The organism is Burkholderia sp. MS455 (assembly GCF_016899445.1).
Classification (GTDB): Bacteria; Pseudomonadota; Gammaproteobacteria; order Burkholderiales; family Burkholderiaceae; genus Burkholderia; species Burkholderia pyrrocinia_C.
Window position 1 is genome coordinate 2,622,038 of sequence record NZ_CP041778.1, and the last position, 229,706, is coordinate 2,851,743.

The 229,706-nt window shown below is 65.3% G+C and carries 198 protein-coding genes and 4 pseudogenes (2 of these 202 running past the window's edge); 78 read left to right on the forward strand and 124 right to left on the reverse strand.

Annotated features, from left to right (window positions below; genetic code table 11):
• The 4 genes from FPJ27_RS16100 to FPJ27_RS16115 all read right to left on the reverse strand — a co-directional run.
• Positions 1-588: the 5' portion of an SDR family oxidoreductase gene (locus FPJ27_RS16100; protein WP_204421787.1), read on the reverse strand. It extends 189 nt beyond the left edge of the window; only the first 588 of its 777 coding nucleotides appear in the window; its start codon is at positions 586-588; its stop codon lies beyond the left edge, outside the window.
• Positions 589-655: 67 nt separating this feature from the next.
• Entirely contained in the window at positions 656-1,933 is a 1,278-nt protein-coding gene (locus tag FPJ27_RS16105; RefSeq protein ID WP_204421788.1) for an L-fuconate dehydratase, read from the reverse strand.
• A 23-nt stretch (positions 1,934-1,956) separates the two neighbouring features.
• Positions 1,957-2,799 (reverse strand): ureidoglycolate lyase, encoded by an 843-nt coding sequence (locus FPJ27_RS16110; RefSeq protein WP_065501325.1) that lies wholly within the window; start codon positions 2,797-2,799, stop codon positions 1,957-1,959.
• 54 nt (positions 2,800-2,853) lie between these two features.
• Positions 2,854-3,618: an SDR family oxidoreductase gene (locus FPJ27_RS16115; RefSeq protein ID WP_072441916.1), complete on the reverse strand. Its 765-nt coding sequence runs from the start codon at positions 3,616-3,618 to the stop codon at positions 2,854-2,856.
• 665 nt (positions 3,619-4,283) lie between these two features.
• On the opposite strand from FPJ27_RS16115, the gene FPJ27_RS16120 reads away from it, so the two are divergent.
• The 3 genes from FPJ27_RS16120 (at position 4,284) to FPJ27_RS16130 (ending at position 6,245) form a co-directional block, all read left to right on the forward strand.
• The gene (locus tag FPJ27_RS16120) at positions 4,284-4,574 is read left to right on the forward strand and encodes a DUF3331 domain-containing protein (protein WP_034180711.1); all 291 of its coding nucleotides are present in this window, start codon (positions 4,284-4,286) and stop codon (positions 4,572-4,574) included.
• A 167-nt stretch (positions 4,575-4,741) separates the two neighbouring features.
• Entirely contained in the window at positions 4,742-5,728 is a 987-nt protein-coding gene (locus FPJ27_RS16125; RefSeq protein WP_204421789.1) for an oxidoreductase, read from the forward strand.
• Between the two features lie 214 nt (positions 5,729-5,942).
• Positions 5,943-6,245: a DUF4148 domain-containing protein gene (locus FPJ27_RS16130; protein ID WP_096473632.1), complete on the forward strand. Its 303-nt coding sequence runs from the start codon at positions 5,943-5,945 to the stop codon at positions 6,243-6,245.
• Positions 6,246-6,445: 200 nt separating this feature from the next.
• Here the strand turns inward: FPJ27_RS16130 and FPJ27_RS16135 are convergent, their stop codons facing one another.
• The 6 genes from FPJ27_RS16135 to FPJ27_RS16160 form a co-directional block, all read right to left on the reverse strand.
• Complete coding sequence (locus tag FPJ27_RS16135) at positions 6,446-7,651, reverse strand: TauD/TfdA family dioxygenase (RefSeq protein ID WP_204421790.1); 1,206 nt, start codon at positions 7,649-7,651, stop codon at positions 6,446-6,448.
• Positions 7,652-7,673: 22 nt separating this feature from the next.
• A complete protein-coding gene (locus tag FPJ27_RS16140; protein ID WP_204421791.1) occupies positions 7,674-8,630 on the reverse strand; it encodes an alpha/beta hydrolase in 957 nt (318 codons plus the stop codon).
• 28 nt (positions 8,631-8,658) lie between these two features.
• On the reverse strand, positions 8,659-9,147 hold the full coding sequence (locus FPJ27_RS16145; RefSeq protein ID WP_072441924.1) for a thioesterase family protein: 489 nt from the start codon (positions 9,145-9,147) through the stop codon (positions 8,659-8,661).
• Positions 9,148-9,157: 10 nt separating this feature from the next.
• Entirely contained in the window at positions 9,158-10,123 is a 966-nt protein-coding gene (locus FPJ27_RS16150; protein ID WP_072441925.1) for an L-carnitine dehydrogenase, read from the reverse strand.
• 82 nt (positions 10,124-10,205) lie between these two features.
• Entirely contained in the window at positions 10,206-11,135 is a 930-nt protein-coding gene (locus FPJ27_RS16155) for a 3-keto-5-aminohexanoate cleavage protein (RefSeq protein WP_174417569.1), read from the reverse strand.
• 79 nt (positions 11,136-11,214) lie between these two features.
• Positions 11,215-12,168, reverse strand: a complete 954-nt coding sequence (locus FPJ27_RS16160; RefSeq protein WP_072441929.1) for a choline ABC transporter substrate-binding protein — start codon at positions 12,166-12,168, stop codon at positions 11,215-11,217.
• Between the two features lie 707 nt (positions 12,169-12,875).
• On the opposite strand from FPJ27_RS16160, the gene FPJ27_RS16165 reads away from it, so the two are divergent.
• The 5 genes from FPJ27_RS16165 (at position 12,876) to FPJ27_RS16185 (ending at position 19,750) form a co-directional block, all read left to right on the forward strand.
• Complete coding sequence (locus FPJ27_RS16165; protein WP_072441931.1) at positions 12,876-14,456, forward strand: isocitrate lyase; 1,581 nt, start codon at positions 12,876-12,878, stop codon at positions 14,454-14,456.
• A 254-nt stretch (positions 14,457-14,710) separates the two neighbouring features.
• Complete coding sequence (locus FPJ27_RS16170) at positions 14,711-15,655, forward strand: GlxA family transcriptional regulator (RefSeq protein WP_072441933.1); 945 nt, start codon at positions 14,711-14,713, stop codon at positions 15,653-15,655.
• Between the two features lie 489 nt (positions 15,656-16,144).
• Complete coding sequence (locus FPJ27_RS16175) at positions 16,145-17,857, forward strand: M36 family metallopeptidase (protein WP_204421792.1); 1,713 nt, start codon at positions 16,145-16,147, stop codon at positions 17,855-17,857.
• Positions 17,858-17,936: 79 nt separating this feature from the next.
• Positions 17,937-19,190 carry a M20/M25/M40 family metallo-hydrolase gene (locus tag FPJ27_RS16180; protein WP_204421793.1) on the forward strand — a complete coding sequence of 418 codons (1,254 nt, stop codon included), beginning with the start codon at positions 17,937-17,939 and terminating at the stop codon, positions 19,188-19,190.
• 197 nt (positions 19,191-19,387) lie between these two features.
• Positions 19,388-19,750, forward strand: coding sequence for a YbjQ family protein (locus FPJ27_RS16185; protein WP_072441940.1), 363 nt, complete (start codon positions 19,388-19,390; stop codon positions 19,748-19,750).
• Positions 19,751-19,756: 6 nt separating this feature from the next.
• Here the strand turns inward: FPJ27_RS16185 and FPJ27_RS16190 are convergent, their stop codons facing one another.
• Both FPJ27_RS16190 and FPJ27_RS16195 read right to left on the reverse strand, forming a co-directional pair.
• Positions 19,757-21,007 carry an MFS transporter gene (locus FPJ27_RS16190; protein WP_204421794.1) on the reverse strand — a complete coding sequence of 417 codons (1,251 nt, stop codon included), beginning with the start codon at positions 21,005-21,007 and terminating at the stop codon, positions 19,757-19,759.
• Between the two features lie 421 nt (positions 21,008-21,428).
• Positions 21,429-22,229 (reverse strand): SDR family NAD(P)-dependent oxidoreductase, encoded by an 801-nt coding sequence (locus FPJ27_RS16195; protein WP_072441944.1) that lies wholly within the window; start codon positions 22,227-22,229, stop codon positions 21,429-21,431.
• Between the two features lie 75 nt (positions 22,230-22,304).
• Between FPJ27_RS16195 and FPJ27_RS16200 the strand changes: the two genes are divergently transcribed.
• Entirely contained in the window at positions 22,305-22,907 is a 603-nt protein-coding gene (locus tag FPJ27_RS16200; protein WP_204421795.1) for a TetR/AcrR family transcriptional regulator, read from the forward strand.
• 253 nt (positions 22,908-23,160) lie between these two features.
• Here the strand turns inward: FPJ27_RS16200 and FPJ27_RS16205 are convergent, their stop codons facing one another.
• From FPJ27_RS16205 to betC, 3 genes are all read right to left on the reverse strand, one after another.
• On the reverse strand, positions 23,161-24,300 hold the full coding sequence (locus tag FPJ27_RS16205) for a porin (RefSeq protein WP_034180735.1): 1,140 nt from the start codon (positions 24,298-24,300) through the stop codon (positions 23,161-23,163).
• A gap of 257 nt (positions 24,301-24,557) precedes the next feature.
• Complete coding sequence (choX, locus tag FPJ27_RS16210; protein ID WP_072441948.1) at positions 24,558-25,523, reverse strand: choline ABC transporter substrate-binding protein; 966 nt, start codon at positions 25,521-25,523, stop codon at positions 24,558-24,560.
• Between the two features lie 45 nt (positions 25,524-25,568).
• Positions 25,569-27,104: a choline-sulfatase gene (betC, locus tag FPJ27_RS16215; RefSeq protein WP_204421796.1), complete on the reverse strand. Its 1,536-nt coding sequence runs from the start codon at positions 27,102-27,104 to the stop codon at positions 25,569-25,571.
• 241 nt (positions 27,105-27,345) lie between these two features.
• On the opposite strand from betC, the gene FPJ27_RS16220 reads away from it, so the two are divergent.
• On the forward strand, positions 27,346-28,251 hold the full coding sequence (locus tag FPJ27_RS16220) for a LysR family transcriptional regulator (protein WP_204421797.1): 906 nt from the start codon (positions 27,346-27,348) through the stop codon (positions 28,249-28,251).
• 171 nt (positions 28,252-28,422) lie between these two features.
• Positions 28,423-29,298, forward strand: coding sequence for a formyltetrahydrofolate deformylase (gene purU, locus FPJ27_RS16225; RefSeq protein ID WP_072441954.1), 876 nt, complete (start codon positions 28,423-28,425; stop codon positions 29,296-29,298).
• Between the two features lie 162 nt (positions 29,299-29,460).
• On the opposite strand, the gene FPJ27_RS16230 is transcribed toward purU, so the two are convergent.
• The 5 genes from FPJ27_RS16230 to FPJ27_RS16250 form a co-directional block, all read right to left on the reverse strand.
• A complete protein-coding gene (locus FPJ27_RS16230; RefSeq protein WP_204421798.1) occupies positions 29,461-30,354 on the reverse strand; it encodes a sugar phosphate isomerase/epimerase family protein in 894 nt (297 codons plus the stop codon).
• The gene (locus FPJ27_RS16235; RefSeq protein ID WP_204421799.1) at positions 30,351-31,409 is read right to left on the reverse strand and encodes an ABC transporter permease; all 1,059 of its coding nucleotides are present in this window, start codon (positions 31,407-31,409) and stop codon (positions 30,351-30,353) included. Before FPJ27_RS16235 ends, FPJ27_RS16230 begins: the two co-directional genes overlap by 4 nt.
• A 2-nt stretch (positions 31,410-31,411) precedes the next feature.
• Positions 31,412-32,419 carry an ABC transporter permease gene (locus FPJ27_RS16240; RefSeq protein ID WP_175962239.1) on the reverse strand — a complete coding sequence of 336 codons (1,008 nt, stop codon included), beginning with the start codon at positions 32,417-32,419 and terminating at the stop codon, positions 31,412-31,414.
• On the reverse strand, positions 32,412-33,971 hold the full coding sequence (locus tag FPJ27_RS16245; RefSeq protein WP_204421800.1) for a sugar ABC transporter ATP-binding protein: 1,560 nt from the start codon (positions 33,969-33,971) through the stop codon (positions 32,412-32,414). The genes FPJ27_RS16240 and FPJ27_RS16245 overlap by 8 nt, the downstream gene beginning before the upstream one ends.
• An 87-nt stretch (positions 33,972-34,058) precedes the next feature.
• Positions 34,059-35,051, reverse strand: a complete 993-nt coding sequence (locus tag FPJ27_RS16250) for a substrate-binding domain-containing protein (RefSeq protein WP_204421801.1) — start codon at positions 35,049-35,051, stop codon at positions 34,059-34,061.
• 212 nt (positions 35,052-35,263) lie between these two features.
• Between FPJ27_RS16250 and FPJ27_RS16255 the strand changes: the two genes are divergently transcribed.
• Positions 35,264-36,337, forward strand: coding sequence for a LacI family DNA-binding transcriptional regulator (locus FPJ27_RS16255; protein WP_204421802.1), 1,074 nt, complete (start codon positions 35,264-35,266; stop codon positions 36,335-36,337).
• 134 nt (positions 36,338-36,471) lie between these two features.
• On the opposite strand, the gene FPJ27_RS16260 is transcribed toward FPJ27_RS16255, so the two are convergent.
• The 11 genes from FPJ27_RS16260 to FPJ27_RS16310 form a co-directional block, all read right to left on the reverse strand.
• The gene (locus FPJ27_RS16260; RefSeq protein ID WP_204421803.1) at positions 36,472-38,127 is read right to left on the reverse strand and encodes an APC family permease; all 1,656 of its coding nucleotides are present in this window, start codon (positions 38,125-38,127) and stop codon (positions 36,472-36,474) included.
• Positions 38,128-38,306: 179 nt separating this feature from the next.
• Positions 38,307-39,170, reverse strand: coding sequence for a glycine betaine ABC transporter substrate-binding protein (locus tag FPJ27_RS16265; RefSeq protein ID WP_072441958.1), 864 nt, complete (start codon positions 39,168-39,170; stop codon positions 38,307-38,309).
• 133 nt (positions 39,171-39,303) lie between these two features.
• Positions 39,304-40,452, reverse strand: a complete 1,149-nt coding sequence (locus FPJ27_RS16270; RefSeq protein ID WP_204421804.1) for a hybrid-cluster NAD(P)-dependent oxidoreductase — start codon at positions 40,450-40,452, stop codon at positions 39,304-39,306.
• A 30-nt stretch (positions 40,453-40,482) separates the two neighbouring features.
• Positions 40,483-41,724 (reverse strand): aromatic ring-hydroxylating dioxygenase subunit alpha, encoded by a 1,242-nt coding sequence (locus tag FPJ27_RS16275; protein WP_204421805.1) that lies wholly within the window; start codon positions 41,722-41,724, stop codon positions 40,483-40,485.
• A 52-nt stretch (positions 41,725-41,776) separates the two neighbouring features.
• A complete protein-coding gene (locus FPJ27_RS16280) occupies positions 41,777-42,562 on the reverse strand; it encodes an electron transfer flavoprotein subunit beta/FixA family protein (protein WP_204421806.1) in 786 nt (261 codons plus the stop codon).
• Positions 42,559-43,725: an electron transfer flavoprotein subunit alpha/FixB family protein gene (locus FPJ27_RS16285; RefSeq protein WP_204421807.1), complete on the reverse strand. Its 1,167-nt coding sequence runs from the start codon at positions 43,723-43,725 to the stop codon at positions 42,559-42,561. The genes FPJ27_RS16280 and FPJ27_RS16285 overlap by 4 nt, the downstream gene beginning before the upstream one ends.
• Before the next feature lie 4 nt (positions 43,726-43,729).
• Positions 43,730-45,655, reverse strand: coding sequence for a (Fe-S)-binding protein (locus FPJ27_RS16290; protein ID WP_204421808.1), 1,926 nt, complete (start codon positions 45,653-45,655; stop codon positions 43,730-43,732).
• A 2-nt stretch (positions 45,656-45,657) separates the two neighbouring features.
• Positions 45,658-47,721 carry an NADH:flavin oxidoreductase gene (locus FPJ27_RS16295; RefSeq protein ID WP_204421809.1) on the reverse strand — a complete coding sequence of 688 codons (2,064 nt, stop codon included), beginning with the start codon at positions 47,719-47,721 and terminating at the stop codon, positions 45,658-45,660.
• A gap of 68 nt (positions 47,722-47,789) precedes the next feature.
• Positions 47,790-48,323: a DUF5943 domain-containing protein gene (locus tag FPJ27_RS16300; protein WP_006488993.1), complete on the reverse strand. Its 534-nt coding sequence runs from the start codon at positions 48,321-48,323 to the stop codon at positions 47,790-47,792.
• A gap of 137 nt (positions 48,324-48,460) precedes the next feature.
• Entirely contained in the window at positions 48,461-49,432 is a 972-nt protein-coding gene (locus FPJ27_RS16305; RefSeq protein ID WP_204421810.1) for a dipeptidase, read from the reverse strand.
• A gap of 40 nt (positions 49,433-49,472) precedes the next feature.
• Positions 49,473-50,747: a serine hydroxymethyltransferase gene (locus FPJ27_RS16310; protein WP_072441970.1), complete on the reverse strand. Its 1,275-nt coding sequence runs from the start codon at positions 50,745-50,747 to the stop codon at positions 49,473-49,475.
• 448 nt (positions 50,748-51,195) lie between these two features.
• On the opposite strand from FPJ27_RS16310, the gene FPJ27_RS16315 reads away from it, so the two are divergent.
• A complete protein-coding gene (locus tag FPJ27_RS16315) occupies positions 51,196-52,221 on the forward strand; it encodes a GlxA family transcriptional regulator (protein ID WP_072441971.1) in 1,026 nt (341 codons plus the stop codon).
• A 50-nt stretch (positions 52,222-52,271) separates the two neighbouring features.
• Here the strand turns inward: FPJ27_RS16315 and FPJ27_RS16320 are convergent, their stop codons facing one another.
• A complete protein-coding gene (locus FPJ27_RS16320) occupies positions 52,272-52,451 on the reverse strand; it encodes a hypothetical protein (protein ID WP_146120860.1) in 180 nt (59 codons plus the stop codon).
• 73 nt (positions 52,452-52,524) lie between these two features.
• Positions 52,525-52,677 (reverse strand): hypothetical protein, encoded by a 153-nt coding sequence (locus FPJ27_RS16325; protein WP_204421811.1) that lies wholly within the window; start codon positions 52,675-52,677, stop codon positions 52,525-52,527.
• 256 nt (positions 52,678-52,933) lie between these two features.
• Here FPJ27_RS16325 and FPJ27_RS16330 point away from each other — a divergent pair, with 256 nt between their 5' ends.
• From FPJ27_RS16330 to FPJ27_RS16350, 5 genes are all read left to right on the forward strand, one after another.
• Positions 52,934-53,596 carry a hypothetical protein gene (locus FPJ27_RS16330; protein ID WP_239483217.1) on the forward strand — a complete coding sequence of 221 codons (663 nt, stop codon included), beginning with the start codon at positions 52,934-52,936 and terminating at the stop codon, positions 53,594-53,596.
• A gap of 10 nt (positions 53,597-53,606) precedes the next feature.
• The gene (locus tag FPJ27_RS16335) at positions 53,607-54,158 is read left to right on the forward strand and encodes a PAAR domain-containing protein (protein WP_204421812.1); all 552 of its coding nucleotides are present in this window, start codon (positions 53,607-53,609) and stop codon (positions 54,156-54,158) included.
• Positions 54,145-54,819 (forward strand): M35 family metallo-endopeptidase, encoded by a 675-nt coding sequence (locus FPJ27_RS16340; protein ID WP_204421813.1) that lies wholly within the window; start codon positions 54,145-54,147, stop codon positions 54,817-54,819. The genes FPJ27_RS16335 and FPJ27_RS16340 overlap by 14 nt, the downstream gene beginning before the upstream one ends.
• Positions 54,819-55,307: a hypothetical protein gene (locus FPJ27_RS16345; protein ID WP_239483218.1), complete on the forward strand. Its 489-nt coding sequence runs from the start codon at positions 54,819-54,821 to the stop codon at positions 55,305-55,307. The genes FPJ27_RS16340 and FPJ27_RS16345 overlap by 1 nt, the downstream gene beginning before the upstream one ends.
• Before the next feature lie 75 nt (positions 55,308-55,382).
• The gene (locus FPJ27_RS16350) at positions 55,383-55,832 is read left to right on the forward strand and encodes a hypothetical protein (RefSeq protein ID WP_204421814.1); all 450 of its coding nucleotides are present in this window, start codon (positions 55,383-55,385) and stop codon (positions 55,830-55,832) included.
• A 234-nt stretch (positions 55,833-56,066) separates the two neighbouring features.
• On the opposite strand, the gene FPJ27_RS16355 is transcribed toward FPJ27_RS16350, so the two are convergent.
• The gene (locus FPJ27_RS16355) at positions 56,067-57,479 is read right to left on the reverse strand and encodes a discoidin domain-containing protein (RefSeq protein ID WP_204421815.1); all 1,413 of its coding nucleotides are present in this window, start codon (positions 57,477-57,479) and stop codon (positions 56,067-56,069) included.
• A gap of 267 nt (positions 57,480-57,746) precedes the next feature.
• On the opposite strand from FPJ27_RS16355, the gene FPJ27_RS16360 reads away from it, so the two are divergent.
• Both FPJ27_RS16360 and FPJ27_RS16365 read left to right on the forward strand, forming a co-directional pair.
• Positions 57,747-59,168, forward strand: a complete 1,422-nt coding sequence (locus FPJ27_RS16360) for a PLP-dependent aminotransferase family protein (protein WP_204421816.1) — start codon at positions 57,747-57,749, stop codon at positions 59,166-59,168.
• Positions 59,169-59,437: 269 nt separating this feature from the next.
• Positions 59,438-60,202, forward strand: a complete 765-nt coding sequence (locus FPJ27_RS16365) for a hypothetical protein (RefSeq protein WP_204421817.1) — start codon at positions 59,438-59,440, stop codon at positions 60,200-60,202.
• A 91-nt stretch (positions 60,203-60,293) separates the two neighbouring features.
• Here FPJ27_RS16365 and fdhA read toward each other — a convergent pair whose 3' ends face one another.
• The 8 genes from fdhA to FPJ27_RS16405 all read right to left on the reverse strand — a co-directional run bounded on the left by fdhA (position 60,294) and on the right by FPJ27_RS16405 (position 70,165).
• Positions 60,294-61,490 carry a formaldehyde dehydrogenase, glutathione-independent gene (gene fdhA, locus FPJ27_RS16370; protein ID WP_204421818.1) on the reverse strand — a complete coding sequence of 399 codons (1,197 nt, stop codon included), beginning with the start codon at positions 61,488-61,490 and terminating at the stop codon, positions 60,294-60,296.
• Between the two features lie 253 nt (positions 61,491-61,743).
• The gene (locus tag FPJ27_RS16375; RefSeq protein ID WP_204421819.1) at positions 61,744-62,934 is read right to left on the reverse strand and encodes an HlyD family efflux transporter periplasmic adaptor subunit; all 1,191 of its coding nucleotides are present in this window, start codon (positions 62,932-62,934) and stop codon (positions 61,744-61,746) included.
• Positions 62,934-64,775 carry an efflux transporter outer membrane subunit gene (locus FPJ27_RS16380; protein ID WP_204421820.1) on the reverse strand — a complete coding sequence of 614 codons (1,842 nt, stop codon included), beginning with the start codon at positions 64,773-64,775 and terminating at the stop codon, positions 62,934-62,936. The genes FPJ27_RS16375 and FPJ27_RS16380 overlap by 1 nt, the downstream gene beginning before the upstream one ends.
• 8 nt (positions 64,776-64,783) lie before the next feature.
• Positions 64,784-65,722, reverse strand: coding sequence for a glycosyltransferase family 2 protein (locus tag FPJ27_RS16385; protein ID WP_204421821.1), 939 nt, complete (start codon positions 65,720-65,722; stop codon positions 64,784-64,786).
• Positions 65,723-65,732: 10 nt separating this feature from the next.
• Positions 65,733-67,328: a DHA2 family efflux MFS transporter permease subunit gene (locus tag FPJ27_RS16390; protein ID WP_204421822.1), complete on the reverse strand. Its 1,596-nt coding sequence runs from the start codon at positions 67,326-67,328 to the stop codon at positions 65,733-65,735.
• Complete coding sequence (locus tag FPJ27_RS16395) at positions 67,325-68,608, reverse strand: nucleotide disphospho-sugar-binding domain-containing protein (RefSeq protein ID WP_204421823.1); 1,284 nt, start codon at positions 68,606-68,608, stop codon at positions 67,325-67,327. Before FPJ27_RS16395 ends, FPJ27_RS16390 begins: the two co-directional genes overlap by 4 nt.
• Before the next feature lie 17 nt (positions 68,609-68,625).
• A complete protein-coding gene (locus FPJ27_RS16400; RefSeq protein WP_204421824.1) occupies positions 68,626-69,195 on the reverse strand; it encodes an isoprenylcysteine carboxylmethyltransferase family protein in 570 nt (189 codons plus the stop codon).
• 67 nt (positions 69,196-69,262) lie between these two features.
• The gene (locus FPJ27_RS16405; protein WP_204421825.1) at positions 69,263-70,165 is read right to left on the reverse strand and encodes an alpha/beta hydrolase; all 903 of its coding nucleotides are present in this window, start codon (positions 70,163-70,165) and stop codon (positions 69,263-69,265) included.
• A gap of 722 nt (positions 70,166-70,887) precedes the next feature.
• Here FPJ27_RS16405 and betI point away from each other — a divergent pair.
• The 4 genes and pseudogenes from betI to FPJ27_RS16425 form a co-directional block, all read left to right on the forward strand.
• Positions 70,888-71,472 (forward strand): transcriptional regulator BetI, encoded by a 585-nt coding sequence (betI, locus tag FPJ27_RS16410; protein ID WP_175962213.1) that lies wholly within the window; start codon positions 70,888-70,890, stop codon positions 71,470-71,472.
• Positions 71,473-71,503: 31 nt separating this feature from the next.
• Entirely contained in the window at positions 71,504-72,973 is a 1,470-nt protein-coding gene (betB, locus tag FPJ27_RS16415; protein ID WP_204421826.1) for a betaine-aldehyde dehydrogenase, read from the forward strand.
• A gap of 16 nt (positions 72,974-72,989) precedes the next feature.
• On the forward strand, positions 72,990-74,690 hold the full coding sequence (gene betA, locus FPJ27_RS16420; protein ID WP_204421827.1) for a choline dehydrogenase: 1,701 nt from the start codon (positions 72,990-72,992) through the stop codon (positions 74,688-74,690).
• 302 nt (positions 74,691-74,992) lie between these two features.
• A pseudogene (locus tag FPJ27_RS16425) lies at positions 74,993-75,276 on the forward strand (TIGR03751 family conjugal transfer lipoprotein); the annotation flags it as partial.
• A 23-nt stretch (positions 75,277-75,299) separates the two neighbouring features.
• On the opposite strand, the gene FPJ27_RS16430 reads toward FPJ27_RS16425, so the two are convergent.
• From FPJ27_RS16430 to FPJ27_RS16480, 11 genes are all read right to left on the reverse strand, one after another.
• Positions 75,300-76,586: a type II toxin-antitoxin system HipA family toxin gene (locus tag FPJ27_RS16430; protein WP_204421828.1), complete on the reverse strand. Its 1,287-nt coding sequence runs from the start codon at positions 76,584-76,586 to the stop codon at positions 75,300-75,302.
• Entirely contained in the window at positions 76,579-76,893 is a 315-nt protein-coding gene (locus FPJ27_RS16435; RefSeq protein ID WP_343300749.1) for a helix-turn-helix transcriptional regulator, read from the reverse strand. The genes FPJ27_RS16430 and FPJ27_RS16435 overlap by 8 nt, the downstream gene beginning before the upstream one ends.
• A gap of 474 nt (positions 76,894-77,367) precedes the next feature.
• The gene (locus FPJ27_RS16440) at positions 77,368-77,967 is read right to left on the reverse strand and encodes a dual specificity protein phosphatase family protein (RefSeq protein WP_204421829.1); all 600 of its coding nucleotides are present in this window, start codon (positions 77,965-77,967) and stop codon (positions 77,368-77,370) included.
• Positions 77,968-77,980: 13 nt separating this feature from the next.
• Positions 77,981-78,475 carry a hypothetical protein gene (locus FPJ27_RS16445; RefSeq protein WP_204421830.1) on the reverse strand — a complete coding sequence of 165 codons (495 nt, stop codon included), beginning with the start codon at positions 78,473-78,475 and terminating at the stop codon, positions 77,981-77,983.
• Positions 78,472-79,614: a glycosyltransferase gene (locus FPJ27_RS16450; protein WP_072442013.1), complete on the reverse strand. Its 1,143-nt coding sequence runs from the start codon at positions 79,612-79,614 to the stop codon at positions 78,472-78,474. Before FPJ27_RS16450 ends, FPJ27_RS16445 begins: the two co-directional genes overlap by 4 nt.
• Before the next feature lie 374 nt (positions 79,615-79,988).
• Positions 79,989-81,092 (reverse strand): hypothetical protein, encoded by a 1,104-nt coding sequence (locus FPJ27_RS16455; protein ID WP_204421831.1) that lies wholly within the window; start codon positions 81,090-81,092, stop codon positions 79,989-79,991.
• Between the two features lie 225 nt (positions 81,093-81,317).
• The gene (locus tag FPJ27_RS16460) at positions 81,318-81,821 is read right to left on the reverse strand and encodes a hypothetical protein (RefSeq protein WP_034180772.1); all 504 of its coding nucleotides are present in this window, start codon (positions 81,819-81,821) and stop codon (positions 81,318-81,320) included.
• Positions 81,822-81,942: 121 nt separating this feature from the next.
• Positions 81,943-82,767 (reverse strand): OmpW family outer membrane protein, encoded by an 825-nt coding sequence (locus FPJ27_RS16465; RefSeq protein ID WP_204421832.1) that lies wholly within the window; start codon positions 82,765-82,767, stop codon positions 81,943-81,945.
• Positions 82,768-82,840: 73 nt separating this feature from the next.
• Complete coding sequence (locus tag FPJ27_RS16470; protein ID WP_204421833.1) at positions 82,841-84,094, reverse strand: DUF2957 domain-containing protein; 1,254 nt, start codon at positions 84,092-84,094, stop codon at positions 82,841-82,843.
• 71 nt (positions 84,095-84,165) lie between these two features.
• On the reverse strand, positions 84,166-85,779 hold the full coding sequence (locus tag FPJ27_RS16475) for a DUF2957 domain-containing protein (protein WP_204421834.1): 1,614 nt from the start codon (positions 85,777-85,779) through the stop codon (positions 84,166-84,168).
• Between the two features lie 614 nt (positions 85,780-86,393).
• Positions 86,394-86,690, reverse strand: a complete 297-nt coding sequence (locus tag FPJ27_RS16480; protein ID WP_204421835.1) for a cupin domain-containing protein — start codon at positions 86,688-86,690, stop codon at positions 86,394-86,396.
• Positions 86,691-87,124: 434 nt separating this feature from the next.
• Here FPJ27_RS16480 and FPJ27_RS16485 point away from each other — a divergent pair, with 434 nt between their 5' ends.
• From FPJ27_RS16485 to FPJ27_RS16500, 4 genes are all read left to right on the forward strand, one after another.
• Entirely contained in the window at positions 87,125-88,069 is a 945-nt protein-coding gene (locus FPJ27_RS16485) for an ABC transporter ATP-binding protein (RefSeq protein WP_072442024.1), read from the forward strand.
• Positions 88,070-88,074: 5 nt separating this feature from the next.
• Positions 88,075-88,836: an ABC transporter permease gene (locus FPJ27_RS16490; protein ID WP_021160316.1), complete on the forward strand. Its 762-nt coding sequence runs from the start codon at positions 88,075-88,077 to the stop codon at positions 88,834-88,836.
• Between the two features lie 162 nt (positions 88,837-88,998).
• Positions 88,999-90,423, forward strand: coding sequence for an MFS transporter (locus FPJ27_RS16495; RefSeq protein WP_204421836.1), 1,425 nt, complete (start codon positions 88,999-89,001; stop codon positions 90,421-90,423).
• 12 nt (positions 90,424-90,435) lie between these two features.
• The gene (locus tag FPJ27_RS16500; protein ID WP_239483219.1) at positions 90,436-90,690 is read left to right on the forward strand and encodes a hypothetical protein; all 255 of its coding nucleotides are present in this window, start codon (positions 90,436-90,438) and stop codon (positions 90,688-90,690) included.
• 43 nt (positions 90,691-90,733) lie between these two features.
• Here the strand turns inward: FPJ27_RS16500 and FPJ27_RS16505 are convergent, their stop codons facing one another.
• Positions 90,734-90,964 carry a hypothetical protein gene (locus tag FPJ27_RS16505; RefSeq protein ID WP_072442027.1) on the reverse strand — a complete coding sequence of 77 codons (231 nt, stop codon included), beginning with the start codon at positions 90,962-90,964 and terminating at the stop codon, positions 90,734-90,736.
• A gap of 209 nt (positions 90,965-91,173) precedes the next feature.
• On the opposite strand from FPJ27_RS16505, the gene FPJ27_RS16510 reads away from it, so the two are divergent.
• The 4 genes and pseudogenes from FPJ27_RS16510 (at position 91,174) to FPJ27_RS16525 (ending at position 93,772) form a co-directional block, all read left to right on the forward strand.
• The gene (locus FPJ27_RS16510) at positions 91,174-91,605 is read left to right on the forward strand and encodes a YciI family protein (RefSeq protein ID WP_204421837.1); all 432 of its coding nucleotides are present in this window, start codon (positions 91,174-91,176) and stop codon (positions 91,603-91,605) included.
• A gap of 164 nt (positions 91,606-91,769) precedes the next feature.
• Entirely contained in the window at positions 91,770-92,576 is an 807-nt protein-coding gene (locus FPJ27_RS16515; protein ID WP_204421838.1) for a DinB family protein, read from the forward strand.
• 49 nt (positions 92,577-92,625) lie between these two features.
• Positions 92,626-92,781: pseudogene (locus tag FPJ27_RS16520) on the forward strand (alpha/beta hydrolase); the annotation flags it as partial.
• Between the two features lie 112 nt (positions 92,782-92,893).
• Positions 92,894-93,772 carry an alpha/beta hydrolase family protein gene (locus tag FPJ27_RS16525; protein ID WP_177318404.1) on the forward strand — a complete coding sequence of 293 codons (879 nt, stop codon included), beginning with the start codon at positions 92,894-92,896 and terminating at the stop codon, positions 93,770-93,772.
• A gap of 142 nt (positions 93,773-93,914) precedes the next feature.
• Here the strand turns inward: FPJ27_RS16525 and FPJ27_RS16530 are convergent, their stop codons facing one another.
• Complete coding sequence (locus FPJ27_RS16530; protein ID WP_204421839.1) at positions 93,915-94,145, reverse strand: hypothetical protein; 231 nt, start codon at positions 94,143-94,145, stop codon at positions 93,915-93,917.
• 207 nt (positions 94,146-94,352) lie between these two features.
• Positions 94,353-95,252, reverse strand: a complete 900-nt coding sequence (locus FPJ27_RS16535) for a hypothetical protein (protein ID WP_204421840.1) — start codon at positions 95,250-95,252, stop codon at positions 94,353-94,355.
• 78 nt (positions 95,253-95,330) lie between these two features.
• On the opposite strand from FPJ27_RS16535, the gene FPJ27_RS16540 reads away from it, so the two are divergent.
• Positions 95,331-95,669: a helix-turn-helix transcriptional regulator gene (locus FPJ27_RS16540; protein WP_034180783.1), complete on the forward strand. Its 339-nt coding sequence runs from the start codon at positions 95,331-95,333 to the stop codon at positions 95,667-95,669.
• A gap of 190 nt (positions 95,670-95,859) precedes the next feature.
• On the opposite strand, the gene pqqE is transcribed toward FPJ27_RS16540, so the two are convergent.
• From pqqE to FPJ27_RS16570, 6 genes are all read right to left on the reverse strand, one after another.
• Positions 95,860-96,999 carry a pyrroloquinoline quinone biosynthesis protein PqqE gene (pqqE, locus tag FPJ27_RS16545; protein ID WP_204421841.1) on the reverse strand — a complete coding sequence of 380 codons (1,140 nt, stop codon included), beginning with the start codon at positions 96,997-96,999 and terminating at the stop codon, positions 95,860-95,862.
• A gap of 1 nt (position 97,000) precedes the next feature.
• Positions 97,001-97,282, reverse strand: coding sequence for a pyrroloquinoline quinone biosynthesis peptide chaperone PqqD (pqqD, locus tag FPJ27_RS16550; protein WP_034180785.1), 282 nt, complete (start codon positions 97,280-97,282; stop codon positions 97,001-97,003).
• Positions 97,279-97,998, reverse strand: a complete 720-nt coding sequence (pqqC, locus tag FPJ27_RS16555; protein WP_034180786.1) for a pyrroloquinoline-quinone synthase PqqC — start codon at positions 97,996-97,998, stop codon at positions 97,279-97,281. Before pqqC ends, pqqD begins: the two co-directional genes overlap by 4 nt.
• Before the next feature lie 2 nt (positions 97,999-98,000).
• Complete coding sequence (gene pqqB, locus FPJ27_RS16560; protein WP_204421842.1) at positions 98,001-98,924, reverse strand: pyrroloquinoline quinone biosynthesis protein PqqB; 924 nt, start codon at positions 98,922-98,924, stop codon at positions 98,001-98,003.
• A gap of 62 nt (positions 98,925-98,986) precedes the next feature.
• Positions 98,987-99,061 (reverse strand): pyrroloquinoline quinone precursor peptide PqqA, encoded by a 75-nt coding sequence (gene pqqA / locus FPJ27_RS16565; RefSeq protein WP_006485436.1) that lies wholly within the window; start codon positions 99,059-99,061, stop codon positions 98,987-98,989.
• 333 nt (positions 99,062-99,394) lie between these two features.
• Positions 99,395-101,416, reverse strand: a complete 2,022-nt coding sequence (locus FPJ27_RS16570) for a sigma-54-dependent Fis family transcriptional regulator (RefSeq protein WP_204421843.1) — start codon at positions 101,414-101,416, stop codon at positions 99,395-99,397.
• 379 nt (positions 101,417-101,795) lie between these two features.
• Here FPJ27_RS16570 and FPJ27_RS16575 point away from each other — a divergent pair, with 379 nt between their 5' ends.
• On the forward strand, positions 101,796-102,782 hold the full coding sequence (locus tag FPJ27_RS16575; protein ID WP_239483316.1) for an alpha/beta fold hydrolase: 987 nt from the start codon (positions 101,796-101,798) through the stop codon (positions 102,780-102,782).
• Between the two features lie 31 nt (positions 102,783-102,813).
• Here the strand turns inward: FPJ27_RS16575 and FPJ27_RS16580 are convergent, their stop codons facing one another.
• On the reverse strand, positions 102,814-103,035 hold the full coding sequence (locus tag FPJ27_RS16580) for a hypothetical protein (RefSeq protein WP_204423257.1): 222 nt from the start codon (positions 103,033-103,035) through the stop codon (positions 102,814-102,816).
• Positions 103,036-103,505: 470 nt separating this feature from the next.
• On the opposite strand from FPJ27_RS16580, the gene FPJ27_RS16585 reads away from it, so the two are divergent.
• The 6 genes and pseudogenes from FPJ27_RS16585 (at position 103,506) to FPJ27_RS16610 (ending at position 110,298) form a co-directional block, all read left to right on the forward strand.
• Positions 103,506-105,227, forward strand: a complete 1,722-nt coding sequence (locus FPJ27_RS16585; RefSeq protein WP_072442046.1) for a methanol/ethanol family PQQ-dependent dehydrogenase — start codon at positions 103,506-103,508, stop codon at positions 105,225-105,227.
• A gap of 79 nt (positions 105,228-105,306) precedes the next feature.
• Entirely contained in the window at positions 105,307-106,509 is a 1,203-nt protein-coding gene (locus FPJ27_RS16590) for a transporter substrate-binding domain-containing protein (RefSeq protein ID WP_204421845.1), read from the forward strand.
• Between the two features lie 98 nt (positions 106,510-106,607).
• Entirely contained in the window at positions 106,608-106,922 is a 315-nt protein-coding gene (locus FPJ27_RS16595; RefSeq protein WP_204421846.1) for a high-potential iron-sulfur protein, read from the forward strand.
• Positions 106,923-106,944: 22 nt separating this feature from the next.
• Positions 106,945-107,379 (forward strand): annotated as a pseudogene (locus FPJ27_RS16600) (acetyl-coenzyme A synthetase); the annotation flags it as partial.
• A 217-nt stretch (positions 107,380-107,596) separates the two neighbouring features.
• Positions 107,597-108,667 (forward strand): porin, encoded by a 1,071-nt coding sequence (locus FPJ27_RS16605; protein ID WP_072444425.1) that lies wholly within the window; start codon positions 107,597-107,599, stop codon positions 108,665-108,667.
• Positions 108,668-108,891: 224 nt separating this feature from the next.
• A complete protein-coding gene (locus FPJ27_RS16610) occupies positions 108,892-110,298 on the forward strand; it encodes a methyl-accepting chemotaxis protein (RefSeq protein WP_204421847.1) in 1,407 nt (468 codons plus the stop codon).
• Positions 110,299-110,454: 156 nt separating this feature from the next.
• On the opposite strand, the gene pbpC is transcribed toward FPJ27_RS16610, so the two are convergent.
• Both pbpC and FPJ27_RS16620 read right to left on the reverse strand, forming a co-directional pair.
• Entirely contained in the window at positions 110,455-112,848 is a 2,394-nt protein-coding gene (pbpC, locus tag FPJ27_RS16615) for a penicillin-binding protein 1C (RefSeq protein ID WP_204421848.1), read from the reverse strand.
• A gap of 45 nt (positions 112,849-112,893) precedes the next feature.
• Positions 112,894-118,893, reverse strand: coding sequence for an alpha-2-macroglobulin (locus FPJ27_RS16620; RefSeq protein WP_204421849.1), 6,000 nt, complete (start codon positions 118,891-118,893; stop codon positions 112,894-112,896).
• Between the two features lie 307 nt (positions 118,894-119,200).
• Here FPJ27_RS16620 and FPJ27_RS16625 point away from each other — a divergent pair, with 307 nt between their 5' ends.
• A complete protein-coding gene (locus tag FPJ27_RS16625; RefSeq protein ID WP_204421850.1) occupies positions 119,201-120,454 on the forward strand; it encodes a lipoprotein-releasing ABC transporter permease subunit in 1,254 nt (417 codons plus the stop codon).
• 690 nt (positions 120,455-121,144) lie between these two features.
• Positions 121,145-123,103, forward strand: coding sequence for a Xaa-Pro dipeptidyl-peptidase (locus FPJ27_RS16630; protein WP_204421851.1), 1,959 nt, complete (start codon positions 121,145-121,147; stop codon positions 123,101-123,103).
• A 100-nt stretch (positions 123,104-123,203) separates the two neighbouring features.
• Here FPJ27_RS16630 and FPJ27_RS16635 read toward each other — a convergent pair whose 3' ends face one another.
• Positions 123,204-124,133 carry a 2-hydroxyacid dehydrogenase gene (locus tag FPJ27_RS16635; protein WP_204421852.1) on the reverse strand — a complete coding sequence of 310 codons (930 nt, stop codon included), beginning with the start codon at positions 124,131-124,133 and terminating at the stop codon, positions 123,204-123,206.
• 166 nt (positions 124,134-124,299) lie between these two features.
• On the opposite strand from FPJ27_RS16635, the gene FPJ27_RS16640 reads away from it, so the two are divergent.
• The 5 genes from FPJ27_RS16640 to FPJ27_RS16660 all read left to right on the forward strand — a co-directional run bounded on the left by FPJ27_RS16640 (position 124,300) and on the right by FPJ27_RS16660 (position 128,992).
• The gene (locus tag FPJ27_RS16640; RefSeq protein ID WP_204421853.1) at positions 124,300-125,223 is read left to right on the forward strand and encodes an ABC transporter substrate-binding protein; all 924 of its coding nucleotides are present in this window, start codon (positions 124,300-124,302) and stop codon (positions 125,221-125,223) included.
• On the forward strand, positions 125,220-126,398 hold the full coding sequence (locus tag FPJ27_RS16645) for an ABC transporter permease (RefSeq protein ID WP_204421854.1): 1,179 nt from the start codon (positions 125,220-125,222) through the stop codon (positions 126,396-126,398). Before FPJ27_RS16640 ends, FPJ27_RS16645 begins: the two co-directional genes overlap by 4 nt.
• Positions 126,395-127,333 (forward strand): ABC transporter ATP-binding protein, encoded by a 939-nt coding sequence (locus tag FPJ27_RS16650; protein ID WP_204421855.1) that lies wholly within the window; start codon positions 126,395-126,397, stop codon positions 127,331-127,333. The genes FPJ27_RS16645 and FPJ27_RS16650 overlap by 4 nt, the downstream gene beginning before the upstream one ends.
• Complete coding sequence (locus tag FPJ27_RS16655; protein ID WP_204421856.1) at positions 127,330-128,106, forward strand: ABC transporter permease; 777 nt, start codon at positions 127,330-127,332, stop codon at positions 128,104-128,106. The genes FPJ27_RS16650 and FPJ27_RS16655 overlap by 4 nt, the downstream gene beginning before the upstream one ends.
• Positions 128,107-128,326: 220 nt before the next feature.
• Positions 128,327-128,992, forward strand: coding sequence for a lytic transglycosylase domain-containing protein (locus tag FPJ27_RS16660; protein ID WP_072444447.1), 666 nt, complete (start codon positions 128,327-128,329; stop codon positions 128,990-128,992).
• Positions 128,993-129,055: 63 nt separating this feature from the next.
• Here the strand turns inward: FPJ27_RS16660 and FPJ27_RS16665 are convergent, their stop codons facing one another.
• On the reverse strand, positions 129,056-129,658 hold the full coding sequence (locus FPJ27_RS16665; protein ID WP_204421857.1) for a TetR/AcrR family transcriptional regulator: 603 nt from the start codon (positions 129,656-129,658) through the stop codon (positions 129,056-129,058).
• A 110-nt stretch (positions 129,659-129,768) separates the two neighbouring features.
• Here FPJ27_RS16665 and FPJ27_RS16670 point away from each other — a divergent pair, with 110 nt between their 5' ends.
• A complete protein-coding gene (locus FPJ27_RS16670) occupies positions 129,769-130,350 on the forward strand; it encodes a hydrolase (RefSeq protein ID WP_204421858.1) in 582 nt (193 codons plus the stop codon).
• Positions 130,351-130,359: 9 nt separating this feature from the next.
• Complete coding sequence (locus tag FPJ27_RS16675; protein WP_204421859.1) at positions 130,360-131,475, forward strand: FUSC family protein; 1,116 nt, start codon at positions 130,360-130,362, stop codon at positions 131,473-131,475.
• On the opposite strand, the gene FPJ27_RS16680 is transcribed toward FPJ27_RS16675, so the two are convergent.
• Entirely contained in the window at positions 131,438-132,313 is an 876-nt protein-coding gene (locus tag FPJ27_RS16680; protein ID WP_204421860.1) for a LysR family transcriptional regulator, read from the reverse strand. The two genes, FPJ27_RS16675 and FPJ27_RS16680, sit on opposite strands and share 38 nt — an antisense overlap.
• Before the next feature lie 169 nt (positions 132,314-132,482).
• Here FPJ27_RS16680 and FPJ27_RS16685 point away from each other — a divergent pair, with 169 nt between their 5' ends.
• On the forward strand, positions 132,483-133,556 hold the full coding sequence (locus FPJ27_RS16685; protein ID WP_204421861.1) for an alkene reductase: 1,074 nt from the start codon (positions 132,483-132,485) through the stop codon (positions 133,554-133,556).
• Between the two features lie 155 nt (positions 133,557-133,711).
• Here the strand turns inward: FPJ27_RS16685 and FPJ27_RS16690 are convergent, their stop codons facing one another.
• From FPJ27_RS16690 to FPJ27_RS16715, 6 genes are read right to left on the reverse strand one after another with little or no spacing between them, the layout of a single operon-like run.
• On the reverse strand, positions 133,712-134,164 hold the full coding sequence (locus tag FPJ27_RS16690) for a dihydroneopterin aldolase (RefSeq protein WP_204421862.1): 453 nt from the start codon (positions 134,162-134,164) through the stop codon (positions 133,712-133,714).
• Positions 134,161-134,793, reverse strand: coding sequence for a sarcosine oxidase subunit gamma (locus tag FPJ27_RS16695; RefSeq protein ID WP_204421863.1), 633 nt, complete (start codon positions 134,791-134,793; stop codon positions 134,161-134,163). The genes FPJ27_RS16690 and FPJ27_RS16695 overlap by 4 nt, the downstream gene beginning before the upstream one ends.
• On the reverse strand, positions 134,783-137,794 hold the full coding sequence (locus tag FPJ27_RS16700; RefSeq protein ID WP_204421864.1) for a sarcosine oxidase subunit alpha family protein: 3,012 nt from the start codon (positions 137,792-137,794) through the stop codon (positions 134,783-134,785). Before FPJ27_RS16700 ends, FPJ27_RS16695 begins: the two co-directional genes overlap by 11 nt.
• The gene (locus tag FPJ27_RS16705; protein ID WP_034180812.1) at positions 137,791-138,105 is read right to left on the reverse strand and encodes a sarcosine oxidase subunit delta; all 315 of its coding nucleotides are present in this window, start codon (positions 138,103-138,105) and stop codon (positions 137,791-137,793) included. Before FPJ27_RS16705 ends, FPJ27_RS16700 begins: the two co-directional genes overlap by 4 nt.
• Positions 138,106-138,130: 25 nt before the next feature.
• Positions 138,131-139,375 (reverse strand): sarcosine oxidase subunit beta family protein, encoded by a 1,245-nt coding sequence (locus FPJ27_RS16710; RefSeq protein ID WP_006480591.1) that lies wholly within the window; start codon positions 139,373-139,375, stop codon positions 138,131-138,133.
• Positions 139,376-139,391: 16 nt separating this feature from the next.
• On the reverse strand, positions 139,392-140,777 hold the full coding sequence (locus FPJ27_RS16715) for an L-serine ammonia-lyase (RefSeq protein WP_034180814.1): 1,386 nt from the start codon (positions 140,775-140,777) through the stop codon (positions 139,392-139,394).
• A 284-nt stretch (positions 140,778-141,061) separates the two neighbouring features.
• Here FPJ27_RS16715 and FPJ27_RS16720 point away from each other — a divergent pair, with 284 nt between their 5' ends.
• The 8 genes from FPJ27_RS16720 (at position 141,062) to denD (ending at position 149,206) form a co-directional block, all read left to right on the forward strand.
• Entirely contained in the window at positions 141,062-142,129 is a 1,068-nt protein-coding gene (locus tag FPJ27_RS16720) for a GlxA family transcriptional regulator (protein ID WP_072444463.1), read from the forward strand.
• A gap of 188 nt (positions 142,130-142,317) precedes the next feature.
• The gene (locus FPJ27_RS16725) at positions 142,318-143,022 is read left to right on the forward strand and encodes an FCD domain-containing protein (RefSeq protein ID WP_204421865.1); all 705 of its coding nucleotides are present in this window, start codon (positions 142,318-142,320) and stop codon (positions 143,020-143,022) included.
• A 61-nt stretch (positions 143,023-143,083) separates the two neighbouring features.
• Positions 143,084-143,974 (forward strand): L-threonate dehydrogenase, encoded by an 891-nt coding sequence (gene ltnD, locus FPJ27_RS16730; protein WP_096473522.1) that lies wholly within the window; start codon positions 143,084-143,086, stop codon positions 143,972-143,974.
• Positions 143,975-143,993: 19 nt separating this feature from the next.
• Complete coding sequence (gene otnK / locus FPJ27_RS16735) at positions 143,994-145,280, forward strand: 3-oxo-tetronate kinase (protein ID WP_204421866.1); 1,287 nt, start codon at positions 143,994-143,996, stop codon at positions 145,278-145,280.
• Positions 145,280-145,918, forward strand: coding sequence for an aldolase (locus FPJ27_RS16740; RefSeq protein ID WP_204423238.1), 639 nt, complete (start codon positions 145,280-145,282; stop codon positions 145,916-145,918). The genes otnK and FPJ27_RS16740 overlap by 1 nt, the downstream gene beginning before the upstream one ends.
• A gap of 121 nt (positions 145,919-146,039) precedes the next feature.
• A complete protein-coding gene (locus FPJ27_RS16745) occupies positions 146,040-147,365 on the forward strand; it encodes an MFS transporter (protein WP_072444473.1) in 1,326 nt (441 codons plus the stop codon).
• 64 nt (positions 147,366-147,429) lie between these two features.
• On the forward strand, positions 147,430-148,206 hold the full coding sequence (gene otnI, locus FPJ27_RS16750) for a 2-oxo-tetronate isomerase (protein WP_072444475.1): 777 nt from the start codon (positions 147,430-147,432) through the stop codon (positions 148,204-148,206).
• A 28-nt stretch (positions 148,207-148,234) separates the two neighbouring features.
• Positions 148,235-149,206 carry a D-erythronate dehydrogenase gene (denD, locus tag FPJ27_RS16755; RefSeq protein WP_072444477.1) on the forward strand — a complete coding sequence of 324 codons (972 nt, stop codon included), beginning with the start codon at positions 148,235-148,237 and terminating at the stop codon, positions 149,204-149,206.
• Between the two features lie 68 nt (positions 149,207-149,274).
• On the opposite strand, the gene FPJ27_RS16760 is transcribed toward denD, so the two are convergent.
• From FPJ27_RS16760 to FPJ27_RS16770, 3 genes are read right to left on the reverse strand one after another with little or no spacing between them, the layout of a single operon-like run.
• Positions 149,275-150,363, reverse strand: coding sequence for a lysylphosphatidylglycerol synthase domain-containing protein (locus FPJ27_RS16760; RefSeq protein WP_072444479.1), 1,089 nt, complete (start codon positions 150,361-150,363; stop codon positions 149,275-149,277).
• Positions 150,360-151,529, reverse strand: coding sequence for a bacteriohopanetetrol glucosamine biosynthesis glycosyltransferase HpnI (hpnI, locus tag FPJ27_RS16765; RefSeq protein WP_204421867.1), 1,170 nt, complete (start codon positions 151,527-151,529; stop codon positions 150,360-150,362). Before hpnI ends, FPJ27_RS16760 begins: the two co-directional genes overlap by 4 nt.
• Before the next feature lie 51 nt (positions 151,530-151,580).
• A complete protein-coding gene (locus tag FPJ27_RS16770; RefSeq protein WP_072444481.1) occupies positions 151,581-151,931 on the reverse strand; it encodes a hypothetical protein in 351 nt (116 codons plus the stop codon).
• Between the two features lie 279 nt (positions 151,932-152,210).
• Here FPJ27_RS16770 and FPJ27_RS16775 point away from each other — a divergent pair, with 279 nt between their 5' ends.
• The 3 genes from FPJ27_RS16775 (at position 152,211) to FPJ27_RS16785 (ending at position 154,927) form a co-directional block, all read left to right on the forward strand.
• The gene (locus tag FPJ27_RS16775) at positions 152,211-152,870 is read left to right on the forward strand and encodes a response regulator (protein ID WP_072444482.1); all 660 of its coding nucleotides are present in this window, start codon (positions 152,211-152,213) and stop codon (positions 152,868-152,870) included.
• The gene (locus tag FPJ27_RS16780; RefSeq protein ID WP_204421868.1) at positions 152,867-154,330 is read left to right on the forward strand and encodes an ATP-binding protein; all 1,464 of its coding nucleotides are present in this window, start codon (positions 152,867-152,869) and stop codon (positions 154,328-154,330) included. Before FPJ27_RS16775 ends, FPJ27_RS16780 begins: the two co-directional genes overlap by 4 nt.
• A 69-nt stretch (positions 154,331-154,399) precedes the next feature.
• Positions 154,400-154,927, forward strand: a complete 528-nt coding sequence (locus FPJ27_RS16785; protein WP_072444486.1) for a cytochrome b — start codon at positions 154,400-154,402, stop codon at positions 154,925-154,927.
• A 266-nt stretch (positions 154,928-155,193) separates the two neighbouring features.
• Here FPJ27_RS16785 and FPJ27_RS16790 read toward each other — a convergent pair whose 3' ends face one another.
• Together FPJ27_RS16790 and FPJ27_RS16795 are read right to left on the reverse strand one after the other, a co-directional pair.
• On the reverse strand, positions 155,194-155,469 hold the full coding sequence (locus FPJ27_RS16790) for a DUF4148 domain-containing protein (RefSeq protein ID WP_204423240.1): 276 nt from the start codon (positions 155,467-155,469) through the stop codon (positions 155,194-155,196).
• 71 nt (positions 155,470-155,540) lie between these two features.
• Positions 155,541-155,885 carry a DUF4148 domain-containing protein gene (locus FPJ27_RS16795; protein ID WP_204421869.1) on the reverse strand — a complete coding sequence of 115 codons (345 nt, stop codon included), beginning with the start codon at positions 155,883-155,885 and terminating at the stop codon, positions 155,541-155,543.
• Between the two features lie 216 nt (positions 155,886-156,101).
• On the opposite strand from FPJ27_RS16795, the gene FPJ27_RS16800 reads away from it, so the two are divergent.
• Positions 156,102-156,791: an aspartyl/asparaginyl beta-hydroxylase domain-containing protein gene (locus tag FPJ27_RS16800; RefSeq protein WP_204421870.1), complete on the forward strand. Its 690-nt coding sequence runs from the start codon at positions 156,102-156,104 to the stop codon at positions 156,789-156,791.
• A gap of 18 nt (positions 156,792-156,809) precedes the next feature.
• Here the strand turns inward: FPJ27_RS16800 and FPJ27_RS16805 are convergent, their stop codons facing one another.
• Complete coding sequence (locus FPJ27_RS16805) at positions 156,810-157,757, reverse strand: LysR substrate-binding domain-containing protein (protein ID WP_204421871.1); 948 nt, start codon at positions 157,755-157,757, stop codon at positions 156,810-156,812.
• 76 nt (positions 157,758-157,833) lie between these two features.
• Here FPJ27_RS16805 and FPJ27_RS16810 point away from each other — a divergent pair, with 76 nt between their 5' ends.
• The 3 genes from FPJ27_RS16810 (at position 157,834) to FPJ27_RS16820 (ending at position 159,870) form a co-directional block, all read left to right on the forward strand.
• Positions 157,834-158,232 carry a nuclear transport factor 2 family protein gene (locus tag FPJ27_RS16810; protein WP_204421872.1) on the forward strand — a complete coding sequence of 133 codons (399 nt, stop codon included), beginning with the start codon at positions 157,834-157,836 and terminating at the stop codon, positions 158,230-158,232.
• A gap of 138 nt (positions 158,233-158,370) precedes the next feature.
• A complete protein-coding gene (locus FPJ27_RS16815) occupies positions 158,371-158,640 on the forward strand; it encodes a MoaD/ThiS family protein (protein ID WP_204423241.1) in 270 nt (89 codons plus the stop codon).
• 81 nt (positions 158,641-158,721) lie between these two features.
• Positions 158,722-159,870 carry an exo-alpha-sialidase gene (locus FPJ27_RS16820; protein ID WP_204421873.1) on the forward strand — a complete coding sequence of 383 codons (1,149 nt, stop codon included), beginning with the start codon at positions 158,722-158,724 and terminating at the stop codon, positions 159,868-159,870.
• Between the two features lie 45 nt (positions 159,871-159,915).
• Here the strand turns inward: FPJ27_RS16820 and FPJ27_RS16825 are convergent, their stop codons facing one another.
• The gene (locus tag FPJ27_RS16825; RefSeq protein WP_204421874.1) at positions 159,916-160,878 is read right to left on the reverse strand and encodes a LysR substrate-binding domain-containing protein; all 963 of its coding nucleotides are present in this window, start codon (positions 160,876-160,878) and stop codon (positions 159,916-159,918) included.
• A 147-nt stretch (positions 160,879-161,025) separates the two neighbouring features.
• Between FPJ27_RS16825 and FPJ27_RS16830 the strand changes: the two genes are divergently transcribed.
• Positions 161,026-161,451, forward strand: coding sequence for a PACE efflux transporter (locus FPJ27_RS16830; RefSeq protein WP_204421875.1), 426 nt, complete (start codon positions 161,026-161,028; stop codon positions 161,449-161,451).
• 69 nt (positions 161,452-161,520) lie between these two features.
• On the opposite strand, the gene FPJ27_RS16835 is transcribed toward FPJ27_RS16830, so the two are convergent.
• Complete coding sequence (locus FPJ27_RS16835) at positions 161,521-162,555, reverse strand: M35 family metallo-endopeptidase (protein WP_239483220.1); 1,035 nt, start codon at positions 162,553-162,555, stop codon at positions 161,521-161,523.
• Positions 162,556-162,583: 28 nt separating this feature from the next.
• Entirely contained in the window at positions 162,584-163,144 is a 561-nt protein-coding gene (locus tag FPJ27_RS16840; RefSeq protein WP_204421877.1) for a hypothetical protein, read from the reverse strand.
• 205 nt (positions 163,145-163,349) lie between these two features.
• Here FPJ27_RS16840 and FPJ27_RS16845 point away from each other — a divergent pair, with 205 nt between their 5' ends.
• Positions 163,350-164,633, forward strand: coding sequence for an IS256 family transposase (locus FPJ27_RS16845; protein WP_204420906.1), 1,284 nt, complete (start codon positions 163,350-163,352; stop codon positions 164,631-164,633).
• Between the two features lie 35 nt (positions 164,634-164,668).
• On the opposite strand, the gene FPJ27_RS16850 is transcribed toward FPJ27_RS16845, so the two are convergent.
• From FPJ27_RS16850 to FPJ27_RS16875, 6 genes are all read right to left on the reverse strand, one after another.
• Positions 164,669-164,953 (reverse strand): hypothetical protein, encoded by a 285-nt coding sequence (locus FPJ27_RS16850; RefSeq protein WP_204421878.1) that lies wholly within the window; start codon positions 164,951-164,953, stop codon positions 164,669-164,671.
• Positions 164,954-165,294: 341 nt separating this feature from the next.
• Positions 165,295-166,251: an IS5 family transposase gene (locus FPJ27_RS16855; protein ID WP_204421564.1), complete on the reverse strand. Its 957-nt coding sequence runs from the start codon at positions 166,249-166,251 to the stop codon at positions 165,295-165,297.
• Positions 166,252-166,431: 180 nt separating this feature from the next.
• Positions 166,432-167,379 carry a choline ABC transporter substrate-binding protein gene (locus FPJ27_RS16860; protein WP_034180834.1) on the reverse strand — a complete coding sequence of 316 codons (948 nt, stop codon included), beginning with the start codon at positions 167,377-167,379 and terminating at the stop codon, positions 166,432-166,434.
• Between the two features lie 98 nt (positions 167,380-167,477).
• Positions 167,478-168,476 (reverse strand): GlxA family transcriptional regulator, encoded by a 999-nt coding sequence (locus tag FPJ27_RS16865; RefSeq protein ID WP_034180835.1) that lies wholly within the window; start codon positions 168,474-168,476, stop codon positions 167,478-167,480.
• A 109-nt stretch (positions 168,477-168,585) separates the two neighbouring features.
• On the reverse strand, positions 168,586-169,482 hold the full coding sequence (gene choW / locus FPJ27_RS16870; RefSeq protein ID WP_072444506.1) for a choline ABC transporter permease subunit: 897 nt from the start codon (positions 169,480-169,482) through the stop codon (positions 168,586-168,588).
• Positions 169,475-170,644, reverse strand: coding sequence for a glycine betaine/L-proline ABC transporter ATP-binding protein (locus FPJ27_RS16875; RefSeq protein WP_244137354.1), 1,170 nt, complete (start codon positions 170,642-170,644; stop codon positions 169,475-169,477). Before FPJ27_RS16875 ends, choW begins: the two co-directional genes overlap by 8 nt.
• 655 nt (positions 170,645-171,299) lie before the next feature.
• Here FPJ27_RS16875 and FPJ27_RS16880 point away from each other — a divergent pair.
• Positions 171,300-174,248, forward strand: coding sequence for a DUF2339 domain-containing protein (locus FPJ27_RS16880; RefSeq protein ID WP_204421879.1), 2,949 nt, complete (start codon positions 171,300-171,302; stop codon positions 174,246-174,248).
• Positions 174,245-175,603, forward strand: coding sequence for a DUF3999 domain-containing protein (locus FPJ27_RS16885; RefSeq protein ID WP_204421880.1), 1,359 nt, complete (start codon positions 174,245-174,247; stop codon positions 175,601-175,603). The genes FPJ27_RS16880 and FPJ27_RS16885 overlap by 4 nt, the downstream gene beginning before the upstream one ends.
• Before the next feature lie 339 nt (positions 175,604-175,942).
• On the opposite strand, the gene FPJ27_RS16890 is transcribed toward FPJ27_RS16885, so the two are convergent.
• Positions 175,943-176,731: a GNAT family N-acetyltransferase gene (locus FPJ27_RS16890; RefSeq protein ID WP_204421881.1), complete on the reverse strand. Its 789-nt coding sequence runs from the start codon at positions 176,729-176,731 to the stop codon at positions 175,943-175,945.
• A 281-nt stretch (positions 176,732-177,012) separates the two neighbouring features.
• Here FPJ27_RS16890 and FPJ27_RS16895 point away from each other — a divergent pair, with 281 nt between their 5' ends.
• The 3 genes from FPJ27_RS16895 (at position 177,013) to FPJ27_RS16905 (ending at position 178,761) form a co-directional block, all read left to right on the forward strand.
• Positions 177,013-177,318, forward strand: coding sequence for an NIPSNAP family protein (locus FPJ27_RS16895; protein ID WP_204421882.1), 306 nt, complete (start codon positions 177,013-177,015; stop codon positions 177,316-177,318).
• Between the two features lie 310 nt (positions 177,319-177,628).
• On the forward strand, positions 177,629-178,279 hold the full coding sequence (locus FPJ27_RS16900) for an NAD(P)H-dependent oxidoreductase (protein ID WP_072444516.1): 651 nt from the start codon (positions 177,629-177,631) through the stop codon (positions 178,277-178,279).
• A gap of 263 nt (positions 178,280-178,542) precedes the next feature.
• Entirely contained in the window at positions 178,543-178,761 is a 219-nt protein-coding gene (locus tag FPJ27_RS16905) for a hypothetical protein (RefSeq protein WP_034180843.1), read from the forward strand.
• A 463-nt stretch (positions 178,762-179,224) separates the two neighbouring features.
• Here FPJ27_RS16905 and FPJ27_RS16910 read toward each other — a convergent pair whose 3' ends face one another.
• The 5 genes and pseudogenes from FPJ27_RS16910 to FPJ27_RS16930 form a co-directional block, all read right to left on the reverse strand.
• A complete protein-coding gene (locus FPJ27_RS16910; RefSeq protein WP_204421883.1) occupies positions 179,225-180,016 on the reverse strand; it encodes an SDR family NAD(P)-dependent oxidoreductase in 792 nt (263 codons plus the stop codon).
• Between the two features lie 189 nt (positions 180,017-180,205).
• A complete protein-coding gene (locus FPJ27_RS16915; protein ID WP_204421884.1) occupies positions 180,206-181,489 on the reverse strand; it encodes an acyl-CoA dehydrogenase family protein in 1,284 nt (427 codons plus the stop codon).
• A gap of 29 nt (positions 181,490-181,518) precedes the next feature.
• Positions 181,519-181,938: a GFA family protein gene (locus FPJ27_RS16920; RefSeq protein WP_204421885.1), complete on the reverse strand. Its 420-nt coding sequence runs from the start codon at positions 181,936-181,938 to the stop codon at positions 181,519-181,521.
• Positions 181,939-182,058: 120 nt separating this feature from the next.
• A complete protein-coding gene (locus tag FPJ27_RS16925; protein WP_204421886.1) occupies positions 182,059-183,036 on the reverse strand; it encodes a zinc-binding dehydrogenase in 978 nt (325 codons plus the stop codon).
• 23 nt (positions 183,037-183,059) lie between these two features.
• Positions 183,060-183,995: pseudogene (locus FPJ27_RS16930) on the reverse strand (SDR family NAD(P)-dependent oxidoreductase).
• Positions 183,996-184,168: 173 nt separating this feature from the next.
• Between FPJ27_RS16930 and FPJ27_RS16935 the strand changes: the two are divergent.
• Positions 184,169-184,453, forward strand: a complete 285-nt coding sequence (locus FPJ27_RS16935; RefSeq protein ID WP_204421887.1) for a hypothetical protein — start codon at positions 184,169-184,171, stop codon at positions 184,451-184,453.
• A 347-nt stretch (positions 184,454-184,800) separates the two neighbouring features.
• On the opposite strand, the gene sucD is transcribed toward FPJ27_RS16935, so the two are convergent.
• The 28 genes from sucD to FPJ27_RS17075 all read right to left on the reverse strand — a co-directional run bounded on the left by sucD (position 184,801) and on the right by FPJ27_RS17075 (position 217,528).
• The gene (gene sucD, locus FPJ27_RS16940) at positions 184,801-185,682 is read right to left on the reverse strand and encodes a succinate--CoA ligase subunit alpha (protein ID WP_204421888.1); all 882 of its coding nucleotides are present in this window, start codon (positions 185,680-185,682) and stop codon (positions 184,801-184,803) included.
• A gap of 64 nt (positions 185,683-185,746) precedes the next feature.
• On the reverse strand, positions 185,747-186,913 hold the full coding sequence (gene sucC / locus FPJ27_RS16945) for an ADP-forming succinate--CoA ligase subunit beta (RefSeq protein ID WP_204421889.1): 1,167 nt from the start codon (positions 186,911-186,913) through the stop codon (positions 185,747-185,749).
• A 631-nt stretch (positions 186,914-187,544) separates the two neighbouring features.
• The gene (locus FPJ27_RS16950; protein WP_177318446.1) at positions 187,545-187,832 is read right to left on the reverse strand and encodes a hypothetical protein; all 288 of its coding nucleotides are present in this window, start codon (positions 187,830-187,832) and stop codon (positions 187,545-187,547) included.
• A 407-nt stretch (positions 187,833-188,239) separates the two neighbouring features.
• Positions 188,240-189,025 (reverse strand): SDR family oxidoreductase, encoded by a 786-nt coding sequence (locus FPJ27_RS16955; protein ID WP_204421890.1) that lies wholly within the window; start codon positions 189,023-189,025, stop codon positions 188,240-188,242.
• Between the two features lie 50 nt (positions 189,026-189,075).
• Complete coding sequence (locus FPJ27_RS16960) at positions 189,076-190,254, reverse strand: acetyl-CoA C-acyltransferase (RefSeq protein WP_204421891.1); 1,179 nt, start codon at positions 190,252-190,254, stop codon at positions 189,076-189,078.
• 14 nt (positions 190,255-190,268) lie between these two features.
• Entirely contained in the window at positions 190,269-192,350 is a 2,082-nt protein-coding gene (locus FPJ27_RS16965) for a 3-hydroxyacyl-CoA dehydrogenase NAD-binding domain-containing protein (protein ID WP_204421892.1), read from the reverse strand.
• Between the two features lie 172 nt (positions 192,351-192,522).
• Positions 192,523-193,734, reverse strand: coding sequence for an acyl-CoA dehydrogenase family protein (locus FPJ27_RS16970; protein ID WP_072445166.1), 1,212 nt, complete (start codon positions 193,732-193,734; stop codon positions 192,523-192,525).
• A 34-nt stretch (positions 193,735-193,768) separates the two neighbouring features.
• On the reverse strand, positions 193,769-194,854 hold the full coding sequence (locus tag FPJ27_RS16975) for a phosphotransferase family protein (protein WP_239483221.1): 1,086 nt from the start codon (positions 194,852-194,854) through the stop codon (positions 193,769-193,771).
• Positions 194,855-194,858: 4 nt separating this feature from the next.
• Complete coding sequence (locus tag FPJ27_RS16980) at positions 194,859-195,623, reverse strand: enoyl-CoA hydratase-related protein (protein WP_083534350.1); 765 nt, start codon at positions 195,621-195,623, stop codon at positions 194,859-194,861.
• Positions 195,624-195,670: 47 nt separating this feature from the next.
• Complete coding sequence (locus FPJ27_RS16985) at positions 195,671-196,435, reverse strand: OmpW family outer membrane protein (RefSeq protein WP_072445168.1); 765 nt, start codon at positions 196,433-196,435, stop codon at positions 195,671-195,673.
• Positions 196,436-196,619: 184 nt separating this feature from the next.
• Positions 196,620-197,642 carry a 4-hydroxy-2-oxovalerate aldolase gene (gene dmpG, locus FPJ27_RS16990; protein ID WP_072445169.1) on the reverse strand — a complete coding sequence of 341 codons (1,023 nt, stop codon included), beginning with the start codon at positions 197,640-197,642 and terminating at the stop codon, positions 196,620-196,622.
• A gap of 12 nt (positions 197,643-197,654) precedes the next feature.
• Positions 197,655-198,605 carry an acetaldehyde dehydrogenase (acetylating) gene (locus FPJ27_RS16995; RefSeq protein ID WP_204421893.1) on the reverse strand — a complete coding sequence of 317 codons (951 nt, stop codon included), beginning with the start codon at positions 198,603-198,605 and terminating at the stop codon, positions 197,655-197,657.
• Between the two features lie 29 nt (positions 198,606-198,634).
• The gene (locus FPJ27_RS17000; protein ID WP_204421894.1) at positions 198,635-199,414 is read right to left on the reverse strand and encodes a fumarylacetoacetate hydrolase family protein; all 780 of its coding nucleotides are present in this window, start codon (positions 199,412-199,414) and stop codon (positions 198,635-198,637) included.
• A 96-nt stretch (positions 199,415-199,510) separates the two neighbouring features.
• A complete protein-coding gene (locus tag FPJ27_RS17005) occupies positions 199,511-201,136 on the reverse strand; it encodes a 3-(methylthio)propionyl-CoA ligase (protein ID WP_204421895.1) in 1,626 nt (541 codons plus the stop codon).
• Between the two features lie 80 nt (positions 201,137-201,216).
• Positions 201,217-202,059 carry an alpha/beta fold hydrolase gene (locus FPJ27_RS17010; RefSeq protein WP_204421896.1) on the reverse strand — a complete coding sequence of 281 codons (843 nt, stop codon included), beginning with the start codon at positions 202,057-202,059 and terminating at the stop codon, positions 201,217-201,219.
• A gap of 15 nt (positions 202,060-202,074) precedes the next feature.
• Positions 202,075-202,947, reverse strand: coding sequence for a VOC family protein (locus FPJ27_RS17015; protein WP_204421897.1), 873 nt, complete (start codon positions 202,945-202,947; stop codon positions 202,075-202,077).
• Positions 202,944-203,792, reverse strand: coding sequence for a 3-(cis-5,6-dihydroxycyclohexa-1,3-dien-1-yl)propanoate dehydrogenase (gene hcaB / locus FPJ27_RS17020; RefSeq protein ID WP_204421898.1), 849 nt, complete (start codon positions 203,790-203,792; stop codon positions 202,944-202,946). Before hcaB ends, FPJ27_RS17015 begins: the two co-directional genes overlap by 4 nt.
• Positions 203,793-205,004, reverse strand: a complete 1,212-nt coding sequence (locus tag FPJ27_RS17025) for an FAD-dependent oxidoreductase (protein WP_072445176.1) — start codon at positions 205,002-205,004, stop codon at positions 203,793-203,795.
• A complete protein-coding gene (locus FPJ27_RS17030; RefSeq protein ID WP_072445177.1) occupies positions 205,001-205,324 on the reverse strand; it encodes a bifunctional 3-phenylpropionate/cinnamic acid dioxygenase ferredoxin subunit in 324 nt (107 codons plus the stop codon). Before FPJ27_RS17030 ends, FPJ27_RS17025 begins: the two co-directional genes overlap by 4 nt.
• Before the next feature lie 11 nt (positions 205,325-205,335).
• On the reverse strand, positions 205,336-205,884 hold the full coding sequence (locus FPJ27_RS17035) for a 3-phenylpropionate/cinnamic acid dioxygenase subunit beta (RefSeq protein ID WP_006752838.1): 549 nt from the start codon (positions 205,882-205,884) through the stop codon (positions 205,336-205,338).
• Complete coding sequence (locus tag FPJ27_RS17040; protein WP_072445178.1) at positions 205,874-207,196, reverse strand: aromatic ring-hydroxylating dioxygenase subunit alpha; 1,323 nt, start codon at positions 207,194-207,196, stop codon at positions 205,874-205,876. Before FPJ27_RS17040 ends, FPJ27_RS17035 begins: the two co-directional genes overlap by 11 nt.
• Positions 207,197-207,555: 359 nt before the next feature.
• Entirely contained in the window at positions 207,556-208,581 is a 1,026-nt protein-coding gene (locus FPJ27_RS17045) for a helix-turn-helix domain-containing protein (protein ID WP_204421899.1), read from the reverse strand.
• 55 nt (positions 208,582-208,636) lie between these two features.
• On the reverse strand, positions 208,637-209,290 hold the full coding sequence (locus FPJ27_RS17050) for a TetR/AcrR family transcriptional regulator (protein ID WP_072445188.1): 654 nt from the start codon (positions 209,288-209,290) through the stop codon (positions 208,637-208,639).
• A gap of 1,463 nt (positions 209,291-210,753) precedes the next feature.
• Positions 210,754-211,491 carry an OmpW family outer membrane protein gene (locus tag FPJ27_RS17055; protein WP_072445190.1) on the reverse strand — a complete coding sequence of 246 codons (738 nt, stop codon included), beginning with the start codon at positions 211,489-211,491 and terminating at the stop codon, positions 210,754-210,756.
• Between the two features lie 282 nt (positions 211,492-211,773).
• On the reverse strand, positions 211,774-213,783 hold the full coding sequence (locus tag FPJ27_RS17060) for an acyl-CoA synthetase (RefSeq protein ID WP_204421900.1): 2,010 nt from the start codon (positions 213,781-213,783) through the stop codon (positions 211,774-211,776).
• Positions 213,780-214,736, reverse strand: coding sequence for a fumarylacetoacetate hydrolase family protein (locus FPJ27_RS17065; RefSeq protein WP_204421901.1), 957 nt, complete (start codon positions 214,734-214,736; stop codon positions 213,780-213,782). The genes FPJ27_RS17060 and FPJ27_RS17065 overlap by 4 nt, the downstream gene beginning before the upstream one ends.
• Before the next feature lie 37 nt (positions 214,737-214,773).
• Positions 214,774-215,844 carry a VOC family protein gene (locus FPJ27_RS17070; protein ID WP_204421902.1) on the reverse strand — a complete coding sequence of 357 codons (1,071 nt, stop codon included), beginning with the start codon at positions 215,842-215,844 and terminating at the stop codon, positions 214,774-214,776.
• Between the two features lie 10 nt (positions 215,845-215,854).
• Positions 215,855-217,528, reverse strand: a complete 1,674-nt coding sequence (locus FPJ27_RS17075) for a bifunctional 3-(3-hydroxy-phenyl)propionate/3-hydroxycinnamic acid hydroxylase (RefSeq protein WP_204421903.1) — start codon at positions 217,526-217,528, stop codon at positions 215,855-215,857.
• A gap of 145 nt (positions 217,529-217,673) precedes the next feature.
• On the opposite strand from FPJ27_RS17075, the gene FPJ27_RS17080 reads away from it, so the two are divergent.
• A complete protein-coding gene (locus tag FPJ27_RS17080) occupies positions 217,674-218,420 on the forward strand; it encodes a TetR/AcrR family transcriptional regulator (protein WP_072445183.1) in 747 nt (248 codons plus the stop codon).
• A gap of 82 nt (positions 218,421-218,502) precedes the next feature.
• On the opposite strand, the gene FPJ27_RS36570 is transcribed toward FPJ27_RS17080, so the two are convergent.
• Positions 218,503-218,940, reverse strand: coding sequence for a hypothetical protein (locus FPJ27_RS36570; protein ID WP_239483223.1), 438 nt, complete (start codon positions 218,938-218,940; stop codon positions 218,503-218,505).
• Positions 218,941-218,974: 34 nt separating this feature from the next.
• On the opposite strand from FPJ27_RS36570, the gene FPJ27_RS17095 reads away from it, so the two are divergent.
• The 4 genes from FPJ27_RS17095 to FPJ27_RS17110 form a co-directional block, all read left to right on the forward strand.
• On the forward strand, positions 218,975-219,877 hold the full coding sequence (locus FPJ27_RS17095; protein ID WP_204421905.1) for a ferritin-like domain-containing protein: 903 nt from the start codon (positions 218,975-218,977) through the stop codon (positions 219,875-219,877).
• A gap of 1,101 nt (positions 219,878-220,978) precedes the next feature.
• The gene (locus FPJ27_RS17100) at positions 220,979-228,064 is read left to right on the forward strand and encodes an ESPR-type extended signal peptide-containing protein (RefSeq protein WP_204423242.1); all 7,086 of its coding nucleotides are present in this window, start codon (positions 220,979-220,981) and stop codon (positions 228,062-228,064) included.
• Between the two features lie 124 nt (positions 228,065-228,188).
• Entirely contained in the window at positions 228,189-228,857 is a 669-nt protein-coding gene (locus FPJ27_RS17105; protein WP_072443683.1) for an OmpA family protein, read from the forward strand.
• A 392-nt stretch (positions 228,858-229,249) separates the two neighbouring features.
• Positions 229,250-229,706: the 5' end (the start) of a DUF2827 domain-containing protein gene (locus tag FPJ27_RS17110; protein ID WP_204421906.1), read on the forward strand. 689 nt of this gene lie beyond the right edge of the window; the window shows 457 of its 1,146 coding nt (coding positions 1-457); its start codon is at positions 229,250-229,252; its stop codon lies beyond the right edge, outside the window.

Genomic DNA, 229,706 nt, shown 5'->3' on the forward strand with positions numbered 1-229,706 from the left:
GGCGAGCCAGTTCCTGTAAAGCGGCGTCATCACCTCGGCCGGGATCACCGCGTTCACGCGCACGCCGTCGTCGCGCAACGCGACGGCCCATTCGCGCGTCAACGCGAGCTGCGCGCCCTTCGACGCGCAATAGCCGCTCGTGTTGCCCTGCCCGGTGACCGCCGTCTTCGACGAGATGTTGACGATCGCGCCGCGCGCCGCCTTCAGGTGCGGCACGCAGTAGTGCGCCATCACGTAGTAGTGGATCAGGTTGCGTTCGAGCGACGCGACGAATGCGTCGCGCCCGGCGTCGAGGCCGATGCTGTCGTTGATGCCCGCGTTGTTGACGAGGCCGTCGATGCGGCCGAAACGCGCGACGGTCTGCGCGACCGCATCGCGGCATTGCACGTCGTCCTGCAGTTCGACCGACACGCACGCGGCGTGCGGCTGCCTCTGTACAAGCTCGCGCCAGAACGCGTCGTCGGGCGTGTGGCGCGCGAACACCACCGGAATCGCGCCTTCGCCGGCGAGCCGCATCGAGATCGCGGCGCCGATGCCCGAGGCACCGCCGGTCACGATCACGACCTTGTCTTGCAGGTTCAAATCCACTTCGCGTCTCCGTCGTTCATGTTGTCGCCGCGCACGACGCGCGTCGTGCAACGTGCGTCGCCGTGCTTCAGCCGCGGAACAGGTACTGCTCCAGCGATTCGGGCTTCATCTCGATCGAGAAACCGGGCGCCGTCGGCGGCATGTAGGCCGCGCCGCGCACCACGCACGGCTCGACGAAATGCTCGTGCAGGTGATCGACGTATTCGGTCACGCGCCCTTCCTTCGTGCCGGAAATGCACACGTAGTCGATCATCGACAGGTGCTGCACGTACTCGCACAACCCGACGCCGCCCGCATGCGGGCACACGGGCAGCCCGTACTTCGCGGCCATCAGCATCACCGCGAGAATCTCGTTCACGCCGCCGAGCCGGCACGCGTCGATCTGCACGACGTCGATCGCGCCGCGCGCGATGAACTGCTTGAACAGCACGCGGTTCTGGCACATCTCGCCGGTCGCGACCTGCACGGGCGCGATCGCCTTGCGGATCTTGCGATGCCCTTCGACGTCGTCGGGGCTCGTCGGCTCCTCGATGAACCACGGCCGCGCGAACGCGAGCTCGCGCACCCAGTCGATCGCCTCGTCGACTTCCCACACCTGGTTCGCATCGATCATCAGCTTGCGCTCGGGGCCGATCACCTCGCGCGCGATCGTCACGCGGCGGATGTCGTCCTCGAGGTTCGCGCCGACCTTCAGCTTCACGTAGTCGAACCCCGCGTCGACGGCCTCGCGGCACAGCCGGCGCAGCTTGTCGTCGCTGTAGCCGAGCCAGCCGGCCGACGTCGTGTAGCACGGGTAGCCGTCGCGCTCCAGCGTCGCGATCCGCGCGGCCTTGCCGGGCGCCTGCCGGCGCAGCAGGTCGAGCGCTTCGTCCGGCGTCAGGCAGTCGGTCAGGTAGCGGAAGTCGATCGCGCGCACCAGCTCCTCAGGGCTCATGTCGGCGACGAGCCGCCACAGCGGCTTGCCCTCCGCCTTCGCCCACAGATCCCACACCGCGTTGACGACGGCGCCGGTCGCCAGGTGGATCGCGCCCTTGTCGGGGCCGATCCAGCGCAACTGGCTGTCCGACGTGACGTGCCGCCAGAAGCGGCCCATGTCCTCGCGGATCCAGTCGAGGTCGAGGCCGACGACGAGGTGGCGCATCGCGTCGATCGCCGCGCAGCAGATTTCGTTGCCGCGCCCGATGGTGAACGTGAGCCCGTGACCTTCGAGCCCGTCGCGGTCGGTTTCGAGCACGACGTAGGCCGCCGAATAATCGGGGTCCGGATTCATCGCATCGGAGCCGTCGAGCTGGCGCGAGGTCGGAAAGCGCACGTCGAGGACGCGCATCGATCGAATGATAGGCATGACGAACCGTCCGTTAAAGGAAATCAGGCCTGCACGGTGCGCTGGCGCTGCTCGCCGAGCCCGTCGATGCCGAGCGTGATCACCTGCCCGGCGCGCAGGTAGACGGGCGGCTTCTGCCCGAGGCCGACGCCCGGCGGCGTGCCGGTGGAAATCACGTCGCCCGGCTGCAGGCTCATGAAGCGGCTCAGGTAGCTGATCAGGTGCGGCACGCGGAACACCATCGTCGCGGTCGAGCCGTTCTGGTAGCGGTGGCCGTCGACGTCGAGCCACAGCCGCAGCGCGTGCGGATCGGGCACTTCGTCGGCCGTCACGAGCCACGGGCCGAGCGGCCCGAACGTGTCGTTGCCCTTGCCCTTGTCCCACGTGCCGCCGCGTTCGAGCTGGTATTCGCGCTCCGACACGTCGTTCACGACGCAGTAGCCGGCGACGTGCGACAGCGCGTCGGCTTCGTCGATATAGCGGCCGCCCCGGCCGATCACCACGCCGAGCTCGACTTCCCAGTCGGTCTTCTCCGAGCCGCGCGGGATCTCGACGTCGTCGTTCGGCCCCGAGATCGCGCTCGTCCACTTGCCGAACACGACGGGCTCCTTCGGTACCTCCATCCCCGATTCGGCCGCGTGATCGGAATAGTTGAGCCCGATGCAGATGAACTTGCCGACGCGCCCGACGCACGCGCCGAGCCGCGGCGTGCCTTCGACGAGCGGCAGCGACGACGGCGGAATGTCGCGCAGCCGCGCGAGCGAGGCCGGCGACAGCGCGTCGCCGGCGATGTCGTCGATCACGCCGGACAGGTCGCGGATGTGGCCCTGCGCATCGAGCAGGCCCGGTTTTTCATGGTGTTTGTCGCCAAATCTCAGCAGTTTCATATCGTCTGAACCGAAACGGAAAGTGAATGGGAAGGCGCGGTCAGCTTGACACGGTCAGTTTGACCAGCCGCCGTCGATCAGGTGAATGGCGCCGGTGGTAAATGCGGACTCGTCGGATGCCAGATAGGTTGCCAGCGCGGCGATCTCGTCCGCCGTACCGACGCGCCCCATCGGCTGGCGCGCGACAAAGGCGGCGCGCACCGCGTCGATGGTCGTGTTCTGCGTCCGCGCCTGCTCGGCGATACGGGCCTCGAGCGAAGGCGACTCGACCGTGCCGGGGCAGATCGCGTTGCAACGAATGCCTTGACCGACAAAATCGGCGGCCACCGCCTTGGTCAGGCCGATCACGGCCGCCTTGGTGGTGCCGTACACGAAGCGGTTCGGCACGCCCTTCACGCTCGACGCGGCCGACGACATGTTGACGATCGACGCGCCGCCCGCCGCGAGCATCGCGGGCAGCAGCGTGCGGATCAGCCGGTACATCGACGTGACGTTCAGGTTCAGCGAAAACGCCCACGCGTCGTCGTCGCAGTCGAGGATCGAGCCGTGATGCACGTAGCCCGCGCAGTTGAACAGCACGTCGAACGCGCGTTCGCTCGCGGCGAGCGCCGCGACGTCGTTCGCGTCGGTGACGTCGAGCCGCCGCGTGGTCAGCCGGCCGCCCGCGCGTTCGGCGTCGGCCGCGAGCCGCACGAGCGCGGCTTCGTTGATGTCGGTCGCCAGCACGTCGGCACCCTCGCTTGCGAACCGCAGCGCGGTCGCGCGGCCGATGCCCTGCCCGGCCGCCGTCACCAGCGCCCGCTTGCCCTGCAATCTCATGAGCACCTCTCCCGTAAAAGCCGGCCGCCAGTCGGCCGATTGGCACAAAGGACTAAAGGTCCAACCAATCATAGGGAGTGATCGCGCGTTTGTCACGAATTTGGGATTCAGTATTTACCCGGGCAGGTAAATCCGGCGGATGGACAAGAATCCGGTGCTCGACCGGCCATGGCAGCGCGCTTTCGGATTCACGCAGGCCCAATGCCGGCGGGCTTCTCGGCCGGTTTTTCGCACACGCCCGGCGCGGTTGCCGCGCCAAACTGGCAAAAAAGTCATGTTCGCGTCAGGGTCTCAACGGGATGCACGCGCCATCATGGCGTTGCCGGACCGCGCTTCCGATACATCGCCTCCCCGCCCGCGTTCGATCCCTGCGGGCACTCCGTCCCCCGGCGATGTATTCCGTGTCTGGGCGAGCAGACACGGCGCGCGGGCCGATTTTCCGCCCCGGACTTTCCGTCCGGGGCGTTTTTGTCCGTGGATCCCCAGAAAAATGAGCGTGGATTGTTTCTAAATCGGCAAAAGGTAATTTGAGCCAGACAGGATGTTTTTTCCGGTCACAGACGCTTACATTTAGCGCACCACTCATGGAACCCGCTACGGATTCGCCATCGGGTAGTGACATCCACTGCCACGACCGAACCGCACGAGCTTTAGGAAACGGCAAAATGAAGGCCTCCCAATCCCTGCCTGTGCTCGATCCCCCCGACGTCCACGTCGAAATCCTCGAACAGTCCGATACGCTGCTCGTCGTCCGCTGGGTCGAACCCGGCCGCTGTCACTACGGCGAACAGCGCTGGCGCCGCCGCTTCGCGCAGCGCACCGGCACCTGCGCACTGTCGCGCCAGGTCATCCATCGCGGCGACGAAGTCTTCCGCCCGGCCGAACGCCCGGCGCCCGCGAACGCGGCCGCGATGATCTCCGCCGCCGAAGTGCTCGGCCTCGCCGGGGGCAGGTAAATCCTGCCAGCCGCGTACCGCGGCCCGCTGCACCACGCCGCGCGTCGCCCCTAGAAGCGCCGGTCTAATTCCCCTGCTTGTCTGCCACGTCCGCACGCACTATCGTTACACCACTCAATGTAACGATTACGTGCCGCGGTCGTTCGGCCGTGCCGATGGAGACAGACATGCATGCATGGAGCGCGCGCCACGTCCCGGCGCAGGGCGGCAAGGTCGCGGTCGTGACCGGCGCCAACAGCGGCCTCGGCTGGCAGCTCGCGGAAACGCTGGCCGCAAAAGGCGCGACCGTCGTGATGGGCTGCCGCGACGCCGCGCGCGCCGCGCAGGCCGTCGATGCGATCCGCCGGCTCCATCCCGATGCGCATGTCGAAGTCGATGCGCTCGACCTCGCCGATCTCGCATCGATCGAACGCTTCGCGGCCGACGTGTCCGAACGCCACGGTCGCGTCGACATCCTCTGCAACAACGCCGGCGTGATGTTCCTGCCGCTGCGGCACACGCGCGACGGCTTCGAGATGCAGTTCGGCACCAACCACCTCGGCCATTTCGCGCTGACCGGCCATTTGCTACCCGCGCTGAGCGCCGCGCGACGCGCACGCGTCGTGACGATGTCGAGCGGCTTGAACCGCGGCGGCCGGATTCGCGTCGACGACCTGCGCGCCGAGCATCGCTACAACCGTTATCTCGCCTATTGCGACAGCAAGCTCGCGAACCTCGTGTTCGCGATCGAACTGCAGCGCCGCTTCGAGCGCGCCGCGTTCGCCGGGATCAGCGTCGCCGCGCATCCCGGCTATGCGGCGACCAACCTGCAGTTCGCGGGCCCGGCGATGGACAGTTCGCCCGCCCGCGCCGCGCTGATGCGCGCCGCGAACCGTTATCTCGCGCAGCCGGCCAACCAGGGCGCACTGCCCGCGATCCACGCGGCGACATCGCCCGATCTCGCCGGCGGCGCATATATCGGGCCGTCCGGCTGGTTCGAATCGCGCGGGCTGCCGGCGCCCGCGAGCGTGCCGCGCGCGGCGCGAGACGTGACTTCGGCGGCGCTGCTGTGGGAAGCATCGGAAGCCGCGACCGGCGTGCGCTTCCTCAGCTCGGGCGCGCCGGCCGGGCGCTCGCCGGGCCGGCCGTTCGACACGGCGGCCGACGCGCACTGAACTGCGCGTCACGATCCGCAACATTCTTCATACTTATTACATCAACCGGAAAGAAAGCCGGCTGAAAGACTGATTCGGCGCGCCACTGTTACCGCCCAGGAAACAATTTATCGTCAAAATCAGCGTTTACCCTCAACCATCCGATGACTAAGATTTGATCAATCGCTTAAGACATGGTGTCGAGAGCGAACTCAATAAAACACCGGAGGTCATCATGAAATCGCTCGTTTCCGCAGTCGTTGCCGCTGTCGCCCTGTCCGCTTCGTTCGGCGCATTCGCGCAAAGCACCGTGACCCGCGCGCAAGTGAAGAACGAACTGGTCCAGCTCGAACAAGCCGGCTACAAGCCGGGCGTGTCGAGCCCGTACTACCCGAACGACATCCAGAGCGCGGAAGCGCGCGTTCATGGCGCCGACGCCAGCGGCTACGGCGCGCAACCGGCTCCGCTCGTCCACTCGGGCGCCCCGGCTGCCGCGGCGTCGTCGAACGCACGCGATTCGATCTTCTTCGGCCAGTAAGCCGACGCGCCCCCGGCGGGCGCCGCGCGTCGCGCGATGAAGCCGTATCCGGACGAGCCCCTTTGCGGGCTCGTCCTTTTTTGTGAAGCGCATACCTCCGCCGCCCGGCAGCGGGTGGCTTCGCCCGGGCGCCTGGCGTCCGGGCCTTTTTCGTCTGCGAAGCATGCGTGTGTGCAAGATGAAGCCGTGTGCGCCGCCGGTCAGCGCGGCACGGCCGCGGCAGGCACCGAACGCGACAACACACGCCACCGCGACAGCAGTTCGTCGCGATCGACATAGCAGCCCTGCAGATGCCGGCGGCCCGTCGACGGATCGAACTCGGTGCGTGCATGCAGCACACGCCGGTTGTCGAACGCCCACATGTCGCCCGCCCGCAGGCGTCGCTGCACGCGAAAACGCGGCTCGCGCGCAAGCGCGAGAAACCGCCGGTACGCGCGATAGACAGCCGCGACCGATCCAGCCGGCGCATCGAGCGGCCCGCGCAGGAAGTTCGCGACACGCACCTCGGTCACGTTGCCGCGCGCATCGAGCCCGATCACCGGCGCCGAACAGCGGTAGTCGCTGTTCGCACTCTTGTTCCAGAACTCGAACGGCGTCGACGCAAGCTGCTCGAAATCGGCCGGATGCTCGCGCCGCAGCGCGTCTGCGAGCGCGAACCCGTCGAGGAATACGCTGTCGCCGCCCGTCGCGTCGTTTGCGAGGCAATGCAGGAACTGCACGCCCGGCTGCAATTCGCGCGTCGGCAGATCGGTATGCGGCGGCAGGTTCAGCGACGTATACGCATTGCTGTCCGGCCTCGGCTTCGATTCGACGTCGAACAGCACGCCGAAATTGCTTTCGCGGATCAGGCCGATGCGGCGCGCGATCTCGTCGACACGGCCACGCTCGGCCGGCACGCCTTCGACGAGCGTCAGCCCGGTGCGCTGCAACGCGGCGAGCCACGCAAGCAATGCGCCTTCGTCCTCCATCACGTCGCGCCACGCGAACACGCCGATCGCCGTCGCATCGTCACCGGCCCACACGTGCCGCCCGTGCGCGGCCTGGCGCTCGGCGCGCGACGCGTCGTCGTACGCATGCGCGCGCAACCAGCCCGGCGACCACGCGCTGCGATGCCCGTCGTTCCACTCGACATGCAGTGCGCCGTCGGTTTCGACGTGTACGGTGAGCGCCGACAGATCCTCGCGCGCGTCGGCGATCTCGAACACCTGTTCGCGTGTGACCGCATGCACGCACGCGGAGCACGCGCAGTTGTCGCGCAGCCAGTCGAAATGGAACGACGATCGTCGCGTGTCGCTCCATTCAACGTCCACCGCTCCGTCGCCGATTGCTACCGCGGCAATGGCCGCATTGGCCGCGTCGGCGGAAAACGTCCGCCAGTCCTCGATACGGTGTTGCGCTGCCTGCATCGTTGCCTCCCGGAAACGCCCGCTACGCGTGTGGTGCGAGCAGAAACCCGCCGACCGTCCGGTGCATCCGCGCCGCCTGCGGGCTCGTCCCGAGCGCTCGCCAGCAGCCGTGCACCAGCCCCTCTCCCATCCAGTAGTGCGCAGCGCCGCCGGCCGCGCGAATCCGTTCGACGTACACGCGCGCATCGTCGCGCAGCGGATCGTGCTCGGCGCCGATCGCGAGCACGGGCGGTAAGCCGTCGAAACGCGCTGCCGCGAGCGGCACCGACGCACGCAGCAGCGGGTTGCCGTCCGTCAGTGCGTCGGACAGGCCGCCTTCCCAATACAGCGCGCGATAGCGATGAACGTCGTCGAGCGTCAGCATCGGCGCGTGCGCTTCGGTTTCGCGCGCGGGCGATTGCGGTTCGAACCCGAGCATCGGATAGACGAGCGCGATGCCGTCGATGCCGCCTTCGCCCGCATCGCGCAGTGCGGTCGCAACGGCCGCCGCGAGCATGCCGCCCGCACTGTCGCCCGCAAGCGTCAGCGGATACACGCACGGCCCGAACGGCCAGCGCGCATCGCGTGCGGCGCGTGTGACGGCAAGGCAATCTTCAAGCGCGGCCGGTGCGCGGTGTTCAGGCGCCAGCCGGTAGTCGACCGCGATCACGTCAAGCCCCGTGTCGGCCGCCAGTTGCGCGGTGATCAACGCATGGCTGTCGAGCGAGCCGACGACGAAGCCGCCGCCATGAAAAAACAGCACCGTGCCGCGCGGCGTACCGTGCGCGGCCGTGTAGCGCCGCAGTGCGATCGCGCGTCCATCGGGTACATGCCACACGACATCCTGCTGCACGATGCCGGCCGGCAGAGCCGCCGGTGTCCACTCGGCCGCGAAGCGGTCGTAGAGGCGGCGCTGCTCGTCGGGCGAGCGCGCCGCCGCGTCGGCCGGATACCACGCGTCGACGGCTGCGACGAACGCAGCGATTTCCGGTTCGAGCATCGCATGCCTCCGCGGCTGAAGATCGACGCTAGCGGCGCGGCGGCAGCCCGATCACGCGGCCCGCATACGCAGGCGCCGCGCAATCGCGCTGCAACGCATGAAGCTCGGCCACGCGCGCGGCGACGTCTTCGTCGAACGGCGCCGACTTCGCGCCGTCGCGCGTATCGACGTGCAGCAGCATCTGCTCGCTCGCCGATACCGCGTCGTCATGCCCATCCGCGAACAGTTCGAGATACAGGTGCAGCCGCTTCGCGTCGTGCGCGAGCACGCGCGCATCGACGCGCACCTGCGTGCCCTCCTTGATCTCGTGCAGGTAGTTCACGTGCGCTTCGAGCGTGTAGACCGAGCGGCCCCGCTCGCGACGCGCGGCGTCGTCGAGGCCGATGCGATCCAGCAGCGCATCGGTCGCGAAGCTGAAGATCAGCAGGTAGAACGCATCGCGCAGGTGGCCGTTGTAGTCGACCCATTCGGGCCGCACCACGTCGCGGTAAATCGTCAGCGGGGTATCGCCCGTCATCGCCTGTCCTTTAGTCCTCGAATCGCATCCCGTGCCGCGCCTTCACCGCGGCGATCGACTTCAGCACCTCGGTGATGCACTCGTCGCGATAGCGTTCGAGCTCCTTGATGCTGCGCGTGCCCTGCTGTTCGGTCGTGCCTTCGACGACGCTGTCGATCAGCGCGTCGGTGAGCGTCGGCGCGACCAGCTTCGTCCACGGCAATTCGAGCGCAGGGCCGAACTGCTGCATGAAGTGTCGCATGCCCGCGTCGCCGCCGGCCAGCGTGTAGGTCAGGAACGTGCCCATGAACGACCAGCGGATGCCCGCGCCGAAACGGATCGCGTCGTCGATCTCGCCGGTCGTCGCGACACCTTCGTTGACGAGGTGCAGCGCCTCGCGCCACAGCGCTTCGAGCAGCCGGTCCGCGATGAAGCCCGGCACTTCCTTGCGCACGTGCAGCGGCCGCATGCCGAGCTTGCGATAGATCTCCATCGCCGCTTCGACCGCTTCCGGCGACGTGCGCTCGCCGCCGAGCACCTCGACGAGCGGCAGCAGGTAGACCGGATTGAACGGATGGCCGACCACGCAGCGCTCCGGATGCGTCGCACGCGCGTAGAAATCCGTCGGCAGCAGCCCCGACGTCGACGACGCGATGATCGCGTCGGGTTTCGCCGCGCGGCTGATCTGCTCATGCAGTTCGAGCTTCAGCGCCTCGCGCTCGGGCGCGCTTTCCTGGATGAAATCGGCATCGGCGACGCACGCTTCGATCGTCGACACGAAACGCAGCCGCGCGGGATCGGCGCCCGGCGCGAGGCCGACGCGCTCGAGCGCGGGCCACGCATTCGCGACGTTCGCACGCAGCCGTTCTTCCGCGCCCGGCGCGGGGTCCCATACGACCACGTCCAAACCGTGCGCGAGCGCGCGGGAAATCCACCCGCTGCCGATCACGCCGGTGCCGATGGCGGCGAACGTCTTGATGTCGGTCTTCACAGCCATGTCAACGCATCCTTCAATTCAAGGGAAATCGGTGGGCGGCCGCGCCTGTGCGCGCCGCCGTGTCGTATCGGTCAGGAAAAACTCAAGCGAATTCGGCGATCGCACGGCGTTCGAGCGGGCGCTCGCCTCGTGCGGGCAGGCCGAGCTTGCGGCGGCCTTCGGCCGGCGTCAGCACGCGGCCGCCGAGCCGTTCGACGATCTCTCTCGCGCGCTCGACGAGCGTGCCGTTGGTCGCATGCACGCCGCGGTCGAGCCAGATGTTGTCTTCGAGGCCGACGCGCACGTGGCCGCCGAGCAGCATCGCCTGCGCGACCATCGGCATCTGCATGCGGCCGATCCCGAAGCCGGCCCAGTGCGCGCCCGGCGGCAGGTTGTCGACCATCGCCTTCATCGTGCCCGTATCGGCCGGCGCGCCCCACGGAATGCCGAGGCAAAGCTGGAACAGCGGCGGATCGTCGAGCAGCCCTTCCTTCAGCAACTGCTTCGCGAACCACAGATGGCCCGTATCGAAGATCTCCAGCTCCGGCTTCACGCCGAGCTCCTGGATGCGCTTCGCGCCGGCGCGCAACTGCGCGGGCGTCGATACGTAGATGTAGTCGCCGTCGCCGAAATTCAGCGTGCCGCAGTCGAGCGTGCAGATCTCGGGCAGCAGTTCCTCGACGTGCGCGAGACGCGTGAGGCCGCCGACCAGATCGGTGCCCTTGCCGAAACGCATCGGGTCTTCGCCCGGGCCGATCTCGAGATCGCCGCCCATGCCGGCCGTCAGGTTGATGATCACGTCGACGTCGGCCGAGCGGATGCGGTCGACCACTTCGCGGTACAGGTTCGGGTCGCGGCTGCCGCGCCCCGTCTGCGGATCGCGCACGTGGCAGTGCGCGACGGTGGCGCCGGCCTTCGCGGCTTCGATCGCGGCCGCCGCGATCTCCTTCGGCGTGACCGGAATCGCCGGATGCTTGCCGACCGTATCGCCCGCGCCGGTGACGGCGCAGGTCACGATGACTTCATGGTTCATGCTGTTTGCCTCGCTTGACTCTGGTTATTTCGCATTGCTGATATTTTTTTGGTGCACGCGTCGTGCAACGTGCAGGCCATTACAGGCCGAGATACGCCTTGACCGCCGGCAAGCCGTCCTTGCCGTCGAACGTCTTGACGCCTGCGAGCCACGGATCGAGCACCTGCGGGTTCTTCTTCAGGTAGGCCTTCGCGGCGTCGGCCGGCTTCGTCTTGTTCATCACCGACTGCATCAGCTGGTTCTCGAGCTGCGTCGAAAAACGCAGGTTCGTGACGAGCTTGCCCGCGTTCGGGCAGCGCGCGATGAAGTCGGGCGCCGTCAGCGTGTACACGCGCGCTTCGCCGTAGTTCGGGCCGAACGACGCGTCGCCGCCGGACAGGTAGTTCATACTGAGCTGGATGTTCATCGGATGCGGTTCCCAGCCGAGGAACACGACCCACTTCTTCTCGCGGATCGCACGCTCGACCGTCACCAGCATTCCGGCCTCGCTCGATTCGACCAGCTTGAAGCCGCCGAGCCCGTACTGGTTCGTGTCGATCATCTTCTGGATCGTCGCGTTCGCGCTGCTGCCCGGCTCGATCCCGTAGATCTTGCCGTCGAGTTCCGCGCGGTGCTTCGCGATGTCCTCGAAAGTCTTCAGGCCGGCCTGGTATTCGTAGCTCGGCACCGCGAGCGTCGCCTTCGCGCCGGACAGGTTCGGCGTTTCGACGACGTTGATCGACTTGCTGTCGAGGAACGGCTGGAGCTGCTTCTGCTGCACGGGCCACCAGTAGCCGAGCGACACGTCGAGCTGCTTGCTCTTCAGGCCGGCGAACGAGATCGGCACCGACGCGATCGTCGTGGTCGGCTTGTAGCCGAGCGCCTCGAACACGGTCGACGCGAGCGCCGTGGTCGACGTGATGTCGGTCCAGCCGATATCCGCGAAACGCACGGTGCGGCAGGTCGCGGCATCCGTTTCGGCACGCGCCGCGTTCGTGAACGCGGCGGTCGCCAGCACGGCCGCGACAAGCGCGGCGATCTTCGTCGACTTCATGGTTCGGTTCCTCCCGGTGGGACTCGTCGCAGCCGGTGCGCGGGGTGTGCGCCGGCCTGCATCGTGGGAGTAAAAGTAACGAGCCATATTGGCCGCGAAAAGACCGGCGGCGACCTGTTCTTGACTATTTGCGACTATGAGTGGAAACCACTAGTGTTTTGGAGAGGCTTATTGGATGGGGTTTTGCCGCGTGTTTTGGGTGAAACTGGCTTGTCTACATGCGGCGCGAGGCTTTCGATTCCGCTGGGAAGGGGCGGGATGCCGATGCGGCTTCGGGCTCGAAGCTGGAGCTGCCCGGATGAATTGACCAGGTCGGCCCGGCGACTTCCACAGCGCGCTTGATCGTACGTTGGAAAGCCGTCCGTCCGTTCGTAGAAACAGACGCCTACACGATCATCCCGCGAGCAATCGTTGCTCGAACCATCGTGCCTGCCCTTCCTCCAGCAACCGAAAGGCCGTTTCACATTGCGGAACTCGCGTCGAATTCCCGCGGCATCCCTTTTTCGCCGCTTGAAAACTTGTTTTGCATCGCAAAAATCGCAACGCATCCCATTGAAAAACAAGGGAAAATTATGTCTTATGTCTTATATAAGACATCACCCAAAGCGCATCGGGCGGCGCTACTATTCAGTCATGCAGTTCGCTTCGACATACGGAGCCCACGCTCAACCATTTACTCAAACGCGCTTTGCTCTCAGGAGATTGACATGACCCAGTATCAAGACGACATCAAGGCAGTTGCCGGTTTGAAAGAAAACCACGGCAGCGCGTGGAATGCCATCAGCCCCGAGTATGCCGCCCGCATGCGTGCCCAGAACAAGTTCAAGACGGGTCTGGACATCGCGAAGTACACCGCCAAGATCATGCGCGCAGACATGGCCGCTTACGATGCCGACCCGGCGAAGTACACGCAGTCGCTCGGCTGCTGGCACGGTTTCATCGGCCAGCAGAAGATGATCTCCATCAAGAAGCACTTCAACAGCACCGAACGCCGCTACCTTTATCTGTCCGGCTGGATGGTGGCCGCGTTGCGCTCCGAGTTCGGCCCGCTGCCGGACCAGTCGATGCATGAAAAAACCTCCGTCAGCGCGCTGATCCGCGAGCTGTACACGTTCCTGCGCCAGGCCGATGCCCGTGAGCTGGGCGGCCTGTTCCGCGAGCTGGATGCAGCCGAAGGCGCTGCGAAGGCCGCCATCCAGGAAAAAATCGACAACCACGTGACGCACGTCGTGCCGATCATCGCCGACATCGACGCGGGTTTCGGCAACGCGGAAGCCACGTACCTGCTGGCCAAGCAGTTCATCGAAGCGGGCGCATGCTGCATCCAGATCGAAAACCAGGTGTCCGACGAGAAGCAGTGCGGCCACCAGGACGGCAAGGTCACCGTGCCGCACGAGGACTTCCTCGCGAAGATCCGCGCGATCCGCTACGCGTTCCTGGAACTGGGCGTGGACGACGGCATCATCGTGGCCCGCACCGACTCGCTGGGCGCCGGCCTGACCAAGCAGATCGCCGTGACCAGCACGCCGGGCGACCTGGGCGACCAATACAACTCGTTCCTCGATTGCGAAGAACTGTCGGCCGACCAACTGGGCAACGGTGACGTCGTCATCAAGCGCGACGGCAAGCTGCTGCGTCCGAAGCGCCTGCCGAGCAACCTGTTCCAGTTCCGCGCCGGCACGGGCGAAGCACGCTGCGTGCTGGATTGCGTCACCGCACTGCAGAACGGTGCCGACCTGCTGTGGATCGAAACCGAAAAACCGCATATCGCACAGATCGGCGGCATGGTCAGCGAGATTCGCAAGGTCATCCCGAACGCGAAGCTGGTGTACAACAACAGCCCGTCGTTCAACTGGACGCTGAATTTCCGCCAGCAGGCGTATGACGCGATGAAGGCCGAGGGCAAGGACGTGTCGGCATACGACCGCGCGCAGCTGATGAGCGTGGAATACGATCAGACCGAACTGGCGGCGCTCGCTGACGAGAAGATCCGCACGTTCCAGGCAGATGCATCGCGCGAAGCCGGTATCTTCCACCACCTGATCACGCTGCCGACGTACCACACCGCCGCGCTGTCGACCGACAACCTGGCCAAGGAATACTTCGGCGACCAGGGCATGCTGGGTTATGTGGCCGGCGTGCAGCGCAAGGAAATCCGTCAGGGCATCGCCTGCGTGAAGCACCAGAACATGTCCGGCTCGGACATCGGCGACGACCACAAGGAATATTTCAGCGGCGAAGCGGCGCTGAAGGCGGCGGGTAAGGACAACACGATGAACCAGTTCTGATACCGGTCATACCCGAAGCGAAACGCCAGCCCAGCCGGGTTGGCGTTTTTTTTCATTCGGGAAGTCGTTCCGGCGAACTTCCGTCGATCACCGCGCGCCGGTCGGGGCGCGCCGCAAAACGCGCTGAAGACGAGCAAAACCCGCGATAATCTCCCACTGACTGTTCGGCGCCTGCGAGCCGGCCGCGGCGTGTGCCCGTCCGTTCGCAATCCCGTGCGATGTGCGACGACCACCGGATTCCATCCCCTGCCCCGATGCCCGAGGATTTCCACTTCCTGCTGCTGCCCGGCTTCTCCGCGCTCGGCTTCATGTCCGCGGTCGAGCCGCTGCGCGTCGCGAACCGCTTCCGCACCGAGCTTTACCGCTGGCACGTGATCAGCGCCGACGGTGCGCCGGTCGCCGCGAGCAACGGCATCCCCGTCGCCGCCGAAGCCGCGTGCGCGGACATCGCGCAGGTCGATACGGTGTTCGTCGTCGCGGGCTTCGATCCGCTCGTGTGTTACACGCGCGCGCTCGGCGACTGGCTGCGCCGCCAGCACCGGCACGGCGCGACGCTCGGCGGCATCGACACGGGCAGCTTCGTGCTCGCGGAAGCCGGGCTGTTCGACGCGTCGCAGCCGCTGACGCTGCACTGGGAAGCGCTGGCCGCGTTCCGCGAGCGCTATCCGGGCCTGAACGCCACGCAGGAGCTGTTCGAGATCGACGACCGGCGCATCACGTGCGCGGGCGGCACCGCGTCGATCGACATGATGCTCGACCTGATCGGGCGCCGGCACGGCGCCGATCTCGCGGCCGCGATCTCCGAGCAGTTCGTCGTCAGCCGCATCCGGCAGCGCTCGGACAGCCAGCGGCTCGAGATCGCCGCGCGCTACGGCGTGCACAACCGCAAGCTGATCCAGGTGATCGGCACGATGCAGCAGCACATGGAAAATCCGCTCGGCTCCGACGCGCTCGCGCAGGACGTATCGATCACGCGACGCCAGCTCGAACGGCTGTTCAGCGCGACGCTGAACGATACGCCGACGCATTTCTACCTGAACCTGCGCCTCGATCGTGCGCGCGAACTGCTGCAGCAGACCGACATGAGCATCACATCGGTGTGCGTCGCGTGCGGATTCGAATCGCCGTCGCATTTCTCGCGCACGTATCGCGCGCGGTTCGGCTTGAGCCCGCGCAGCGACCGGCGCGCGACGCGCTGATCGTCGCGGGTTTTAATCACAATCCTGCGCGGAATTGCGCGTTCCGACGGCGTTTCCCGCCGCTCGCTGAACAATGCCGGCGATCGATCGACGGACCGAAGCGATCGTCGAAAATAATTTGCAATGTCGCCGAAAATATTCTGTAACATACCTCGCAATTAGATAGGCAGCCTAACGAGACGAGAGACTGGATTCGACGCACGTCGATCCGCGCAAGGCTGCCGGCCGATATCCAACCGATATCAGTATCGATCCGAGGGGTCTGACATGACGATGCTCGCTTCGCCGTCGCCGAACCTGCCTGCCGTTCGCTTCCTCACCCCTGCTCCCGCCTGTTTCTTCTCGACCTGACATTTAGGTTTCCTTAGTCAGTCGACGCTCCCAACACCGCTTCGCCGCACCGGCTCCATCGAGCCGGCGCGCGGGCCGTGTCGTGCCTGCGCGCCACGAGTGCGCGGGCGTGTCCAACCGTTGAGATGAGGATCACGTATGCAGACATCACGCAAAGCATTGCCGCTCGCCCTGAGCCTTGCGCTCGGTTTCGGCATCGTCGGCGCCGCCGCGGCCGATACGAAGGTCTCGAATCCGCAGGCAGCGAGCCTGCGCGAAAGCCTGACGCGCGGCGTCGCGCCGCCCGCCGCGAAAGCCGATACGGCCGCCGGGCAGTTCCGCGCGGACGGCGTCGCAGTCACGCTGTACAACCCCGCGTATCGCGTGAAGAAGGCCGCCGCGACGCCCGCTGCAACCGCACGCGACTTCGTCGCAACTCAGGCGACGCAGCTCGGGCTCGACGCGGCCGCGCTCGCGAGCCTCGTCGTCACGTCGGAGCGCAACGATGCCGACTTCACTGTCGTGCGCCTGCAGCAGCAGGCCGCCGGGCTGCCTGTGTACGGCAGCGACATCGCAGTGACTGTCGCGAAGGACGGCCGCATCCTGTACGTTGCGAGCAACACGATCAACGGCGTGGTCGCGACGTCGCGCAAGTCGCAGGCCGTCGACCAGCAGCAGGCACTCGACCGTGCGCGCGCGTATCTCGGCGTGAGCGGCTTCACGAATCTCGACGCGCAGCTCGTCGCGTTCGTCGACAAGGCCGGCACGCACACCGCATGGAAGGTGCGCGGCCGCCCGCAGGACGGCCCGAAGGGCGACTGGGAACTGCTGATCGACTCGGGCAGCGGCGAAGTGCTGCGCGCCGAGGACAAGGCGTTCTATGCCACCGACGGCACGGGCTTCGTGTTCCGCCCGGATCCGCTGTCGCCGACGAAAAGCAGCTACGGCAGCACCGGCTACAAGGACAGCAGCGACGCCGATTCGACCCAGCTCACGGCCGCGCGCGTGCGCGTGACGCTGAAGGATCTCGGGCAATTGGGCGCGCGCTACGCGCTGTCGGGCCCGTATGCGGCGTGCGTCGATTTCGATGCGCCGCGCGACAACGCGTGCCCGCTGCAGTCGACTCCCGCGTTCGAGTTCACGCGCGGCAACCTGTATTTCGAGGCTGTGAACGCGTACTACCACATCGACACGTTCCTGCGCTACGTGAACCAGACGCTCGGCATCAAGGCGTTGCCGTACCAGTACACGGGCGGCGTGCAGTACGATCCGCACGGCGAATCGGGCGACGACAACTCGTCGTACTCGTCGAGCAGCGGCCGGCTGACCTTCGGGCAAGGCGGCGTCGACGATGCGGAAGATGCGGACGTCGTGATCCACGAACTCGGCCACGGCATCCACGACTGGGTGACCAACGGCGGCCTGTCGCAGCAGGAGGGGCTGTCCGAAGGCACCGGCGACTATCTCGCCGCCGCGTACAGCCGCGACTTCAACCAGTGGAGCCCGTCGGATGCGCAGTACAACTGGGTCTTCAACTGGGACGGCCACAACGAGTACTGGGGCGGCCGCGTGACCAACTGGAACGTCGGGCGCACCTATGCGCAGGCGCGCGGTGCCGAGATCCACACGGCCGGCCAGTACTGGGCATCGTGCAACCTCGTCGCACGCGACGCGATCGGCGCGCAGGCGATGGACAAGGCGTTCCTGAAGGGGCTGTCGATGACCAACGGCTCGACCAACCAGAAGGCCGCCGCTCAGGCCGTGCTGACGGCCGCGGCCGCGCTCGGCTACAGCAGCGCGCAACTCACGGCGATCGGCAACGCGTACAACAAGAGCTGCACGTACGGCGTGACCGTGCCGCAGAAATCGTAATTCCGCAGCAGGCGGGGGCGCATCGCACGACCTGCGGCGCGCCCTCTTCCTCGACATCGTTACCCTCGCGAGATCGAACATGCCTACTCTGAAACTTACCCATCTGAGCGCCGCACTGGGCGGCATGCTGTTGACCGCCGCCGCGCATGCGGCACCCGTATGGATCACGCTCGGCGATGCGGCGTTCCGCCAGCTTCAACGCATCGACGCAAGCGCGACCGCGCAGTACAGCACGACGGTCGATACCGGCAAGACGGCCGACGGCGTCGCGCGCCGCGAAACCGTGCACGTCGTCGAGATCGACGATTCACGACTCGGCGAGCTGGCGCATGCCGTCCACCATACGCGCGGCCACGGGCCCGGCTATGTCGTGCACGACTCGTTCGACGAAGCGCGCCACGCGCTGCAGCCATTGCCGCCGGCGCTCGCGAAGCAGGCCGCGGCACCCGCGTACAAGGTGTCGAACGCACCGCAGATCGGCACCTGGATCCAGCAACTGCAGGCCAGTAACATCGTCGGCACGATCACGTCGCTGTCCGGCTTCACGAACCGCTACTACACGACGTCGCACGGCGTTGCCGCATCGGACTGGCTCGCGCTGCAGTGGAAGCAACTGGCGGGCTCGCGCGCCGACATCACCGTCGAACAGTTCGCGCACACGGGCTTTCCGCAGAAATCCGTGATCCTGACGATCCGCGGCAGCGATCCGGCCGCGGGCACCGTCGTGCTGGGCGGCCACCTCGATTCGACCGTCGGCCGCACGACGGAGAACACGCGCTCGCCCGGCGCGGACGACGATGCGTCGGGCATCGCGAGCCTCACCGAAGCGCTGCGCGTGCTGCTCGCGAACAACTACCGGCCGAAGCGGACGATCAAGTTTGTCGGATACGCGGCAGAAGAAGCCGGCCTGCTCGGCTCGAAGGCGATCGCGAAACAGTTCCGCGCGCAGAATGCGAACGTGGTCGGCGTTTTGCAGCTCGACATGACGAACTACAAGGGCGATCCGAAGGATATCTACCTGATCACCGATTACACGAACGCGTCGCAGAACACCTACCTGACGAATCTGGCGAAGACCTACCTGCCGGAACTCGCGATCGGCACGTCGCAGTGCGGGTATGCGTGCTCGGATCATGCGTCGTGGAATGCGCAGGGCTATCCGGCGTCGTTCCCGTTCGAGGCCGACCAGAACGACAGCCCGTATATCCATACCGTGAACGACACGCTGGAGAACTCGGATCGCCAGGCAAACCACGCGCTGAAGTTCGGCAAGCTGGCGCTGGCCTATGCGGTTGATCTTGGCGGGGATGGCTCCGTAGTCGCGAAGCCCTGACGGCAGGCGGTCAAGTCGTTCGTCGATCCGGAAACGAAGGACGCATGTGCTCGCGGTTCGCACACGCGTCCTTCACGAAGGGTCCGCCGCCGGCATCGTGCGTCACCCCCGCCGCACGATTGACTCCCGTCGAATCGCGAACGCGTGCTCATCCGGATAGAATCGTCACTCGCCCACTCCGCTACACGCTTCCCCCCATGACCGACACCACCCGCTCCGTCGACGATCTGTCGCCCGCTCGCGTCACGACCGCATTCGACCTGCCCGGCCATACGACCGTTCGCTCGCTCGGCGTCGCACAGGGCATCATCGTGCGTTCGCGCTCGATCGTCGGCTCGTTCGGCGCATCGCTGCAGACGATCTTCGGCGGCAACATCACGCTCTACACGTCGCTGTGCGAGAAAGCCCGCCAGCAGGCATTCGACAAGATGCTCGCCGATGCGCGCAAACTCGGCGCGAACGCAGTCGTCGCAATGCGCTACGACTCGACCGAGATCGGGTCGGGCGTCACGGAAGTGATCTGCTATGGCACGGCCGTGCGTGTGACGCAGGACGCGTGACGCCCATCACACGTCGCGCTCGAGCGACTTCATGTTCGTGAGCTGCGGAAACAGCCGCATCCACGCGAGCGCGACGGCAATCGTCGCAGCACCGCCGACGACGATTGCCGTCGGCGCACCCCACCATGCGGCCGTCACGCCCGATTCGAATTCACCGAGCTGGTTCGACGTGCCGATGAACAGCGAATTGACTGCGCTCACGCGCCCGAGCATGTCGTCTGGCGTACGAAGCTGCACGAGCGACAGGCGCACGACGACACTGACCACGTCCGATGCGCCCAGCGCGGCCAGCGCAACGAGTGACAGCGCGAAGTGCCGCGACAGCCCGAACACGATCGTCGCGATGCCGAACGCGATCACGCCGCCGAACATCGCGCGGCCCGGCCGCCCTTTCAACGGGAAACGCGTAAGCCACAGCGTGCCCGCGAGCGCGCCGACCGCGGGCGCCGCGCGCAATGCGCCGAGCCCCCACGGCCCGACTTGCAGAATGTCGCGCGCGTAGATCGGCAGCAGCGCGGTCGCGCCGCCGAACAGCACCGCGAACAGGTCGAGCGACAGCGCGCCGAGGATCGCCGGTTCGCGCCGAATGAACGCGATCCCCGAAAACACCGAACGCAGCGTGACCGGCTCGCGTGCAGGCGGCGCGCTGCGCAACGGAATCGTGCCGCTCAGCACCGCCGCGATCGCGAATGCCACGACGCTTGTGCCGAACGCGGCGGGCGCACCGACACCGTAGAGCAGACCGCCGAACGCGGGCCCGAGGATCTGCGCGGCCTGGTTCGCGGACGTCGACAGCGCGGTCGCGCGCGGCAGGTCGGTGCGAGGCACGACGGCCGGCAGCAGCGACGACACCGACGGCGACTCGAACGCGCGGGCCGTGCCGACGATCGCCGCGAGCGCATACACGACCGGCGCGGCCAGCCACCCTTGCACGGCGCCGAGCAGGAACACGCCGGCAGCCAGCGCCTCCACGCCCTGGCAGATCGTCGCGATGCGCCGGCGGTCGTAGCGGTCGGCCACCTGCCCGACGACGAGCGTCAGCGCGAACATCGGCACGAACTGAGCGAGGCCGACGAGACCGAGTGCGAACGCGCTGTGCGTGAGCGCGTACACATACCAGCCGATTGCGACCGACAGGATCTGGAAAGCCAGCGACGACATCACGCGTGTGCCCCAGAAGCGCTGGAACGGTGCGTGACGGAACAGGTTCGCGGGTAACGGGGAGGAAGGAGCGGGTTCGGGTAAGTGGGCGGTCATCGGGGTCTCGGCGATCGGCAGTGCGTGACGCAACCGCTCAACGAGCGGCTACCTGCGCATGTGCGTGCTTGCGCAACGACTTGCCCATCGCGACGCGATATCGGTCCCCGGTCGTGGAGACGGTCGGCTGGACAGCGCAGACGCGGCCAAATCGCGATGATATGCCAATCACGGCAAACGGCCGTTCGATCGGCCGAGGCAGGAGTGCACTACACCGGCGCACCCGTCCCGCACGGCAAAAAAGAAGTTCGTCGTGGATTTCCGGGGAACGCGGGGCAGGCTGTCGGGGATCGGCCAATTGCCGTCACACACCCGGTTGCTGCCTCGGACATTTAAACGACGGATTTCCGACCGTTAGCGCTCCTTCGCCTCGCAGGAGTTCTCGGATTGCCAGCCATGATCGCACTCTCTGTATGTCCGATCAGAACGCAGAGCGGATCGTGCCACCATCGACGCGGATCGTGGCGCCGCTCACGTAGTCGGCATATGGGCTTGCGAGATAAGCAACCGCCGCCGCGATCTCTTCAGGACGGCCAAGGCGGCCGACGTCGTTGGGCACCATGTCGCGAACGCAGCCGCGCTCAATCTCCTCCCACGTCTGACCCCATCCGTGCTGCGGAGCGATGTTCTCGAGCAGTTCCCTGACGGCCGGCACGAGAATCACGCCGGGTGCCACAACATTCGAGGTCACGCCGGAGTCCTTGAGGTCGCGCGCCAGCGAAACAGCTAGGTTGTGCCTAGCGGCAAGCGAGGCGTTGTAGTCAGGCTGCATCGAGACCGGCTGACCGGCGAGTCCGCCGCCGATCTGAATCACGCGGCCCCACCCGCGCTCGCGCATGGCTGGCACCAGCCGCTGAATCATGCGCACGGCGGACAGGACGTTGACCTCATAGGTCTCCATCCACTTGTCGGGTAAGGCAGTGCGCCAGTTCAGATGGTGATAATAGCCAGCGTTATTGACCAGTATGTCGATGGTTCCACCTTCGGTCGCCTTGGCAACCACGGCATTGGCGCCTGCATCGGTTGCCAGATCGCCCAGCGCGACTTCGGCATGGCCGCCTGCCACTGTGATCGCTGCCGCGACCGCCTCTGCACGATCACTGCTGCGGCCATGCACAACCACTGTTGCACCCTCCGCAGCCAGCAACTTGGCAATCGCCTCACCTAGTCCGGCCGTCGATCCCGTCACCAGCACGCGCTTTCCGCTCAGATTCAGATCCATGAGTGTTTCCCTGATCACATTAAATTTATACAATCGTATACTTCCATGCTCAAAAAATCTACAGGTGTTTAATTAATGAAGACGCTGGGCAAAAAAGGCGCGGCTACCCGCGAGGCGATCCTCGCATCCGCGCGACAGGCATTTACGCAATCGGGCTACGATGTCGGTGTACGCGAGATCGCTGAGAACGCGGGAGTCACCGCGATGCTCGTGAATCGTTATTTCGGGTCCAAGGAACAGCTGTTCGAGGAGGTAGTCGACCTGGTTCTTTCGGCTCCGGGCATCCTCACGCGGGAAGTGATGACGAACGCGTCTGACGTATCGACGCTATGCCGCGATGTTGCTGCCGCGCTTGTGGCGAAGACGGCACCGGACAGCACGTCGATGGACGGGTTTCTCATCATGCTGCGATCGGCCAACAATGGGCAGGCCACAGCCATTCTGCGCAGGAAGTTTGAAACGCACTTTGCCCGACCGTTATCTGAGCTGCTGCCCGGCGAAGAAACCTCGCAGCGGGCCGCGATGTTTCTAGCCGTCATTGCCGGCTTCCAAGTCATGCGACAGGTCGTCGAGATGGCCGCATTGGCGCACGCTAAACCGGATCAGTTGGAGCGACAACTAGAGGCGCTCTTCGGGTTGCTGATTATCGGAACTCCGATCAAGCACTTGACTGGCTGAAGTGTTGCGATACATCGCGCGGGGTAACACCAAATCGGCGGTAGCGTTGGTGGGAAGAGCGGGAAAGGGCAGTGCAAATATTGCCTAATGGCGGGTATGGCACATGTTTGAGCCGTCCGCGCATAAATGCCTGGCTGACCGCGAAGGGTCGAACAGCGACATCCCCGGAAATCCGCAAAAAAAAAAAGCGCGAACCGCAGTTCGCGCCAAAGAGAGACCTCGCTGAAGACGTCGCTGCTCCAAACCACCCCGCTCAGAACGAATGCCGCATCCCGATCCGCACGTCGGCCTGCGTCTGCGTCGTCGACGGCGTAAAGCTGTAGCCGACCACCGCATCGACGCCGTGCGACGCGCGCAGGTAATCGCCGGAGATATATACGTCGGTGCGCTTCGACAGCAGGTAGTGCAGGCCCGCCGTGCCCTGGTTCCAGTGATGGCCTTCGAAACGCGTATGCTGGTAGCCCGCGATCAGGCTCAGCGCCGGCGTGAACTGGTACAAGCCGCCGCCTTCATACACCTGCATGTGCGACGACTGGCCGAAACCCTTGATCGTCGTGTACGAGAAGTTGGCGTCGAGCGTCAGCTTGCCGATCGTGTAGCTCGAGCCGATGCCGAACGTGCCCTGGCTGTCGACGTCCATCGGCGTGTTCGCGAACAAGTCGGTGCGCGCGCCGGTCGCCGGATCGACGGTGACGGTCTGCTGGCCGAGGAACGTGTGCGTGCCGATCATCGCGTACGGGTCGAACGCATAGATGCCGTTCGGGTTGTTCAGGCGCGTGTACGCGGCGCCGATCGAGAAATCGCCCTTCGTGAAGCTCGCGCCCGCGCTCCATGCGCTGTTGCGGTGGAAATTGCCCGCGACGTTGCCGAACGAGTACATCGCGCCGAACTTGAAGCCGCTGAGGTCGTTCGACAGGAACTTCACCGAATTCGGCAGGCGGTCGCCGTTGAAGCGGTCGAAGTCGCCCTGGTGGATCGCATAACCGCTGCCCCACGCCGAGATGTTGTAGATCGACACGAGTTCGTTCGTGATGTCGAGCTGGTTGCCGAACGACAGCGTGCCCCAGTCGTTCTGCAGGCCGACATACGCCTGCCGGCCGAACTCCGCGCCGCCGAAGCCGAGCTGCCCGTTGCCGAGGTGGAAGCCGCTCTCGAGGGCGAACACGGCCTTCAGGCCGCCGCCCAGGTCTTCCGTGCCCTTCAGGCCGAAGCGGTTTCCGTACGAGACGCCGTCGTCGAACTTGACCACGTGCGAGCCGCCGGTGTTGTTCACGTACGTGATGCCCGCGTCGAGAATCCCGTACAGCGTCACGCTGCTCTGCGCATGGCCAATGGCGGGAATACAGGCCGCGCATGCAAGCGCGGCGGCTACGGCGACTTTCGTGTGCTTCATTATCGACCACCCTCCCTGAACCATTCGATGGAAAGAATCTCGTCCCGGCGCCTGCCGCGATACGCCGGTGGATTCGAATTCAGTACGCCCGCTGGCTTCGGTATTTCGTTTTTCGCAATAACGCAGCCATTGCCGAAAAATACAAACCCATATTTCGGGTCACCCGTCTGAAGGCGACACTAAATGGTCACGATGCGACGGGTCGGGAAAACACGTAGACGGGCGGCACGGCAAAAACCGGCCGCCCGGAGGCGGGGTCAGCGGCCGTCGAGGGCCGCTCGCACGGCCGGCAGGCCCGGTGCGCCGGCGGCCGTCGTCACGCCGTCCAGCCAGCCGGCGACCAGCGCCGGGTCGGCCTTCAGCGCGTGTTGCGCCGCGAGCGCGGGCGACGTTTTGTTATCGAGCATGTCGGCGATCATCCGGTTCTCGACGTCGACGGAGAACGTCATCTGCCGGAACAGCCGCGCAAGGTTCGCGCACTGGCCGGCAAACCCGGCGCGCGTGACCGTGTTGACCGTCGCGCCGCCGTAGTTCGGGCCGAAGTACGCATCGCCGCCCGACAGGTAGGTCAGATGGAACTTCGTGTTCATCAAATGCGGCTCCCACGCGAGAAACACGATCCAGCGCTTGTCGCGCACCGCGCGCTCGACCTGCGTGAGCATGCCCGTCTCGCTCGATTCGACGAGCGACCAGTTCGCCGTACCGAGCGCGTGGTCGGACAGCATCCGCTTGATGTTCTGGTTCGCGGGCGCGCCGGGCTCGATCCCGTAGATCTTGCCGCCGAAGCGGTCTGCATGGCGCGCGAGATCGGCGAACGTATGCACGCCCGCGGCCGCGACGTAGTCGGGCACCGCAAGCGTGAACTTCGCGCCGCTCAGGTTCGCGTGCAGCACGTCGATCGATTTGTCATCGACGAACGGCTTCACGAGCGGCGCCTGCGCGGGCATCCAGTTGCCGAGGAACACGTCGACCTGCCCTTTCTTGAGCCCCTGGTACGTGATCGGCACGGACAGGTTCGCCACGTCCTGCCGATAGCCGAGCGCCTTCAGCACGACGCCCGCCATCGCATTCGTCGCGTCGATGTCGGTCCAGCCTGGCGCCGCCATTTTCACGTCGCTGCACGTCTGCGGGTCGGCCGCATGCGCGCCCTGCATCGTCATCAAGCAGGCGGCCGCGGCGAGCGCCGCGCCGATCCGGATTGCTGCATTGCATTGCGGTTCCATCGCCAGCTTCCTCCGTCGTTCGTCAATGATCGCGATGCGGAGCGCTCAGCGCCCGACCCGCGGAAAACGCGCCATCGCCTCGAGCGTGTCGAGTTCGATGTGATTGCGCATGTAACGCTGGCTCGCGTCGGTGAACGGCTGCCAGTCCCACGCGTGGATGCGGCCCTGCGTCGCCGCCGCGTAATGGAAGCGCCGGCGCCGCTGGCTCGCGCGCACCTGCCGGTCCAGCTCGGGCAGGTTCCAGCGCTGCGCGGCTTCAACGCGGAACGCCGCGAGCACGTCGGCGGCTTCCGGCGAGCCGGAGAGATTCGTGAGTTCGCGCGGATCGTCGGCGAGGTTGTAGAGCTGGTCGGGATCGGCCGGGCAATGCACGTACTTCCAGTCGCCGCGGCGGATCATCACGACCGGCGCGACCGCGCCTTCCGCCAGGTATTCGCCGAGCGCGACATCGTGCGCGGGCGTGCCGTGCAGGTGCGGCACGAGGCTCGCGCCGTCGACCGGGTCGGGCCAGCCGCCAGCGGGCGCGGCGCCGGCCAGGTCGACGAGCGTCGGCAGCAGGTCGACGTGCGACACCGGCCCGCGCACGCGCGCGGCGCCGAAGCGGCCCGGCGCATGGACGATCAGCGGCACGCGGCAGCCGCCTTCGAAGAACGTCATCTTGTACCAGAGCCCGCGCTCGCCGAGCATGTCGCCGTGGTCGGACGTGACGATCACGATCGTGTCGTCGGCGAACCCGCACTGCTCGAGCGCGGCCAGCACGCTGCCGAACTGTGCGTCGACGTAGGAGGTTGCGCCGTAGTACGCGCGGCGCGCGGCGCGGATCTGCGCGTCGGTCGGCGGCGTGCGGTCGTTCTCGCAGACGAAGCGCAGCCGCTGCGAATGCGGGTCGCTGTCCGCTGCATCGAGCCGCACGGCCGGCATGTCGATCTCGTCGTCGCGATACAGATCCCAGTATTCGCGCGTGATCGCATACGGGTCGTGCGGATGGGTCAGTGACACGACCATGCAGAACGGCCGCGCGTCATGCCCGGCCGCGCGCTCGCGCGCGACGTCGTACAGCTTCTGCTTCGCGGCGAACGTGACTTCGTCGTCGAAATCGAGCTGGTTCGTGCGCACGCACGGGCCCGCGTCGAGCACCGAGCTCATGTTGTGATACCAGCTCGGCCGCTCCGCCGGGTTGTCCCAGTCGGGCACCCAGCCGAAATCGGCCGGATAGATGTCGGTCGTGAGCCGCTCCTCGAAGCCGTGCAACTGGTCGGGCCCGCAGAAATGCATCTTGCCGGACAGCATCGTCCGGTAGCCGCCCGCGCGCAGGTAGTGCGCGAACGTCAGCGTTTGCGCCGGCAATTCGGCGGCGTTATCGTAGGCGCCGATCCCCGACGGCAGCTTGCCGGTCAGCAGCGAGAAACGGGACGGCGCGCACAGCGGGCTCGCGCAATACGCGGCGTCGAACACCACGCCTTGCGAGGCGAGCCGGTCGAGCGTCGGCGTGCGCGCGACGCGGTTGCCGTATGCCGGCAGCGCGAACGGCGTGAGCTGGTCGGCCATCAGGATCAGGATGTTGGGTGTCGGGTTCGTCATCGGCGGTCGTGGGGAAATCGGTGTTCGAATGGAACGGCACGCCGCTTTGGCGGCGAGACGTCCGGCATGACGGAGGCGGCCCGAAGAAAGTGCCGCGCATGCCCGCCGCGACTGGCTAGAATCGCGGAAAGGCCTGGCGCGGCGGCCGTGAAGCGCGTCTGCCGTACCGTCAGATGCACTATCGCCCGCCCGAATCCGGGCGGGAAGGCGTCCTGCCCTTATGGGGCCATTAGAAGGACTTATGTCGAAATCCGAACCGTTACCGTCGATGCAGGCGCTGCGCGCGTTCGAATCGGCCGCCCGGCTCGCGAGCTTCACGGCCGCCGCGCGCGAGCTCGGCTCGACGCAGCCGGCCGTGAGCCAGCAGGTGTTCCAGCTCGAGGCCGAACTCGGTGTGCCGCTGTTCGAGCGCAGCCCGCGCGGCGTCACGCTGACAGCCGACGGCCAGTGCCTGTACGAAGCCGTGCGGCTGAGCCTCGACACGCTGCGCGGCGCCACCGCGACGCTGCGCGCGCGCCGCGAGCACGGTGCGCTCACGATCGTCACCGACTTCGGCTTCGCGACCTACTGGCTGATGCCGCGCCTGGCGGGCCTGAAGCGCGTGATGCCGGATGTCGACGTGCGCGTCGTCACGTCACAGGATTACGATGCGCAGCGCGACCACGGCGACATCGCGATCCTGTTCGGCGACGGCCACTGGCCGTCGTGCACGGCCGCGCGGCTCTTTCCGGAATCCGTCACGCCCGTGTGCTCGCCCGCGTTCCGCGACGCGCATCCGCACGTCGCGCGGGCCGACCAACTGCTCGCGCTGCCGCTGCTGCACGTGCAGCCGACGCGCCCCGAGCGTTGGCTGTCGTGGTCCGGCTGGTTCGACGCGCACGGCCTCGACATGGCGGCCGCCGCGCGCGGCGTGACCTTCAACAGCTACGCGCTCGTGATCCACGCAGCGCTGCTCGGCGAAGGCGTCGCGCTCGGCTGGTCGCCGCTCGTCGACGAGCTTGTCGCGTCCGGCCAGCTCGTGAAGCTCGTCGACGCGCCCGTCGTCACGTCGCGCGGCTACTTCCTGGTGCGGCCGCCGCAGCGGCCCGAGCCGGACGCGACCCACGTGTTCCGGCGCTGGCTGCTCGATGCGTGCGCAAGCGCCTGACGAAGCGCGCCTGCCCCCCGCGCGCTGGCGCGCCGATACCAGCCACACGGCGCGTTGGTTCTATCCTCCCCAAAATCGTCCTGATTTACTTGAGTCTCCCGCAACCCGCGCGGCGCGGCGCTTTGGTGCGCTGCCGCACGGCCGTGCGCCCCATGCCATCCGAGGATTCTCATGACCGCCGAGCACCGCCCCGATCAATTCGTCCTGACACTGTCGTGCTCGAGCGCGGCCGGCCAGGTCGCCGCCGTCGTCGGCTTTCTCGATCGCCATCGCTGCTATGTCGATGCGCTGAACGTGTTCGACGACGATCTCAGCAACCGCTTCTTCGTGCGCTGCGTCTTTCATCCGACGGATGAAACGCTGCAGATCGACGCGCTGCGCCAGGAGTTCGCGCCGATCGCGGCCGGCCTCGGCGGCGACATGCAATGGGCGATCCACGACGTGAACGCGCGGCCGAAGGTGCTGATCATGGTGTCGAAGCTCGAGCACTGCCTCGCGGACCTGCTGTTCCGCTGGCGGATGGGCGAACTGAAGATGGACATCGTCGGCATCGTGTCGAACCACCCCGATTTCGAGCCGATGGCCGCGCAGCACGGGCTGCCGTTCCGGCACTTCCCGATCACGGCCGACACGAAGGCGCAGCAGGAAGCGCAGTGGCTCGACTTCTTCGAATCGAGCGGCGCCGAACTCGTGATCCTCGCGCGCTACATGCAGGTGCTGTCGCAGGAGACGAGCGCGAAGCTCGCGAACCGCGCGATCAACATCCATCACTCGTTCCTGCCCGGCTTCAAGGGCGCGAAGCCGTATCACCAGGCGCATGCGCGCGGCGTGAAACTGATCGGCGCGACGGCGCACTTCGTCACCGACGATCTCGACGAAGGCCCGATCATCGAGCAGGTCGTCGAGCGTGTGGATCACGCGCTGCGTCCGGAGCAATTGCTGGCGGTGGGGCGCGACGTCGAAAGCATCACGCTTGCGCGCGCGGTGAAGGCGTTTATCGAGCGGCGGGTGTTTTTGAACGGGGATCGGACGGTGGTGTTTTCGTAAAGCCGGTACGCTGCAAGCGGGATCGACCGTCCGTCACGCGGAAGCCGACGGCGCGCGCGAAAGCGCCGTGCCGATTCGCTGCGCCCGGCGCCGCAGGTACAGGTTGTTGAGGATCAGCCAGCGCCTCTCAGTCGATGCGTTGCGTGCCCGTCACCGCGCCGCTCACGGCAACCGGCTCCGTTCGGCCTGCTTCAGCGCCTCGCGCGCGGACTTGAGCTGCACGCGCGTAAAGGCCAGCGCGTGCGCGGCGAGATCGTGACTGTCTTCCCACAGGTTGCGCCAGATCGCGAGGATGCCTTCGAGCGGCTGGCCGACGACACGCGACGAAAAACTCTCGAACGTAATCGGCCCCGTATAGCCGCCGAACACCAACGCACGAAACACCGCGGTGAAATCGACGTTGCCCGACCCCAGATACCCGCGATGCGAATCGCCGATGTGCACGTAGCCGAGCTGCTCGCCGGTGTCGCGGATCGCCGACGTCACGTCCGACTCCTCGATATGCATGTGATACGTGTCGAGATGCACCTTCACGTTCGGCCGGCCGATGCGCCGGCACAGCTCGACACCCTGCGACGCGGTGTTGAGCACGTTCGACTCGTAGCGGTTCACGACTTCGAGCCCGAGCGTGATGCCGCTTTGCGCGGCCGTGTCCGCCACCTGCGCGAGGATGTCGGCGGACATCGCGACGCCGGCGGCCGTCGTCGGCGTGAAATTCTTCTGGAACGCCGAATACAGGATCCCGCATACGTGCGTCGCGCCGCAGTCGCGCGCGACACGCAGCGCGGCCTCGAGTTTCTGCTTGCCGCGCGCGGCCTTCTGCGCATCGCCGCTCGAAATGTCGGATTGCGCATCGAGCCCGAGCGAGAACGTGATGCCGAGCCCGTACCGTTCGAGTTCGCGCCGCGTGAACGCGGCGTCGATCGAATCGGGGTCGAGCGCGGGCACCTCGATGAAATCGAAGCCCGTCTCGGCCGTATTCGCGATTGCGCGCGCGCATGCGTCGCGGCTCCAGCCGGCCTCCCAGACCAGCGCATGTACGCCAAGCTTGTTCATTTCGTCTCCTTCCGTTGAGAGGGTTCGAGGCCGCCGAGCGCCGGCGTCGCGATTCGATTGCGATTGCGCGGCCGCGACGCATGCCGGGCCCATGCCCAGCGCACCAGCATCACCGCGAGCAGGAACGCGCCCCACAGCGCGGTCGCGAGGTGCTGGCTCGCGCCGAGCAGGTTGAGGCCCGATGCGATCACCTGCAGGATCACGAGCGCGATCACGACCGGCGCGACGCGACCGAAGCCGCCGAACGGATCGACGCGCCCGAGAAAGCAGGCGAGCACCGAGATCAGCAGGAACGCTTCGCCATGACCGACCCGCACCGAGTTGAAGCGCGACAGCATCACGACGCCGGCCACGCCGCACATCAGCCCCGACAGCATGTAGATGCGAGTGATCGCCCGCGTGGTCGAGATGCCCGAGTAGCGCGCCGCTTCCGCATTCGAGCCGATCATCCGCGTGACGAAGCCCAGCCGCGAATACGTCATCACGACGTGCCACAGCAGCGCGCAGCCCGCGAAGATCCACAGCGGCGCCGGCACGCCGAGCCACAGCCCGTTGCCCATCGAGCGGACGACCGGCGGAAACCCGGAAATGTCGCCGCCGCGCGTCAGGAATTCGCCGAGACCGCGCAGGAAGATCATCGCCGACAGCGACACGAGGATCGGGCTCGCGCCCGTATGCGCGATCACCGCGCCGATCAGCCAGCCGGCCGCGGCGCCCGTCGCGAGCGCCGCGGCGATGCCGAGCGCGACCGCCGCGATGCCGGCCTCCGGGCCGCCGTGCGACTGGATCACCCACGCCATCGCGAGCCCCGCGATGTTCGCGGTGAACGTGACGGCGAGGTTGAAGCCGCCGGACACCAGCGGCATCAGCATCGCCAGCGTGAACAGGCCGAGCTCCGGCAGCTGGAACGCGATCGACGCAAACGTGCCGCCCGTCAGGAAACGGTCGGACGCGACGCTCATCGTCGCGACGATGCACGCGAGAAAACCCAGCAGGCCGGCCACGTCGGCCGGAACGGACAGCGCCGGAAAGCGCCGGGATTCGGCGTGTCTCATGATCATGTCCTCGCGCGTGGCGACAGGAAGCGCGAGCCGACCAGCCGCGCGACGCCGTCGCTCGACACGGTGATCGCGACCAGGATGACCGCGCCGACGATCATCTTGAATGCGTACGGCGACACGCCGAGCAGGTTGAGCCCGTTCGCGGTGATCGACACGAGCAGAATGCCGAGGATCGCGCCGAGCACCGTGCCACGCCCGCCGCCGAGTCGCGCGCCGCCGAGCACGACGGCCGCGAGCACGTCCAGTTCGCGGCCGTACAGCGCGTTCGGCACGATCTCCTGCACGTAGTGCGCCTGCATCAGGCCCGCGATGCCCGCCATCATCCCGAGCCAGCCGTATGCGACGTAATGCATCGTCGCGAGATCGATGCCGACGCGCCGCGCGGCTTCCGGGTTGTCGCCGGTCGCATAGAGCTGGCGGCCGAGCGTCGTGCGCCGCAGCAGGAACCACGTCGCGACGACGGCCGCTGCCATCACCGCGACCGGCAGCGCAAGCGATGCGACGCCGCCCGGCGTATCGACCTGCACGAGCGTGACGCGATTCGTCCACCAGTCGGGCAGGTCGTAGATCGACACGCCGCCCGTCACGAACATCAGCCCGCCGAAGAAGATGTTGAAGGTCGCGATCGTCGCGACGATCGACACGACGCGAAACCGGTAGATGATCGTCGCGTTCACCGCGCCGAGCAGGATGCCGAAGCAGGCCGAGACCGCGAAGCCGAGCGCCCAGTTGCCGCCGCCGAGCCGCATGAGCGTGAGCGCCGCGAGGTACTGCACCACCGATGCGCCGACCGCGAACGATATGTCGATGCCGCCCGCGATCAGCACGATCAGCAGCCCGACCGCGAAGATGATGTTGACCGCGCTCTGGTTGAGCAGGTCGAACAGGTTGGACAGCGTCAGGAAGGTCGGCGTAGCGATGCCGAGGCCGACCGCCATCGCGACGATCACCGCGAGCAGCCAAGCTTCGGTCGAGCCGATGCCGAATATGCCGGGCTTACGCATGGACGTCTCGCTCGATGTGATCGATCGGCGTGCCGCCCGGTACGTACTCGGCGACGATACGGCCGTCGCGCACGTGCAGGATGCGATCCGAGTTGAAGTACACCTCGGGAATCTCGTCGGAGATCAGCACGATCGCCATGCCTTGCGCCGCGAGCCGGTGAATGATCGCGAAGATGCCGGCACGCGCGCCGACGTCGACGCCGACCGTCGGCGAATCGAGGATCAGCAGCTTCGGCTGCGTCGCGAGCCATTTCGCGAGCACGATGCGCTGCTGGTTGCCGCCCGACAGCGTCGACACCGCGTCGTCGGGGCCGCCGATCTTCACCGCGAGCCGGGCGACCCAGTCGCGGATCAGCGCATCGCGCCGCCGCGGCGAAATCAGCCGGGCCGCACCGAGCAGGTCGTCGAGCACCGCGATCGCCGTGTTGTCGCCGATCGATTGCGGCTGCACGAGGCCCAGTTGCAGGCGGTCTTCCGACACGTACGCGATGCCCGCGCGAATCGCGTCGCGATTGGAGCGCAGCGACAGCCGCCGGCCGTCGAGCGCGATCGTGCCGGCGTCTGGCCGCGTCATCCCGAACAGCGACAGCGCAAGCTCGGTGCGCCCCGCGCCGAGACGCCCCGTCAGGCCGAGGATCTCGCCGCGCCGCACCTCGAACGACACGGCCTCGTATTCGCCGCGCCGCGACAGCCCGTCGACACGCAGCATCGCGGCCGCGGCCGACAGGTCGGTCGTGCGCACCGCGTAATCGAAAGTGCGCCCCGTCATCAGCTCGGTGAGCCGCGTCTGCGTCATCCCCGCCGTCGGAAACGTGCCGACATAGCGGCCGTCGCGCAGCACCGTCACGCGCGCGCATACGTCGAGCACTTCCGCGAGCCGATGGCTGACGAACACCACCGCGATGCCGTCGGCCGACAGGCGGCGCACGATCGCGAGCAGCGCCTGCGTCTCGGCATGGCTGAGCGACGCGGTCGGCTCGTCCATGAAAACGAGACGTGCCTGGGCGACGAGCGCGCGCGCGATCGCGACAACCTGCCGCTGTGCGATCGTGAGCGTACGCACCGGCCTGCCGAGATCGAGCTCGACGCCGAGCCGCGCGAGAATCTGCCGCGCGGCGACCTTCATCCGCCCGTAGTCGACCAGCCGTGGACGCGCGCCGAGGTTCTGCTCGAACGCGATGTTCTCGGCGACCGTCATCTCGGGGAACAACGCGAGATCCTGCCAGATCACCTGGATACCGAGCGCGCGCGCACGCGCCGGATCGAGATCGCCGGCCGGCTTGCCGTCGAAGCGCATCACCGCGCCGGATTCCGGGCGATGGACGCCGCTCACGATCTTGATCAAGGTGCTCTTGCCGCAGCCGTTCTCGCCGGCCAGGCACAGCACTTCGCCCGGCATCACGTCGAACCGCACCTGCTGCAGCGCCTGCACGCCACCGAACGTCTTCGACACGTTGTCGAGTTCGAGCAACGGCGCGTCGGCCGCGAACGCGGCCGGCGGCGGGCTCGCCCGGCCGGACGCCGCTGATTCACGGGAATGGGCAGACATCATCGCTACGCTCCGGTGCGGCCTGCTATGAAACATCGGGAGAACCGAACGACTTCATCGCGCGGCGCGTTGCGCCCGCATGCATGCCGCTCACAGCCCCTGCTTCGCGAGATCGTCGACGGTTTTCGCGTTCAGCTCGACGAGCTGGTTCACGATCAGGTTGTGGCCTTCCGGATGCACGACGCCGAGCCCCGGAATCGTCATGCCGTCCTTGACCGGCTGCCCCTTCGCGAGCATCGTGCCAAGCGTGACGAACACCTCGCCGGCCTGCGCGGGGTTCCACATGTAGCCGCCGTTCAGCACGCCGTCGTGCACGAGCCGCCGGCCCTGCCCCGGGGAGAACGGCCCGAGCACCACGATCTTGCCCTTCGCCTGCTTCTCGGCGACCGCGCGCGCGGCGCCGATCGGCCCCTGGCTGCCGAACGCCAGGATCGCCTTCAGGTTCGGGTGCGCGCGCATCAGGTCGAGCGCGGTCTTGCGCGACGCGTCCACGTCTTCGGCCACGCCGTAGCGATCGCCGACGAGCTTCATGTCCGGATAGTTGGCCTTCAGATACGCGATCGCGGCATCGGCCCACGCGTTATGCAGCGGCACCGTCAGCGAGCCGACGAACACCGCGTATTCGCCCTTGCCGCCCACCGCCGCGGCGAGGTTCTTCGCGTACGCCTCGCCGAAGCCCTTCGCGGAGGCCAGCTCGAAATTCCAGTCGGTGTTCTTCTGCTTCGGCGATTCGTGCGTGATCACCTTGATACCTGCGGCCCGCGCGCGCTGCAGCACCGGCTCGAGCACCTCGGCATCGTTCGGCACCACGCCGATCACGTCGACCTTCTGCGCGATCAGGTCCTCGATCGCACGCACCTGCAGCGCCGGGTCCGCGCTGGTCGGCCCGACCATGAACGCCTTCACGCCGAGTTGCTCGCCGCGCTTCCTGATGCCCGCGTCCATCGCGTTGAACCACGGAATGCCGCCGATCTTCACGACGACCCCGATCACGGGCTTGTCCGGCGACGCCGATGCGATGCCCGTCGCGAGCGCGAATGCAGCCACGCCCGCGCATACCTTGCGCAAGAAATTCACCGACATGTCTCCTCCATCCGAAGGCGACCGTCGCCGGGCTTCCGGGCCCCGGCATGGCGGTCAGTTGCTAAATCCATTCAGCAAACCGTTTCGTGTATGCTGAATCCATTTAGCTTCGACGGAAAGCATGGGAAAACCCTGATAGGGCATCGCGTCCCGAAACGCATACCGTCGGCATCATCGACACAAAAACGCACACGAGGGGAGCGACGACGCAGATGGCCCGCACGACTACCGGACGCAAGTCCACGATCTACGACATCGCGAAAGCAACCGGCTCGTCCACGTCCACGGTCAGCATGGTGCTGAACGGCAACTGGGCGCGCTACCGGATCAGCGAGGAAACGGCCACGCGCATTCTCGACAGCGCCAAGGCGCTCGGCTACAACGTGAACCTGAGCGCGCGCGGCCTGCGCCTGTCGCGCTCGGGGCTGGCGGGCATGGTCATTCCGCACTACCGCAACCGCTTCTTCGCGGGGCTCGCCGAAACCTTCGAGGACGAGGCGCGCCGGCGCGGCCTGTGCCCGATCGTCGTCGGCACGCAGCGCGCCCCGGACGTCGAACTGAACGTCACGCAGACGCTGCTCGCGCAGCGTGTCGAACTGCTGTTCATTGCCGGCGTGCGCGACCCGGCACCGCTCAATGCGCTGTGCGATGCGGCCGGCATCCCGTCGATCAACGTCGACCTGCCGGGAGCAGGTGCGCCGTCGGTCGTATCGGACAACCGCGCGGGCGCGCGGGCGCTGACCGACGTGCTGATCGACAAGATGCTCGCGCGCGGCAATGCGCCCGACGAACTGATCCTGCTCGGCGGCATCGCCGGCGAATATGCGACCGAGATGCGGATCGCGGGCTTTCACGACGCGTTCGCCGCGCGCGGCCTGCCGCCGCCGCCGCACGACGCGATCGAGCGCTGCGGCTACGCGCCCGCAGCCGCGCGCGAGGCGCTTGCGCGGCGCTACGACACGCTCGGCCGGCTGCCGGCCGGCATGCTGACGAACTCGATCACCTCGTTCGAAGGGCTCGTGCGTTTCGCGTCGGAGCTGCCGTGGGACATCTGGCAGCGCACGGCAGTCGGCTGCTTCGACTGGGACCCGTTCGCCGCGCGCCTGCCGTTCGACGTCACGATGCTGCGGCAGGACGTGCAGCGGCTGATCGCGGAAGCGTTCGCGCTGCTCGATGCGGGCGACGCCGGAGACGCCACGCCGCATCCGGTCGTGATGGTGCCGACGCGCTTCATGCGAACCCTCGACGACGACATGCGCGCCAGCGACGCAGAGCCGGCCGGCTGAGCGCACGGACGCGGAATGAAGAAAGCCCGGCCGGTCGTGCGACCGGTCGGGCTTTCTTCATGCTGCGCGACATCGTGTCGTGCTCGCCGGGACCGTGTGCGGTATCCGTTCCCGGCGAACGACGTGTCAGATGCTCACTTCACCCACGCAAAGTAATACGACAACCAGATCGTCAACCCCGCGCCGATCAGCGCCGCGTAAGGCATCAGATTCAGCCACATGCTGCGCTTCGGCACCTCGAGCTCCATGTCGCGCTGCATCTGCGCCGGGAACCGGCCGCGATCCTGCCAGTAGTGGCGATAGAGAAATACCGGCACGATCAGCAGCATCGCGATCAGGCCATTACGCAGCGTGCCCTCGCCCTGCAGGTTCGCACCCGCGCCGACATACACGAGGTTCGCATAGCCGCAGATCGCGCCGCCGACGAGCAGCCATGTCGGGCAGCGGAACGGCCGATCCCAGTTGCCGCGATCCATCCGGTGGATCCAGCCCGACTGAAGATTCAGGAATACGAACAGCATGTAGCAGACATTCGAGATCGACAGCACCGTCATGTAGTCCGACATCATCAGCAACACGAGGTTGAAGCCGAGATCGGTCCACATCGCGCGCGTGGGCGAGCCGTGCTCGTTCACGTGCGACAGGTACTTCGGCAGCCAGCCGTCCACCGATGCCTGGTACAGCGTGCGCGACGAGCCCATCATCGACGTCATCACGATCAGCAGGATCGACAGCATCAGCATCACGACGACCGCATTCGCGACCCACGCGCCGCCGCCGACGATCTTCGCCATCGCGGCCGCGACGCCGGTGCCGTCGCCGATCGCCGGATCGAGCATCGCCTGCGTGCCGAGTGCACCCTGGAACGCCAGCGGCACGAGCGTCATCACGACGAGACACAGCGCACCCGACCAGAAGATCGCCTTCGCGGTGTCACGGCGCGGATCGCGGAATTCGCGCGTGTAGCAGACAGCCGTCTCGAAGCCGTACGACGCCCAGCCGGCCATGAACATCGCACCGAGCGCCATCGTCACGCCCTGCCCGTTCCACGAACCGAAGGTCGCGGCCGTGAGATTGCCTTGCGCGTCGTGACCGAGCGGCAGCAGCGGGAGCAGGTTCGACATCGGTACGTCACCGGTGACGAACGGCACGATGCCGACGATCAACAGCGGCGTGAGCGACGCGATGCCGAGGATGCGCTGCGTGCGCGCGGCCTTCGATGCACCGCTATGCTGAAGCTTGAACGTGATGAGAAGCAGGATCGTCGCGATGATGAACGTCGCGTTGATCCGCAGGGACAGACCAGGCTTGATAAAGCTCAGGTCCGCTAACTTGAGCTGCCAGTGCAGCACCGCCGCGTCGGCGGGGAAGAGACTCGTGAGTGCATAGCTCGCCGCGAGGCCGCAGCCGAGCGCAAGCATCGGCGACCACGCGAGCCAGTTGCACCACACGGAAACCGGGGCAATCAGCTTGCTGTAACGGACCCAGCCGATCGCGCCATACACCGACGCGCCGCCCGATTTATGAGGAAATAGCCCCGATATTTCCGCATAAGTCGCGCTTTGGATCAGCCCCATCGTGATCGCGGCGATCCAGATCGCCCACGCGGGCTGGCCGATCGTCGCGCATACGCCGCCGATCGTGAACAGCACGCCTGCCGGCACGCCGCTCGTTACCCAGAATGCGTCTTTCCAAGTCAGGCCACGATGCAGCGTATGGCCCGTCGAATCATGTGAGATCGTTTCCTCAACATCACTGGTGCGGTTCGCACGCAGTCCTGCTTGACTCATCCATATCCTCCTGTGATGACTCTGCACAAGGGCCATAGTGTAACAACTTAAGCACTTTTTTGCAGAATCAGTAAAAGAAAACCGGGATATGGCTGCATGAATTCACGATTATTTCGGATTCCTGCATGCCATTCCCGGCGTATTTTTTATGGTGCTTCGTATGACAAAGATCTTGGTGCTTACTGTGCGCCTTCCGTCCACGAATTCACGCGGTCGGCATGCGCCGCGATCCACGCGTCGGCGGCCGCTTCCGGCTTCGAACCGTTCTGGATCGCCAGCATCACGCTGTCGATTTCACCCGGCTTCCACTGGAATTTCTTCAGGAACGCGACGACCGGCTTGGCCTTCGTTTCGAGGCCCGGATTCGCGACGCTGTCGACGTGCTCCGCGCCACCGAACACCTTCTTCGGATCCTCGAGGAAGCGCAGCTTCCACTTCGCGAACATCCAGTGCGGCGCCCATCCGGTCACGATGACCGGCTTGTTCGCGTTGACCGAACGCGACAGCTCGGCCGTCATCGCGCTGCCCGAGCTCGGCATCAGCGTGTAGTTCAGCCCGTAGCTCTTGATCGCTTCGTCGGTCTTGCGCATCACGCCGGCGCCCGCGTCGATGCCGACGATCCGGCCGCCGAAACTGGCCTTCTCCGCGTTCAGATCGTCGATGCTCTTCGCCTTCACGTACGCGGGCACGATCAGGCCGATCTTCGCATCCGGGAAATTCGCGCCGAGGTCGACGACCTTGGCCTTGTACTCATCCCAGTACGAGCCGTGCGTGACCGGCAGCCATGCGGACAGCGTCGCGTCGAGATCGCCGCGCGCGACGCCCTGCCACATGATCCCGGCAGCGACCGGCACGAGCTGGACCTGGTAGCCGAGCTTCTTCTCGATGACGCGGGCCGCGACGTTCGACGTCGCGACGCTGTCGTCCCAGCCTTCGACATAGCCGATCTTCAGCGTCGGCTTCGTATCGGCAAGCGCGGATGCGCTCAGTGCCACCATCGCCGACAGTGCGCCGGTCCACAACAGTTTTCCGAACAACTTCATGGTCGATCTCCTTGATATGCGCCTGCGCGCGTTGCCTCTCTAGGTTCTTCAACCACAAATCCGCGGTATCGTTGTTTTCCGACGGATGCTTGTCCGGACGCGACGCGTCCGGACAGCCGATGGCGCGATTTGACTACTTGTCGATCACGAGATCGGACAGCGGCTTGCTGCAGCACAGCAGCACCATGCCCTGATCGATCTCGCGTTGGCGGATACCGCCGTTGTGTTTCATCTCGACCTGCCCCGACACGAGCTTCACCTTGCAGGTGCCGCACATGCCCTGCGTGCACGAGGCCGGCAGCCGCACGCCCGACTGGCGCGCCGCGTCGAGCACATGCTGCTCCGAGCCGCACGCGATCTCGCGGTTGCTCTTCGCGAAGCTGACCGTGTACTGCTTCGTCCCGGCGTCGCCGCCTTCGGCCGGCGGCGCGAGATCGGCGAGCAGCTCGTCGCTCGCGGTCTGCGCGAGCGTTTCGAACGAGAAGCTCTCCTCGTGATACTGCTTGCGATCGAAACCGACTTCGTCGAGCAGGTCGCGCACGGCCTTCATGTACGGCGCGGGGCCGCACGTGAAGATTTCGCGCTCCATGAAATCCGGTGCGATCAGCTTCAGCAGCGGCAGCGTCAGGAAGCCCGTGACGCCCGGCCAGTTCGTGCGCGCGCCGACGCGCTCGACGACGAACGACGTGCGGAAATTCGTGTGATTCGACGCGATCAGGTCGAGTTCGCGCGCGAAGATGATGTCGTCCGGCGTACGCGCGCTGTGCACGAACAGGATGTCGCGGTCTTCCGCGAGATCATGGTGTGCGCGGCTCATCGACATCAGCGGCGTGACGCCCGAGCCGGCCGACAGGAACAGGTACTTGCGCGCCGGATGCCGCGCGCACGTGAATTCGCCGGCCGGGCCGAGCACCCGCACCGATGCGCCCGGCTGCAGGTTGTCGTGCAGCCAGTTCGACACCTTGCCGCCCGGCACGCGCTTGACCGTGATCGACACCGTGTGCGGCCGCGCCGGCGACGACGAGATCGTGTAGCAGCGGTTGATCGTTTCGCCGTCGATGTCGAGCTCGAGCGTGAGGAACTGCCCGGGTTCGAACGAGAACGCGCGACCCTGCGGCGAACGGAAGAAGAAACTCTTCACGTCGTGCGTTTCCTGCCGCACGTGGCAGCACACCAGCGTTTCCTCGACGTCGCTCGTCCAGCGCTCGGGAAGAGCGTTCCAGAACGCCGGGCGCGTCACCCGGCTGTCCGTCGGCTCGAAATTGGCCGCATCTCGCATCATGTCTAACTCCGCTTGCTGTTCCGCTGACGACTACGCGCCGGTTTTTTCGGCGAGCCGGCCGATGTACCAGGCCGAGAATTTTTCGACGAGACCTTCCGTGTACGGCGAATACGGGCCCGGCTCGTACGCGCTGCTGTTCGCGCCGCGCTGCGAAAATTCGACGAGCGCGCGATCCTGGTCGTTGGTCGCGTTCCACACGGCCGTGAGGTTCTTCACGTCGTAGTCGATGCCTTCCTTCGCATCCTTGTGCACGAGCCACTTCGTGCGCACGAGCGTCTTGCCGGCCGACAGCGGGATCACCGAGAACGTCACGATGTGATCGCTCATGAAGTGGTGCCACGAGTTCGGCTGCGTCCAGAACGACAGCCCGCCGAGATCGGCCTTCTCGAATCCACCAAGCAGCTTCTTCGACGCGACCTTCGCATCGAGCGTCTGCGATTCGCCGCTGCGGTCGAGCGGCAGGCGCTGCGTGCGGAAGCCCGTCACGTCGAGCAGCTTCTCGATCTCGGCGGACGGCAGGCCCATCTCGGCCCACTCCTTCCCGCGCCGGACGCACGTCTCCGCAAACGCGTCCATGCCCTCGGCGTTGGCGTCGGAACGCTGGTAGCCGAAGCCGTATTCGTACAGCGAGATCGTCAGCTCCGGATGGTTCGCGACGCAGTGATAGCACTCGCGGTTGTTCTCCATCGTGAGCTTCCAGTTGCCTTCCTCGATGATGTCGATCTGCGCGGCGATCTTCGTGCTCGGCAGGTCGTGCGGCAGCAGGTACGGCTCCATCTCGGCGCGCATCTTCGCGAAGTCGACCGGCGGCTCCTCGGCGAGGCAGATGAAGATCAGGCCCGCGAGGTTCTCGACGTGCACCGACTTCAGGCTGTGCTTGCAGCGGTCGAACTGCTCGCCCATGTGCTCGGCGAACATCAGCTGGCCCGTCAGGTTGTAGGTCCAGCTGTGGTACGGACACACGATGTTGCCGACCGAGCCTTTGTCCTCGTTGCACAGGCGCGCGCCGCGGTGACGGCATACGTTGTGGAACGCGCGGATCGCCATGTCGTCGTCGCGCACGATCAGGATCGAATCGCTCCCCAGTTCCACGGTCAAGTAGTCGCCCGGCTCGGGAATGTCCGGCTCGACCGCCACCTGGATCCAGTGCTGGCGGAAAATCGCCTCCATGTCGAGCGCGAAAATTTCCTCGCTCGTGTAAAACGGTGCGTCGAGGCTGTGCCCTACCTTGCGCCGCTCGATCAGTGCACGAATGTCTGCCGATACTTTCATCGTTTGCTCCGGATTCCTTGCATCCCTGGGTTCTTGCCGACAGGCATCAAAATCAGTAGTCGATGAGCTGATGCTCGCGCAAATACGCGAGGATCACTTGTGCTTTTTCGACCGAACTCCCTTCATTTACGACGTTGCCGCCACGGCTTTCGGTCGTCGTCGCGGACAGCATCCGGGCATGCCCGGAGCGCTTCTCGGCGGCAACCAGTTTTACGGGTTTACGCTCAACCGGACCGACCGTCCACGCGGCCGCGTCGGCGTCCGCGCCGGGCGCCGCGAGCGCCGGCCGGATCGCGCCGGCACGCAGCCGCGCATACGCGTAGCGCGGCTCGGCATTGGCGAGCGGATGGACGGCGACGACGGCCGGCAGCGCGGCGTCGACGCGGCGCCGCAGCCCCTTCGGCAAAAATTGCCGAACGGCCGCGCGGCCGCCTTCGATCGTCAGGTCCACAGCCGAGCCGACGAGCGGATAGCCGAGCGCCGCGGCGACGCGATACGGCAGCATCCCGGTGTCGTATGCGCCCTCGGCGCGCGTGCCGGTCAGCACGAGGTCGTAGCCCTCGATGCGCGCGGCGAGCGCGTGCACGGCATCGTCGCCGTCGCGGCAGGCCAGCACTTCGACCTCCCGCGCGCCCAGCGCGAGATATTCGGCAAGCGCCGCGTTAGCGGGGTCGCCTGCGTGGATCACGTCGAGCTGCGCGCGATGCCGTTCCGCGAGCTGGCGACCGGTTTCGAGCGCGGCCGCGTCGTTGCGGCTGTAGCGCGCGACGCCGCTGACCGGGTGCCGGCCGACGGACACGAGCACCGCGATGCGTTGCAACTGGCGAGGGGCGTTCATGCTGCGACTCCTTCCGGTTCACGGTTGCCGACCGCTGCCGGCGATTGTCCGCGCGCGACCCGCGCGGCCTGCACCTGTTCGATCAGCGCGGCGATCGTCGCCTGTGCATCGCCGACCACCGTCAGGTTCGCGCGCTTCGCGATCGGCGCGCTGCCGTCGAGATTCACCGCGATCACGTGGCGGCAGTCCTTGATCCCCTGCAGATGCTGCACCGCGCCCGAGATGCCGAACGCGATATACACGCTCGCCTCGACCGTCTTGCCGGTCGCGCCGACCTGCTTGTCGCGAGTGAAGTGGCCGTTGTCGACCGCGACACGGCTCGCGCCGATCGCCGCGCCGAACACACCGGCCAGCCGCTCGAACGCGCCGATGTCGGACACGCCGTTGCCTGCCGATACGATGAAATCGGCTTCCTCGAGCGCGACCCGCGCCGCATCGATTTCCTCGAGGCCGAGATCGCGATACGGCTGCGCGGCATCATGGGCCGGGCGGATGAAATCGGCGGCCAGGCGTTCGCCCGCCCCGACGAACGGCAGCTTCGCGTCGACCGCGTTCTGCGCGAGCAGGATCACGTCGGGCAGCCCGCGCGTCGCGAACGCGCGGCCGGCCTGCGCATACGCGCCGACATGCTTCGCGTCGATCTCGACCACGTGGGTCGCGACGCTCGCGCCGGCGACCGCCGCGTAACGCCGGCCGAGATCGCCGTCGCCCGTCGCGTTGTCGGGCACGAACACGTGCTTCGGCGCGAGTGCTGCAACACACGCCTGCAACGCTTGCAATTCGCTTTCAGGGTCGAATGCGCGGCGATCGAAGCCGGCGAGTTCAACCAGCTTGTCGACGCCGAGTTCGGCCACGTCGTCCTTCAATTCGCCGAATGCGAGCAGCGCGACTTCGGTCTGGGCATCGGCGAGCAATGCTGCGGCAGCAATCGCCTGCCGTGCATGCTCGTCGAGCGCGCCGCGCTCGCCGTGCGCGACCACCAGCATCGTGTGCTTCGGCTCCTGCACCGCGCGACGCGGCTTCGCGGCAGCCGCGTGGCCATGCGCGGACCAGTGCGCGGCGCTCGCGTCGGCGCTGCCTTCCTCGCCGAGCGTGATGCGCTTCAGGCCCGCGGCCGTGATGATGAACGGCCGGCGCGGATCGATTCGTTTGATCGTATTCATCGATTCACTCCAGCGAGGCGGCAACGAGTTCGGCCACGTCGAGCACGTCGGGGCGCGGGCCCACGACGCCTTCGAGCATCGCCGTGCAGTTCGGGCACGCAACCGCGACCACGTCCGCGCCGATCGTGCGTGCGTCGGCGATGCGGATGTCCGGAATGCGCTGCTTGCCGGGGATGTCGGTCAGCGGCGCACCGCCGCCACCGCCGCAGCAGCGGCCGCGCATGCCGTTGCGCTCCATCTCGACGACCTGGATGCCGATCGTCTTCAGCAGCTTGCGCGGCGCTTCCGTCTCGCCGTTATAGCGGCCGAGGTAGCACGGGTCGTGATACGTGGTGCGCTTCTCGCGCAGCGCTTCGACGGCCTTCGGCGCGATCTTGCCGCTGTCGGCCAGTTCGGCGAGATAGGTCGTGTGGTGCTTGACCGTCACGCGCAGCCCGAGCGCACGGTATTCGTTGCGCAGGCTGTGCATCACGTGCGGATCGGCCGTCACGATCTGCTTGTACGACAGCGTGCCGAGCGTGCCGATCAGGCGCTTCGCCATCTGCTGGAACGTCGCCTCGTCGCCGAGCCGGCGCGCGACGTCGCCCGTGTCGGTCTCGGTCGAGCCGAGCACCGCGTAGTCGACGCCCGCCTTGTTCAGCACCTTGACGAACGCGCGCAGCGTGCGCTGGTAGCGCATGTCGAACGCGCCTTCGCCCGCGACGAACAGCACGTCGACCGGCTTGCCCGGCTGCGCGACGGGCGCGCTCAGGTCGACCGACCAGTCGTAGCGCGCGGCCGTGTCGTAGCCGCCCATCGTGCCCGTCTCGCGCAGGTTCGCCAGTACTTCCTGGCCCTTGCCCGGCACCGAGCCGTGCACGAGCGTGCGGTTGCGGCGCATGTCGACGATCGCGTCGACGTGCTCGATCAGCATCGGGCATTCCTGCACGCACGCGCGGCAGGTCGTGCACGACCACAGCGTCTGTTCTTCGATCAGGCCCGACACGATCGGGCCGTTCGGCTCGCCGCGATGCTGGCCGACCGGGATGCCCGGAGTCGGACTGCCCGCGTACGCCGCATCGGTGCCGCCGGCCATGCCGACCACGAGATCCTGGATCAGCTTCTTCGGGTTCAGCGGCTGGCCCGACGCGAACGCGGGGCACGCGGCTTCGCACTTGCCGCACTGCACGCACGCGTCGAAGCTCAGCAGCTGGTTCCAGCGGAATTCGACCGGCTTTGCGACGCCGTACTCCTGATGCTCGATGTCCGGCAGCTTCAGTGCGGTCGGCGGCGTGGCCGTGCCGTTGCCCGTGAACGACTCTCGCGTGGCCGCGAAGCGCTCCTGGCGCGGGTGGAAGGCGAGGTGCAGCAGGCCGGCGATCGCGTGCTTCATCGGGCCGCCCTTCGCGGCGCCGACCGTCATCGTGAATGCGCCGATGCCGATCAGCAGCGCGCAGAGCACCGCGAACGCGCCCGACATCGCGCCGGTCGGCACCAGCATGAACAGCACGAGGCCGAGCGCGAACGAGCCGAGCAGCCAGGGCAGCGTATTCCACGGGCCGCGCGACAGGCGGGCGGGCACGTCCTTGGCCGCGCGCCGGCGCCACACGAACACCGCGCCGACCAGCATCGCGAGCGCCGCGAGGAAGATCAGCTTGTCGAGCCACGGCGAATAGATCGCAAGACCGTAGTTGACGAACACCAGCGCGAGCGCGCCGATCGCGCCGCCGGCGGTCGCGACGTGGGTCTTCGCGATATACGGATCGCGGGCGACCACATGGTGCAGGTCGACGAAATAACGCTTCGGAATCGCGAACAGGTTCGCGACGCCGAACGAGCCGGGCGCCGTGGCCCGGCCGAGACGCCAGTAGGACGAACGCTTCGCGACCGCGAACGCGAGCCCCGCCACCGACAGCCACAACAGTGCGGTAATGAGGAGGGACGGATTCATCTTCAGAAATCCTTCACGAGACGCAGCGAGTCGTAGATCGCGCCGTGGACGTTGTGCATCGAGATGCAGTCGCCGACACGGAACAGCAGGAAACGGCCGTTGCCGAGTTCTTCCGACAGGCACGGCTGCGGCTCGGCCGCAAACAGCGTGTGCGGATCGATCTGGCCGCGGTTCAGCGATTCCTGCTTGAGCTTCCAGTACAGCTCGTCGTTCGGCGACGAACCGTTCTCGATCACCACCTGGTCGACCGCGCGCTCCTCCAGTTCTTCCGTGTACTCGTTGCGCAGCACGGCGATCTTCTTGCCGTCTTCTTCATAGACGCGGTCGAGCATCGTGTTCGGCGTGGGGATCACGCCGAGCGCGTACAGGCGGCGATAGAAGATCGGGAACGTCGTGCCGCCGCAATCGTCGGCCACCTTCACGTCCGGCGTGACGACCTCGACCTTCGAGCCGCGGCTCGCCATGAAGTCGGCCACGCCCGCGCCGGCATGGGTGCTCACGCCGTCGAACAACAGCACGTTCTGCTTCGGCTCGACCTTGCCGGTCAGGATGTCCCACGAACTGACGGCCAGGCGTTCGGCCACGCCCCAGCCCGGCACCTGCCACGTGAAGCTCGAACCGCCCGTCGCCAGCACGACGATGTCCGGCTTCTCGGCCATGATCATCTTCTCGTCGGCGGCGACGCCGAGGCGGCGATCGACGCCCAGGCGCTTGGTTTCCATGTCGAACCAGCGGATGATCCCCGACATCTGTTCGCGCTGCGGCGCCTTCGCGGCGATCATCACTTGGCCGCCCACTTCCGCGTTCTTCTCGAACAGCACGACGTCGTGGCCGCGCAGCTTCGCGACGCGCGCCGCCTCGAGGCCGGCCGGGCCGGCGCCCACCACCACCACCTTGCGCTTCGGGCCGCGCGACTTCTCGATGATGTGCGGCATCGTCGCTTCGCGCGACGTCGCGGCGTTTTGAATGCACAGCACGTCGAGGCCGTTGTACTGGCGGTCGATACAGTAGTTCGCGCCGACGCACTGCTTGATTTCGTCCTCGCGGCCGTCGCGGATCTTGATCACCATGTGCGGATCGGCGATCTGCGCGCGCGTCATGCCGACCAGGTCGATCATGCCGTTCGCGAGCAGGCGCTCGGCCTGGCCCGCATCGCGGATGCTCTGCGCGTGCATCACCGGAATCTTCACGACCGACTTGATGCCGGCCGCGAGGTGCACGAACGGCTCCGGCGGCAATGCCATCGGCGGCATGCAGTTGGCGATCGTGTTGTGCGTGTCGCCGCCCGAACCGACCACGCTCAGGTAGTCGATCAGGCCCGTCTCCGACATCGCCTGCGCGATTTCCTTCAGCGCCTCGTGATCGAGGCCGTCCTCGTGGAATTCGTCGCCGCACATGCGCAGGCCGACGCAGAAATCCTTGCCGACCGCCTCGCGCACCGCCGTCAGCACCTCGATGCCGAAACGCAGGCGGTTCTCCAGGCTGCCGCCCCATTCGTCGGTGCGGTGGTTCGAGCGCTTGCTCCAGAACTGGTCGATCAGGTGCTGGTGAGCGGCCGAGATTTCGATGCCGTCCATGCCGGCGGCCTTCACGCGCTTCGCGGCTGCCGCGAAATCGCCGATGATGCGGCGGATTTCCTCGATCTCGATGATCTTCGCGTTGCCGCGGTGCACCGGCTCGCGCACGCCCGACGGCGACATCAGGTGCGGCCAGTGTTCGCCGTGGAACGACGAACGGCGGCCCATGTGCGTCGCCTGGATCATGATCTTCGCGCCGTGCTTGTGCATCGTGTCGGCGAGACGCGTGAGCGGATCGATGATCTTGTCGTTCGACAGGTTCACCGATTTCCACCAGCCCTGCGGGCTGTCGATCGACACCGGGCTCGACCCGCCGCAGATCGCGAGGCCGACGCCACCCTTCGCCTTTTCTTCGTAGTAGCGGATATAGCGGTCGCCCGGCAGGCCGCCCGGCTCGGCATACACCTCGGCGTGCGCGGTGCTGACGATCCGGTTGCGCAGCGTCAGCTGATTCAGCTGCATGGGTTTGAACAGGTGGGGATAACGCATCGCAGGCGACCTCTGGCGTTCGAATGTCTCGTGTTGCGGGTGTTGTTCGGTGTCGGTGAATCAGGGCATCAATGCGCGATCGGCGACACTTCGAAGACGCAGTGGTCGTGATGCTCGGCCGCGCACTGCACTTCCTTCGATTGCGCGCGCGGCGCGCCCTTGCCTTCCGGCGTCGTGTCGTTGACCCAGTCCATCGCACCGGCGAACCAGCCGGCGAACATGTAGCAGAGCTTGCCTTCCTTGCCCGGCTGCTGGAGCACGAACGACGAGTGGCGCAGTTCGATCTTCGCGCGCGCGCTGGCCGGATCGGCCTCGATGATCGAGAACAGGCCCCAGCCGCGCTGCGACAGGCGCTTCAGGTAGTGCTCGAACACGGCCATGCCGGTCAGGCCGTGCAGCTTCGCTTCCTTGTCGCACCAGTGGTATGCGGACTTGTAGCCGGCCTTGTAGAGAATCTCGGCATACGCTTCGACGCCGAGCGCTTCCTCGACCGCGACGTGGTTGTTTGTGAAGAAGTGGCGCGGCACGTACAGCATCGGCAGCGCGTCGGTGGTCCAGACGCCGGTATCGGGATCGACGTTGATCGGCAGTTGCGGTTGCATCGTGGTGACTCCGTGAGGAAAATGGCCGCGCGTCTCGGCGCGCAGGCATGACATCGTCCGCGTGCCCGCGCGGCTTGCGCGGGCACGTCCCGATTTTTATTGTTGAATCGCTGGGGGCTGTCCGGCCGGCGTGACGCTTATGCGCCCCACACGTCCTTGAACACGCGCACCCAGTTCTCGCCCATGATCTTGCGGATGCGCGACTCCTTCCAGCCCGCGCGTTCCATCGCCGCGGTCAGGTTCGGGAATTCGCCGATCGTGCGGATGCCGTCCGGGTTGATCACCTTGCCGAAGTTCGTCAGCTGGCGATAACGACCCTTGTCATGCGTCAGCATGTCGAAGAATTCCTTCGCGAAATCCTGCGTGAAGTCCGTGCCGATGCCGACCGCGTCTTCGCCGATCAGGTTCACGACGTAGTCGATCGCCTCGATGTAGTCGTCGATCGTCGCCTCGATCCCGCGCTTCAGGAACGGCGCGAACATCGTCACGCCGACGAAGCCGCCCGCATCGGCGATCTCCTTCAGCTGCTCGTCGCTCTTGTTGCGCGGATGCTCCTTCAGGCCCGACGGCAGGCAGTGCGAATAGCACACCGGCTTCTTCGAGAATGCGATCGCTTCCGACGACGTGTTGCCGCCCACATGCGACAGGTCGACCATGATGCCGACGCGGTTCATCTCGGTGATCACTTCGCGGCCGAAGTCCGACAGCCCGCCGTCGCGCTCGTAGCAGCCGGTGCCGACCAGGTTCTGCGTGTTGTAGCAAAGCTGCACGACGCGCACGCCCATGTCGTGGAACGCCTCGATGTAGCCGAGGTTGTCCTCGAACGCGTGCGCGTTCTGGAAGCCGAGGATGATCCCGGTCTTGCCGTCCTTCTTCGCGCGGAAGATGTCGTCCGTCGTGCGCACCAGCGTCAGTAGCTCGCCGTTGTCGCGGATCTTCTTCTTCATCACGCCGATGTTGTCGACGGTCTTGGTGAAGTTCTCCCACACCGACACCGTGCAGTTCGCGGCCGTGATGCCGCCCTTGCGCATGTCTTCGAACACCGGTTTCTCGAACTTCGAGATATTCAGTCCGTCGATGATGATGCTGTCCTGATGCAGCGTGCTCATATCTGCCTCTCGCTTGGGTCTCTGGTCTTGTCGGTGTCGATCAGTAAATCGGGAAACGCTCGCAAAGCGCGAAGATCTCGCGGCGCACGCGCTGTTCGGTCGCGTGGTCGCCTTCCGGGTTCGCGCGCAGCGCGTCGAACACTTCGAGGATCAGGCGGCCCACTTCGCGGAACTCCGCGACGCCGAAGCCGCGCGTCGTGCCGGCCGGCGTGCCGAGACGGATGCCCGACGTGACGGTCGGCTTCTCGGTGTCGAACGGAATGCCGTTCTTGTTGCAGGTGATGCCCGCACGCTCCAGCGCCTGTTCGACCGGAGCGCCCTTCAGGCCCTTCGGGCGCAGGTCGACCAGCAGCAGGTGGTTGTCGGTGCCGCCCGTGACGAGATCGACGCCGCCGGCCTTCAGCACTTCGCCGAGCGCCTGCGCGTTCGCGAGCACGTTGTCGATGTAGGTCTTGAAGTCCGCATGCAGCACTTCGCCGAACGCAACCGCCTTGCCGGCGATCACGTGCATCAGCGGGCCGCCCTGCAGGCCGGGGAACACCGCCGAGTTGATCTTCTTCGCGATGTCCTCGTCGTTGGTCAGCACGAAGCCGCCGCGCGGGCCGCGCAGCGTCTTGTGCGTGGTCGACGTGACGACGTGCGCGTGCTCGACCGGGTTCGCATGGCGGCCCGCGGCGATCACGCCCGCGATGTGCGCCATGTCGACCATCAGCTTCGCGCCGACGCTGTCGGCGATCGCGCGGAAGCGCGCGAAGTCGAGCGCACGCGGATACGCCGAGAAGCCGGCGATGATCAGGTTCGGCTTGTGCTCGTGAGCGAGTGCCTCGACCTGGTCGTAATCGATCAGCATCGTGTCGCGGTTCACGCCGTACTGAACGGCGTTGAACCACTTGCCCGACAGCGCCGGCTTCGCGCCGTGCGTCAGGTGGCCGCCCGCATCGAGCGACATGCCGAGCACCGTGTCGCCCGGCTTGGCCAGCGCGAGCATCACCGAGCCGTTCGCCTGCGCACCCGAGTGCGGCTGCACGTTCGCATAACCGGCGTTGAAGATCTGCTTCACGCGTTCGATCGCGAGCGCCTCGACTTCGTCCGCGAATTCGCAGCCGCCGTAGTAGCGCTTGCCGGGATAGCCTTCCGCGTACTTGTTGGTCAACACCGAGCCCTGCGCTTCGAGCACGGCGCGCGACACGATGTTTTCCGACGCGATCAGCTCGACCTGCGACTGCTGACGCTCGAGTTCCTTCAGGATGGCGCTGCGCACCGGCGCGTCGCGCTCGGCAAGGGGCTGCGAGAAGAAAGACTGGGTGTTCGACATAGTGCGTCCGTGACGAAGAATAAAGGGCTGAAACCGAAGCTCAAGGCCCGCTCTGCCTGGGTTTCCTGCTTGTCCAGTGCAAGGCTGCCGACGGCTCTATTCTTGTCGTTCGGATTTTCGGCGGATTGATGAATTTAGACGCGTTCTTTGCCTTTTCCGCCATGCGCGTCCGTTTTATACAAGTGATCGGTCGTGCTTTTTCGGATGACCGATAAAAACGGCGCCGGCCATTCACCTATGGATACGCACTCCGGCAGTGCCTGTGCCGCCCGGTGGGAGTGCGGCGCGTCCCGCATACGGTGCAGTGCAGCATCGGCGTTACGCCCAGACAACGTATGGAGCTAGGGTTTAGCCGTATGGCACGCTTGTTGCACTCGCTCACACAATATCGCAGCCCGATCCGTGCTCGCCGGGCATAAAGCTATTAGAGATTCAAGGAACGCTCCCCATGTCGCCCGACCGCACAGCGTCGCTGTCTCACTTCGCGTTCATGCCTTTACCGAACTTCACGATGATCGCGTTCACCAATGCGATCGAGGTGCTTCGGATGGCGAACTATCTGAGCGGCCAGCCGCTCTACCGGTGGTCGGTAATCAGCCCGGAAGGCGGCCCGGTCACGGCGAGCAACGGCCTCACGGTCGACACGGGCCCGGCCGAATGCGTCGGGCAGCCCGACATCGTGTTCGTGTGCGGCGGCGTCGACGTGCAGCGCGCGACCACGCCCGCCCATCTGACGGCGCTGCGCCGCTTCGCGCGCATGGGGCTGCCGCTCGGCAGCCTGTGCACGGGAACCTATGCGCTCGCGAAGTCGGGGCTGCTCGCGGGCTACGCTTGCGCGATCCACTGGGAGAACATGTCGGCGCTGAAGGAAGAGTTTCCGGATACGCGCTTCCTGAAGGAACTGTTCGTGATCGACCGCGACCGCATCACGTGCACGGGCGGCGTCGCGCCGCTCGACATGATGCTGAACCTGATCGCCGCGCGCGTGGGCACCGCGCGCGTCACGCAGATCGCCGAGCAGTTCATCGTCGAACACGTGCGCGACACCAGCGCGCAGCAACGCATGCCGCTCGTCGCGCGCCTCGGCTCGGCGAACAAGTCGCTGTTCGAAGTGATCTCGCTGATGGAAAACAACATCGAGGAGCCGCTGTCGCGCGAGGAGCTCGCGCGGCTTGCGAACATGTCGCAGCGGCAACTGCAGCGCCTGTTCCGCGAGCATCTCGGGATGACGCCGACGCACTACTACCTGACGCTGCGGCTGCGCCGCGCGCGCGAGCTGCTGCTGCAGACCGACATGTCGATCATGCACATCACGATGGCATGCGGCTTCCAGTCGGCGTGCCACTTCAGCAAGAGCTATCGCGACGCATTCGGCGTCGCGCCGACCCGCGAGCGCCGCAAGCAGGTCGCGCCGCTCGCGCAGGGTGCGGCCAGTGCGAGCCCGGCGTTTCCGACGCATGTGCTGCATGCGTGAACCGCGCGCTGCGCGGTAAAAAATCATGCGGCCTTGAATCCTGATGCCGTTCAGTTAATCAACTGAACGGCATTTTCGTTTGAGAGGAGGCGTTCTCCGGGGATCCGGGCGGCGCCAATCAGCGCCGCCCGTCCAAGCCCGGAAATTTCCGAAAGCAGAAATTCCGCGTCCATCACCTGATCGCATACACCGTCGCCCGGCGCGACGACAGGCGCAATCACATCGGCCATGCGTTTGCAGTCCGCTTGGAGTCGCAACCTCTCTGGCATCGAGCGCAGCGCGAACCTCGATTGAGTGAACAGGTCACAACGCCATCACGACCGCGTTGCGCACACCGTTGGCTGCGATTGATTCGTCGATGCGGCGCAGCATGCCCATCTCCAGGTCGTCGCAGTCGATCCATTCCGCCGCACACGCTGAATATCGAGTCCCCAATGCGTTGGGTCGGCGCTCCATGAACCAAGTTGCATCCACTTGTGGACATGCAGTGCCGACAGCAAACGATCAGATCCGAGATTGCGGCATACCATCCCGTTCGGTTCGTGGACGTCCATACTCGATCGATCGTTCATCCTTCACCTCAGCATTGCCGATCGGCAATTCATCTTATCTTTAGTCGTATTCCTAACGATAAATCATACTCGTCCTATATACAAACCAATCGTTACCGGCGACCTTCCATAGCTCGTTCATACATAGGATGTCCGAGCCTATGACAGGAAAAGAACACACCGATTGTCCGTATTTTCTTCACTCTTCGATCCCGATTTACGCGATGGTGCAGCAGCTACATACCACGCAGATCCGTTCGCCCAATGCAACCGATTCAATGTATAGCGTCAACATGCAAATGATCTGCACTGGCGATCAGTTCATTTGCACATACCTTTCGCCTCTTGACGCAGTCATGGGCTCCCGAGCACTCGTGCGCGGCGACGATCACTTTTGGCCAATCGATTTCCGGCAAGTCGATACCCGTCGTTTTATGAAACAGCATGGCCGACTGTCGGTCGCCGTGAACTATGCCTATGGAGCGACCGAGGGTCGCTTGGTGGTTTCCGATGCGGGTCATCCGCTAATGACCTACACGTCTGCATCCTTCGATGTACCGGTCGAACATCGCGACCACTTCACTATCCGCTTCCCCGATAGCGTGGTCGAACGCATCGAAACAGCGTATCTACGGGCCGGACTATCCGGGTTCAGCGAGACGCTTGACGCAATGGATACGTGGACCGCTGATCAGATAGCCGATGCAGAGGCCGAAGCACTGGCACATATGCCATCGACCATCGTTGTTGAAGGCGCTGCGATCAATCAATTCGCGATCTATGACCCCGAGTCAGCCGATTGGGTCTTTACCAACTTCGATTGAGGAAACGACTATGAGCCGACGAGCAGTCAGGAACGGCGACCCGACGACAACGGGCGGCATCGTCATCGCCGTTACGTCGACGATGTTCAATCACGGCAAACAGGTAGCCCTGGATGGCGACAAGGCGACATGCGGAAATTGCGAGGGGACATTCACGATAGTGGGCGGTGCGCAGCGCATGGTTCACCACGGGCGATGTGTTGCTCTCGAGGGTGACGCCGTACTCTGTCCATGCGGGCAAAACCGACTGATCGCGGGTAGCGACAGCACAATCTTCTACGGTGGCGACGGCGGCCACAATGCGGCGAACCCGTTCGCCGCGCGCTCTGTGTTTTCGCCCACGCGACACACGCCGGCATCGAGCATCCACGACGAACAATACGTGTTGCGCGATGCAGATAGCGGGCGACCGCTCGCGAATGTCCGCTATCGGATTCGCTTATCATCCGGAAAGGTATTTACCGGCAAGACAGACGCAACAGGCCATACGCAGCGCGTTATATCCGCGCATGCGGAATCGCTCAAGTTCGAGATTGCGAGGAACAGAAATGCCGAATCCTGACGACGACTACGTGTTGGTACACAACACGGCCACGACAAACACGACGCCCGGCTCTAAGGTATATGTCGACATCAACACGACGCCGATATGCCCAAACATGAGCAATGAGCAGTTCGCAGAGACCGTTATGCGCGCACGCGACGCGGCCGTCAGACTGATTAAAGACCGGATTGCAGCGGTAGCGCGATGGGACGCGAACGAACAAGCGCGCGCCACAATCTATTTTGGACGTGCTGACGCACAGATTCGCAGCACGTTATCTTCCGGACTACCACGATTGCTTGCCGCGATGCACGATCTGATTCCTGAAAAAATTGTTCGATGGGACAGCCGAGTTAGCAAGAATCTAACTTGCTCGGTCGTACCGGACAACGGCCGAAATCATGCCGCCGTATGCAAACCCGACTCCCATAAACGGGTCATCGCCATCTATTCTAAATTTTGCAGCGATTCGTTTGGCGAGCTGTACCATGCATCAAAAATAAAGATCCTGATTCACGAATGTACGCACTACACCGACACATTCAATTCCGATGACGTCATCTATGGAGACACGGAAATCGGGATGCGAGCATTTGCGATGCAGAACCCAGATCTCGCCATCACGAACGCGGACAGCATCACCGGCTACATTGCAACCTTTGACAAGATAGTCAAATAATGAACAGAAATCCACTAAAATCCGGCTTTGCAGCCTACCTTCTCGCGCTGTCGTCAATGCTGTCCGGCGCTGCGACTGCATGTACGATAGGCGAAGAAGCGCTGGTGCAATTTCCATTCAACAAAACCACATTTTCCAATTCAGACAGAGTGACGATAGCGAATAGCGCTATTGAGGCCAAAAAATGGCCTGATGTAAAAATTAAAGCAATCGTAATTGCCGGCGCTTATATCCACGAAAAAGACATTGAGAAGCTAAAGGATGCACGCGCCGAGAATACGATATCTTACCTACGAAAACTTGGCATCAGCGCCGAAAATATTTTCGTCGACAAAAAGACATTTACCGATGAAATGGTGGAGAAACGGCCCGACGGCACACTCAACATTCATCAGGTAATCGTGGAATTTACACCGATATGTAAAGGTAGCTGTGCATGGATGTGTAACGATCCACGCGTTACGCCACGAAGTAAAGCCATCAATTGACGACCACGGAACGAAACGTCCGCGTGTGCAAACGTTCTTATTCCAACGCCGACAGCATCGCGGGGTACGTCGTCGATGGTGACAAAATTCCTGACTGCCGCCGCGCTCACGTTAAGCTGCGTACATGCAGCATTCGCGTGCGACGGTCCGTCGAACATGCCCGCCCATTACATCGACATTGTTTTCGATACTGATTCGAGTGCTATTTCTCTGACCGAACTATCGAGGTTATCGGCGTGGTCGAGCGACTTGCACAAGCGCTTTCCGATCATCGATACCGTGTGGCTCGTAGGACTGGCCGAAGAAAACGAGCAGGACGCGCAGCAGCTTGCAACGCGACGGGCGGAAAACGTGATGACTGCACTAGGTCAGTTTTCGATCCGTGGCGAGAAAAGCGATTTCGTGGGTCACATTTTCAAGCCGGACGAGTTCGGGCAATCAGGGCGGCGTGTCGAGGTGAACGTTAGTCCGGGATGCCCTGACCACTGTTGCCCGAACCTAAACCCGATACCTAAGACGCACTGACGTTACACGACGCAGTTACCGGCCCGCGCAAAGCGGGCCGCCTTCTTCCTGCCGTTCCAGCGCGTTCTCACGCGTCGCTATTCGTCCGGCCAGCCTAGCTCCCGCGATTGATGGAATGCACACCCATCGATTTCCCAAAATATCGCGATACCGGAATCTGCTACGTATCAACGATCGCCGCAGCAATGGGCGCGACACTACGCCGAGACATTGAAGGTCGCTTCCGGCTCGCGCCTACGATCCCCACACCTGCATTTCGTCGAGCGAATAACCCCACTGCGTCGCGCGCTTCGTGCCGAGCATCCGCACGTAACGGCCGCTCGCCTTCAGGTTCGGCAGCGTCACATGGCCGTACGATACGCCGTTGTTCGTCGAGTAGATCGTCGTCCAGTTCGCGTTGTCGTTCGAGGTCTGGATCTGGTAGACGAGCGCGCCCGCATCCCAGTAGAGATCGATGCTGCTGATGGTCTTCGGCGCGCCGAGATCCACGGAGATCCATTGCGGATCGACACCGGTTCCTTCCGGCGAATCCCAGCGCGTGCTCGTGGTGTTGCCGTCGAACGCCTTGTCGGGCGTGAGCGACGCGTTGTAGCTCGCCGATGCGGCAGCCGGACGCCCTTGCGACAGCAGCGTCGGCTGCGCGGCGGCCGGGCCGCCGTAGTAGCTCGACCCGAGCTTGGCCTTCGTCGTATCGGCATTCACGCCGAACTGCGACAGGCTCCAGCGCTGGCCGGTCGTCACGTCGCCGACGTAAAGCTGGTAGCCGCCCGCCGTCGTCGACGAGAAGAACAGGTAGTTCGTGCCGCTCACCGGCGCCGGATCCGAGTTGTTGCTCACGCAGTCGTTGAGCGACAACGCGTTCGGCGTCGACGCCGGGTCCGCGGTCTTCGAATAGATCTGGTCGGCCCCGCCGCTGTCTTTCCAGCGCGCGTAGAACACCATGCCGTCCGCACGCACGATCGGGTAGTACGTCTGCAGCCCGGCCGGACGATCGAACACGGCGGTCGCGCCGGTCGCGATCGTGCGCTTCATCAGCCCCATGCTCGAGCCGGTGCCGGTCGCGTAGTAGACGGCGCTCGCGTCCGGCGCGAGAAACGGCATCGAGTATTCGGCGCCGGCCGGTGCGTTCGTCAGGCTCACGACCGACGTGAACGCCGGGCCCGCGCTCGTGTACGACAGCGTGGCCTGCTTGACGTCGCCGTTCTGCTTGAACACGAGCGTCTTGCCGTCCGTGCTGAACTTGGGGTCCTCGTTGCGCGTGGCGCCCGTGCTGTTCGTCATGTTGACGGGCGGCGTGCCGGCGCCGAGCTGCAGCATGAACACGTTCCATGCGCCATTGCTGATGCCCATGAACGCGAGCCACTTGCCGTCGGGGCTGAACACGCCGTTCATCGGATCGGTAATGCCCCACGTGCTCTTGCTCAGTTGCGTCAGCGTACGGGCCGAGAAGTCGTAGAGGAACAGCTGGCTCGTGCCGTCGCCGTACTTCACGTAGCTGTGATAGACGAGCTTGCCGGTCAGCGCGGCGGGAAACGTCGCGTTCGGCTGGGCCGCGGGATTGCTGATGCAGGCCGCCGTGGCAGCGCCGCTGAACAGGTTGAGGGCGAGGCCGGCCACCAGGCCCGCGATGAGGGTCTTCGATTTCACGCTGAATGATTCCGGGTAAGGTAAGGACGCCGCAGACAAGGTCGCGCGCAGGACGCGCAAGGGTCACGGATCAGCCGCCGGGCAGCGTGGACTCCTTCATAGTCAGACGTCGGGAACAGAACTTGCGAGAGCATGCCCGCTTGTCAGACGAAAGAAAAGGATCAAAGTCCATCAAAATCTTGCGGATCAGCGATTGGGGCGCAATTGCGCGCGACGGGTGCCGTGCTACTCTTTTTTCAGCAAGGCCCGAGCGGCCGGAGGGCTGGCATGAAGCGATATGCGGCGCTGGCGCAGACGATCGCCGACGCAATCCGGCGCGGCGACCTGGCGGCCGGTGCGCGCATCCCCACCATACGGGCCGCGTGCCGCGCGTATCGCGTAAGCCCGTCCACCGTGTTTCGCGCGTACTACACGCTCGAAAGCGAGGGTCTGATCGTCGCGCGTGCGCGGTCCGGTTATTTCGTTGCGAACCTCGAAGACAAACACGTACGGTTCGGTCACGATCCCCCGCGCAAGCCGGCCGCCGCACAAGCCGGCGACGACGATCCGCTGTTCCGCCTGCTCGACTCCCTGAAGCACGAGGACATCGTCCCGCTCGGCTCGGCGTTCGCCAGCTATTCGCTGTTCCCGATGAGCAGCCTGTGGCGCTACGTGGCGTCGGCGGCCCGCAGCATGGACCGCACGAATCTGCTGTCCGGCCTGCCGCCCGGCAACGACGCGCTGCGCCGCCAGATCGCATTGCGCTACCTGAACGCGGGCGCGGCCTTGCCGATGGACGAGATCATCATCACGACCGGCGCGCTCGAAGCGCTGACGCTCAGCCTGCAGGCACTGACGCGCCCCGGCGACATCGTCGCGATCGAGCGACCGGCATTCTACGCGGTGCTGCAGGCCGTGCAGCGCCTGCACCTGAAAGCCGTCGAGATCCCGGTCGACCCGCGCACCGGTCTCGATCTCGACGCGCTCGCCGAAGCGCTCGATACGCATCCGGTGCGCGCGTGCTGGTTCATGACGTCATTCCACAATCCGACCGGCGCGACGTTGACCGACGAGCGCAAGCACGCGCTGATCGACCTGCTCGCGTCGCGCGGCGTTCCACTGATCGAGGACGACGTATACGGCGAACTGCATTTCGGCACGACGCCCACGCGCCCCGCGAAACTGTATGACAACAGCGGGCTCGTCCTGCATTGCGGTTCGTTCTCGAAATGTCTCGCGCCCGGGTTCCGGATCGGCTGGGTCGCGGCCGGACGCTACGTGCGGCAGATCCGGCAGGCGAAAGGCGCGAGCGCACCGGCGGCCGACGTGCCCGCGCAGATGGCGATTTCGAGCTACCTGCGCGACGGTGCCTACGACCGCTTCCTGCGGAAACTGCGGCGCAATCTCGCCGCGCACCAGGCGCAGATGCTCGCCGCCGTTCGCGCGTATTTTCCGGACGGCACCGAAGTGTTCGCGCCGCGCGGCGGGTATTTCCTGTGGATCGAACTGCCGCCGCGCGTGGATGCGATGCACCTGTTCGGCGATGCGATGGAAAGCGGCGTCAGCATCGCGCCGGGGCCGATCTTTTCCGCGACCGGCGGATTCCGCCGTTATCTGCGGCTCAACTACGGCCGGCCGTGGACGCCCGCCGTCGAGCGCGCGATGGAAACCATCGGAACGCTGGCGGCCCGGCAGCGGCACGACGGTTAACGCTGAACGTGCTGAACGTGCGGATCGCGACGACCGACATGCTCCTTGCGTTTCGCGCGCGAGCGACAAAGAATGAAGCGGAAGGCAGCCGCGGACGAACGCGGTCAACGCGTCCGATGTTATGGAGAATCACAGGAGCATCGCATGCGGACGACAGTCGGCGACATACGCTCCGCCGGCTGATGCCACGCGTGGATCGATTGCCGCGCACGAAAAAATCACGATCGTCGGGGGACCGTTCGTCTCGTTAACGACACCTGCTTGGAATCATGCGAGTCCTGCCCAACCGGAACGTCCGCGCGCGCGATGCCTGGCGCGCCGTGCTGAACTCGCGTGCCGAATCGCGACATACCGCTTGCTGCCGCTGCAGGGCATGCGGCTTCGTGGCGTTTCGCGCACTCGAACACTGCCCCGTCTGCGGCCGATGGAACTGGCCGTTCGATCCGATTCGCCGCGCATCGGACGACGCGCACGCCACACGTGCGCCGCGGTCCTTCCACACGTGGTCGTCGCGCGTCGCGCGTACGCTGCGCAACGCGGCCTTCCGGCAGCCTCGCGCATCGAGCGCACCGATCCTGAGCATCCTGACGCTCATGCTGCTGGTCGGTGGCTACGTGACGGCCGACCGGACGTGCAAAGCCGATCCCGTTTGTCGCGGCTCCGATACGCCTGCCGCGTCAGCGGCCGAGTCCGGCCTGCATGCATCGCCCGATCCGGTGTTACCGGTGTTGCCGGTGCCCGTCTATCCGTTTCATTCGACTGACGGAACGCAACTGGCGGCCAATCCACAACGCGACGGCCCGAGCGCCGGCGAACCCGCAAACCGGATGCCGGTTGCGCAGGCCGCGCCGTCGATTCGCGAGCCCGGCCGGACCCATACCAGGGTAGTTCGCGTGAAAGACTGGCGACGCAGCCTTGATCACGCGCATCGCTCGCATGTGATTCGCCGCGTGAGCCTGCATACCGGCCACGGGCACGCGCGGCGCAACGCATCCGACAAAACCGACATCGCGAAGCTCTATGCCGGCCACTGAGCGCGGCCCGGCCGTTCTCGCCCACAGCGAAAACGGGCGGCCCGTTACCGGAGCCGCCCGTTTCGCGTTGCGCGTGTCGAACGCTAGCGCATCAGGCCGCCAGCAAGCCGTGCGGGTCGATGACGAATTTGCGCGGCGCGCCGCCGTCGAACTTCTTGTAGCCTTCCGGCGCCTGGTCGAGCGAGATCACTTCGACGTTGACGATCTTCGCGATCGGCAGCCGGTCGAACAGGATTGCCTGCATCAGGTTGCGGTTGTACTTCAGCACCGGCGTCTGGCCCGTGAAGAACGAATGCGACTTCGCCCAGCCGAGGCCGAAGCGGATGCTCAGGCTGCCGTGCTGCGCGGCCTTGTCCTTCGCGCCCGGATCGTCGGTCACGTACAGGCCCGGGATGCCGATCGCGCCGGCCGGCCGCGTGATTTCCATCAGCGAGTTCAGCACCGTCGCGGGCGCTTCCTCCGAGTGGCCCGACGAACCGTGGCCGTGCGCCTCGAAGCCGACGCAGTCGACCGCGCAGTCGATCTCGGGCACGCCGAGAATCTGCTCGATCTGCTCGCCGAGCGATGCGTCCTTCGACAGGTCGACCGTCTCGAAACCCATCGCCCTCGCATGCGCGAGGCGCTCCGCGTTCATGTCGCCGACGATCGTCACGGCCGCGCCGAGCAGGCGTGCCGATGCGGCCGCCGCCATCCCGACCGGGCCCGCGCCCGCGATATAGACCGTCGAGCCCGGCTTCACGCCCGCGCTCACCGCGCCGTGATAGCCGGTCGGCAAAATGTCGGACAGGCAGGTCAGATCGCGGATCTTCGCCATCGCCTGGTCGCGGTCGGGGAATTTCAGCAGGTTGAAATCGGCATACGGCACGAGCACGTATTCGGCCTGGCCGCCGATCCAGCCGCCCATGTCGACGTAGCCGTATGCACCGCCGGCACGCGAAGGATTCACGTTCAGGCACACGCCGGTATGGGTGTCCTTGCACATCGCACAGCGGCCGCACGCGACGTTGAACGGCACCGACACGAGATCGCCGATCTTCAGCGTCTCGACGTCGCGGCCGACTTCGACCACTTCGCCCGTGATCTCGTGACCGAGCACGAGGCCGACCGGCGCGGTCGTGCGGCCGCGCACCATGTGCTGGTCGGAACCGCAGATGTTCGTGCTGACCACCTTCAGAATCACGCCGTGGCCGATCGCGCGGCCGCTCGGATCGACCATCTTCGGATAATCGATTTTCTGGACTTCGACCTGGCCCGGTCCAAGATAGACGACACCTCGATTGCTGTTCATCGTATTGTCTCCATGTCTCGTTGGATGGCGCGGCGGCGCGCCGGCCAATGCGGCGCGCACGCAACGTGCTGTTCGAGAGTAGTCCCGGAGGCAGGGGCGCCGATGTCTCAAACGCGACATGCGTTTGAACGGCGCCGACATCGATGGCGGAAATACGAAAACCGGGCGGGAAACGACGGAAAGTCAGTGTGCGGCGGGATATACCGGGGGTCGGACCGCCCATGGCGGCCTGCCCTCCACTTTTCGGCAGGCGTTACCCGCCCTGATTCTCGCGAATGATCGCAGCAGCAGCCGCTTCGGCCTCGCTCGCGACGCCGTCGTGCACGCGCGTGCTGACTGCGGGCGTCGGCGGTTCGCTGTCGAGCGCATGGCCGTTGCGGTCGTGCGTGTCGACCGTCGCACGCATCGACAGCCCGACGCGCAGCGGATGCGCGGCGAGATCGCGCGAATCGATCGCGATCACGACCGGCACGCGCTGCACGACCTTGATCCAGTTGCCGGCCGCGTTCTGCGACGGCAGCATCGAGAACGCGCTGCCCGTGCCCGCCGAGAAGCCCTGCACGCGGCCGCGATAGGCAACACGCGTGCCGTACAGGTCCGACACGATCTCGACCGGCTGCCCGACGCGCATGTGGCGGATCTGCCCTTCCTTGAAATTCGCCTCGATCCACAGCCGGTTCAACTGCACGACCGACATCAGCGGCACGCCGGGCCCGACCTGCTGGCCGACCTGCACCGAGCGTTGCCCGATCGTGCCGTCGACGGGCGCGACGATCGTCGTGCGCTTCAGGTTCCGGTACGCGAGCTTGAACTGCGCGGCCGCCTGCACGACGGCCGGGCTTTCGTCGACCGGCAGCTTGCTGCCGAGCGCGCGCGCGGCATCGAGCTGCGCCTGCGCGGCCGCGAGATTCGCCTGCGCGCCGGCCACCGCCGCGCGCGCACGCGCCAGCTCCTCGGGCGCGACGATCTCGACCGACGCGCCCGAGCGCGCAACCCATGCACGCTGCGCAAGCGACAGGTCGGCGCGCCGCGCGTTCACGGCCTCGACGTACATCGTGTTCGAGATCTTCGCGTTAGCGACTTGCCGCACGGCCTGAGCGAGCTGCGCCTTCGCCTGCGCGAATGCGACGGACGCCTCGGTGTCGTCGAGCCGCACGAGCGTCTGCCCGGCGCGCACGGCCTGCGTATCGGCAACCAGCACGTCGGTCACGGCACCCGGAATCTGCGCGGCGACCTGCACGATGCTGCCCGCGACATACGCGTCGTCGGTATCTTCATAATAGCGGTCGCTCAACAGCCAGTACGCGACCCATGCGAGCGCGGCCAGCAGCACGACCGCGCAGAACACGGTGAAGCGCTTGCGGCGCGTCGCGCGGCGCGCATCGAGTGCCGGATCGTTCAGCGCGGCCGGCTGCGCGGCGGTATGAAGGTTGTCGTGGTGCATCAGTCGCTTTGCGTAACGATCAGACGATCGTGCTGGAAGACGGGTATCGCCGGCGTGACCGACGCACCCGGCGCCGGCGCCGGGCTCGCCGATGCCGTGCGCGCGAGAACAGGCACACCGCGAGGCGTCGCGCCGGGGTTGGTCGCACCGACCGTCGACGGACGCGCCGCGTCGTTGCGCTGTGCGGATGCGGGTGCGGCACTCGTCGTGCCGGTAACCGGCGGTACTGCCACGCTACCCGAGCGCGCATCGTTCGACGTACCCGCCACCGCCCGGCTCGCGGCACCAGCGGTCGCAGCGCCGCGCCTCGCCGCCCCGCTGCGCGCCTGATGCACGGCCGGCGCCTGCGCAACCGTTGCGCCCGCATCGAATCCGCCGCCGAGCGCGCCGATCAGCCCGACGCGCAGCGTCCGCTGCCGGCCGAGCAGCGCGATCATCTGCGCGCGCTCGTCGATCAGCGTGAGATCCGCGACATCGACATCCTTCTGCATCAGCACGCCGCGCCGGTGGCGGTCGGCCGCGATCTGCACGATCTTCTGCGCGGCCGCCACCGCGTCCTGCTGCTGCGTGACGAGCGTCTGCGACGTTTGCAGCGACGTGACGATCTGCGCAACCTGCCCGAGCGCGTCGTCGACGGTCTTGTTGTACAGCCCGATCGCGACATCGGCCTGCGCGACATCCGCACCGAGCTTCGCTTTGAGCCGACCGCGATCGAAGATCGGCAGCGAGATCGCGGGGCCGACGGAACCTGCCAGCGAATCGCGCGAGAACAGCGACGCAGGCGTGAGCGCAAAGACGCCGCCGAGCGCGACGAGGTTCACGTCCGGATAAAACTGCGCGCGCGTCGAATCGGCATTCGCGAACGCGGCTTCGACGCGCAGCCGTGCGGCGACGATGTCGGGCCGGCGGCCGAGCAGGTCGGCCGGCAGTCGCGCGGGCACGGCGCTGCCCGCGAACGCACCGACGCGCGGCCGCTGCAGCGCGAGCCCGCGCTCGGGGCCGCGGCCCGACAGCACGCCGAGCTGCAGTTGCGCGAGCTTGATCTGCTCGTCGTTCAGCGCGATCTGTTCGAGCAGGCGGCTGCGCTTGATCGATGCATCGCTCGCGTCGTACGCGTTGTCGAGGCCGCGCGCGGTGCGCTCGCGCAGCACGGCCGTCACGCGCTGGCTGATCTTCAGCTTCTGCTGCAGCAGATCGCGCACCGCATACGCCTGGTCGAGCTGGCAGTACACGGTGACGATCGCGACGGCGAGCGTGAGCCGCACCTGTTCGGCCTCGACGCCAGCCGCATCGCGCAGCGACATCAGGCTCTTCGTCGCCGCGCGGTTCTTCCCCCACAGGTCGAGCTGGTAGTTCAGCCCGACGAACACCGACGACGGCGATACGTTCGGATCGCCGAAAATCTCGACCGGCACGCGGTATCCGGCGGCCGTTACGTCGGCGATGTCGCCGGGCTTCGGCATCCGCGCGCGGCTGATCGTGGCTCCAGCCGTGCCAGTCAGCCCCGTCAGCGAATCGAACTGCTGAAGCTGCGCCTGTGCGATCCGCAGCCGCGCCTGCGCGACCTGCAGATCGGGGTTGTTCTGCGATGCCTCCGTCACCAGCTCGTCGAGCTGCGGATCCTGCAACTGCTTCACCCAGTCGGGCGCGGGCCACGCGCCGTTCGCGCCGGGGCCGGCCGTGTGCGCGAGCGCGTCGCCGGCCGGCGCGCGCAGCGACAGCGAAGGCAGGAAGCCCGACGGCACGCATCCGCCCAATGCCAGCAGCACGGCCGCCGCCGCGATCATCGAGCCGCGTTGCACGCCACACGCCAAACCCGCCGCTTTCTTCACATGCCGCATCGCGCCCCTCATCCCTGCCGAATGCGCTGCGCGCGTGCGGCCAGCCGCGGCCGCGTGCGTTCGAGCGGACCGAGCCGGCCAAACAGGCCATCGGCGACACCGAACAGGATGCCGGCGAGCTTCGCGCGCTTGTCGCGCTCGACGAGCGCGATCTGCACGACCTGCCACACGGTCAGCAGGTTCGGCACGATCGCCACCGGAAAGCGCAGCCCGTACTGCATTCCGAGCTGCACCGCATTGCGTGCGCTGTAGTAGCGCCGTTGCCACGAATGATTCATCGACGTCATTTCAAAAGGGCCGATCGCATGACGCTGCTTCGCGCCGATCCGGTGCGGCAGCACCAGCGACGGCACGACATAGAGCGGCACGTTGCGCGCGAGCGCGCGGAAGCTGTATTCGGTATCGACGTGATCGATGAACAGCGTCTCGTCGAACCGGCCGAGCACGTCGAACGCGGCGCGCGACACGACGCAGCCCGACGAGATCAGGAACGCGCAGCGCTGCAGCGGCGCACCCGGCTCGATGCGCAGGCGGCGCAGCCCGATCCCGTTGGTCGACAGTTCGGGCAGGAAGCTGCGCGCGTTCTCGTCGAAGATGCGCGGGCCGGCAAGGAACGCGCGCCCCGCGAGCCCCGCGCAGACATCGCGCATCGCCGGGAAATACGCGGCCGGCACCGTCGAATCCTGATCGAACAGCGCGACCGCATCGATGCGATCGCGAAACAGCGCCGCGAGCCCCGCGTTATATGCGCCCGCGATCCCGCCGCGGTTGCCGTGATGCAGCAGCGCGATGCCTTCGCGCGCACACAGGTCGCGCGCCCGCGCATCGGGTTGCGGCGTGTTGTCGACGACGAGCAACGCGTCGCACGCGTGCCGCCACGCGCCGAGCGCTTCGAGCTGCGCATCGCTCGGGTGATACAGGATCACGAGTGCGCCGAGTGTCGTCATGTTCGTCTCCTCAATGCCCGAAGGACGCCGCCGCGCCGCGCTTCGGCCGCGTCAGCCACATCATCGCGGCGAGCACGAGGCAGGTCATGCTCGCCATCCAGAACATGTCGTTCGTCGCCATCATGTAAGCCTGCTGCATTACGACCTGGTGCAGCGTCGTCAGCTCGCGCACGCCGTCCACGCCCATCGCGTTCAGCGTGTGCACGAAGCGCTGCGTATTCGCCGACGCATGCGTGACGGATTGCGACACGACGTCGTAGTGATAGGTCGCGCGGTTGTCCCACAGCGTCACGCTCATCGCGGTGCCGAACGCGGCCGACAGCGTGCGCAGGAAGTTCGACAGGCTCGACGCGGCGGCGAGCCGGTCGTCCGGAATGCGCGACAGCGTCGCGGCGGTCAGCGGAATGAAGAAGCACGGCAACCCGATCCCCTGGATCAGCCCCGGCGCGGCGATCTGCGCGAACGTCATCTTCAGCGTGAAATGCGCGTCCCACGCGAGCACGGCCGCGAACACGAGGAAGCCGAACGTCGCGAGCACGCGCGCGTCGAAGCGGTGCGCATGCAGCCCGACGAGGATCGAGAACACGAGCGCGAGCACGCCGAGCGATGCGGTCGCGAGCCCGGCATGAAACGCGTTGTAGCCCATCACGGCCTGCATCCACAGCGGGAACACGACGCCGACCACCGAGAAGCTCATCATGCCAAGCGAGATGATCAGCACGCAGAACGAGAACGTGCGGTCGCGAAACAGGCCGAGATCGACGACGGGGTGCGCTTCGCCCGCCTCCCAGATCAGCAGCGACACGATCGCGAGCGCCGAGACCACCGCGAGCGTGACGATCAGCGGCGAATCGAACCAGCCGCGATCGTGGCCGAGATCGAGCATCGCCTGCAGCGAGCCGACGCCGATCACCAGCAGCACGATGCCCGGCACGTCGATCGGTCCGGCCGCGCCGCGCTGCGCGTCGGGGCGCAGCATCGCGGTGCACACCGCGAACGAGAACAGTCCGATCGGCAAATTGATCAGGAAGATCCACGGCCACGAGAAGTTGTCGACGATCCAGCCGCCGACCACCGGCCCGAAGATCGGCGCGAGCAGCACCGTCATCGCCCACAGCGCAAGTGCGATCGTGCGCTTGTCCGGCGGGAACGTGCGCAGCAGGATCGTCTGCGACAACGGCACCATCGGCCCCGAGCACAGCCCCTGCAGCGCGCGGCAGATCACCAGCACGTGCAGGTCGCGCGCGAGCCCGCACAGCAGCGACGTCAGCGTGAACAGCAGCACCGCGCCGACGAACAGCCGCAATTCGCCGACGCGGCGCGCGAGCCAGCCGGTCAGCGGCACCGCGATCGCAGCCGCGACCGAATACGAGCTGATCACCCACGTGCCCTGGCTGTTCGATACGCCGAGACTGCCGGAGATCGCCGGCACCGCGACGTTCGTCACGGTCGAGTCGAGCACCTCGATGAAGGTCGCGAGCGACAGCGCGAACGTCAGCAGCGCGAGCCGGATGCCGCGCACCGGCTGCGCGGCCGGCGTGGGGGCCGGTGCGTCGAATGCGGACGGCACGCCGGGCGCATCGCGAAGCGGCGACGCGGTGCTCATGCGCCGACCACCGCGACATCGGCCCGCTTGGTCGCCCGCCCGCGCTTCGGCGCGAACCGTTCGATGAAATCGGCGGCCGCATGACAGCCGTCCGGCGCGGCGGCGAGCAGCGCGCGCGCGCGCTCCGCATGCACCGCGAATGCAGGTTCGTCGAGCACGTGCGCAAGCGCCGCGCCGAGACGCGCGCCATCGATCGGGCCATCGACACGCACGCCGCAGCCGCTCGCCGCGACGCGTTGCGCGTTGTCGAACTGGTCGTGCGCGAACGGCGTCACGACCTGCACGATCCCCGCCTCGTATGCGAGCGCCGCGGTGCCGATCCCGCCGTGATGCACGAGCGCGCGGCAACGCGGCAGCAGCGTGCGCATCGGCACGAAGCGGCGCACGAGCAACCGGTTGCCGTCCGGCGCGGCATCGTGCGGCGTCAGCAGGATCCCGCGCGCGCCCGTCGCGCGCAGCGCGTCCGCCGCCGCGCGCGCATACGCAGCGTGATCGACGAGCGTCGAGCCGGCCGTGAACACGACCGGCGGCTCGCCGGCCGCAAGAAACGCATCGAGTTCCGCATCTTCGTCAGGCGCCGCGATGTCGTTGAACAGCGGGAAGCCGCTTTGCAAATGATTCGACGGCCAGTCGGGCTGCGGCGGCGCGAACCAGCCGGGAAACAGACACAGCACGCCGTCGGTCGAATGCAGCCAGCGGCCGAGCACGCGCCGCGCGGGCGCGAGCCCGAGTTCGCGACGCACCGCGTCGAGCGCGGGGCCGCATACGCGGTCGAGCACCTGTCGCTCGATCAGCGTCATCAGCGCCGCCTTCACCGGCAGCGGCCAGCGCGCGGGAATCGTCAGGCGCGGGTGCGTCGGCGGAGCATGCGCGGACAGCAGCGTCGACGGCGACACCTGCACCGACACGTACGGCGTGCCGTGCAGCTCCTGCATGAAACGCGCGGAGAACGCCCACAGCGTGCCGACGAGCACCGTATCGTCGTCGGTCAGCGCATGCAGCGCCTCGTAATGCGGGCGCAGCATCGGCGCGATCACCTGCCACAGCGTGCGGAACGACGTGCGCGGGTCCCACAGCGCGGGGTTCGCCATCGCGGCCTCGTATTCGGCCGCGGTGCCGACCGGCACGAATGCGAAACCGCAACGGCGCACGGCCGCCTCGAACGGCGCGTGCGTGCAGAACACGACGGCGTGACCGCGCGCCGCGAGCGTGCGCGCGACGCCGAGCAACGGATGCACGTCGCCCGCCGAGCCGATCGCGGTCACGATCATCTTCGCCATCGCGCGCCTCGCGGGAATCAGTAGAAGCCGGGAATCAGCGCCGCGACTTCGCGGCGGTACTGCGTGTACGCCGGCCCGAAATGCCCGGTCAGCCAGCTCTCCTCGACGCGCACCTTGTACGCGAGCGACGCGAACACGAGCAGCACGCCGATCGCGCCGCGCCATTCGCCGCCGATCAACGCGGCGCCGACGAGCGCGAGCAGGCAGCCCGTGTAGATCGGGTGACGCACGAGCGCGTACGGCCCCGTGCGGACGAGTTCGTGGTCCTCCTTCAGCGTGACCGACACGCTCCAGTTCGTGCCGAGATGCAGCCGCGCCCACACCGAGAACAGCAGGCCCGCGACCAGCACCGCGAGCCCGCACTGCGCCTGCAGGCCGAAGCGCTGCCAGTCCGGCACGAGCGCCTGCCATGCCGGATCGGGCAGGATGATCAGCGCGCCGCCGACGATCAGCGGAATCGACTGCAGCGTGCGCGAGCGCGACGCCTCCTTGCGCACGGTCGTCTTCACGCCCTGCGACGTGGCGATCCAGTACGCGAGCCATGCGGCCCAGGGAACGACGATGGCGATGGTCTGAACGATATTCACGGCTGGCCTGCCTCGTTGGGATGGGAATTCGGGTGCGCGGACCGGGCCCACGGCACGACGTTCGGCGTCACGACGACAGCGCGTGGATCGGCGCGGGCACGCACGCATGCGCGGCGGCGTGCGCCATGCCGGCCGCGACCGGCGACCCGTCGCAGAAGAAGTCGAGCAGCGCCGCCCGCGTGTGTTCGCGCTGCGCGCGGCCTTCGATGTCGAGGAAATGGCCGGCGTCCGGCACCGTCGCGAACCGCGCGCGCGGCACGTGCGCGCCGAGCTGGCGAACGTCGGCCGGCGTCGTGTATTCGTCGCGCTCGCCGTTCAGGAACAGCAGCTCGCAGCCGATGTTCGAGAACTCGCTGAAGTAGCGCTCGGGCTGCAGCGACAGGATCTGGTCGACGTGGAACGCGACCTGGTCCTGCTCGTCGCGCGGCAGGCGCGTGAGATACCGGTAGTTGTACAGCTTCATGATGCGCGGCAGGTAGCGGCCGACGGTGTCGTTCAGCAGCTGCGCGGCCTTCAGGTTCTCGCCGGCCGCGATGTGATCGCGTGCGCGCGTCACGTAGTCGACCATCGCGTCGTTCAGGAACGGCGAGAACGAGCAGATCGCCGCGCGCCGCACGCTCGGGCAGCCGCGCGCGAGCGCGAACAGCGACGCAACGCCGCCCCACGACACCGACACGAGGAATGCCGGCGCGAAGCGCTCGACCAGATGCTGGAGGATCGCGGCTTCGTCGTCCTTGGTCAGGATGAAGCAGCCCGGATTGTGCTGGCGCGACTGCCCCGCGTACGGCAGGTCGAAGCAGATCGTGTTCATCCGCTCGCCCAGATACTGGACGGTCTGCCCGAACGACGCGGTCGTCGCGAGCGCGCCGTTGACGAGCATCGCCGTGTCGAACGCCGGGTCGAACACGTTCCGTTCGACGTAGACCTTCAGACCATTCGGCAGCGGGACCACGTGTTTTTCGGTCGGCATCGTCGTTCTCCGGTGGATGCGGCGTCTCGACGTCGCGGCATGCTGCAGGTGCGCAATGGCGGGTGCCGGCCCCGCGCGCGGTCCTTCGTCGCGCCCATTGCCGACGCACCGCGGCAAATACCGGCGGCGCCAATTCATTCCTCGTAGTGCGACGCCATACTAATACGGACAATATTACTGACTCAAGTCACTCAACGATTCCCTCTACTCGACCCGGGAATACAACGAATTCAAATTTTTTTATCAATTTATATGGTATGAGGGATCGCTACAAAGGCGCTAGCAATCGTTTGCGAGCATCGCTCCCCGGCATAGGGAAATCAAGTATTTCTCTTTAAATTCAAAGTGATATTCCATTTTAATCGACTGATTAAAACGGACTTCCTGAATTTACCCATCTTCACCGCCATCACTCGCCATTCCACATCGCGAATAATATTACAGACATCCACACTCTTTCATTTCGTAATAGAAACGCACCTTGAAATTTTCCAGCGCATTGCACCATTTTTCACAAACCGTTTTAAACAAACTCCAGCTTACTTAACCGTCTTTCAATTCGTTTTTCCGCATCTGCACATCGCGGCAAGCGGTCGATCCGCCACACACCGCCGAGACCCTGTCATCGTCAGACCCCCGATTTTTTGTTGATTGATCGTTCAATAAAAAACCGCTAAGCTCTCGACTTCCATGGATGGCCCGTCCGGGCGAAGGGAGTCGCGATGCCGAAAGTCGGAATGCGGGAGATACGCCGCGCGCAGTTGATCGACGCCACGCTGCGTTCGATCGACGAAGCGGGCCTGCCCGGCACGACGCTCGCATCGGTCGCGCAACGCGCGAAGATCTCGACGGGCATCGTCAGCCACTACTTCGGCGACAAGGACGGCCTGCTCGAAGCGACGATGCGGCACGTGCTGCGCGACCTGTGGTCGGCCACCACGCGCCGCCGCGTGGCGGCACGCAAGGATCCGCGTTCGCGGCTGCGTGCAGTCGTCGCCGCGAACTTCGACGAGACGCAAGTCAGCGCGCCCGTGATGAAGACGTGGCTCGCGTTCTGGTCGCAAAGCATGCACGACCCGATGCTCAAGCGCCTGCAGCACGTCAACACGCGGCGCCTTCATTCGAACCTGTGCGCGGAATTCGCGAAGGCGTTGCCGCGCACGAAGGCGCGCGAAGCCGCCAGCGGCCTCGCCGCGCTGATCGACGGCCTGTGGCTGCGCGGCGCGCTCGCCGGCGGCCCCATCGACACCCGGGCGGCGCTGAAGCTCGCCCACGATTACATCGACCTGCTGCTCGCGTCCGACTGACGCGCACGCAGTCGCCCTCAAGGAGATCCTCATGTCCGTATTCGGTTTGCAGCGCCTCTACATCGGCGGCGGTTACGTCGACGCCACGAGCGGCAAGACTTTCGACACCTTCGATCCCGCCACCGGCGAGCTGCTCGCGCAGGTGCAGCAGGCGAGCGCGGCCGACGTCGACCGCGCGGTTGCGTCCGCGCAGGAAGGCCAGCGCGAATGGGCTGCGATGACCGCGATGCAGCGCTCGCGCATCCTGCGCCGCGCGGTCGACCTGCTGCGCGAGCGCAACGACGAGCTCGCGGCGCTGGAAACGCGCGACACCGGCAAGCCGATCGGCGAAACACTCGCGGTCGACATCGTCACCGGCGCGGACGTGATCGAGTACTACGCGGGCCTCGCGACCGCGATCGAAGGGCTGCAGGTGCCGCTGCGCGCCGATTCGTTCGTCTATACGCGCCGCGAGCCGCTCGGCGTGTGCGCGGGCATCGGCGCATGGAACTACCCGATCCAGATCGCGTGCTGGAAGACCGCGCCCGCGCTCGCGGCCGGCAACGCAATGGTGTTCAAGCCAAGCGAAGTCACGCCGCTGACGGCGCTGAAGCTCGCGGAAATCTATACGGAAGCCGGCGTGCCGGCCGGTGTGTTCAACGTCGTGCAGGGCGACGGCTCGGTCGGCGCGCTGCTCACGGGCCACCCGGACATCGCGAAGGTGTCGTTCACCGGCGGCGTCGAGACGGGCAAGAAGGTGATGTCGCTGGCCGGCGCATCGTCGCTGAAGGAAGTGACGATGGAGCTCGGCGGCAAGTCGCCGCTGATCGTGTTCGACGATGCGGACCTCGACCGCGCGGCCGACATCGCGGTGACCGCCAACTTCTTCAGCTCGGGCCAGGTCTGCACGAACGGCACGCGCGTGTTCGTGCACCGCTCGATCAAGGACGCGTTCACGCAGCGCGTGCTCGAGCGCGTGAAGCGCATCCGCGTCGGCAAGCCGACCGATGCCGACACCAACTTCGGCCCGCTCGTGTCGGCCTCACAGCTCGACAAGGTGCTCGGTTTCATCGAAAGCGGCAAGGCCGAAGGCGCGAAGCTGCTCGCCGGCGGCACGCGCCTGACCGACGGCCACTTCGGCAGCGGCCAGTACGTCGCGCCGACCGTGTTCGGCGACTGCCGCGACGACATGAAGATCGTCCGCGAGGAAATCTTCGGGCCGGTGATGAGCATCCTCGATTTCGAATCGGAGGACGAAGTGATCGCCCGCGCGAACGACACGCACTACGGCCTCGCGGCCGGCGTCGTGACCGAGAACCTGTCGCGCGCGCACCGCACGATCCATCGCCTCGAAGCCGGCATCTGCTGGATCAACACGTGGGGCGAATCGCCGGCCGAGATGCCGGTTGGCGGATACAAGCAATCCGGTGTCGGACGCGAGAACGGCATCACGACGCTCGAGCACTACACTCGGATCAAGTCGGTGCAGGTCGAGCTCGGCCGCTACAACCCGGTGTTTTAAAGGAGGACAACCCGTCATGACGACACGCGAATACGACTACATCATCTGCGGCGCAGGCTCCGCGGGCAACGTGCTCGCAACGCGCCTGACGGAAGATCCGGACGTCACGGTGCTGCTGCTCGAAGCGGGCGGCCCCGACTACCGCTTCGACTTCCGCACGCAGATGCCGGCCGCCCTCGCCTATCCGCTGCAGGGCCGCCGCTACAACTGGGCGTACGAGACCGATCCCGAGCCGCACATGGACAACCGCCGGATGGAATGCGGCCGCGGCAAGGGGCTCGGCGGCTCGTCGCTGATCAACGGCATGTGCTACATCCGCGGCAACGCGCTCGACTACGACAACTGGTCGACGCACAAGGGTCTCGAGAACTGGACGTATCTCGACTGCCTGCCGTACTTCAAGAAAGCCGAGACGCGCGACGTCGGCCCGAACGACTACCACGGCGGCAACGGCCCTGTGTCGGTCACGACCAGCAAGCCGGGCGTGAACCCGCTGTTCGAAGCGATGGTCGACGCGGGCGTGCAGGCCGGCTATCCGCGCACCGACGACCTGAACGGCTATCAGCAGGAAGGCTTCGGCCCGATGGACCGCACCGTCACGCCGCACGGCCGCCGTGCGAGCACCGCGCGCGGCTATCTCGACCAGGCCCGTGCGCGGCCGAACCTCGAGATCGTCACGCACGCGCTCGCCGACCGCATCCTGTTCGACGGCAAGCGCGCATCGGGCGTCACGTACCTGCGCGGCAGCGAGCGCGCGACCGCGCATGCGCGCCGCGAAGTGCTCGTGTGCAGCGGCGCGATCGCATCGCCGCAACTGCTGCAGCGCTCGGGCGTCGGCCCCGGCGCATGGCTGAAGGAACTCGACATTCCCGTCGTGCTCGACCTGCCCGGTGTCGGCCAGAACCTGCAGGACCACCTGGAGATGTACATCCAGTACGAGTGCAAGGAGCCCGTGTCGCTGTACCCGGCGCTCAAGTGGTGGAACCAGCCGAAGATCGGCCTCGAATGGATGCTGAACGGCACCGGCCTCGGCGCGAGCAACCACTTCGAGGCGGGCGGTTTCATCCGCACGCGCGACGACGATCCCTGGCCGAACATCCAGTATCACTTCCTGCCGGTGGCGATCAACTACAACGGCTCGAACGCGATCGAGATGCACGGCTTCCAGGCGCACGTCGGCTCGATGCGCTCGCCGAGCCGCGGCCGCGTGAAACTGCGCTCGCGCGACCCGAACCAGCATCCGAGCATCCTGTTCAACTACATGGCCGAAGCGCTCGACTGGCGCGAGTTCCGCGATGCGATCCGCGCGACGCGCGAGATCATGCGGCAACCCGCGCTCGACCGCTATCGCGGCCGCGAGCTGAACCCGGGCGCCGACTGCAAGACCGACAAGGAGCTCGACACGTTCGTGCGTGCTCGTGCGGAGACCGCGTTCCATCCGTCGTGCTCGTGCAAGATGGGTTACGACGACATGGCGGTGGTCGACGAAGAGGGTCGCGTGCACGGGCTGGAAGGCCTGCGCGTCGTCGATGCGTCGATCATGCCGATCATCACGACCGGCAACCTGAACGCGCCGACGATCATGATCGCGGAGAAGATCGCCGACAAGATTCGTGGGAAGCAGCCGCTCGCGCGCGTCGATGTGCCGTACTTCGTCGCGAACGGCGCGCTCGCGCGCGATGTCGCGAAGGCGGTGAGGCAGCCGGAGACGGTTTGACGACGGCGGGCGTGCTGCCCGCTCATCGGCATATTGACGAAACGCCGCCGGCAGTGATGGTTGGCGGCGTTTTCGTTTCTTTTACGGTGACTTGCGCGGAAGCGAGTTCCCGACTTGCAGCCATGTGATCACATCGGCCGGATGAGTTCGCGGGCGCACGCGCTTTGAAATGAGGCTGCCGGGGTTCAGGGCAGCGGACCAGCCGACGACAGTCGAGTACGCATGCCACTGCACCGCCGAAAGCGCGGACGAGCGGCAAGTAGAACGAAAACCCGCGAAGACGTCGCGCTCTTTTGGCGAATGCGGAAGGCGGCCAGTCCGCACGCCTGCTGCTCGACGCCGCCAGCAGTTGTGCCGGCCATTGCCTGAGCAGGACGCACCGATTGACGGCAGCGCTTACACCCACACGGCTCAGAACGAGATCTACCGCCCGTTCCATCGGCTGCCCAATCCCGATCTGGTCATGTACGTGTTCCCGCACCTGGCCGGCACCGATCTGGTGCCGGTGCCCGGATACTCCACAGTGTTCCCACCGTACCAGCGGGTGCAGTACGCGCTACCGGGCGAACGGCTGGAGGACTTCTGAACCGTTCGTCGGCCGGTTCATCTTCACCGGTGAGCGCGGCCCACGGGACCCTGGCGTAGCAGAGCAACGTTCTCGTTGATGCGGCCTTGGATCGTGCGCAAGGTATCTCGATTAATAATCCGCGGGTGCATGTTCTCGGCCGTGTCCGAGAATTGGCTGGCCACTTCGCAAATGCCGTCAATCATTCTGCTGGCAACGTCCTGGGGCACTTCGGCTTCCTCGGCAAGCCGAAGCATGTGTGCGCGGGAAATCTCCAGTGCCTCACCCATCACGTCCATTTGGTGATATCCACCGGGTCCCTCGCAGAAGGTCACATCGTAGGCCGGCGCCAGTCTCCACTGACCATTTGGCGCCATGACGTAGGAGAAGTTCTTGGGATGGTCGTCTCGGTTGTTGAACGCGACGTTGAAGACGGCACGCTCGAAGGCCCTCCCCATCTCTCGCACATCGTTGGTACAGATCTGGCTCGCCCGCAAGAAGTTGAAGTAGTCCAACGACCCCGCAATCTGGTAATCGGCCCCCGTAAACGCCGCGAGACTCTGCATGGGGACGCGCAATCCGTCATGCCGATCAAAGCGCTTGCTGGCGAACGCCGCCAGCCCATTGGGCAAACTGAAGTACTGCGTGTCCGGGGTCTCGATGCCACATCTGCGCAGACATTCGGCGTAGACCATCTCGATGGCGCACACCTCGGCATGCTCTTCTCTGGCCGGGAACTTGACCAGCCAGGCGTCGAAGCCCGGCGTGACGGCCGTGGTAAACCCACCGGTTTGCGGATCGCGATAGACCAAGGCCTTGGGCCTTGCACCTTGGGGCGAGCCGCCCACCCGCAGCAACGTCTGCAGGAACTCACTACCTTCACCATGGAGCACTTCCTGCACTTCGACAGCAAGCTGTTGCAGCGGGATGTGGACGTCCGGCGCCTCTCCTTCGGGTGCGACGGGTTCAAACGTCATGGCCCCCATCGCGTTGCTACCGATATAGGCCAACCGCTCCAGGGCGCCAATGCGGGCCGTGTTGAGTCCACGGCGCCTGAACATACGGTCCATCAGCAGCATGCCCCACCCGTCTGGCAAGGCGTCATAGACAGGCCCCGGAAGTTGCAATTGATGGCCTGGGAAATCTCGCCGCAACTGAGGGCCCTCCAGCGGCAGCGTGTACGAAGACAGCTCCAGGCCCCTTTGCCTGGCCTCGTTGCTGTACTCGAACACGATCAGTGGGCGACCGGTCAGGGCAGTCGTGGAAACCAGCGTGCCCCAATGCCATCGCTCCCCCCAGCCCTCGTAGAAGACATTCACTTGTTCAGGCATTGCTGGACTTTCTCTTTGTACGGAGGCGCTTGGCTGTTTTCTCGTAGCGCAGAATGTCCTCGATGCTGTCCAGCTTTGGCTGGAACAGACCTTCGAACTCCTTGATTCGGCCGAGCGCCATCGCCACCCGGACCACGGCCTCGAAGCCAACATTGCGCCCGGCCTCCAGGTTGGACACGGTGTTGGCCCCAATGCCGGCACGCCCGGCCAGATCCGACTGTGTCATGCCCAGAGCCAAACGCTCTGTGCGCAAGCGATCGCAGAGGCGCTTGACGACCTCACTCGGCTTGCTAAAGCTTAAATCCAACATAGTGTGTATCTACCCCCTTCTATGCCAGTTAGCACCCAAAATTATAGAATTAACGCCACCTTGGTTCAAGAGGCGTAATTCCTCAATTTAGTGCCTTATCGGAAAGATTACGCAAATAGCCACAATATAATGGAGTTAAGCAGCTCCACACCAAAGAAGCGGCCGATCAGACCGCTCCGGGGCTGCGCGGACTATCCGGGGCAGTGCGGAGGTCAGATCGCATGTTGCACGAGTGCACGGCCTTGTTCGCCCCCGCTTCTGAAGAAAGGAAGTCTGTCGGGCCACAAGGCGCCAATCATGACCACACTTCAGATTCGCGGCAGGAAGCCGCTCGCGTGCTTCGTCGTGCGTTACTTCGTCGCGAAGGCGGTGCGGCAGCCGGAGGCGGTCTGACGACGGCGGGCGCACTGCCCGAACGTCCACTAAAAACGCCGCTGACGATCACCGTCAGCGGCGTTTTTCCTTTCCGGCTCAGCCGTTGTTGACCTCTTGCCGCAAACGCTCGACGTCGACGTGCTTCAGGTAATTCGTGATGTTCTGCCAGATCGGATGGAACCCGTAGCCGCCGTGCTGCAACTCATCGAGCGCCTGCTCGCGCGTCCAGCCCTGGTACACCATCCGGTACAGCGCCGACACGAGCCCGGTGCGATCGGCGCCATGCTGGCAATGGATCAGCACCGGGCCGTCCTGGTCGGCGGTCCGCAGCGCCTTCAGCGCGGCGACCATGTCTTCGTCGCGGATGTACCACGTGTTGATCCGGATGCGCTGCATCGTGATCTGCGTGCCGGCCAGGATGCTGTCGTCCGCGTGAAACGCGCGGAAGCTGATGACCTTGCGGATGCCGAGCTTCTGCAATTCCGGCACGTCTTCCCGCGAGAGCTGCGCGCTGCGGTACAACGCCGGCGTGATGCGATGCAGGTTGTTCACGCGCGCATCGGCAATGTTTTGCGCCCATTGGATCGGTCGGGCCGCGATCGGTCGGGCCGCAACGCCGGAAACCGCGTCCGCGTATGCCGGCTGCACGAGCCCGGCAAGCGTGACGGCGATCGCGGCAATGAAGGCGATTTTCATGTTGGTTCGGTGTTCAGTGGAATGCGCGCTTGCGCTCGCGCGACAGGATGAACAGGACGATCGCGGCGGCGCTCATCGTCCAGTAGTCGGTGGGCGCCACGCCCAGCCAGTGGACATGCCACGGCACGTGCGCCGGGTTGAAGCGGGCAAGACCGTAGGCCGGATTCAGCACGAACCACAGAAAATCCTCGGTCAGCCAGAACACCATGATGCACGCGATGATGCGGGCTTCGATGCGCCACGACCAGCGCCCGTTGAATACGGGCGGCAGGTGGAAGAACAGCGCGACGAACGGGAACACCCACGCGTGGTATCCGGTCATCGGGCGCCCGCCCCAGAAGATGTCGAGCAGCCAGTGCTTGTCGATGCGCCAGGTCGGCAGGTTGGCGGCCCACCCCGCGCTGCCCTCGATCTGGATCTCGACGTTCGCGAAAAAGAACGCGAGCAACATGACCCATGCGACGACGAACAGCGTTTGGCGCGTCGGCACAAAGCGCGCGACGCTCATGCGGCAGGCTCCAGGCCGAGTACGCGATCGAGCACGAAGCGGCCGGCCAGCGGCCGCCCGAGCGGGGCCAAACGGCGGCGCATGTCGGCCAGGCGCTCCGGCGTCTGCAGCAGCGCGCGGATCCGGTAGACGAGCGCATCGTCGTCGATGGCCTTCAGCGCAACGCCCTGTTCGAGCAGGAAATCCGCATTGCGCTCCTCCTGGCCGGGAATCGGCGAGTTGACGATCATCGGCAGCTGCATCGCGAGACATTCGGACGTCGTCAGGCCACCCGGCTTCGTGATGACGAGGTCGGCGCAGGCCATCAGGCGTTCGACCTGCTGCGTGAAACCCTGCGGAAAGAGCCGGCCCGGATGCTGCGCGGCGAGCGTCTGCAGCGACGCCAGCATCGTCTGGTTCTTGCCGGCCAGCGCGATCAACTGGAAATCGGCGTCCATCTCCAGCAGCCGCGTCGCCAGCACGTCGAGCCCGCCGAGACCCGCGCCGCCGGACATCATCAGGAACGTCGGTCGCGCGGGATCGAGGCCGAACTCTGCCGCGCAGGCTGCGCGATCGAGCGGCCGGCCGAACGCCGGCATGATCGGGATACCGCTGACGTGCACCGTTTCGGGCGCCATGCCGCGCGCGTGCATGCGCCACGCAATCTCGTCGTTGGCCGCGAAATAGCCGCGCATGTTCGGCACGACCCACATGCTGTGCAGGTCGAAATCGGTGACCTGCACCCACACCGGCGTGTCGACGCGCCCCTTGCGGATCTCGCGCGACAGCAGTTCGGCGGGCAGAAAGTGCGTGCAGATGATCGCGTCCGGGCGCTGCCGTTCGATTTCCGCGAGCAACTGCCGGCAATTGAGCCGCTCGATCGCGCGCCGGATCTTCTGCGACGGCGCGGCGGGATCGACCTCGTCGGTCTTCTGATACAGGTAGCCCCACAGCGCCGGCTGGCTGCTGACGAGCTTGATGTAGAGGTCGGTGTACAGCTTGCGAAATCCGGTGGAGACGAAATCCATCACGTCCAGGTGCGTGGCTTCGATGCCGGCGGGATGGCTGTCGGCAAATGCGCGGATCGCTTCGGCCGCGCGGGTATGACCGGCGCCGGCGCTGACGCTCAGGAGAAGAATTTTTTTGTTGTGCTTTGACATCTGACTGACCGTTTCGATGAAGGTGATCCGGACGCGGGTTCGGCAGCGGCGCTCTCACGCGACTGCGTCTCGCTTCCGGCTTTCGACAAGCTTGGCGGATCTTCGGAGGTGCGGGCGGGTACTCCGAATCGATCGATCGCCGGCATCGTCTGCGGAATCATACTGCGTCCGGACGATGCGGCCCGGATCTGCCGCCGCCGCGCTGTCAGTCAGGATCGCTGGCGCGCGGTCGGCAGGAGGCGCCGACCGCGCGTGGCGGCTAGGGGCGCCGCCGCTTCATGCCCCACTCGCGCGCGCGAATGGGGTGCCGTATTTCAGCGCGAACGGGTGCTCGCGCGCAGGTCATGTCGTTTCATGTCGGCAAAAGCCGAGTGTCAGCGGGCCTTCTCCGCGTCTTCGCCGAACCTGGCAGTCGCCACGGCCCGCGTCCGCACCCGCTTTGCGCGGACGATCGGGTTCCATCGCGACGTCAGGCTCATCGCGTCGCGCAGGCGTTCGAACGCGACATCCTCCTTCGGCCCGAAGCGGCTGACCGCCGGCCACGCGAGCACGTCGTCGAGCCACGTCTGCCATGTGTCGCCATGAAAACGACGGCCGATTTCGCGCACCGCGTCCGGCGCGGCGATCACGATGCCCGTCAGCAGGTAGTACGCCCAGAAGCTGCCCGCGCCGGCGAGTCGGTCGAGCCGGCACACGGACAGCGCGGCAAGCAACCCGTCCACCGATGCGAGATCGGCGCGATTCGTACGGATCGCCCGCGCGACGAGGTTGTGCTGACCACCATACGCGGCAACGGAGATCCCGTCGCCTGCGGCAAGCGCGGCCGAGAACATCGCGAGCGCGGCCATCTCGTCGATGCGTGATGCGTCGTCGCGCGGGCCGCACACGCGCAGCACGATCGCGTCGATGATGGCACCGTGACGGGCCGACGTTTCCGCACTCGCCGCCGCGATGACAGCCAGCTTTTCTCTCAGGTTCTTCGCAGGCGGCGCCTCGCCATGCTCTTCTCCTTCATGTGCGTCGCCGTTGCATTCGACACCGCCGGCAATCCGCGCGAGCGCGGCCCAGCCGACATCGGGATCGTCGAATGCGCACGCATCGATCACGCCGTGCGCCGCATCGAACACGGCGCGCGAGCCGGGGCAACAGCGTTCGGCTTCGGCAAGCTGCCGCGCGGAAGGCACATGCGAGCACGCGCCGAGCACGTCGGCCGGGTCGCAAGCGCAGCCGCCGCCATCCGTTGCGATCCACGGCGCAAGCCCGTGAAGAACGGCCGCTGCGTCACGAGACAGGCTCTCGCCTGCCCGCATGCGTATCGCGTATGACGCGACGACTGCCGTGTCGCCGGCGTCGCCCGCCGCCGGTGCGCAAGCGGCGGCGTCGAGATGTTCGATCAGGTACTGCAGCCACGCGGCCGTGCGCAGCCGGTCAGGCGTCGCGCCGCGGGCATCGCCATACTTCGCTGGGTCGGTGAGCATGGGTCGTCCGGGAGTGTTCTGGCCAATTGGAATAATGTCGTTTCAGTCCGCGCGGTACACCGTGCCGACCTTGCAGGTCCGCCCGCATCGGATCGCGATGCGGGCGGCCAATCGGCCGTCGCGCCGATACGCGCGACGGCTCGAACGCATCGAAGCTGCGGAAACCCGCCGCGCATGCCGCACGGCCCTCGCGCACGGCGGACGCCCCGCTTCGATCCGCGACGCTTACTGCACGTGGAACTTCGGCGACGTCGTGACCGTGCCGGACACCGTGCAATTCGGCGTCAATGCAGCGTTATTGAACGTCAGCGACGAGTTCGGATCGTTCCATGCCGTTACCACCTTGCTCGGGCCGCACGCGCCGAGCAGCGCGACGTTCACCTGCACGTTGTTGATCGACAGCTGCGTCGTGCTGTCGGCCTGGCCCGTCCACGGCGACGTGCTGCTCGCGCTACCGCTGATCAGTCCGCACGTGGCGCCTCCGGCGAACTGCGTCGACGTGATGTGGACGATGCCGGTCGACGTGATCGTCCCGTTGAACGTCGCGGTACAGTTTGCGCTGATCGATCCCTTGCTCAGCGTCGTGAGCCCCGATACGGAGAACGGCTCGCCGTTCGGGTTCATCGGCTGCCCGTCAGCGCGCGAAACGGTGACTGCGAAAGCAGGCGCGGCCGAAACCGCGGTGAATGCCACTGCAGCAACAAGCGATACGATTTTGCGAATGCTCATTTGAACTGCCCCCTCTCTTCACAAATGGCGGCACGCCGCCAGGAACGCAACCGTCCGGCCGAAAGAGCCCGGCCGGCCGGTCGCAGGAAGCCGCCGGCACGCGTCATGCGCGCCGGTCGGCTCAGAACTTGTAGGAAATCCCGACGAACGTGATCAGCGGATCGGCCTTCAGCCGCGTGCGCGTGGTCGCGAGCGTCGAACCGTCGGCCGCCTTGATCACGAGCGACGAGTACGTCTTCAGCGGCATGTACGTCAGCGTCGCGGTGAGCCCCCAGTGCTTGTCGATCGCATAGCTCGCGCCGATGTTGTAGACCGGCGTGAACGACGACGACGCCTTGCCCTCCACCGACGTCGGCCCCGGCTTGCCGGCGCCGGCCGCGAGCACGCTGCCGAGGTTTTCGTTGATGTCCTTCGCGAAGTTGCCGTTCAGCTCGATGTTGCTGAACCAGCTGTAGGCCACGCCGATCCCGACGAACGGGCGGAACCTCGCCGTCGGTGCATTGAAGTAGTACTGCAGAATGATCGTGGGGCTCCACTGCCGCGCGTTCTTCACCGCCGGCTGGTTCGACGTCTTGTCCATGTCGACCGAACCGAGCGAGCCGGCCGGGCCCGGCGGCCGGATCACGCCGTGCCCGGTCAGCGTGAACTCGGGCGGCACGCCGAGCACCGACGTCACCGCGATGTGGTCGGTGAAGAAGTGCGTAAGCGTGAGGCCGACCGTATCGGCGTTGTTGACCGTCAGGCTCGTGCCCGGCGACGTGAACGACCCGGGCAGGCGCAGCGGCCCGTTGATCGGCATGTTCGCGAGATTCGTCGTCAGGCCGTTGGTCGAATCCTGCGGCATGATGTGCAGCCAGCCCAGCGTCGCGACGTTGTCGCCCGCCTGCTGGGCCGATGCGAGCGTCGACACGCCTGCGACGACACCCGCGACAATCAGCTTCTTCATGAAGTCTCCCTCTCATTCTGTCCGGGCGCCGCGCATCCGCGCGCGACGCCGCCGTGTCTCCGTCCGGGTGTGGTCACTGCACGAACGCGCCGACCGTGAAGTACGGATTGCTCGTATCGGCCATGTCGAGGAACCCGAATACGCCGCCGGTGAACACGAACTTGCCGGTCGCCGGCCCCGACGCAGCATCCGCATGCACGGTCGTCACGACGCCCGGCACCTTCTGCGTGAAGTCGAGGTTCAGTGCGCGCGTGAGCGCGGCCTGCGACGCGTTGAACGGATCGAGCAGCGTGGCCTGCGCGCCGACGAGTGCGGTCGCGCGGTAGTTGAACGCGCTGTCGACGCCCGTGTACTCGCCGTTCTGCGAGCCGAGCGCAATCGCCGTCTGCGGGCTCAGGAACGAGATGCCCGATTCGTCGTCCGCGCTCGGCGGCCCCTGCGTGAGGTCCGCGTTCGCGGCGCCGGTGCGGATGAAGACCGGCACGAGCTGGTTGCGCAGCTTGCCGACGATCAGGATCCCCTTGCCGGCCTTCGCCGGATCGAGCGCGGCGAGCGTCGGCGGAATCTGCGGCTGGTAGTTGAGCGACTGGAACGCCGGCGCATCCGGACGCAGCGTGAACGGCTGGTTCACGGTCGTGCTCGACGCAAGCGGCTGCCCGCCGTTCTTCTTGCCGAAGTTGTCGGTCTCGACGTAGCTGCCGTCCGCGTTGATCGTCACCTTCTGATCGAGCGCCACCGGCTGGAAGTTCTGCGACGGCACCTGGTGATAACCGAGCTGGTTGTAGGTGCCGGCGATCTTCGTCAGGTCGGTCTCCAGCGACGAGAAGCTGATGAACGGGTAATACGGGAACGTCGTCTTCGGAATCCTGCCGACGCCGATCACGCCGTCGAACTGGATCGTCGCGCCGGGGATCGCGCCGCCCAGCACGCCTTCGCCGAGGAACAGCCGCGCGGGCCGGCTCGGATCGAGGCTCGCGTTCTGCATCCGGAACGTGCACTGGTTCAGCTTCACCGTCGGCAGGCCCGTTTCGTCGGCCAGCGTGCCGTCGACGACGTTGGCCGGCGCAGTGTCGCGCGTCGGCTGCACGGTGCCCGCGGTAGTCGGCACCGGCGATGCGAGGTAGGTCATCCGGAACGTCATCTTCGTGGTGTCGAGCTGCACTTTCACGAGCTCGCCCGACCCGGAGCCGCCGATGAATACCGTGCTGTAGTCGATCGTCTGCGGGCACAGCCGGACCGCCGGCGCGGGCGGCGGGTCGCCGTCGCCGCCGCACGCAGCCAGCACGGGTGCGAGCGAGGCCGCAACCATCCATTTCTTCACATTCATAGGAATCCTCTTGAAATTCGATTCGCCGGCGGCGACGCATGCGCCGCCGGTGTGACTTGTTCGGTACGCAGTTACTGGACGAACGCGCCGACCGTGAAGAACGGGTTGACCTGGCTGTTGTTGACGACCATTGCGTAGACGTTGCCGGCCGTCACGATCCAGCCCGTGTCGCCCTTCTTGAAGATCGCGACATTGCCGCTTGCGCCCTTCGCGTTGAAATCGCTGTTGGCCGTGACCTTGATCTTGCCGGGCGACGCCTGCGTGTAGTCGAGCGCGAACTGCGAGGTCACCGAAGACGTCTGCGGATCGATGAATGCCGCGGTGCCGCCCTGGAACAACGTCGACGTGTAGTTCGCGGAGATCGTCGACACGGCAGTGCCGTCGTTGCAGCTACCCGCTTCCGCCATGAAGAAGCCGTTGGCAAAGGTGCCCGGCAGATCCGGGTGCGGCACCTGGTTATCGAAGCTCGGGCCGGACTGCGCGATGGTGTTCCCCACGCCGGTAGATGTCACGACACCGCATGCGGATGCGCTCGTCGCGCCGATGTAACCGCCCTTCAGCGAGTTCGCGGCAATCGCGGTGGACGACGAGAGCATCGAGATCCCGACTTCGGCATCGGCGACCGAGGCGAGCGGATTGCTCGTATCCACATGGGTATAGCCGACGCGAATCACGATCGGCACCCGTACGCCGTTCAGCTTGCCGACGATCATGATGCCCTTCGCCTGACTCGGCGTCACGATCACGAGGCCCGGCGCCTGCCCGGCGACCGGATACGCAACCGTACCGAACGGGTTCGCCACCGCATTGCTCACGAACACGTTGTCCGCCGACCCGTCCGCGTTCTTGCGCAGCGTCCACGGCGACCCGGTCGTCTGGCACGAGTAGTCGCTGCCCTGCGTGATCGTGCACGAACCGTCCGCATTGAACGTCTGGTTCCAGTTGACGACGTCCGGCTCCCAGCCGACAGCCCCGTTCGCATCCTGGGCGGTACCGCCGACCGGCGACAAATGGATACCGACTTCGTTGTAGTTGCCCGCGACCTTCGTGAAGTCGGTTTCCGTTTCGACAAAGCCGATGAACGGATAGAAATCGAATGTGCGCGACGGCACCACGCCAAGGACAAAACCCGGAATCGGCTCGATGCCCTGGAACGCGATCGTCGCCCCCGGAATTCCGCCGCCAACCACGCCATTGCCGACGAACAGCATCGGCGGATCGGTACGCTTGATCGTCACCGAATACGCGCCGTCGCTGGTCGCGCCGCTGTCGAGCACGAACGCGCAGCGGTTCTGCTCGGCGGTCGGAAGGTTGGTCGGATGATGGAATGCGCCGCTGATCGTCAGGCCCGCGCGCGTGTTGTTGACCTGCCCCGCCGACGTCGGTACCGACGATTCGATGAACTGCATCTGATACGTGAGCTTGGTCGTGTCGAACTTCACCTTCACGTATTCGCCGCTGCCGGCGCCACCCGTGTAGGTCGTCGTGTAATCGAGCGAATCGGGACACAGCTTCGTCACGACGGGCGGTTGCGTGATCGCGCCGCTCGGCCCGCATGCGCTGCCCGAGCACTGCGGCACGTTGATCGGCCCCGGATCGTCGCCGCCGCCGCAACCGGCGACGAACGGCAGCGCCAGCACCGCGCACGACAGGATTACCTTCCGCCATTCAGGAATGCAAATCATCAACCCCTCCTTTACAGGTACGGCAAGTCTCGTCCGGACGGGCTGCATGGCTCGCCGGTTGGTATCGCGCCGCCGCACGAGCGCGCGGCGCATGATGGTGTTCGCAATGCAACCGCCCTGCAGCTCATGCACATGCGACGAAAGCCGCGGCGGCAGACAAGCGCGCTCCCGCGGCGCCGTCATGCGGCACGGCGCCGTCGGAACGATCGAAACGGAAAGTGGTGCGCCGCTACACGGCGATGCGGCAACGCAGGCTGACGACGTATGTCGCGCCTGCATTCAGCGAAAAACTGGGAAACGGCAGTCCGGTTGGCCCCGCGGATACGCGTCGCATGAATTGGTCTCCGTACGTACGCTCGATTCGTTATCGTGATGCGTCGTTTGACGAGACTATGATCGGACGATACGCACAAGTAAATGGATGCAGAGTTCCAAACGGCCGGAACCGCACGATCCTAGTGTTTTCACGGTGTTTGACAGTTTTTCAAACGGCCTTCATTTTATTTGCTCAGACAAATAGATGGCCCGTGCGACGGGCTTGCGCGGCAGGCCGCTTTCCGCGCCGGGAGGCCGAGCCGGCTCGCAGGCGGCCCCGCGAACGCGGCGCGCGACCTTTACACGTCGATGATCGCGAGCGTACCGTGGCTGCCGGGCAGCACCGCGTGGCGCGTGCCGGCGAGCGCGAGATACATCTGCCCGGCCTCGACCACGACCGTTTCCGCGCCGATTTCGAGCATCAGCTGGCCGTCGAGTACCAGCAGCCCTTCGTTGTAGTCGTGCACTTCCGCTTCGTACGGCTGCGCATCCATGCGCAACACCTTGATCCTGGCCGGCCCGACCTCGCCGACGATCGTGGATTTCCACGCGGCGGCCTGCGCGGCCGCGACGGATTTGAAATCGATCAAAGACATTCGCCCCGCTCCGTGAACCGTGAAAGGAACGCATTATCGCGAGCGCCAGGCATGCCGTCCCGGTACGGCGCAGAGGCGTTCGGGCAGCACAGTCGGCGGGCCGGCCGCCGCGCGGCCGCGAGAAAACGCGATCGCCGTCCGGTTCGGCGGAAACAGGCCAAATTGTTCGAACAACTCAAACAAAGCACCACTCTATTGAGCAACACCCGGCCATTTCAAGCAAATCCGGCACCGACAACGCATGGCCTTTCCACCGAAATGCATTTCCATCTACCGATTGCTAATATGGCGGTCCCGCGATCCCGCACCACAACGCCGTTCGACATGACGCCCGTTCGCCATGCCGTCCCCGATCCCGGCCGCTTCGCAGCGGCGGCGACTCCGGGCACGTGCGGCGCACACCGTCGCGCCGGCCGGCCGTGCCATCCGTGAGCATGCAACCGATCCTTTCCGTCTCCGACCTCTCCAAGACTTACGCGTCCGGCTTCCAGGCGCTGAAGCACGTGACCCTCGACATCCGCCCCGGCGAGATCTTCGCGCTGCTCGGGCCGAACGGCGCCGGCAAGACGACGCTGATCGGCTCGATCTGCGGCATCGTCACGCCGACCGAAGGCCGCGTGACGGTCGGCGGCCACGACATCCGCGATCAATACCGCGCTGCCCGCGAAATGATCGGCCTCGTGCCGCAGGAGCTGACCACCGACGCGTTCGAAACCGTGTGGGCGACCGTGTCGTTCAGCCGCGGCCTGTTCGGCAAGGCGCCCGATCCCGCGCACATCGAGAAGACGCTGAAGGCGCTGTCGCTGTGGGACAAGCGCGACAGCAAGCTGATGACGCTGTCGGGCGGGATGAAGCGCCGCGTGATGATCGCGAAGGCGCTGTCGCACGAGCCGCGCATCCTGTTCCTCGACGAGCCGACCGCCGGCGTCGACGTCGAGCTGCGCCGCGACATGTGGAAGCTCGTCGATTCGCTGCGCGAAAGCGGCGTGACGATCCTGCTGACCACGCACTACATCGAGGAAGCCGAGGAAATGGCCGACCGGATCGGCATCATCCTCGGCGGCGAGCTCGTGCTCGTCGAGGAAAAGCACGAGCTGATGCGCAAGCTCGGCAAGAAGCAGCTGACCGTGCAGCTCGAGCAGCCGCTCGCGGACGTGCCGCCCGCGCTCGCGCCGTTCGGGCTCGAACGAGCGGACGACGGCGCCGCGCTCGTCTACACGTACGACTCGCAGCGCGACGACGCGAGCATCGCGACGCTGATCAACGCGCTCGGCTCGGCCGGCATCGGCTTTCGCGACCTGCACACGACGCAGAGCTCGCTCGAGGATATTTTCGTCAGCCTGATCGACAACCGCCGCAACGGCGCACAAGGAGCCTGACGCGCATGAATCTTCATGGAATCCGCGCGATCTACCGCGCAGAAATGGCCCGCACGCGCCGCACGCTGATGCAGAGCATCATCGCGCCGGTGATCTCGACGTCGCTGTATTTCGTCGTGTTCGGCTCCGCGATCGGCTCGCGCATCAGCGACGTGAACGGCATCGGCTACGGGTCGTTCATCGTGCCGGGCCTCGTGATGCTGTCGCTGCTGTCGCAAAGCATCTCGAACGCGTCGTTCGGCATCTACTTCCCGCGCTTCACGGGCACGATCTACGAGATCCTGTCCGCGCCTGTGTCGTACTGGGAGATCGTGATCGCCTACGTCGGCGCGGCCGCATCGAAGTCGATCCTGCTCGGCGTCATCATCCTCGCGACGGCCGGCCTGTTCGTGCCGCTGCACATCCTGCATCCGTTCTGGATGGTGCTGTTCCTCGTGCTGACGGCGGTCACGTTCAGCCTGTTCGGCTTCGTGATCGGCATCTGGGCCGACAGCTTCGAGAAGCTGCAGCTCGTGCCGCTGCTGATCATCACGCCGCTCACGTTCCTCGGCGGCAGCTTCTATTCGGTCGACATGCTGCCGCCCGCGTGGCGCGTCATCACGCTGTTCAACCCGATCGTGTATCTGGTCAGCGGCTTCCGCTGGTCGTTCTACGGGCTCGCCGACGTGCACGTGTGGATCAGCCTCGCCGCAACCGGGCTGTTCCTCGTGATCCTGCTCGCGATCGTCGCGTGGATGTTCCGCACCGGATACAAGCTGAAGAACTGACGCCAACCGACTCATCCCGCGCCGCCCGCCGATGACGCATTTGGGCAAGCAGGCGGCGCTTTTCCTCTGATGCGGCATTTTGTGGTCGCGTCTACTGAATACCGAAGCATCGGGGCCTTGGAGCATGCGCTGCGAGGCCCTTTTTCATTTCAGAGGACGCCAATGCCCGCCGCCACCGCTCCCGCCTCCGCCGCCGCCCGGCTCGAACGCCTGCCGTTCTCCGGCTATCACAAGCGGATCTTCTTCATCATCGCGATCGCGTTTTTCTTCGACTCGGTCGATCTCGGCACGATGACGTTCGTGCTCGGCTCGATCCGCAAGGAGTTCGGGCTGTCGACCGCGGCCGCCGGCCTCGTTGCGAGCGCAAGCTTCTTCGGGATGGTGCTCGGCGCGGCCGTCGCCGGCCTGCTCGCCGACCGCTTCGGCCGCCGGCCGGTGTTCCAGTGGAGCATGGTGCTGTGGGGCGCCGCGTCGTACCTGTGCTCGACCGCACAGAGCGTCGACGCGCTGATCGTCTACCGCGTGCTGCTCGGGATCGGGATGGGGATGGAATTCCCGGTCGCGCAGACGCTGCTGTCCGAATTCGTGCCGACCGAGAAGCGCGGCCGCCTGATCGCGCTGATGGACGGCTTCTGGCCGCTCGGCTTCATCACGGCCGGCGTCGTCGCGTACTTCGTGCTGCCGCAGTTCGGCTGGCGCACGGTGTTCGCGCTGCTCGCGATTCCCGCGGTGTTCGTGCTCGTCGTGCGCCGCATCGTACCCGAATCGCCGCGCTGGCTCGAACATGCGGGCCGGCACGCGGAAGCCGACGCGGTAATGCACGCGATCGAGGCGAAGGTGATGCGCTCGGCCGGCGTCGCGACGCTGCCGCCGCCGTCGCGGCTCGCCGAACCGGTGGCCACACGCGGTCGCGGCGCGCTGCGCGAGATCTGGAGCGGCGTGTACCGCCGCCGCACGGTGATGGTATGGCTGCTGTGGTTCTTCGCGCTGCTCGGCTTCTACGGCCTCACGTCGTGGCTCGGCGCGCTGCTGCAGCAGGCCGGCTTCGAAGTCACGAAATCGGTGTTCTACACGGTGCTGATCTCGCTCGGCGGCGTGCCGGGCTTCCTGTGCGCCGCGTGGCTCGTCGAACGTTGGGGGCGCAAGCCGACCTGCATCGCGTCGCTGATCGGCGGTGGCGCGATGGCGTACGCATACGGCCAGAGCGCGCTGTACGGCGGCAGCATGGCGCTGCTGATCGGTACGGGCCTCGCGATGCAGTTCTTCCTGTTCGGGATGTGGGCCGCGCTGTACACATACACGCCCGAACTGTACGGCACCGGCGCGCGCGCGACGGGCTCGGGCTTCGCGTCGGCGATCGGGCGCGTCGGCTCGCTGATCGGGCCTTACGTGGTGGGCGTCGTGCTGCCCGTGTTCGGCCAGGGCGGCGTGTTCACGCTCGGCGCGCTGTCGTTCATCGCGGCCGCGGTCGCCGTGTGGACGCTCGGGATCGAGACGAAGGGCCTCGCGCTGGAGCAGTTGGCGGCCGGCGACGAAGCCGGCGGCAGCGGCCGGTATCCGGGGGCGGCAATGGACGAGGTGTCCTGATCCGCGGATCGGATGGCGATTTTCTTTCAGGCCGGGAAGGCGTTCGGCGCCGACGACGAAGCAACGGACGACCCGCTGCCGGCGATCGTCGATTCGATCGAGCGCTCGGACTACCTGCCGTCGCTCGCGCACCTGGCGAGCGCGCTGCGCCATATCCAGACGCTCGATCTCGACATCATCCTGCCGATGCACGGGCCGGCCATCACGCACGACATCCCGCGCGTGCTGGCCGGTGCGATTGCGTATTGCGAGGCGGCGGCCGCGTAACGCACGCAGGCGGCGATGCAAGCGTTGATATGACGGATGCCGGTCAGGCGCCGGTGACGACGAACTCTTCGGCCGCCTTGCGCTGGACCGCGGCCATCACCGCCAGTTCACGCTTGCTGCGCGCGTCGGAGGACACGACGCCCGTCGCGTGCTTCGCCTTCGCGCCCAGCGGGAAAAACACGAACGACGCGCCGTCCGGGGCGGACGGCTCGGCACGCAAGCGTTTGTTCAGGATTTTCAGGTATTTCTTCTTCGAGACTTCTTTAGCAGCCATGGCACCCTCCGCGTAAACGTGGTGAGGATCAGCATACCAGTTTTGGCGGGGCGCTCCGCGGCAGCGCCCGCCGGTTCGCCCGTCATCGAAAATTCTTCGTGCACGATGTCGATTCGCGCCATTCTCGCGCGTCGTATTGTCGTAGCCGATCGTTTTGCCGTCGGCACGACCAGCGGCAACCCCCGATTCCCGTTCAAGGAGATACGACAATGCGCGTCATGGTAATCGTCAAGGCGACCGCCGATTCCGAGTCCTCCCGGATGCCCGACACCGAAATGCTGGCCGCGATGGGCCGCTTCAACGAAGAACTGGTGAAAGCCGGCATCCTGCTCGCCGCCGACGGGTTGCACCCGAGCAGCCGCGGCAAGCGCGTGCACTTTTCCGGCAAGAACCGCACCGTCATCGACGGCCCGTTCGCCGAAACGAAGGAACTCATCGCGGGCTACTGGCTGTGGCAGGTCAAGTCGATGGAAGAAGCCGTCGAATGGGTCAAGCGCTGCCCGAATCCGATGCCCGGCGACTCCGACATCGAGATCCGCCCGCTGTTCGAGCTCGAGGAATTCGGCGACGACTTCACGCCGGAGCTGCAACATCAGGAAGCGCGCATACGCGCGGAAATCGACGCCCGGCAGAAATCCTGACCGGCGGGCGCGCGCGAATCTCGCGCACCCGGGATCGCGCCGAAGCGCGACGCGGCGCCCGACATGCGTCGCGTCGCACCATCTCTCGCCCGAATGAACCGGTTGACGACATCTCACCTGGTAACGTATCGTTTTGACACGTTACCAGGTGAGGTCCGTTCGCCATGCATTCCCGTTTCGACCGTTTCCGCACCACCGCGCTCGGCACCCAGCTCGAAGCGCTGATCGCACAGCCCCAGCGCTATCCGGAATTCGCGGCACTGTCGCGCGTCGGCATCGCCGCGATCGGCGCGATCCAGCACGAGATCGCGCGCAACTTCCCCGAAATCGAAGCCGACACGACAGCCCGCCAGTTCTGCGGCGCGATGGTCGCGGAAGTCATGCGCCGCCACGGCCACGACGTCGTGCAGGCGCGCGGGCGGCTCGGCGGCACGCTGTTCAGTTATGGCGCAGTGTTCAGCGCGTATCCGCAAACGCTGCCGTTCGCCGACGTCGTCGCCGAGTTGGCCCGCATGCCCGACCGGCTCGCCGCGTATGCCGCACACGTACCGGCCGCGCTGTGGACGCGCCGCCCGGCCGGCACGGGATTCTCGCTGGTCGAGCATGCGTGCCACCTACGCGACCTCGACGCGGTGTTCGCCGAACGCATCGACGCGGTGCGAACGGTCGAACTGCCGGTGATCGCGTCGATCGACGGCACCGCGCTCGCCGCGCAGCGCGACTATCCCGCGCAGCCGCTCGACCGTGCCGTCGCCGCATTCCGCACCGGCCGCGCCGCGCTGTGCGCAACGGCCGCCGCGCTGGAACCCGCGCAGCTCGCGCGCTGCGGGCTGCGCGACGGCATCCGCCGCATGTCGCTCGACGAACTCGTGCGCGAACTGCTCGACCACGACCGCACGCACGTGCTCGAACTCGACGAGCTGCTCGCCGAACTCGAGTTGCCGCCCGTTCCTTCCGCGCCCGCCCGATGACCCTGCCCGCGCCCGTCGACCTCATCCACGGGTTCATCGGCACGTTCGACGTGCAGGCTCGCACGTGCCGGACCGGGCACTCGCGCGCCGCGCCGGCTTCGACACGATCGAACGCTGCGGGCACCTGATGCCGGCCGAGCGGCCCGACGCGTTTCGCGCGGCAGTCGCGCGCATCGTGTGTGCGATGTGTGCGCCGCCCTCCTGACAAACCCGTAGGATTCGCCGAAATATGGTTGAAAGGTGCGGTTGCTAGAGTCGTCCGAACAGGGTTTTCCCGGTGCCCCGGCGCCGGACAGGGTCGACACATGCAAGGATCGATGCACCTGGCACGCGCCTTCTGGCTGCTTCTGCTGCTCGCCGTCACGAGCCCTGCCTTCGCGTTTCATGCGCGGGTCGTCGCGATCCCGAGCGCCGCGATGAGCGAAACGCTCAGGGCGACCGTCGTGCTGCCCGACGACTACGCACACGCCAACCGCAACGGCGAACGCTATCCGGTCGTCTATCTGCTGCACGGCTCGGGCGGCGACCATACCGACTGGACGTCGAACACGCACATCGCCGCGCTGGCCGACCGCTACCGCGTGATCCTCGTGATGCCCGACGGCGGACACGAAAGCTGGTACATCGACAGCCCGTTCGATTCGGGCAGCCGCTACGAAACCTTCGTCGGCGACGAAGTCGTGTCCTACGTCGATTCGCACTTCCGCACGATCGCGACGCAGCGCGCCCGCGCGATCACCGGGCTCAGCATGGGCGGCTTCGGCGCGCTGCGCATCGCGCTCGACCGGCCCGACACGTTCGGCGCGGTCGGCAGCATCAGCGGCGCGGTCGATCCTCGCTGCTGCGAGGACGAGCCGGGCATCGACCACGTGTTCGGCGATCCCGGCCGCCATCCGTCGTTCTGGAACCGCAATGCGATCGTCGAAAGCGCTCGTACGTTCGTGCGCGCCCATCTCGACGTGACGATCGATTGCGGCCGCGACGACGCGCTCGTCGGCTCCAACCGCACGCTGCACGAACGGCTCGTCGCGCTCGGCGTGCCGCACGACTACGCGGAGCGGCCCGGCGGCCATACTTGGGATTACTGGGCGAATGCAATCCGCTACCAGATGCGGTTCTTCGCGGCGTCGTTCCAGCATCGCGGCTACGCGTTCCATCCGGCACCCCCTGCACCGGGCATGACGCGCGCGGGCTGACGCGCGCGCCGCGCGCAGTGGCGCAACGCGGTTCAACGGTATCGATTCGATGCGGTCGGATTGAACGACAGACGTGCCGAACAGCAGCCGGCAACAGAAAGAAAGTGCGCCGATCGACGCGACTAAAGCGGCAACGCCTGGATCAGATCCGGCGCGCCGCGTCGGCACTCACCACGCGATCGAAGACTTCCTGCGCGCGCGCCAGCTCGTCGAGCGCGCGATCGAGGCGCGACATCGCGCGTGCGTATTCGGCCGACGAGACGTCGTCGTCGCTTTCGCCGCGTACCGCTCGAAAGGCCTGATCGACGTTGCGCGTCGCTTCGACGAAGCGTTGCGCGGCCCGGGCTTCCCGCGAACAGATATGGGTCGACATCGACACTTCTCCCTCAGGATTGCAGTGTGAAGCAAGCCGACGCTCAGTGTGCGTGGTGCGCATGTCGGCGGCATGAACCACGATCCATCGATCGTCGACGCATCGGCCGCCGCGCAGCGCGCTTCGTGCCGATTGTCCCCCTGCGCTCGCCGATCCGCTACGGCGAGATTGCAACAAATTCTTGTGCAACCTGCTCCGCGCCTGCCGTCACGCGCGCCCGATGCGCGGATGCGCAAGGCCGCCGAACGCAGCAGCCTCGCCCGACGACAGGTCGAACAGATCGCCGGTGAGATCGCGCGGATGCTCGACCGCCGGCCGGCTGCGCAATCGCGCCGCATGCGCGGGTGCGACATACGCGGCCGCGGTTTCGATCGGCGGTACGTCGAACAGGTCGCGCGTGACGCCGCGCACGGCATCCGTCGGCGAACGGCCGCGCAAGCGCGCAACCAGCTCGACGAAGCGATCGAAATCGCCTGCGCGCGTCGCCTTGTTCACTTCCGCGAGATCGCGCGCCTTCAGCACGCACGGCTGCGCGAGCCGCACGAAATACGGCGCTTCGAGCTCGACCGACAGCGCGAGCGGATAGCTCCTGCCCGTCTGCTCCTTCGCGCGCCCGACGCAATTGACCACGGCCGCGCCCTGTGCGGCGCCAAGCGGCTTGCCGGTGCTCACGCTGCGCAGGTGATCGGGAAACACGCGCAACTGCGTGCCGACCGTCAGCGCGGTGGACGACGCGCACACGAGCGCGTAGTGCTGTTCGCGGCGACGGCCCGACGGCAGCGTCGAGCGGCTCGCGATGAACGTGTGCGGCGGAAGCGGCCGCACCTGACCGCTCGCGTCGACCCATGCATTCCACAGCAGCGCGTCCTTGCGCTCGCTCGCGCGCGGACGCGATGCGACCGGCGAAAACAGCGCGAGCAGAGAGCCCGTGCGATGCGCGGCGACTTGCGCGCTGCTGCCGAGCGGCTGGTTGATGCCCCACAGAAAACGCCCGCCCCCGAGCCGGCGCTCCCATTCCTTGCGGAGCACGACGGTCGGCAGTTCCTCGCCGGACTCGGTACCGATCTTGGTCCAGCAGAACGTGGGTGGGAGGTGTTTCAGCGTCATCAACTTTCTCGGGATACAGCCTCGCTGGTGACAGGAAGCCCATTCAACAGCCGTAACTGTATAGGTATAATGCATCGCATGGAAGCCCCGGACCAAGATTTTCCCGTTCAAGACCTGTTGCGCCGCCTGATGGCAGATACACGCTCGTCCAGCGAAATTGCGCGACTTTCCGGGGTCAGCCAGCCAACCGTGTCGCGCCTGAGGCTGTCGAACGGGCATCGGCTGCGCCGCAGCGCGCCATTCAATAAGCTATGCAGTTTCTATGGTGTCGATACCGGGCCGTCGCGCCGCCGCTATAACGACCTGCTGCGCGACGCGATCGTCGACGCATGGGACGGCTCCGACGAGCACGGGCGTGCGCTGCTGGTCGTGATTCAGGGGTTGAAGGATCTGCAGGCGAAGGCCGACGACGGGTGATGTCGCGGTTCGATTTCGTTCGCTTTGCCGGGCGGCTCGAAGTCGGCCGGGAGCGCGGCGGCAGGCGCCAGCGCCCGTTCACTTCGGTGCCGGGTTTCGCTGGCTGCGGGAAGGCGTTTCTTGCGCTATTGGCGCGAGGGTTGCCGCGCGGACGCGGGGTCGGCGACGAAGCCGTCGTCGCCGTAGCTCGTCAGCAGTCGCACGCCGCCCCGCATTGCGCGAGCGAATTCTCCTTGCTGCGAAACACCAGCGGCTGCTCGTCGCGCGGCGCCGGTCGCCGCGCGAATTGCACCGCCTGCTCGACCTGGCCGTGATGCGCGGACTTCGCGCATACCGGATCGGCTTCCTTCGGATCGCCTGCCAGCAGGTACGCCTGGCACCGGCAGCCGCCGTGATCCGTATGCCGTTCGTCGCACGTGCGGCACGGCTCGCGCATCCACGCGTCGCCGCGAAACGCGTTGAACGCGTCGCTGTCGTACCAGATTTCCTTCAGCGACCGGTCGCGCACGTTCGGCAGCGCGAGCCCCGGCAGCGAACGCGCGGCGTGGCACGGCAGCGCGGTACCGTCAGGCGCGACGCCGAGAAACACCGAACCCCAGCCGTTCATGCACGCTTTCGGGCGCGCCTCGAAATAGTCGGGCACGACGAACAGGATCCGGCAGCGCTCTCCGACCAGCTTGCGATAGCGGTTCACCGTGTCCTCGGCTTCGCGCACCTGTTCGACGGTCGGCATGAGCTGGTCGCGGTTCAGCATCGCCCAGCCGTAGTACTGCGTGTTCGCGAGCTCCAGGTAATCGGCGCCGAGATCGAGCGCCATCTCGATGATCTGTCCCACGTGCGGCAGGTTGTAGCGATGCAGCACGCAGTTGAGCACCATCGGGTAGCCGTGCGCCTTGATCAGCCGCGCGACGTCGCGCTTCAGCTCGAACGTGCGCGTGCTGGTCAGGAAATCGTTCAGCTCGCGCGTCGAATCCTGCAGCGACAACTGGATGTGATCGAGCCCGGCCGCCTTGAGCCGCTCGATGCGCGCGACATTCAGCCCGATCCCCGACGTGATCAGGTTCGTGTAGAAGCCGAGCCCGCGCGCATGCGCGACGAGCGTCTCGAGGTCGCCGCGCTGCAGCGGCTCGCCGCCCGAGAAGCCGATCTGCGCGGCGCCGAGCGCGCGCGCATCGCTTATCACCGCGCGCCATGCATCGGTGTCGAGCTCCGCGCCGTGCGTCGCGAAGTCGACGGGGTTGTAGCAGAACGCGCAATGCAGCGGGCAGCGGTACGTGAGTTCCGCGAGCAGCCATAGCGGCGCGGACGGACGGGACGTGTCGGGCGCCATGTCAGTCGAGCCAGCCGCGCAGCCGCGCGTGATCGAGGAAACGGTATACGTCGGAGGCAAGGTCCGACGTGCTGAACAGGCACTCGAGTTCGCCGATGATGTCGTCGAGTTCGCGCGTGCCGTCGCAGCGCACGAGTATCTCGGCCGCACTCGGGTTGAGCTTGACCATTCCTTCCGGATAGAGGAGCACGTAGGCATCCTGGGCCACCTCCCACTGCAGGCGGTACATGCCCCTCAGGCAGGGGCGCAGCGGCACGCCGCTGGCGGCATCGATCGCGTTCATACGGGGTAGGCCTTTTCGACGGCGTCGAGCATCGACCAGAGGATGTCGAGCTTGAATTGCAGGATGCCGAGTGCGCGCTGCTGCGCATCCGGTGTCGTGAAATGCTGCAGCGTGACCGCAAGCCCGTGCTCGACGTCGCGCTGCGCGAGCGGCACGCGGCTGCGGAAGTAATGCAGCCCGTCCGGCTCGATCCACGGGTAGTGCGACGGCCAGCCCGCGAGCCGGTCGAGATGGATCTGCGGCGCGAACATCTCCGTCAGCGACGAGCACACGGCTTCCTGCCACGGCGCGCGCCGCGCGAAATTCACATACGCGTCGACCGCGAAGCGCACGCCGGGCAGCACGTGCTCGAGCGACCACAGCTCGGCGCGATCGAGGCCGCACGCCTCGCCGAGCCGCACCCACGCCTCGATGCCGCCTTCGTTGTCGCCCTGCCCGTCGTGATCGATCAGCCGCTGGATCCACCGGCGCCGCGTGTCGCGATCGGGGCAGTTCGACAGGATCGCCGCATCCTTGAGCGGGATGTTGATCTGGTAGTAGAAGCGGTTCGCGACCCAGCCGCGGATCTGCGCGGGCGAACACGCGCCGCTGTTGAGCCGCCGGTTGAACGGGTGATGGATGTGATAGCGCGATTCGAGCGCGCGCAGGCGCGCCTCGAATTCGGTCGCGGTCCAGGGCGTCGCGTGCAACGCCGTAGCGGGGATCGGTGCGTTCATGGTCAGACCTGGAATTGCATGCCGTCGTGCGCGACGTCGATGCCATGCGCGCGCAGGTGCGCGTGCTCGACGGAATGCGGGTCGAGAATCGGGTTCGTGTTGTTGATGTGCGTGAGCACCTTGCGCGTGCGCGCGGGCAGCATGTCGAGCCAGTCGATCATGCCGTGCCGCCCGTGTTCCGCGCACTGCGCGAGATGCCCCATGTCGGCCGCGTGCTTGCTCGACAGGCCGAGGTCGATCATCTCGGTGCCGGTCCAGAACGTGCCGTCCACCAGCACGAGATCGGCGCCGTCCATCGCCGCGCGCACGTCGTCGGAAACGGCCGCGAGCCCCGGCGCATAAAACGCGCGCCGGCCGCTCGCGACATCTTCGATCGACAGTGCGATGTTGTCGCCGGGCGCGGCCGACGCGCGCCGCGGCGAATACGGCGGCGCCTTGCTGTCGACGGGAATCGCGGTGAAGCGGATCCCGCGCGCCGCCGGCACCGTGAACGGCTCGCCGAGCGCGATCGTGTGCGCATCGACGCCGCAGTAGTGGCCGAGCAGCGGCACGAGCGGCAGCCCGGTCGACAGGTCGTCGAGCACCGGCGCGCTCGCGTAGAGCGGCAGCGGCGTCGAACGCTCGCGCAGCATCAGCAGGCCGGTCACGTGATCGATCTGTGCGTCGCACAGCACGATGGCGGCGATGCCGCTGTCGCGGATCGCGCGCGCCGGCTGCAGGTCCGGATTCGCGCGCAACTGGGAAAGAATGTCGGGCGACGCGTTGACGAGAATCCAGTCGATGCCGTCCGCGCTGACCGCGAGCGACGACTGCGTGCGCGGCAGCACATGGCCGCTTCCGCTGCGCGCGCGGCGACAGTTCGCGCAATTGCAGTTCCACTGCGGCAGGCCGCCGCCGGCTCCCGAGCCGAGTATCTTGATCTTCATGGGCGTCAGCTCCCGAGGCCGTCCGCGCCGCGCATCGCGGCACGGACAGCGCATCGCGACGATCAGCGGTTGGCGATGTACATCGTGATTTCGAAGCCGAAGCGCAGGTCGGTGTAAGACGGGGTCGTCCACTGCATGATGTGTCTCCTGGTTGAGTTGGTGAGTCGCGTCGATGAGTCCGACAACCGCGGCAATCTGGCGGTCGGTTCCTCTTCAGCAAGGAGCGTGCCGAAGCCGCACTTTGCCTGTGCGACGTCGGCACATGGCCGTCGCCCGGGCATCGGGATGCAATCCTTACGATTTGCCGACACGATTCGCGCGGATGCGATTCGCCGCCCCGGCGGCACGATGCGCGGGGGCGGTGACAGGTGTTGAATCGTTGAACACCGGTGTTGCAACGGGTGTTGCAACTTGACACACCGGCAGTGACGGATCGCCGGCCGCGCAACCGCGATCCCGCGGCCCGCGCGTCAGCTTTCGTCCGACGGTTGGTGCTCCGCGTCGGCCGCCGGCATCTTCCGGTAGATCGTGTTGCGCGACACGCCGAGCGCGCGCGCCGCGGCCGACACGTTGCCGCCGTGACGGGCCAGCGCGGCGGCGATCGCGGACGCGGCGACGTCCTGCAAGCGCGCGTCGGCGGGCGGGAACGCCTCCGCGGCAAACGGCGCGACGGCCGGATCGTGCTGCGCGGCCGGCTCGGCCGGCGCATCGCCGCGGCGCAGGTCGTCGAAGAAATCGTCCGGCAGGTGCTCGCGCCGGATTTCGCCATCGTCGTCGACCATCGCCGCCGCCGTGCGCAGCAGGTTGCCGAGCTGGCGGAAGTTGCCGGGCCACGTGCAGCGCACGAACAGCGCCATCACGTCCGGCGCGACGGAGAGCGGCGGGCGGTCGGGGCCCGCGAATGCTTCCCGTTGCAGCATCTTCTGCACGACGACCGCGAGATCCGTGCGGTCGCGCAGCGGCGGCAGGCGCACCACGAGGCCGTTCAGCCGGTAGTAGAGATCCTCGCGGAAGCGGTTCTGCGCAATCATGTCGCGCAGGTCGCGGTGCGTCGCGCAGATGATCGAGATGTCCACGGCGATCGTCTTCGTCGACCCGAGCGGGTTGACGAGGCGCTCCTGCAGCACACGCAGCAGCCGCACCTGCAGCGGATACGGCATGTCGCCGATCTCGTCGAGGAACAGCGTGCCGCCGTTCGCCTGCAGCAGCTTGCCGATCGCCCCCTTGCGGCGCGCGCCGGTGAATGCGCCCTCCTCATAGCCGAACAGCTCGGATTCGATCAGCGTCTCCGGAATCGATGCGCAGTTGACCGCGACGAACGGCCCGTCGCGACGCGGCGAGTCGTTGTGGATCGCCTGCGCGAGCAGTTCCTTGCCGGTGCCGGTCTCGCCGGTGATCAGGATCGGAATGTCCTTGCCGATCACCTTGCGCACCTTCGCGATCACGCACGCGACCTGCGGATCGCCGGTGTCGAGATAGTTGAGCCGCGACAGGCCCGCCGATGTGCCTGCCGCCGGCGCCGACACCGCGTTCGCGCGCGCGGCCGGCGCGCCCGCGTCGTGGACGTCCGTCGGCCGGCTGCCTTCCGCGAGCGTCGCACGCCGGAAGTGCACGCGCGCGCAGACCACCGCGCCGGTGCCGAGATTCAGCATCAGGTGCCGGTCGGTGCTCGCGCGCATGCGGTCGATCAGCTGCGCGCTCGTGATGTCGAACAGCGACGACAGCGTGTGCGCGCGCAGCACCGCGAGCGGCATGCCGAGCTGGAACTGCGCGCTGCGATTGGCCGACAGGAAGCGGCCATCGGCCGTGAACGCGACGATCCCCTCCATCAGCGTGCCGAGGAACTCGGGACGGCCATGGAACGACACCTGCAGCGTTTCCTGAAAGGTCGTCGTAAACAGGTGATTCTCGATCATCTGCACCGACATTTTCGCGAGCGCCATCGTGTGCTGGTGATAGCTGCGGTGGTCGCCCGTCACGTCGAGCACGCCGATCGCGTCACCGTACGGATCGAGGATCGGCACGCTCGAACAGGTCAGGAAGCGGTTCGCGGCCAGGAAGTGCTGGTCGCCGTGGACCACCATCGGGCACAGCTCGGCGAGCGCCGTGCCGATCGCGTTGGTGCCCTGCCGGCTCTCCGCCCAGTTCGCGCCCGGGCGCAGCGCGACCTTCTCCGCGCGCTGCAGGAAGTCGTCGTCGCCGATCGAATGCAGGATCAGGCCTTCGGCGTCGGTCAGCACGATCATGCTCTGCGTGTTGACGATCTGCTCGTGCAGCGTCTCCATCACCGGCATCGCGTGCACGCACAGCACGCGGCTCTGCTCGCGCTTCAGCACCAGCGCCGCGCTGGACAGCACGTCGTAGTCGGGGCGTGCCGATACCTGCAGGCCGAACGTCTCGGACCGCTCATGGGCTTTCCGGATCGACGGCGCGGGCCAGCCGGCGGGATGCGCGGCCCGAGTCCCGGCCGCCTGCTCTACGTCATCGCGCATTGTCTCCTCCGGGGATCCTTCCGGTCATCTGCCGGACTCTTTGCCGTCTTAACAAGCAAGCATCGGGCCACGCAAGCGTCGCGGCGCGGACGGGCCGTGCGATGCCGGTCATGCGCCGCGAATTGAAAGCCGGATGCAAGGGAACGATCGGTCGAGATCGTGCCGCCGGACAGTTCGGCCTTCGTAATACCGCGATTGCGCGGCTCGCGGCTACCCGTGCGAATCCCGATCTTCGCGCCTGGCGCGGTTCTGGCTTTGTCTCAGGTCAAGCACCTCAGTCGCCCCGGCGCACACGCGACCGAGTGACGGTTGTCCCCAATTCCGCCCGAGCCACGTCGACATGACGCCTACCCCGATTCGACTCACGCCGTCGCCCGCTATGCCGCCCTCGTCTGCCGCGCCTCGCGAGCCTGTATCACCTGCCGCCCCCGTTCACCGGCGCCTGAACCGCGACGCACAGTCGATCGCGTTCACCGTGGCCGGCGCTGCGGACGGCCACCCCGTCGCCGTGCTGCACGGCGGGCCCGGCAGCGGCAGTCAGGCCGGCATCCTGCGCCTGTTCGACCTGACGCGCACGCGCGTCGTGCTCGTCGACCAGCGCGGCGCGGGCGCGTCGTCGCCGCGCGGCGGCACGCGCCACAACAGCACCGCGCGGCTGATCGGCGATCTCGAGGCGGTACGCGAGCAGCTCGGCATCGCGCGCTGGGGCGTCGTCGGCGGATCGTGGGGCGCCGCGCTTGCGCTCGCGTATGCGGGCGCGCATCCCGCACGGGTGACCGGCGTCGTGTTGCGCGGCCTGTTCCTGACGTCGCCGCGCGAAGTCCGCCGCCTGTTCACGACGTCGCGCACGCGTGCACCCCGCGAATGGCAGCGCCTGTGTGCGGCGGCCGGCGGCGCACAGCCGGATCGTCTGCTGTCGTGCTGCGCGCGGCGGCTGCGCCCCGGCGCGGGCGCGGCCCCGCAGCGCGCGGTGGCGCTCGCGTGGCACGCGTACGAAGGCGCCGTCCTCGCGTCGTCGCACACGCGCCGCTCGCCCGCGCACGCGATCCGCTCGCACAAGACCGTCCGCCGGCTGATCGACAAGTACCGGATCCAGGCCCATTACCTGCAACGCGATTGCTGGCTCGGCGAACGCCGCGTGCTCGCACTCGCGCGGCGGGCGGCTGGCGAAGGCGTGCCGCTGTTCGCCGCGCACGGGATGCACGACCCCGTTTGCCCGGTCGACAACGCCGCACGTCTCGGTCGTGCCGTGCCCGTGGCCGAAATCGAACGCGTGCCTGCCGGACATCTGGCGAGCGACCCGGCATTGGCGCGCAGCGTCGCCCGCGCGGTGCACGCGATGTTCGCGGCGGCGCCGCTCACGTGACGGCGCATGTCGGGCACGGCCCGGCGCCAGCTCACGTCGTCAGGCGACAGCGGCGCAACCGCGCAACATTCAATCCCACGCATAACGCAGGTCGACCCACGCGGCGCCCCGGTCCGACGAACTGTTGGTTGACCGGATTCGCGCCGTCGAACGTGTGATTCGGCCCGTTGAAGAAATTCCGGCCGAGCGCGCCGAAGCTCGCGCGGCGCTTGTCGAACAGGTTCGTCACGCTCGCGAAGACCTCGAAGCGCATTGCGTCGCCCGACTGCCTTTGGTCTCCTGATCATTGCCGTTGTCTCCGTCTTTGTGTTCCGCCGTGGCGTGCGCCGCACCGAGCGGCGATAGGTTGTCGCGAAGCGAGCTTGCGACAACCGTGCCAGCACGGCGGTGCGACATACGCCAGCGTCGCTGCCTCGCGCATCGTCTGCGTGCTGCATGCGCGCATGCGGCGGCCGCACCGTCACGGGTGCCACGCCACCTGTCATGTTTGGCAACACTGCGCGCGCGACGGTGTACCTGAATGCAACACCTTCGTTGACACCGCCGCGCGACACGTTCAACACAGCACAGCGCGCGATACGCCCGTGCGCCGCGCCGCGCAGGCTTCTCGCCGCGATGGCATGCGACTTGCGTGAACGGCATCGCATTCGGCCCGGAACCCCACCCGTGCCGGCGCGACGAACCGTTCGCGGCGGTGCGACCACAATGACTCAGGAGACAACCATGAAGAAACTCTCGGCTTCAGCGAGCCGGCTGGCGACGATCGGCATCGCGGCAGCAGCGGCCGTCGCGCTGAACCCCCGCCTCGTCGAAGCGGCCGCGGACTACCCGGCCGTGACCTACCAGCGGCTGACCGACGCGCAACAGGATCCGGGCTGGCTGACCTACTACCGCACCTACAACGGCCGCTCGCATTCGCCGCTCAAGCAGATCGACACGTCGAATGCGAAGGCGCTCAAGCAGGTGTGGGCCTACAAGTTCCCCGCCGACCTGAAGCAGGGTTTCGAGGCGACGCCGATCGTCAACGGCAATTACCTGTTCGTGACGACGCCGAAGGACAACGTCTACGCATTCGATGCGAAGACGGGCAAGCAACTGTGGAAATACGAACCGAAGCTCGGCGCGGCATCGTTCAAGACCGCATGCTGCGACGTGGTCAACCGCGGCGTCGCGCTGTACGGCAAGAACGTCTATATCGCGATGCTGAACGGAGAAGTCGCGGCGCTCGACGCGCAGACCGGCAATCTCGTCTGGAAGAAGCAGATGTTCGAGCCGGGCCTCGGCTACGCGTTCTCGCTCGCGCCGCTCGCGCTCGACGGCGCGATCGTCGTCGGTACGTCCGGCGGCGAATACGGCATTCGCGGCTACATCGCCGCGCTGAATCCTGACGACGGCTCGGAGGTCTGGAAACGCTACACGATCCCCGGTTCCGGCGAGAAAGGCTCGGAGACCTGGCCCGACGGCATGCAGAGCCACGGCGGCGGCGCCGCGTGGCTGACCGGCACCTACGACGCGGCATCCCGCACGCTGTACTGGGGCGTCGGCAACCCCGGCCCGTGGCTCGCGGCGCTGCGCCCCGGCGACAACCTGTATTCCGACTCGCTGCTCGCGCTCGACGCGAAGAACGGCAACCTGAAGTGGCACTACCAGTACACGAGCAACGACACGTGGGACTACGACGGCGTGAACGCGGCCGTCCTCGCGGACATCCGGTACAAAGGCAAGGACTACGACGCGATCATCCACGCGGACCGCAACGGCTTCTTCCACGCGATCGACCGCACGACCGGCAAGCTGATCTATGCGACGCCGTTCGTCAAGGCGACCTCGGTCACCGGCTACACGGCCGACGGCAAGCCGATCCAGGACGAATCGAAGTTCCCGAAGGCCGGCACGACAATCGAAACGTGCCCGAGCTTCCTCGGCGGCAAGAACTGGTGGTCGATCTCGTACGACCAGGATCGCAACATCGCGGTCGTGCCTGCGCTGCACGCGTGCATGAGCCTGACCGGCAAGTCGGTCAGCTACCAGGAAGGCCTGCCGTATCTCGGCGAAGGCTTCGAGATCAAGCCCGAACCGGGCAGCGAAGGCTACGGCGAACTGACGGCAATCGACGTGAACACCGGCAAGAAACTGTGGAGCCACTGGTCGAAGAAGCCGTGGAACGGCGGCGTCGCGACCACCGCGAGCGGCCTCGCGTTCAGCGGTTCGCTCGACGGCCACCTGTACGCGTTCGACACGGCAACCGGCAAGGTGCTGTGGGAAAGCCCGCAACTCGCGAGCGGCATCATTTCGCAGCCCTCGGTGTATGAGGTCGACGGCAAGGAGTACGTCGCCGTGCTCGCCGGCTACGGCGGCGCGAACCCGATCTGGGGCGGCCCGATGGCCGACATCGCGAAGGACGTTCCGCGCGGCGGCACGCTCTACGTGTTCGCGCTCGACTGATCAGGCGCAAGCCGCGGTCGCGCCCGCATGCGCCCGATGCGGGCGCGACGACCCAACCGCTTCAACCGGAAACACGATCATGAATACTCGCCTCACTCCCGTTACCGTCGCCAGTCTGCTCGCCGTGGGCGTGGCGCTGACACCGGCAGCCGCGTCGGCCGGCGTGCGCATCTGCACGCTGCCCGGCAGCCCGACCACGGCGCTCGACCAATCCGTTGCGCGCGAAGTGTTCCGCACCGCGGGCATCGCCGCATCGTTCAACAAGCGCGGCGTCGACGACGACGGCGGCGACGACGGCATCTCCGCAAGCGAGCTGAAGAAATCGCTCGAACGCGACTGCGACGTGATCGCCGGCTTCCCGCGCTCGGAGATCGCCGATGGGTCGGGATCCAGAATGACGTTCTCGCAGGGCTATCTGCGCTCCGGCTACGTCAGCGTGTCGCTGCGCGACGCGCGAGCAACGTCCGGCGCCAAGGAAACGATCGCGGCCACGTATGGCAGCCCTTCGCAGTTGATCGCCGCGCAACAGAGCAACGCCCGTTTCGATCTGGAAAACACCAGCGAGCAAACGATCGGCGCGCTCGCCGCCGGCCGCGCGCAGCGCGCCATCGTCTGGTATCCGAGCGTCGTCGCGTACAAGCGCGCGCACCCGCAACAGCAGTTCCGGGTCGCGGCCACATCGTCGCCGTACTCGGACTGGCAACTGTCCTTCGCATTCGGGCCGGGCAAGGAAGATCTCCGGAAGCGCATCGACGCGGCCTTGTCGCGAATGAGCGGCAACGGCCGTCTCGCGGCGCTCACGCGCGGCTGGGCACTTCCGGAAACGGTCGCGCAAGCGACGGGTACGCATGCGCCCGGCCGATTTCTCGACGGGTCGGTCGCATCCGTGCAGCCGGTAAAGAGCGGCTTCATCAAGGTTTCGACCAACGAAGGCAGCGAAGTACCGCCGTTCGAGCAGGCGCAGGTGCAGCACGGCAAGAAGATCTACGCCGATGCCTGCGCGAAATGCCACGGCGACCAGCTCGAAGGCAATACCGCCCCCGCACTGAGCGGGGAATCCTTTGCCCCCGAAGGCAAGTCGCACATCACGGTCGGCGGCATCTACCAGTACATGTCGAGCAACATGCCGGCCGATCGCCCCGGCAAGATGACCGAACAGGAATACTCGGACCTGATGGCGTTCCTGCTCTACTCGAACGGCTACGACGCGTCGAAAGCAAAACTGACCGCCGATGCCGCCAACGCGTCGAAGGCGCCGCTCATTGCCGGGCCGCGCAAGTAACGCTTCCGTCCCCTTCGTTTCGGTCCACTCGCCGCGCCGGGAAGCATTCCCGGCGCGCGGGGCAGATTTTATCTTTTCATTTCATTCAGGAAAACGACATGATCTCCCGCAATCGCAGAACTTTCATGATTCAGACGGCCGGCCTGTGTGCCGCGCTCGCGGCCGGAACCCGCGCATTTGCGGCTCCGCCGCCCGTCGACGAAAACGACGCCGCCGCAAAGACGCTCGGCTACCGCGCGAAAGCGACGACCGTCGACGCGGGCAAATTCCCGAAGTATCAGGCAGGCCAGACGTGCGCGAACTGCCGCTTCTACAAGGGCGCCGACGGCGATTCCTTCGGCACGTGCCCGATGTTCGCGGGCAAGACGGTCGCCGCCGAAGGCTGGTGCAACGTCTATGCAAAGCCTGCTTGATCCCGGGCACGCGCGCGGGCACGACAAGGACACCGGCTACGTCACGATCATGGGCCGGATCGACGACGTGCTGAACGTGTCGGGCCACCGGCTCGGCACGATGGAGATCGAGTCGGCGCTGGTGTCGCACGAGCTGGGTGCCGAGGCGGCCGTGGTCGGCCGGCCGGACGACACGACGGGCGAGGCGGTCGTTGCATTCGTGGTGCTGAAGCGTTCGCGTCCGGAGGGCGAGGAAGCGGCGGCGCTCGCGAAGACGCTGCGCGACTGGGTCGGCAAGCAGATCGGGCCGATCGCGAAGCCGAAGGACATCCGCTTCGGCGACAACCTGCCGAAGACGCGCTCGGGCAAGATCATGCGGCGCCTGCTGCGCTCGCTTGCGAAGGGCGAGGCGATCACGCAGGACACGTCCACGCTCGAGAATCCGGCCATCCTCGATCAGCTGAATCGTTCGATGTAACACCCCCCACTCCGGCGGGCGCTTCGCTTCGTCGCGACGCCGGAGCGCGGTCGCATGCGCGCGCTCCACGCCGGGCACGCGGCCGCATTCCGGCCCGCACGAGGCACCGCCGTGTGTTCCCCGACAGCACGGCATGCAGGCGGCATGCATCGCATCCGTCATCGCAGTATTGATTAGTCATACGTATTACAAAACTTGAAAAAAACGGAGACAGACGATGAAGAGCAGGACATGGACGATTTGCGCGGCGCTGCTCGGCGCGGCGGCGAGCACGAACGGCTTCGCGCAGAGCAGCATCACGCTGTACGGCGACCTCGACGCGGCGTTGCTTTACACGAGCCGGTCGCTCGACTCGACGACCGGCGCCAACGCCGGCCGCCAGTTCGCGCTGACCGACACGGGCATGACACCGACCAACTTCGGGATGACGGGAACCGAGGATCTCGGCGGCGGGCTGCACGCGAAGTTCAAGCTGGAGAGCGGCTTCAACATCACGGACGGCGCGTTCGGCCATTCGAACGGCAACTTCTTCGGCCGCCAGGCGTGGGTCGGGCTCGACGGCGGCTTCGGCGAGACGAAGATCGGCCTGCAGTTCTCGCCGTTCGTGCTCGCGGTGCTCGGCTCGGACCCTCGCAATATCTCGCACTTCGGCGCCGCGCTGATTCCGTACGTCGACAACGTGCTCGTCACCGGCCTCTTCAACCCGAACGCGATTTCGTACACGAGCCCGACGATCGGCGGGCTGACGGGCAGCGCGATGTTCGGATTCGGCGGCAAAGCCGGGGACTTCCAGGCGGGACGCCAGTATTCCGGCAGCCTCACCTATACGAACGGCGGCTTCATGCTCAACGCAGCGCTCTACGACGGCAACGGCGGCACGTCGCCGACGCCGGTTTCGAGCACGGTCGCGTTCGTCGGCCGCACGATCGGCACCGCGTATACGTTCGGGCCCGTGACCGGCAAGGCATCGTTCACGAGCTACAAGGTCGCCGGTTCGTTCAGCAACAACGTGTATAGCGCCGGCCTCGACTATCGCGTCACGCCGGCCCTCGACCTGAACACCGGCGCGTGGTACACGATCGATCGCAACGATTCGCACAATCATTCGCTGCTCGCCGCGGTCGGCGCCGATTACAGCCTGTCGAAGCGCACGGGCCTTTACGCGCAAGTCGGCGTCGTCAACAACCACGGCGCGATGAATACGGGCCTCGGCATCACGGGCGGCGCATTGTTCGGATTGCCCGGCACGACGGTCGGCGCCAACGTCGGCATCCACCACGTATTCTGACGCGGCGCATCCGGACGGGCGATCGGCGCTCGCTCGTCCGGCCCCCGCGTCGGAAACCAGCCGCCGCAAAAACGGGAACGCGCGGCGTTGGCTCGACAATCCAGATTTCCGAACCTGACGTTTACCCGACCTCAAGTCGGCGGCCACGCTGCCGTCAAGTCAGGAGCGCACACCCAGCATCCGTCAACGACCGGGAATGCGTGCCCTCAAGGAGACCCAGCAACGTGAACCTCTTCGGAATCGGCCGCGGCCGCCGTTCATCGCGCGCGCTCGTCGGCGACATCGCCGAGCAGGCCGGCAAGCTCGGCATCGAGATCTGCGACGTCTCGGGTCATGTCGAGGAAGTCGCCGCGCGCGTCGCCAGGCAGGCGGAGGTCTGCCACACGCTGCGTGAATCGGCCGCCGTCACGCTGCGCGGCAACCACCGGATCGCCGAAGCCGCGCAGCAGGTGCGCGCCGTCAGCGCCAATGCGTCGAGCGCGGTCCAGAAGTCGCAACAGACGATCGAGGCATCGCTCGCCGACATCCACGGCCTCGTCGAGGGCGTCACGTCGATCGGCAGCCAGATGGGCGCGCTGCGCGACGCGCTCGATCACGTGCGGGCCGTGTCCGAGGAGATCTCCGTCATCGCCCGCCAGACCCACCTGCTCGCGCTGAACGCCGCGATCGAGGCCGCGCGCGCCGGCGAGTCGGGCCGCAGCTTCGCCGTCGTCGCGGCCGAGGTCAAGAACCTGTCCGCGAAGACCGGACAGGCGACGGCCCAGATCGAGACGACCCTCGCGCGCCTGGCCGAGCAGACCGAACACCTGATCGCGGAGGGAACCGACAACGCCGCGCGCGCCCATCGCGTCCGCGAAGGCACGCGCACGATCGGCGAGGTCGTGCACACGACGGGGCACGCGATCACCGAACTCGCCGGCGAGGCCGAACAGATCGCATCGCTGACGGACGAGATCGAGACGCAATGCCTCCGTCTAGAGGAACAGGTTGGCGAAATGGCGTCCGGCGTCGAGGATTCCAGCGACAACTTCTCGCAGGCCAAGGACCGGCTCGGCAACCTGCTCTCCGTCTCGGAGACGCTCATCGAACTCACGGCCGCGACCGGCATCGAGTCGCCCGACACGCGCTTCATCGAAACCGCGCGGAACACGGCCGCGGCGATCAGCAAGCTGTTCGACGATGCCGTCGCGCGCGGCGATATCGCGCTCGACGCGCTGTTCGACACGAACTACGTGCCGATTCCCGGCACCGATCCGCAGCAGTTCATGACGCGCTTCACGGACTTCACCGATCGCGTGCTGCCGGCCGTCCAGGAGCCGGTACTCGAAATCGACGAGCGCATCGTCTATTGCGCCAGCTTCGACAAACAGTGCTACCTGCCGACCCACAACCGGAAGTTCTCGCTGCCTCAGCGCGCAGACCCCGCATGGAACGCGGCGAACTGCCGGAACCGCCGGATCTACACGGACCGGACGGCGCGCACCTCCGTGTCGCATACCAAACCGTTCCTGCTGCAGACCTATCGGCGCGACATGGGCAACGGCAACTTTGCGCTGATGAAGGACGTTTCGGCACCCATCGTTGTCGGCGGACGGCAATGGGGTGTCCTGAGGATCGGCTACAGCGCATGAATCGGTGCTAGCGGGTCGTCCGCGCGGCGCCCGCACCGGCGCACGAAGGCCGGTCCGGACAGATCGCACAAGCGACCGCCCGCTCGGGCGACCTGACCGGCTTCGCCGCGTTCGACTGCCGCATGGGCGAGATCGCCGCGATCGATTCCGTCGCGCTTACTGCTCGAGCCCGACCGCCAGCGGCCGCTGGTCGCTGCGGCCATGATCGTCGACCACCCGCACCGTATAACCGCCGGCCGTGCGCGGCTGCCAGAACAGCGCGTCGCCAGGCGCGCTGCGGCCGACATACGCATCGTTGACGAACCAATAAAGCGCATGCGCGCTCGCATCGGCTGTCGCATTGAACGCGATGCGCGTATCGTCGGCGCTCTTCACGCGCATCGCATAGGTACTGCCGCGCAGCGGCGACGTGATGCGCGGCGGGTCGCCGTCCACTTGCCCCGCATCGCGGCAGTCCGCGTTCTGCGGCGGCCGCCGGCGCGGAATGCCGGCCTGCGCGAACACCTGCTGCAGGTCCGACGGCCAGAACTCGAAGATCTCCGTATGCGTATGCTTGCCGTCGTACGGCGGGCATGCGGCCTTCCCCGTCGCATCGTCGATCACGACGGGCCGGTGCACGGTGCTCACGCGGATCGGCGACGTGCCCGGAATGAACCACGTCCAGCCCTGCTGCGGGCACCATTCGTTCGGCAAGTCGCCGCTTGCAAGACAGATCCGCACGCGCTTCAGGTGCGGCGGCACCGCGCGCGGCGGCTCGACGAGCGTGCGCTCGGCGTTCAGCGCGTCGACGATCTGGAAGAACAGCGGCGCGGCCGCATCGACGCCGACGAAGGCCGTGTTGGTCGAATTGTCGAAGTTGCCGACCCATACAACCAGCACATACGGGCCGAACACGCCGGCCGTCCACGCATCGCGAAACGACCATGACGTGCCGGTCTTCCAGTAGACCGGCACGCCCGACGGCTGCGCGCCGCTCGTCTCGTCGGGGCGCAGGTGCTGGCGCAGCATGTCCATCGTCATGTAGCTCGCCTCCGTGCTCAGCAGGCGCCGGCCGGGCGCGGCCGGTTCGTCCGCGCGCAGCCGCAGCGGCCTGAACTCGCCGCGATTCGCGAGCATCGCGTAGAGCGCCGCGAGATCCTGCATCGTCACTTCGCCGCCGCCGAGCACGAGCGCGAGCCCGTAGTGCTGCGCGCTCGCGAGCCGGCGCACGCCGGCTTCCTGCAGGAAGCCGTACAAATCGGGCGACTTGAGCTGCGATGCGACCCACACGGCCGGCACGTTGCGGCTGCGGTTCAGCGCATCGGTCGCGGTGATCGGCCCGAGGAAATGGCCGTCGAAATTCTCCGGCGCATACGGGCCGAACGCGGTCGGCACGTCGCGCAGCACGGTCTGCGGATGCAGCACGCCCTGGTCGAAACCGAGCGCATAGATGAACGGCTTGAGCGTCGAGCCCGGCGAGCGCCGCGCGAGCGTGCCGTTCACCTGCCCGTCGATCGTGCGATCGAAGAAATTCGCGGAGCCGACCAGCGCCTTCACGCCCATGTCGCGCGTATCGACGAGCAGTGCGGCTGCATTGCGCACGCCGCGCGTGTCGTTGCGAGCGACGTAGCGCGCGATCTGCCGTTCGAGCGTGCGCTGCAGATCGAGATCGAGTGTCGTCACGAGCTGTGCGCCGGCATCGCCCGATGTCGTGCGCCATGCGCTGCGCTCGGCAAGCGCCTGGTCGACCACGTGCGGTGCGTCGAACGGCAGCGCCGACAGCGGCCGCATCGCGAGCGGCAACGCGAACAGCGGCTTGAGCGACGCATCGCGCGGGTGCTTCGTCAGCCAGCGCGCGTACAGCCGGTTGCGCGACGCGGCCAGCGCGCGGTTGATCTCGTCCTGCCCGCCGCGCACGCGCCGCGCCGGGTCCTGCGGAATCACCGCGAGCGCGAGCGCCTCGGGCAGCGTCAGCGCGTCGGGCGTCCGGTCGAAATAGACGACGCTCGCGGTGCCCGCGCCTTCGACGTTGCGGCCATACGGCGCATCGTTCAGATAGGCTTCGAGGATCTGCCGCTTCGAGTAGAAGAGTTCGAGCTGCACCGCGCGCGCGACCTGCTCGAGCTTGCCGGCCGGTGTGCGCGTGTTCAGGCGCCACAGCGAGCGCGCAAGCTGCATCGTCAGCGTCGAGCCGCCCTGCGGATTGCCGCCGCGCACGTACGTGATCCACGCGCCGCGTGCGAGCCCGTATGGGTTGAAGCCCGGATGCCACCGGAACCAGCGGTCCTCGTGCAGCATCACGGCTTCGACGAGCTGCGGCGACATCCGGTCGAGCGGCACCCACAGCCGGTAGCGGTCGTCCTTCGCGAGCGTCAGGCGCAGCAGCCGGCCGTGCGCGTCGGTCACCGCGACCGACGACGGCTTCCAGTCGCGCAGCGGCGGGTGCGGCCACAACCGGCACGCGGCCAGCGCGCCGAACACGAGCAGCGCGCCGGCGATCCAGTTCTGCCAGCGATGCAGCCAGCGGCCGGCGCCATGCAGCGCGCGCCGCAGCACGGATGCGTCAGCCACGCGCGGGCACTCCTGCCACCCGGCACGGCCAATGCAAGCGCGCCGTCATCGCACGCGCTCCACCGTCAGCGTCGTGCCGCCGGGCGCCTGCGCCTGCACGCGGCGGTCGTACATCGACTCGCCATACGCAGGCGGCGCGACGAAGCGGCCCGCGTTGCTCGCCTTGATCCGGTAGACGAACTCGCGCACATCGGTGGTCGCGGTGCCATAGATCACCACGCGATCCTCGCGCACATCCGCGAACTGCGGCTGCCACGTCGAACCCGTCACGCCGATCGGCGAGCGCCACGGTGCATCGGCCGCCGGCGCCGACGCGCCGCCGTCGCCATTGCCGTCGCCGTCCTGCGCGTCGGGCGCCGGCGGCGGCGCGATCACCGGGTCGAAGCCGCCTGGCAGCAAATCGACGATCGCGATATTGCCGACGTTCGCCGAGCCCGTCGCGCGGATCTTCAGGTGTACGTCGATTTCCTGTCCGAGCGTGATCCTGTCGAGCGGCTTGCCGTTCGTATCGGTGTAGTCGCGCACGATCTCGAGCCCGTTCTTGATCGCCTTCGTCGACGTGCCGCGGTCGTAGCCCGACTGGCTCGCGACCCACCACGCGGGCAGCGCGCTGCCGTTCACGAAGTCGACGCGCGACGCACCGGCCGCCCACGTGCCCGAGCGCACGAGGTTCGCCTGGATCGACGACACGTCCTTCGGCGCGGCACCCGCACGCACCTCGTCGATCGCGAGCTGGTCGAGCTGGCTCGCGTTCGACGCCGCATACGCATCGAGCGCGAGGATCGTCATCGCCGACGACAGCGTGTTGTAGCGGTTGTCGACCAGCGGCGCGGCGATGTTGTCCATCGCACGCGGCGACAGTTTGCGCACGCGCTCGGGGAAGTGCTTCGCGAGCAGGTACAGCACGCTCGCGTCGCGCGTCAGCGGATCGATGTAGTAGCCCGCCACGTAACCGCCGTCGGACGCACGCTTGCGTTCGAGCAGCGCCTGCGGGCCCGCGATCAGCGCAGCGGCCTCCTTGTCCTGCTTCAGCAGTTGATACGATGCGGCGAGCCATGCGGCCGCGAGATCGTTCTTCCAGTCGTTCGGATACGCATCCTGCAGGCGCTTCTGCACGGCCGCGAGGCTGTTGGTCGTCACGTTGCCCTGGCGCGTCAGCAGGTACACCGCGTACGCGCGCTGCCGCAGCAGGTCGAGCGAGCCGAGCGAATCGTTCGCCGCGAGCTTCTGCAGATACTGGTTGCCCGCGTCGAGCATGTCCTTCGGCACGGCCGTGCCGCGTTCGCGCGCGTCGAGCAGCACGTGCATCGCATAAGCGGACACGAACGGATCGGCATCCGGCGTCGCGCTCCACAGGCCGAAGCCGCCCTGCGCGTTCTGCCGGCTGCGCAGCACGCCGACGAACTGCGTGATTGCGCTGGCATTTGCTGCATCGGCACCGGCTTCGGGCGCATGCATCGCACTCGTCAGCGCGCGCACCGACAGCCACTTCGACGCGAACACGCGCGGTACGGCCGCGCTCACCATCTGCTCGCTGCAGTAGTGGTCGAAGTTGACGAGATACGACGACAGCCCTTCGGACAACACGAGCGGCGCGGTCGAGATGCTCGCGTCGCGCGATGCATACGCGTCGTACATCGGCCGCAGGTTCGGCACGCTCGCCTTCTTGCCCGGATCGAGCCGCGCGATGTCGAGCTGCGTGCGGAACGCGGCCGCCGGCCGCACCGACACGTCGACGCGCTGCTGCGCGCCCTTCGCGCCGTAGCGCGCGCCGAACGACAGCATGCCCGAGCCGAGCGTGTCGGTCGCCTTCACGCGGAACAGCGCGACGCCCTCGTGCTGCGGCGCTAGCGCGACGTTCTGCGTCGCCGGCCCGATCACCTGCAACTGCGGGCCCGTCTTCAGCGTGACCGCGACCGGCACCGGCTGGCTGCCGACGCCCGTCAGGTTGTTCGCGACGCCGACGCTCACGTCGGCCTCGTCGCCCGGCGCGAGCGTCGTCGGCACGTTCGGCGACAGCACGAAATCGCCGCGCACCGTCGTCGCGCCTTCGAACGTGCCGACCAGGTCGGGCGACACCGAAACCGCCATCACGCGCAGCTTCCCGTTGAAGTAGTCGGGCACCGTGTAGCTCAGGCGCGTGTCGCCGTTCACGTCGACGATTCCCGACCAGTAGACGACCGGCTTGTCGCGCTTGCGCTTGAACGGGTTCAACTGGCGGCCGATCGCGTCGTCGGCGTCGCCGCCGGGCGCGGCCATCGCCATCAGCTTCTCGAAGTCCGGCAGGATCAGGTCAAGGATCTGCGACGTGCCGACTTCGAGCATCCGCTTGCGGAAGAAGAACTTCAGCGGATCGCCGAGCTTGTAGCGCGCGACCTGCAGGATGCCCTCGTCGACGGCGAACACGACGACCTTCGCGGGCTTCGCCGAATGCACGGTGAAGGTGGCGGTGTCGCCCGGCTTCACGAGCGCCGGCGCGTCGATGGTCAGCGCGTTGCGGCGCGCGTCGAGGTTCACCGAGAACGGCACGACGCCGTAGCTCAGCGGGCTCATGAAGATCTCGTCCGACGACGGATCGCGGATGTACTGCACGTTGATGTAGCCGTTGCCTTCGAAGCCGGCCGGCACCGTGATGTGCTGGATCGAGCTCGTCGTGTCCGCATGGAACCATGCGTGCGCATACACCTTGTCGCGCTCGATCGTGATCAGGCCGCTGCCCGCGTAAGGCGCGCGGATCGCGATCTCGACCTGCTCGCCCGGCTTGTAGTCGTGCTTCGCGAGGCTCACCTGCAGCTCGGCGTTGCGGTCGAGCGAACGCGTGACGTTCGCGTCGCCCGCAACCGAATACTCGATCCGGTTCACCGCGGTGCCGTCCGCGCGGCGGATCACGAGCGCATAGCTGCCCGGCTTGTCGGTGCGCAGCGCGAAGTCGAGCCCGGCCGCCGGAATCGTCAGCGGCTTCTCGTCGACCGGCACTTCCTTCAGCCGCGAATCGTATTTGTACGCGCCGGAATCCTGCTTGGTCAGCACCGACACGTAGCGTTCCTCGACGAGCTGTGCGCGCAGGTCCTTCACGTCGATCGCCTTCGCGCCCGGGTCGATCGCGACGAGCCGCACCGTGCGCGGGCTGCCGCGCTTCACGTAGCCGAGATCGTCGACCGACTTGTAGCCGACGAGCCAGTCGTTGTTCGACACGAGCGTCTGCGCGTTCGCGGCGACGTTGCGCCCGCCTTCCGCTTCATACGCCTTCGCCTGGAAGTAGAGCTGATAGGTCGCATCCGCGTACTTGTCGAGATCGAGGTCGAACTCGGCATGGCCCTTGTCGTCGGTCGTGCCGTCCTGCAGCGTCGTCGTATAGCCTTCCTTCGCGCGCCGCGCGTCGAAGAAGCGGTAGCCCTGCCAGCTGCGGAACGACGGCCATACCGGGCGCAACGTCAGCGTCGCCGCGACGCGGCGCTTCTCGGCCGGCGTGCCGAACAGGTTCTGCGCATCGACGATGCCCTTCAGCCCCTTCGGCTTCACCCACCCTTCGACGACCTGCTGCGACAGCTTCGCGTCGACCTTCATCCGGTCGGGCAGGAACTCCTTCACCTGCACCGTCGTGCTGCCGATCGGCTCGGCACCCGGCTGGCCGTCCTTGACGATGTACAGGTTGACCGTCCACGTGCCGGTCGGCGACGTTTCGGCCGTCGTATAGCCAATTTCCGTGAAGCCCGTCGCGTCGACGGTCACCGGCTTGCGTTCGACGGTGATCCCGCGCGGGTCGACGATCTCCGCCTGCAGCGGCACGCCGGCCGGGCTGCGCGCCCAGCTCGCCGCGCGCACGATCAGGCCGATGTGGAACGGATCGCCGGGGCGGTACAGGCCGCGATCCGAGAACAGGTACGCGGACAGCTGCCCCTGGCCCGTCGCGTTGCGTTCGCCGTCGACGTCGAAGCGCGAGAAATCGAGCTGGCGATCGCGTCCGGCCACCGGCAGGAACGACAGGTCGCCGTCCTTCTTCACGACATACAGTTGCGGACGCTTCTCGCGGTCGAGCCCCTTGAATGCGGGGAAATGCACGACGCCGTCGGCGCCGGTGGTCTGCGAGAACAGCGTCTGGCCGTTCACCGCGAGCACCGACACGGTTGCGCCCGCAACCGGACGGCCGTTGCGGATCGACTGGACGAACACGTCCTGGCTGCCGTCCAGCGCGCGCTTGATCAGCATCCCGAGATCGGTCACGACGATCAGGCGCGTGTCGCCGAGCGCGTTGTCGCTGTCATCGCCGTTGCCGTTGCTGTCGCCCGAATCGGCGTTGTCGGATTGATCCTGGCTGCCGTCGCCCGACGATGCATCGCCATCCTTCGCATCGTCTGTCTTCTTCTCGGCCGCCGGATCGTACTTCGACAGGTGCAGCAGGAACACGCCGCGCTTGCCGCCCTTCAGGTACTGGCCGAGATCGATGCCTTCGTAATGCGCCTTGCCGGGGTCGCCGGCCGGGAACGCGCGCGTCTGCACGAAGCGCTCGACGATGTGATCCTCGCTGAACGAATACGACAGCTCGGGCCGCGCGTACGTGCCGTTGTTGAAACTCACGAGATGCTGGAGCTGGTCGGGCACCACGCGGCCGATCTCGACCTTCATCCCCGGCAGGTTGCGCGATACGACCGACAGCCGCTTGCTGCCGCTCATCGACAGCAGCGAACCGTCGGCCATGAAGCGCAGCAGCTTCGGATAGTCGGGCACCGTGAACGCGGTCGTCACCGGCGCGCCGAGCAGATAGCCGCCGGCCGATTTCAGGTCGCCTTCGAAACGCACGACGATGCGGTCTCCCGGCGTCGCGTGATACTTGAAGCTTTGCAGCGTCGCGAAGTCGTTCTCGGTCGGCACCGCTGCGAGCGGCAGCGGCTTCGACTGCTTCAGCACCGCGTCGCTGATGTCGGCCACGTTCCATTCGTACGGCGGATCGTCGTCGGACTGATCGACGCCCGGCTTGCGCTTCGGCAGCACCCACGCCTTCGCGCGCGCGGCGAGATCGGCGCTGCGCACGCCGTCGGACGTTTCGGCGACGAGCACCTGCTCGGGCTCGTAACGCTCGTTGTCGACGAGCGTCGGCGCAACGTTGCCGATTGTCAGGCTGTAAAGCCCCGGCACGCCGACCGACGCATGCAGCACGGCCGGCGTACCGTCGCCGCCGCGCGCGCTCTTCACGCCCTTGTCGACGTCGAGCCGCACCGACAGCGGATCTTTCGGAATCTCGAGCGGCTGCGAATGGACCCACGCGCTCGTCTTCATCTTGTCGTAGTTGACCGTGTAGCGCAGCGGCGACACGGTCTTGCCGTCGCGGCCGACCAGCACGAGGCCGATACGCTTCTCGAACTCGGCAGGATCGACCGGATAGTTGAAGCGCAGTTGCAGCAGCGCCTGCTTCTCCGCCGGATTGTCGGGGTTCTGGTAGAACTGGTTGTCGCCCGACTGCGCGGTGAACGCCGGCAGGTCGAACGCGAAATGGTCGTCGTGCATCGTCACCTGCGGCGCGAACACCTGGCGCACCGCGAAGCGCACCTCGACGTGCGCACCGACCGGCCAGTCGGCCGCCGGCGTGAAGCGCAGCGTCTTGTCGTCGGCCCACTCCCACGCGCCCTTCAGCGCGGGCGTCATCTCGATGCCCTGCCCGGCCGGCTTGCCGACCAGTTCGATCGGCGCGGCCGATCGGGAGAACGCCACTTCGAGCGGATGCACGGTGATCTTCGGCTTGTCGCTGTCGTCGACCTCGTAGGTCGTGATCGCCGGCGCCTTCACGGTAAAGCCGACGGTTTCGGGCTCGGGCGGCTTCGGGCGATGCTTGAACCAGTACCCGCCGTAACCGAGCGCGGCCGCGAGCAGCACGATGCCGCCGGCATGCCACGGGCGGCGGCGCACGGCCGCGGCGGTGATGCCCGCCCACGCGGGCGCCGTCCACGATACGTCGCCGACCAGCGGCCGCAGCACGCGGCCGAGCAGGCGCCAGACGAAGCCCGCCGCGCGAATCGGCAGGAGCAGCAGGAAACGCAGCAAATCCATTTTGTTATTTCCTTGTCAAGGACGTGCTGCCGGCTGCGGCGACGTACCCCGAGATTTATTGGTCTGTGACGGCGCGGCCCTGGTTGCGCCGTGAATGCTTGGAATGTTTGGTTCGACCGGATGCTGGCCGACATTATGGGTCAGAGCCGAAACGATGGAAATATCGGTGTGTCGGCGCGCAACGCAGGCGAATGACCAGCCGGTCGGCTAGCCGTTCCGCCCGCCCCCCGATCTCTGCACGCACTCGCGCCGCGTTCGCTAGAATGCGCGGCTCGACGTGGTTCGTATCGAATTGAAAGGAAATCGCTTGAAACTCCCGTTCGAATGGCAGATCGGGCTGCGCTACGCGCGCGGCGGCCGGCGCTCGGCCGGCGACGGCTTCGTGTCGTTCATTGCCGGCGCCGCGATGGCCGGCATCGCGCTCGGCGTCGCCGCGCTGATCGTCGTGCTGTCGGTGATGAACGGCTTTCGCACCGAGGTGCGCGACCGGATGCTGTCGGTGCTCGCGCATGTGGAAATCTTCTCGCCGTCCGGCGCGCTGCCCGACTGGCGGCTCACCGCGCACGAATCGCTGCGGAACCCGGCCGTGCGCGCCGTCGCGCCCTATGTCGACGCGCAGGCGCTGCTGACGAACGCGGGCAGCGTGACGGGCGTCGCGCTGCGCGGCATCGATCCCGTGCTCGAGCCGCGCGTGTCCGCGATCGCGCGCAAGCTGAAGACCGGGCGCCTCGACGCGCTCGTGCCGGGCGAGATGGGCATCGTGCTCGGCGCCGCGCTGGCTGACACGCTGCACGTGAAGATCGGCGACCGCATCACGTTCTTCGCGCCCGGCAACAGCGCGCGCATCGGCGATGCGCTGCCGCGGTTCCGGCAGTTCAACGTGGTCGGCACGTTCGAGTCGGGCCACTATCAATACGACAGCGCGCTTGCGTACATTCACATCAGCGATGCGCGGAAGCTGTTCAACGTGCCCGCGCCGACCGGCATCCGGCTGCGTCTCGACGATCTGCAACGCGCGCCGGACATCGCGCTGGCGCTGTCGCGCACGCTGTCGGGCGATCTTTATATCCGCGACTGGACGCGGCAGAACCGTACGTGGTTCGAAGCCGAGCGGCTGCAGAAACGCATGCTGTCGCTGATCCTGATGCTGATCGTCGCGGTCGCCGCGTTCAATCTCGTATCGTCGCTGGTGATGACCGTCACGCAGAAGCAGGGCGACATCGCGATCCTGCGCACGCTCGGCGCGCCGCCCGGGTCGATCACGAAGATCTTCGCGATCCAGGGGATGACGATCGGCCTCGCCGGCACGCTGGCGGGCGTCGCGCTCGGCTGCTCGATCGCGGTCAGCATCCCGTGGGTGCTGTCGGCGATCGAGCAGTTGCTCGGCATCCGCTTCCTGACACCGTCCGTGTATTTCCTCAGTTCGCTGCCGTCGAAGCTCGCGGCGATCGACGTGATCGAGATCGCCGCGGCCGCGTTCCTGATGTCGTGCGTCGCGACGCTGTACCCGAGCTGGCGTGCCGCGCGAGTGCGGCCGGCCGAAGCGCTGCGCGACGAATAGGCGCGGCGTCCGGCGCGGGCGTTACGCGATGTCGTGGAAACCGACGCTGTTGCCGTCGTCCGGCGTGACCGAAATCGTCATGGCCCTCTCCCTCCTTTCAGACTGTTTCTGATGGTTTGCGGATGGATGCCGGCGAAGTTGACACCGATTCCGCAAGGATTGGTGGCCGCGTGCCGTGCGCACACATCGAAACTTTGTTTGACACAAACTAAAAAAGTTTGACACGTAGATTTCACTGAGATAAGTTTGCGCAAGCTTCCGGAAAGAAATCCGGCCAGCCATGCCGACACGCGTCGCGCTTTCCTGCCGTTGCAGCACTGTCGTTCGCAACACCCCCGCCTCATCGCATCGTGCCGTTCCGTTTCATCTGAAACCTGAAGGAAGGTCGGGCATGCCCGCATTTGATTCGCACTCCTGTATTCGCATCACGCTGCCGATATCGCTTCGGCCGCGCGGCCCGAACCGGCCGCCGCGCTGACGCTTTCCGGTCGGGGGATGCAGCCGCCCCGACGCTCGCCGGGTGGCGCGCCGCGCAACGTGCGCCGACACCGGCCGTGGCACCCGGGCGTCTCGCCCGGCGCTTTCGAAGTCGCAGTTCAGCTTCATCCGATGCAGCACCCGGCCAGGCCGCAGGGGGCATATCGCGGGCCGGCCGGTTCCGGACAATCACAAACAAGAATGAGGTCGACAATGAACTTTCATCGAACCGGATTGCGGCGCGCATGGCTTCCCGCGCTCGTTGCGGCCACGACGCTCGCCGCGTGCGGCGGCGACGACGGCGGCAGCGTGGTGGGGACATCTGCGCTCGCGCAAGGCCAACAGGAGGGGGCCGCCGCATCGGCGGCCGATACGCAGTCGCTGGCGTCACGCATGTCGCCGTCCGGCGTCCCGTACGCCAATCCGGCCAGCGGCGGACGCTACCGGCCCGTGATCGCGAACGGCCAGGTGCAGCCGTCGCTGTCGGGCGGCACGATCGAGGAGAACGCGTGGGTCGACACGCCGGTCGACTCCGACGGCGACGGCACGCGCGACCGCATCCACGTGCGCATCGTGCGCCCGGCCGAAACCGCGAACGGCGCACGCACGCCCGTCATCGTGCTCGCGAGCCCGTACTACGCGGGGCTCGCCGACAGCCCGAACCACGACGTCGACGTCGAGCTCGACGGCACGCCGCATCCGGCAGCAAGCGCATCCGCGTCGGCATCGACGTCCGCGCGCATCATGGCCGCCGCCCCGCAGACGCGAATGCTGCAGCAGCTCGAAGCGGCCGCCGCCGGGCGCTCGTGGATCGAAGGCTACTTCGTGCCGCGCGGCTTCACGATCGTCTATGCGGATTCGCTCGGCACCGCCGGCTCGGACGGCTGCCCGACGATCCTGACGCGCGACGAATCGGTCGCGATGGCGTCGGTGATCCGCTGGCTCGGCCGCGATGCAACCGCGAAGGACGCGAGCGGCAAGACGGTCGTCGCGAACTGGTCGACGGGCCACGTCGGTATGTACGGCGTGTCGTACGACGGCACGCTGCCGAAGATGGTCGCGAGCCTGCGCACGCGCGGGCTCGATGCGATCGTGCCGGTCGCCGGGTTGTCGAACATGTACGGCTATTACCGCTCGGGCGGGCTCGTGCGCGCGCCGGAAGGCTATCAGGGCGAGGACGTCGACGTGTACATCAAGGCGCTGCTGACGAACGCGCATCCGGAGCGCTGCACGCACCTGATCGACGAAGCATTGCAGAAGGAAAACCGCACGACCGGCGACTATTCGCCGTTCTGGGCCGCGCGCGACATCCCGACCGCGTTCGCGGCCGCGCCGGCACTCGTCGCGCAGGGGCTGACCGACGACAACGTGCGCGTCGACCAGTCGACGTCGTGGTATCTCGCGATGCGGCGCCAGGGCGTGCCGACGCAGCTGTGGCTGCACCGCCTGAAGCACACCGATCCGACGCGCGTGCCGGCGATGGCCGACGCGTGGACCGCGGAGGTGAACCGGTGGTTTACGCGCTACCTGATCGGTTATGACAACGGTGTCGAACACGATCCGCGCGCGGTGATCGAGCAGGCGGACGGCAAGCTGCTGAAGGAGGCCGACTGGGCCGCGCGCCATGCGACGCCGGTTTCGTATTTCGCGGGCGGCGACGGCGCGAGTACCGGCACGCTGCTGCGGATGCCGACCGGCGGCCCGCTCGCACGCTTCACCGACGATGCGCGCATTACCGCGCTCACGCTGGCGAATGCGCCGACCGGCGAAAACCGCAGCCGCTTCGAGACCGCGCCGTTCACGGCCGCCACGCGCCTGTCCGGCACCGCGACGGCCCGTGTCAAGCTGACCTTCACGGGGGTGGCCAACGTGACGGCGCTGCTGGTCGACCGCGCACCGGACGGCACGGCGACGATCGTCACGCGCGCATGGACCGACCCGCGCAACCGGCTGTCCGACTGGCTGTCGGAACCCGTGCTGCCGGGGATGCCGTACGACCTGAAGCTGACGTTCATGCCGCGCGACTACAAGCTCGAAGCCGGCCACCGGCTGGGGCTCGTCGTGCTGTCCAGCGACAACGAGGCGACGCTGCGGCCGACGCCCGGCACCGGCCTGACGCTCGATCCGGCCGGCACGTCGGTGACGGTGCCGCTGGTTTCGGCTTCGTCGTGAGCGGGCGCGCATGACGCAAAGCGGACGGCGGCCGACGTCTCCTCGACGTCGGTCGCTGTCCGCGCTGTTTTATCTCCGAAAAACCTGATTCAACCGTGACTCAAACGGGCGTCAGCACCGGCTGCCCCGCGAAATGCCGCGCGGCGTTGTCGAGAAACTGCCGTACCGAACGATCCAGCGCCTCGGGCGACCAGCCGCCCATATGCGGCGTCAGCACGACGCTGTCGAGATCCGTCAGCGCGCGCGGCGGCTCCGGTTCCCCTTCATACACGTCGAGCCCCGCACCCGCGATGCGCCCTTCGCGCAGCGCGTCTGCCAAAGCAGCGGTATCGACAACGCTGCCGCGCGATACGTTGACGAGAAAGCCGCCGGGGCCGAGCGCGTCGAGCACCGCGCGGTCGATCATGTGCCGCGTGCCCGCGCCGCCCGGCGTCGCGACGATCAGGAAATCGGCCCACTGCGCGAGCGCGTCGAGCCGGTCGAAATAGCGGTAAGGAACAGGCTTCGCCGACCGGTTGTGATACCCGATCTCGATGTCGAAGCCGGCCGCGCGGCGCGCGCACTTCTCGCCGATCTTGCCGAGCCCGACGATGCCGAGCTTCTTGCCCGACACGTTCGGCGGCATCGGCAGCCCCTCGCGCCATACGCCGGCGCGGGTTTTCGCATCGAGCCGCACGACACCGCGCACCGCCGCGAGCAGCAGCGCGAACGCGTGATCGGCGACGCAATCGTCGTTGGTACCGGCGCCCGTCACGACCGTGATGCCGCGCGCCTTCGCATGCGCGACGTCGATATGCTCGTAGCCGGCGCCAAGGGCGCTGACGAACGTGAGTTGCGGAAGACGATCGATGTCGGCAGCGGTGAGGCCCGTGCTGCCGTTGGTCAGCACCGCGCGAATCGTGCCGCCGTGTTCGGCGATCGCGCGTTCGCGTTCTTCGGCGGTCGGGGCGTAGCGCACGTCGAACGACGCGGCGATCTCGCGATGCGCGTCGCCGCGCAATGCGATGAGGACCAGCAGCTCGGGTTTCATGTCAGCAAGTGTCCGCAGGCGGGAACGGATTTCAGTGTAGCAAGCCCGCATGACGGATGCGGGTTATCCCCACACGGGCTGTGGGCACGCCGCCGCACGCGGTTTGCCAAAGCCGGCTCAGTCAAGTAACTTTCGGCGTACGCCCCCGTCCTGGAGATTGGCCCCGATGAAACTCGCCCTGCCCGCCCGGATCCTGGGCCTCGCGTTCGCCGCCGCCCTCGTTGCGCCCGGCGCGCACGCCGACACGCCCGTCGTGGTGTCGTCGAAGATCGACACCGAAGGCAACCTGCTCGGCAACCTCATCGCGCAGGTGCTGAAGGCCCACGGCATTCCCGTCACCGAAAAGATCGCGCTCGGCACGACGCCGATCGTGCGCAAGGCGCTCACGAGCGGCGAGATCGACATCTATCCCGAATACACCGGCAATGCCGCGTTCTTCTTCAACAAGGCCGACGATCCGGTGTGGAAGAACGCGAGCCAGGGCTACGACACCGCGAAGAAGCTCGACTACGCGGCGAACCATCTCGTGTGGCTCGCACCTGCGCCCGCGAACAACACGTGGGGCGTCGCCGTGCTCGCGCCTGTCGCTCAGTCGCAGCATCTGAAGACCTTCTCCGATTTCGGCAAGTGGATCGCGAGCGGCGGCAAGCTGAAGCTCGCGGCGTCGGCCGAATTCGTGAACAGCGCGTCCGCGCTGCCGTCGTTCGAGAAGGCGTACGGCTTCAAGCTGAAGCCCGAGCAGCTCGTCGTGCTGTCCGGCGGCGACACGGCCGCGACGATCAAGGCCGCCGCGAACCAGACCGACGGCGTGAACGCCGCAATGGTCTACGGCACCGACGGCGGCATCGCATCGAGCGGCCTCGCGGTGCTCGACGACGACAAGCACGTGCAGCCGGTCTATGCACCGACGCCCGTGATCCGCGAAGCCGCGCTGAAAGCGCATCCGCAGATCGCCGACTACCTGAAGCCCGTGTTCGCGAGCCTCGACCTGAAGACGCTGCAGGCGCTGAACGCGCGCATCCAGATCAACGGCGAGCCGGCGGCAGGTGTCGCGAAAAGCTACCTGAAAACGAAGGGCTTCGTTAAATGACGGGTCGCGCGGCGGCGTCCGCGCGGCGCGTGATACCCGACAAGGTCGGCATCCTGATCGGTGTCCTGACGATCGTCGCCGTGCTCGGCATGCCGTTCGCGGTGCTGCGGCCGAACCGGATCGCGGCCGGCACGGGGCTGTCGGTGTTTGCCGCGCTGCCCGCCGTGCAGGGCGCTGCGCTCGCCGCGCTGTGGATCGCCGGCGCGCTGTGGGCGATGACGGCGAGCCGCCCCGCGTGGCGGCTCGCGGCCGGCTGCACGTGGCTCGCAACGCTCGCGTATGCGGTCGGTGCGGCCGCGACGCACGTCGTCGCGCCCGACGACATGCTCGCGCGCGTGTCGCCCGCCGCCGGTGCCTGGCTGCTGCTGTTCGCGTGGGCCGTGCTCGTCGCCGACGCGCTCGCGCGGCTCGCGTTCGGCCCGTGGCGGCGCCTCGTCGCGCTCGTCGTCGCGATTGCGGCGATCTCGGTGCCGCTCGCGAGCGGCTGGTGGGACGGCCTCTCCGTGATGCGCGAATACGCGGTGCGCAGCGACGATTTCTGGCGCGAAGCGACCCGGCACGTGTCGCTCGCGGGCGGCTCGGTCGCAGCCGCGCTCGTCGCCGGTGTGCCGCTTGGCATCGCGTGCGCGCGCATCGCGGCGGTGCGCACCGTCGCGATGCCCGTGCTCAATATCGTGCAGACGATCCCGAGCATCGCGATGTACGGGCTGATGATGGCGCCGCTCGGCCTGCTCGCCGCGCACGTGCCGCTCGCGGCCGCGCTCGGCATCCGCGGGATCGGCGTCGCGCCGGCCGTGCTCGCGCTGTTCCTGTATTCGCTGCTGCCGATTGCATCGAGCGTCGTGATCGGGCTCGAGCAAGTGCCGCCGCACGTGACCGAAGCAGCGCGCGCGATGGGCATGACGCGCGCGCAGCGGCTGCTGCGCGTCGATCTCGTGCTCGCGCTGCCGGTGATCCTGAGCGGCGTGCGCATCGTGCTCGTGCAGAACATCGGCCTGACCGCGGTCGCCGCGCTGATCGGCGGCGGCGGGTTCGGCACGTTCATCTTCCAGGGGATCGGGCAATCGGCCGCCGATCTCGTGCTGCTCGGCGCGATCCCGACGATCGCGCTCGCACTGGCGGCCGCCGTCGTGTTCGAAGCCGCGACGTCGCTCGCGAAGGGGCGTGCAGGATGATCGAGATCGAACGTGTCGGCAAACGCTTCGGCGACGTCGCCGCCGTCGACGATGTATCGCTGACGATGAAACGCGGCACGATCACCGCGCTCGTCGGCGCATCGGGCAGCGGCAAGTCGACGCTGTTGCGCATGATCAACCGGCTGATCGCGCCCACCAGCGGCACGATCCGCATCGACGGCGTCGATACGGCCACCGTCGCGCCCGAGCAGCTTCGGCGCGGCATCGGCTATGCGATCCAGGGGCACGGGCTGTTTCCGCACTGGAGCGTCGCGCGCAACATCGCGACCGTGCCGCGCCTGCTCGGCTGGCCACCGGCGCGCATCGAAGCGCGCGTGAACGAGTTGCTCGACCTGTTCCATCTCGCGCCGGCCGAATTCGCGGACAAGCTGCCGCACGAATTGTCGGGCGGCCAGCAGCAGCGCGTCGGCGTCGCGCGCGCGCTCGCGGCCGAGCCCGGGATGCTGCTGATGGACGAACCGTTCGGCGCGCTCGATCCGATCATTCGCGGCAAGGCGCAGGACGACCTGTTCGCGCTGCAGCGCCGCCTCGGCGTCACGGTCGTGATCGTCACGCACGATATCGAGGAAGCGTTGAAGCTCGGCGACACGATCGCGGTGATGGACGGCGGACGGCTGCTGCAGGTCGCGCCGCCCGCCGAGATTCTCGGCAAGCCGGCAGCCGGCGTCGTCGAGCAGCTCGTCGCGGGCGTCGACCGGCCGCTGCGCCTGCTCGCGCTGACGCCGATCGACGCGGTGGCCGAACCCGGTCATGCCGACGGCGAACCTATCGCCGCGACACGCACGCTGCGCGATGCGGTGTCCGAGCTGCTGTGGCGCGGTGCGGACGCGCTGCCGGTAGACGACGGCAACGGCCGCGACGCGCGCCGCATCACGCTCGACGCGATCCGCGAGCACGCGAGGAAGCCCGTATGACGACGCACGGCGTGCGGCCAACGCGTTCGGCGCTGCGCCGGCGGCTGCCCGCGTATGCGGCCCGAGCGGCCGCACTCGCGCTGCTGCTCGTGCTGCTGTTGCGCCCTGCATGGCTGCAGGGGATGTTCGCGCCGTTCGCGGATAACGGCGCACCGGTCATCTACGATCGCGCGAGCCTGCTCGACCTCACGCTCGCGCATCTCGGCACGGTCGCGCTGTCGAGCGCGATCGGCACGATTGTCGCGGTCGCGGCCGGCATCTTCGTCACGCGGCCGGCCGGCACGGATTTCCTGCCGGTCGCGCGCAGCGTCGTCGACATCGGCCAGACTTTCCCGCCGGTCGCGGTACTCGCGCTCGCGGTGCCGGCCGTCGGTTTCGGATTGAAACCCGTGCTGATCGCGCTCGTTCTGTACGGGCTCCTGCCAATATTCGAAAGCACGATCGCGGGGCTCGAAGACGTGCCGCGCGACGTCGTCGACGCCGCGCGCGGGATGGGGATGAGCGGCTGGCAGCAACTGGTGTCGGTCGAGCTGCCGCTCGCGTTTCCGGTAATCGTCAACGGCGTCCGGCTCGCGGTCGTGATCAATCTCGGCACCGCGACGATCGGCTCGACGGTCGCCGCGCGCGGGCTCGGCGACGTGATCATCGCGGGCCTGCAGACGTCGAACACCGCGTTCGTGCTGCAGGGCGGCGTGATCGTCGGGCTGCTCGCGGTGCTCGTCAGCGATGCGATCGGCGCGATTGCGCGGATGGCGGCCGCGCGGCGCGCATAGGCGGTTCGCGTCGCTTCCCCGTGCACGGGGAAATGAGGATACGATCCCGCAACCGGCGGCGACGTTCATCCGGACTCCGATGCGTGTCCGCGCAACGATCGGCCCATCGATCGTCGCGAACCGATACAAGCCTACACGGCGCTTTCATTCGAGCCGGCGCTCGACCACCGGCGGCGATTGGCCGATATACTATGCGCCTCCCAATTCCCCGCACTCCACCATGCGACGGTTTTTCTGTCTGATCGTGCTTTCGCTCGGCATTGCGCAACAGGCGTCGGCGCAGCAAGCGCCCGCGCTTCCTGCGTCCTCGCCCGAAGCGGCCGCATCGGCACCGTCCGTCGCATCCGCGCCGCTCGCCAGCGCCAACGATCAGCCGAACGAAGCAAACCGCCGCATCACGTCCTACCTGACGAAAAAATTCGGCGTCGCGAAGGAACGAGCCGCAAAGCTCGCCGATATCGTGAGCGTTACTGCGACGAAATATTCGCTGCCGCCGGCACTCGTTTACGCCATCATTTCGATCGAATCGCGCTTCCAGGAAAAGGCGCGCGGCCAGCACGGCGCGACGGGGCTGATGCAGGTCGTGCCGGCCGCGCACCGCGGCCTGCTGCGCAACGTGAAGGATCTGACCGAGCCGAACGCGAACGTCGAGGTCGGGTCCGCGATCCTGTCGGGCTACGTGAGAGCGGCCGGCGGCAACGTGCAGGCCGGGCTGAAGAACTATGGCGGTTCGAACGCGTATGCGGCGAAGGTGATGCAGAGGGTCGATTCGTTCCGCTTCGTGCTCGAACCGCGCGACGACGCGGAAGCCGGGATGATGCCCGTCAACGCGCCAGCTGCTCCCGCTTCGGCCGTCCGCACCTCATCATCGCTCGCGCCGCGATGAGCGTCGCCCGGGCCGGGTGACGGGCCGCGCACGCGCTGCCGCGCCGGCCCGTTCGGCGCGACATCACGCGCCCGTTTCCACCGTCTCCTCCAGATAGCGCAGCATTACGCCCTCGAGCGCCCGAAGCGCGGCAGCCGGGTCCGCGATCGTCGCGTCGCGACTCAGCGCCACGGCCGCCTTCATCAGGTGTTGCACGATCGCCGCTCGCACCGCAAGCTCGCCGGCCGGCATGCCGGGCGCGAGCGCCTCCAGCACCGTCCCGATCGCGCCGCGCAAGCGCGTGCGCACATCAAGCGCGCCCGGCAACGCGAAATCGTACGCATCGACCAGCACGACGAACGCCGGATGCGCGACCCGGAACGTCACGAACGCCGTCGTCAGACGCGCCGCGAGCAGCACTAGATCGCCGGACGACGCCAGTGTGCGCAACTGATCGAGCTCGTCGCCAAGCGACGCCAGATAGTGCTCGAGCAGCCCCGCGGCCACCTGTTCCTTGGTCGGAAAGAACTGGTACAGCGAACCGATCGACGAATCGGCGCGCGCCGCAATCGCCGTCATCGTCGTCGCTTCGTACCCCTTTTCCGCGAATTCCACGCCCGCGGCGTCCAGCAGCGCGGCGACGCGCGCTCGGCCGCGCGCCCGGCTGGGTGCCTTCGCGGACGGCACGGCGTCGCCCGCCGAACGGCTTGACTTTTGTGAGTCCATCCTCATACATTTGAATGTGAGACGACCCTCACAATACAGGTTCGTCCTGTCCCAATCAATCGAGAGCCATCATGCTGGACACACTGGATCCCCGTACCACCGCCCTTGTTCTCGTCGACCTGCAGCAAGGCATCCTCGGCTTCGCGAAAGCGCCGCGTACCGGCGACGCCGTGCTGGCCGCCGCCGCACCGCTTGCGAAGCGCTTTCGTGAAGCCGGCGCGGCGGTCGTGCTGGTGCGCGTCGGCTGGAGCGCGGATTTCGGCGACGCGCTGAAGCAGCCCGTCGACCAGCCAGCAACGCCGCCCGCGGCAGGCCTGCCGCCGGACTGGTGGACCTTTCCGGACGTGCTCGACGCCGCGCCATCCGACCTCCTGATCACCAAGCGGCAATGGGGCGCATTCCACGGCACCGAACTGGATCTCCAGTTGCGCCGGCGCGGTATCCGGACGATCGTGCTCGGCGGCATCTCGACGAATATCGGCGTCGAATCGACTGCACGCGCGGCCTACGAGCACGGCTATTCGATCGTGTTCGTCGAGGATGCGATGAGTTGCGCGGCCGCCGACCAGCACGACGCGTCGCTGCGTTTCATCTTCCCGAGACTCGGCCTCGTGCGCTCCTCCGCCGACGTGCTCGCCGCTCTCGCGGGCTGAAGGCGGACGATGGCACGCCGCGGCATGGCCGGCCTGCACGCAGCACGACGCGCGGCGAGATCGGCCGCCGCGTCCGTCGCCGGCGCGCTCGATCTCCGGGCGCTAACCCGCGCGTCGCTCGTACTGCTTCCGCTCGTCTCGCTCGCGTTGGCGACCGGCCGCGCGGAATGGTTGATTGCGTCGATCGTCACGATCGCGCTGCTGGTCGGCGTCGAGCGCGTCGCGCTCGCGCCGTTGGGCGCCGCCGCGCATGGCCTGCTTGTCTGCGCGGGATTCGTCGTGCTGATGGCGGCACTGGCGTGGCCACCCGCCTTCGTCGCGGCAACCGCCGCGCTCGGCGCCGCGTCGATTGCCATCACCGCGTGGGGCCGCATGCTGCGCTCGCTCGGCAGCTATACGTTCATTCCCGTGCTGTATCTCGCCTGCGAAAGCGCGGAAGGCGTCGCGCACGGCGCGCTCGTACCGCGCGCGCTCGCGGTCCTGCCGTTCCTGCTGGCGGGCATGCTGCCGGTCATCGCGCTAGCGCTCGCCGATCTCGCACGCGGCTCCGGCGACAGCCACCGCGCGCGCTGTCTGGCCTGGGCCCGGCGCACCGATTACGGCGATCGCGCGTGGTCGGTCGAAGTGATGCTGACCGTCGCGATCGCGGTGGGCGGCGCGGCTGCGCTGGTCGAATGGCGGCACATCGAGCACGGGCAATGGATGATCTGGTCCGCGGCAAGCGTCGTAACGGGTAGCACAGCAAGCGCACGCGCCAAGTTTGCCGACCGCGTGCTGGGTGTACTGGCCGGCGTGCCGGTCGGCATCTTCATCGGGCTGCAGGTACCGGACGATCCCGCCACGCGCGCCTGGGTCGTGTTTGCAACCCTGCTCACGCTCGTCGGCATCCGCCCCTACCGGCTCGCATTCGCGACGCGCTGCGCGTGCGCGGCGACGGCACTGGTCGTCGCCGGGCACGCGTGGACCTATGCCGGCGAACGCCTCGTCAACGTCGCGCTGGGCAGCGCCATCGGGCTCGCGTGCGCGCTCGCCGCACCGCTGATTGCGCGCCGCCTGCCGGATCGTCGGCCCGCCGCTGCCCCTGCTGTCACGCCTGCGCGAAATGCTCGTGCAGAAACTCGATGAAAATCTGCGTCTTCGCGGGCAACAAACGCGTTTCCGTCATCGCATAGACCGGCACCGGCGTGCCCTCCCATCCGGGCAGCACGCGACGCAACCTTCCGGCGGCCACGTCGTCGGCCACGACCTCCTCCGGCATCTGGATGATTCCCGCATCGTGCACGGCCAGTTGCCGGTTCATGCCGACGCTGTTCACGACGAACCGCCCACCCACCGGCACCTCGACCTCCCGCGCGCCGTCATGCAGCGTCCATGCAGCGACGCGCTGCACGCTCAGGCACTGATGCCGCGTCAGGTCGTCCGGCTCGCGCGGCTCGCCCGAGCGCTCCAGATAGCGCGGCGACGCATACAGGTGATTGCGGAACGTGGCGAGCCGCCGCGCGACGAGCTGCGAATCCGCCGATTCGCCGATGCGGATCGCGACGTCGAACGGCTCGCTCACCAGATCGACGCGCCGTGACGTCAGCTCGAAATCGAAGGTCAGCTTCGGATGACGGTTCGCGAATTCGACGATCAGCGGCGTCAGGTAGATCACCGCGAAATCGACCGGAAACGACGCGCGCAGCACACCCGATGGTTCGGCCAGCAGTTCGCCGAGCTGTTCGTGCGCGAGCCGCGCCTCGTCGACGATGCGCTTGCAGCGCTCGAAATACAGCTGCCCGGCCTCCGTCAGCTCGATCCGGCGCGTCGTGCGATGCAGCAGCCGCAAGCCGATCGCCTTTTCCAGCGCGCCGATCCGCCGCGACAGCGTCGAGTTCGGCATCCCCAGCGCGTCGGCCGCGCTGCGAAAGCCCTTCGCCTTCACGACCTCCACGAACAGCGCCATGTCGTTCAGCAGTTCCACGCCCACTGCTCCATCAATGGATCAATGTTATCCAAAATACCATATTTATCTCGAAAAAGAAGCAATGGATGATGCACACGTGGAGGCGAGGCCGGCGCAACGTGCGCGGCCGCCGCCCGATGCGGGATCGCCCCGATCCCGCATCCCGAACTTCGAGGAGTCACGCATCATGGACGCACTGTTCACCCCGGCCCGTGTCGGCCGCTACACGCTGCAGAACCGCCTGGTCATGGCACCGATGACGCGCAGCCGCGCCGCGTTCGACGGCACGCCCGGCGAGTGGGCCGCCGAGTACTACGCACAACGCGCGGGCCTCGGCCTGATCGTCAGCGAAGGTACGCAGCCGTCGGACGACGGCCAGGGCTACCTGACGACGCCCGGCATCTATACCGATGCGCACGTCGCCGGCTGGAAGGCGATCAGCGACCGCGTGCACGCGCGCGGCGGCCGTCTGTTCATCCAGTTGATGCACGTGGGGCGCATGTCGCACCCCGACAATACGCCGCATCATCGCCAGGGCGTCGCGCCGTCGGCAATCGCGCCGGGCGTGCCGATGTTCACGATGAAGGGGATGCAGGAGATTCCCGCGCCGCGCGCGCTGACGACGGACGAGGTGCGCGACACCGTGAACGACTTCCGCTTCGCCGCGCGCCGCGCGATCGAAGCCGGCGCCGATGGCGTCGAGATCCATGGCGCGAACGGGTATCTGGTCCAGCAGTTCTTCGCGCCGAACGCCAATACGCGCAGCGACGCCTACGGCGGTTCGATCGCGAATCGCGCGCGCTTCGCGATCGAGGTCGCCGAAGCGATCGCCGACGAGATCGGCGCGGACCGCACGGCAATCCGCCTGTCGCCCGGCACTACGTTATGGGGGATCGACGAAGGCGCGGAAGGGCCGGACCTGTACCGCCACCTGGCGACGCAGCTCGACCGGCTCGGCCTTGCGTACCTGCACGTGATGCACCAGGGCGACGAGCCGCTGCTCACGGACCTGCGCGAGCGCTGGAGCGGCACGCTGATCGTGAACCGGCCGGGCCGCGCGCGCGACGCGATCGGCACGGATGTCGCAGCGGGCCTCGCCGATCTCGAAGCGTACGGCCAGATGGTGCTCGCGAATCCGGATTTCGTGACGCGGCTGAAGATGGGCGCGCCGATGAACGATGCGCAGCGCGACACGTTCTTCGGCGGCGATGCGCGCGGGTATGTCGACTATCCGGCGCTGAGCGGCGCGGCTGTAGCGTAACGCATTCGCACGGCGCGATGCCGCGACACGCCGGATCGGGTGTCGCGGCATCGGTTCGGTACGGAGACAACATAACGCGGAACGACCGTTTGTTCCGATATTTCAGGAACAATGCACATCGGCAAGCTCCGGCCGACTGCTGCCGGCCGGCCGCATCAAATCTGCCCCGCCGCCCCCGTCCACCGCAAATAATCCCCGCGCGTCCAATCGAGCGACACGCCGACGCGTTTCGTACCCGGTCGGATCTTCGGCTTGTACACCGACAGCGTCAGCGACTCCAGCGCCGGCCATTCGCGGAACGACAGCACCGCGATATCGGCGACGAGCGTCTCCAGCAGCCGCGTATGCGGCTTGTGCGACAGAAACGACGCGACGCGCGCGCAATAGCCGTCGTAATCGATCCACTCGCCCTGCTCGCTCGGCTCGCAGCGATACCCGAGCCGCGCATCGATCACGATCGGCTGCGGCGCTTCATGCTCGTGAGCATGAATGCCGATCCGCGCGGGCACCTTCAGTTCGTCGACGAACACGCTCCAGCCGCGCCCGCGCCCGCGCCCGCGCAGGCGCGGCGCGTCGATCGCCACGAACGGTTCGTCGAACGGCTTCATGACGCGAGCGGCGCGGCCGCGTCGAGCATGATGCGCACGAAGTAGTCGGCGAAGCTGCGGCGCAGCACGATCTCGAACGTATCGTCGCCGGTCGGGATCAGCACGATCGACGACTTGAAGTAATGCGACTGCGCGCACTGGCCCGGCTTGAACGCACGCGGATGGAGATCGAGCGGGCAGCCGCGCGCGAGCACGTCGCGCACGCGTTCGCCGCTGATCTCGACCACCGTGTAGCCGCTGCCGACATCGACGGCCGCCGAATACGTGCCCTGCACGGCCTCCGCGAGCTTCGCCTCGAGCACGCCGGCCTGCACCGGCCCGTTCGAGCGCACGAGCCACTCGTCGGGGCCGAGCCACAGCACGTCGTACTCGGCGCCGCGCACGATCGTGTTCGGCTGCGCGGGCGGCCGGCAGCCGACCACGCGCTCGAACGCGCTCACGAACGCCGGATCGCTCAACTCGCCGCGCACGTTGACGAGGTCGAGGAAGGGCCGCTCGCGCAGCGTGAACTTCTTCGATGCGCGCGCCTGGTGCGTCTTCAGCACGTCGGCCGCGCCGACGAACGGCGATTCAAGCGTCACGCCGCCCGCGCCCGCCACCTGCGTCTGGTTTCTCGTTTCATTCCACATGCTGGCGCACCCCTTCGGTATCGTAGAAAACCGGGCTCGAGATCTTCGCGGTGATGCGCTTGCCGTTGGCCAGCGGAATCACGACGCTCTCGCCCATCTTGTTCAGGCCGCCCTTCACCACCGCAAGCGCGATCGAGCGCTTCAGGATCGGGCTGTAGTAGCTCGACGTCACGTGTCCGATCATCGGCGTCGGATCGACCGCCGACACCTGCGTGTCCTTCTCGATGATCTGCGCGCCTTCCGGCAGCACGAACTGCTCGTCCTCGGTCAGCAGGCCGACGAACTGCTTGCGGCCTTCCTTCCTGGTATCCGAGCGCGCGAGCGAACGCTTGCCGAGGAAGTCCTTCGACTTCGCGACGACCCCGCCCATCCCGAGGTCGTACGGCGTGACCGAGCCGTCGGTATCCTGGCCGACGATGATGTAGCCCTTCTCCGCGCGCAGCACGTGCATCGTCTCGGTGCCGTACGGCGTGATGTCGAATTCGGCACCGGCCGCCATCAGCGCTTCCCATACCGCACGGCCTGCGTTCGCCGGCACGTTCACTTCGTAGGCCAGTTCGCCCGAGAAGCTGATCCGCATCACGCGCGCCTTCGCGCCCGCGACGGTGCCGTTGCGGTAGCTCATGAACGGGAACGCCTCGTTGCCGAAGTCGATGTCCGGGCACACCTTCTGCACGACCTTGCGGCTCTTCGGGCCGACCACCGCGAACGTCGCCCAGTGATCGGTGACGGACGAGAGCCGCACCTTCATGTCGGGCCATTCGGTCTGCAGCCAGCGTTCGAGCCACGTGAGCACGCGCGCCGCGCCGCCCGTCGTGGTCGTCATCATGAAATGCTGGTCGGCGAGGCGCACCGTCACGCCGTCGTCGAACACCATCCCGTTCTCGTCGAGCATCAGCCCGTAGCGGCACTTGCCGACTTCGAGCTTGTTCCACGGGTTCGTATACATCCAGTTCAGCAGCTTCACCGCATCGGGGCCCTGGATGTCGATCTTGCCGAGCGTCGACGCGTCGAGAATGCCGACGCTGTTGCGCACCGCGAGGCATTCGCGCTTCACGGCCGCATGCAGATCTTCGCCGTTCTTCGGGAAATACCACGGCCGCTTCCAGTTGCCGACGTCCTCGAACAGCGCGCCGTGCTCGACGTGCCATTCATGAACGCAGGTCTTGCGGATCGGGTCGAGGAAATCGCCGGTCTCGCGGCCCGCGAACGTGCCGAACGACACGGGCGTGTAGTTCGGGCGGAACGTCGTCGTGCCCGTTTCCGGAATCGTCTTGCCGAGCGCCTGCGCGAGGATCGCCATCCCGTTGATGTTGCCGAGCTTGCCCTGGTCGGTGCCGAAGCCCATCGCCGTGTAGCGCTTCACGTGCTCGACCGATTCGAAGCCTTCGCGCGCGGCGAGCAGGATGTCGGCGGCCGACACGTCGTTCTGGAAGTCGACGAACTGCTTCGGCCCGCGCGCCGCGGCCTCGCGGCTGCCGACGAGCCACAGCGGCTGCAGTGCGCCTTCGACGGTTTCGGCAACCTGCGGCGCGGCAGGACGCTGCGCGGCCGTGAAGCCCGCCGCCTTCGCCGCTTCCGCGCCCACATCGACCGCGAGCCGCAGCGCGCGCGCCAGGCCGAATTCGCCCGCCGCCGCACCGATGCTGGCCTCTGCCTGCACCGGCTTGCCCGGCAGGAAGCACGCCTTCTCGTCGTTCCAGCAGGCCTTGCCGCCCGATTGCGCGAACAGGTGCAGCACGGGGCTGAAGCCGCCCGACATCGCGACGAGGTCGCACGGCAGCGTCTGCAGCTTGCCGCCCACCTGGCCGTTCGTGCTGGACGCGACGTCGACCGACGATACGCGCCACTTGCCCGATGCCGCGGTCACGACCGCGCCGCTCATCACCGTCACGCCCTGCCGCTTCGCAGCGGCCGGCAGCGCGCCATTCGACGACGCACGCGAATCGACGACCGTCACCTTCGCGCCGCACGCCTTCAGGTCGAGCGCGGTCTGGTACGCGCGGTCGTTGTTCGTGAACACGACCACGTTGCGGCCCGGCAGCACGCCGAAGCGATGCACGTAGGTGGACACGGCCGACGCGAGCATCACGCCCGGCAGGTCGTTGTTGCCGAACACGATCGGACGCTCGTGCGCACCGGTCGCGAGGATCACGCGCTTCGCGCGGACCTTCCACAGCAGCTCGCGCGTGCCCTTGCGCATCGACACCGGCAGGTGATCGGTCAGGCGCTGCGTGACCGTCACGAGGTTATGGTCCTGGTAGCCGAACGCGGTGCTGCGCGACAGGATCGTCACGTCGGGCAGCTTGCGCAATTCGGCCTCGATCTTCTCGACCCACTGCAGCGCGGGCTTCGCGTCGATCTCGGCGCGGCACGACAGCAGGCTGCCGCCGAGCTCGCGCTGGTCGTCGACGAGGATCACGCGCGCGCCGGCCACGGCCGCCGCATGCGCGGCCGCGAGGCCTGACGGGCCGCCGCCGACGACGAGCACGTCGCAGTGCGCGTAGCACTTGTCGTAGCGATCGGCGTCGAGCGCCTCGGGCGCCTTGCCGAGGCCGGCCGCCTCGCGGATCTTCTCTTCGTACTTCGGCCACATCTTGCGCGGCCACATGAAGGTCTTGTAGTAGAAGCCGGCCGGCAGGAAGCGCGAGAACTTCTGGTTGATCGCGTACTTGTCGTTCTCGAGCGTCGGCTCGGCGTTCACGCTCGTCGCGACGAGCCCCTGGTACAGCTCGATTTCGGTCGCGCGCGCGTTCGGCACCGTGTACGGGCCCGATTCGAGCTGCACGACGGCATTCGGTTCCGCGACGTCTGCCGTCACGATCCCGCGCGGACGGTGGTACTTGAAGCTGCGGGCGACGAAGTGCACGCCGTTCGCGAGCAGCGCGGACGCGAGCGTGTCGCCCTGGAAGCCCTGGTACGTACGGCCGTTGAACGTGAACGTCAACGGAATCGCGCGATTGATGCGGCCACCGGTGCCGAGACGGTCTTTCTGGCTCATTTGCTCGTGCCCTCTTCGTGTGCGTTGCCGGCGGCTGCGCCACTGATGGCAGCCCCGCCGAACGTTTCGTAACCCTTGATATCGTAGGTCACCGTGTCGCGCGTGGCCTTGAACCAGCGGCGGCAGCCCTGCGTGTGCAGCCATTGCTCCTTGTGCAGCCCGCGCTTGTTCTCGCGCATGAACACGTACTCGCCCCATTCGCGGTCGGTCATGTTCTCGTTGTTGACGGGGCGCACGATGTCGGCTTCGCCGCCGCACGAGAATTCGGATTCGGCGCGCGGCCCGCACCACGGACATTCGATCAGCAACATAAGGTTCTCCTCGTGGTGTTCAGGGTTAGTGCGCGACAGCGGCAGCGCCGTGCTCGTCGATCAGGTGGCCCGTGTAGAAGCGGTCGAGCGCGAACGGCGCGTTCAGCGGATGCGGTTCGTCGCGCGCGATCGTGTGCGCGAACACCCAGCCCGAGCCGGGCGTCGCCTTGAAGCCGCCGGTGCCCCAGCCGCAGTTGAAATAAAGGCCCTTCACGTCGGTCTTGGTGATGATCGGGCACGCGTCCGGCGACACGTCGACGATGCCGCCCCACTGGCGGTTCATCCGCACGCGCGAGAACACCGGGAACATCTCGACGATCGCCTGCAGCGTGCTTTCGATGATGTGGAAGCTGCCGCGCTGGCCGAAGCCCGTGTACTGGTCGATGCCCGCGCCGATCACGAGGTCGCCCTTGTCGGACTGGCTGATATACGCGTGCACCGCGTTCGACATGATCACCGAGTTGACGACCGGCTTGATCGGCTCGGACACCAGCGCCTGCAGCGGGTGGCTTTCGATCGGCAGGCGCACGCCGGCCATGTCGGCGAGCGTCGTCGTGTTGCCGGCTGCCACCACCGCAACCTTCTTCGCCTTGATGAAGCCCTTCACCGTATCGACGCCGACCACCGCGCCGCCTTCGCGGCGAATGCCCGTCACCTGGCAGTTCTGGATGATGTCGACGCCGGCGCGGTCCGCGCCGCGCGCGAAGCCCCAGGCCACCGCGTCGTGGCGTGCAACGCCCGCACGGCGCTGGATCGATGCGCCGAGCACCGGGTAACGGCTGTTCAGGTTGATCGTCGGCTCGATTTCCTTGATCTGCGCGGGCGTCAGGAACTCGGCATCGACGCCGTTCAGCCGGTTCGCGTTGACGCGGCGCTCGGTGTCGCGCACGTCCTGCAGCGTGTGCGCGAGGTTCATCACGCCGCGCTGGCTGAACATCACGTTGTAGTTCAGGTCCTGCGACAACCCCTCCCACAGCTTCATCGCCTTCTCGTACAGAGCGGCCGATTCGTCCCACAGATAGTTCGAGCGCACGATCGTCGTGTTGCGCGCGGTGTTGCCGCCGCCGATCCAGCCCTTCTCGAGGATCGCGACGTTCGTGATCCCGTGTTCCTTCGCGAGGTAGTACGCGGTCGCGAGGCCGTGGCCGCCGCCGCCGACGATCACGACGTCGTATTCCTTCTTCGGTTCCGGGCTCTTCCACTGCTTTTCCCAGTTCTCGTGATACGAGAGGCCGTTGCGGAACAGGCTGAATATCGAGTAGCGGCTCATGATGATTGACCCTTCGTTAGCATTCGATGACGTTCACGGCGAGACCGCCGCGCGACGTTTCCTTGTATTTCGTCTTCATGTCGGCACCCGTCTCGCGCATCGTCTTGATCACGGAGTCGAGCGACACGTAGTGCTGGCCGTTGCCCTTGAGCGCCATGCGCGACGCGTTCAGCGCCTTGATCGCGCCCATCGCGTTGCGCTCGATGCACGGGATCTGCACGAGCCCGCCGACCGGATCGCAGGTCATGCCCAGGTTGTGCTCCATGCCGATCTCGGCGGCGTTCTCGACCTGGTCGGGCGTGCCGCCCATCACGGCGGCAAGCGCGGCCGCGGCCATCGAGCACGCGACGCCCACTTCGCCCTGGCAACCGACTTCCGCGCCGGAGATCGACGCGGTTTCCTTGTAGATGATCCCGATCGCCGCGGCCGTCAGCAGGAATTCGACGATGCCGGCTTCGTTCGAGCCCGGCACGAACTTCACGTAGTAGTGCAGCACCGCGGGAATCACGCCGGCCGCGCCGTTGGTCGGCGCGGTGACGACGCGCCCGCCCGCCGCGTTTTCCTCGTTGACGGCCATCGCGTACAGGTTGACCCAGTCGAGCATCGACAGCGGGTCGCGCAGCGACTCTTCCGAACGCGCGCGCAGGTTGCCGTTCATCTCGGCCGCGCGGCGCTTCACGCGCATCGGGCCCGGCAGCTCGCCTTCGACCTTGCAGCCGCGCTCGACGCATGCGGCCATCGTGCGCCAGATCGCGAGCAGCCCGGCGCGCACTTCGTCGGCGGGGCGCAGCGCGCTTTCGTTGCGCAGCATCAGCTCGGCGATCGACAGCCCGTGTTCGCGGCACTGGCGCATCAGGTCGTCGCCGGTGCGGAACGGATAGGGCACCTCGACCGCCGCGCGCACGCCGTTCACGCGATCGCCGTCGCGGTTCACGACGAAACCGCCGCCGACCGAGTAATACTCTTTCTCGACCAGCAACTGGCCGTGTTCGTCGAATGCCTGGAAGCGCATCCCGTTCGGGTGCACGATGCTCGTGCCGCTCATCAGCTTGCGAAAGAAGCCGATGTGCTCCTTTTCCTCGAAGCGGACCGTCTGCTTGCCGAGCAGCGACAGCGACTTCTCCGCGCGGATCGCGGCGAGCCGCGGCTCGATCAGGTCGGGATCGATCGTGTCGGGCAGGTGGCCCTCGAGGCCGAGCAGCACGGCCTTGTCGGTGCCGTGGCCCTTGCCGGTCGCGCCGAGCGAGCCGTACAGCTCGACCCGCACGCGGCGCACGAAGCCGAGCAGGTTCGCGTCCTCGACGTGCGACGCGAAGCGGCACGCGGCGATCATCGGGCCGACCGTATGCGAACTGGACGGGCCGATGCCGATCTTGAACAGGTCGAACGCGCTGACGTTCATCTGGCTTCCTCTGGATGACATGCGTGGAATGACGTTGGGCACCAGTACATCAAAGCGTAAAATTGGCCGATAGAACAAAAACGGCATCGGCGTGGGATACCGCCGCCAAGCGCCGCGCCGGCCGGTGCAAAAGTACGGTTTGGCGATGGTTCGCGACGGAAAACCACAAGTCCGGCCGAAGCCGATCGGCGACGCTGGCTACATCCGCGCCGCCCCGGCAGCCGTACCCGCAACCAGAGTGAAATGAGTGAGACCGCCTGCCCGGCGTGACGAGATTGGCCGCGATGACACCCGACGTACCCGCTTCCCCCCTTGCAGAACCCGCACCGCGGCGCATCCGCTTCGGCATCGTGCTGCTGCCGAACTTCACGCTGACGGCCTTCTCGGGTTTCGTCGACATGCTGCGGCTGTCGGCCGACGACGGCGACTACAGCAAGCCCGTGCGCTGCGCGTGGAGCGTGATCGGCGAGACCCTCGCGCCGGTGCGCGCGAGCTGCGGGATCCAGATCACGCCGTGGGAGACGTTCGACGCGTCCGAACCGTTCGACTATGTGGTCGTGGTCGGCGGGCTGCTGCATTCGGGGCCGCAGGCGGGCCCCGAAACGCTCGACTTCGTCCGCCGCGCGGCGGCCGGCGGTGCGACGGTCGTCGGGATCTGCACCGGCGTGTTCACGCTGATGCGCGCCGGCGTGCTCGACGGCTACCGCACCTGCGTGAGCTGGTTCCACTACTGGGATTTCATCGAACGCTTCCCGTCCGCCGATCCCGACCTGCTGATCGCCGACCGGCTGTTCGTGATCGACCGGCGCCGGATCACCTGTTCGGGCGGCCGCGCGTCGATCGACGTCGCCGCCGCGATCCTGCTGCGCCATTTCGATCATGCAACCGTGCAGAAGGCGCTGCGCATCCTGCTCGTCGGCGAGATGCAGAAGGGCAACGCGCCGCAGCCGCACCCGCCGGGGCTCGAACCCGCGACGCATCCGAAGGTCAAGCGCGCGATTCTCCTGATGGAACAGCATGTCGGGCGCACGCTGCCGCTCGATGAACTGGCGTGCAAGCTCGACCTGTCGACACGGCAGCTCGAACGGCTGTTCAAGGCCGAGACGGGCAAGAGCCCGCAGGTGTTCGCGAAGCAGGTGCGGCTGCGCACCGCCGCGTGGCTGCTGACGAGTTCGGACCGGACGGTCGCCGATATCGCGTCGAGCTGCGGGTTCGCCGATGCGTCGCACCTCGGGCGCGAATTCCGCAAGCAGTTCGGCGTGCCGCCGGCCACCTATCGCGAGCGCGGCGGCGAAGCGGCGGAAGCCGGCGCGGCAATGGCGGCCGACCCCGTCGAGGACATCGCCGACTGACGGCCACGGGCATCCGCCCCTCCCCGACCGACCGTAGAACGACACGAAATCGCGCCGGTTTCGACTCTTTTGGAACCGGTTTCAGTCGATTTGACCGACGTTGTATGCCGTAGATCGAGGGTTATTCCGGATGCTTCACTTCGCTCAAATTTGTATGATGACCACATCACCTTACAAACCAGAGCGCCATGTTCGAGAAAATTCCCGCCCGCGCGATGAGCGATCACGTCGCGCAGCAACTGCTCAAGCAGATCGAAGTCGGCAGTTTCTCGGCCACCGGCAAGCTGCCGACCGAAGCCGTGCTCGCGCAGGAATTCGGCGTGAGCCGCACCGTGATCCGCGAGGCGATCTCGCGGCTGAAGAACGAGGGCGTGGTCGAGCCGCGCCAGGGCAGCGGCGTGTACGTGAACCAGCACGGCGCGATCCGGCCGCTGCGGATCGACTACGCGGAAGCGGTCGAAGCGAGTTCGCTGCCGCACCTGCTCGCGGTGCGCCGCGCGATCGAGGCTGAAGTCGCGGCCGAAGCCGCGCTGCACCACTCCGCCGACGACATGGCCGACATCGACGACGCGCTGCGCAAGATCGACGATGCCGTCGCCGAAGGGCGCGACGGCGTCGCGGAAGACGTCGCGTTCCACCGCACGATCGCCGCCGTCACCGGCAACCCGTATTTCCTGAAGACACTGCAGTTCCTGAACCAGTACCTCGAAGCCGGCGTGAAGGTCACGCGCAGCAACGAGGCGACGCGCGAGGATTTCTCGCGCCAGGTGCGCGACGAACACGCGGCGATCGCCGACGCGATCCGCGCGCGCGACCCGATGGCCGCGCGCAACGCGGCGCGCACGCACATGTACAACGCCGCCCGCCGTCTCGCGGAAGCCGGCATCTGCTGAAGCCGGCGGCGCCTGCCGCCGCCGTTGTCCCGAACCTCTCCCGAATCGATCAAGGTTGACCATGTCACGAAATATTGGAGTCATCGGCCTCGGCGCGATGGGCCTCGGCGTCGCCCGCTCGCTGCTGCGCGCAGGCTTGCGCGTGCACGCGTGCGACGTGCGCGACACCGTGCTGCAGGCGTTCGCTGCCGAAGGCGGCATTGCCTGCGCGACGCCGGCCGAACTCGGCGCGCAGTGCGACGTCGTCGTCACGCTCGTCGTCAATGCCGCGCAGACGGAAACGGTGCTGTTCGGCGAGCACGGCGCGGTCGCGGCGATGAAGCCGGGCGGCGTCGTGATCGCGAGCGCGACCGTCGCGCCCGAATTCGCGGTCGCGCTCGGCGCGCGCATCGAGGCCGCCGGCCTGCAGATGCTCGATGCGCCCGTGTCGGGCGGCGCCGCGCGCGCGGCATCGGGCGAGATGACGATGATGACGTCGGGCCCGGCCGCCGCGTACGCGGGCTGCGAGGACGTGCTCGCCGCGATCGCCGGCAAGGTCTATCGCCTCGGTGACGCGCACGGCATCGGCTCGAAGGTGAAGATCATCAACCAGTTGCTGGCCGGCGTGCACATCGCGGCAGCGGCCGAGGCGATGGCGCTGGGCCTGCGCGAAGGCGTCGATGCCGACGCGCTGTACGACGTGATCACGCACAGCGCCGGCAATTCGTGGATGTTCGAGAACCGCGTGCCGCACATCCTGAACGGCGACTACACGCCGCTGTCGGCCGTCGACATCTTCGTGAAGGATCTCGGCCTCGTGCTCGATACCGCGCGCCGCAGCAAGTTCCCGCTGCCGCTGTCGGCCACCGCGCACCAGATGTTCATGAGCGCGTCGAGCGCCGGCCACGGCGGCGAAGACGATTCCGCCGTGATCAAGACTTTCCCCGGCATCACGCTGCCGCCCGCCCGCTGATTCGAACGAAGTTCCCGCCATGACCGCATCCGCTTCCCGTCCCCTGCTCGGCTGCATCGCCGACGATTTCACCGGCGCGACCGATCTCGCGAACATGCTCGTCAAGAGCGGCATGCGCACCGTGCAGACGATCGGCGTGCCCGCCGGCGATGCAACGCTCGACGCCGACGCGATCGTCGTCGCGCTGAAGTCGCGCACGATCCCCGCGGCCGATGCCGTCGCGCAATCGCTCGCCGCATACGAATGGCTGCGCGCGCAGGGCTGCCGGCAGTTTTTCTTCAAGTACTGCTCGACCTTCGACTCGACCGACGCGGGCAACATCGGGCCCGTCGCCGACGCGCTGCTCGATGCGGCCGGCGGCGGCTTCACGATCGCGTGCCCGGCGTTCCCGGAGAACGGCCGCACGATCTATCGCGGCCACCTGTTCGTCGGCGACGTGCTGCTGAACGAATCGGGCATGGAGAACCATCCGCTCACGCCGATGAAGGACGCGAACCTCGTGCGCGTGCTGCAGCGGCAGACGAAATCACCGGTCGGCCTGATCCGCTACGACACGATCGCGCTGGGCGCGGCTGCCGTGCGCGCGCGGATCGACCAGCTGCGCGCGGAAGGCGCGCGCTTCGCGATCGCCGACGCGCTGTCCGACCGCGATCTCTACGTGCTCGGCGAAGCCTGCGCGAGCCTGCCGCTCGTCACCGGCGGCTCGGGCGTCGCGCTCGGCCTGCCCGCGAATTTCCGCCGCGCGGAGCAACTGCCCGAGCGCGACAACGCGGCATCGCTGCCGCGCATCGACGGACTGTCGGCCGTGCTCGCCGGCAGCGCATCGAAAGCGACCAATGCGCAGGTCGCCGCGTGGCGCGCGACGCGGCCGAGCTTCCGCATCGATCCGCTCGCGGCGGCGCGCGGCGAGCCCGTCGTCGATGAAGCGCTCGCCTTCGCGCGCGCGCACCTGCCGCAGCCGGTGCTGATCTACGCGACCGCGACGCCCGACGAAGTGAAGGCCGTGCAGCAGGCGCTCGGCGTCGAGGCGGCCGGCCATCTCGTCGAAAGCACGCTCGCGGCGATCGCGAAGGGCCTGCGCGGACTCGGCGTGCGCAAGTTCGTCGTCGCCGGCGGCGAGACGTCCGGCGCGGTCGTGCAGGCGCTCGACGTGAAGTCGCTGCAGATCGGCGCGCAGATCGATCCGGGCGTGCCGGCCACGGCCACCATCGATGCGCAGCCGCTCGGCCTCGCGCTGAAATCCGGCAACTTCGGCGCAACGGACTTTTTCGACAAGGCGCTGCGCGCGCTGGACGGAGCCGCATGATGAGCCACGAAGCGAAACTGCGCGAAGAGATCTGCGTCGTCGGCGCGAGCCTGTATGCACGCGGCCACGCGGTCGGCAGCGCCGGCAACATCAGCGCGCGCCTGCCCGACGGCTGGCTGATCACGCCGACCGACGCCTGCCTCGGCCGGCTCGACCCGAACGACATCGCGAAAGTCGGCTTGGACGGCCAGCCCGTATCGGGCGGCAAGCCGTCGAAAACGCTCGCGCTGCATCGCGGCATCTACGCGCGCAACGCCGAAGCGAACGGCGTCGTCCACACGCATTCGACGCACCTCGTCGCGTTGACGCTCGCGGGCGTGTGGCACGACACCGACGTGCTGCCGCCGATCACGCCGTACTACGTGATGAAGGTCGGCCACATTCCGCTGATTCGTTACCGCCGCCCGGGCGACCCGGCCGTCGCGGCCGAAGTCGCGGCGCTCGCCGACCAGGTGCGCGGCGTGCTGCTCGACCGTCTCGGCCCCGTGATGTGGGGGCCGTCGGTGTCGCACGCGTCGTATGCGCTCGAGGAGCTCGAGGAAACCGCACGGCTGTGGCTGATGACGAACCCGAAGCCCGAGCCGCTTTCCGATGCGGCGCTCGACGAACTGCGCCAGACCTTCGGCGCGCGCTGGTAACGCGGCGCGCACCCCGTACCGATTCCCATGCCCGCCGTGTGCGCGGGCCCTTCCGTCAGCACACACAAACGATCCGGCGGCGTACGCGCCGCCGGCACAAGACATCCCTGGAGACACGACGATGACTGCTCTCGACGCGGCCGCAGGCCGCTCGCCCGCCGCGCCCGCCCATGCGGCCGAACTCGACCGCACCTACAAGAAAGTGTTCTGGCGCATCGTGCCGTTCCTGATGCTCTGCTACGTGGTCGCGTATCTCGACCGCGTGAACGTCGGCTTCGCGAAGCTGCAGATGTCGCAGGATCTCGCGTTCAGCGAAACCGTGTTCGGCCTCGGCGCGGGGATTTTCTTCCTCGGCTACTTTCTGTTCGAACTGCCAAGCAACCTGCTGATGCACCGCCTCGGCGCGCGCATCTGGATCGCGCGGATCATGATCACGTGGGGCCTGCTGTCCGCGCTGTTCGCGTTCGTGAAGACGCCGACGCAGTTCTACGTGCTGCGCTTCCTGCTCGGCCTCGCGGAAGCCGGCTTCTACCCCGGCGTGATCCTGTACCTCACGTACTGGTTCCCGTCGCACCGCCGCGCGAAGATCATCGCGGTGTTCATGTCCGCGATCCCCGTGTCGGGCATCTTCGGCAACCCGCTGTCGGGCTGGATCATGGAGCGCTTCCACGGCGGCTCGGGCTTCCACGGCTGGCAATGGATGTTCATGATCGAAGCCGTGCCGGCCGTGCTCGTCGGCATCGCGACGATCCTGTATCTCGACAACAGCATCCGCGGCGCGAAGTGGCTCGACGAGCGCGAGAAGCAGCTCCTCGAAGACGAAATCGCCGCGCAGCCGCAGGAACAGCAGCAGCACGGCCATTCGCTGAAGGCCGTGTTCTCGGACCCGCGCATGTGGTGGATGTCGCTGATCTACTTCGCGTTCGTCACGGGCCAGTACGGCCTCACGTTCTGGATGCCGACGCTCGTGAAATCGACCGGCATCACCGATACGCTCCAGATCGGCCTGCTGTCCGCGATCCCGTTCGTCGTCGCGATCGTCGTGATGAACCTGTTCGGCCACAGCGCGGACAAGCGCCGCGAACGCCGCTGGCACCTGATCGTGCCGGCGCTGATGGGCGCGGCCGGGTTTGCGGTCGCCGCGTCGTACTCGCACAATACGGCGGTGTCGATCGTGTTCCTGTCGCTCGCGGCAGGCGGCGTGCTGACCTGCGCACCGCTGTTCTGGTCGCTGCCGACCGCGTTCCTCGCGGGCTCCGCGGCCGCTGCCGGGATCGCGATCATCAACTCGGTCGGCAACCTCGCCGGTTTCGCGAGCCCCTACGTGATCGGCTACCTGAAGGACGTCACGCACAGCACGTCGTCCGGCATGTACGTGCTGGCCGCCATGCTCGTGATCGGCGCGATCGCCGTGTGGCTCACGCCCGCGAAACTCGTGAACCGCTGAACCGGCCACCATTCGACGCGGGGCGCGGTACGCCCCGCCCCATTCATTCACAGGACCCGCTGCCATGCCACGCTTCGCCGCCAACCTCTCGATGATGTACAACGAGCACGCGTTCCTCGAACGCTTCGCCGCTGCCGCCTACGACGGCTTCAAAGCCGTCGAGTACCTGTTCCCGTACGACTTCGCGGCCGAGGACATCCGCGCGCGCCTCGACTCGCACAACCTCGAACAGGCGCTGTTCAACGCGCCGCCGGGCGACTGGGCCGCGGGCGAACGCGGCATCGCGTCGCTGCCGGGCCGCGAGGACGAATTCCGGCGCGGCATCGACCAGGCGCTCGACTATGCGCGCGTGCTCGGCAACAAAAAGCTGCACGTGATGGCCGGCATGGTCGCGCCGGGCGCCGACCGCGCACGCCATCGCGACACCTACCTGTCGAACCTGCGGCATGCGGCGCAGGCCGCCAACGCACGCGGCGTCACGATCCTGATCGAGCCGATCAACCAGCGCGACATGCCCGGCTATTTCCTGAGCCGCCAGGACGACGCGCAGGCGATCTGCGCGGAAGTCGGCGCGCCGAACCTGAAGGTGCAGTTCGACTGCTACCACTGCCAGATCGTCGAAGGCGATCTCGCGATGAAGCTCAAGCGCGATTTCGCGGGCATCGGCCACATCCAGATCGCGGGCGTGCCCGAGCGCCACGAGCCGGATCTCGGCGAACTCAACTACCCGTACCTGTTCGAGCTGATCGACGCGCTCGGCTACGACGGCTGGATCGGCTGCGAATACCGCCCGAAGGCCGGCACGTCGGCCGGCCTCGGCTGGATCAAGCCGTACCTGTGATTCACGTAATCCGAAGAGGATAAAGAACATGAAAGTACTGATCACCGGCGGCGCCGGCTTTCTCGGCCAGCGCCTCGCGCGCAAGCTGCTCGAGCGCGGCGAACTGACCGGCCCCGACGGGCGGATCGGCAAGATCGACGAACTGGTGCTGCTCGACGTCGTCAAGGGCAGCGATTTCGGCGACGCGCGCGTGACGTCGATCGTCGGCGACATCGCCGATCGTGCGGTGCTCGAAAGCGCGATCGACACGCAGACGGGCGCGATCTTCCACCTCGCGGCGATCGTCAGCGGCCAGGCCGAAGCCGATTTCGATCTCGGCATGCGGATCAACCTCGACGCATCGCGCATGCTGCTCGACGTGTGCCGCGCACGCGGCCACCAGCCGCGCGTCGTGTTCACGAGCTCCGTCGCGGTGTATGGCGGCGCGCTGCCCGACGTCGTGCAGGACGACACCGCGCTGAACCCGCAATCGTCGTACGGCGCCGAGAAGGCGATCGCCGAACTGCTGCTGTGCGACTACGCGCGGCGCGGCTTCGTCGACGGCCGCGTGCTGCGGCTGCCGACCATCAGCGTGCGGCCCGGCCGCCCGAACGCGGCCGCGTCGTCGTTCGCGAGCGGCATCATCCGCGAGCCGCTGAACGGCGAGGAAAGCGTGTGCCCGGTGCCGGGTTCGACGCGGCTGTGGCTGCTGTCGCCGCGCGGCGCGATCGACGCGCTCGTCGCGGGCTGCGAGATCGACAGCGCGAAGCTCGGCAACAAGCGCGTAATCAACCTGCCCGGCCTGTCGGTGTCGGTCGACGAGATGATCGAAGCGCTGCGCGAAGTCGCGGGCGACGACGTCGTGAAGCTGATTCGCCATGCGCCCGACGAGGGGGTCGAGAAGATCGTCGGCAGCTGGCCGGGCCGCTGGGACACGACGCGCGCGGAAGCGCTCGGGCTGAAGGGCGACACGTCGTTCGCGGACGTGATCCGCAGCCATATCGCCGACGAACGGCGCTGATTCACGCGCCGCGGCGCGTGGGCGGATGCGTGCTCGCCCGGGCACGCACACATCGTCGTCGGGCCGCGTCAGCGCGGCCTGGCGGATTCCTCGATGCCCGGCGACGCGCGCTTCGTGCCGCCCGGCCGGTTCGCCGAACCGGCCGCCCACTGCCACGCCAGCAAGCCCGGCAGATAGAACAGCAGATCGCGCACGCGGCGGGCGCCGGCCAGCGCGAGACAGGTCGGCGCGTCGAACCCGAGCAGCCCGCCGATCAGCACGAACCCGCCCTCCTGCACGCCCAAACCGCCCGGCATCACGAACGCGATGCTGCTCACGAGCTGGATCAATGCCTCGATCGCGAGCGCCTGCGCAAAGGTCGGATCGGCGCCGAGGAAATAAAGCGCGAGCCAGATTTCCAGCGCATAACCCGCAAACTGCAGCGTCTGCCAGATCCCCAGATAGCGCACGACGATGCCGGTCTTTCTCCAGATCATCCGGATCGACTGATCGGTGCGTGCCGATTCGCCGACCAGCGCGACCACCTTGCCGCTCGTGATCCGGTTGACCGCTCGCATCGCACGCTCGAACGGCCGCGCATGCTGCACCAGCGCGAACAGCAGCAGCACCGGCACCAGCGCGGCCATGCCGATGGCGAGGTGCGCGGCCACCTGCGCGGCGTCGGACGACACGTGTTCGAGCACATAGCCGATCGCGATCAGCGCGAACACCAGCTGGCTGATCAGCGTGAGCTGCATGTCGGCGACGAGGCTGGCCACGATGGTCGCCGGCCGCACGCCCGCCTGCCGCAGCAGCCCGAACGACACGATCTCGCCGCCGATCCGCGCGACCGGCAACAGGCCGTTGATCGATTCGCGGATCCACACGAGCTTCAGCATCGTCGCGAACGACGGGCGGCGCGGGCCGCGGATCAGCATCCGCCAGTCCCACGCATTCGCGAGCATCGGCAGGATGTGGGCCAGCGCGGCGACGAGCAGCCCGGCGCCGGCGATCCGCAGCCGGTGCAGGATCTCCAGCGGATGCTCGCGCCAGATCAGCCACACCGCGAGCGCCAGCCCGGCCAGCGCCGCCGCGCGTCCCGCATGTCGCAGCCGTGCGTCGTGACGCGCGGACACGCGTTCCGCGTCGGCTTTGGCGGTGTTCGTGTCCGTCGTCATGATTCACCCGCCGGCGACAGCAAGCCTTCCCGGTCGACGCGAAAGCGCGTGCCGCGCCAGACGACGTGCGACGAGAAGAAGCTCGCCACGAAGACCATGAACTGCAGCAGATCGACGAACGGCAGCCAGAGGGCGCCGCGCAGGCCGGCGCCGGTCGCACGGCTCGTTTTCAGCATCAGCAGCGCCCGCGCGGCGAGCGCCGCGACCGTCAACCAGCAGGCGGCCGGCGTACCGCCGGAGAACAGCACGGCCAGCAGCGCGAGCGGCACCGGGTGCATCAGCACCGACCCGGCATGACCGAGCCGGTCCGCCGCGCGGATCGTGCAACTCCAGCGCAATTCGTGCGCATACAACTTCGCGAACGTCTCTTCGACACAGGCATGCCCGACGACGAACGGCGGGATGACGACTTGCGCGCCCACCTGCCGCACCGCTTCGCCAAGCGCGTGATCCTCGGCCAGGTGATGCGCGAAACGCGCAAGCCCGCCGATGCGTTCGAGCGTCGCGCGCGTGATCGCAATTGTCTGTCCAAAGCATGGCCGTGCACGCCCGATGAAGAGCCCGGTAATCACGCCGGGCAGGAAATGGTAATTCGTCATCGCGACGGCGACGCCAGGCCAGAAGCCCGGCGACGCGACACCGCGATACACGCTCGTCACGATACCGACTTCCGGCTGCTGTAGCGCGCCGACGACCGCACGCAGATAATCGCGCCCGACCAGCACGTCGCTGTCGGCAAGACAAAGCACCGAATGCTCCGCATGTTCGAGCATGTTGACGAGATTCGCGACCTTGCGGTTCGGCCCGTACAGCCGCGCGTCGGCGACGACCTTGATGTTCGCGTCCGGGTAGCGCGCACGCAGCGTCTCGACGGCCGCGAGCGCCGCGTCGCCCGCATCGTGCACGCCGAACAGGTGCTGGACCGGCCCCGGATAATCCTGCACGAAGTAGCTTTCGAGATGCTGTACGATATCCCATTCGTCGCCGTGCAGCGGCTTCGCGACGGTGACGCCCGGATAATCGCGCGGCACCGCCGCCGCCCGGGAAAAGAACCTGCCGACCAGCACGCTGGCCGTGACCGTATAGGCAATGCCCAGCAACACGCCCAGCCCGCAGACGATCGACAGTGCCCCGGCCAGCGCGTGCAGCACATGCAGCAAAACCATGCTTCTCCCCAGTGGTGACCCGTACGACCGCAACCGGCCGCGCACGCGGGATCACCCGTGCACGCTGCCGTATCGATTCCCGTTGAGCCGGATATGAAGGACGACCAGCCGACGGTACGCGCAATCAGATGACACAACTACCGTGCGGCGATCGATTCCGGTCACGCGCACGTATCCGCACGCGACTGCGGCCCTGAACGCCGCATCGGCAAGCTTGCGGGCCGAAAGGATCGCGGTCGCAACCGCGACGACGGTCCACACGCGAAATGTCATCGTCGTGAAAAACGCTTCGGGTACGCGCAATGCAAGCAGCGAAACCAGCACGAAACACTGAACGAACATGCCGGCCAGCGCGGCGATCAGCAGGTGGGCGCGCCATCGCTCGATCGTCGAGGGTGCCATGAAGAATGAACCTCCCGTGCGGGCGACCCGGATCGATTTGAAATCAAACTGAAGGGTCGCGGATTCGTGGGCCGCTGCGTTCGGTCCGTGCCGAACGGCGCAAACCCGGGTCGGGGTCAGGGGGGAGAAATGTCGAGGCCGATAGTAGCGGGAATGCCGGCCGCAAACCTTAAGCGTTCTTCAGAATCGGACGATGTTTGAGATCGCTCAATTACAATCGGTTGCCTTGCACGCACAGTCGGGCTCGTACAATCGCATACACCTGCACGCGAATCGACCATGCGACTCCTCCTTGTTGAAGACGACGACCTGATCGGCAGCGGCCTCGAGGTCAGCCTGAGCCAGGCCGGCTATCACGTCGACTGGCTGCGCGACGGCCACGCGGCCGCCGCGGCGCTCGCGACGACGCGCTTCGCGCTCGTCGTGCTCGATCTCGGCCTGCCCGGCAAATCGGGAACGGAACTGCTGCGTGCGTTGCGCGATGCGGGCGATACGGTGCCGGTACTGGTGCTGACCGCGCGCGGCACCGTCGCCGACCGCGTGCGCGGCCTCGACGACGGCGCGGACGACTATCTCGCGAAGCCGTTCGAGCTGTCCGAGGTGCTCGCCCGCTGTCGCGCGCTCGTGCGCCGCTCGCAGGGCCGCGCCGGCGACGAGATCGTATGGCGCGACATCACGATCGACCTGACCACTCACACGGTGACACGCGATGCATCGCGCATCGCGCTCACCGCACGCGAATGGGCGATCCTGGTTCAGCTCGTCAGCCACCCGGGCAGCCCCCAGTCGCGCGCGCGTCTCGAGGACGGCCTGTACGGCTGGCAGGAAGGCATCGAAAGCAATGCGATCGAGGTCCATATCTCGAACCTGCGCAAAAAGCTCGGCGCGGAATTGATCCGCACCGTCCGGGGTATCGGCTACGTCGTCGACGCGCCATGATCTCGCGGTCGATACGACGCCGCGTGTCGGCGATGGCGCTCGGCTGCGTCATCGTCGTGTGGATCGTCGCCGTGTTCGGCAGCTTCCGGCACGCCACGCGCGAGATCGGCGAATGGGAAGACGCGCGCCTCGTCGAGTATGCGTCGCTGCTCGTCGGTCTCTCGCCGGCCGACCTCGCCCGCCTCGCCCGCTTTCCGCCCGACGCGCGCGTCGAACTGGCGCTCGGCGAATCAAGATCGGGCCCCGACAACGACGGCGATCGCCTGCCGCGCGACATGCTGTTCGAGGTGCGCGACGCGCAGAACCACGTCGTCGCATCGAACCTGCCGGCCGACGCCGCCGGCCTGCCCGATGCACGCGAACCGCGCGGCGCCCCCCGGACGATCGTCATCGGCGACACGCAATGGCGCACGCACACGCTGCGCGACAACCCGTCGGGGCGATGGATACGCGTGATGGAAACGCTCAACACGCGCAGCGATCTGGCGACCGGCATCGCACGCGGCATCGTCTTGCCGCTGATCGTCGCGCTCCCGGTACTGGCGCTCCTCCTCTGGTACCTGATCGGACGCAGTCTCGCGCCGTTGAAGACGCTGTCGACGCTGATCGGCGCGCGCGATGCGCGATCGCTCGAACCGCTCGGCATCGCCACCGTGCCGGAGGAAGTGCGCACGCTGGTCGACGCGATCGACCGCCTGCTGGCGAGGCTGCGGCAATCGATCGTGCGCGAGCGCGCGTTCACGTCCGACGCGGCGCACGAACTCAAGACGCCGCTGGCCGCGATCAAGGTTCAGGCCCAGGTCGCGATCGCGACCGACGATCCGGCGCGCAAGCAGCTGGCGATGCAGCGCGTCGTGCAAGGCGTCGACCGCAGCGCGCGCCTCGCCGAACAGTTGCTGCTGCTCGCGCGGCTCGACGAATACGAACGCATTCCGACGCGCGCCGTCGTCGTCCGCGAACTCGTCGACGCCGCCGTCGATCGCCATCTCGCGAAGGCGTCGGACAAGGCCATCGACATCGTGACCGGCGACGTATCCGAACGTGCGATCGATGCCGATCCGATCCTGATCGGCATCCTGCTCGACAATCTCGTCGACAACGCGATCAAGTACGGCCGCCGCGGTGGCCGCATCGAGCTCGGCGTGCACGACGATGGCGCGCTGCAACGCATCGTCGTGCGCGACGACGGGCCGGGCGTCGCTCCCGGCGAGCACGAACGGCTCGGCGATCGCTTCTATCGCGGCAGCGGCACGCAATCGCCCGGCAGCGGGCTCGGGCTGTCGATCGTCACGCGCATCGCGCAATACTTCGGCGGCACGGTGCAGTTCGAGCCCGGCATCGGCGGCCAAGGCCTTGGCGTCGTGGTCGCGCTGCCGTCGGCGAACGCGGCCGGATCGTTGCCGCGCAGTGCGCCGGCCAGCGAACACGACGACCGATCGCGCGCGATGCCGGGTGCTTAACGTTTCGTTAAGGATTCGCCCGTAGAATCCGCCGATATATTCGATTCCCGCCATTCGTCAGGAGTTTTCATGCGCACGCCCGCCCGATATGACGCAGTTGCACGCTTTCTTCACTGGCTGATCGTGGCGCTGGTCGTCGCGCAGTACGCGATCGGCTGGACGATGCCCGACGTGCATCGCGATACGCAACCGATCGGCCTGATCGCCGCGCACCTGATCGTGGGTACCGCGTTGCTCGCGGCGATGGCTTGCCGCGTGCTGTGGCGCGCGACGCATCGCCCGCCGGAAAGCGACCTGCCGCCCGCGATGCGCGCGCTGTCCGGCGTGACGCATTTCGCGATCTACGCGCTGCTGATCGCGGTGCCGCTGCTCGGCTGGATCAACGCATCGTCGCGCGCCTGGGCCGTGACGCTGGCCGGTGTCGTCCCGTTGCCGGCGCTGTCGGCGGCCGGCTCCGGATTCGGTCACGCGATGGGCGACGTGCATGGCATCCTCGCATGGGTACTGTTTGCCGGCATTTGCCTGCACGTGGCAGCCGCGCTGGCGCACCGCTTCGTGCTGCGCGATCAGGTCGTGCAGCGCATGATGCCGTGGTGATAGCCTCCCCTTGTTTCAGGGCATCATCGCCGGCATGAACCGGATTGTTCCGGTTCTCGATATCGTCTGCATTCCCGTTCATCGTCCGATAAACCTGCCCGCTCATCGGGATCGGTTGACGAGATGATCGCGACGCCGCGCGAAGCGGCGTGCGATGAGCGGCATGGCAGCCGGCGCCCTTCGGCCACGTCGAGCGGCGCGAAGGGCGCGCGGATTGCCGTACCGCGAACACGACGGCCAGAAGCCACACACGTACATATCGACACCTAGTTGCTGGTTTGAGCAGGCATACCGGGGGCCGGCGCATGCATGGCGGCGGCCGCCTGCCGGGCCCGATCCTGCTCGGCGAGCTTCGCTTCCGCGGCCTGGATGTCCGCCGGATACTCGCCGTCGTCTCCCTTCGCCGGGTCATACCCGGCCGCTTCCAGACGCATCAGCTCGTCGCGAACCTGCGCGCGCGTCAACGGTGCAGCCGATTGCGCGAATGCCGACTGACCGGCGATCATTCCGATCATTGTCAGTACTGCGATATATGTCTTCATCATCAACTCCTTCAATGTTCCGTATCGATCAACCGTGGTGAATGCCGAACCTGCGGATGCAGGCCGGTTTGTCAGCTTCCGAAATAGATCGTGCAGAAGCTCGCGGGGCCGACGCATGCGGCCGGACGTTGGCGCGGCGACATCGCCGCCGGTTTGCCGGCTTCCGATGAAACGGCTGGATCGCTGCCGACCGCCGTGCTGGACTGACGCTGCGGCATCTGTTCGACCTGCCGCTGGAAGAGCGGGCTCACGTCCGGATACGACGTATCGGTCACGAAGCGCAGCCCGTTGTTTTCGGCGTCGATCAGTTCCTGCCTGACCTGCGCTCGAGTGAGTTCCTGTGCCGACGCTTGCGTCGCGATACCCGCGACAGACATCGCCACCACCGTGGCGGCCACCAGCCAATGCTTGTTCATGTTCCGCTCCTTCTGAAGTCAACGAGACGATGTGCTACACCCGTATGACGACGGAGGGGGGTCGTTTATTCCCGCGCGCCGTGGCTCGCGCCGCTTGCGTCGGCCCGTCATCGAACTGTCATTCTTTCGTCAGACGGCGTAACCTGACGTAACGCAGCGCCCGTCGCGCTTCGGGCAGACTGACGCCACCTCATACGGATCGCCCATCGATCGACCATGTCCGTCGCTTACGACTATGCAGCCGGCCTGCTCCGCACGCTGTACGACCGCCATATCGACGGCGGCGCGGTGCTCGATACGGCCGCGTTCCCGGACGCCGAGCGTTTCATGCGCGCGTGGCCTGCGATCCGCGCGGAAGCGCTCGCGGTGGCCCGCGACATGCCGCGTATCCCGCGCTTCCACGAAATCATGCGCGAGCAGTACGACATCTCGGCCAACGATGCGCGCGACTGGCGGATGTTCATCATGCAGGCGTACGGCCAACCGTTCCCGCGCAACCTGTCGCGCTGCCCGACCGTCGCGTCGATCGTCGCGGCGTCGCCGGACGTGCTGTCCGCATCGTTGTCGTTCCTCGCGCCGGGCAAGCACATCCCGCCGCATCGCGGGCCGTTTCGCGGCATCCTGCGCGGCTATCTCGTGCTGTCGATGCCGAAGCGCACGGACGGCACGCCGGCCGCCGTGCTGAAAGTGGATGGCCGCGAATACCGGCTCGACGAAGGCCGCTTCCTGCTGTGGGACGATACGTTCGTGCACGAGGCGTGGAACGACAGCGATAAAGTGCGGATCGTGCTGCTGCTCGATATCCGCCGGCGCGGGATGCCGCGCTTGCTCACGTGGCTGTCGAATGCGGTGATCGGCGTCGTGCGGCTCGGAATCCGGGTGCGGGGGCGGTCGATTCCGGTTTAGCGAACCGTTCGATCGCAATCAACCCTCGCGCGCGAGACGCGTCAGAACCTCTGCGAGCGCTTGAATCGCGGGTTGCGCGGCGCGCTGCACCGGATAGACGAGGTAATAGCCGAGACCGTTGCGCACCACATGGGGAAACGGTGCGACCAGCGTTCCTGCTTCCAGCCGATCGGCCGCGATCCGCGGATCGCCGATCGCGACGCCGTGCCCCTGGGCAGCCGCCGTCAATGTCAGTTCGAGCGTATCGAATACGAGGCCCGTGCCCGGGTCGATCCGCGTCGCGCCGACGGCATCCAGCCAGCATCGCCATTCGTCGCGATTGCGCGCGGGATGCAGCAGCGTCACATGCGCGAGGTCGGCGATCGACTTCAGCGATGCTCCGGTCTCGCGCGTGCACATCGGCGTGAGGCACTCGTCGAACAGCGGAATCGCCGCCATTCCCGCCCAGCTTCCGGTGCCGCGCACGACGATTGCATCGAAATCGGCGTCGGCGAAATCGGGCATGTCGTCCGCCGACGTGTGAATACGCAGCTCGGTCCGCGGCAACGCATGATTGAGCGCCGAAAGCCGCGGCAACAGCCAGCGGATCGCGAACGTGGAAGGCAACCGCACCGTGAGGGTCGACATGCCGTGCGCGTGCGCGTGGGCATGCGCGTGCCGCGCGAGCTGCGTGAGTACGTCGACGGCTACCGTGAGCAACGCGCCGCCCTCGGTGGTCAGTGTCAACCCCGAGGGACGTCGCACGAACAACGCACATCGGTAGTGCGCTTCCAATTGCTGCACCTGCCGGCTCACGGCGCCCTGGGTCCGGCACAAATGCTCGGCTGCCCGGTTGAAGCTGCCGAGTTCGGCAGCGGCGACAAAGGCCTGGAACGCGGTCAGCGGCGGCAGCGCACGCGTGAGGTCCGCCAGCGGATATGCGCGGGCTGCATACCCGGGTTGCGGATTTTTCGTTTGTTCGGTCATCGCTGCATCGCTATCGTGGTTGAGCCGATCGCACTCGCGGTCGCGGATAGCTCTCGACAATCAGCGGAGAAATACCATGGTCTCGTCGTCCGACGCACTATACACGCGGCAGGTCGATACCTACCTGAAAACGCTCGAACACGGCGACGTCGCCGCGATCTGTGCGCTGTTCACGCCCGATGCGCGGATATTCTCGCCGTTTCTCGGCTGGATGGCACCGCGGCCCTTCTTCGACAAGGTCGCGGCGGCATCCGGACAGAGCCGCATCACGCCGATCGACATCTGCGTCAGCGCGACCGGCGCACGTCGGGCCACCGGCTATTTCGTCTACGACTGGGCGCTGAAGGACGGCTCCACGGTGCAATTCGAGTGCGTCGACGTGTTCGAATTCGACGACGACGCGCGCATCGAGCGCATGATCATCGTCTACGATACGCATCCGATCCGCAGCACGGTCGGCGACAAGTACGCGTAAGCGCAGACGTACCGACACGTACCGATACGCACCGCCGTCTGCTGCACCGCAATGCCGCAAACCACGAAACGGATCGCCTACACTACAGAACCGACGATGCCGCCCACGCCCCGCACGGCTCGCTTCCGGTTACCCGCCATGGCTCATCTCTTCTTCGCCGCGTCGATTCAGCGGCATATCGAAACGCCCGAGCGCGACGTCGATGCGCGTTCGGTCGGCGAAGCGTTCGAAGCCGTCTTCAGCGAGCAGCCGCGACTGCGCGGCTACATCGTCGACGACCAAGGCGCGCTGCGAAAGCATCTCGCCGTGTTTATCGACGGCCGGCCGATACGCGACCGCGAACATCTGTCGGATGCGCTCGGCAACGCGAGCCGCGTATATGTCGTGCAGGCGTTGTCGGGCGGCTGAGGGTCGTACCCGCCAGCGAACATGTATGGAACCCGGGACAAGCGCTGAAGCGCCGACACGGGTCGACAGGAGACACTCGACATGAATGACCGATTGCTCGTCGCCACCCGCAAGGGCCTGTTCGTTCTTCATTCCGACAAGAACGGCGGCTGGACGCTCGGCGAACCGCATTTCGTCGGCGAACCGGTCAGCATGGCACTCGCCGACCCGCGCGACGGAACGCTGTACGCCGCGCTCAACCTCGGCCATTTCGGCGTGAAGCTGCATCGCAGGCGAGCGGGCGCCACCGACTGGGAAGAATGCGCAGTCCCCGTTTATCCGCCGCAGCCTGCCGACGAACCGCCCGCCAGCGCCGTCGCACGTGCAGGCACGGTCGACGCTGACGACGAGCCCCCCAGCCCGCCACAGCCGCCCTGGACGCTTCAACAGATCTGGTCGCTCGAAGCCGGCGGCGCCGACGAGCCGGGCGTACTGTGGGCCGGCACGATACCCGGCGGGCTGTTCCGCTCCGACGATTACGGCGACTCGTGGGTGCTCAACCGCCCACTGTGGGATCGCCCTGAACGCGCCGAGTGGGGCGGCGGCGGGTACGACGCGCCGGGCATCCATTCGGTGATGGTCGATCCGCGCGACAGCCGGCACGTGACGGTCGGCATCTCGTGCGGCGGCGTCTGGCAGACCGCCGACGGCGGCGCGACCTGGCGCGTGACCGCCGACGGCATGGAAGCCGACTACATGCCGCCCGAACGGCGCGGCGAGCCCAACGTGCAGGATCCGCACCGCGTCGTGCAGTGCGCGGCCAACCCGGACGTGCTGTGGACGCAGCATCACTGCGCGATCTTCCGCTCGACCGACGGCGGCGGGCACTGGCGGCGGATCGAGGCGCAGCCTTCGAGCTTCGGCTTCGCGGTCGCCGTGCATCCGGACGAACCGGACACGGCGTGGTTCGTGCCGGCCGTGAAGGATGCCTGCCGGATTCCGGTGAACGGCCGGTTCGTCGTCACGCGTACGCGCGACGGCGGCCGCAGTTTCGAGAGTCTGTCGAACGGATTGCCGGCCGCGCCCGCGTACGACCTCGTGTACCGGCACGGGCTCGCGGTGGACGATTCCGGCACGCGCCTCGCGATGGCGTCGACGACCGGCGGGTTATGGACGTCCGGCGACGGCGGTGAAAACTGGCAGATGGTGTCGGCACATTTGCCGCCGGTGTATTGCGTCAGGTTCGGGTGACGGCGTAAGGCGGGCAACCGGAGCCCGACACTCGCGGGTTCGCGGTCACTCGCCGGATCGCGCGTCGACAGGCTCATCGGCGCGGCGGTCGCCCGGCGCCATCCGCGCCACCGCCGCACGCGTGTGCGCGATTTCCGCTTCGAGCCAGTCGAGGAACCGCCTGACCTGCGGTTCGCGTTCCCGCCCGGGGCGACACAGCGCGACGAAGCGTGCACCGTCGAGCCGCACCGACGGCTCGATCGGCATCAAAGCACCGCGCTCGACGTGCTCGGCGACCAGCACCGAACTCAACAACGCGACGCCCTGACCATGCAACACGGCCTGCAACGCGTACTGCTCGTCGTCGTAATGCCGGAACACCGCGCGTTCGAGCCACGCCTCGCGATTGGCAGCGCGACACCACGACACCCAGTCGATCGACACCGGCAGCGGCGTATCCCACACGGTCTCGATCAAATCGAGACGCTCGTCCGAACGATGCGCATCGAACCCGGCAGCCGCATACGCGCCGAAATACTCGTCGATCAGCGCGATCTCGTGCAGCGCCGGGAACGTGCGTGACGTCGCGCGAATCGCGAGATCGATCCGCGCGTCGCGTTCGAGATCGGTGAGCGCGTTGCCGGTTTCGACCGTGATGTTCAATTGCGGATCGACGCGACGGAACCGGCCGAGGCGCGGAATCAGCCACATCGCGGCAAATGCGGGCGTGGTGGTCAGCACGAGCGTGCGCTCGTCGGCCGCTTCGGGCCGTACCGCATCGAGCCCGCGGCTCAGCGCAAGCAATGCATCGTGACTCGCGCGAAACAGCCGCTCGCCCTCCGCCGTGAGCCGCACGCCGCTCGCGCCGCGCTCGAACAGCAGCACGCCGAGCCGGCTTTCGAGCGACTTGATCTGGTGCGACACGGCGGCCGGCGTCACGGACAATTCGTCCGCGGCGGCCTTGAACGTGCCGAGCCGCGCCGACGACTCGAATACACGCAATGCGGTCAGGGGAATTTTCGAGAACACGGGGCCTCGCGGGCCGGATGCGGCCGGGTTGAATTCGATTCAATCGGGGTGAGATTAGGTGAATTGAAGCAGGTGCGCAACGCGAATAGCCTTGCGGGACGTCGCGGCACGGTGCCGCGGCGGTTGCCGTCGAACCGGAGAAACAACGTGCAAGGCCTACCGCGCAGGATCACGCAGGCGGTGCTCTACGAAACGATCGCCATCTCCTGCATCTCGCCCGCGATCGCGGCGATCTTCAAGCAGGATCTCGTCTATTCGGGCGCGCTGTCGGCGACGATGTCGGCGATCGCGCTGCTGTGGAACATGATCTTCAACGCGCTGTTCGAGCGCTGGGAAGCGTCGCGCCGGCAGCCGGCACGCACGCTCGGGCGGCGGATCCTGCACGCCACGGGATTCGAAGGCGGGCTGATCTTCATGCTCGTACCCGTCGTGTCGCGGTGGCTCGACATCTCGTGGTTCGACGCGTTCGTCGTCGATATCGGGCTGTTCGCGTTCTTCTTCTGCTACGCGTTCGTGTTCCAGTGGGCGTTCGATCGCGTGTTCGACGTGCCGGCGGCGACGAAGGGATCGTGAATCGGACGTCTATCATTGCAAGACGGCGGCGGGAGTATGCCCTGACGCCGCCTCACTTCACGAGGCGCCTTACATATCGGCACAACAATTTCCGGGGCAGCCAGGAAGCAACGTTATCTCAGCCCGCTTCGCATTTTCACTGTCTTGAATACTCATACGCTTATAGACATAACTATGAATAGCATAGCGCTCCTGTTCTAACCCGAAATGCCGTAACAGACGATGAGTGGCCTCGGCACGCCTGGCAGACAATTCTTCAGGATCGGTTTCCGTGGACTCCGCTACGCCGCTCACGGCTACGCCTTCACGAAGCGGAAATCTTGACAACATATCCGATACCCAGCCTCTCAGCTTCTCCGCTTGCTCCGCGCTCACCGATACAGAATTATTCTCAAACATAAGGTCATAATTCTGCCCCGGCAAATTCTCGGATCCATCACAAGCATACGAATTTGTGGACACCCACAGAAAAATCACACCTTTAATCAAGCCATACAACACATATGCCGCAATACTGTCCGCATTTTTAATTGCCATCTTCGGGTTATCTTGCCCCCACTTCGGGAGAAATCGCGTGATGCCATATTTTGGATCGCCCGCTCCAAACGTATCCTTGAAATGAGTGCACTCGTGGATGATCGTCGACAACTTCGAGGTGGCCGCCCGACTTCGATCACGAATCGTACAGAATTCCTCGTGGATGCTTATCGTATGCGTTGCCGTGTCGGGACCACAGACGTGCGCGACAGTCCTGACACTCTTGTTGGTAGGCAAGCATCCAAGAGATCGATCCAGATCAGGATGAGCCCTCATAAAATTCGCAGGGCCTAGTGATCGCATGACTGCCAGAGTAGCAGTCAGTCCGGTGATAAGGCTGAGACGAATCCCGTCGTCATTCGCGCCGAACCACGTCCAGACTCGCGTACGTTCGTTCTGCGACCACTCTGCCAGTCTTTTGAGTCGCTCCTCCACAAGGTCCGCTCCTTCATCGCGAAGTTGCATCACCAGGTTTCTAAACTCTGCGTCGCTCATGGTCGGGCAGATGGGTGGTCCGTTGAGCGTCAGTAGAACTTTCAGCTTCGAACCCTGCGTAGTGTTCGTCACTGCCGAATCGTGGACGCAAACATATTCGTTACAAGGCATCGTTATTGTTCTCCACCACCTCAAGCCTGAGTTTTTCGGCACGACGTGTCGTTACACGCTGAGTGTTCCCTTCGAAATCCGTGACACCGCTGAAGATTCGACCTGATGTTGTTTGTATGCGGTATCGGACATGCGCAAGCGGCTGGCCACTTTTCTCATCGCACAAAACATACTGTTCGTCATGTTCGTCGTTGGTTGCCGAGGTCGAATGAGCATGATTTCGGCCCAGCCTCACCGGGGCTCCGGCCGGCTGATCGCTGACGATCATGCGCCTCCCCCGCTCGGCATAAAAGACCGGCGATGGATTGCACCCGCAAACATTGATATCGCCGCTCAGCGCCCACGGCTGACCATTGGGCGCTGTGCCAGGCAAACGTGGACCTTCCGGCGCGACATACCCTTCCTGCTCGCAAGCGGCACAATAGGTCTTCATATAGAGCGTCGCGATATGCACTCGCGGCGGCGGATTGGAACAGGTGACATTCGGCAGCCCTTCGATGATCGTCGCGCTGCCACCGCTATCCCCTTGTGCGAGAAAGTAGCGGATCATGCGACCTCGCCTCGACGCACAGCGCCCGGTTGCTTCACCACCCTGAGCCAGCTACCCGACGCCAGCCTTTCTCGCTCCGGGATGCCGGTGGAGCTAATGTCGGAAGTGGTGTACGGCGGTGTGGAGCGGAATCGGCGGGAGGCGGTGGCGATTGCAGGAGAATGTTGCTTTCCAAGGTAACGAACCCAGCAACCAATCCACCACCATGGCGAAACGTAATCGGGAAGCGAACGACAGTCAAGCAACGGAAACAGAATTCAAGGGGCCCGTCGGCCTGGACGAGTTGATCCAGCAAGGCGCGCGGCAGATTATCCAGCAAGCGATCGAGGCGGAATTGAAGGCATTGCTCGAGCAATATTCGAACGTGAAGACGCTGGACGGCCGGCGGGCGATCGTGCGCAACGGCTATCTGCCTGAGCGAGACGTTGTCACGGCAATCGGACCGGTAACGGTCCAGGTGCCGAAGGTCCGCGATCGCTCGGGCTCGGGGGTAAAGTTCAACTCGGAGATCGTGCCGCCCTACGTGCGCAAGTCGCCGCGTGTGTCGTCGGCGCTGCCGTGGCTGTATCTGCGCGGCGTCTCGACCGGCGACATGAGCGAAGCGCTCAGCGTATTGCTCGGCGACCAGGCGAAAGGCCTGTCGGCAAATACCGTCATTCGTCTCAAAGCGATCTGGGCGGACGAATTCGCGCAATGGAACAATCGGGACTTGTCGGCGGCCCGCTGGGTCTACTGGTGGGCCGACGGCATTCATACTGGGGCGCGCAGCGAGGATTCCGACGGGCAATGTCTGCTGGTGATCATCGGCGTGAAGCCAGACGGCAGCAAGGAACGCGTCGCGCTCGCCGACGGCTACCGCGAGTCGAAGGATTCGTGGGTCGAGCTACTGCTCGATCTGAAGGCTCGCGGTCTACAAGCCGGCCCACTGCTAGCCGTCGGCGACGGCGCGATGGGCTTGTGGGCGGCACTCGAGGAAGTGTTCCCGCAGACGCGGCACCAGCGCTGCTGGTTTCACAAGATCGGCAACGTGCTCAACGCGTTGCCGAAGTCGCAGCAGGGCAAGGCCAAGGCCGCGCTCGCGGAGATCTGGAACGCCGCGACGCGCGCCGATGCGATCGTCGCCTACGATCAGTTCGTCGCGACCTATACGGCCAAATATCCGAAAGCTGTCGAGAAGGTCACGAAGGATCGCGACGAGCTGCTCGCGTTTTACGACTTCCCGGCCGAGCACTGGCAGCATGTGCGCACGACGAATCCGATCGAGTCGACCTTCGCGACGGTCCGCCACCGCACGACCCGCACGCGAAACTGTCTGTCGCGCGCGACCTTCCTCGGCATGGCCTTCAAGCTCATCGAAGCAGCAGAGGAATCATGGCGCCGCATTCGCGGTGTCGACAAAATCGAACAGATCTTGAACGGCGTGCCCTTCAAGGACGGAACACCGGTGACCGAGAGCACACCGGCTCCTGCTCAACCGCTTGCCGCTTGATCATGCTGCTCGACTGTCGTACACCACATTTGACATTAGCTCATGCCGGTGATGACATCACCGTTATCGAGTTCGCTGCCGACAGACACGAGCCGTTTGAAATCGCCGTAATCGGCCAGGTTAAAGTCACCGACGATCCAGGCTGCGTCCGCAATAGCAGCCTCACCGCCATCCTCGTAAGCAACGACGTTGCTCGCGCAAGCGACCGCTGGCCCGACAATCGTCGGCCCGCTGCTGGTCCGGGCGTTCCACCCGCCCCGCGCGGTAAACCAGCCGCTGGTGGCAAACAAATGGGTGGGTGATTTTTTCTGGTGCGGCATCCTGACTCCCCTTCGTGAGATTGGTGCGAATGACACACACCAAAATGCGCGATCCGAAAGGGGCTTTCAATCATACGAATTCGAAATTCGTATAACTAATTTTTATTATATTTCTTTATCTCAATTTTTTATCGGTCACCCGGGACACCGCCCGAGTCGATCTCAGGCAGTCAGCTATCACGATAATCCAGTATTCGGCCAACTGCGGGAAATGCGCTGACACTCGCCGGACAAGCCTGAAGATCGCCCCCGAACACCGGGTATCTACCCTGTCGTTCGGGGGCGTACGGCGTTGTTGCATAAATCGAGCGTGATGACGAGGTAAGGCCTATGTTCATGTTTCAGGCAATGCGAACGGATTGCGGGCGTGCGAGGTCCGCCATGCGATTCAGCACGCCCACGCGGATAGCGACCTCGGTGGCCTGCGTATCGGTGCGTCGTGCCCACAAGTGGTTACCCGTGAGCATCTTGAAGCGATACATCGCGTTCTCCACGAGCGAGCGCCGATGGTAGCCGCTGCCCTTCTTCCATTCGTCGCGGCCGAGGCGGGCGGTCGTATCGACGGCGTCATTGCGCCACTTCGCGCCGGACGTGTTCGCGGGCCAATGAGCGGCGCCTTCGCGCGGCGGAATCGAGGGCGTTGCGCCGCGTGCGGCGATCGCGGCATGACAGGGTTTGGTGTCGTAGGCCCCGTCACCGCCGATGACATCGAGCAACTCGTCGTCCGGGATCTGGTTGAGCAGTTCGGCCAGGACGTCACCGTCGGCGACGTCCTGATGCGTCATCAGCGCGGCACGTACCTGACCGGTGTTCGCGTCGAGCCCGAGATGCACTTTGCGCCATGTGCGACGCTTCGAATAGCCATGCTGGCGCACCTTCCATTCGCCTTCGCCGTAGACCTTCATGCCGGTGCTGTCGACCACCAGATGGATCGGCTCGCCGTCGCCAATGACCGGCAGTTGGACCTCATGCGTCTGCGCTCGGCGACTCAGTGTCGTGTAGTTCGGCACGGGTAAGGTGGCGAAAGCCAGCTCGCGCAGGCTTTGCGCGAAGCCTTGCAGCGCGCGCAGCGGCAGACGGAACACGGTCTTGATGCCCAGCAGCGCCTGGATCAGCGCGTCGCTGTACAAACGCGGACGGCCGCGCGTCGGCCCGGCCTCCAGCGTGCTCGCCAGGGCGGCTTCATCGATCCACATCGTGACGTTACCTCGGTTGATCAGGCCGGCGTTGTAGGCTGGCCAGTTCTTGACTCGGTAGCGCGCCTTCCGCTCGCTCGTCTTGCCCTTGTCCCTGCGCATCTTCTCGAAGCCAAAAATCGAGAATCTACGCAGGAACCCGAATCGTTAACAGGGGTGCCGGACCGGCCGTTGTGTGTAAACGTCAGTCGACCGCGGGCGTGCCAGATTTATGCAACAACGCCGGGGCGTACGACCACCGTCAAACCTCAAACAAAAGTGGCAAAGACCTGAAAACTCCGCTCAATGCACGCCGAGATAAGCCTTCACCGCCGGCAGCCCCGGCTTCCCGTCGAGCGTCGTCACGCCCGCGAGCCACTTGTCGAGCGCCTGCGGGTTCGCCTTCAACCACGCGGCCGCCGCCTTGTTCGGGTCTTCCTTGTTCATGATCGGCATCATCACGTGGTTCTCGATCGTCGTCGTGAACTGCAGGTTCGACACGAACTTCGCGACGTTCGGGCAGCGCTGCGCGTAGTCGGGCGGCGTTGCCGTCAGCACCTTCGCCTCGCCGTAGTTCGGGCCGAACACGTCGTCGCCGCCGCTCAGGTAGTCGATCTTCATCTGCACGTTCATCGGATGCGGTTCCCAGCCGAGGAACACGATCCACTGCTTGTCGCGGATCGCGCGGTTGACCTCGACCAGCATCCCCGCCTCGCTCGACTCGACCATCTTGAACTTGCCGAGGCCGAACTGGTTGCCGTCGATCATCTTCTTGATCAGCAGGTTGCCGTCATTGCCCGGCTCGATCCCGTAGATCTTGCCGTTCAGCTTGTCTGCGTACTTCTGGATGTCCGCGAACGACTTCAGGCCGCCCTGGTACACGTAGTCGGGCACCGCGAGCGTGTATTTCGCACCGGTCAGGTTCGGCGTCGAGAGCACCTTGATCGTGCCGGCCTTCGTGAACGGCTGGATGATCGGGTCCATCGTCGGCGACCAGTAGCCGAGGAACACGTCGATCTGCTTGCTCTTGATCCCGGCAAACGTGATCGGCACCGATGCGATCGTCTTCGTCGGGCTGTAGCCGAGCCCCTGCAGCATCGTCGATGCGAGGCCCGTGGTCGCCGCGATGTCGGACCAGCCGACGTCCGCGAAGCGCACGTTCTTGCACACGGGCGGATCGGCTGCATAAACGGCCGACATCGGCGCGGTTATCCCGATCCCGCACACCGCTGCGATCAATAGGCGCTTCATCTTTCTTCTCCTCAAAGTGATGTCGTTTGCATGAATGCGGGATCGTTTATTGAAGCCGCGCACCGCGATCCCGGCGGCGTCGCGGGTCGTACAAACCGTCAGCGCCCCGGCAACCTGCGCTCGTAGCTCGGCGCATGGCCGAACTGCGCGCGGTACGCCTTGCTGAAATGACACGGCGAATGAAAACCGCAGACCGTCGTCACGCGCGCGATCGACGCATCGGTCGTGCGCAGCAGGTCGCGTGCGCGTTTCAGGCGCAGCGTCAGGTAATAATGGGTCGGCGACACGTTCAGGTACACCTTGAACATGCGCTGCAGGTGCCGCTGCGACAATCGCACGAGCCGCGCGAGCTCCTCGAGCGACAGCGGCTCCTCGATGTTCGCCTCCATCAGCCGCACGACCTCGATCAGCTCCGCACGCGAGAAGCCGACGCGCGCATCGACGGGAATCGGCTGAGTGTCGGTCGAGCTGCGGATGCGCTCCAGGATGAACTGCTCCGACACCTGCGCGGCAAGCTGCTGGCCGAACCGCATGCCGACGAGGTTCAGCATCAGGTCGAGCGGCGCGGTGCCGCCCGTGCAGGTCAGCCGGTCGCGGTCGACGACGAACAGCTCGTCGGCGAAGCCGACCTGCGGAAACTCGGAATGCAGCGCGGACAGGTTCTCCCAGTGCACGGTGCAGCGATAGCCGTCGAGCAGCCCGCTCGACATCAGCGCATACGCACCCGTGCAGATGCCGCCGAGCGGCAGCCCGCGTTCGGCGAGCGCCGCGAGCGTATCGCGCGCGCCCTCGTCGACCACGTCGCGAATGCGGATGCCGCCGCACACGATCATCACGTCGGGCAGGTTCGTGTAGTCGAGCGCCTGCGTGGGCCGTACCGCAATGCCGTTGCTGGCATGCGCGGGGAAACCGTCGAGCGAGTAGATCGACCACTTGTAATGATCGGCGCGCCCGACGTAGTTCGCCATCCGAAGCACTTCGACCGCGCTCGAAAACGCGATCATCGAAAAGTTCGGCAGCGTCAGGAAGCCGAAATGGGCGAGGGACGAAACCGGTGAAACGCAGGCGGCGGGCGCGACAGCGGCGGCGGACGTCACATCGGACTCCTGGCGAACAGGTTACAAGCGGCCAGCCCCGCGGCAAACGCCGCGGAAGCGGTTATCGAATCAGGGAAGGCGGCCGGAAGACGGGCCGGCCGCCGGTCAGTCAGGCTTGCGCGGGTGTGGCCTTCGCGCGAAAAAGCTGCTTGAGGCCCGAGAACAGCGGCGATTTCACGGCGCCGGGTGCACGGCCGAAGCTTTCGGTGATGCGGTCGAGAATGATCGCGAGCAGCACGACCGACAGACCGCTTTCGAAACCGAGGCCGATGTCGAGGCGCTGGATACTCGCGAGCACGTCGTTGCCGAGACCGCCCGCGCCGACCATCGACGCGATGATCACCATCGACAGCGCCATCATGATCGTCTGGTTCACGCCCTGCATGATCGACGGCAGCGCATTCGGGAACTGCACCTTGTACAGCAGTTGCCACGGCGTGCAGCCGAATGCCTGGCCGGCTTCGACGATCTCGCGGTTCACGTGGCGGATGCCGAGGCTCGTCAGGCGCACGGCGGGCGGCATCGCGAAGATCACCGTCGACAGGATCCCCGGCACGCGGCCGAGACCGAACAGCATCGCGGCCGGAATCAGGTAGACGAATGCGGGCATCGTCTGCATCAGGTCGAGAATCGGACGCACGATCGCGGCGACCCACTTGCTCTTCGCGGCCCAGATGCCGAGCGGGATACCGAGCACGAGGCTGATGATCGTCGACGACAGCGTGAGGCCAAGCGTGATGACCGTCTGGTCCCAGAAGCCCGTCGCGAAGATCAGCAGCAGCGACGCGGTCGTGAACAGCGCGAAGCGCCAGCCCACCCGCCATAGCCCGACGCCGATGAAGATCGCCATCATCAGCCACATCGGGATCGCTTGCAGGCCGTGTTCGACGAGCGCCGCGAGGCCCTCGATCGCCTGGCCGATCGCATCGAATGTCTTGGCGTCGTGGTCGAGCAGGTAGTGAACGGACTGGTCGACCCAGGTACCGAGCGGAATCATTTCAGACATGGGAACCTCGCGAACGCGTGATGGCTTTCAGGATGAGTGCGCGGTCGACCGAGCCGCAGTAGCAGCCGTCGTCGTCGACGACGGGCAGTGCGTTCGGGCTCGCCACCACGCGGGCGACAACGTGATCGAGCGTCGCGTCGCGGCGAATGCTTTCGATCGGACGGACGGACGGCGACGCATCGCCGATCGCGTCGCGCGTGACGAAGCCGCGGATCTTGCGTTGGGCGTCGAGCACGAACGCGTATTCGTCGTGGCCGTTCAGCGCCGCCGCGACGTTCGCGGCATCGCACTTCGACATGGTCGGCACGACACCCGTCTGCATCAGGTCGCCGGCGGTCAGGTAGCGGCTCGTGTCGATGCCGTCGAAGAACGCGCGCACGTAGTCGTCGGCCGGGTTCGCGATGATGTCCTGCGGCGTGCCGACCTGCACGAGCCTGCCGCCTTCCATGATCGCGATGCGGCTGCCGATGCGCAGCGCTTCCTCGAGATCGTGCGACACGAACATGATCGTGCGGCGCTGCTCCTTCTGGAGCTGCAGCAGCACGTCCTGCATTTCCCTGCGCTTGAGCGGATCGAGCGCGGAGAACGCCTCGTCCATGATCATCAGCGACGGGTTCACGGCCAGCGCGCGTGCGAGGCCGACACGCTGCTGCATCCCGCCCGACAGCTCGGACGGCAGCTTGTGCGAGAACGGCGCGAGGCCGACCTGCTCGAGCACTTCCATCGCACGGCGCTCGCGTTCCTTCTTGCCGACGCCCGCGACCTCGAGGCCGAACGCGGCGTTCGACACCACGGTGCGTTGCGGCATCAGCGCGAACGACTGGAACACCATGCTCATGTCCTTGCGGCGCAGTGCGGTGAGCGCCGAGCGGCGTGCCGACGCGACGTCGAGCCCGTCGATCAGCACCTTGCCGGCGCTCGGATCGACCAGCCGGTTCACGAGGCGGATCAGCGTGGATTTGCCGGAGCCGGACAGGCCCATCAGCACGAAAATTTCGCCTTCCTGCACATCGAAGGAGACGTTGTGTACGCCGACGACCTGACCGGTGCGCTTGAGCACTTCGTCCTTCGTCGCGCCGGCGGCGAGCATGTCGAGCGCCTGCTTCGGGTTGTTTCCAAACACCTTGCACAGACCTTCGACTACGACCTTGGGGGCATCCATCGAAACCTTCTCCTCGTGTAGCGGGGACTCACGCGAGTCATAGCGTGCCTACATAGTTGCTAGAAAAAACCCCGGCCTGCCGACGAATTACGACAAACGCTTGCGCAAATACGACACGGCCTCCAGCCCCGCCAGGCGGGCCGCTGCACGCGGCGGCCCCCGATTGCGGCAGCGCAATACGCGCACACCCAACAACGACGGGCATCGCACGCGGGACTTGTGCGCAGCAGCGCGGCGCGAATCGCATGTTTTTTTGCGCCAATCCGCATCGGGCGCGCGTCGTTTTGCGACAATTTCACGTCCGATCAGCCGGCGTCGCGACTGTCGTCAGATCAATGCATCCCGGCGGCCGTCTCGCCGTGCCTGCCGGCCCCCGCAAAAAGCATGACCGTACAGAAAAAACCGTGCCGCGCGATCGTCGTTAACGACGATCAGGCACGCATCGGGGCCTGTCCGCAACCCAGAAAATCCCGCATGCCCGCTGTGATACATTGCCGGCAAACACGCCGATCGCGCTGTTGCCGCGCGCCTTGCGCACGACGATCCGCCAACGGCGCGCGCATGCCGGTTCGCCTGCCGGCCGTGCTGAACCCGCCTCGATCCGGTGCGAACCGCGAGCGAAGGACGATAACGATACGAGAGAGGGAGTAAGGCGTTGAACTGGGCATTCGCCGTAATCGGCTTCATCATAGGCGGCATCGCCGCATTGATCGGGGATTTCTCGGCCGCGAACGGCTCGCTGCTCGGCGCCGTCGTCGGATTCTGCATCGGTCACGCGCTGCGGCAACACAAACCCAGGAACGACGGCGCCGCGCCCGACGCGTTCGAGATGCCCGCGACGCCGCCGCCCACGCCCGCGCCGCTCGTCGAGCGTGTCGCGCGCCTCGAAGCGACCGTCGAAACGCTCACGCGCGAACTCGATTCGCTGCGCGGCCAGCTCGCCGGCGCGAAGGCCGGTGCGGCCGGTGCCTCATCCGTTCCGCTCTCACCCGCTGGTTCGGCAACGCCACCGCCTGTGCAACCCGCAATCGCAGCCGCCGCGCGCGCGGGCACGCCAGCATCGACATCGGTGCCGACGCCGGCCGCGACACCGGCCACCGCAGCGCCCGCCCCCGTTCCCGCCGCCGCCCACGCAACGGCGAACGCACCCGCAACACCCGTCCGCCCCACCCCGCCCGCACCGCGCGAACCCGGCATCGCCGAACGTGCGTTCAGCGCCGCGCGCGACTGGCTGCTCGGCGGCAATACCGTCGTGCGCGTCGGGATCGTCGTGCTGTTCTTCGGCGTCGCGTTCCTGCTCAAGTACGCGGCCGACAACAACATGCTGCCGATCGAATTCCGCCTCGCGGGCACCGCGCTCGCCGCGGCCGCGCTGCTCGCGATCGGCTGGCGCGTGCGCGGGCGCCGCGCCGCGTACGGCCTCGTGCTGCAAGGCGGCGGCATCGGCATCCTGTACCTGACGATCTTCGCCGCGACCAAGCTTTATGCGCTGCTGCCCGTCGGCGCCGCGTTTCCGCTGATGGTCGCGGTCTGCGCGCTGAGCGCGTTCCTCGCGGTCAGGCAGAACGCGCTGCCGCTCGCGTTCATGGGTAGCGCGGGCGGCTTTCTCGCGCCGGTGCTGCTGTCGACCGGCCAGGGCAACCATGTCGCGCTGTTCAGCTACTACGCGCTGCTGAACGCCGGCATCTTCGCGATCGCGTGGTTCAAGGCATGGCGGCCGCTGAACCTGCTCGGCTTCGTGTTCACGTTCACGATCGGTTCGGCGTGGGGCGTGACGGCCTACCGCCCCGCGCTGTTCGCGAGCACCGAGCCGTTCCTGATCCTGTTCTTCCTGATGTATGTCGGCATCGCGCTGCTGTATGCGGTGAAACGCGAACTCGCGCTGCGGCACTACGTGGACGGCACGCTCGTGTTCGGCACGCCGATCGTCGCGACCGCGCTGCAGGCGTCGCTCGTAAAGGGCATGCCGTTCGGGCTCGCATGGAGCGCCGTCGCGCTGTCGGCGTTCTACGTCGCGGTCGCCGCATGGCTCGCGCGGCGCCGCGACCGCCTCGCGCTGCTGTTCGAGGCGATGCTCGCGCTCGCGGTGATCTTCGCGACGCTGGCCGTGCCGCTCGCGTTCTCGGGCCCGACGACGAGCGCCGCCTGGGCGATCGAAGGCGCGGCCGTCGTGTGGCTCGCGGTGCGCCAGAAGCGCCTGCTGCCGTTCGGCTTCGGCCTGCTGATGCAGGTCGCCGCGGCCGGCGCGTTCTTCACGAGCCTGCTCGGGCCGGCCGACGCAACCGCGCTGCCCGTGCTCAACAGCCCGTATATCGCGATGCTGCTGATCGCGCTCGCCGGCCTGTTCACCGGCTGGTGGCTGCACGGGCGCGGCGAAGCGCGCGCATGGCATGCGTGGATGCCCGAGATCGGCGCCGCGGCCGCGGCATGGGGGCTGCTGTGGTGGGTGAGCGGCGGGCTGCACGAGATCCTCGTCTACGCGAGCCGTCACGTCGACCTGCATGCCGACCGCTTCGTCGTCGACGCAACCGCGCTGTTCGCGGCCGGCACCGCGTGGCTCGCGCACGTCGCGCGCCGCCGGCTGGCATGGCCGCTCGCCGAATGGCCCGCGCTCGCGCTGACGCCGGTGCTGGCGCTGCTCGCGTTGCGCGCGTTCGATGCGTACGAAGCGCCGCTGTCGGGCCTCGGCGCGTTCGCGTGGCCCGTCGCCGTCGGCGCGGGTCTTGCGCTGCTGTGGCGCCAGTCGCGCGGACCGGCAAGCGCCGATGCCGCGCAGGGTGCGGCACCCGGCATCGGCCAAGCCACCGCCGCAGGCGTGATCGCGCCGCTGCATACGCTGATGTTCTGGACCCTGTGCGGGCTGCTGTCGCTCGAAGGCTTCTGGCGCCTGCGCGCATTCGTGCCCGAAGGCGCGTGGAGCTGGAGCGCGTGGGCCTACGGTTTCGGTGCGCTGCTCCTGCTCGTATCGGGCCCCGGCTCGCGCCTGCGCTGGCCCGTCGCCGCGTTCCCGCGCGCTTACCAGGTGTGGGGCGCGGCGCCGCTCGCCGCGCTGCTGTGGCTGTGGAGCATTGCCAGCGCGACAAGCGACGGCGACGCATCGCCGCTCTTCTGGCTGCCGCTGCTCAATCCGCTCGACATCGCGCAGTTCCTGGTCTTCGTCGCGTTCGCCGCGTGGCTGCGCCGCCTGAAGACGCTCGGCATCGCGTGGCATTCGCGCGCGATCGACTATGTTGCGATCGCAACCGTATTCCTGTGGTTCAACGCGCTGATGCTGCGCACGCTGCATCACTGGGCCGGCGTGCCGTACGAGTTCGGTGCGATGGCCGAATCGACGCTCGTGCAGGCGTCGGTGTCCGTGTACTGGACGGTCTGCGCGCTCGCGACAACGATCTGGGCCACGCGCCGCGGGCTGCGCCCGCTGTGGTTCGTCGGCGCCGCGCTGCTCGCGCTCACGGTCGTCAAGCTGTTCCTGTTCGACCTGTCGCACGTGACCGGCATCGAGCGCATCGTGTCGTTCATCGGCATCGGCGTGCTGCTGCTGTTGATCGGCTATTTCTCGCCGCTGCCGCCGAAGGCTGCGGCCCAACGGGACGACCCGCAATGAAACGACTCGCGGCCCTGCTCGGACTGAGCCTGCTCGCGTCGTTCGCGGCCGCCGACGGCACGCCAGGCGGTGGCCGCGTCGCGCAGCGCTTCTCGCTCGACCTCGACGGCAGCGCCGCGTATTACCAGCTCACCGTGCCGCAGCCCGTGTATGCGGCCAGCCGGCGCGACGATCTCGGCGACGTGCGCGTCTTCAACGGCGCGGGCGAGCCGGTTCCGTATTCGCTCGACGCACCCGCGTCGGCCGCGCCCGCCGTGCCGCCGTCGCGCACGCCGGTGCACTGGTTCCCGCTGCCGCCGGTGCGCGCCGATAACGGCAACGCGCCGCTCGGCGTGACGGTCGGCCCGGACGGCTCGCTGCGCGCGGCCGTCGCCACGCCGTCGCCGGCAAGGCGCGGCGCGGATCTCGTCGACCTGTCGCGTGCGAACGGCGCCGTCGACGCACTGCTCGTGCACGTGGGCGACGACAGCTACCAGGGGCGTGTCGCCGTCGATGCCAGCGACGACCTGCGCAACTGGCGCTCGCTCGGCAGCACGCAGTTGCTGAAGGTCGGCCGCGGCGACGACATGCTCGTGCAGGAACGCATCGCACTCGAAGGTGCGGCGCCGCGCTATCTGCGGCTGGACTGGCTCGACGGTGCGCCCGCGATCGCGTCGATCGACGTCGAAACCCATCCGCGCGACGCGCGCGGGACGGATACCGCATCCGTGCCGCGCCAATGGCGCGACGCCGCGCGCGTGCGGGCCGGCAGCGCACCCGGCGAGTATCTGTTCGACACCGACGGCGCGTATCCGGTCGACCGCGTGCGCATCGACCTGCCGCAGCCGAACACCGTCGCGCGCGCAACGCTGCAAAGCCGCGCCGACGCGCAGGCGCCGTGGCGCGACGTCGCGGGCGGCGTGCTGTTCCGGCTGCAGGGCAAGGCCGGCGAGCAGCGCAATCCGCCGCTCGAGTTCGCGGCGAACACGGATCGTGCGTGGCGGATCGTCGTCGACATGCGCAACGGCGGATTCGGCGCCGGCCAGCCGGCCGTCGCGATCGGCTGGCATCCGGCCGCGCTGACCTTCGTCGCACGCGGCACGCCACCGTTTACGCTCGGCGTCGGCGATGCGGCGCTCGTGTCGTCGGCCGTCAGCCGCGATGCGCTGCTGGTCGGCATGGCGCCCGAAGTCCGGCCCGCGCGCGTCGGCACGGCGCTGCCGATATCGGCGGTCGCGCCGGCGGCGGCTGCCGATACGGACGCGAAGCGCCGCTACGTGCTGTGGGGCGCGCTGGTCGTCGCGGTCGGCGTGCTCGGCACGATTGCCTGGCGTCTCGCGAAAGGCAGCGGCGAGTCGCGCAACCGCGACGAGTGACGCGACGCGCCTGCCGCGTGTCTTTATGCAGCGTTTCGGCACTCCTGTTTCTTTCGACGGCCGCAACGCATCCCTGCGACGAACCGTCGTGACCGCGTTCGGCTTCGCTCTTCGCTGGCCGACACCATCGCGCGCACGATCGCGCTGCATCCGTTTCCACTTGAACCATCTTATGAAGGTTCGCGTGAAGATCGCGGCAAAGCATAAAAAGCGCGTAAACATCGGTTTCGCCGCGACGCGGCGGGGGGGTCTCATGGGCCGTATACGAGCGGAAGCGCCACACTCCGCTCACGCGACGTTTACGCGGCAAAACCGGGGAAAAGAGCCCGTGCGCGGCGCTCAGCCGAACGTGTAGCGCCCATGCTGGCGCGGCCGCCAAGGTGACGAACGGCAGCTCGCGGCGCCGGCCGCGCGTCGCGCCGCCCATCCCGCGCCACGGCGTAAGCGCAGGTCGCGCCGTGCCGCTGCCACGACGCGCGCCGGCAACGCATGCGCCAGACGCCGCACGGCCGCCACGCGCACGGCCAGCCGCGACGCCGGCGGCACGCGGTGCACGACGGGCGCGACGGGCCGCTTGCAGAGGATCGCGCTGTCGTAGCGCTTGCCGGCGAAGCGCATCACGTCGACGACCTCGAAACCCTGTGCGCCGTAGAACGCCAGCAGATGCGACGCGGGATGCGGCGTATCCAGCGCGAGCAGCGTATAGCCGCGCAACGCGGCCCACTGCTCGGCGAACGACAGCAGCAATGCGCCGATCCCGCGGCTCTGGCAATCGGGATCCACGGCCACCTGGCGCACGCTCGCGACGCCTTCGTGCCGGTACAGCGAGCAGGCCGAAGACGGATCGGTCCCATACAGCGTGGCCGTGCCGATGACGCGCCCGCCGCATACGGCGACGTAGCACTCGCCCGTTTCCGCACGGCGGCGCGTGACGCCCTCGTCCTGATCGACGCACGTGCAGTTGAGCCCCATCGCGCCGAGCCACGCGAACGCGCGATGCAGCATCGGCGTGAGTTGCGCATAGCTGTCGACTGCCGGATCGAAACGCCGTACGACCACCCGGTCGGCGCACACGGAAGGCGGCGCGGCAGGGAGACGTTCGGCAATCGCGTTCCAGGGTATCGACATCGCAGTGCTCCGTGGTTGGGATGCCCGAAGTCTATGAGCGCGCCGACCGCCCTCGCAAGAAAAAATGTCGTAAAAGTTCGGGGAAATACTTGCAGGAAAAACGGCAACGAAGATGCGTGCCACCGCTCTGCCGGCGTCGTTGCGAACGCATGAAAATACGCCGATCGTTGTGCGTGCAAGCAACGAATCCCGCGACGGCGTCGACGCCCCGCACGCGCTCCGTTGACACCTGCGGCGACGCGATCCAGACTCGCTGTTCCGTCACCGCACCGCGAGCGCACATGGTCACCTGCTTCCTCCGCTACGTCATCGATCCGTACAAGCTCGAGCAGTTCGAAGCCTACGGCAAGATGTGGATTCCGCTCGTCGAAAAGTTCGGCGGCACGCATCACGGCTATTTCCTGCCGTCCGAAGGTGCGAGCAACATCGCGCTCGCGATGTTCTCGTTCCCGAGCCTCGCCGAGTACGAGCGCTACCGCGAACGCTCGAAGGACGATCCGGCATGCCAGGCCGCGTTCCGCTACGCGGAGGAAACGCGCTGCATCGTCAGCTACGAACGCAGCTTCTTCCGGCCGGTATTCGAATAACCGGCAACGGCCGCAGGCATCGCGCCCCTTTTCCTGACCGGGACGAAAAAAAGCCCCGCCTGCATCCGCGCGGCGGGGCCAACCCATGTCAGTAGAGACATCATGGAGGAGACGGGCCCATCTTATCGACCGCGGCGCACCGTCCCAACCAAGCATTTCTGCTATCGATCTGCGCGGCCGCGCACACGATTGCCCCCGCCGCCCGGCATATCGATAGAACGAAAAGTCGTTTTCAGAGTGGCGATGGGGTCGTTACCATCTGGTTTTAAGCCTGTGCTTAGCCGGGCAAGCCATCCCCAAGGAGCGCCCCTTGACTGCATTCGATCAACACCGCCGCCCGTTCGTCGTCGGCATCGGTGGTACCACCCGAGCAGCGTCGTCGACCGAACGCGCGCTGTCGTTCGCGCTGCGCGGCGCGCAGGCCGCCGGCGCGCGCACGCGCCTGTTCGACGGCCCGTTCCTGCATACGCTGCCGCACTACGCCCCCGAACACAAAACGCTGACCGACGCGCAGCGCGAACTGATCGACGCCGTGCGCCAGGCCGACGCGATCATCATCGCGACGCCCGGCTATCACGGCGGCGTCTCCGGCCTCGTGAAGAACGCACTCGACACGCTCGAGGAACTGCGCGCGGACGATCGCCCCTATCTCGACGGCCGCGCGGTCGGCCTGATCGTCACCGCGTACGGCTGGCAGGCAGCCGGCACCGTGCTGACGTCTCTGCGTTCGATCGTCCATGCGCTGCGCGGCTGGCCGACGCCGTTCGGCGCGACCGTGAACACGCTCGAAACGCGTTTCGAAAGCGCCGACAGCTGCTCGGATCCGAAGGTCGTCGCGCAGCTCGAGACGGTCGGCGCGCAAGCCGCCGAGTTCGCGCTCGCATTCGCGTCGCATCGCGCGACCACACACGCGGCATCGGTCGACGCGCTCGCACCCGTGCTGAAGGTCGCCAACCAGTAATCCCCTTCACTCCGCCGCCCGCGCCCGGCCGACAAGGTCCGCCGTGCGCGGGCGGCGCGTCTTCGGACGCGCGGCGATGTGCTGCGCGCGCCGGCACCGCGCCACGCACGAACCACAGCGACGCTTCGCGTCGAATCCCCTTTCCCGGCATGCCCTCTCGATATCGATTCGGCCCGCCGCGTGATTTGCATTGGCCGAAAGATTGGTTCACGCGGCCGGCGGGTTTTCGTACGCTGAAAGTCCGAACTTTCTCCGCGCACGCCATGAACCGTACGATCCGCTACAAGGGCTACGAAGTCGCTCCCGCCGCCGCCCGGTTGCCGAACGGGCTGTTCGCAGCCAACCTGACGATCGAGCGGGCGGGCGGCGGGCCGTCGCCGCGCTCCGTTTCGTTCGACGCGATCGATTTCTTCTTCGAAGAAGAACACGCGCTCGCCTATGCGTCCCGCTGGGGCCGCCTCTGGGTCGACACGCACGCGTGACGCACGCCTGGCCGGCTATCGTTTGTCAATAAAGTTGAGCGGCATACATGAATAAAATCAATGGCTTGCAAATCATTCTGCCATGATTGCTCGCTTCATTTTGCCATACAAGTTGAGCAAAAGCCGCTGAATTGACAAGAAGTACGAGCACTCGCTAATAGGCTTGGTTCTTGCCAAGATGGGGCGGTCTATCGATCGATTTTCGTCAAGATAGGCCGAGCACTATAGCGGAAGTGACCTCCCACGCCACCTCCGCTCACAACTCTAGTCAGCGGGACTAGCATTGACGGGAGCCATCATCAAATGCGTCAGGGCTTCCGCCACTTGTCCGGCTTCCCGGCACTCGCAATACGCACTTGCGAGTGATGTACTCGAAGGGGTACCTATGCGCGTCGCATTGAACTAGCAAGGCAAGCTCTTCCGTAGCGGCCGAACCACCATGCACGGCCATCTGCGCTGCCCTTTACTGAGCGCTGGCTCCGCCATCCAGAACCAACTCGGCCCCATTCATCCAGTGGCTTGAAGCCACGAAACAAACTGCATCCGCGACATCCTTTGGCTTTCCGAATCCCATAGGATGAGTGCTTGCCAGGAGGGATTCCGCTACGTGCTCGTCCGGAGCCAATCCCGAGTCCACAAGGCTTTTGACAACGGATTTTCCCATCCCCCCCTCGACGACAGCCGGGTGAATCGAATTAACTCGAATACCATAACCAAGGCGCGCACATTCAATGGCCGCGGCTTTGGTCAAGAGGCGAACGCCGCCCTTAGCGGCACAATACGCACTCAAACCAAACGTACCGACGATACCGGCCAGCGACGAGATATTTATGATGCTGCCGCCGTGCCCGCTACTACCGCCTGGTTTCATCGCTCGAATCGCCCACTTTGTGCCGAGGAACGTTCCTTCCAGATTCACCTTCTGAACGCGCTGGAATTGCTCAACGGTGAGATTCTCGAGAAGCGAAAAAGCTTCTATCCCGGCGTTGTTCACTACGAGGTCCAGACGACCGTGCGTCTCAACGGCGAATTGGACAACTCGCTGCCAGTCAGGCTCGCTCACTACATCATGTTTGACGAATTGCGCCCCTTGAATAGCTCGTGCAGTCGTTCGGCCCAAGTCCTCGAGGACATCCGACACGATTACCCTTGCGCCTTGGCGCGCCAGAGTAGTCGCGATTTCCGCACCAAGACCTTGTGCGGAACCAGTTACCAACGCCACCTTGCCATTTAAATCAAGAATCGGCTGATCCATCACACTCACTCCAACAGTTCGGGTAGTTTGCCCCGACGCACCTGTCCGCCACGCCCGTCGCCTACCTGGCCTTCGGGCGGCTTTCGCGTCGCTGGCGGGGCCGGAAAGCGCGCAGGAAGAAATAGGCGCGTTCGTTTTCATCCCCGCGAATCGGGGAATTCGCGAAGTTGTACGCGGCATTTCGACGGATCAGGGATTGCTCCAACCCTCCGCATAGAGCTGCTGACAAAGAAGCCCAAGGCGCATGGTCACCGAGTAGCTCTCGCCATCCCCGATAAGGGAGGGACGGGTGTCGCGGAACAGCTTCTCGATGGGATATTCGCGTGTCGTGCCCACCGCGCCGAAAAGCTGAAGCGCCTCGTGGACCACTTTCATCGCCTCTTCGGTTACCGTCACCTTGTTCGCTGCGGTGACATAGGGGTGGACCCGCTCCGAAAGGCGTGCAAACGCGAGTGAGCGCCGAGCCGTCGCGCGAGCCAGTTCAATCCGGCGCAGCATGTCGCCGAGACGATAACGGGTCAGCTGATGATCGATCAGCAGCCTTCCGCCCTGCTTACGTTCATGGCAGTACTGCAGCGCCAACTCGAACGCCGCGCGGGCGACGCCCACGAATATCGGCGACGTGTGTGCTCCAGCGTAAGACCACACGGAAGCAAAATTGCCGTAGTACTCGTCTTTCAACGCGACGGCGAAACGTTTCGGAACACGAACGTTGTCAAAATAGATTTCCCCTTGAGGAAGCGCGCGCAGGCCGATTTTTTCAAGCGGCTTGCCGCGCGAGACCCCGGGAAGGTCGAGAGGGATGATCACCCCGACACCGTACGGCAGGCCGTTCTTGTCAAGCCGCCCATCACCATAGTCCGCGCCCATATAGGCAATCGCCACTTGCGCAACGGCGCCGTTGGATACCCAGGCCGAGCTTTGTCCGTTGATCACGATCTCGTCGTCGCCCACCTTCGCCCACAGGTTGCCTTGATTACCCGGCGTGCCTTGCGGCCAATCGCGTTCGATGTCGAACACCTGGAAGTCACTGCCCCGGTCGGGCTGCGTTCCAATCCAGCATCCGATGCGGCCGGCACACAGCTCGACCAGTTCCTGCTTGCCGGCCGTAACAGCCAGTTGCATAGGGAAGTTGGCGATCCCCAGCGACAGGGCAAGCCCGCTGTCGCCCCACCCGAGCTCCTCGGCGATCATCGATTCCATGCGCAACGCCGTCTCGGCGGGCAGCGAAGCGAACAGCGCGGGATCTACGCCGAGCTTCGCGAACTCTGTAAAGACCGAGTAAAAAGGCGATCCTGGGGCAATGGCCTGCTCCGCGGTCATCTTGTCCAGCGCCGTGCCCGTTGGGCGGAGGACTTCCTTGGCAAACCGATGAAGCGTTTCCTGAACGGCGCGCTCCTCCTCGGACAGCGGCGTTTCGAAACCGGTCAGGCAAACGTCCGGCAAGTTCAGTTCAGTTTTCAGTCGCAGCACGTTCGTCTCCTTTGGATTTAAGCAACGCGTTATGAGTTGGGCAGACCTTTGGCAAATTTCGTCAGCGCCGGATCCATGAAGTCCCACGGCTGAGCACTGGTGGTGTAGAAGTCCATCGAGGGCGAGTACTGGCTGGGATCATCGAGACTGCCGCAGAAGATCAGCACGATCTCGGGCTTCTCCGCGATCGTGCCAAGGATGGGCGATCCGCAATCGGGGCAAAAGCCGCGCTCCACGTCGTGGCCGAGATCACTCTTCACCCTGTGATATCGAGGCTCGCCCGATACGATCCGAAACGCGGGAGCCGGCACCATCCGCACCGAGGCGTAAGCACTGCCGGTTGCACGTTGACAGTCACGGCAATGGCAGTTCAATGAGAAAATCGGCTCGGCCGAGCACTCGTAGCGAATCGCCTTGCAAGCGCACCCTCCACTGTATGAAATACTCATGTACACCTCCTCTTCGGTTGTTGAGCGGAGGGCGCTTTACGAACCTCCGACGCAGTATGTTCAGCGTAATGCGCGTGTGCGTTTGCTCGACTTAGCTTAAGTTTGCTGCCCCATCTGGCATCACGGTTTCAAGATCAGCTTGCCCGTCGATTGGCGAGACTCAAGTAACGCATGTACGCGAGCCGCCTCGGCAAGAGGGAAGCACCCGCCGATCGGAACCGTGATCTGCCCGGACTCGACCCATCCCATTAGGCGCGAGAACTGCCGTTTCATTCGCTCGGCGTCAGCAAGGTGCCCCCCCAGATAGAAGCCGCAGACACCGAGGTTGCCCCCAAGCATGTGGGCAGCATCCACTAGCATCGGCTCGTTGGAAGCCGCGCCGTACGCGACGATGCGCCCAGAAGGCCTGAGAAGAGCCAGCTCGCGAGCGAGTGCCTCGCCGCCTTGGACATGGAGGATGAGATCGAAGCCTTCGTTATTCGTGAGGGCACGCGCCGCCTCTTCCCAGCCCGGCTCCGTATAGTTGACTGTGCCGGTCGCGCCTAGCTCACGGGCAAGCTCGCCCTTGTCCGGCGAACTCACCGCGCCGATGACATGACGGGCACCGAGCAGTCGCGCAATTTGCACCGCCAAGCCGCCTACGCCTCCGGCCGCACCTTCGACAAGCACGTTACGGCCCGTCACGGGACCGCCGACGTCGTCAAGCACCAGCAGCGCGGTCATGCCTTGCACGAAAATGGCCGCCGCAATGGATGAGTCGGCATCTTCCGGAATCGGAATCGCACTACGCGCTTCGACAATGACGTATTCGGCATAGCCGCCGTGATCGAGCAGGCCGATAAGCCTCGAACCCGGCTGCCAGCCGGTCACTCCATCGCCAACCGACACGACGGTTCCACATATCTCGCTTCCCAGTACGATCGGAAGGGGTGTTGGGGCGGGATAAAATGCACCCCGGCGACGGACTGTATCGGCAAAATTAACGCCGGCGGCGTCCACCTTGACCAGTAGTTCTCCAACACGAGGATGAGGCGCCTCGAGGTCGACTAACGTGAGTACCTCCGGTCCACCGGTACGTGCGATTTGCATTGCCTTCATTATCTGTATCTCCTATCGTCAAACTAGAGCACGGCAGTTGCGCCACCATCTACTGCAAGGATTTGCCCCGTGATGTGCTTGCCGGCATCCGATGCGAACAATGCGACCGCGCCCTTCAGATCTTCGCTGTCGCCGATACGGCGCAACGACACTTCCACGGCGACGCTATCGGCGCCCAACTTGTTGAGCAACCCGCGTGTCATGTCGAAGGGAGAAAGCCCGGGGCGATCGCGGTAATCCCGCGCCGTTCCCACTCGCCCGCCAGCGCCCGAGTGAAATTCACGACGCCCCTCCTTGCTCGCGTTGTAGGCAATCGTGCTCATGGCGTCGGGCGAATTACCTCTGAGCCCAGCGATCGATGCGATGTCGACAATTCGGCCATACCCGCGCGGAATCATCGATCACTTGCCGATTTTCTGGGTAAGCAGAAAGAGGCCTCGGATGCTGAGGTCCATCACCTTGTCCGATGCGTCGAAGGGATGATCTTCCGCCGGCGCACTCCACACTGCACCCGCATTGCTTACGAGGATATCGACGTGTCCCAATCTAGCGAGCGTCTCGTTGGCCAAGCGATGAATATCTATCTTGACCGCACCGTCCGCTGCGATGAAATCCGCTTCGATGCCCAGCGAATTCAAATGCGCCTGCGCCTCTTGCAATTCGCCGATTTCTCGAGCCGAGAGCACAACGCGCGCCCCCAGTTCGCCGAGCGACTCGGCGAACTTCAAACTGAGGCCGCGCGAGCCGCCAGTAGATCGTGGGAATATGTTTCTTGTGAGCGATGAAAAGCCACGACCGCCCGAAGATGCGGTCCAGTTCCTGCTCGTAGATACCCTGGTAGGAGTAGACCAGGGGATCGATCGCCCCCGCCTCTTCGTCGAACAGCGCAGAAGCAGGATAGCCTTGCATGGTGGTATCAGGCACTTGCGTCTCCTAGATAGTTGCCCATGGCGAAGCATCGGCTCTTATAGCGGTATGCGGCCGTTGGTGTAAGCATCGCGCGCATTTCCGTTACTAGAACAATAGGCGTTCGCAGACTGTCCACCTTTGCTCACAGCGCGGAAAAGCTTTGCTTGTCGGGCAGCGACATCCTCGGATCACGTGGCGATGCTTCGCGGGGCAGCATCGATGGATGGCGCTCGCATTGTCCGCGGCGCCGCGCGCCTCGAGTCATCGAGACGGCCAGCCGAACCGGCCGAACGGTCGCACCGGGACAACGGTGTCTGCAAGCTCGGCATGCACGGACGCGTGCGGCTTGTCGCGAATCATCGATTCAATCCGGGCTGCTTGCGTGCGCCACCGGACGATCGTCGGGCAGGCCGGAATCGGCAAGCTGAACCGGCTCATCAAGCTCGAGGGCAGCCGGTTGAAGATCTCTCCCGACACGCGGGAATGGACCGACGAAGTCCACCGCTAGCAGGCATCAGCGCATTCAGTTAGCGACGATTGCTCGCCCCCTCGGCAGCAGCAGAATTCACCGCACCCCAACCGGGTTGTACGAGGCAATCGCCGTTCGGCTGGGTCAAGTTTCAGGAAATTGAAGGTGCGACGACGCGCCCCCAGTGAAATGCGAGCACACCAAGGCGTTGAGCGATGAGGTCAAGGATGTGCGCCGCGCCACGAGATTCTCAAGCTAGCGATCGCACTATTTAGCTTGGCAGCGCTCGACCGCCGTATCAAACCCTGACGTCAAGTGTCAGCTTTTTTTCGCAGTCTCACGCCGGCAAAGCCGGCGTTTTCTGCAGGACGAACCCAGGGGAAATATTACAGCGCTGCCTTCAGCAGGCGGCCCATTTCCGACGGGTTGCGCGTGACGGTGATGCCGCACGCTTCCATGATTTCCAGCTTCGCTTCGGCCTTATCCGCACCGCCCGAGATCAGCGCGCCGGCGTGGCCCATGCGCTTGCCCGGAGGCGCCGTGACACCCGCGATGAAGCCGACGACCGGCTTCTTCATGTTGTCCTTGATCCACTCGGCGGCGTTGGCTTCATCCGGACCGCCGATTTCGCCGATCATCACGACCGCGTCCGTATCCGGATCGTCGTTGAACATCTTCATCACGTCGATGTGCTTCAGACCGTTGATCGGGTCGCCGCCGATGCCGACTGCCGACGACTGGCCGAGGCCCAGTGCCGTCAGCTGAGCAACGGCTTCATACGTCAGCGTGCCCGAACGCGACACGACGCCGATGCGGCCCTTGCGGTGGATGTGACCCGGCATGATGCCGATCTTCAGTTCGTCCGGCGTGATCGTGCCCGGGCAGTTCGGCCCGAGCAGCAGCGTCTTGCGGCCTTCGCGGCGCATGCGGTCCTTCACTTCGATCATGTCGCGCACGGGGATGCCTTCCGTGATGCAGATCGCGAGATCCAGATCGGCTTCGACCGCTTCCCAGATCGCAGCGGCTGCGCCTGCCGGCGGAACGTAGATGACCGACACGGTCGCGCCGGTTTCTGCCTTCGCTTCCTTGACGCTCGCGTAGATCGGAATGCCTTCGAAATCTTCGCCGGCCTTCTTCGGGTTCACGCCCGCGACGAATGCTTCGCGGCCGTTTGCGTATTCACGGCAGGCGCGCGTATGGAACTGACCGGTTTTGCCGGTGATGCCCTGCGTGATGACCTTCGTGTCCTTGTTGATCAGAATCGACATGTATTTTGACCTCTGTTCGATTGGCGTCGCGTATCTGCCGCGCCGCCATGCGTATTCGATAGCGTTACTTGCCTGCGGCAGCCGCGACGACCTTCTGGGCAGCTTCTTCCATGCTGTCCGCCGAGATGATCGGCAGGCCCGAGTCGGCCAGCATCTTCTTGCCGAGGTCCTCGTTCGTGCCCTTCATGCGCACGACGAGCGGCACCTTCAGGTTCACGGCCTTCGAACCGGCGATCACGCCTTCCGCGATCACGTCGCAGCGCATGATGCCGCCGAAGATGTTCACGAGGATCGCCTTCAGGTCCGGGTTCTTCAGCATCAGCTTGAACGCTTCCGTGACCTTCTCGGTCGTAGCTCCACCGCCGACGTCCAGGAAGTTCGCCGGCTCGCCGCCGAACAGCTTGATGGTGTCCATCGTCGCCATCGCCAGGCCCGCGCCGTTCACGAGGCAGCCGATGTTGCCGTCGAGCGAGATATACGCGAGGTCGAACTTCGACGCTTCGATTTCAGCCGGATCTTCTTCGTCCAGATCGCGGTACGCGACGATTTCCGGATGACGGAACAGCGCGTTCGAGTCGAAGTTGAACTTCGCGTCGAGTGCGATGACCTTGCCGTCGCCGGAGACGTTCAGCGGGTTGATTTCAGCCAGCGACGCGTCGGTTTCCCAGAATGCCTTGTACAGGCCTTGCAGGATGGCGCGCGCTTGCGGAATCGAAGCGGCCGGCACGCCGATCTTCGCGGCGAGGTCGTCGGCCTGGGCGTCGAGCAGGCCGGTCGACGGTTCGACGATGACCTTGTGGATCAGTTCCGGGTGCTTTTCGGCAACTTCTTCGATGTCCATGCCGCCTTCGCTCGAACCCATCAGGACGATCTTTTGCGACACGCGATCCACGACGAGGCTGACATACAGTTCCTGCTTGATGTCGGCGCCTTCTTCGATCATCAGACGGTTGACCTTCTGGCCTTCCGGACCGGTCTGGTGCGTGACGAGCTGCATGCCGAGGATCTGGTTCGCGTATTCGCGCACCTGCTCGATCGACTTCGCGACCTTCACGCCGCCGCCCTTGCCACGGCCACCCGCGTGAATCTGAGCCTTGACGACCCATACCGGGCCGCCCAGCTCTTCTGCCACCTTGACGGCTTCGTCCACCGAGAACGCCGGCTTGCCGCGCGGTACCGCGACGCCGAATTTCCGCAGGATTTCCTTACCCTGGTACTCGTGAATCTTCATGCGTGATTCCCTTCAGTCTGAGAGTCGAATTGAATTTTCTAAACTTAGAAAGTAATGTCGAAAAGAGCAGTCTCACTGCGAAAATCAACCTGTTACTTCGTGCCATTGCCCTCGCAGCGAGCGATCTGGTACTCAACGCGCGGCCATCAGCATAGGTTCGCCACTTGACTCCGCCGACCGAGGAAACGTCACGAAATCAATCTTGACGGCAGATCATCTCGCGCGAAACAATCTCCGATCACCACTGGTCCTGCACAACCCCTTCGGGGCCGAACGAGCCGAAATCTGACCGCACGATTTCACATACTGTCGCGCAGGCGGGCAACTGGAGTCAGCAGGCACCACAAGATCTTGCGACGTCCAGGCGAATTAGCGATAGGAACGGCATCGTGTTACGTCTTCTGTATCCCTACCTTGCCAGCGCCCCCGGGGTGGCCTTTCGTCAGGCCGTCCTAGCCCCCGCTGTTCGGCCTCCTCTTTTGCCGCCCTTATCGCATCATAGAAAGTCAACTCCGAGGCAACACGAGTGCGATCGACATTAACGACCCAACTATCGAACATGTAACGCCACCGGATACGACGCTCTTCAAGAAGGGCGGAAAACCAACGCCAAATCGATGCATCTTCAGCATTAGCTGCTGCTGCAGCAGCAAAGCGAGTCCGTTGCATTACGTCCATGTCGTTCCTCAAATTGCAGCAGGCAGTCAGTGAAATCGCCTGGGACCAACCGTTCTTCGTCGGAGCGAATCGTGCCGATTGATGTGGCTACCTCTTCACCGTTTTGCGCGAGTTCGATTCGTCTCAATTGAAACCAGACATCCATGTGCGCGGCACGAATCTCCGACAAGGCCCGAAACGACGCCATACCGCCCGAGTTCAACTCCTTCAGGATCGCCCCTAGCCGGGAGAGGCCGAACACTCCCGATTCGCCAGTAGCAAACATCAGCAGCAGGAATACCGCACAACAGATAACCATCTCGGACTTTAAGGCGCACTGCGGCGACGAACCGTGTCGGCAAAATTGATCCCGACAGCGTCGACCTTGACTAGAACTCTCCAATACCAGGACGTCGCACTTCGAGATCGACTGGCGTCAGCACCTCCGGTCCACCGGTACTTGCAATTTGCACCGCCTTCATTTCCGTCCACCACCCAATGTCCGTATGAACGCGTCGTCAGGTGCCGGTTTCATTGGCGCCCGGTTGTTCCGGGGTCTTTCCGGTACTGCGGTGACGCAGAAGCCATGTGATCCCACCGTTTTTACCCGGCAACGAAGATCTCCAAATCTACCCAATACTTCGGCATCCGTATCTCTCTGTATCGCGGTTATAGTACGGCAGTCGCGCCACCGTCTACTGCAAGGATCTGTCCGGTGATGTGCTTGCCTGCATCCGATGCGAACAATGCGACGGCGCCCTTCAGATCCTCGCTATCGCCAATGCGCCGTAATGGGAGTCCTTCCGCAACCTTGTCCGCGCCCAATTGGGTGAGCAAGCCCCGCGTCATGTTGGACGGAAAAAAGCCCGGCGCAATCGCGTTGACCGTGATGCCGTATTGCCCCCACTCACCCGCGAGCGTTCGTGTGAAATTGACAACCGCTCCCTTGCTCGCGTTATAGGCAATGGTGCTCATCGCATCAGGCGGATTTCCCCTGAGGCCGCCGATCGATGCCATGTTGACGATTCGGCCGTATCCACGCGGGATCATCGACCGCTTGCCAATTTGCTGGGTGAGCAGGAAGAGGCCTCGGACGTTGAGGTTCATGACCTTATCCCATGCCTCGATCGGGTGGTCCTCCGCTGGCGCGCTCCAGACTGCGCCCGCGTTGTTCACGAGTATGTCGACGCGACCCAACCTGGCGAGCGCCTCGTCAGCCAGACGATGAATATCTGCGTCGATGGAACCGTCCGCCGCGATGAAGTCCGCCTCAATGCCGAGCGACGCCAGATGCGCCTGCGCCTCTTGCAACTCGTCGGTTTTGCGCGCAGAAAGAACGATGCGCGCTCCAAGTTCGCCGAGTGACTCGGCGAGTTGAAGACCGAGGCCGCGTGAGCCGCCAGTCACGAGCGCGGTTTTTCCTGAAAGATCGAATAATTGTTTGAGCGTACCCATGGTGTCTAATCCGCACTATTCCTGTTTCTGCGACGCTTCTTGCGCAGACATCAAAAAACTTCGAACAGCCCTGCTGCGCCTTGGCCGCCCCCGATGCACATCGTAACGACGACATATCGAGCACCACGGCGCTTACCCTCCAACAGCGCATGCCCGACGAGGCGCGCGCCGGAAACACCGTACGGATGTCCCAATGCAATGGCGCCGCCATTGACGTTGAGGCGCGCCATCGGAATGCCGAGTTTGTCAGCGCAGTAAAGCACCTGGACAGCGAATGCCTCGTTCAACTCCCAAAGGCCGATGTCATCGACCGTTAAACCGGCCTTCGCAAGCAGCTTAGGTACGGCGAACACCGGCCCGATACCCATTTCGTCCGGCTCACATCCGGCAACGGCAAAACCCCGGAATGCGCCGAGTGGCTGCAGGCCGCGGGCGGAGGCCAGCTTGCCGTCCATGACGACAGCAGCGGATGCACCATCGGAGAACTGGCTCGCATTACCGGCCGTAATCACGCCTCCCGGCAAAGAAGAACGAATTTTCGAAAGGCCTTCCAGTGTCGTATCGGCACGGATGCCTTCATCGACAGACACCGTGACTTCGCGCGTGCCGAGTGATCCGGTCTTCGCGTCGGCGACGCCCATCACTGTGGTGATCGGCACGATTTCGTCCGCAAACCTTCCGGCGGCAACGGCATCCGCCGCCCGCTGCTGGCTTCGAACGCCATACTCGTCCTGACGATCTCTCCCAATGTTGTAACGCCGGGCGACGGTTTCAGCGGTTTGCAGCATGCTCCAGTAGATGGTGGGCTTGTGCCTCTCAAGCCAGCCGTCGTTCAGCATGTGTCGGTTCATTTCCTGCTGGACACAGGAAATGGATTCGACACCACCCGCAACGAAGATATCGCCTTCACCGGCAATCACACGCTGCGCGGCCGTCGCAATCGCCTGCAGTCCAGAGGAGCAAAAGCGATTGATGGTTGCACCTGGCACGCTCGCCGGGCAGTCTGCACGCAATGCGATCTGCCGCCCGATGTTCCAGCCAGTCGCACCTTCCGGAACGGCACAGCCCATCAGAACGTCCTCGACTTCACCCGGCTCGATGTGCGCACGCTCGATCGCGTGTCTGACGACGTGCCCGCCGAGCGTAGCGCCGTGCGTCATGTTGAAAGCGCCCTTCCAGCTCTTCGCGAGTGCCGTCCGAGCGGTGGAAACAATCACTGCTTCAGTCATATTCGTGCTCCACATCAATCGTTGAAACCTTTGCCCACTTCGGCCAGCCGCTCGAGCGACGGGGCCGTTTGCCACGCTTCGCCGCGATACCCCTTGGCGTAGCGGCGCGTCGCTTGCGCCACGTTGTAAAGGCCTACGGTGTCGGCATAGAACATTGGACCGCCGCGGAAGATCGGGAAGCCGTAGCCCGTGAGATAAACGACATCGATATCGGATGCTTTCGATGCGATGCCCTCTTCCAGTATCCGAGCACCTTCGTTCACGAGCGCATAGACAAGACGCTCGACGATCTCGTCGTCCGAAATCACACGCCGCTCCAGACCAATATCTCTCGATTGCTGGACGATCATGTCATTGACAGCCGGTGACGGATACGCCTTGCGATCGCCCGCCTTGTAGTCGTACCAGCCTGCACCGGATTTTTGGCCGAACCGCCCCATCTCACAGAGCAGATGGGTGGTCTTCGAATACACGATATCCGGCCTTTCCACCGCATGGCGCTTGTGGATCGCCCGGACGATGTCGTTGCCGGACAGGTCGAGCATGCGGAACGGGCCCATCGCAAAGCCAAACTTCTCGATTGCACGATCGATCTGTTCCGGTAGCGCGCCCTCGTCCAGCAGATAGCCTGCTTGGCGCAGGTACTGATTGATCATCCGGTTACCAATGAAGCCGTCGCAAACACCGGACACCACCGCCGTCTTGCCGATCTTCCTGGCGAGACTCATGACTGTCGCCAGCACGTCGTGGGCGGTCCTCTCACCTCGTACGACCTCGAGAAGTTCCATCACGTTGGCCGGACTGAAGAAATGCATACCGACCACGTCGTAAGGCCGCTTCGTGAACGCGGCGATCTTGTCCACGTCCAGGGTCGAGGTGTTCGATGCCAGGATGGCTCCATGCTTTGCGACAGCATCCAGCTCCCGGAACACACTTTCCTTCACGCTCATTTCCTCGAACACCGCTTCAATAATGAGGTCGACGTGCCGGAGATCGTCATAGGAGAGTGTCGGCGTCAGAAGGGACATACGCTGCTCGACCTGTTCCTGCGTGAGCTTGCCCTTTCTGGCGTTGTCGTCGTAGTTCTTGCGGATCGCCGCGACACCGCGCTCGAGCGCGTCTTGCCGCGTCTCGAGAATCGTGACCTGGAGGCCCGCACTGAGAAAGTTCATCGCAATGCCCGTTCCCATCGTGCCCGCGCCGACGACAGCCACTTGCGTTACCGTCCGCACCGGTGTGTCGGGTGGCAGGTCAGGAATCTTCGCACCAGCACGTTTTCCGAAGAAGGCGTGACGAAGCGCTCGGGATTCCGATGTGTCCATCAGTTCCATGAACAGCTTGCGTTCGAACTTGATCCCATCGTCGAAGGCTTGCTGGACGGAAGCCTGCACGGCGTCGACACATTTGAGCGGCGCCGGAAAGTTGCGGCTGGCAGTTGCAATCGTGTTGCGCGCGAATTGCAGGAATCCGTCCGGATTGACATGCTCGATGCGGCGATCTCGCAGCCGCGGCAGTTCGTTCCGGTCCGCAGCCTGTTGTGCAAACCGCACCGCGCCTGTCAGCAGGTCGCCCTCGATGATCAGGTCGAACAGGCCAGTGTCTGCCAGTTTTTCGGAGCGTACGATTCGGCCGGATACGATCATGTCGAGCGCTGCCTCGAGACCGACGGCCCGCGGGAGGCGCTGCGTCCCCCCTGCTCCCGGAAGAACGCCGAGCTTCACTTCAGGTAGTGCAATCTGCGCACCCGGTGTGACAACACGAAAGTGGCAACCCATTGCCAACTCCAGCCCACCGCCCATGGCCACCGAATGGATGGCGGCGACAACCGGCTTGGCGCTGGATTCGATCGCTCGTATGACCGTATGAATGCTCGGTTCCTGCGTTGCTTTCGGCGTGCCGAATTCTCGGATGTCCGCTCCGGCCGAGAAGCCGCTGTCTGCCCCAGTAATGACAATGGCCCGTACTCCCGCGTCGGTTGCTGCTACGGCCATTGCCTCGACGATGGCGAGACGTGTCGTGTGCCCGAGCCCATTGACCGGTGGGTTGTCGAGCGTGATAACCGCCACGTCATCGTGCACCCTGTAGTGCGCTGTCATGTTCCCTTCCCTTGTATGTGCGACGCACGGGACGGGGTACCGTGCATCCAGGTTGAGCTATGTCGCTGCCAGTTCGATACAGACAGCTCGATTGGATCCAAAATCAAATAAACACTCGAACGTTCGGCCTTTTTTGAAGGCGAAGGCGAACGCGACATTCCTGTAGTGCCGCTCATCTCGAGCCCCGATAACGGGCCAGTTCCATTCGCCCTATCTGATTGCGATGCACTTCATCCGGACCGTCCGCGATGCGCAGCGACCGTGCGGCAGCATAGGCGTGCGTCAGGAAGCGATCCTGCATTCCATAGCCCCCGCAGGTCTGAATCGCCCAATCGATGACCGAGCATGCCATGTTGGGCGCTGCCACCTTGATCATCGCAATTTCGCGTGCGGCCGCCTTATTGCCGATCGCGTCCATCTTGTGCGCAGCATCCAGCACCAGTAAGCGCGTCTGGTCGATCGAGATACGTGCGTCGGCAATGCGGTGCTGCGTCACCGTTTGGTCGGCAATTGCCCGTCCAAACGCCGTTCGAGACAGGCTACGTGTACACGTCACTTCGAGTGCACGCTCCGCGAGACCGATCAGGCGCATGCAGTGATGGATACGACCGGGGCCGAGACGCCCTTGAGCAATCTCGAAGCCGCGCCCTTCGCCGAGCAGCATGTTCGTTACCGGCACACGTACGTTCTCGAAGACGATTTCCGCATGCCCGTGCGGCGCGTCGTCGAAGCCGAGCACCGGCAGATGGCGAAGAATCGTCACGCCGGGCGCGTCGCGCGGCACGAGGATCATCCCTTGCTGACGATAGCGCTCTGCCGCGTCAGGGTCGGTCTTGCCCATGAAAATGAAGACCTTGCAGCGTGGATCGTTGGCACCAGAAGTCCACCATTTCCTGCCATTGATCACGTATTCGTCACCGTCACGCACGATCGAGCTCTCGATGTTCGTTGCATCGGACGAGGCCACAAGTGGCTCGGTCATTGCGAACGCCGAGCGAATCTCGCCACGCAGCAACGGCTCGAGCCACGTCTTCTTCTGCTCCTGCGTGCCGTAACGGACCAGCACTTCCATGTTGCCTGTGTCGGGTGCCGAACAGTTGAAAACCTCCGGTGCCCATGGCACCCGGCCCATGATTTCGCAAAGGGGAGCGTATTCGACGTTCGTCAGTCCCGCCCCATGTTCCGAATCGGGCAGAAACAGATTCCACAAACCTTGGTCCTTCGCGTGCGCCTTCAGCTCTTCAATGAGCGCGATCGGCTGCCAACGGTCGCCGTCGCAGACTTCTCGCTCGTAACGTTCCTCGTTGGGGTACACATATTGATGCATGAATGCCGAAACACGGCGCTGCAGGTCCTTAACCTTTTCCGAAGGTTCGAAGTTCATCTATTCCTCTTCCGAATTGCGGCCGGTGCTACTGTCAAGCGGCCATCGCGCGTTCTGCGCAACCCCATCCCAGATCGCCCATCGCGGCAGCAAGTCTGCCGTGCTCGAATGCCTGATCGCTGCTTGCGTTACCGTCGAGTGCGCGCTTCATGATTCCTTGCCGAATCGCGGCCACGCGAAAGAAGTTATAGGCGAGGTAGAAGTTCCACTCACGTGTTCCGATTTCCTCAATGCCGGTACGGCGGCAGTACGCCGACACAAATTCAGCTTCATGCGGAATGCCCAGCGAAACTTTGTCGGCGTCAGTCAAGTCCGCCAGTCCGCGCGAACCGGCCGCCGGCAAGTGCCACGCGAGGCAGAGGTAGGCGAAATCCGCGAGCGGATCACCAAGCGTCGAGAGTTCCCAATCGAGTACAGCGACCACTCGTGGCTCATCCGGGGCAAAGATCATGTTGTCCAGGCGAAAATCACCATGAACCAGGCTCGTCCGTTCCGCGCTGGGAAGATGATGCGGCAACCATTCGATCAATCGTTCGATGGACGCAATGTGGCGCGTCTCGGATGCGCGATACTGTTTGGTCCAGCGTGACACTTGACGCTCGAAATAGCTTCCTGTTCGCCCGAAGTCGCGCAGACCAAGTGCGTCGATATCGACCGTATGCAGCGCCGCCATGACGCGATTCATTTCATCGAAAACCAGGCGGCGTTCGTTGGGCGTCATGCCCGGAAGGCTGGGCTCCCAGAGCACGCGGCCTTCCACATAGCTCATGACATAAAACTCGGCGCCGATTACCGATACGTCGTCGCAATAGCAGTGCGCATGCGCGACCGGCACCGCGGATCCGTTCAACGCACGTATCAGGCGATATTCCCGATCGATCGCGTGAGCGGACGGCAGTAACGTGCCCGACGGCTTGCGGCGCAGGACATAGCGGGCGGATGGCGTCGTCAGCAAATAGGTTGGATTCGACTGGCCTCCCGAAAATTGCGATGCTTCGAGTGGCCCGCTAAAACCACGCAAATTTCCGCCTAGCCACGATTCCAACCGCCGCACGTCGAAATCCGGGGCTCGCCGGATCGCGGCCTCATGCGCACGAGTGTCAGTGCTACTTTTATCCATCACGTTATTGAAGCTTCAAGAAATCGGGACGACGCTTATCCTTGAACGCGGCCAAGGCTTCACTGCACTCGTTCCCTGTCAATTGCCTGTCGATCGCATCGAACTCCGCGTTCATTTGATCGATGACTCTCGTGCGCTCACTCATCAACCGTTTCGTCGCTCTGATCGCGCCCGGCGCCTTCGCAGCGATGACCTCCGCAATCGCTTTCGCTTCGGCTCGAAGCTGGTCAGCCGGCACCGATCGATTGGCGATTCCCCATTCCACGGCGGTCTGCGCATCGACAGAGCGGCCGAGCACGATCATCTCGAACGCACGAATGCTTCCGACCTGCAACGGAAGCAGGTAGCCCGACGCCGCTTCAGGAACGAGCGCCAGGTCCACAAACGGCGCGCTGAGTTGCGCGTCGTTCGCAACGATGACATAGTCGCAATGCAACAGCATGGTGGCGCCGACGCCAATGGCTTTCCCTTGTACGGCGGCCACGACGGGAATCTCCATCGTCGCCAGACATCGGAGAAACCGCGCACCGTGGCTCTTGCCGATGCCGTCACGAATTGCCTCAGCGGAGAATTCGCTCAGGTCGCTTCCGGCCGAGAACGTGTCACCGTCAGATTGGATGAGGACGGCGTTCACGCGCTCGTGCGCAGTTGATTCAAGCGCATCCGCAAGCGCGCTGTACATCGCACCGGTCAACGCATTCTTCTTTTCCGATCTCGATATCGTGAGGATCAGCACCCGTCCGTCAACTTGGACTTTTATGTCGTCCACGGTGAAATCTCCTGTTTCCATATACCCATTCAGACTCGAGCCACTGCTCAAAATCGATAGGAAACTCCAACGAATCCGATGATTGGATTGGCCGTGATTCGCGTTGTGTTGCTCAAAACGGTCGTTCCGTTGGCACTAACTGCATCGAATTTTCCGGTCGTCTTTAGCGGGATGTAGGTGATCGATCCCAGCACGGACCATCTACCGTTGAGGCGATACGTCACGCCAGCCGTGAAAGCTGGGTTCCACGATGAGCTCGCCGATGCATCAACCCTTCCACCCGGTCCGGCAAACTGACTGAGCGCCCCGCTGAATGCGGGATGAACCTGGACGGAGCTGAACCACGTGTAATTCACGCCGACACCCAGGAATGGGCGCCACACACTGTCCTTCTTTCCAAAGTAGTACTTCACGAATACCGTGGGCGCCCACACCCGAGCCGTCACCAACGGCTTCAGATCACCCACGGGCATTGCCGGCCCCTGGGGCCCAAGGGGGGTGGCGACGCCCTGGGAGAAAAAATTCAGCTTCGGCGGAAATCCCACGGCACTTTCGATCGCAATATGCTCCGTTGCGAAGTAGGTAACGAGGAACTCTCCCGTGAAGGTGTTATGAATTTCCGCGCCTGTTCCAGGAGAAGTGAAAGTGCCGAACTGGGAACTGCTTTTCAGTTCTTGAGAGCTCGATTGCCTCATGTCGATCCACGCGGCGCCACCGGTTACCACAACGCTTCCCGCCTCCTGTGCGTACGCCGTACCCGCGAAACCGCACATCGAAATCGCCAGCGCGATCGAATTCAGTTGCTTCCTCATACTTCGTCTCCTCCGTTTTACGGCGACCTCAGTCCCGAAAGGTGCCGACCGGGCTCTCAATGGCCATCATTCGTCGGCATTTATTTAGTATCACCAATTACATAACGTACTTCTCCGAGTATTTCTGTCGATCGAAACTATCTCGCTTGACCGATCCGCAGCTATCCGCGGACCACCAAGTTCCCTACGACTGCCGAGCGCGAAGAAGATCGAGCGCCACGTCGACGATCATGTCCTCCTGCCCGCCAACCATGCGGCGTCGCCCCAGTTCGACAAGGATGTCGACGGTCTTCAATCCGTATTTCCGAGCAGCGCTTTCCGAGTGGCGAAGGAAGCTCGAATAGACACCCGCATAACCCAGCGCCAGCGTTTCGCGATCGACACGAACGGGCCGGTCCTGTAGTGGACGAACCAGGTCATCGGCAGCATCCATCAGGCTATAAAGATCACAGCCGTGGTTCCAGCCGAGCCGTTCGGCCGCGGCGATGAACACTTCGAGCGGCGCGTTTCCGGCACCGGCGCCCATGCCGGCAAGGCTTGCATCGACGCGGTCGCAGCCTTCCTCGACGGCGACGATGCTGTTGGCGACGCCGAGGCTCAAATTGTGATGGGCATGAATGCCTGTCTCGGTCTCCGGCTTCAATACGTCCTTGAAGGCGCGAAAGCGCTCGCGTACGTCATTCATTCCCAATGCGCCGCCGGAATCGACGACGTAGCAGCACGTCGCCCCGTAGCTCTCCATTAGCTTCGCCTGCTGTGCAAGGTCGCGTGGGGTGGTCATGTGGCTCATCATGAGGAAGCCCACTGCCTCCATCCCGAGATCGCGCGCGTACTCGATGTGCTGTTTGGAGATGTCGGCCTCGGTGCAATGCGTGGCTACGCGGACAATACGAGCGCCAGCATCATAGGCGTTGCGCAAATCGTGAATCGTGCCGATCCCGGGCAGCAGCAACGTCGCGACCTTCGCGTGCTTGACCGCTTCCGCCACCGCGGCAATCCATTCGAGATCGGTATGAGCGCCGAATCCGTAGTTGAAACTCGATCCTTGCAGCCCGTCTCCATGCGCCACCTCGATCGAATCGACCTTGGCTTCGTCGAGCGCTTTCGCAATCGCCGCCGCCTGTTGCACGCTGTATTGGTGACGAATCGCATGCGAACCGTCTCGCAGCGTCACGTCGGAGATGTACAGTTTTTTGCCGAGTGTCATGCCGTGTTTCCCCTAGGTCGTAGCATGGGCGACCATCTCGGCGGCCATGCGCTCAGCACAAGCCTTCGCCGCGGAGGTCATGATGTCGAGATTGCCGGCGTAGGACGGCAGATAATGCGCGGCGCCCTCTACCTCGAGGAACACCGAGGTTTTGAGCCCTGTCATACGCGCGCCCACACCAGGGATATTCAAGGGTGCATCGGCTTCTATCCGATCGAATTGCACCCGTTGCTTGAGGCGATAGCCGGGCACATAGCGATTGACGGCGGCGACCATGTCCTCGATCGACCGCTCCACCGCCTCTTCGTCGGCCGAATCGGACAGACAGTAAACCGTGTCACGCATGATGAGGGGCGGATCGGCCGGATTGAGGACGATGATGGCTTTCCCCTTTGCCGCGCCGCCAACCTGCTCGATCGCTTTGGACGTCGTCTCCGTGAACTCGTCGATGTTCGCGCGCGTGCCGGGCCCGGCGGATTTGCTCGAAATGGACGCGATGATCTCGCCGTAATGCACTTTTGCGACGCGCGACACCGCTGCCACCATCGGAATGGTCGCTTGGCCGCCGCACGTCACCATGTTGACGTTCAGCGTATTGACGTGTGCGTCGAGATTTACAACCGGCACGCAGTACGGGCCGATCGCGGCCGGTGTCAGGTCGATCATGCGAACGTTTGGCTTGAGCCCCCGCAAGAATGCGTCGTTCTTCACGTGCGCTGCCGCGCTCGTAGCATCAAAGACGATATCGATGTCCCCAAACACCGGCAGGCGCGCAAGCCCCTCGACGCCTTCGTGCGTCGTCGCGACGCCCATGCGTGCAGTACGCGCGAGACCGTCGGAAGCGGCATCGATGCCGACCATCGCACCCATCTCGAGATGATCACCGTGTCGCATGATTTTGATCATCAGATCGGTGCCGATGTTGCCCGACCCGATGATCGCGACTTTCAACTTGCCTGCCATGGATTCTCCCGCTCGTTAAAATCGATCGCCTACGCGGCGATACAGGAAACTTTGCCCAGTCCGTCGACTTCCAGCTGCAATGCGTCGCCTTCGCGTACAGGGAACATCGGCCCCAACGCACCCGACAGCACGACATCGCCAGCGCGAAGCGGATCGCCGAGTTGTTGCATCGTCCGGGCGAGCCACCAGGCGGCAAGAAGCGGGTGGCCCAGACATGCGGCCCCATGCCCCTCCGAGACAAGCTCGTCCGTTTTCAGGAAACGCATCTGGCAAGTAGCGAGATCGAGATCGGAAATGCGTTTCGGATCTGTGCCAAGGACATACAGGCCGCAGGAGGCGTTGTCCGCCACTGTATCGACGGGCGTAATGCTCCAGTTCTCGATCGCGCTGTCGACAACCTCGATCGCGGGCAATGCGTACTCGATGCCATGCAGGAATCGGCCCCAGCTCAGCTCCTCGGTCAGGTCGCGCCCAATGACGAAAGCCACCTCGCCCTCGGCCTTGGGCTGAATCAGGCGACTAACCGGAATGTCTGCGCCGCTGACAAACTCCATATCGCTGAACAGGACACCGAAATCCGGCTGATCGACCCCGAGTTGTCGCTGGACCGCAACCGATGTCAGGCCAACTTTCTTCCCGCAAATTCGTCTCCCGGCGTCGATAGCACGGTTCGTGTTGATTGCCGCTACCCGATACGCGTCGTGCAGACTCTCGATCCCGAACCTTTCCGAAATCCTGGAAACCGGGATACGCGTACTGCGGGCTTCGTGCAAGGCATCCGCGGCTTGCTGAATAGAAGAATTAGCCATACGTCCAAACCTCATCAACCAAGATCTCCGGCGCGGACTGGCGTTCGTTCCGCAGCCTTGGAATAGGTGGTGTGTTTCATCAATAAGCGTCGAAATTCAGGCCGTCGGCAATCGATGCTCCTTGAACTGCTCCCGCAGTGCGGCTTTTTGAAATTTCCCGGTCGCGGTCATGGGCATGGCTTCGACGAAAACCACATCGTCCGGAACCCACCACTTCGCGACCTTGCCTTCAAAAAACTGCAGCAATTCACCTCGACTGACATTCGCGCCGGCTTTTTTCACCGCGACCAGTAATGGGCGCTCGCCCCATTTCGGATGACGCACGGCAATGCACGCGGCCAGATGCACCGCCGGGTGAGCCGCTGCGATGTTCTCGATGTCTATCGACGAGATCCATTCACCTCCGGATTTGACGACGTCCTTGCTGCGGTCGGTGATGTGCATGTAGCCATCCGCATCGATCGTCGCCACGTCGCCAGTGGGAAACCAGCCATCCTCCAGCGGAGACGTGTCGTTGCCGTAGTACGAATCTATGATCCACGGGCCGCGAACAAGCAGATCGCCCGCCGTCTTGCCGTCCCAAGGCAACTCGTGACCCAGGCCGTCCACGATCTTCATGTCTATGCCCGGAATCACGGCACCTTGCTTCTCGAGGACCTTTTCTTGCTCGGATTCGGAAAGCCCGGCATGCTGACGTCGCAGCGTGCAGCTGGCGCCCATCGCCGAAGTCTCCGTCATGCCCCAGCCATGAGCCACGTCGACACCCAATTCCTTGAAGGCGCGAATCATCGAACGAGAGACGGCCGACCCGCCGATACCTGTTCGACGGAATGTCGAAAACTTCAGATCGTTCGATCGCACATGTTCGAGCAGGCCGAGCCACACGGTCGGCACGCCTGCGGAGTAGGTAACCTGCTCCCCCTCGATCAATTCGTAGAGCGAGGCGCCGTCGAGCCTATGCCCCGGAAGCACCAGCTTCGCGCCGACCAACGGCGCGGAATACGGCAGCTCCCATGCATTCACGTGAAACATGGGAACCACCGGCATGATGACCTCCGACGCCGAACAATTCAGCGAGTCGGGCAAGGCAGAAGCATAGGAATGCAGAACGGTCGAACGATGCGAGTACAGCACGCCCTTCGGGTTGCCGGTCGTACCGGACGTGTAGCAGAGGCCCGATGCGAGGTTCTCGTCCAACATCGGCCATTCGTAATTTCCGTCCTGCGCACCGATCAATTCTTCGTAGCAGAGCAAGGAAACCTTGCTGGCGGTGGGCATGTCCTCGCGACCGGCCATCATGATCCATGCCTTGACGCCTGGGCACCGTCCTGCGATTTCCTCGACGAGGGGCAGGAATTGAACGTCGAAACACACGTACGTGTCTTCGGCATCGTTGACGATATGGACGATTTGCTCGGGAAACAATCGTGGATTGATGGTATGGCAGATCGCACCCGCCCCTGGCACGGCGTAGTAAAGCTCCAAATGGCGATAGCTATTCCATGCCAGTGTGCCGATGCGATCGCCTTGTCGCAAGCCGAGCGCCTCCAACGCCTGGGCCAGCTTACGCGCGCGGAGTTCGCACTCCCGATAGGTATAGCGATGAATGCCGCCGTCACTGCCGCGCGAAACAATCTCGACGCTGCCGCTGTATCGCGCCGCGCGCCTGATGATCGAAGAGATGAGCAGGGGCGTGCTCATCATCCGGCCTGTCATTGCCATGGAAAATCCCAGTTAGGTCGTGATTCAACAGCCGTCGGCATCGTGTTCCCGTCGGCCGTCCAGCGCTTGTCGCGCGCTCGTCAACGCGCTTCCGAGAGGAAGGACGAGACGACTCGATTGAACCGATCCGCCCATTCCCACTGCGCCCAGTGGCCGCACTTCGGGAAGGTGTTGAGTTGCGCATTGGGGATGCGCTTCAAATAGATCATCCCGGTATCGAGCGGAACCACGCGGTCCTCCCTCCCCCAGATGATCAGCGTCTCATGCGGCAACGTGGCAAGGCCCGGATCTCGCCAAAGCTCTTCAAACGGTTGTCCTGACTCGAGGCGCATCGGTGGCTGAGCAATGATGCGCGGGTCCATCGCCGCCTCCAATCTGCCCTTCACGAGTTCGTCCGTGATCGCGGATTGATCGAACAGGCTCTCGCTGATAAAACTCTTCACCTTTTCCGCCGTAATGCCATCGCCCTCATAGGCGGTCGCCAACGTGCGGATCGCGGGCGTGGGCCATTGGCCCAGCGTCGGGAAGCCGCCGGCCGGTCCCATCAGCACGAGCCGGCCGACACGGTCCGGAGCAGTCAAGGCCATCTTCAGGGCAATCATTCCTCCGAGCGAATTACCGATGATGTCGGCCTGAGAAATGGACAGGGAATCCATGAGACCGAGAATCGAGTTCGCCCACCAGCCCGGAATCGATACGCCAATCGGCCTCATGTCGGATTTGCCCCATCCGGCAAGGTCAGGCACGATGACACGATGGCTGCGCGTGAAGAACGGTGCATTCCGGCTATAGTTCGACCACCCGGACGCGCCCGGCCCCGATCCCTGAAGCATGATCAGAGCCGGACCTTCACCGGCCTCCTGGTAGTGGATTCGGGTGCCTTCGAACTCGACAAACGCGCTGCGGAAATTCACTTCACTCATGTTGTTCTCCCAATTTCACTGGCTGGTACGGTGATGGCCCCACAAGCTGATTCGATCGTGACTCACCACCGTCCACGACTCGTCGACGCTCACCGCTCCCGCGCCGTATTCGACTTCGAATCCTGACGGCGTTCTCGCGTAGAAGGAGACCATCTGGTCGTTGGTGTGGCGACCCAACGTCATCGTGACCGGCACGCTCTGCTGCTCTGCGCGATCGAGCGCGAAGCCGACGTCATCGATCGACGGCACCTGCAACATGAAGTGCTGGAGGCGCTTCGGAGCCGGCATTTCGGCGAAAGCCAACGTGTGATGCCTCGGGTTGCAGTGAAGGAAATGCAGTTCGAGCGTGCGGTCGGGACCGATCGGCATCGTGATGATGTCGGATAGCTTGAAGCCCAATCCCTGGCCGTAGAATTTGAGCGCCGCCTTGACGTCGGGAACGAGCAGCACGATATGCCCAAGCCCTTGGTCGCCGGTTTCGAAACCGTCGACCAGCGCCGATCGAAACGGCGCTTCGCCGCGTTCGGTCGCGCCCCAGTACAGTTCCACTTGCAAGCCGGACGGATCGGTGCAACGTGCCAGCCCGCGAACCTGCCGGCTGCGCTCGAGTTCGCCGGAATCGCTTTCGACGCCGTAACCCAGGTCCCGCAGGTGTCCGGCCATACGCGCGAGTGCTTCCGGCCCTTCCAGTTCGAATCCGGCATAGGCGATGTCATCGCGCTCACCTTGTTCAACCGAAATCCGCCAGAGACGGTTATCGATACGATAGCGATCGCCGGACGCGCCATTTTCTCCAGGCATCAAGCCCAGGAACTCGGTCGCATACCGTTTCCAGGCGGACAAGTCGGAAGCCTCGATTCCGATATAACCCAACGATTGCACCTTCATGCGACTGTCTCCTGATTGATTGAAAGTTTTTCGAGCAAGCCGGCTCCACCGCGGCAATCGATAAATCCTTGAACGGCCAACCCGCCGTCGTGTCGCAGGACCGTTCCCGTCGCCGGCACGTTGTCTTCGCGCGACGCAAAGAAAACATAGGCGCCGGTGTAGTCGGCCGGAGTCGGCAAATGACCGATAGGCACCACATGGCGCGCCATTTCGACGAACGGCTCCGCCGGAATCGTGGCCTCTGAGAGTCCGAGCGACTTCACGCCGCTGAGGTTCGTGATCATTCCCCCCGGAGCAACGGCGTTGACGCGGACGAACGGCGCCAATTCGAAAGCGAGTTGCGTAACGATGCCGCGAATTGCGTGCTTGCTGGCCGTGTAGAGGACGCCGCCACCGTCCGACCGAAACGACGCGTTCGATGCCGTAAAGATCAGACTGCCGCGACTTTCGACCAGCGCCTTCAAAGCGGCCTTGGCGAGCAGAAGATAGCCCTTCACGTTCACGGCGAACAATTCGTCGAACGCTGAAGAGAGTTTGTCTTCCGAGAGGTCGACCAGTGCGGTCTTGAAATCCCAAATCCCGGCGTTCCCGATCGCGCAATCCAGGCGGCCGAACTGAGCGACCAATCCATTCACTGCGCGAAGGTTGTCCTCATACGACGTAACATCGCCCTGGAAGCCCATCACAGCATCACCGAGTGCATCACGGATTTCGGCGATCCGATCAGCCGAGCGGTCAAGCACGCCCACCCGCGCGCCCTCCGAAACGAACCGTTCGACGATGGCGCGGCCCAGGCCAGATGCGCCTCCTGTCACCAGCACGACTTGGTTTTCCAGTTTTTTCATTTAGTTCACCTTGTAGCTAAGCAAGCTGCGAAGCTCGGTAGAGGAATCGGCCAGCAGATCGGTCTGAACCGCGATTCGCGACTCGACGAGCCGTTTGGCCGTCGCGTATTCACGCGGGGCGTCGACTGTCGCAACACCTGCCACCCGTCCATTCGATACGCGGAATACGGAAAAGGACGCGCCTGTCTCATCGCCCCGAATGAGCATCTCTCCCGAGCCGGTGAGATCGCCTGCAAGTTGAATCTTTCGCCCGGCGATTTCGGTCCACGAGAGCGCGGTCTGAGGCTGCTCGTTCACGCGCCCGATCATTGCGCATGCTGCGACGGCCGCCTGTGCCTGGCTGTTGAGAAAACTCTCGAGAGAGCGGCGTCCGCCTTCTACGAGCGGCCACGAGGCAACGTCACCGGCAGCAAAGATTCCGGGAATGGTGCTGCGGCCCGCGGCATCGACGACCACGCCGCGCATACACGCCGCACCTGCGGTTTGTGCGAGTTCGTCGCATGGCTGGGCTCCCACACTCAAGACAACGACGTCAGCCGGCAAGTACGCGCCGTTCGACAATCTCACGCCACGCGCCCGTGTATGGCCTTCGATCGAAGCGACCGTCGCGGATCGATGAATGACCACACCGAGTTGCTGGAGTTGGACCCGCGCCCAAAGCCCCATCATTCGCCCGAGCGCACGCTCCATCAGTTCCTCGCCAGACTCGACGACAGTGACCGCATGCCCTGCCTTCCGCGCGGTGCTGGCGACCTCGCACCCAATCAGGCCACCACCGATGACGACGATCTCGCTCTGCGCCGCTAGCGCGTCTCGAAGCGCGAACGCATCATCCAGCGCGCGTAGCGTATGGACGCCTGGCAACGACACGCCGGGCAAGTCAACCTTGCGAGCCCGGGCGCCGGTCGCCAGCAAAATGCCGTCGGTTGCCACCGACGTACCGTCGTCAAGCGCGAGTACGCCTGCGTCAATCGACACCGCGCGCGCCCCTCGACGCCAGTCAAGCTCCAACGTATTCAGGTCTTCCGTCGAGCACAGCGCCGGCGGAGCGCCCCCACACAGTGCTTCCTTGGATAACGCAGGTCGTTCATACGGATGCTGGGCCTCCTCGCCGACCAAGATGATTCTGTCGCTATACCCATTGGCACGAAGCGTCTGCGCCGCGCGTACACCGGCGAGGCCCGAACCGACAATCGCAAGCGGCTGTTTCATATGCCGGCCTCAGGTTCAAGATCGATCAGTACCCGGTCACCCACCACCTTGATCGGAAACACTTTGACGTCGCGTATCGCCGGCGGCGCACAGACCTTCCCGGTCTTCACGCAGAACTTCGCCATATGCAGGCTGCATTCGATCAGGCCGTCATCCAGATAGCCGTCTGACAAGGACCAGTCTCCATGCGGACACTTGTCCTCGATCGCGTAGAAATCGCCGTCGATCTTGAACACGGCGACCGCCTCGGGTCCCGTGTCGATCCTCAACCCGGCGTCGCTCGGGACGTCCGATACTGAGCAAACATCGGTAAACGACATTGCGCTCACCCTCAAAGGAAGAAACTGAGGTTGTTCGCGAGAAACGTCGTCTGATCGAGCAAGATGCGCCGACTGACGATCTGAAATCCCGCGTCCGTATCGACGCAGCGCAGGCGATCATGGCGTTCCCCGACCAGGTAGTCGGTCTGCCGTTCCGACCTGCCGCGATACGCGAGGAAGTTCGAGCGGACGAGGTATTCGCCCTGCCCGGCAGCGCTTGCGCGTACGTTCGTGATCAGATGCCGCGTGTGAGACGGCGGCTCCTCGGCCCATGCGGCGCCCGATTGGAGTTTGCGCAAACGAAGCTTGAGGTTCTCCTTGCTTTCGTCGAAATACGCGAGTTCATCAGGACTGGTCCATTCCAGTTTTCGCTCGCGCGGCCCCACGTTGCGGCGGATCGGCATCACATAACGGAGGTCGTCGGCCATCAGCTCGATCCACTCCGCGATGTTTCTGTCGTCGAGAAGCTCGGCTTCGAGAAAGAGGAACTGTTCAATCGCAAAGTGTTCTGCCGCCGAAACGGCGCTCGCGCGCGTCGCGGCGATTTCGTTAGCAACCATGGCCGGCCTCCTTGGCGCACGTATCGTGTTGCGTCGGCATGCACATCAACTTGAGCCAGTGGCCATAGAGTCGCCGTGCGGCCTCCTCGCTGTAGCAGCCCTCGACAGTGCCGGGGAACGCGGGATCCGCGGCGGGATTCACATCCTTACCCATCTGAATGCTCATGGTGGTACGGCGTGCCTGGTGTCCGCGCAGCACACGCTGGATCTCGACCCAATTCTCGCCGTCGTCCTGTTCCCATGTTCCTGCCGGCGAGAAGGTACGCAACGTGGCTTGCCGGAGTTGCTCCTTCTCCGCAGGCGAAGCGTCGGAGTCGACCAGACAGAACGCCCAGACCTCGATTTCGCCAGGGCCACGCGGATGCCAGACGCGGCAGCTGTGCACGCCCCCGAAGAATGAGAACGTGGGAAACACGGTCATGTGTTGCGCGGTCACCGCGCTCACGCCAGCGTTGTGAGCGGCATGCCGCTGAGCAAGGGCCGCCGAATCGTATCCCGGCTCGCGCTGGCCAGCCTGCGACACAATCCAGTCTTCGTGAAGGCCCGGGGCCAGGAAAAATCCCGTGCCGTGTCCTTGGTCCGATAACAGTTGACGCCCCGGCAGCGGCAGTTCCTTGCCCGCATACTCCGGTGTTGTCGCAACTTGCACCGACACATGCGACATGACCCCGTGGTGCATATCGCTGGCGAATTGCTCAGCGGCAAGCTTCCAGTTGCAGGGGATGACCCACTTGTAGATCCCGCCGATCGGCTCCGTACCGGTAGGCGACCGATCGAGCAGTGCGTCCAGATACAGTGCGGCTTCGCCGAGCGATTCTTTCAGCGATTGTGCATGCTCGTCCCAGTTGGCGAAGATCAGGCCCTTGTAGCTTTCAACTCGAGGAACGCGCCTTGCAGGCCATTCTTCCTTGTTGAAACACGGCCCGTAGTGCTCCTCTGACGGGACGTTCACGAGAGCGCCGTCAATCCCGTAGGCCCAGCCGTGGTAACTGCATGTGAATGCCTTCGCGTTGCCTTGGTCCGCACGGCAAATCTTCATGCCGCGATGACGGCACTGATTGAGCAAGACGGCGACCGACCCGTCCTTTTGCCGAACTGCAACGACGGGATCCTCCGCCATATACGTGGAGAAGAAATCCCCGGTCTTGGGAATATGTTTCTCGTGAGCGATGAACAGCCACGACCGCCCGAAGATGCGGTCCAGTTCCTGCTCGTAGATACCCTGGTCGGAGTAGACCAGTGGACTGATCGTCCCCGCTTCTTCGTCGAACAGCGCAGAAGCAGGGTAGCCTTGAATGGTGGTATCAGGCACTTGCGTCTCCTAGATAGTTGCCCATGGCGAAGCATCGGCTCTTATTGCGGTATGCGGGCCGTTGGTGTGAGCGTCGCGCGCATTTCCGTTACTCGAACAATAGGCGTTCGCGGACTGTCCACCTTTGCTCACAGCGCGGAAAAGCTTTGCTTGTCGGGCAGCGACATCCGCGCATCACATGGCGATGCTTCGCGCGACAGCATCGATGAACGATGCTGCCGGCCGCAGAGTGGAAACGTTGGGAGAGATGCCCGTTGTGACGGCATGACGAGCGTCATGCCGCAGAGAACGATGGACGTTAGTTGATAGCGCGTTCGCGCGGTGAAACGTGGCGCGTCAGCACGGGCACACGGAGATGCTCACATGACTTCCAGCAGGACGCCCCTTTCGGCGTCGACTGACGGAAGGCCTTCGCGGCGGATACGATCTCTCAGTTGGCCTGGGCTTTCGCCAAATCGATTCTTGAAGGCTCGATTGAAGTGGCTGATGTTCTTGAATCCTTCTTCGTACGCAACCTGGCAAATTGTTTCCTTAACTTGGCTTCTAAGAAGCAATCGTTTTCTGCATCGCTCGAGTCGCTCCGCGATGATCCACTCTGTTACCGTCGTCTGACATTGAGCGAAGAGTTCATTCAGGCGACGAACGCTTATGCCCATGGCGCTTGCGATGGAAGATGGGGTAAGGGTGTCGTCGTGCAACCTGGCGACAATGTGCGATTTGATCCGCTGCAGAGTCGCGCGGCTATATGTCGTTGCATGCCCCTCTCTCGCCACGATCGAACTGGCGCTTACCGCCGCCGCGATGAGATCCAGCAAGCTACTCTCCAGCCACGGGACGCTATCCCCTGCAATCGAATTCGCCGACTCGTATGTGGTCAGCAGCGTTCTCAACAGCACATGCATGATCCCGTGCCGGCTATCGAATTTTCGGTCTACCGCATCCTGAAAGATCACGCGTCTAATGTGTGATTCAATTTTCGGAAGACGTACCCATAGCCCATCAAAGCCTGCCGAGAACTCCAACCGGCCAGGGTGCTCCGGGCCGATGAGCGCAATGTCGCCCTCGGCCAAAGTGTAGTAGCTATTCCCGATTTCACATGACAGTTGACTTGCCAGAACGACGACTAGAATTAACTCGTCCTGCCCGCCCCTGCCGCTTTTCGAATCTCGACGGATTCCGAACGGACGATTGGAAATCGCCGCCTCGGAACGCAGCATTTCAATGCTGCTCAATCGGCGACGCGTAATCTTTCCGACCGGCTCAAACCGATTCCGGGAAGACTCGAGTTCCAACCGCTCGCCGTCAAACGCCTCGCACAGCCGCTGCGATGTCAGACGCTCGAAACCTTGTGGATCGGACGACAACTGTTGAATAGGTGCGTACATGTGTCTCCCCCATCATTAGTGGGTCATTTACGTTGTATTACCTTCTCGTGCCGCGCTACTGTGAAGCGCAGCTGAGCGCCCTCCAGACAGCCTTCGTCGCAGCGCGAAGTGCTTCATCGTCTGACGATGCGCCATGTGCCGGCCGGACTAAAACGATCAAACCGGCCAAATGGGAGTACAGCAGACGACCGCGTAACGCGCACTCCCGGGGTGTAAGCGATCGATTGATTTTGGCCAGCAGTCGGGCGAACGTCTCCTGGAATCGACGGTTGAAACTTGCCATCAGGTCTCGGGCAAATTCTTCGCGCTCGGCCATGCTCCAGACTTCCAGGCAAAATGGTGCAATGTGCGTACCACGCTTGACCAACTCGTCAAAGACGATATCTGCGATGGCATCCAGCCGAGCCTCCGGCGATAGATCATCGTCGTCGACCACACTTTCATAGAGCATCAGATATCGTGTTGCCACCGCCTCCAACGCCGCTCGCAAAAGGTCTTCTCTGGTCGGAAAGTAGTGCTGCAAGGTCGCCAGGTGGATCCCAACATCGCTTGCCACGCGGCGCAAAGCGAAGCCAACGTTACCGTACTGCGCGAGCACATTGATCGCGGCCTCCACGATTTCGGGGATTCGTGTCGTTCTGTTGCCGCGACGCTTTGGCTCGTCGGCTAACTCTTTAGCCTCTGTCAGCTCAATCGTCAGTTCCCTCATCTTTGACCTCTTGCCGGCAGCCGCCGGTGTGCGCTTCGGACGGTCCAACCGCTCAGATATCAACATTCCCTCGACCGAGCGATCGCAGTCAGTTCATCGGTCCTCGCCTTAGCCACCATGGCGAGCAACCACCTTGTCATAAAGAATATGTCACGCGACTGATAATTGCCAGTCAATCGAGCATGCAAAGATCGGACCCCGTTTATATTTCTTCTATTTATCAGGCGGATAGGTGATTTTCCTAGGCGTCACGACATTGATATATCAGTCGCATGACTGTATAAATAAGTCATGCGACTGATAATGACCGCCCGACACCAGCCCGGAAGTCAAGTTACCCGATGGCAAATCGGAGCACCCGCGCCTTGGCGGTACCGCATGCGCCAAGGTGCGGACTCACAAGGTGGTCGAGTCGCGGTGACGGGTCATGGAGAGTGCGATGAACTACGACGGGTATTGTTTGCGCAGGTTGATCGACAAGTGGCTTGCCCCCTCCGACACGTCACCGATTCGCATCAAGCGCTTCCAGCTCAGCGACAAGGTATATCGCGAAGGACGCTGTGTCTGTGTTGAGTCCACCAAGCCTGACCGATCGTTGGCGATATTTTTCTTCCGACACGATGACGGCTTATGGTACGTATTCCCCCCAGCTGCAACGCGACCGGCGATGCGCGCCGCTTGACTTGATGAATGAGTTCCCAGGACATCAAGTCGCTTGCTCGACACCGAGCACACGCATGCGTGTCCTCTTGCACCGTATCGGAAATACTGCCGGCTGCTGTTCCTTCAGCCCGTTAGCCAGATGCGCTTGTGTCGGGGTCGTTTAGAAATCGTATCGACGAAAGCCATTACTCAGAAAACGGTTCGCTGCGCCGAAGATGCCGGAAAATGTACCCAGCCTCTTTCCTCTAGCGTGTATTCGAAATCGAGAATGTAGTTCGGTACTTCCAGTTGTCGTCGGCGCTCCGAGGTAGCTGTAGAACAAGTGATTTATCTCGCATTCGCCCACATTTTCCCGCAACTCATGCCAACGATCATCCTCACCCCAAGGGGTGCTTTATGCCCCGCCATCTGGAACTCTACGCGCAAAGGGCTCCCCCGTGCCGCCCCTTGTCCGGGCTACGGACTTGGGCTGGGTGCCGGCACAAGTTGCTTTGCAACTGAATGTGCTCCGGCTTCGCTATGGACAATTGCGAATCCGATTGAGGCCGACTTTCGGGCCCGGAGAGTGCCGGCCGGAACGGCAGTTGGGCGTCGCGTCCACAGGGCTGGGACGCGACATCTGAAGGGAGGAGGAGAGTCGCGACGACGAACAGATTCAGAATGTCGTCGCAGACCGAGAGCATCGGCCGACTTCCCTTCGTCGCACCGAGTTTGCTGTCTATTTGGCTTCTCGCCGCCCTTGCAATTTCTCCCAGGTGACGATGAATGCTTGATCAACAAGCACACGCATGCCGGGATTGCTAGAACGTATAAGCAATATCGAGATGTGTAACGAGCGGATTTACCCGGATGCGCATTTTCGTCACGATATCGACACCAGTTGCGGTCGTGGCATTCGTCGTTAGCGTGGTCGACAACGGAATATAGGACAGGGACGCGTTGATCGACCAATGCTTGCTGAGCGTATAGTTTGCACCGAGTTCGAACGTCGGGTTCCACGAAGAGCTCAACGACGCTCGCGTCGAGCAGCCGGGCCCGCATGTGGTATTGATGAACGACTGATTGACGATGCGAGTATCCGAGTACCACGTGTAGTTGACGCCTAGTCCGACGAATGGCCTGAACTTGGCATTGGCCGCAAGGAAGTGATATCTAACTTCGAGGACGGGCGCCAGCGGTTTTGTTTTTCCGATCACCCCGAACGAGGCCAACGAACTGTTGCCAATTAGGTCCGTCGTAAACGGCGTGCCAGCCAAGAACGCGATACCGATATTGTCGGTGACGAAGTACTCCGCCATCAGGCTTGCGGCGTCCGATGCCCCAGCGTGAGCTCCAGTCCCAGCTTGCTGCTGATTCACCGTTGCGCCGGCGACACTTTCGACGACAATGGGATCTGCGTTCCCCTGCGGCATGACGTGCAGCCAGCCGACTCCTAACTGCATACTGCCGCTCGATTGCGCGTTCGCGTGACCTGCAAACGATGCGGCGCACATAAGCGCCACTGTGCCGACCGTTCTGAATGTCTTCCTGATTTCCATCTTGTCTCCTTCCATTGGTGAATTGGCCTGCTTGGCGCAATCGCCTTATCGGATATCTGCTGTTGGCAGTCTTTGGTTTTGTAGGGAATTCAAGCTACCATTCGATACTCTTTCGCTTCTTATCTCCTTGTTAAATTCGAACTACTAAATTAATAATTGCCAAATCTAAGTGGTTTCGCATGCGATCCACCAGCCTTAAATCTCAAGGGCTGCACCACCGAAACTCGCGTTGCGGCAGTATCACTGTTCAATCAGAAGTTGAGACGACGCTAGATGTCGGATTTATCCGTTTCGCACAATTTCGGTTTTCCCGCCGTCCGCTTGTGCATCTAATGGAGACTGCACGGCCGCATCGATCACGAATGCAAACGGGAAGCGCCCCAGCACCGCGCTTGCCTGCACCTCTAGCGCCGGATCAGCAAGTGCGACATGTGCTGATACACCACGCGATGCGTCGTTTTCGACCATGACACGAGCGTCGGTCACGCCGGCTTCGTAGAGTGCGGAGCGAAGCGCATCGGCCGTTTCGCGTCGCTTCAACTCCGGCTTGAAGATCTTGCCGACGGCTGTCAACGGCATCGCTTCCACGATCCGGATCTGCCTTGGAAGCGCGGCGCGTTCGCCGATTTCGCCTCGCATGAATTCCGCGAGATCATCCTCTGTGGCATGCGCACCTGCCTTGAGCTGCACGTATGCCACCGGCAACTCGCCAGCGTGCGCGTCCGGTCGCCCGATGGCAGCTGCGATCTGAACCGCCGGATGGCGATGTAGCGGCTCCTCGATCGTTGCCGGATCGATATTGTGGCCGCCGCGGATGATCAGATCCTTTTTGCGGCCGGTGAGCCAGAAATAGCCGTCGTTGTCGTAACAACCGAGGTCTCCCGTGTTGAGCCAGCGCAGACCGTCGCCCAACTCCAGCCAGAGTTCCCTGTTCTGTTCTGGCTGTACATAGCCGGCGAAGACGTTCGGGCCCGCAATCACGAGCAGGCCTACTTCGTTCGCAACGCAGTCGCGCACATATCGGCCGTCGCCGTCGACGACGATCGCCTTCATCGCCTGCCCAGGGATGCGCAATCCGATTGATCCGAGGCGACGCTCGCCAAGGGGCGGGTTGATGCTGCTGACGCACGCGCCCTCGGTTAGTCCGTAACCTTCCAGAATCCGGATCCCGGTGCGTTCCTGGAACGTCCGAAACACTTCGATCGGCATCGGAGCCGCACCGCACAGGCCATATTCAAGCGAATCGACGTTTCTGCCGCCGATTGGGACATCGAGCAGCGATGCATAGAGCGTCGGCACGCCGCTGAAGAAATTGATGCGATGGTGTTCGACCAATTCCCAGAAGCGCTTGACGACGCCTTCGCCGCGGTAGCCTTGCGGCGTGCCCAGCACGACATGAGCGCCGCGCGAGAACGGCACGAGCCCGGTCGCCAGGACGGCGTTGACGTGAAACAGTGGCAGGCCGCAGAAGACTGTTTTGCCGGGCCCGATGCCGGCGCCGAAAAACTGGCCGACGCTCCAGGCGTTGGCGACCTCGTTGCCATGGCGGCGCATCGCGATCTTTGGCAAGCCGGTCGTACCGCCGGTACAGAAATACGACGAATGGTCCTCGGGATGGAAGCGACGACGGTTATCAAGCGCTGCCCCCGACTCCCGCGCGACGGATCGTCCGAAATCATGAACCCCGATTCGCCCGGGTACCGCACTGCGTACACCGCCCGGGCCATGTAACCTCGCACACTCCCGACGCTGCATCAGGCGCGCCACGAGCCGCTTCGGCGCTCGCACCCGATCAGCCAGATTGACGAGAACCAGATGTCGGAGCGTTTCGACCCGATCGAGCACGGACTGCACTTTTGACCACAGGTCGGTGCCAGGAAACGGCGCCAGCGTTACCAGCACTTCCGCCTTCGCCGCGTTCAACAATTCCGCGATCGCGACCGACTCAAGAAGCGGATTGATTGCGCATATCACTCCCGCCGCCTCGCCACCCCAGATCACGAAATGCGTCTCGGGCAAGTTCGGCAGGATGTAGGCGATCACAGTGTCTCGACGCACGCCGAGACGGGTGAAGAGATTTGCGGTGCGCGTAATGTCGCGAACCAGCTCGCGATAGGTCCAGCGCGCGACGTTACGATGATCGTCGGCTCGCAGGAAAAACGACAGCGCAGGAGCGGACGGATCGAGTGCAGCGCCGCGGCAGATCATCTCGTACGTGCTGGCCGGTAAATCCTCTGGTGGACCGCTCGTCTCGATTGCGATGACGTCCGTCTGATTGGCGATTCCGTTCATGCGATCTCATCCACGACACAATTGCGTTGCACGCCGAGATCGATCAGTCCGTCCGCGCTGGCAATGCGCGCTTCGACGATGTCTCCGGTCTGCAGATACTGGCTCCTGCCCGCCTGAATTTTCATGAACATGCGCCATTTGGCGGCCTCGGGCAGCAGCCCGGCGATTCGCTGCTTCGCCGGCGACGGAACGCTCAATGCGCAGCCGGATGGCGTGCCGGTCGCAATCAGATCGCCGACATGCAGGTCATGCACGCCGGATAGTTCGGTCAGTGTCTCGGCTGGTCCGTAGACGAGATTGGCCGTCGAATCCTTCTGCCGGACCTGCCCATTGACTGTCAGCGTCAGGTCCAGTCCTTGCAGCTTCGGGATTTCATGAGCCTCCAGCATGCAAAGGTAAGGACCGACTGGTCCGAAGGTCCGGTAACTCTTGCCTTTATAGAACTGCATCTGAGGAATCTGCACGTCGCGCGCCGAGTAGTCGTTCACAATGACGATGCCGGCGAGGTACTCGTGCAGATCCGCGTTGGTGATCCGTTGGCGGGTGACGATGTCTCGCTTCATCACCAGTCCCAATTCGATCTCGTAATCCAGAAAGCGCACTCGTCGCGGCCGTACGACGTGCGAATCGGCGGGAACGATACAGCTCGTCGCCTTCGTGAAGATCATATTGAACGTCTTCGCATCGGGGTCCATGCCAGATTCGATCATGTGCTGCCGGTAGTTCGCACCCTGACACACGAATTGCTGATTGCGCGTGACAGGCGAGAGCCATTCCACCTCCGATTCCTGGATTGTTGGCCCGGACAGCATGGACAATGTCTCGATCCGGTTTGCGCGAACGAACTCGGCCGTCGTCTCGAACTCGCCTGGAATCGGCGTAATCACACCTTGCCGGATGACGCCCCAGCGGGCGTGGCCGTGATGCCTGTAGTGCAGAATGTGCAATGACATGAATGTGCCTCGAATAACTGGACGAATCGGCGCAGCGTCATGCGAACAGCTTGGCGAGCGTTTTCAGCTTGCCTACCGTTACGTCAGGACTGCGTCGGAGACTGCGGACGAGCGCGGCCACGCTGGCCGGCGTGAATTTGGGTTTGGTAAAACTGCGCGGCATCGTCGGTCCCCACTGGGACATCGCTTCGCGGCTGACTTCATGCACTCCCATGGGCACATCTGATGTGAACAGATCGCCGTCGCAGTAATGCTCGTGCTTGTCGCCCCAGGGGTCTTGCCAATAGTCGAAGATCTGACTGCCAAGGACGTGCCGCCCGATACCCCATGCATGCGTCCAGCCTTGGTCACGCAATACGCGCTGACCCATGCCGACCGCATCGGCGTCCACGACTTCGTAAGCACTATGGCTGTAGAGCGGCGCGAAACCCTGGGCCAGCGCGAGCGTGTGATGATCTGCCGGCGTCGCACCGAGATCGAGCCGCATGAACGTCACCGCGGGCGAACCGTCGGGCAGTAGCTGTACGTCACTTGGGATAAATCCGAAATGCTGCGTGTACCACGCGCAGGTTTTCTGGAAATCTGCCAGCTCCAGCACCACGTGCCCGAGCTTGATCACCTCGGGCGGCCCAGATGGCGGGCGCTGCGTGTCGTTGATGCGGGCGGCGACATCTGCCGTGTTGAAGGCCAGAGGCGATCGATGCGGCAACGTGCTGGCCGTCGCTTGCCCGAACACGGCATCGACGCGAAAGCCGGATGGATCGACGAGGCGCACGCGGTGGCCGCCACCCGGGCAGTCCGACGCTTCGATGTCCGATGCGTCGGGCACACGCGCTAGCGCTTGCAGATCTTCGATGCGATTCACGCGTAAGCCGAAACCGACGAAGCGGGCTTTGGGCGCCTGCCGGACGACATAACAGAATGGCGTCGATCCCGTTCCCCGCAGAAACATCTGCTGGCTGTCGCGCGAAACGGTACGAAGCCCGAAGTCGTTCAGAAACCGCTCGGCTTTGACGAGATCCGGGCGATCAAAAATCAGATACGCCAGTGCCGACGCTTTTGTCGTGGGGCGCGGATGGCGAGCCGGTTGCGGTGTGGTCAGTTGCATGACGAGGGCCTCAGACGAAAGATTGAGCAGGTTCGGTGATAGGTGGCATTGCGCCGATCGGCGTTCCAAGCAAAGCCATGCTCTCGGCGATCAGACGACTCGCTTCGCCCACCGGCCCGTCATGGATTACCACTCGGTCAGGTCGCACAACGGCGGCCCAGCCAAACGGTGCGGCGCGCGGCAGAAATGCGCCCTCGAGATCCTCCCAACCTCCGTTCGCCGCCAGATGCAGCCGCTGCCCGCGATGCGCGATCTGGATAACCGTTCCGCCCGCGGCGGCGAATGCTGCGGCCGTCCGGACATCGAGCGCGGCACCTGCGTCGCGACCGAATCCGATTAAGGTGAGGCCCGGGCCGAGCACGTCGTCGCTCAGGCACGTCCGGCCGTTGGCGCCGCGAACCCAACCCTGCGGCACGAGCGCGCCGCGCGTCAGTCCGGATCGAGTGCTGCCCACGACGAAAAGGCCACGCCGGCAGATATTCCTGGGCTTGATCTCCAGTTCTTCGAAATAGGCTCGCCACTTAGGTACAAGCCGCATTGCGCGCATCAGACCGTGAGTGACAAGCGCGACTGCGGCGTTGCGCGGCATCACCAGCCTTCCCATGAGCTGGGCGAAGCGAATCATTGCCTTCACATGCGGCCGACGTTCCTGATCGTAAGTGGCGAGAATCTGTGGCGATGCGTGCCCGTGAATGACGGATGCAAGCTTCCAGCACAAATTGGCGGCGTCGCGCAGCCCTGCGACGAGTCCTTGTCCGACAAACGGGGGCGTGATGTGTGCTGCGTCGCCCGCGAGGAACACTCGCCCTTGGCTGAACGCTTTGACTGTCCTCGCGTGGAAGCGATAGACCGCCTTGCGCTCGATGACCATGTTGTCGACATTGCCCCACGGCGCGAGCAGCTCGCGGATGCGGGCGTCAGACTCCATCTCCTCACGCGTTTCGCCGGGCCGCAGCATGAATTCCCAGCGCTCGCGTGCGCCGGGCGCCGTCATGTGCGGCGTTGGCCGTCGGTGATCGCAAATGAATTCGACGTGGTCGATTGGGCGCGGCACGTTGCGTGCGTCTACGATGAGCCAGTCCTCGACGAAAGTTTTGCCCTTGAATTCCTGCCCGATCAATTGACGGACGAGTGAGCTCGCACCGTCGGCGCCGATCAGGTAGCGCGCTTGAACATCATGAATACGCCCGAGCCCCAGATCCAGCGTCGCTGCAATTGACGCCGGTCCTGATTCAATGCCGAGCAACGCGACTCCGAGCGCTGCACGCGCGCAGGGGTATTGCTGGAGGCGGCTCCGCAGACATCGCTCAAGGTCCGGTTGATAAAACGTTACGAGCTTCGGGTGCCCATCGATGCTGCCCAGTGTGTTGGCCTTACCGAACTCCCCCAGTAGTGGTGAACGCATCCTCACGCAGGGGATTGCGACGGTTTCGAGCTCGTGCTCGGTCACGCCTACGAGCTGAAGGATGCGCAGCGCTTCATTGTCGAGCGCGATGGCCCGGGGTGCCATGTAAATGTCAGTCGCCTTGTCAACGACGAGCACGTTTACTCCGTGGCGCGCGAGAAGGTTGGCTGCGGCGGCGCCGACAGGACCGAAGCCGACGATCAGAACGTCAACATTCGAAGGCAGGTCTTTGATGACCTCCCGACCGGGGCGGTGCCGACCGTCGGGTTGGGCACCCATCTGCGCATTTGTCTCCACAAGCACTCCATTGATCGATTCGTCCGGCTCGGTTCGGCCGATGTATGACATTGAAGCCATAACTGAACGTTTTGTCAATTATGACTCTTGAGTCTATACTCGGATTTCCTTTCACCGTTGACAAGTCATGCCGAATTCCCCGACACCCCGTGCGGATACGCGCCCTCCAGAGTCCGTGCCTGCAACAGCCACGCCGCAGCGTGAACCGCGCGGTGCGCGCCGCAAGCGCGAAACGCGCGCACGACTGCTTGAGGCTGCACTCGGGCTAATGGCAGAAAAAGGGCCAGAAGGTGTGACGATTAACGAGATCACCGAGGCCGCAGATGTCGGCCGTGGTTCGTTCTATAACCACTTCGAATCGCAGGATGCGATCTACGCGGCGCTCGTGGATTGGGTGTTCGAGGATTTCGCTGATTCACTCGACCGTTGCGCCGCAGATTTGTCTGATCCGGCAGAAATCATTTCGGTGTCGGTACGGCACACGTTGCTGCGAGCGCGACGCGAACCTGTATGGGGACAATTTCTGATCCGGGAAGGCCTATCCGCGCGTGCGCTCAGCCGCGGGCTCGGCCAGCGGCTCCTGCGGGATGTGCAGATGGGTGCCGCGGCCGGACGGTTTGGCGTCGCGGATCCGCTGATGTCTGTCCTTGCAGTTGGCGGCACGGTCCTGGCAGCGATCGCGGCGGACATGCAGTTCGCCGCGCCGGCCACTCCTGTGACGTTTGGATTCGCGGCACTCGGGTTTGGTAACGAAGACTTCCCCGAGCGCGCCGCTACCGTGCTGTTGCAAGCGCTTGGACTCTCACACGCCGAGGCAGAGGTGATCGCCCACCGACCGTTGCCGACCGTCTCGATAGAAGCGAATGCCCCGTAAGAGGAAATACGGCCCCACACGGCCACGCGCCTCGCCGAGATTGCGGCGTATCCGCACAAGGCGGTGCACGGCTGTCTTGGTCTTACCGCTGCCGGCGCAAGCGATGACGCACAGTGGCACCATCGGCGCGTCGACGACCTCCTGCTGCTCTGGTGTCAGCCCGCTCATAGCTTCGGGTCTCCTCCATTTTGCAAGCGTGCTGGATAGCAGCCTGGATGTAGGCTGGCACTGTGAAGGCTACCTTGTCGTCCGAAATGACGAGTGCCAGAGATTGGGCGAAGCTGCCTTTCTGGACGTTGTTCTTCGGGCGTTCGAACATGCCGCAGAACAATGCCTTGGCCTTGGCCGCGTCGCCAACTTCTGCATCGATGGCAGCAATCAACGACTTGGCGATCCTCGGGTGCAGCTTGGCCAGCGCCTTGAGCATGGCCGTGCGGTTGTCCGATTCCAGGGCTAGGTCGTACTCGAACGTCTTGAGGCCATGGCCGCACGAAAATACGCGTTTACGGAAGCTATGCAAGAATCTTTCGACCCGTAATCGCATAACAACAGCCATGACTGACACGCTGCAGGAAGAGCACGCAGCCGCAGATCACGCGATGCGCAACTGGACCTTCGAGAGTCATGGTCCGGTCAGGATCGGTTCCGATGCGCACAAGCAGATGTTCTGTCGCATGCTGCTCGACACACACAACCCGTACAAGCCGGCCGTGATCGACTGGCCGGCGCTCAAGCCCGACGAGCTCAGGCGGCTCACGTCGCTGCCGATCTGGGACATCGCGGTGCAAACCGAAGGCCGCGCGTCGATTCGCGTGGCGACCTACGCAGCGACGGTCGGCGATCCGCTGCTGCGCCGCGCGCTCGAGATGGACGGCGGCGAGGAAGCGCGCCACAAGGTCGTATTGTCGAAGCTCGTCGCGGCCTACGGCATCCGGCTCGCGCCCGAGCCGGCCTACCCGGCGCCGAAGGACCCCGAGTGGTCGTGGATGATGACGGGCTTCAGCGAATGCATCGACAGCTTCTTCGCGTTCGGCCTGTTCCGCTCCGCGCAGCGCTCCGGTTATTTCCCGCCCGAACTCGTCGACACCTTCGAGCCGGTGATCCAGGAAGAAGGCCGCCACATCCTGTTCTTCGCGAACTGGTACGCCTGGTACTGGCGCACGATCCCGTGGTGGCGCCGGCCGTGGTTCTTCGCGCGCGTCGCGGCCGTGTGGGTGCACCTGATCCGCGACCGCATCGGCATCGCGCGCGGCATCGATGCCGACGGCGTCGCGCGTGACGCGAACTTCCCGGCAACCGGCACCGCCGACATCGGCGATGCGCTGAACCCGCGCGAGCTGATCGAGCTGTGTCTGGTCGAGAACGACCGGCGGATGGCCGGTTACGACAAGCGCCTGCTGCGCCCGATGTTCGTGCCGCGGATGGCGCGGTTCGCGCTGCGGTTTCTCAAGAAGTAAGGTCGACGGCGCGGCCGCAGGTCATGCGGGGGCCCCTTCGTGCGAGGTGCCGTGCGTCCGCGCAGCGCCGGTTGACCGTCGCCACCGCGGCCGATTCGATCCGGAGCGCTCGCACCGCATGCCGGACGAATCGGCGCCCCTCCTGCTCGAAACCAGCTCGTTCCATGCGGTGAGCGACCGCTTCGGCTCACATCCGTGGACCGAATGTGGCGCGCCCGATACATCTCATCCAACCCTATTTTTCCTCCGACGCTTCGGCGCGCCCCGACGTGGAGCAAATTGCCGCAGCCGATTCTGACATTTCAGGTGCGTCATCCCCGGCGCTGACCGGGCGGTCTTCAACAACCTGTCGACGCCGCGTGGGGCGCCGCTGCGGAGCCGTCTCCCCGACTATCTGGCACGCCTCCCCATTTCGCGCTCATACCGACATCACCGATATCGTCAATAGGACAAATCCGATAGTTGAATGCCAGGAACACTATCTGTCGCTTTGTAGCAATTTTTTACACATTCGACGAGCCAGCCTGCCCGGAACGCCCGCCACACGGGCAGCCACGACGGACGAGATGCGCAAATCAGCACAGCCGGACATGCGGCAATCCAGATCGGCTTTACCGACAGATAATCAATCTATAAAAAACAAACCATCAATTAATTAAGAATTAACGAGGTTCAAACTAAGGTAAACATATTATCAATTCAAGCCCGACATTTCATTACAGAATCGAAAGAACCAACCAGCACGCAAACGTTTGCTATTTCATTCGTCTTACTTATTGGCCGCCTCTTTATGTTACTCATCGCACAAATCGTCAGTAAGTCATTGATTTTTATGAAAACATTAGGGCCACCCCACGCAGGACACAATCATACGATGCACCTTTCACATTCTTTCATTTGCATACACAACAAATACATCAAAACACGACGCATTAACCATTCTTTAACTTTAAAGCCGCCTCATTTATCACTGTTTGTCAATCTCATAAATGCGCCTCCAATAAACTCCGCCCATCAATTTTGAGATTCGCGCGAACGCACGGAGTATTCCTCTAACAATAGAGACCGGTGTGTGGCGTGCACATTTGGAGGTAGTAGGACATGAACCGCACATACCGCTCGATCTGGAACGAAGCCCTTGGCGCCTGGGTCGCGGCATCGGAAATCGATTCGGCACGGGGCAAGCCGAACAAGTCGGCCGTCGTGGTCGCCGCAGTCGCAGCACTGGCGATCGGCCTGCCGGGGCTCGCCGAGGCCAACACGCTCAACACACAGCAGACCTGCTTTACGGGAAGCAACGGCGCAGTCGGCCGAGTTAACCCGGGTGGCACGCAAAACCAGGCTGGCGACGGCTCCGGTACGTATTCGATCGTGGCCGGCTGTAACTCCAACGGCAACGGCTGGACCGGCGTCACGGTTTACGGCTCCTTCGCGCAAGCGACCGGTAACGGCGCCGTCGCCACCGGCATGCAGTCGTCGGCCGGCCTGTGGGGCGTCGCGGCCGGCCTCGAAACCACCGCGAGCGGCGCAGGCGCCACCGCGCTCGGCTTCGGCTCGACGGCAAACGCGTTGAACTCGGTCGCAATCGGCGGTGCGGGCGGCAACGGCACGACGCCGCTGTCGCAGGCAAATTCGACCATCGCGTCGGGCGCGGGCTCGATCGCAATCGGCAGCAACGCAACGAAGGGCGCACAGTCGGCCGCTTCGGACAGCATCGCGATCGGCGGGCAGTCGGCAGTTACGTCGGCTGCCACGTCGGGGATCGCAATCGGCGTCAATTCGAGCGCGACTGTTGCAAACTCGGTTGCACTTGGCAGCAACTCGATCACGACCTCCGCCGCAGGCACCACGACCGGCGGCACGGGTGCGGTCAGCAATACGACGATCGGTAGTCAGACCTTTGGCACGTATGCAGGCGCGAATTCGGCAGGCGGCGTGGTCAGCGTCGGTGCTGTGAACGCAGAGCGTCGTATCCAGAACGTCGCAGCAGGGCTCGTCAGTGCAAGCAGCACCGACGCGATCAACGGTAGCCAGCTATACGCAGTCGCGAGCACGACGACGTCGAATATCACCAGTCTGTCGACCTCAACGTCGACGGGTTTGTCGTCGGCTAACAGTTCGATCACTTCGTTGTCCACTTCGACTTCGACCGGCATCTCGTCGCTGTCCACGTCGACCTCGACCGGTCTGTCGTCGGCTAACAGCTCCATCACTTCGCTGTCGACTTCGACCTCGACCGGCCTTTCATCGGCCAACAGCTCCATCACGTCACTGTCCACGTCGACCTCGACGGGTCTGTCGTCGGCTAATAGCTCGATCACTTCGCTGTCGACCTCCACGTCAACGGGTCTGTCGTCGGCGAATAGCTCCATCACGTCCCTGTCCACGTCGGCCTCGACCGGCATCAACTCGCTGTCCACTGGCCTGAGCTCGGCCAACAGCTCGGTGACGTCGCTGTCCACCTCGACCTCGACGGGGCTCTCGTCGGCTAATAGCTCGATCACCTCCCTGTCCACGTCGACCTCGACCGGCATCAACTCGCTGTCCACCGGCCTCAGCTCGGCCAACAGCTCGGTGACGTCGCTGTCCACCTCGACCTCGACGGGGCTCTCGTCGGCTAATAGCTCGATCACTTCGCTGTCGACCTCGACCTCGACCGGCATCAACTCGCTGTCCACTGGCCTGAGCTCGGCCAACAGCTCGGTGACGTCGCTGTCCACCTCGACCTCGACGGGTCTCTCGTCGGCTAACAGCTCGATCACTTCGTTGTCCACCTCGACCTCGACCGGCATCAACTCGCTGTCCACCGGCCTCAGCTCGGCCAACAGCTCGGTGACGTCGCTGTCCACTTCGACCTCGACGGGTCTCTCGTCGGCTAACAGCTCGATCACTTCGCTTTCGACCTCGACCTCGACCGGCATCAGCTCGCTGTCCACCTCGACCTCGACCGGCCTCTCGTCGGCCAACAGCTCCATCACGTCGCTGTCCACTTCGACCTCGACGGGTCTCTCGTCGGCTAATAGCTCGATCTCGTCGCTTTCGACCTCGACCTCGACCGGCATCAGCTCGCTGTCCACCGGCCTGAGCACGGTCACGACCAAGACGGACAACCTCGGCAACAGCACGGCATCGGCACTCGGCGGCGGCTCCACGTACAACCCGACGACCGGGACGGTCTCCGCACCGGCGTACACGACCTACAACGCGAACGGCACGACGTCGACCGCCAGCAGCGTCGGCTCGGCGATCGACAACATCAACAGTCAGGGCATCAAGTACTTCCACGCGAACTCGACCGGTGCCGACAGCGTCGCGACCGGCACCGACGCCGTCGCCATCGGCAGCGGCGCCACCGCCGGCACCAACAATTCCGTCGCGCTCGGCGCCAACTCGCAGACCGCCGCAGCCAATCCCACGAGCAGCGCGACCGTCAACGGCGTCACGTTCGGAGGATTCGCAGGCACCGCGCCGGTCGGCACCGTCAGCGTCGGCAGCCCGGGCAACGAGCGACAAATCACCAACGTCGCCGCCGGCCAGGTGACGCAGACCAGTACCGACGCGATCAACGGCAGCCAGCTTTATTCGGTTGCCCAACAGGTTGGTACCGCAACCAGTGCCATTTCGTCGTTGTCCACGTCGACCTCGACCGGCCTCTCGTCGGCTAACAGCTCCATCACGTCGTTGTCCACCTCGACTTCGACCGGCATCAATTCGCTGTCCACCGGCCTGAGCTCGACCAACAGTTCGGTGTCGTCGCTGTCGACTTCCACGTCGACGGGCCTGTCCTCAGCTAACAGCTCGATCACTTCGTTGTCCACCTCGACTTCGACGGGAATCAACTCGCTGTCCACCGGCCTCAGCTCGACCAACAGCTCGGTGACTTCGCTTTCGACCTCCACGTCGACCGGCCTCTCATCAGCCAACAGCTCGATCACCTCGCTGTCGACCTCGACCTCGACCGGTCTATCGTCGGCTAACAGCTCCATCACTTCGCTGTCGACTTCGACCTCGACCGGCATCAACTCGCTGTCCACCGGCCTCAGCTCGACCAACAGCTCGGTGTCGTCGCTGTCGACCTCGACCTCGACCGGTCTGTCGTCGGCTAACAGCTCGATCACTTCGCTGTCCACCGGCCTCAGCTCGACCGACAGCTCGGTGGCTTCGTTGTCGACTTCCACGTCGACGGGCCTGTCCTCGGCTAACAGCTCGATCACGTCGTTGTCCACCTCGACTTCGACCGGCATCAACTCGCTGTCCACCGGCCTCAGCTCGACCGACAGCTCGGTGACTTCGCTTTCGACTTCCACGTCGACCGGCCTGTCGTCGGCTAACAGCTCCATCACGTCGTTGTCCACCTCGACGTCGACGGGTCTCTCGTCGGCCAACAGCTCGATCACGTCGCTGTCCACCTCGACTTCGACCGGCATCAATTCGCTGTCCACCGGCCTCAGCTCGACCGACAGCTCGGTGGCTTCGTTGTCGACTTCCACGTCGACGGGTCTGTCCTCGGCTAACAGCTCGATCACGTCGTTGTCCACCTCGACTTCGACGGGCCTCTCGTCGGCTAACAGCTCCATCACTTCGCTGTCGACTTCGACCTCGACCGGCATCAACTCGCTGTCCACCGGCCTCAGCTCGACCAACAGCTCGGTGTCGTCGCTGTCGACCTCCACGTCGACCGGCCTTTCGTCGGCTAACAGCTCGATCACGTCGCTGTCCACCTCGACTTCGACCGGCATCAACTCGCTGTCCACCGGCCTCAGCTCGACCGACAGCTCGGTGACTTCGCTTTCGACTTCCACGTCGACCGGCCTGTCGTCGGCTAACAGCTCCATCACGTCGTTGTCCACCTCGACGTCGACGGGTCTCTCGTCGGCCAACAGCACGATCACTTCGCTGTCCACCTCGACTTCGACTGGCCTGTCCTCGGCGAACAGCTCGATCACTTCGTTGTCCACCTCGACGTCGACGGGTCTCTCGTCGGCCAACAGCTCGATCACTTCGCTGTCCACCTCGACTTCGACTGGCCTGTCCTCGGCGAACAGCTCGATCACATCGCTGTCCACGTCGACCTCGACCGGCATCAACTCGCTGTCCACCGGCCTGAGCTCGACCAACAGCTCGGTGACTTCGCTGTCGACTTCCACCTCGACGGGCCTGTCCTCGGCGAACAGCTCGATCACGTCGCTGTCCACCTCGACCTCGACCGGCATCAATTCGCTGTCCACCGGCCTCAGCTCGACCGACAGCTCGGTGGCTTCGTTGTCGACTTCCACGTCGACGGGTCTGTCCTCGGCGAACAGCTCGATCACGTCGCTGTCCACCTCGACCTCGACGGGCATCAACTCGCTGTCCACCGGCCTGAGCTCGACCAACAGTTCGGTGTCGTCGCTGTCGACTTCCACCTCGACTGGCCTGTCCTCGGCGAACAGCTCGATCGCATCGCTGTCCACCTCGACCTCGACCGGCATCAATTCGTTGTCCACCGGCCTGAGCTCGACCAACAGCTCGGTGACTTCGCTCTCAACCTCCACGTCGACGGGTCTGTCCTCGGCTAACAGCTCGATCACGTCGCTGTCCACTTCGACCTCGACGGGCATCAACTCGCTGTCCACCGGCCTCAGCTCGACCAATAGCTCGGTGACTTCGCTTTCGACCTCCACGTCGACCGGCCTCTCGTCGGCCAATAGCTCGATCACGTCGTTGTCCACCTCGACGTCGACGGGCCTCTCGTCGGCCAACAGCTCGATCACTTCGCTGTCCACCTCGACCTCGACCGGCTTGTCGTCGGCGAACAGTTCGATCACGTCGTTGTCCACCTCGACGTCGACGGGCCTCTCGTCGGCCAACAGCTCGATCACTTCGCTGTCCACCTCGACCTCGACCGGCTTGTCGTCGGCGAACAGTTCGATCACGTCGCTGTCCACCTCGACTTCGACGGGCTTGTCCTCGGCTAACAGCTCGATTACGTCGCTGTCCACTTCGACGTCAACGGGTCTGTCGTCCGCGAATAGCTCGATCACCTCGCTGTCGACTTCGACCTCGACCGGCCTCTCATCGGCCAACAGCTCGATCGATTCGCTGTCGACTTCCACGTCGACGGGCCTGTCCTCGGCGAACAGCTCGATCACCTCGCTGTCGACTTCGACCTCGACCGGCATCAACTCGCTGTCCACCGGCCTGAGCTCGACCAACAGCTCGGTGACTTCGCTGTCGACTTCCACCTCGACGGGCCTGTCCTCGGCCAACAGCTCGATCACCTCGCTGTCGACCTCGACCTCGACCGGTCTGTCGTCGGCTAACAGCTCCATCACTTCGCTGTCCACTTCGACCTCGACCGGTCTGTCGTCGGCTAACAGCTCCATCACTTCGCTGTCCACTTCGACCTCGACCGGCATCAACTCGCTGTCCACCGGCCTGAGCTCGACCGACAGCACGATCCTGTCGCTGTCGACCTCGACCTCGACCGGCATCGGCTCGCTGTCCACCGGCCTGAGCTCGACGAACAGCTCGGTGTCGTCGCTGTCGACTTCCACCTCGACCGCGATCAACGCCGCGAAGACGCACTACTACAGCGTCAACGACAACGGCACGCAGCAAAGCAACTACGCCAACGACGGCGCAACGGGCGCCAACGCCCTCGCGGCAGGCGTCAACGCAAGTGCGGCAGGCGCAAGCAGCGTCGCGGTCGGCGACGGTTCGAACGCGCAGTCGGCAGGCGCGGTCGCGATCGGCCAGAACGCATCGGCAACGGGCGGCAAGGCCGTGTCGATCGGCTCCGGCAACACCGCGAGCGGCGACGGCGCGGTAGCGATCGGCGATCCGAGCGTGGCCACTGGCACCGGCGCGGTAGCGATGGGCGCGAACGACACGGCGACCGGCAACGGCGCAGTGGCGCTCGGCAACGCAAACACGGCAAACGGCGCCAGCGCGCTCGCCCTCGGCAGCTCGAACCAAGCCACCGCGGACAACACGATCGCGCTGGGCAGCCAGTCCACGGCCAGCGCCATCGGCGCACAAGCCTACGGCTCGGCTGCCAAAGCCACGGCCGCCGACGCGCTCGCCTTCGGCACGAACGCGCAAGCCAACGTCGCCAACTCGATCGCGCTCGGTGCGAACTCGGTCACGAGTGCCGCGAACCCGACGTCGAGCGCCACGATCGGCGGTGTCACGTACCTCTTCGCGGGCAGCTCGCCGGCAGGCGTGGTGAGCGTCGGCGCGCCGGGCCAGGAACGCCAGATCACGAACGTCGCCGCCGGCCGGGTCTCGGCCAGCAGCACGGACGCGATCAACGGCAGCCAGCTCAACGCGACGAACAACGCGGTCACCGCGCTGTCGACGTCCACCGCGTCGAACGTCGCGTCGCTGTCGACCGGCATCAACTCGCTGTCCACGGGTCTCAGTTCGACGAACAGCAACCTCACGTCGCTGTCCACGTCGACCTCGACCGCGATCAGCTCGCTGTCGACGGGCCTCAGCGCGACGAACAGCAACGTGTCGTCGCTGTCCACGTCGACGTCGACCGGCATCGGTTCGCTGTCCACCGGACTGAGCTCGACGAACAGCACGGTCGCCTCGCTGTCGACCGGCGTGACGAACATCAACAACACGCTGAACCAGTTGTCGACGACGCTCAACAACAACACGACGCGCGCGATCAATACCAACGGCGTCGCCGCCGACATGAACGGCACCGGCAGCGATCACCCGACCGTCACCGCCGGCTCGAACTCGGTGGCGATCGGCGCGAATTCGACGGATGGCGGCCGCCAGAACGTTGTCTCGGTCGGCAGCGACACGCAGCAGCGCCAGATCGTGAACGTCGCGCCGGGTACGCAAGGCACCGACGCAGTGAACGTGAACCAGCTGACGCAGGTGCAGACGACGCTGTCGACGGCACTGTCGGGCCAGCAGGCGCAGATCAACTCGCTGGGTTCGCAACTGCAGCAGACCGACCAGATGGCGAAGCAGGGTATCGCGGCCGTCGGCGCGATGGCGTCGATCCCGCAGCTCGATCGCGACGCCAACTTCGGCATGGGTATCGGCACGTCGACCTTCCTCGGCCAGAAGGCGATGGCGGTCAACATGCAGGCCCGCATCACGGAGAACCTGAAGGCGTCGATCAACGGCGGCTTCAGCGGCGGTCAGAAGGTGATCGGCGCCGGCATGCTGTACCAGTGGAAGTAACGCGTCGCGCCGCCAGGTCGCCCGGCTCGCCAGCCGGCCGGCCCGCGGCGGCCCCGACGGCAGGACGAGCCGGCCGCGCAGCCCGCGGCCGGCTTCTGTCAACCCAAGCTTTGAGGACGTAACCGTGAACAAACTCGCTTTTGCGCTCGCGCTTTCCGCAATGGCCCTCGCCGCGTGCTCGACCGCATCCGGCCCGACCTTCAGCGCCTCCGAACTGCAACCGCGCGACGGCATGCGCACGTTCCAGGTGGACTGCCACGGCCTGCTGTCCGGCCCGCAGACCTGCATGAAGGCCGCCCGCAAGATCTGCGGCGACCAGCCGGTGCGTGCCGTCGACTCGGCCCGCGCGCTGCGCGACAAATCCGATCCTGCGACGCTGGTCTTCCAGTGCGGCGCCGCGCCGGCCGAAGCGGCTGCGGCCTCGGCCGCCGAACCTGCGCCTGCCACCGTCGAACACGTGAACCTGTCGGGCGACGCGCTGTTCGCGACCGACCACGCGACGCTCGCACCGACCGCACGCGAATCGCTCGACCGGCTGCTGAGCGAGCGCGCGGACCGCACGTACTCGCAGGTGACGATCACCGGCTTTACGGATACGGTGGGCAGCGACGACTACAACCTTGCGCTGTCGAAGCGCCGTGCCGAATCCGTCGCCGCCTATCTGAAGGCGCACGGGCTGAAGGCCGACACGCTGACGGTCACGGGCCGCGGCAAGGCCGATCCGGTCGCGTCCAACGCGACGCCCGAAGGCCGTGCCAGCAACCGTCGCGTCGAAATCACGCTGCAGCACTGAGCGGGCGACCGCCGCGCGCGGCGGCCGATCCGGCAGGCCGCCAGCGCCGCGCCGGACATCCGCCGATCGACGCGGGCGCCGCTGCGTCGGCGCCCCGTTTCCGCTGGCCGCCGGCTATGTCAAAGTTCGTCACGCCCCTCCACAAACCGGCGATTTCCGTGCCACAATCGCCGCAGACAGTCGCAGGGGCAGCCTGCCCGAATCGCGCGCCGTGCCAGGCGTGCCCGACGACACGCCGGAATCCGGCTGCCGCCCTCGCGAACCACGTCGCCCGATTCGCGTGCCGCGGCGCACCGGCGCGAATGCAACCATGACAATCCACGGCGCGCCGCTTCCGGGCCAGACGCTCGACGCCATGCCCGGACGCACGACGCCGCAGAGGAAACCAACCGGTGACGGACATCAATGAAGCCGCCTCGGGCGGCACCCGCAAGCAACGCCCGGCCGTCGGCATCTCGCTGTTTGCGCGGGACGGCCAGGCGATCTGGGAAAACGGCATTCACCAGAACATCGCGTTCCTCGCGATGATGCTCAAGCGCTCGGATCGCGTCGGCCCCGTCTATTTCCTGAACGGCGGCGACGCCAACGCACTGCCGGCCGGCCTCGAACTCGACGGCCTCGACATCCCGCTCGTGAATCCCGCCGACGTCACGCACGAACTCGACGTCGTGATCGAAATGGGCGCGCAGTTGCCGGTCGAATGGCTCAGGCACATGAAGGCGCTCGGCAAGAAAATCGCCGCGTTCTTCTGCGGGCACGTGTATGCCGGCCTGTGCGAAACCCCGATCTTCGAAAAACCGTCGGGGCATATCTTCAACGGCGCGCCGTTCGACGAAGTGTGGCTGCTGC

Excerpts from the sequence above, each read along its gene's own strand:
- FPJ27_RS16105 (WP_204421788.1), bottom strand. The coding sequence starts at position 1,933 with ATGCCTATCATTCGATCGATGCGCGTCCTCGACGTGCGCTTTCCGACC.
- FPJ27_RS16110 (WP_065501325.1), bottom strand. The coding sequence starts at position 2,799 with ATGAAACTGCTGAGATTTGGCGACAAACACCATGAAAAACCGGGCCTG.
- FPJ27_RS16115 (WP_072441916.1), bottom strand. The coding sequence starts at position 3,618 with ATGAGATTGCAGGGCAAGCGGGCGCTGGTGACGGCGGCCGGGCAGGGC.
- FPJ27_RS16120 (WP_034180711.1), top strand. The coding sequence starts at position 4,284 with ATGAAGGCCTCCCAATCCCTGCCTGTGCTCGATCCCCCCGACGTCCAC.
- FPJ27_RS16125 (WP_204421789.1), top strand. The coding sequence starts at position 4,742 with ATGCATGCATGGAGCGCGCGCCACGTCCCGGCGCAGGGCGGCAAGGTC.
- FPJ27_RS16130 (WP_096473632.1), top strand. The coding sequence starts at position 5,943 with ATGAAATCGCTCGTTTCCGCAGTCGTTGCCGCTGTCGCCCTGTCCGCT.
- FPJ27_RS16135 (WP_204421790.1), bottom strand. The coding sequence starts at position 7,651 with ATGCAGGCAGCGCAACACCGTATCGAGGACTGGCGGACGTTTTCCGCC.
- FPJ27_RS16140 (WP_204421791.1), bottom strand. The coding sequence starts at position 8,630 with ATGCTCGAACCGGAAATCGCTGCGTTCGTCGCAGCCGTCGACGCGTGG.
- FPJ27_RS16145 (WP_072441924.1), bottom strand. The coding sequence starts at position 9,147 with ATGACGGGCGATACCCCGCTGACGATTTACCGCGACGTGGTGCGGCCC.
- FPJ27_RS16150 (WP_072441925.1), bottom strand. The coding sequence starts at position 10,123 with ATGGCTGTGAAGACCGACATCAAGACGTTCGCCGCCATCGGCACCGGC.
- FPJ27_RS16155 (WP_174417569.1), bottom strand. The coding sequence starts at position 11,135 with ATGAACCATGAAGTCATCGTGACCTGCGCCGTCACCGGCGCGGGCGAT.
- FPJ27_RS16160 (WP_072441929.1), bottom strand. The coding sequence starts at position 12,168 with ATGAAGTCGACGAAGATCGCCGCGCTTGTCGCGGCCGTGCTGGCGACC.
- FPJ27_RS16165 (WP_072441931.1), top strand. The coding sequence starts at position 12,876 with ATGACCCAGTATCAAGACGACATCAAGGCAGTTGCCGGTTTGAAAGAA.
- FPJ27_RS16170 (WP_072441933.1), top strand. The coding sequence starts at position 14,711 with ATGCCCGAGGATTTCCACTTCCTGCTGCTGCCCGGCTTCTCCGCGCTC.
- FPJ27_RS16175 (WP_204421792.1), top strand. The coding sequence starts at position 16,145 with ATGCAGACATCACGCAAAGCATTGCCGCTCGCCCTGAGCCTTGCGCTC.
- FPJ27_RS16180 (WP_204421793.1), top strand. The coding sequence starts at position 17,937 with ATGCCTACTCTGAAACTTACCCATCTGAGCGCCGCACTGGGCGGCATG.
- FPJ27_RS16185 (WP_072441940.1), top strand. The coding sequence starts at position 19,388 with ATGACCGACACCACCCGCTCCGTCGACGATCTGTCGCCCGCTCGCGTC.
- FPJ27_RS16190 (WP_204421794.1), bottom strand. The coding sequence starts at position 21,007 with ATGACCGCCCACTTACCCGAACCCGCTCCTTCCTCCCCGTTACCCGCG.
- FPJ27_RS16195 (WP_072441944.1), bottom strand. The coding sequence starts at position 22,229 with ATGGATCTGAATCTGAGCGGAAAGCGCGTGCTGGTGACGGGATCGACG.
- FPJ27_RS16200 (WP_204421795.1), top strand. The coding sequence starts at position 22,305 with ATGAAGACGCTGGGCAAAAAAGGCGCGGCTACCCGCGAGGCGATCCTC.
- FPJ27_RS16205 (WP_034180735.1), bottom strand. The coding sequence starts at position 24,300 with ATGAAGCACACGAAAGTCGCCGTAGCCGCCGCGCTTGCATGCGCGGCC.
- choX (WP_072441948.1), bottom strand. The coding sequence starts at position 25,523 with ATGGAACCGCAATGCAATGCAGCAATCCGGATCGGCGCGGCGCTCGCC.
- betC (WP_204421796.1), bottom strand. The coding sequence starts at position 27,104 with ATGACGAACCCGACACCCAACATCCTGATCCTGATGGCCGACCAGCTC.
- FPJ27_RS16220 (WP_204421797.1), top strand. The coding sequence starts at position 27,346 with ATGTCGAAATCCGAACCGTTACCGTCGATGCAGGCGCTGCGCGCGTTC.
- purU (WP_072441954.1), top strand. The coding sequence starts at position 28,423 with ATGACCGCCGAGCACCGCCCCGATCAATTCGTCCTGACACTGTCGTGC.
- FPJ27_RS16230 (WP_204421798.1), bottom strand. The coding sequence starts at position 30,354 with ATGAACAAGCTTGGCGTACATGCGCTGGTCTGGGAGGCCGGCTGGAGC.
- FPJ27_RS16235 (WP_204421799.1), bottom strand. The coding sequence starts at position 31,409 with ATGAGACACGCCGAATCCCGGCGCTTTCCGGCGCTGTCCGTTCCGGCC.
- FPJ27_RS16240 (WP_175962239.1), bottom strand. The coding sequence starts at position 32,419 with ATGCGTAAGCCCGGCATATTCGGCATCGGCTCGACCGAAGCTTGGCTG.
- FPJ27_RS16245 (WP_204421800.1), bottom strand. The coding sequence starts at position 33,971 with ATGATGTCTGCCCATTCCCGTGAATCAGCGGCGTCCGGCCGGGCGAGC.
- FPJ27_RS16250 (WP_204421801.1), bottom strand. The coding sequence starts at position 35,051 with ATGTCGGTGAATTTCTTGCGCAAGGTATGCGCGGGCGTGGCTGCATTC.
- FPJ27_RS16255 (WP_204421802.1), top strand. The coding sequence starts at position 35,264 with ATGGCCCGCACGACTACCGGACGCAAGTCCACGATCTACGACATCGCG.
- FPJ27_RS16260 (WP_204421803.1), bottom strand. The coding sequence starts at position 38,127 with ATGAGTCAAGCAGGACTGCGTGCGAACCGCACCAGTGATGTTGAGGAA.
- FPJ27_RS16265 (WP_072441958.1), bottom strand. The coding sequence starts at position 39,170 with ATGAAGTTGTTCGGAAAACTGTTGTGGACCGGCGCACTGTCGGCGATG.
- FPJ27_RS16270 (WP_204421804.1), bottom strand. The coding sequence starts at position 40,452 with ATGATGCGAGATGCGGCCAATTTCGAGCCGACGGACAGCCGGGTGACG.
- FPJ27_RS16275 (WP_204421805.1), bottom strand. The coding sequence starts at position 41,724 with ATGAAAGTATCGGCAGACATTCGTGCACTGATCGAGCGGCGCAAGGTA.
- FPJ27_RS16280 (WP_204421806.1), bottom strand. The coding sequence starts at position 42,562 with ATGAACGCCCCTCGCCAGTTGCAACGCATCGCGGTGCTCGTGTCCGTC.
- FPJ27_RS16285 (WP_204421807.1), bottom strand. The coding sequence starts at position 43,725 with ATGAATACGATCAAACGAATCGATCCGCGCCGGCCGTTCATCATCACG.
- FPJ27_RS16290 (WP_204421808.1), bottom strand. The coding sequence starts at position 45,655 with ATGAATCCGTCCCTCCTCATTACCGCACTGTTGTGGCTGTCGGTGGCG.
- FPJ27_RS16295 (WP_204421809.1), bottom strand. The coding sequence starts at position 47,721 with ATGCGTTATCCCCACCTGTTCAAACCCATGCAGCTGAATCAGCTGACG.
- FPJ27_RS16300 (WP_006488993.1), bottom strand. The coding sequence starts at position 48,323 with ATGCAACCGCAACTGCCGATCAACGTCGATCCCGATACCGGCGTCTGG.
- FPJ27_RS16305 (WP_204421810.1), bottom strand. The coding sequence starts at position 49,432 with ATGAGCACGCTGCATCAGGACAGCATCATCATCGACGGACTGAATATC.
- FPJ27_RS16310 (WP_072441970.1), bottom strand. The coding sequence starts at position 50,747 with ATGTCGAACACCCAGTCTTTCTTCTCGCAGCCCCTTGCCGAGCGCGAC.
- FPJ27_RS16315 (WP_072441971.1), top strand. The coding sequence starts at position 51,196 with ATGTCGCCCGACCGCACAGCGTCGCTGTCTCACTTCGCGTTCATGCCT.
- FPJ27_RS16320 (WP_146120860.1), bottom strand. The coding sequence starts at position 52,451 with ATGGCCGATGTGATTGCGCCTGTCGTCGCGCCGGGCGACGGTGTATGC.
- FPJ27_RS16325 (WP_204421811.1), bottom strand. The coding sequence starts at position 52,677 with ATGGAGCGCCGACCCAACGCATTGGGGACTCGATATTCAGCGTGTGCG.
- FPJ27_RS16330 (WP_239483217.1), top strand. The coding sequence starts at position 52,934 with ATGACAGGAAAAGAACACACCGATTGTCCGTATTTTCTTCACTCTTCG.
- FPJ27_RS16335 (WP_204421812.1), top strand. The coding sequence starts at position 53,607 with ATGAGCCGACGAGCAGTCAGGAACGGCGACCCGACGACAACGGGCGGC.
- FPJ27_RS16340 (WP_204421813.1), top strand. The coding sequence starts at position 54,145 with ATGCCGAATCCTGACGACGACTACGTGTTGGTACACAACACGGCCACG.
- FPJ27_RS16345 (WP_239483218.1), top strand. The coding sequence starts at position 54,819 with ATGAACAGAAATCCACTAAAATCCGGCTTTGCAGCCTACCTTCTCGCG.
- FPJ27_RS16350 (WP_204421814.1), top strand. The coding sequence starts at position 55,383 with ATGGTGACAAAATTCCTGACTGCCGCCGCGCTCACGTTAAGCTGCGTA.
- FPJ27_RS16360 (WP_204421816.1), top strand. The coding sequence starts at position 57,747 with ATGAAGCGATATGCGGCGCTGGCGCAGACGATCGCCGACGCAATCCGG.
- FPJ27_RS16365 (WP_204421817.1), top strand. The coding sequence starts at position 59,438 with ATGCGAGTCCTGCCCAACCGGAACGTCCGCGCGCGCGATGCCTGGCGC.
- fdhA (WP_204421818.1), bottom strand. The coding sequence starts at position 61,490 with ATGAACAGCAATCGAGGTGTCGTCTATCTTGGACCGGGCCAGGTCGAA.
- FPJ27_RS16375 (WP_204421819.1), bottom strand. The coding sequence starts at position 62,934 with ATGCACCACGACAACCTTCATACCGCCGCGCAGCCGGCCGCGCTGAAC.
- FPJ27_RS16380 (WP_204421820.1), bottom strand. The coding sequence starts at position 64,775 with ATGCGGCATGTGAAGAAAGCGGCGGGTTTGGCGTGTGGCGTGCAACGC.
- FPJ27_RS16385 (WP_204421821.1), bottom strand. The coding sequence starts at position 65,722 with ATGACGACACTCGGCGCACTCGTGATCCTGTATCACCCGAGCGATGCG.
- FPJ27_RS16390 (WP_204421822.1), bottom strand. The coding sequence starts at position 67,328 with ATGAGCACCGCGTCGCCGCTTCGCGATGCGCCCGGCGTGCCGTCCGCA.
- FPJ27_RS16395 (WP_204421823.1), bottom strand. The coding sequence starts at position 68,608 with ATGGCGAAGATGATCGTGACCGCGATCGGCTCGGCGGGCGACGTGCAT.
- FPJ27_RS16405 (WP_204421825.1), bottom strand. The coding sequence starts at position 70,165 with ATGCCGACCGAAAAACACGTGGTCCCGCTGCCGAATGGTCTGAAGGTC.
- betI (WP_175962213.1), top strand. The coding sequence starts at position 70,888 with ATGCCGAAAGTCGGAATGCGGGAGATACGCCGCGCGCAGTTGATCGAC.
- betB (WP_204421826.1), top strand. The coding sequence starts at position 71,504 with ATGTCCGTATTCGGTTTGCAGCGCCTCTACATCGGCGGCGGTTACGTC.
- betA (WP_204421827.1), top strand. The coding sequence starts at position 72,990 with ATGACGACACGCGAATACGACTACATCATCTGCGGCGCAGGCTCCGCG.
- FPJ27_RS16430 (WP_204421828.1), bottom strand. The coding sequence starts at position 76,586 with ATGCCTGAACAAGTGAATGTCTTCTACGAGGGCTGGGGGGAGCGATGG.
- FPJ27_RS16440 (WP_204421829.1), bottom strand. The coding sequence starts at position 77,967 with ATGAAAATCGCCTTCATTGCCGCGATCGCCGTCACGCTTGCCGGGCTC.
- FPJ27_RS16445 (WP_204421830.1), bottom strand. The coding sequence starts at position 78,475 with ATGAGCGTCGCGCGCTTTGTGCCGACGCGCCAAACGCTGTTCGTCGTC.
- FPJ27_RS16450 (WP_072442013.1), bottom strand. The coding sequence starts at position 79,614 with ATGTCAAAGCACAACAAAAAAATTCTTCTCCTGAGCGTCAGCGCCGGC.
- FPJ27_RS16455 (WP_204421831.1), bottom strand. The coding sequence starts at position 81,092 with ATGCTCACCGACCCAGCGAAGTATGGCGATGCCCGCGGCGCGACGCCT.
- FPJ27_RS16460 (WP_034180772.1), bottom strand. The coding sequence starts at position 81,821 with ATGAGCATTCGCAAAATCGTATCGCTTGTTGCTGCAGTGGCATTCACC.
- FPJ27_RS16465 (WP_204421832.1), bottom strand. The coding sequence starts at position 82,767 with ATGAAGAAGCTGATTGTCGCGGGTGTCGTCGCAGGCGTGTCGACGCTC.
- FPJ27_RS16470 (WP_204421833.1), bottom strand. The coding sequence starts at position 84,094 with ATGAATGTGAAGAAATGGATGGTTGCGGCCTCGCTCGCACCCGTGCTG.
- FPJ27_RS16475 (WP_204421834.1), bottom strand. The coding sequence starts at position 85,779 with ATGATTTGCATTCCTGAATGGCGGAAGGTAATCCTGTCGTGCGCGGTG.
- FPJ27_RS16480 (WP_204421835.1), bottom strand. The coding sequence starts at position 86,690 with ATGTCTTTGATCGATTTCAAATCCGTCGCGGCCGCGCAGGCCGCCGCG.
- FPJ27_RS16485 (WP_072442024.1), top strand. The coding sequence starts at position 87,125 with ATGCAACCGATCCTTTCCGTCTCCGACCTCTCCAAGACTTACGCGTCC.
- FPJ27_RS16490 (WP_021160316.1), top strand. The coding sequence starts at position 88,075 with ATGAATCTTCATGGAATCCGCGCGATCTACCGCGCAGAAATGGCCCGC.
- FPJ27_RS16495 (WP_204421836.1), top strand. The coding sequence starts at position 88,999 with ATGCCCGCCGCCACCGCTCCCGCCTCCGCCGCCGCCCGGCTCGAACGC.
- FPJ27_RS16500 (WP_239483219.1), top strand. The coding sequence starts at position 90,436 with ATGGCGATTTTCTTTCAGGCCGGGAAGGCGTTCGGCGCCGACGACGAA.
- FPJ27_RS16505 (WP_072442027.1), bottom strand. The coding sequence starts at position 90,964 with ATGGCTGCTAAAGAAGTCTCGAAGAAGAAATACCTGAAAATCCTGAAC.
- FPJ27_RS16510 (WP_204421837.1), top strand. The coding sequence starts at position 91,174 with ATGCGCGTCATGGTAATCGTCAAGGCGACCGCCGATTCCGAGTCCTCC.
- FPJ27_RS16515 (WP_204421838.1), top strand. The coding sequence starts at position 91,770 with ATGCATTCCCGTTTCGACCGTTTCCGCACCACCGCGCTCGGCACCCAG.
- FPJ27_RS16525 (WP_177318404.1), top strand. The coding sequence starts at position 92,894 with ATGCACCTGGCACGCGCCTTCTGGCTGCTTCTGCTGCTCGCCGTCACG.
- FPJ27_RS16530 (WP_204421839.1), bottom strand. The coding sequence starts at position 94,145 with ATGTCGACCCATATCTGTTCGCGGGAAGCCCGGGCCGCGCAACGCTTC.
- FPJ27_RS16535 (WP_204421840.1), bottom strand. The coding sequence starts at position 95,252 with ATGACGCTGAAACACCTCCCACCCACGTTCTGCTGGACCAAGATCGGT.
- FPJ27_RS16540 (WP_034180783.1), top strand. The coding sequence starts at position 95,331 with ATGGAAGCCCCGGACCAAGATTTTCCCGTTCAAGACCTGTTGCGCCGC.
- pqqE (WP_204421841.1), bottom strand. The coding sequence starts at position 96,999 with ATGGCGCCCGACACGTCCCGTCCGTCCGCGCCGCTATGGCTGCTCGCG.
- pqqD (WP_034180785.1), bottom strand. The coding sequence starts at position 97,282 with ATGAACGCGATCGATGCCGCCAGCGGCGTGCCGCTGCGCCCCTGCCTG.
- pqqC (WP_034180786.1), bottom strand. The coding sequence starts at position 97,998 with ATGAACGCACCGATCCCCGCTACGGCGTTGCACGCGACGCCCTGGACC.
- pqqB (WP_204421842.1), bottom strand. The coding sequence starts at position 98,924 with ATGAAGATCAAGATACTCGGCTCGGGAGCCGGCGGCGGCCTGCCGCAG.
- FPJ27_RS16570 (WP_204421843.1), bottom strand. The coding sequence starts at position 101,416 with ATGCGCGATGACGTAGAGCAGGCGGCCGGGACTCGGGCCGCGCATCCC.
- FPJ27_RS16575 (WP_239483316.1), top strand. The coding sequence starts at position 101,796 with ATGCCGCCCTCGTCTGCCGCGCCTCGCGAGCCTGTATCACCTGCCGCC.
- FPJ27_RS16580 (WP_204423257.1), bottom strand. The coding sequence starts at position 103,035 with ATGCGCTTCGAGGTCTTCGCGAGCGTGACGAACCTGTTCGACAAGCGC.
- FPJ27_RS16585 (WP_072442046.1), top strand. The coding sequence starts at position 103,506 with ATGAAGAAACTCTCGGCTTCAGCGAGCCGGCTGGCGACGATCGGCATC.
- FPJ27_RS16590 (WP_204421845.1), top strand. The coding sequence starts at position 105,307 with ATGAATACTCGCCTCACTCCCGTTACCGTCGCCAGTCTGCTCGCCGTG.
- FPJ27_RS16595 (WP_204421846.1), top strand. The coding sequence starts at position 106,608 with ATGATCTCCCGCAATCGCAGAACTTTCATGATTCAGACGGCCGGCCTG.
- FPJ27_RS16605 (WP_072444425.1), top strand. The coding sequence starts at position 107,597 with ATGAAGAGCAGGACATGGACGATTTGCGCGGCGCTGCTCGGCGCGGCG.
- FPJ27_RS16620 (WP_204421849.1), bottom strand. The coding sequence starts at position 118,893 with ATGGATTTGCTGCGTTTCCTGCTGCTCCTGCCGATTCGCGCGGCGGGC.
- FPJ27_RS16630 (WP_204421851.1), top strand. The coding sequence starts at position 121,145 with ATGAACTTTCATCGAACCGGATTGCGGCGCGCATGGCTTCCCGCGCTC.
- FPJ27_RS16635 (WP_204421852.1), bottom strand. The coding sequence starts at position 124,133 with ATGAAACCCGAGCTGCTGGTCCTCATCGCATTGCGCGGCGACGCGCAT.
- FPJ27_RS16640 (WP_204421853.1), top strand. The coding sequence starts at position 124,300 with ATGAAACTCGCCCTGCCCGCCCGGATCCTGGGCCTCGCGTTCGCCGCC.
- FPJ27_RS16645 (WP_204421854.1), top strand. The coding sequence starts at position 125,220 with ATGACGGGTCGCGCGGCGGCGTCCGCGCGGCGCGTGATACCCGACAAG.
- FPJ27_RS16650 (WP_204421855.1), top strand. The coding sequence starts at position 126,395 with ATGATCGAGATCGAACGTGTCGGCAAACGCTTCGGCGACGTCGCCGCC.
- FPJ27_RS16655 (WP_204421856.1), top strand. The coding sequence starts at position 127,330 with ATGACGACGCACGGCGTGCGGCCAACGCGTTCGGCGCTGCGCCGGCGG.
- FPJ27_RS16660 (WP_072444447.1), top strand. The coding sequence starts at position 128,327 with ATGCGACGGTTTTTCTGTCTGATCGTGCTTTCGCTCGGCATTGCGCAA.
- FPJ27_RS16670 (WP_204421858.1), top strand. The coding sequence starts at position 129,769 with ATGCTGGACACACTGGATCCCCGTACCACCGCCCTTGTTCTCGTCGAC.
- FPJ27_RS16675 (WP_204421859.1), top strand. The coding sequence starts at position 130,360 with ATGGCACGCCGCGGCATGGCCGGCCTGCACGCAGCACGACGCGCGGCG.
- FPJ27_RS16685 (WP_204421861.1), top strand. The coding sequence starts at position 132,483 with ATGGACGCACTGTTCACCCCGGCCCGTGTCGGCCGCTACACGCTGCAG.
- FPJ27_RS16690 (WP_204421862.1), bottom strand. The coding sequence starts at position 134,164 with ATGAAGCCGTTCGACGAACCGTTCGTGGCGATCGACGCGCCGCGCCTG.
- FPJ27_RS16695 (WP_204421863.1), bottom strand. The coding sequence starts at position 134,793 with ATGTGGAATGAAACGAGAAACCAGACGCAGGTGGCGGGCGCGGGCGGC.
- FPJ27_RS16700 (WP_204421864.1), bottom strand. The coding sequence starts at position 137,794 with ATGAGCCAGAAAGACCGTCTCGGCACCGGTGGCCGCATCAATCGCGCG.
- FPJ27_RS16705 (WP_034180812.1), bottom strand. The coding sequence starts at position 138,105 with ATGTTGCTGATCGAATGTCCGTGGTGCGGGCCGCGCGCCGAATCCGAA.
- FPJ27_RS16710 (WP_006480591.1), bottom strand. The coding sequence starts at position 139,375 with ATGAGCCGCTACTCGATATTCAGCCTGTTCCGCAACGGCCTCTCGTAT.
- FPJ27_RS16715 (WP_034180814.1), bottom strand. The coding sequence starts at position 140,777 with ATGAACGTCAGCGCGTTCGACCTGTTCAAGATCGGCATCGGCCCGTCC.
- FPJ27_RS16720 (WP_072444463.1), top strand. The coding sequence starts at position 141,062 with ATGACACCCGACGTACCCGCTTCCCCCCTTGCAGAACCCGCACCGCGG.
- FPJ27_RS16725 (WP_204421865.1), top strand. The coding sequence starts at position 142,318 with ATGTTCGAGAAAATTCCCGCCCGCGCGATGAGCGATCACGTCGCGCAG.
- ltnD (WP_096473522.1), top strand. The coding sequence starts at position 143,084 with ATGTCACGAAATATTGGAGTCATCGGCCTCGGCGCGATGGGCCTCGGC.
- otnK (WP_204421866.1), top strand. The coding sequence starts at position 143,994 with ATGACCGCATCCGCTTCCCGTCCCCTGCTCGGCTGCATCGCCGACGAT.
- FPJ27_RS16740 (WP_204423238.1), top strand. The coding sequence starts at position 145,280 with ATGAGCCACGAAGCGAAACTGCGCGAAGAGATCTGCGTCGTCGGCGCG.
- FPJ27_RS16745 (WP_072444473.1), top strand. The coding sequence starts at position 146,040 with ATGACTGCTCTCGACGCGGCCGCAGGCCGCTCGCCCGCCGCGCCCGCC.
- otnI (WP_072444475.1), top strand. The coding sequence starts at position 147,430 with ATGCCACGCTTCGCCGCCAACCTCTCGATGATGTACAACGAGCACGCG.
- denD (WP_072444477.1), top strand. The coding sequence starts at position 148,235 with ATGAAAGTACTGATCACCGGCGGCGCCGGCTTTCTCGGCCAGCGCCTC.
- FPJ27_RS16760 (WP_072444479.1), bottom strand. The coding sequence starts at position 150,363 with ATGACGACGGACACGAACACCGCCAAAGCCGACGCGGAACGCGTGTCC.
- hpnI (WP_204421867.1), bottom strand. The coding sequence starts at position 151,529 with ATGGTTTTGCTGCATGTGCTGCACGCGCTGGCCGGGGCACTGTCGATC.
- FPJ27_RS16770 (WP_072444481.1), bottom strand. The coding sequence starts at position 151,931 with ATGGCACCCTCGACGATCGAGCGATGGCGCGCCCACCTGCTGATCGCC.
- FPJ27_RS16775 (WP_072444482.1), top strand. The coding sequence starts at position 152,211 with ATGCGACTCCTCCTTGTTGAAGACGACGACCTGATCGGCAGCGGCCTC.
- FPJ27_RS16780 (WP_204421868.1), top strand. The coding sequence starts at position 152,867 with ATGATCTCGCGGTCGATACGACGCCGCGTGTCGGCGATGGCGCTCGGC.
- FPJ27_RS16785 (WP_072444486.1), top strand. The coding sequence starts at position 154,400 with ATGCGCACGCCCGCCCGATATGACGCAGTTGCACGCTTTCTTCACTGG.
- FPJ27_RS16790 (WP_204423240.1), bottom strand. The coding sequence starts at position 155,469 with ATGAAGACATATATCGCAGTACTGACAATGATCGGAATGATCGCCGGT.
- FPJ27_RS16795 (WP_204421869.1), bottom strand. The coding sequence starts at position 155,885 with ATGAACAAGCATTGGCTGGTGGCCGCCACGGTGGTGGCGATGTCTGTC.
- FPJ27_RS16800 (WP_204421870.1), top strand. The coding sequence starts at position 156,102 with ATGTCCGTCGCTTACGACTATGCAGCCGGCCTGCTCCGCACGCTGTAC.
- FPJ27_RS16805 (WP_204421871.1), bottom strand. The coding sequence starts at position 157,757 with ATGACCGAACAAACGAAAAATCCGCAACCCGGGTATGCAGCCCGCGCA.
- FPJ27_RS16810 (WP_204421872.1), top strand. The coding sequence starts at position 157,834 with ATGGTCTCGTCGTCCGACGCACTATACACGCGGCAGGTCGATACCTAC.
- FPJ27_RS16815 (WP_204423241.1), top strand. The coding sequence starts at position 158,371 with ATGGCTCATCTCTTCTTCGCCGCGTCGATTCAGCGGCATATCGAAACG.
- FPJ27_RS16820 (WP_204421873.1), top strand. The coding sequence starts at position 158,722 with ATGAATGACCGATTGCTCGTCGCCACCCGCAAGGGCCTGTTCGTTCTT.
- FPJ27_RS16840 (WP_204421877.1), bottom strand. The coding sequence starts at position 163,144 with ATGATCCGCTACTTTCTCGCACAAGGGGATAGCGGTGGCAGCGCGACG.
- FPJ27_RS16845 (WP_204420906.1), top strand. The coding sequence starts at position 163,350 with ATGGCGAAACGTAATCGGGAAGCGAACGACAGTCAAGCAACGGAAACA.
- FPJ27_RS16850 (WP_204421878.1), bottom strand. The coding sequence starts at position 164,953 with ATGCCGCACCAGAAAAAATCACCCACCCATTTGTTTGCCACCAGCGGC.
- FPJ27_RS16855 (WP_204421564.1), bottom strand. The coding sequence starts at position 166,251 with ATGCGCAGGGACAAGGGCAAGACGAGCGAGCGGAAGGCGCGCTACCGA.
- FPJ27_RS16860 (WP_034180834.1), bottom strand. The coding sequence starts at position 167,379 with ATGAAGCGCCTATTGATCGCAGCGGTGTGCGGGATCGGGATAACCGCG.
- choW (WP_072444506.1), bottom strand. The coding sequence starts at position 169,482 with ATGTCTGAAATGATTCCGCTCGGTACCTGGGTCGACCAGTCCGTTCAC.
- FPJ27_RS16875 (WP_244137354.1), bottom strand. The coding sequence starts at position 170,644 with ATGGATGCCCCCAAGGTCGTAGTCGAAGGTCTGTGCAAGGTGTTTGGA.
- FPJ27_RS16885 (WP_204421880.1), top strand. The coding sequence starts at position 174,245 with ATGAAACGACTCGCGGCCCTGCTCGGACTGAGCCTGCTCGCGTCGTTC.
- FPJ27_RS16890 (WP_204421881.1), bottom strand. The coding sequence starts at position 176,731 with ATGTCGATACCCTGGAACGCGATTGCCGAACGTCTCCCTGCCGCGCCG.
- FPJ27_RS16895 (WP_204421882.1), top strand. The coding sequence starts at position 177,013 with ATGGTCACCTGCTTCCTCCGCTACGTCATCGATCCGTACAAGCTCGAG.
- FPJ27_RS16905 (WP_034180843.1), top strand. The coding sequence starts at position 178,543 with ATGAACCGTACGATCCGCTACAAGGGCTACGAAGTCGCTCCCGCCGCC.
- FPJ27_RS16910 (WP_204421883.1), bottom strand. The coding sequence starts at position 180,016 with ATGGATCAGCCGATTCTTGATTTAAATGGCAAGGTGGCGTTGGTAACT.
- FPJ27_RS16920 (WP_204421885.1), bottom strand. The coding sequence starts at position 181,938 with ATGAGTATTTCATACAGTGGAGGGTGCGCTTGCAAGGCGATTCGCTAC.
- FPJ27_RS16925 (WP_204421886.1), bottom strand. The coding sequence starts at position 183,036 with ATGAAGGCAATGCAAATCGCACGTACCGGTGGACCGGAGGTACTCACG.
- FPJ27_RS16935 (WP_204421887.1), top strand. The coding sequence starts at position 184,169 with ATGGCGCTCGCATTGTCCGCGGCGCCGCGCGCCTCGAGTCATCGAGAC.
- sucD (WP_204421888.1), bottom strand. The coding sequence starts at position 185,682 with ATGTCGATTCTGATCAACAAGGACACGAAGGTCATCACGCAGGGCATC.
- sucC (WP_204421889.1), bottom strand. The coding sequence starts at position 186,913 with ATGAAGATTCACGAGTACCAGGGTAAGGAAATCCTGCGGAAATTCGGC.
- FPJ27_RS16955 (WP_204421890.1), bottom strand. The coding sequence starts at position 189,025 with ATGGGTACGCTCAAACAATTATTCGATCTTTCAGGAAAAACCGCGCTC.
- FPJ27_RS16960 (WP_204421891.1), bottom strand. The coding sequence starts at position 190,254 with ATGACTGAAGCAGTGATTGTTTCCACCGCTCGGACGGCACTCGCGAAG.
- FPJ27_RS16965 (WP_204421892.1), bottom strand. The coding sequence starts at position 192,350 with ATGACAGCGCACTACAGGGTGCACGATGACGTGGCGGTTATCACGCTC.
- FPJ27_RS16970 (WP_072445166.1), bottom strand. The coding sequence starts at position 193,734 with ATGAACTTCGAACCTTCGGAAAAGGTTAAGGACCTGCAGCGCCGTGTT.
- FPJ27_RS16975 (WP_239483221.1), bottom strand. The coding sequence starts at position 194,854 with ATGGATAAAAGTAGCACTGACACTCGTGCGCATGAGGCCGCGATCCGG.
- FPJ27_RS16985 (WP_072445168.1), bottom strand. The coding sequence starts at position 196,435 with ATGAGGAAGCAACTGAATTCGATCGCGCTGGCGATTTCGATGTGCGGT.
- dmpG (WP_072445169.1), bottom strand. The coding sequence starts at position 197,642 with ATGACACTCGGCAAAAAACTGTACATCTCCGACGTGACGCTGCGAGAC.
- FPJ27_RS16995 (WP_204421893.1), bottom strand. The coding sequence starts at position 198,605 with ATGGCAGGCAAGTTGAAAGTCGCGATCATCGGGTCGGGCAACATCGGC.
- FPJ27_RS17000 (WP_204421894.1), bottom strand. The coding sequence starts at position 199,414 with ATGGCTAATTCTTCTATTCAGCAAGCCGCGGATGCCTTGCACGAAGCC.
- FPJ27_RS17005 (WP_204421895.1), bottom strand. The coding sequence starts at position 201,136 with ATGGCAATGACAGGCCGGATGATGAGCACGCCCCTGCTCATCTCTTCG.
- FPJ27_RS17010 (WP_204421896.1), bottom strand. The coding sequence starts at position 202,059 with ATGAGTGAAGTGAATTTCCGCAGCGCGTTTGTCGAGTTCGAAGGCACC.
- FPJ27_RS17015 (WP_204421897.1), bottom strand. The coding sequence starts at position 202,947 with ATGAAGGTGCAATCGTTGGGTTATATCGGAATCGAGGCTTCCGACTTG.
- hcaB (WP_204421898.1), bottom strand. The coding sequence starts at position 203,792 with ATGAAAAAACTGGAAAACCAAGTCGTGCTGGTGACAGGAGGCGCATCT.
- FPJ27_RS17025 (WP_072445176.1), bottom strand. The coding sequence starts at position 205,004 with ATGAAACAGCCGCTTGCGATTGTCGGTTCGGGCCTCGCCGGTGTACGC.
- FPJ27_RS17030 (WP_072445177.1), bottom strand. The coding sequence starts at position 205,324 with ATGTCGTTTACCGATGTTTGCTCAGTATCGGACGTCCCGAGCGACGCC.
- FPJ27_RS17035 (WP_006752838.1), bottom strand. The coding sequence starts at position 205,884 with ATGGTTGCTAACGAAATCGCCGCGACGCGCGCGAGCGCCGTTTCGGCG.
- FPJ27_RS17045 (WP_204421899.1), bottom strand. The coding sequence starts at position 208,581 with ATGTACGCACCTATTCAACAGTTGTCGTCCGATCCACAAGGTTTCGAG.
- FPJ27_RS17050 (WP_072445188.1), bottom strand. The coding sequence starts at position 209,290 with ATGAGGGAACTGACGATTGAGCTGACAGAGGCTAAAGAGTTAGCCGAC.
- FPJ27_RS17055 (WP_072445190.1), bottom strand. The coding sequence starts at position 211,491 with ATGGAAATCAGGAAGACATTCAGAACGGTCGGCACAGTGGCGCTTATG.
- FPJ27_RS17060 (WP_204421900.1), bottom strand. The coding sequence starts at position 213,783 with ATGAACGGAATCGCCAATCAGACGGACGTCATCGCAATCGAGACGAGC.
- FPJ27_RS17065 (WP_204421901.1), bottom strand. The coding sequence starts at position 214,736 with ATGTCATTGCACATTCTGCACTACAGGCATCACGGCCACGCCCGCTGG.
- FPJ27_RS17070 (WP_204421902.1), bottom strand. The coding sequence starts at position 215,844 with ATGCAACTGACCACACCGCAACCGGCTCGCCATCCGCGCCCCACGACA.
- FPJ27_RS17075 (WP_204421903.1), bottom strand. The coding sequence starts at position 217,528 with ATGGGTGCCCAACCCGACGGTCGGCACCGCCCCGGTCGGGAGGTCATC.
- FPJ27_RS17080 (WP_072445183.1), top strand. The coding sequence starts at position 217,674 with ATGCCGAATTCCCCGACACCCCGTGCGGATACGCGCCCTCCAGAGTCC.
- FPJ27_RS17095 (WP_204421905.1), top strand. The coding sequence starts at position 218,975 with ATGACTGACACGCTGCAGGAAGAGCACGCAGCCGCAGATCACGCGATG.
- FPJ27_RS17100 (WP_204423242.1), top strand. The coding sequence starts at position 220,979 with ATGAACCGCACATACCGCTCGATCTGGAACGAAGCCCTTGGCGCCTGG.